General features: G+C 68.2%; 157 protein-coding genes. 87 read left to right on the top strand and 70 right to left on the bottom strand.

What is annotated here, in order from left to right; translation table 11 throughout:
- Positions 1–72: 72 nt before the first annotated feature.
- Together VFV19_09585 and VFV19_09580 are read right to left on the bottom strand one after the other, a co-directional pair.
- Positions 73–1,944 carry a glycosyltransferase family 39 protein gene (locus VFV19_09585; GenBank protein ID HEX4824555.1) on the bottom strand — a complete coding sequence of 624 codons (1,872 nt, stop codon included), beginning with the start codon at positions 1,942–1,944 and terminating at the stop codon, positions 73–75.
- A complete protein-coding gene (locus VFV19_09580; GenBank protein ID HEX4824554.1) occupies positions 1,941–3,785 on the bottom strand; it encodes an APC family permease in 1,845 nt (614 codons plus the stop codon). Before VFV19_09580 ends, VFV19_09585 begins: the two co-directional genes overlap by 4 nt.
- A 128-nt stretch (positions 3,786–3,913) precedes the next feature.
- On the opposite strand from VFV19_09580, the gene VFV19_09575 reads away from it, so the two are divergent.
- Positions 3,914–4,552, top strand: a complete 639-nt coding sequence (locus VFV19_09575) for a DedA family protein (GenBank protein ID HEX4824553.1) — start codon at positions 3,914–3,916, stop codon at positions 4,550–4,552.
- Between the two features lie 46 nt (positions 4,553–4,598).
- Here VFV19_09575 and VFV19_09570 read toward each other — a convergent pair whose 3' ends face one another.
- From VFV19_09570 to VFV19_09535, 8 genes are all read right to left on the bottom strand, one after another.
- Complete coding sequence (locus VFV19_09570; GenBank protein HEX4824552.1) at positions 4,599–5,096, bottom strand: biopolymer transporter ExbD; 498 nt, start codon at positions 5,094–5,096, stop codon at positions 4,599–4,601.
- 24 nt (positions 5,097–5,120) lie between these two features.
- Positions 5,121–5,528 (bottom strand): biopolymer transporter ExbD, encoded by a 408-nt coding sequence (locus tag VFV19_09565; protein HEX4824551.1) that lies wholly within the window; start codon positions 5,526–5,528, stop codon positions 5,121–5,123.
- Entirely contained in the window at positions 5,515–6,192 is a 678-nt protein-coding gene (locus VFV19_09560) for a MotA/TolQ/ExbB proton channel family protein (protein HEX4824550.1), read from the bottom strand. Before VFV19_09560 ends, VFV19_09565 begins: the two co-directional genes overlap by 14 nt.
- A 37-nt stretch (positions 6,193–6,229) precedes the next feature.
- Complete coding sequence (locus VFV19_09555; GenBank protein ID HEX4824549.1) at positions 6,230–6,955, bottom strand: TonB family protein; 726 nt, start codon at positions 6,953–6,955, stop codon at positions 6,230–6,232.
- 26 nt (positions 6,956–6,981) lie between these two features.
- A complete protein-coding gene (locus VFV19_09550; protein HEX4824548.1) occupies positions 6,982–7,827 on the bottom strand; it encodes a hypothetical protein in 846 nt (281 codons plus the stop codon).
- 191 nt (positions 7,828–8,018) lie between these two features.
- Positions 8,019–9,047, bottom strand: a complete 1,029-nt coding sequence (gene arsS, locus VFV19_09545) for an arsenosugar biosynthesis radical SAM (seleno)protein ArsS (GenBank protein ID HEX4824547.1) — start codon at positions 9,045–9,047, stop codon at positions 8,019–8,021.
- Positions 9,048–9,050: 3 nt separating this feature from the next.
- On the bottom strand, positions 9,051–9,383 hold the full coding sequence (locus VFV19_09540; GenBank protein ID HEX4824546.1) for an arsenosugar biosynthesis-associated peroxidase-like protein: 333 nt from the start codon (positions 9,381–9,383) through the stop codon (positions 9,051–9,053).
- On the bottom strand, positions 9,383–11,026 hold the full coding sequence (locus VFV19_09535; protein HEX4824545.1) for a tetratricopeptide repeat protein: 1,644 nt from the start codon (positions 11,024–11,026) through the stop codon (positions 9,383–9,385). Before VFV19_09535 ends, VFV19_09540 begins: the two co-directional genes overlap by 1 nt.
- Before the next feature lie 90 nt (positions 11,027–11,116).
- On the opposite strand from VFV19_09535, the gene VFV19_09530 reads away from it, so the two are divergent.
- Entirely contained in the window at positions 11,117–11,419 is a 303-nt protein-coding gene (locus tag VFV19_09530; protein ID HEX4824544.1) for a VOC family protein, read from the top strand.
- Entirely contained in the window at positions 11,416–12,978 is a 1,563-nt protein-coding gene (locus tag VFV19_09525; GenBank protein HEX4824543.1) for an MFS transporter, read from the top strand. The genes VFV19_09530 and VFV19_09525 overlap by 4 nt, the downstream gene beginning before the upstream one ends.
- A gap of 10 nt (positions 12,979–12,988) precedes the next feature.
- Here the strand turns inward: VFV19_09525 and VFV19_09520 are convergent, their stop codons facing one another.
- Complete coding sequence (locus tag VFV19_09520) at positions 12,989–13,195, bottom strand: hypothetical protein (protein HEX4824542.1); 207 nt, start codon at positions 13,193–13,195, stop codon at positions 12,989–12,991.
- Between the two features lie 116 nt (positions 13,196–13,311).
- Between VFV19_09520 and VFV19_09515 the strand changes: the two genes are divergently transcribed.
- From VFV19_09515 to VFV19_09470, 10 genes are read left to right on the top strand one after another with little or no spacing between them, the layout of a single operon-like run.
- Complete coding sequence (locus VFV19_09515; GenBank protein ID HEX4824541.1) at positions 13,312–14,013, top strand: energy transducer TonB; 702 nt, start codon at positions 13,312–13,314, stop codon at positions 14,011–14,013.
- Positions 14,013–14,774, top strand: coding sequence for an SDR family NAD(P)-dependent oxidoreductase (locus VFV19_09510; GenBank protein HEX4824540.1), 762 nt, complete (start codon positions 14,013–14,015; stop codon positions 14,772–14,774). The genes VFV19_09515 and VFV19_09510 overlap by 1 nt, the downstream gene beginning before the upstream one ends.
- On the top strand, positions 14,762–15,472 hold the full coding sequence (locus VFV19_09505) for an energy transducer TonB (protein HEX4824539.1): 711 nt from the start codon (positions 14,762–14,764) through the stop codon (positions 15,470–15,472). Before VFV19_09510 ends, VFV19_09505 begins: the two co-directional genes overlap by 13 nt.
- Positions 15,469–15,606, top strand: coding sequence for a hypothetical protein (locus VFV19_09500; protein HEX4824538.1), 138 nt, complete (start codon positions 15,469–15,471; stop codon positions 15,604–15,606). Before VFV19_09505 ends, VFV19_09500 begins: the two co-directional genes overlap by 4 nt.
- Entirely contained in the window at positions 15,594–16,298 is a 705-nt protein-coding gene (locus VFV19_09495) for an energy transducer TonB (GenBank protein HEX4824537.1), read from the top strand. Before VFV19_09500 ends, VFV19_09495 begins: the two co-directional genes overlap by 13 nt.
- Before the next feature lie 23 nt (positions 16,299–16,321).
- Positions 16,322–17,041: an energy transducer TonB gene (locus VFV19_09490; protein HEX4824536.1), complete on the top strand. Its 720-nt coding sequence runs from the start codon at positions 16,322–16,324 to the stop codon at positions 17,039–17,041.
- The gene (locus VFV19_09485; protein HEX4824535.1) at positions 17,038–17,607 is read left to right on the top strand and encodes a GNAT family N-acetyltransferase; all 570 of its coding nucleotides are present in this window, start codon (positions 17,038–17,040) and stop codon (positions 17,605–17,607) included. The genes VFV19_09490 and VFV19_09485 overlap by 4 nt, the downstream gene beginning before the upstream one ends.
- Positions 17,604–18,002 carry a RidA family protein gene (locus tag VFV19_09480; protein HEX4824534.1) on the top strand — a complete coding sequence of 133 codons (399 nt, stop codon included), beginning with the start codon at positions 17,604–17,606 and terminating at the stop codon, positions 18,000–18,002. The genes VFV19_09485 and VFV19_09480 overlap by 4 nt, the downstream gene beginning before the upstream one ends.
- Positions 17,999–19,786 carry a PDZ domain-containing protein gene (locus VFV19_09475; GenBank protein HEX4824533.1) on the top strand — a complete coding sequence of 596 codons (1,788 nt, stop codon included), beginning with the start codon at positions 17,999–18,001 and terminating at the stop codon, positions 19,784–19,786. The genes VFV19_09480 and VFV19_09475 overlap by 4 nt, the downstream gene beginning before the upstream one ends.
- Before the next feature lie 12 nt (positions 19,787–19,798).
- Entirely contained in the window at positions 19,799–22,027 is a 2,229-nt protein-coding gene (locus tag VFV19_09470; GenBank protein HEX4824532.1) for a heavy metal translocating P-type ATPase, read from the top strand.
- Positions 22,028–22,082: 55 nt separating this feature from the next.
- On the opposite strand, the gene VFV19_09465 is transcribed toward VFV19_09470, so the two are convergent.
- From VFV19_09465 to VFV19_09445, 5 genes are all read right to left on the bottom strand, one after another.
- Entirely contained in the window at positions 22,083–23,423 is a 1,341-nt protein-coding gene (locus tag VFV19_09465; GenBank protein HEX4824531.1) for an alginate export family protein, read from the bottom strand.
- Between the two features lie 420 nt (positions 23,424–23,843).
- Positions 23,844–25,382 carry an L-aspartate oxidase gene (locus VFV19_09460; protein HEX4824530.1) on the bottom strand — a complete coding sequence of 513 codons (1,539 nt, stop codon included), beginning with the start codon at positions 25,380–25,382 and terminating at the stop codon, positions 23,844–23,846.
- Entirely contained in the window at positions 25,379–26,368 is a 990-nt protein-coding gene (nadA, locus tag VFV19_09455; protein HEX4824529.1) for a quinolinate synthase NadA, read from the bottom strand. Before nadA ends, VFV19_09460 begins: the two co-directional genes overlap by 4 nt.
- Before the next feature lie 43 nt (positions 26,369–26,411).
- Positions 26,412–27,524: a peptide-methionine (S)-S-oxide reductase MsrA gene (gene msrA / locus VFV19_09450; GenBank protein HEX4824528.1), complete on the bottom strand. Its 1,113-nt coding sequence runs from the start codon at positions 27,522–27,524 to the stop codon at positions 26,412–26,414.
- 11 nt (positions 27,525–27,535) lie between these two features.
- Complete coding sequence (locus VFV19_09445) at positions 27,536–28,972, bottom strand: short-chain fatty acyl-CoA regulator family protein (protein HEX4824527.1); 1,437 nt, start codon at positions 28,970–28,972, stop codon at positions 27,536–27,538.
- 158 nt (positions 28,973–29,130) lie between these two features.
- On the opposite strand from VFV19_09445, the gene aceB reads away from it, so the two are divergent.
- From aceB to VFV19_09425, 4 genes are all read left to right on the top strand, one after another.
- Positions 29,131–30,765, top strand: a complete 1,635-nt coding sequence (gene aceB / locus VFV19_09440; GenBank protein ID HEX4824526.1) for a malate synthase A — start codon at positions 29,131–29,133, stop codon at positions 30,763–30,765.
- 14 nt (positions 30,766–30,779) lie between these two features.
- A complete protein-coding gene (gene aceA, locus VFV19_09435; protein HEX4824525.1) occupies positions 30,780–32,027 on the top strand; it encodes an isocitrate lyase in 1,248 nt (415 codons plus the stop codon).
- Positions 32,028–32,117: 90 nt separating this feature from the next.
- Complete coding sequence (locus tag VFV19_09430; GenBank protein HEX4824524.1) at positions 32,118–34,175, top strand: M13 family metallopeptidase; 2,058 nt, start codon at positions 32,118–32,120, stop codon at positions 34,173–34,175.
- 203 nt (positions 34,176–34,378) lie between these two features.
- Entirely contained in the window at positions 34,379–36,445 is a 2,067-nt protein-coding gene (locus tag VFV19_09425; protein ID HEX4824523.1) for an SPFH domain-containing protein, read from the top strand.
- Here VFV19_09425 and VFV19_09420 read toward each other — a convergent pair.
- From VFV19_09420 to VFV19_09410, 3 genes are read right to left on the bottom strand one after another with little or no spacing between them, the layout of a single operon-like run.
- A complete protein-coding gene (locus tag VFV19_09420; protein HEX4824522.1) occupies positions 36,442–38,121 on the bottom strand; it encodes a hypothetical protein in 1,680 nt (559 codons plus the stop codon). The two genes, VFV19_09425 and VFV19_09420, sit on opposite strands and share 4 nt — an antisense overlap.
- 4 nt (positions 38,122–38,125) lie before the next feature.
- Positions 38,126–39,229 (bottom strand): N(4)-(beta-N-acetylglucosaminyl)-L-asparaginase, encoded by a 1,104-nt coding sequence (locus VFV19_09415; protein HEX4824521.1) that lies wholly within the window; start codon positions 39,227–39,229, stop codon positions 38,126–38,128.
- A 28-nt stretch (positions 39,230–39,257) separates the two neighbouring features.
- The gene (locus VFV19_09410) at positions 39,258–39,617 is read right to left on the bottom strand and encodes a hypothetical protein (GenBank protein ID HEX4824520.1); all 360 of its coding nucleotides are present in this window, start codon (positions 39,615–39,617) and stop codon (positions 39,258–39,260) included.
- A gap of 75 nt (positions 39,618–39,692) precedes the next feature.
- Between VFV19_09410 and ftcD the strand changes: the two genes are divergently transcribed.
- A complete protein-coding gene (ftcD, locus tag VFV19_09405; protein HEX4824519.1) occupies positions 39,693–41,414 on the top strand; it encodes a glutamate formimidoyltransferase in 1,722 nt (573 codons plus the stop codon).
- Here the strand turns inward: ftcD and VFV19_09400 are convergent.
- Positions 41,360–42,424, bottom strand: coding sequence for a Fic family protein (locus tag VFV19_09400; GenBank protein ID HEX4824518.1), 1,065 nt, complete (start codon positions 42,422–42,424; stop codon positions 41,360–41,362). The genes ftcD and VFV19_09400 overlap by 55 nt on opposite strands.
- A gap of 124 nt (positions 42,425–42,548) precedes the next feature.
- Here VFV19_09400 and VFV19_09395 point away from each other — a divergent pair, with 124 nt between their 5' ends.
- Positions 42,549–43,331 carry a PilZ domain-containing protein gene (locus VFV19_09395; protein ID HEX4824517.1) on the top strand — a complete coding sequence of 261 codons (783 nt, stop codon included), beginning with the start codon at positions 42,549–42,551 and terminating at the stop codon, positions 43,329–43,331.
- Here VFV19_09395 and VFV19_09390 read toward each other — a convergent pair.
- Complete coding sequence (locus tag VFV19_09390; GenBank protein HEX4824516.1) at positions 43,328–44,539, bottom strand: DUF1015 family protein; 1,212 nt, start codon at positions 44,537–44,539, stop codon at positions 43,328–43,330. The two genes, VFV19_09395 and VFV19_09390, sit on opposite strands and share 4 nt — an antisense overlap.
- Before the next feature lie 29 nt (positions 44,540–44,568).
- Here VFV19_09390 and VFV19_09385 point away from each other — a divergent pair, with 29 nt between their 5' ends.
- Positions 44,569–45,990 (top strand): M20/M25/M40 family metallo-hydrolase, encoded by a 1,422-nt coding sequence (locus VFV19_09385; protein ID HEX4824515.1) that lies wholly within the window; start codon positions 44,569–44,571, stop codon positions 45,988–45,990.
- On the opposite strand, the gene gluQRS is transcribed toward VFV19_09385, so the two are convergent.
- Positions 45,987–46,895: a tRNA glutamyl-Q(34) synthetase GluQRS gene (gene gluQRS / locus VFV19_09380; GenBank protein ID HEX4824514.1), complete on the bottom strand. Its 909-nt coding sequence runs from the start codon at positions 46,893–46,895 to the stop codon at positions 45,987–45,989. The two genes, VFV19_09385 and gluQRS, sit on opposite strands and share 4 nt — an antisense overlap.
- A gap of 74 nt (positions 46,896–46,969) precedes the next feature.
- On the opposite strand from gluQRS, the gene VFV19_09375 reads away from it, so the two are divergent.
- Together VFV19_09375 and pruA are read left to right on the top strand one after the other, a co-directional pair.
- A complete protein-coding gene (locus VFV19_09375; GenBank protein HEX4824513.1) occupies positions 46,970–47,296 on the top strand; it encodes a hypothetical protein in 327 nt (108 codons plus the stop codon).
- A 63-nt stretch (positions 47,297–47,359) separates the two neighbouring features.
- Entirely contained in the window at positions 47,360–48,985 is a 1,626-nt protein-coding gene (pruA, locus tag VFV19_09370; GenBank protein HEX4824512.1) for an L-glutamate gamma-semialdehyde dehydrogenase, read from the top strand.
- A 7-nt stretch (positions 48,986–48,992) separates the two neighbouring features.
- On the opposite strand, the gene VFV19_09365 is transcribed toward pruA, so the two are convergent.
- Positions 48,993–49,418, bottom strand: a complete 426-nt coding sequence (locus VFV19_09365; protein ID HEX4824511.1) for a secondary thiamine-phosphate synthase enzyme YjbQ — start codon at positions 49,416–49,418, stop codon at positions 48,993–48,995.
- A gap of 128 nt (positions 49,419–49,546) precedes the next feature.
- Here VFV19_09365 and shc point away from each other — a divergent pair, with 128 nt between their 5' ends.
- The 10 genes from shc to VFV19_09315 are packed head-to-tail and all read left to right on the top strand — an operon-like array spanning position 49,547 to position 60,383.
- Positions 49,547–51,616, top strand: a complete 2,070-nt coding sequence (gene shc / locus VFV19_09360) for a squalene--hopene cyclase (protein HEX4824510.1) — start codon at positions 49,547–49,549, stop codon at positions 51,614–51,616.
- 8 nt (positions 51,617–51,624) lie between these two features.
- Complete coding sequence (hpnH, locus tag VFV19_09355) at positions 51,625–52,626, top strand: adenosyl-hopene transferase HpnH (protein HEX4824509.1); 1,002 nt, start codon at positions 51,625–51,627, stop codon at positions 52,624–52,626.
- A 9-nt stretch (positions 52,627–52,635) separates the two neighbouring features.
- Positions 52,636–53,625: a hopanoid-associated sugar epimerase gene (gene hpnA, locus VFV19_09350; protein ID HEX4824508.1), complete on the top strand. Its 990-nt coding sequence runs from the start codon at positions 52,636–52,638 to the stop codon at positions 53,623–53,625.
- Complete coding sequence (locus tag VFV19_09345; protein ID HEX4824507.1) at positions 53,622–54,380, top strand: hypothetical protein; 759 nt, start codon at positions 53,622–53,624, stop codon at positions 54,378–54,380. Before hpnA ends, VFV19_09345 begins: the two co-directional genes overlap by 4 nt.
- Positions 54,377–55,411, top strand: a complete 1,035-nt coding sequence (gene fni / locus VFV19_09340; GenBank protein ID HEX4824506.1) for a type 2 isopentenyl-diphosphate Delta-isomerase — start codon at positions 54,377–54,379, stop codon at positions 55,409–55,411. Before VFV19_09345 ends, fni begins: the two co-directional genes overlap by 4 nt.
- Positions 55,408–56,688: a hydroxymethylglutaryl-CoA reductase gene (locus tag VFV19_09335; GenBank protein ID HEX4824505.1), complete on the top strand. Its 1,281-nt coding sequence runs from the start codon at positions 55,408–55,410 to the stop codon at positions 56,686–56,688. Before fni ends, VFV19_09335 begins: the two co-directional genes overlap by 4 nt.
- Complete coding sequence (gene mvk, locus VFV19_09330) at positions 56,685–57,680, top strand: mevalonate kinase (GenBank protein ID HEX4824504.1); 996 nt, start codon at positions 56,685–56,687, stop codon at positions 57,678–57,680. Before VFV19_09335 ends, mvk begins: the two co-directional genes overlap by 4 nt.
- Positions 57,677–58,678, top strand: a complete 1,002-nt coding sequence (mvaD, locus tag VFV19_09325) for a diphosphomevalonate decarboxylase (GenBank protein ID HEX4824503.1) — start codon at positions 57,677–57,679, stop codon at positions 58,676–58,678. The genes mvk and mvaD overlap by 4 nt, the downstream gene beginning before the upstream one ends.
- Positions 58,678–59,487: an isopentenyl phosphate kinase gene (locus tag VFV19_09320; protein HEX4824502.1), complete on the top strand. Its 810-nt coding sequence runs from the start codon at positions 58,678–58,680 to the stop codon at positions 59,485–59,487. Before mvaD ends, VFV19_09320 begins: the two co-directional genes overlap by 1 nt.
- Positions 59,484–60,383 carry a squalene/phytoene synthase family protein gene (locus VFV19_09315; protein ID HEX4824501.1) on the top strand — a complete coding sequence of 300 codons (900 nt, stop codon included), beginning with the start codon at positions 59,484–59,486 and terminating at the stop codon, positions 60,381–60,383. Before VFV19_09320 ends, VFV19_09315 begins: the two co-directional genes overlap by 4 nt.
- Before the next feature lie 77 nt (positions 60,384–60,460).
- Here VFV19_09315 and VFV19_09310 read toward each other — a convergent pair whose 3' ends face one another.
- Entirely contained in the window at positions 60,461–62,140 is a 1,680-nt protein-coding gene (locus VFV19_09310) for a tetratricopeptide repeat protein (protein ID HEX4824500.1), read from the bottom strand.
- Complete coding sequence (locus VFV19_09305; GenBank protein ID HEX4824499.1) at positions 62,137–62,733, bottom strand: GNAT family protein; 597 nt, start codon at positions 62,731–62,733, stop codon at positions 62,137–62,139. Before VFV19_09305 ends, VFV19_09310 begins: the two co-directional genes overlap by 4 nt.
- Positions 62,734–62,770: 37 nt before the next feature.
- Between VFV19_09305 and VFV19_09300 the strand changes: the two genes are divergently transcribed.
- The 7 genes from VFV19_09300 to VFV19_09270 all read left to right on the top strand — a co-directional run bounded on the left by VFV19_09300 (position 62,771) and on the right by VFV19_09270 (position 68,731).
- The gene (locus tag VFV19_09300; protein HEX4824498.1) at positions 62,771–63,208 is read left to right on the top strand and encodes a heme-binding domain-containing protein; all 438 of its coding nucleotides are present in this window, start codon (positions 62,771–62,773) and stop codon (positions 63,206–63,208) included.
- Positions 63,209–63,242: 34 nt separating this feature from the next.
- Entirely contained in the window at positions 63,243–63,578 is a 336-nt protein-coding gene (locus tag VFV19_09295) for a hypothetical protein (GenBank protein ID HEX4824497.1), read from the top strand.
- Between the two features lie 9 nt (positions 63,579–63,587).
- Positions 63,588–64,331, top strand: coding sequence for a type I methionyl aminopeptidase (map, locus tag VFV19_09290; GenBank protein ID HEX4824496.1), 744 nt, complete (start codon positions 63,588–63,590; stop codon positions 64,329–64,331).
- On the top strand, positions 64,328–65,086 hold the full coding sequence (locus VFV19_09285; protein ID HEX4824495.1) for a DUF547 domain-containing protein: 759 nt from the start codon (positions 64,328–64,330) through the stop codon (positions 65,084–65,086). The genes map and VFV19_09285 overlap by 4 nt, the downstream gene beginning before the upstream one ends.
- A 3-nt stretch (positions 65,087–65,089) precedes the next feature.
- Entirely contained in the window at positions 65,090–65,935 is an 846-nt protein-coding gene (gene truA / locus VFV19_09280; GenBank protein ID HEX4824494.1) for a tRNA pseudouridine(38-40) synthase TruA, read from the top strand.
- A 1,058-nt stretch (positions 65,936–66,993) separates the two neighbouring features.
- On the top strand, positions 66,994–68,097 hold the full coding sequence (locus VFV19_09275; protein HEX4824493.1) for a pyridoxal phosphate-dependent aminotransferase: 1,104 nt from the start codon (positions 66,994–66,996) through the stop codon (positions 68,095–68,097).
- 7 nt (positions 68,098–68,104) lie between these two features.
- A complete protein-coding gene (locus VFV19_09270) occupies positions 68,105–68,731 on the top strand; it encodes a glutathione S-transferase family protein (GenBank protein ID HEX4824492.1) in 627 nt (208 codons plus the stop codon).
- A gap of 126 nt (positions 68,732–68,857) precedes the next feature.
- Here the strand turns inward: VFV19_09270 and VFV19_09265 are convergent, their stop codons facing one another.
- From VFV19_09265 to VFV19_09255, 3 genes are read right to left on the bottom strand one after another with little or no spacing between them, the layout of a single operon-like run.
- Positions 68,858–69,679, bottom strand: a complete 822-nt coding sequence (locus tag VFV19_09265; GenBank protein HEX4824491.1) for an alpha/beta hydrolase-fold protein — start codon at positions 69,677–69,679, stop codon at positions 68,858–68,860.
- A gap of 21 nt (positions 69,680–69,700) precedes the next feature.
- A complete protein-coding gene (locus VFV19_09260) occupies positions 69,701–70,399 on the bottom strand; it encodes a CPBP family intramembrane glutamic endopeptidase (protein ID HEX4824490.1) in 699 nt (232 codons plus the stop codon).
- Positions 70,399–71,616 (bottom strand): cation:proton antiporter, encoded by a 1,218-nt coding sequence (locus tag VFV19_09255; GenBank protein HEX4824489.1) that lies wholly within the window; start codon positions 71,614–71,616, stop codon positions 70,399–70,401. The genes VFV19_09260 and VFV19_09255 overlap by 1 nt, the downstream gene beginning before the upstream one ends.
- Before the next feature lie 104 nt (positions 71,617–71,720).
- Between VFV19_09255 and VFV19_09250 the strand changes: the two genes are divergently transcribed.
- Genes VFV19_09250 through VFV19_09225 form a run of 6 tightly spaced genes read left to right on the top strand, consistent with a single transcriptional unit; the run spans position 71,721 to position 78,281 of the window.
- The gene (locus VFV19_09250) at positions 71,721–72,614 is read left to right on the top strand and encodes an MBL fold metallo-hydrolase (GenBank protein HEX4824488.1); all 894 of its coding nucleotides are present in this window, start codon (positions 71,721–71,723) and stop codon (positions 72,612–72,614) included.
- Complete coding sequence (locus VFV19_09245) at positions 72,611–73,174, top strand: flavin reductase family protein (protein HEX4824487.1); 564 nt, start codon at positions 72,611–72,613, stop codon at positions 73,172–73,174. Before VFV19_09250 ends, VFV19_09245 begins: the two co-directional genes overlap by 4 nt.
- Before the next feature lies 1 nt (position 73,175).
- Complete coding sequence (locus VFV19_09240; protein ID HEX4824486.1) at positions 73,176–74,831, top strand: M28 family peptidase; 1,656 nt, start codon at positions 73,176–73,178, stop codon at positions 74,829–74,831.
- 59 nt (positions 74,832–74,890) lie between these two features.
- Entirely contained in the window at positions 74,891–75,583 is a 693-nt protein-coding gene (locus VFV19_09235) for a succinate dehydrogenase cytochrome b subunit (protein ID HEX4824485.1), read from the top strand.
- A 2-nt stretch (positions 75,584–75,585) separates the two neighbouring features.
- Complete coding sequence (locus VFV19_09230; GenBank protein HEX4824484.1) at positions 75,586–77,499, top strand: fumarate reductase/succinate dehydrogenase flavoprotein subunit; 1,914 nt, start codon at positions 75,586–75,588, stop codon at positions 77,497–77,499.
- Positions 77,496–78,281, top strand: a complete 786-nt coding sequence (locus tag VFV19_09225) for a succinate dehydrogenase/fumarate reductase iron-sulfur subunit (protein ID HEX4824483.1) — start codon at positions 77,496–77,498, stop codon at positions 78,279–78,281. The genes VFV19_09230 and VFV19_09225 overlap by 4 nt, the downstream gene beginning before the upstream one ends.
- A gap of 37 nt (positions 78,282–78,318) precedes the next feature.
- On the opposite strand, the gene VFV19_09220 is transcribed toward VFV19_09225, so the two are convergent.
- Both VFV19_09220 and VFV19_09215 read right to left on the bottom strand, forming a co-directional pair.
- The gene (locus VFV19_09220) at positions 78,319–78,597 is read right to left on the bottom strand and encodes a hypothetical protein (protein HEX4824482.1); all 279 of its coding nucleotides are present in this window, start codon (positions 78,595–78,597) and stop codon (positions 78,319–78,321) included.
- Between the two features lie 330 nt (positions 78,598–78,927).
- Positions 78,928–79,878 (bottom strand): SdrD B-like domain-containing protein, encoded by a 951-nt coding sequence (locus tag VFV19_09215; protein ID HEX4824481.1) that lies wholly within the window; start codon positions 79,876–79,878, stop codon positions 78,928–78,930.
- A 511-nt stretch (positions 79,879–80,389) separates the two neighbouring features.
- On the opposite strand from VFV19_09215, the gene VFV19_09210 reads away from it, so the two are divergent.
- The 3 genes from VFV19_09210 (at position 80,390) to VFV19_09200 (ending at position 83,876) form a co-directional block, all read left to right on the top strand.
- Positions 80,390–81,799 (top strand): tetratricopeptide repeat protein, encoded by a 1,410-nt coding sequence (locus VFV19_09210; GenBank protein ID HEX4824480.1) that lies wholly within the window; start codon positions 80,390–80,392, stop codon positions 81,797–81,799.
- A 115-nt stretch (positions 81,800–81,914) separates the two neighbouring features.
- The gene (locus VFV19_09205) at positions 81,915–82,574 is read left to right on the top strand and encodes a hemolysin III family protein (protein ID HEX4824479.1); all 660 of its coding nucleotides are present in this window, start codon (positions 81,915–81,917) and stop codon (positions 82,572–82,574) included.
- Positions 82,575–82,595: 21 nt separating this feature from the next.
- Positions 82,596–83,876, top strand: a complete 1,281-nt coding sequence (locus VFV19_09200) for a GNAT family N-acetyltransferase (GenBank protein ID HEX4824478.1) — start codon at positions 82,596–82,598, stop codon at positions 83,874–83,876.
- Positions 83,877–83,879: 3 nt separating this feature from the next.
- Here VFV19_09200 and VFV19_09195 read toward each other — a convergent pair whose 3' ends face one another.
- The gene (locus VFV19_09195; GenBank protein ID HEX4824477.1) at positions 83,880–91,700 is read right to left on the bottom strand and encodes a hypothetical protein; all 7,821 of its coding nucleotides are present in this window, start codon (positions 91,698–91,700) and stop codon (positions 83,880–83,882) included.
- 89 nt (positions 91,701–91,789) lie between these two features.
- Between VFV19_09195 and VFV19_09190 the strand changes: the two genes are divergently transcribed.
- Both VFV19_09190 and VFV19_09185 read left to right on the top strand, forming a co-directional pair.
- Positions 91,790–92,353, top strand: coding sequence for a sigma-70 family RNA polymerase sigma factor (locus VFV19_09190; protein ID HEX4824476.1), 564 nt, complete (start codon positions 91,790–91,792; stop codon positions 92,351–92,353).
- The gene (locus tag VFV19_09185) at positions 92,346–93,401 is read left to right on the top strand and encodes a serine/threonine-protein kinase (protein HEX4824475.1); all 1,056 of its coding nucleotides are present in this window, start codon (positions 92,346–92,348) and stop codon (positions 93,399–93,401) included. The genes VFV19_09190 and VFV19_09185 overlap by 8 nt, the downstream gene beginning before the upstream one ends.
- On the opposite strand, the gene VFV19_09180 is transcribed toward VFV19_09185, so the two are convergent.
- Complete coding sequence (locus VFV19_09180; GenBank protein ID HEX4824474.1) at positions 93,402–95,210, bottom strand: UbiD family decarboxylase; 1,809 nt, start codon at positions 95,208–95,210, stop codon at positions 93,402–93,404.
- Between the two features lie 22 nt (positions 95,211–95,232).
- On the opposite strand from VFV19_09180, the gene VFV19_09175 reads away from it, so the two are divergent.
- Positions 95,233–96,255 (top strand): hypothetical protein, encoded by a 1,023-nt coding sequence (locus VFV19_09175; GenBank protein HEX4824473.1) that lies wholly within the window; start codon positions 95,233–95,235, stop codon positions 96,253–96,255.
- Here VFV19_09175 and VFV19_09170 read toward each other — a convergent pair.
- The 8 genes from VFV19_09170 to lexA all read right to left on the bottom strand — a co-directional run bounded on the left by VFV19_09170 (position 96,221) and on the right by lexA (position 104,934).
- Complete coding sequence (locus VFV19_09170) at positions 96,221–96,874, bottom strand: 4'-phosphopantetheinyl transferase superfamily protein (protein HEX4824472.1); 654 nt, start codon at positions 96,872–96,874, stop codon at positions 96,221–96,223. The genes VFV19_09175 and VFV19_09170 overlap by 35 nt on opposite strands.
- Positions 96,875–96,906: 32 nt before the next feature.
- Positions 96,907–97,149, bottom strand: a complete 243-nt coding sequence (locus tag VFV19_09165) for a sulfurtransferase TusA family protein (protein HEX4824471.1) — start codon at positions 97,147–97,149, stop codon at positions 96,907–96,909.
- 7 nt (positions 97,150–97,156) lie between these two features.
- Entirely contained in the window at positions 97,157–97,708 is a 552-nt protein-coding gene (locus tag VFV19_09160; protein HEX4824470.1) for a DsrE/DsrF/DrsH-like family protein, read from the bottom strand.
- On the bottom strand, positions 97,708–98,913 hold the full coding sequence (locus VFV19_09155; GenBank protein ID HEX4824469.1) for an NAD-binding protein: 1,206 nt from the start codon (positions 98,911–98,913) through the stop codon (positions 97,708–97,710). The genes VFV19_09160 and VFV19_09155 overlap by 1 nt, the downstream gene beginning before the upstream one ends.
- A gap of 126 nt (positions 98,914–99,039) precedes the next feature.
- Positions 99,040–102,138, bottom strand: coding sequence for an error-prone DNA polymerase (locus tag VFV19_09150; GenBank protein HEX4824468.1), 3,099 nt, complete (start codon positions 102,136–102,138; stop codon positions 99,040–99,042).
- A gap of 9 nt (positions 102,139–102,147) precedes the next feature.
- A complete protein-coding gene (locus VFV19_09145; GenBank protein HEX4824467.1) occupies positions 102,148–103,707 on the bottom strand; it encodes a DNA polymerase Y family protein in 1,560 nt (519 codons plus the stop codon).
- Positions 103,685–104,248 carry a hypothetical protein gene (locus VFV19_09140; protein HEX4824466.1) on the bottom strand — a complete coding sequence of 188 codons (564 nt, stop codon included), beginning with the start codon at positions 104,246–104,248 and terminating at the stop codon, positions 103,685–103,687. The genes VFV19_09145 and VFV19_09140 overlap by 23 nt, the downstream gene beginning before the upstream one ends.
- An 80-nt stretch (positions 104,249–104,328) precedes the next feature.
- Positions 104,329–104,934: a transcriptional repressor LexA gene (gene lexA, locus VFV19_09135; protein ID HEX4824465.1), complete on the bottom strand. Its 606-nt coding sequence runs from the start codon at positions 104,932–104,934 to the stop codon at positions 104,329–104,331.
- A gap of 99 nt (positions 104,935–105,033) precedes the next feature.
- On the opposite strand from lexA, the gene VFV19_09130 reads away from it, so the two are divergent.
- Positions 105,034–106,428, top strand: coding sequence for a PQQ-dependent sugar dehydrogenase (locus VFV19_09130; GenBank protein HEX4824464.1), 1,395 nt, complete (start codon positions 105,034–105,036; stop codon positions 106,426–106,428).
- A 6-nt stretch (positions 106,429–106,434) separates the two neighbouring features.
- Here VFV19_09130 and VFV19_09125 read toward each other — a convergent pair whose 3' ends face one another.
- The 4 genes from VFV19_09125 to VFV19_09110 are packed head-to-tail and all read right to left on the bottom strand — an operon-like array spanning position 106,435 to position 108,000.
- Positions 106,435–106,638 (bottom strand): hypothetical protein, encoded by a 204-nt coding sequence (locus tag VFV19_09125; GenBank protein ID HEX4824463.1) that lies wholly within the window; start codon positions 106,636–106,638, stop codon positions 106,435–106,437.
- Positions 106,635–107,006 (bottom strand): VOC family protein, encoded by a 372-nt coding sequence (locus VFV19_09120; protein ID HEX4824462.1) that lies wholly within the window; start codon positions 107,004–107,006, stop codon positions 106,635–106,637. Before VFV19_09120 ends, VFV19_09125 begins: the two co-directional genes overlap by 4 nt.
- A 55-nt stretch (positions 107,007–107,061) precedes the next feature.
- A complete protein-coding gene (locus VFV19_09115) occupies positions 107,062–107,580 on the bottom strand; it encodes a gluconokinase (protein HEX4824461.1) in 519 nt (172 codons plus the stop codon).
- 3 nt (positions 107,581–107,583) lie between these two features.
- Positions 107,584–108,000 carry a hypothetical protein gene (locus tag VFV19_09110; GenBank protein HEX4824460.1) on the bottom strand — a complete coding sequence of 139 codons (417 nt, stop codon included), beginning with the start codon at positions 107,998–108,000 and terminating at the stop codon, positions 107,584–107,586.
- Between the two features lie 220 nt (positions 108,001–108,220).
- Between VFV19_09110 and VFV19_09105 the strand changes: the two genes are divergently transcribed.
- The gene (locus VFV19_09105; protein ID HEX4824459.1) at positions 108,221–109,273 is read left to right on the top strand and encodes a TRAP transporter TatT component family protein; all 1,053 of its coding nucleotides are present in this window, start codon (positions 108,221–108,223) and stop codon (positions 109,271–109,273) included.
- Here the strand turns inward: VFV19_09105 and VFV19_09100 are convergent.
- Positions 109,267–110,073, bottom strand: a complete 807-nt coding sequence (locus VFV19_09100; protein ID HEX4824458.1) for a penicillin-binding transpeptidase domain-containing protein — start codon at positions 110,071–110,073, stop codon at positions 109,267–109,269. The two genes, VFV19_09105 and VFV19_09100, sit on opposite strands and share 7 nt — an antisense overlap.
- A 21-nt stretch (positions 110,074–110,094) precedes the next feature.
- Here VFV19_09100 and VFV19_09095 point away from each other — a divergent pair, with 21 nt between their 5' ends.
- Positions 110,095–110,919, top strand: a complete 825-nt coding sequence (locus tag VFV19_09095; GenBank protein ID HEX4824457.1) for a YwiC-like family protein — start codon at positions 110,095–110,097, stop codon at positions 110,917–110,919.
- Positions 110,920–111,177: 258 nt separating this feature from the next.
- Positions 111,178–112,599, top strand: coding sequence for a hypothetical protein (locus tag VFV19_09090; protein HEX4824456.1), 1,422 nt, complete (start codon positions 111,178–111,180; stop codon positions 112,597–112,599).
- 83 nt (positions 112,600–112,682) lie between these two features.
- Here the strand turns inward: VFV19_09090 and VFV19_09085 are convergent, their stop codons facing one another.
- The 13 genes from VFV19_09085 to VFV19_09025 all read right to left on the bottom strand — a co-directional run bounded on the left by VFV19_09085 (position 112,683) and on the right by VFV19_09025 (position 135,436).
- On the bottom strand, positions 112,683–113,165 hold the full coding sequence (locus VFV19_09085; protein HEX4824455.1) for a DUF4440 domain-containing protein: 483 nt from the start codon (positions 113,163–113,165) through the stop codon (positions 112,683–112,685).
- 59 nt (positions 113,166–113,224) lie between these two features.
- Complete coding sequence (locus VFV19_09080; protein HEX4824454.1) at positions 113,225–113,536, bottom strand: hypothetical protein; 312 nt, start codon at positions 113,534–113,536, stop codon at positions 113,225–113,227.
- A gap of 86 nt (positions 113,537–113,622) precedes the next feature.
- Positions 113,623–115,515, bottom strand: a complete 1,893-nt coding sequence (gene acs / locus VFV19_09075) for an acetate--CoA ligase (protein HEX4824453.1) — start codon at positions 115,513–115,515, stop codon at positions 113,623–113,625.
- A 26-nt stretch (positions 115,516–115,541) separates the two neighbouring features.
- Positions 115,542–118,178 carry a protein kinase gene (locus VFV19_09070; protein HEX4824452.1) on the bottom strand — a complete coding sequence of 879 codons (2,637 nt, stop codon included), beginning with the start codon at positions 118,176–118,178 and terminating at the stop codon, positions 115,542–115,544.
- Positions 118,175–120,826 (bottom strand): protein kinase, encoded by a 2,652-nt coding sequence (locus VFV19_09065; protein ID HEX4824451.1) that lies wholly within the window; start codon positions 120,824–120,826, stop codon positions 118,175–118,177. Before VFV19_09065 ends, VFV19_09070 begins: the two co-directional genes overlap by 4 nt.
- Positions 120,823–123,474 carry a protein kinase gene (locus VFV19_09060; GenBank protein HEX4824450.1) on the bottom strand — a complete coding sequence of 884 codons (2,652 nt, stop codon included), beginning with the start codon at positions 123,472–123,474 and terminating at the stop codon, positions 120,823–120,825. Before VFV19_09060 ends, VFV19_09065 begins: the two co-directional genes overlap by 4 nt.
- A complete protein-coding gene (locus VFV19_09055; protein HEX4824449.1) occupies positions 123,471–126,152 on the bottom strand; it encodes a protein kinase in 2,682 nt (893 codons plus the stop codon). Before VFV19_09055 ends, VFV19_09060 begins: the two co-directional genes overlap by 4 nt.
- Before the next feature lie 21 nt (positions 126,153–126,173).
- The gene (locus VFV19_09050; GenBank protein HEX4824448.1) at positions 126,174–128,864 is read right to left on the bottom strand and encodes a protein kinase; all 2,691 of its coding nucleotides are present in this window, start codon (positions 128,862–128,864) and stop codon (positions 126,174–126,176) included.
- Positions 128,865–128,905: 41 nt separating this feature from the next.
- Positions 128,906–129,298 carry a ClpX C4-type zinc finger protein gene (locus VFV19_09045; protein HEX4824447.1) on the bottom strand — a complete coding sequence of 131 codons (393 nt, stop codon included), beginning with the start codon at positions 129,296–129,298 and terminating at the stop codon, positions 128,906–128,908.
- A gap of 4 nt (positions 129,299–129,302) precedes the next feature.
- A complete protein-coding gene (locus tag VFV19_09040; GenBank protein ID HEX4824446.1) occupies positions 129,303–129,992 on the bottom strand; it encodes a hypothetical protein in 690 nt (229 codons plus the stop codon).
- A 101-nt stretch (positions 129,993–130,093) separates the two neighbouring features.
- Complete coding sequence (locus tag VFV19_09035) at positions 130,094–133,474, bottom strand: hypothetical protein (GenBank protein HEX4824445.1); 3,381 nt, start codon at positions 133,472–133,474, stop codon at positions 130,094–130,096.
- Between the two features lie 49 nt (positions 133,475–133,523).
- Positions 133,524–134,417 (bottom strand): zf-TFIIB domain-containing protein, encoded by an 894-nt coding sequence (locus tag VFV19_09030; GenBank protein ID HEX4824444.1) that lies wholly within the window; start codon positions 134,415–134,417, stop codon positions 133,524–133,526.
- A 17-nt stretch (positions 134,418–134,434) separates the two neighbouring features.
- Positions 134,435–135,436 (bottom strand): hypothetical protein, encoded by a 1,002-nt coding sequence (locus VFV19_09025; protein HEX4824443.1) that lies wholly within the window; start codon positions 135,434–135,436, stop codon positions 134,435–134,437.
- On the opposite strand from VFV19_09025, the gene VFV19_09020 reads away from it, so the two are divergent.
- Complete coding sequence (locus VFV19_09020) at positions 135,431–136,849, top strand: hypothetical protein (GenBank protein ID HEX4824442.1); 1,419 nt, start codon at positions 135,431–135,433, stop codon at positions 136,847–136,849. The genes VFV19_09025 and VFV19_09020 overlap by 6 nt on opposite strands.
- A 56-nt stretch (positions 136,850–136,905) precedes the next feature.
- Here VFV19_09020 and VFV19_09015 read toward each other — a convergent pair whose 3' ends face one another.
- Positions 136,906–137,925 (bottom strand): trypsin-like peptidase domain-containing protein, encoded by a 1,020-nt coding sequence (locus VFV19_09015; GenBank protein HEX4824441.1) that lies wholly within the window; start codon positions 137,923–137,925, stop codon positions 136,906–136,908.
- A gap of 835 nt (positions 137,926–138,760) precedes the next feature.
- Here VFV19_09015 and VFV19_09010 point away from each other — a divergent pair.
- On the top strand, positions 138,761–139,558 hold the full coding sequence (locus VFV19_09010; protein HEX4824440.1) for a hypothetical protein: 798 nt from the start codon (positions 138,761–138,763) through the stop codon (positions 139,556–139,558).
- A 3-nt stretch (positions 139,559–139,561) separates the two neighbouring features.
- Here VFV19_09010 and msrA (VFV19_09005) read toward each other — a convergent pair whose 3' ends face one another.
- A complete protein-coding gene (gene msrA, locus VFV19_09005; protein HEX4824439.1) occupies positions 139,562–140,218 on the bottom strand; it encodes a peptide-methionine (S)-S-oxide reductase MsrA in 657 nt (218 codons plus the stop codon).
- A gap of 34 nt (positions 140,219–140,252) precedes the next feature.
- Between msrA (VFV19_09005) and VFV19_09000 the strand changes: the two genes are divergently transcribed.
- Complete coding sequence (locus tag VFV19_09000) at positions 140,253–141,626, top strand: IgA Peptidase M64 (protein HEX4824438.1); 1,374 nt, start codon at positions 140,253–140,255, stop codon at positions 141,624–141,626.
- A 10-nt stretch (positions 141,627–141,636) separates the two neighbouring features.
- Here VFV19_09000 and VFV19_08995 read toward each other — a convergent pair whose 3' ends face one another.
- Genes VFV19_08995 through VFV19_08985 form a run of 3 tightly spaced genes read right to left on the bottom strand, consistent with a single transcriptional unit; the run spans position 141,637 to position 145,312 of the window.
- On the bottom strand, positions 141,637–143,028 hold the full coding sequence (locus VFV19_08995) for a M48 family metallopeptidase (GenBank protein ID HEX4824437.1): 1,392 nt from the start codon (positions 143,026–143,028) through the stop codon (positions 141,637–141,639).
- A 32-nt stretch (positions 143,029–143,060) separates the two neighbouring features.
- Positions 143,061–144,578, bottom strand: coding sequence for a hypothetical protein (locus VFV19_08990; protein HEX4824436.1), 1,518 nt, complete (start codon positions 144,576–144,578; stop codon positions 143,061–143,063).
- Positions 144,575–145,312 (bottom strand): ATP-binding cassette domain-containing protein, encoded by a 738-nt coding sequence (locus VFV19_08985; protein HEX4824435.1) that lies wholly within the window; start codon positions 145,310–145,312, stop codon positions 144,575–144,577. The genes VFV19_08990 and VFV19_08985 overlap by 4 nt, the downstream gene beginning before the upstream one ends.
- A 135-nt stretch (positions 145,313–145,447) precedes the next feature.
- Here VFV19_08985 and VFV19_08980 point away from each other — a divergent pair, with 135 nt between their 5' ends.
- Together VFV19_08980 and VFV19_08975 are read left to right on the top strand one after the other, a co-directional pair.
- Positions 145,448–145,657: a DUF433 domain-containing protein gene (locus VFV19_08980; GenBank protein HEX4824434.1), complete on the top strand. Its 210-nt coding sequence runs from the start codon at positions 145,448–145,450 to the stop codon at positions 145,655–145,657.
- Positions 145,654–145,938 carry a DUF5615 family PIN-like protein gene (locus VFV19_08975; GenBank protein ID HEX4824433.1) on the top strand — a complete coding sequence of 95 codons (285 nt, stop codon included), beginning with the start codon at positions 145,654–145,656 and terminating at the stop codon, positions 145,936–145,938. The genes VFV19_08980 and VFV19_08975 overlap by 4 nt, the downstream gene beginning before the upstream one ends.
- Here VFV19_08975 and VFV19_08970 read toward each other — a convergent pair.
- Complete coding sequence (locus VFV19_08970; protein HEX4824432.1) at positions 145,935–146,732, bottom strand: hypothetical protein; 798 nt, start codon at positions 146,730–146,732, stop codon at positions 145,935–145,937. The two genes, VFV19_08975 and VFV19_08970, sit on opposite strands and share 4 nt — an antisense overlap.
- Before the next feature lie 61 nt (positions 146,733–146,793).
- On the opposite strand from VFV19_08970, the gene VFV19_08965 reads away from it, so the two are divergent.
- The 4 genes from VFV19_08965 (at position 146,794) to VFV19_08950 (ending at position 151,125) form a co-directional block, all read left to right on the top strand.
- Positions 146,794–147,213 carry a CoA-binding protein gene (locus VFV19_08965; GenBank protein ID HEX4824431.1) on the top strand — a complete coding sequence of 140 codons (420 nt, stop codon included), beginning with the start codon at positions 146,794–146,796 and terminating at the stop codon, positions 147,211–147,213.
- A 96-nt stretch (positions 147,214–147,309) separates the two neighbouring features.
- On the top strand, positions 147,310–148,803 hold the full coding sequence (locus VFV19_08960) for a hypothetical protein (protein ID HEX4824430.1): 1,494 nt from the start codon (positions 147,310–147,312) through the stop codon (positions 148,801–148,803).
- An 88-nt stretch (positions 148,804–148,891) separates the two neighbouring features.
- The gene (locus VFV19_08955; GenBank protein HEX4824429.1) at positions 148,892–149,281 is read left to right on the top strand and encodes a BlaI/MecI/CopY family transcriptional regulator; all 390 of its coding nucleotides are present in this window, start codon (positions 148,892–148,894) and stop codon (positions 149,279–149,281) included.
- Positions 149,278–151,125, top strand: a complete 1,848-nt coding sequence (locus VFV19_08950; protein ID HEX4824428.1) for a M56 family metallopeptidase — start codon at positions 149,278–149,280, stop codon at positions 151,123–151,125. Before VFV19_08955 ends, VFV19_08950 begins: the two co-directional genes overlap by 4 nt.
- A gap of 78 nt (positions 151,126–151,203) precedes the next feature.
- Here VFV19_08950 and VFV19_08945 read toward each other — a convergent pair whose 3' ends face one another.
- The 4 genes from VFV19_08945 to VFV19_08930 are packed head-to-tail and all read right to left on the bottom strand — an operon-like array spanning position 151,204 to position 155,076.
- Complete coding sequence (locus tag VFV19_08945) at positions 151,204–151,704, bottom strand: hypothetical protein (GenBank protein ID HEX4824427.1); 501 nt, start codon at positions 151,702–151,704, stop codon at positions 151,204–151,206.
- A gap of 11 nt (positions 151,705–151,715) precedes the next feature.
- Positions 151,716–152,459 carry a succinate dehydrogenase/fumarate reductase iron-sulfur subunit gene (locus tag VFV19_08940; GenBank protein HEX4824426.1) on the bottom strand — a complete coding sequence of 248 codons (744 nt, stop codon included), beginning with the start codon at positions 152,457–152,459 and terminating at the stop codon, positions 151,716–151,718.
- Positions 152,456–154,276: a fumarate reductase/succinate dehydrogenase flavoprotein subunit gene (locus tag VFV19_08935; protein ID HEX4824425.1), complete on the bottom strand. Its 1,821-nt coding sequence runs from the start codon at positions 154,274–154,276 to the stop codon at positions 152,456–152,458. Before VFV19_08935 ends, VFV19_08940 begins: the two co-directional genes overlap by 4 nt.
- Entirely contained in the window at positions 154,273–155,076 is an 804-nt protein-coding gene (locus VFV19_08930; protein HEX4824424.1) for a hypothetical protein, read from the bottom strand. Before VFV19_08930 ends, VFV19_08935 begins: the two co-directional genes overlap by 4 nt.
- Before the next feature lie 91 nt (positions 155,077–155,167).
- Between VFV19_08930 and VFV19_08925 the strand changes: the two genes are divergently transcribed.
- The 11 genes from VFV19_08925 (at position 155,168) to VFV19_08875 (ending at position 170,027) form a co-directional block, all read left to right on the top strand.
- A complete protein-coding gene (locus tag VFV19_08925) occupies positions 155,168–157,639 on the top strand; it encodes a DUF4388 domain-containing protein (GenBank protein HEX4824423.1) in 2,472 nt (823 codons plus the stop codon).
- Positions 157,640–157,703: 64 nt separating this feature from the next.
- Positions 157,704–158,318, top strand: coding sequence for a DUF1579 domain-containing protein (locus VFV19_08920; GenBank protein ID HEX4824422.1), 615 nt, complete (start codon positions 157,704–157,706; stop codon positions 158,316–158,318).
- A 24-nt stretch (positions 158,319–158,342) separates the two neighbouring features.
- A complete protein-coding gene (locus VFV19_08915; protein ID HEX4824421.1) occupies positions 158,343–158,900 on the top strand; it encodes a hypothetical protein in 558 nt (185 codons plus the stop codon).
- 34 nt (positions 158,901–158,934) lie between these two features.
- Positions 158,935–160,272, top strand: coding sequence for a pyridoxal phosphate-dependent aminotransferase (locus VFV19_08910; GenBank protein ID HEX4824420.1), 1,338 nt, complete (start codon positions 158,935–158,937; stop codon positions 160,270–160,272).
- Positions 160,273–160,371: 99 nt separating this feature from the next.
- On the top strand, positions 160,372–161,955 hold the full coding sequence (locus VFV19_08905) for a DUF1800 domain-containing protein (protein ID HEX4824419.1): 1,584 nt from the start codon (positions 160,372–160,374) through the stop codon (positions 161,953–161,955).
- A 12-nt stretch (positions 161,956–161,967) separates the two neighbouring features.
- Complete coding sequence (locus tag VFV19_08900; GenBank protein HEX4824418.1) at positions 161,968–163,395, top strand: DUF1501 domain-containing protein; 1,428 nt, start codon at positions 161,968–161,970, stop codon at positions 163,393–163,395.
- A 1-nt stretch (position 163,396) separates the two neighbouring features.
- Complete coding sequence (locus tag VFV19_08895; GenBank protein HEX4824417.1) at positions 163,397–164,836, top strand: hypothetical protein; 1,440 nt, start codon at positions 163,397–163,399, stop codon at positions 164,834–164,836.
- Complete coding sequence (locus tag VFV19_08890) at positions 164,830–165,240, top strand: hypothetical protein (protein ID HEX4824416.1); 411 nt, start codon at positions 164,830–164,832, stop codon at positions 165,238–165,240. The genes VFV19_08895 and VFV19_08890 overlap by 7 nt, the downstream gene beginning before the upstream one ends.
- A gap of 23 nt (positions 165,241–165,263) precedes the next feature.
- The gene (locus VFV19_08885; GenBank protein HEX4824415.1) at positions 165,264–166,301 is read left to right on the top strand and encodes a TonB family protein; all 1,038 of its coding nucleotides are present in this window, start codon (positions 165,264–165,266) and stop codon (positions 166,299–166,301) included.
- A gap of 19 nt (positions 166,302–166,320) precedes the next feature.
- Positions 166,321–167,991, top strand: a complete 1,671-nt coding sequence (locus VFV19_08880) for a M48 family metalloprotease (GenBank protein ID HEX4824414.1) — start codon at positions 166,321–166,323, stop codon at positions 167,989–167,991.
- Between the two features lie 161 nt (positions 167,992–168,152).
- Complete coding sequence (locus tag VFV19_08875) at positions 168,153–170,027, top strand: glycerophosphodiester phosphodiesterase family protein (GenBank protein HEX4824413.1); 1,875 nt, start codon at positions 168,153–168,155, stop codon at positions 170,025–170,027.
- Positions 170,028–170,109: 82 nt separating this feature from the next.
- On the opposite strand, the gene VFV19_08870 is transcribed toward VFV19_08875, so the two are convergent.
- Positions 170,110–173,046 carry a protein kinase gene (locus VFV19_08870; protein ID HEX4824412.1) on the bottom strand — a complete coding sequence of 979 codons (2,937 nt, stop codon included), beginning with the start codon at positions 173,044–173,046 and terminating at the stop codon, positions 170,110–170,112.
- 141 nt (positions 173,047–173,187) lie between these two features.
- On the opposite strand from VFV19_08870, the gene VFV19_08865 reads away from it, so the two are divergent.
- The 8 genes from VFV19_08865 (at position 173,188) to VFV19_08830 (ending at position 180,992) form a co-directional block, all read left to right on the top strand.
- Entirely contained in the window at positions 173,188–174,006 is an 819-nt protein-coding gene (locus VFV19_08865; protein HEX4824411.1) for a hypothetical protein, read from the top strand.
- A gap of 237 nt (positions 174,007–174,243) precedes the next feature.
- Positions 174,244–175,137: a hypothetical protein gene (locus VFV19_08860; GenBank protein ID HEX4824410.1), complete on the top strand. Its 894-nt coding sequence runs from the start codon at positions 174,244–174,246 to the stop codon at positions 175,135–175,137.
- A gap of 31 nt (positions 175,138–175,168) precedes the next feature.
- Entirely contained in the window at positions 175,169–176,887 is a 1,719-nt protein-coding gene (locus tag VFV19_08855; GenBank protein ID HEX4824409.1) for a hypothetical protein, read from the top strand.
- 19 nt (positions 176,888–176,906) lie between these two features.
- Positions 176,907–177,344 (top strand): cupin domain-containing protein, encoded by a 438-nt coding sequence (locus tag VFV19_08850; GenBank protein HEX4824408.1) that lies wholly within the window; start codon positions 176,907–176,909, stop codon positions 177,342–177,344.
- Positions 177,344–178,438, top strand: coding sequence for a DUF5808 domain-containing protein (locus VFV19_08845; protein ID HEX4824407.1), 1,095 nt, complete (start codon positions 177,344–177,346; stop codon positions 178,436–178,438). Before VFV19_08850 ends, VFV19_08845 begins: the two co-directional genes overlap by 1 nt.
- A 35-nt stretch (positions 178,439–178,473) precedes the next feature.
- Positions 178,474–179,733 carry a DUF3300 domain-containing protein gene (locus VFV19_08840; protein ID HEX4824406.1) on the top strand — a complete coding sequence of 420 codons (1,260 nt, stop codon included), beginning with the start codon at positions 178,474–178,476 and terminating at the stop codon, positions 179,731–179,733.
- Positions 179,730–180,680, top strand: a complete 951-nt coding sequence (locus VFV19_08835) for a DUF2950 domain-containing protein (GenBank protein HEX4824405.1) — start codon at positions 179,730–179,732, stop codon at positions 180,678–180,680. The genes VFV19_08840 and VFV19_08835 overlap by 4 nt, the downstream gene beginning before the upstream one ends.
- An 84-nt stretch (positions 180,681–180,764) precedes the next feature.
- Positions 180,765–180,992 (top strand): hypothetical protein, encoded by a 228-nt coding sequence (locus tag VFV19_08830; GenBank protein HEX4824404.1) that lies wholly within the window; start codon positions 180,765–180,767, stop codon positions 180,990–180,992.
- A gap of 79 nt (positions 180,993–181,071) precedes the next feature.
- On the opposite strand, the gene VFV19_08825 is transcribed toward VFV19_08830, so the two are convergent.
- Complete coding sequence (locus VFV19_08825) at positions 181,072–181,485, bottom strand: Spy/CpxP family protein refolding chaperone (protein ID HEX4824403.1); 414 nt, start codon at positions 181,483–181,485, stop codon at positions 181,072–181,074.
- A gap of 286 nt (positions 181,486–181,771) precedes the next feature.
- Between VFV19_08825 and VFV19_08820 the strand changes: the two genes are divergently transcribed.
- From VFV19_08820 to VFV19_08805, 4 genes are all read left to right on the top strand, one after another.
- Complete coding sequence (locus VFV19_08820; GenBank protein ID HEX4824402.1) at positions 181,772–182,590, top strand: TIR domain-containing protein; 819 nt, start codon at positions 181,772–181,774, stop codon at positions 182,588–182,590.
- Positions 182,590–183,150 (top strand): hypothetical protein, encoded by a 561-nt coding sequence (locus VFV19_08815; protein HEX4824401.1) that lies wholly within the window; start codon positions 182,590–182,592, stop codon positions 183,148–183,150. The genes VFV19_08820 and VFV19_08815 overlap by 1 nt, the downstream gene beginning before the upstream one ends.
- Positions 183,151–183,316: 166 nt before the next feature.
- Positions 183,317–185,038 (top strand): mucoidy inhibitor MuiA family protein, encoded by a 1,722-nt coding sequence (locus VFV19_08810; protein ID HEX4824400.1) that lies wholly within the window; start codon positions 183,317–183,319, stop codon positions 185,036–185,038.
- 355 nt (positions 185,039–185,393) lie between these two features.
- On the top strand, positions 185,394–186,534 hold a 1,141-nt coding region (locus tag VFV19_08805; protein HEX4824399.1), incomplete at its 3' end, for a hypothetical protein.

The raw sequence follows: 186,534 nt of genomic DNA, 5'->3' as shown, positions 1-186,534 counted from the left end.
TTCCGAAACTCGAAGTACAGAGTTTCGGAAGCTGTCCCCTCTGTGTAAGAAAAGCAGAATGTCCCTATGTCCTCACGGGACGCGGTAGATGAGGATCGAGTCGCCGGCGCGTCCGATCGGTGTCCAGCGGTCGCGTGCGCGTGACAGCCAGCCTCCCGGTAGACCGTCCTCGATCGTCTGCGCCTGGGTCTGGGTGATCAAGCGCTGCGCGATCATCCACTCGGCGGCGTGCCTCACGGGCTCGCCGCGGCTCGTTCGGGCCTCACGATCGGCCAGGTAATCCTCGGCCCGGGCACGCGTCACCCATCCGCGCCGGACGACGTCGAGCGCGAACGCGCGATCGGTCGGGACGAAGAGCCCTTGGAGGACCGAGACGCTCGCCGCCAGGAGCCGGCCCTTCTCGGGCAGCAACGCGGGCTCGCCGGGCCTGAAATCGAGGAACGCGAAGACCTTGCGCGACCTGATGCCGTAGGCGAGCGGGTCGGCCGTTCCGAAATACGCCAGATCGACCTCGTTCGCGCCGTGCGCATCCATCCAGCGCTTCAGCCGTGAAAGGTCCTGTCCCCAATCGATGTTGGAATCGACGAGGTGTCTCCACCCGCCGCGCGCACCGCCGCCGAGGACGTTGAAATACGAGAGGTAACCGGGCGTCGCGAGGACGAACGAGATCGCGCATCCCGTGAGGAGAACGAGGACCGCCAGTCGGCGTCGATCGCGCGCTTCGATCCACGCCGCGGCGGGGCCGGCAGCCACGCACAGGAACGGATAGACCGGCGCGATGTGGCGGTGCCCGATGTTGAACCGGGCGCCGATCGCGAACGCCGTGAAGAGGAGCGGCACGAGCGCGATCGACCACCCGTCGAAGCTGCGACCGCGGCTTCGCCTCGTCTCTGAAGTCACCACCCAGAACACGAGCGCGATGAACGTGAGCGGCGTCTTGAGGGCGAACGCTTCGGGAAAATAGCGGTACCAGCCGGCGTTCGACTCCTCACCGTCGAGCCACGCAGTGCGCCCCGTCGCTTGCGACTTGGCGTAGGCGAGCCCGAACACGTACGCCTCGGGGAGAAGCTCGTGGTCGCGTGCGAAGGCGAGGACGGGAGACAGGGGCGCTTCCGCCGCGAGCGCCGGCCAGGGCATCGCGTACGAGGGGTCCGGCGAAGCGGCGTACCGAAAGCCATAGGCCGCCCAGACTCCCGCGAAACCGGCGGCTCCCGCGATGACGAGCGCGACGAGCCCCTGGCGAAGCGTGACGCGCTTGACGACGACCGCCGCAGCGACGAGCGGCAGCATCGCGGGCACGAGCAGGACTGTGTTGAACTTGAACAGGAGCGCCGCCGCGAACGCCGCGCCCGTGGCGAGCGCGCGGCCCCACGTCGGCACGCGTGTCCAGCGCCACAGGAGCCACGCGGTCGCGACCATCCCGAGCGCGCCGGGAAGGTCGGTCGTGACGAGGCGCGCGTGCGCGAGGATCGTCGGGCACGTCGCCGCGAGGGCCAGCGCGAGGAGTCCCGCGGGCTTCCCCCACAGCTCGCGCGCCCACGCGTAGACGACGAGGCAGACGAGCACCCCGAGGAGGAGCATGACGGTCCGCGCGGGGACGAGACGGACGGACGGGTCGCGCCGCGCGCTCTCTGCGATGGGCCCGTTAATCAGCTCGAAGCCGAACACCCACTCGTCGCCGGAGCCGGCGGTCCACGCCTGCGAGCGGTAGTCGCCGCCGCCTCGTCCGAGCGCGACGAGCGGGAGCGCGGCCAACATCTTCGCGAGGGGCGGGTGCTCCGGGTTCAGCCGGAAATCGCCCCGCTCGAGGTAGGAGACGCCGCCGCCGAGATGCGCGGTCTCGTCGAACGTCGCCGAATCGCCGCGCAGCGAGAGATAGCCGCAGGCGACGAAGATCGCCACGAGCGCCGCCACCGCGGCCCGGTGAAGCGTCTTGGGACTCACTCGTGCAGGTGGTACGGCACGCTCGTGACGACGATGTTCTCGCGGAAGAGGAGCGCACCCTTGATCAGCAGGGCGCGCTGGTTGTGGAGCAGATGGTGCCACCATCGCGCCGGCACGAATTCCGGGAGGAGGACGGTGACGAAGTCGTTGGGGCGCTCCTCATTGGTGATCTCGATGTACTCGAGGAGCGGCTCCATGACCGACCGGAACGGCGACGCCAGGATCTCGAGGCGGACCCCCTTGCCCCACCGCGTCCATTCCTCGCGGATCTCCTGCGTCGCGCGGGGATCGACATCGACGTAGACCGCGCGCACGTCGTCGGAGAGCGTCCTCGCGTACTCGAGCGCCTGCACGACCGCGCGGTGCACGCCGCCGATCGGCACGATCACCGTATTGTGCTTGCGCTCGGGCACCGACAGGCCCTTGAGCGAGAGCTGCTCGGCGACGCGCTCGTAGTGGCGGTGCGTGGAGAGGAAGTGCACGACGATGACGGGGATCAGAACGATGATGATCCACGCGCCTTCCATGAACTTCGTCGCGGCGACGACGCAGAGCACGATCAACGTGAGCGTCGCCCCGAGGCCGGAGATGAACGCGCCGATGCGCCAGTTCGGCTTCCGCTCCCGCCGCCACTTGAGCACCATCCCCGCCTGCGACAGCGTGAACGAGACGAACACGCCGAGCATGTAGAGCGGGATGAGGGCGTGCGTGTCGCCGCGGAACGCCACGAGAAGGACGCCCGCGAGCACGCTCAGCACGATGATCCCGTTCGAGAACGCGAGCCGGTCGCCCTGGTTCGCGAACTGCCGCGGCAGGAACTTGTCGCGCGCGACGATCGAGGCCAAGCGCGGAAAGTCGGAATACGCGGTGTTCGCCGCCAGCACGAGGATCATCGTGGTCGCGGCCTGCACCATGTAATAGATCGAGCCGCGGCCGCCCAAGATGGCGCGGTTGAGCTGCGAGATCACCGTCTCGTCGTGCTTTGGGACGATCGCGTAGGCATGCGCGAGGAGCGTGACCCCCATGAAGAGCGTGACGGCGCACGCCGCCATGACGAGGAGCGTGGTGGCGGCGTTCTTCGCCTCCGGCGGCTTGAACGCCGGCACGCCGTCGGAGATCGCTTCGATCCCGGTGAGCGCGGTGCATCCGTTCGCGAACGCCCGTAGGACGAGGAAGACGGTCAGCGAGCCGGCCTCCCTGGGCACGATGAGGCCGGAGGTCGCCTCGATCGGCACGATCTGCCCGGTCATCGCCTTGTACGCGCCGACGACGAGGAGCATCCCCATGCTCACGAGGAAGAAGTAGGTGGGGATCGCGAAGATCCGGCCCGATTCGCGTATGCCCCGGAGATTCCCAATGGCGATCCCGACGAGGAAGAGCAGCGACAGCACCACCGTGTGGTCGTGCCATTGGGGGAACGCCGACGTGATCGCGGCGACTCCCGCCGCGATGCTCACGGCGACGGTCAAAACGTAGTCCAGGAGCAGCGCCGCCGCCGCGACGAGTCCGGGGACGACGCCGATGTTCTCCCGCGCCACGCGGTACGCGCCACCGCCTCCGGGATACGAGTGGATCGTCTGGCGGTAGGAGAACGCGATGACGAGCATGAGGCCGGCGATGACGGCGCCGATCGGAGTCACGAACCACAGCGCCGACGTGCCCGCGATCAGCAGCGTGCGGAGGATTTCCTCCGTCGCATAGGCGACCGACGACAGCGCGTCCGAGGACAGGATGGCCAGTCCCGTCGACTTGGTGTAGCGCTCGTGATGGGCGAGATGCGATGGGATCGGCCGGCCCACAAGCACGTGCTTGAGGGCCCCCACCGCGAATCCAGGCGACACGACCGGTCCTCGCTTCCCCCGTCCCGCCGGGGTGGGCGGGTCCGGACCGGGGCAGGTTCTAGCACAAAGGCGACTCTTACAGAAACTTGACTTTGGTTTCCGAGAACCCCCGTAGAATCCCCGCCGCCGTGCTGCACGACCTCGTCGACATCTTCCTTCACCTCGACCGTCACCTCGGCGAATTCGTCACCGCCCACGGATCGTGGACGTACGGCGTGCTCTTCACGATCGTCTTCCTCGAGACCGGGGTCGTCGTCACGCCGATCCTGCCGGGCGACTCGCTCCTCTTCGCGTGCGGGGCCCTCGCCGCCGCAGGCACGCTCCAGCCCGCGCTTCTCTTCCTGGTGCTGTCGTTCGCGGCGATCCTGGGCGACGGCACGAACTACTCGATCGGCAAGCTGATCGGGCCGCGCGCATTCACCGGAAACATCCGGTTCCTGAAACGCGAGTACCTCGAGCGCACGCGCGCCTTCTACGAGCGCCACGGCGGCAAGACGATCTTCCTGGCGCGCTTCGTTCCGATCGTGCGGACGTTCGCGCCGTTCGTCGCCGGCATCGGAACGATGCCGTACCTGCGCTTCGCGGCCTACAACGTCGTCGGCGGATTTGCGTGGGTGGGACTCTGCCTGGGGGCGGGCTATCTCTTCGGGAACATCCCGTTCGTCAAGCAGAACTTCTCGGTCGTGATTCTCGGGATCGTCGTCGTGTCGGTGTTGCCGCTGGTGGTGGAGTGGCTACGGCACCGGAAGTCGACAGTCAACAGTTGACAGTCAACAGTTCAGAACTGTGAAACTGTGAACTGTCGACTGTGAACTACTGCGGCAGCGACATCGGACGCGCGAGGCGCTCGTCGCTCACGATCCCGATCTTGAGATTCTCGTCGCCCTTCTTGGCCATGTCCACGATGCGGATGACGGCCTCGTAGTTCAGCTTCTCCTCGGCGGCGAGGAAGAGGATCTTGTCGATCTGCTTCCGGTTCTTGAACGTCTCGGTGATGCGGGTCGGGAGCTGCGAGACGTCGACTTCTTCCTTGTTGAGGTAAACGCGGCACCCGGGGGGCAAATCCTTGGAGTTCAGGACGGTCGCGATCGAGGGGCAGGCCTCGGCGTTGATGGCGAGGATGACGGGCGGATTGTCGGCGTTCGGAACGACGGGCTCCGTCGATTCCTTCGGGATCTCGATGTCGTAGCCGCGCTGCGAGAGCGGGACGACCGCCATGAAGATGATCAGGAGCACGAGCAGGACGTCGATGAGCGGCGTGACGTTGATGTCGGCGTTGAGTCCGCCCCCGCCGCCGGCTGTCATGGCCATGGAATCTCTCCTCTTCCCGCTCGGCTACTCTTGCTTCAACGTGATGAGACCGACCTGCTCGAATCCGGTCTCCTTCACCTTGAGCATCGCCTTCTTGACCTCGCCGTACTCCAGCCGCGCGTCGCCCTTGATCACGATCGAGGCGTTCTTGTTGCGCTGATACTCCTCGGTGAGGCGGTCGGCGAACGCCTGCGGGCTCGCCAGCGGCTCCTTGTCGACGAAGATCTGCTTGTCCTTCGAGACCGAGATGAGGATCTGGGTCTTCTCCTCGGGCTTCGTCGGAGGATTCGACGCCTTGGGCACCTGCACGGGCGGGCCCTTCGTGAGCATGGGCGTCACGACCATGAAGATGATCAGCATCACCAGCATCACGTCGACGAGCGGCGTGACGTTGATCGCCGAGTTGACGCTTTCGACCTTAACGCTTTGCACTCGCCGCCTCGTGCTTCTTCAGGAAGAAGTCGAGAAGCTCGGCCGAGGAGTTCGACATCTCGATCTGGAACCGCTCGAGGCGCGTCGTGAAGTAGTTGAACGCCATGACCGCGGGGACGGCGACGAAGATGCCGAACGCCGTCGTGATGAGCGCTTCCGAGATACCGGCCGACACCGTCGCGAGACCGCCCGAGCCGGACGCCGCGATGCCGGTGAACGCGTTGATGATGCCGACGACCGTGCCGAAGAGGCCGATGAACGGCGCCGCCGAGCCGATGGTCGCCAGGCCGCCCGTCCCCTTCTTCATCTCGGCGGCGGTCAGCGACACGGCGCGATCGAGCGCACGGCCGACGGCGCCGACGAGATCGTGGCTGTCGTGCAGCTCGGCCTTGTCGTTGTCGTACTCGATGAGTCCCGCCGATACGACCTTCGCGATGTGGGACCTCTTGTACTTCCGCGCGGACTCGAGAGCGCCGGCGAAGTTGTTGTCCTTGAGGTTCCTCACGAAGTGGGGAAGGAACTCGAGCGACTCCTTCCGCGCCGCCTTGTAGCTGCGGAACTTGTCGATCATGACGGCGATCGAGTAGACCGACAGGATGATCAAGATGAAGATGACGGCCTTGCCGACCCAGCTCGCATCGATGAACATCTGAATGGGATTCATCTATTGGCTCCTTGGATCCTTTGTGACGCGCGTGTCGCTAGCGCAACCGGAAATCGACGCGAATGGTGAAGTAAATGGCGACCGGCTTACCGCTCTGGAGGGCCGGCTTGTACTTTCGCTGCTTGACCGCCTCGATGGCGGCATCGTTGAACATCGGGTTCGACGAAGCGAGCACCGTCACCTCGCCGACGTTCCCTTCCTTGTCGATGACCGCCTGGATGGTCACCTTGCCCTCGATGCGCGCGCGGCGCGCGACGTCGGGGTAGGTCGGCTGCACGTCCTTGATGATGACCGGGAGGATGACGTCGCCGGTCGGCAGGATCGGCTCGTCGCCGGTGCCGCCCTCGACGCCGCCCACGACACCGCCGGGCACGCCGCCCACGACACCGCCGGGCACGCCGCCGGGCACGCCGCCCTCGACGCCGCCCTCGACACCCTCATCGGCCGGCGCTTCGGGCGCCTTCGGGACGATCTCCGGCGTGATGGTCGGCTGGACGACCTCTTGCGGCTTGATCTCCACCTTCTCCGTCTTCGGCTTCGACGAGCCGGCGGGCGGAGGAGGCGGAGGCGGCGGTGGAGGCGGAGGCGCGGCCCCGATGAACGAGATCGCGAGATCGGGGTCCTGAACCGCCTGAACGATCCAGTACGAGACGCCGACGATCAAACCGATGACGAGAACGTGGGCGCCGATCGCAATCGGGAGGGACCACTTGTTGTGTCCCGCATCCTTCGCGGTGGTGCTCTCGAGCATCGAGTCGAACATCGCGAGATCCTCAGGGCCTCAGGGAGCTAGCTGGCCTTCGGCTTGGCCGCTTGCTGCTTCCGGATGTCGAGCGCCTTCTTCTGATACTCGTCGGCCTTGGCGTACGCCTGGCCGGCCTCGGCGTTCTTGCCGACGGCGGCCAGGGCCTTGGCTTTCTCACGGTAGATCAGGTTGATGTAGGAGAGCGCGTCGAAATAGTTCGGGTCGATCGCGAGCGCCTTGTCGAGCGCCTGGATGCCCTTGTCGACGACCTGCTCGCGCTCTTCTTGCGAGACGGCGAGGCCGCCGTGGTACGACCGCGCCCAGCAGTTGACGCCGAGCGTGTACCAGGCTTCCTTGTTTGTCGAGTCCATGTTGGCGCGCTTCTCGAAGTACTCGAGCGCCTTCGTGAAGTCGCCGTTCTTCTGATACATCGTCGCGATCTGATTGATGAGCACGAGATCGTTCGGGCGCTTCTCGAGCTGCTTGACGAGATAGGCGATCGCCTTGTCCTTCTCGCCCGCCGAGTCGAGGAAGCTCAGGTAGTACTTCTCGGTCTTCTCGAGGACCTCCGTCGACGGAGGGGTGAGCGTGAGGGTCTTCTCGAACGCGGCGAGCCCCTTCTCGGCGTATTCCTTGTCCTTGGGGTGCTCGGAGCCCGGGTGGTAGAGCGCGAGGTAGGAAATCGCCATGTCGTAGTTGGCGTCCCAGTTCGACGGGTTGATCTTGACGATCTCCTGGTACTTGAGGATTGCCTCGTCGTACTTCTGCGCGGTGAAGAGAGCGTTCGCTTCCTTCTGGAGCTTGTGCTCCGTCATGTTGGAACAGGCCGAGGCGGCCACCAGGACCGTGGCCGCGACCGTGCAGGCCAGCCACCCGCGAGACGTCGTCATGCAAGCTCCCTTTATGGTGTGCATCTTCCGGGCAGCCAGCGCCGCCCGCCAGCGAGCGACCAGGCGTGTGCTGCGTGAACTCCGCATCCCATATTGACCCGTGGCCACCCTTCTCGATAGGACAAGAGAGCGGCGCATGGTAACGCAAGGCCCCCCCGGAGGCCAACACCCGGACTGTGACGGTCCGGTGGCTATTCGAGCGCTCCCCCGCAGCTCGAGCCGGCTCCGGCGGTGCACCCCAGGCAGTGCCGGTCGGTGCGCACGCGACGGCTGAGACCGCCCCTTTCGAGGAGGGCGCGCAGGGTGGCCGGCCCGCCGGGGTCCACCGGCAATTCGAGCATCTGATTGAAATCGCAGTCGTAAAGGGCGCCGTCCCAGCCGACCGACAGGTGCGTCCGGCACATGACCCCGGCGGCGGCCGCGGGGTTGAACGTCCGGAGGAGGAGGTCCATGTAGCGGCCCGTGTTCGCCGTCCGCTCGAGGAACTCCAGGAACCGGCTGATCGGCATGTTGGCGATGGTCAGGAGGCGATCGAACACGACACCGTGACGGTCCCGGAGCTCACGCCGGTAGTCCCGCTCGAGCGACGCCTGGGTCCCCGGCAGGAACGCCCCGACCGGGTTGTGGACGAGGTCCACGACGAGACCGCGCCCTGTGCCGTAGCCGGCGTCGTTCAGCCTGCGGAGCGCGGCGACGCTCTTGGCGAACACCCCTTCGCCGCGCTGCGTGTCGGTGCCGCTCGCGCGGAACGACGGGAGGGACGCGACGATGTCCACACGGTGTTCGGCGAGGAACGGAACGAGGCCGTCCTGGGACGGGAGGAGCAGGACCGTGAGGTTGCAGCGGTCGATGACGCGCCGGCCGAGGCGCCGCCCGGCCTCGACCAGGAACCGGAACTCGGGGCTGAGCTCGGGCGCGCCGCCGGTGATGTCGAGCGTCGGGATCGGATGCCGGGTCAGGAGCTCGACGACCTGCTCCGCGGTCTCGTGCGTCATCGACTCGCGCCGGTCGGGTCCGGCGTCGACATGGCAATGGCCGCAGGTCTGGTTGCAGAGCTTCCCGACGTTGACCTGGAGCACCTCGATCGCCCTCGTCTCGAGCGGCGCGACGCCCCGGCTCTCGAGCACCGCGTCGAACGCGGGCGCTCCGGTCCGCGCGAGCGTTCGAAGCTGCTCGGTAGGGCTCGCGAGCGGATGCCGGACCGACAGGAGCGAGGGCACGCGCTACATCCCGACCTTCTCGGCGATGTTGCGCATCTGCACGCCGTGGACGAGCGACGAGCCGCCGCGGATCGCGTTCGCCACGTGGACCGCCTCGGTCATCTGGTCGAGGTCGGCCCCCTTCTCGAGGCACGCGTTCGTGTAGGCGTCGATGCAGTACGGGCACTGGACGCTGTGGGCGACGCCGAGCGCGATGAGCGCCTTCTCGCGCTCGGTGAGCGCGCCGTCCGCGAAGACGGCGCTGTAGTACTCCATGTACTTGGCCCACAGCTCGGGCCGGTTCTTTCCCATCTCCGCGAATTTCGACAGGTCGTGAGGACAGTAGTAGGTGTCCATCAGAGCTCCGCGACGGTGAGCGTGACGTCGGCGCCGCGCCACGCCTGCTTGAACTGGGTGGCCGCAGCGGCGGCCTCGGCGTCCTTCTTCTGGCGCTTCAGCGACTCGGCGAGCCCGAAGAGCGAGCGTCCGTTGCTCGGGTTCTTCTCGAGGTCTTTCCGGAAGACCGCTTCCGCCTCGGCGTTCTTCCCCGCCCGGAGCAGCTCGCCGCCCAGGGACTCTCGGACCGGGTAGTACCAGATCGGCGGCTCGTCGTAGGCCATCTCGTCCTGGACGTTGACCGCCTTCGTCCAAGCGGCGATCGCGGCATCGGCGTCGCCGCGCAACGAAGCGATGCGCGCGTCGAGCATCGCCGTGGCGACGTCGAGAACGCTCTTGCTGGTGTTGAGGTTCATCATGGCATCGGGCGGCACCGCGGCCCGCGCCGCCTCGAACGCCGTCTTCTCCTTCGCCGCCTCCTCGTTCTTCTTCTGGGAATACAGCGCGTAGGCGCGCGCCCAGTGCCAGAGCGCGGTTGCCGTCGGCAGCTCGGGCAGCGGCGGGCCGACCGCGAGGGCTTCGTCCCACCGGCCGAAACGGAGCGGCATGCAGAACGGAAGGTGGACCACGAACTCGACCATCGGGATGTCCTTCTCGACCGGCGCGACGAGGGCTCCCATCCGGCGGGCCGCGTCGAGCGACACCTTCGCGTTCCCCTCCATGCCTGCGGAGACCGCGAGGAACTGCAAGTTGTGGCCGTAGTACATCAGGGGGTAGATCCCTTCGACTTTGTTGGTCTGGATGTATTTCTCATCGACCTTCGCGCCGATCGCGTTCGCCCGGCTGGCCCCGGCATAGTCACCCGTCCTCATGTAGACGTGCGCGGGCATGTGCACGAGATGGCCCGCGCCCGGGATGAGCGTCTCCAGACGTTTCGCCGAAGCCGTGGCGCGGCCCGGGTTCGGGGAAGCCTCGGTGGCGTGGATGTAATAGTGGTTCGCGCCCGGGTGATCGGGACTTCGTTTGAGCACCTCTTCGAGCGTCGCAACGATCTCGAGCGTCCCCTCCGCCGGCTTCCCGTCGAGGTCCCAGAAGTGCCAGGGCCGGAGATCCATCATCGACTCGGCGAAGAGGACGGCGACGTCGTCGTCCTTCGGGAACTTCGCGTGCACCGCACGCATCGCATCGGCGTACGCCTGGTCGAGCTTGGCCCGGTCGGCGCTCGGATCGGCGGTGTACCGGTTCATGAGGGCGAGGATCAGCTCGCGCTCGACCGGACTCGCCTTCACCGCAAGCCCCTTCGCCTTCACGACCGCCTCGACCGCTTTCGCGTTCCGATCCGGATCGATCGGAAGATTGATGTTCGGCCCGAGGACGATCGCGACTCCCCACCAGCAGATCGCGCACGACGGGTCGAGGCGCGCCGCCTCGCGGAACGCCCGCTCCGCCTCGTCGTGGTTGAACCCGTAGAGCAGGCGCATCCCCTGGTCGAAGTACTTCTGCGCCGCGGCGTTCTTCGACGAGATCGGCCGGTGGAACGTCCCGAGGTCGGTGAAGAGAGGCACCGGTTTGGTCGCATCGGCGGCCGGGGCCGGCATGGCGTGATCGGCGGCCGGAGGTGCATCGGCCGCCAAGACGAAGAGGGCGAGAGCGGTCGCGATCATGCGGGATCCTCCGCGGGGAGGCTACCCGTCCCGCGGTGAGATCGGCAAGTCCGGCTTGAATGCCGCGGGTCGCGAACCTACGATGGGGTCGTGAGCGATCTCGATCGCATCGATCATGTCGCGGTCTCGGTGAAGAACATCGCCGAAGCGGTCGCCTGGTACACGAAGACCTTCCGCTGCACCGTCGCCTATCAAGACGACACCTGGGCCTATCTCGACTTCGCGAACGCGCGTCTCGCGCTCGTCGTTCCCGAGCAGCACCCGCCGCATCTCGGGTTCACGAGCCCCGATGCGGCCTCGTTCGGGCCGCTCAAGACGCATCGCGACGGCACGCGGTCGACGTACATCGAAGACCCTGCCGGGAACGCCGTCGAGATCGTGGCGGCGGATTGACGGGCGCGTCCCCGCCGGCGAAAGGTCTCCGCGCGATCGTCCTGGCGATGCGGTCGTGGCGGACCGCCTCCGTCGCGGTCATGTCCTTCGCCTCGGGTCTCCCCCTGGGGCTCGTCTACGTCGCGATCCCCGACTGGATGCGGTCGATCGGCGTCGACCTCAAGGTCGTCGGACTCATCACGCTCGCGCAGGCGCCGTGGTCGTTCAAGGTGCTGTGGGCGCCTCTCCTCGACCGGTACGTTCCCCCGTTCCTCGGCCGGCGCCGCGGCTGGGCCGCGATCGCGCAGGTCGGGCTCTTCGCGACGACGCTCGCGCTCGCGGGTGTCGCACGCCACCCGGACGCGCCCTTCGTCATCGGCGCCCTCGCGCTCGCCATCGCCTTCGCCGCCGCGACCCAGGACATCGCGGTCGACGCGTACGCCGTCGACGTCCTGCGCCCCGAGGAGCAAGGCGTCGCCGCCGGCTTCCGGACCGCGTCTTACTTCATGGCGATGCGCCTCGCCGGCGCCTTCGCGATCACCTTCGCCGCGTGGACGTCGTGGCCGCTCGTCCTCGTCGTCATCGCGGTCCTGTTCCTCGTCCTCATCGTGGCGACCTCGTTCGCGCCGAAGCCGGAGGAGCCGGCGGCGCCCCCGCGAACGCTGCGGGAGGCGGTGTGGCAGCCGTTCGTCGGCTTCCTCTCGCGCCCACTCGCGCTCCAGATCCTCGGCTTCGTTCTCTGCTACAAGCTCTCCGACGTCATGGCGAACGCGCTCCTCCGGCCGTTCCTCCACGACATGGGCTACAACGAGATCGACCGCGGCGTCGTCCTGGGCCTCGTCACCTGGGCCTCGACGGCGGTCGGCGCCCTCTTCGGGGGCGTGCTGACGACCGCCGTCGGTGTCGGCCGCGCCCTCTGGATCTTCGGCATCATCCAATCGCTCGTCAACATCGGCTACGTCGCGGTCGCGATGAGCGCTCCGAATCGCATCCTCATGCTCTCGGCGACGGGGCTCGAGACCCTCGCTTCGGGGATGGGCACCGGGGCATTCTCGGTTCTGCTGCTGCGCCTCACGTCGAAACGCTTCTCCGCAACCCAGTACTCGCTGATGTCGAGCCTCTTCGCTCTTCCTCGCATCATCTCCGGCCCGATCTGCGGCATCGTCGTCGACGCCGTCGGCTGGGTGGCGTACTTCTGGCTCTCCGTCGCCGCCGGGATCCCCGGTCTGCTGCTCCTGAGACGCTTCGCCCCTCTCGGCGGCGCCGAGCCCGACCTGCAGGCCGAGGCGCGTGGGGGCGCCGAGCCCATCACCACGCGCGCGCTGACGTTCGCGGGCGTCGGCGCAGGGGTCGCCGTCTTTCTCGGCGCGACGCTGATGACGGCCGTGCTCGGCGCGTTGAAGGGAATGCGTGCGACGCCTCCGCTGCCGTTCGATCTCGCGCGGCCGCTCCTGGACCTCGTGAGCCTGGACAGTCCCGGCGACGTCGTGCGCCTCGCCGGGCTCTTCAGCGTGGGAGCGATCGGCGGCCTCTTCACCGCCGCGGTGCTGGCGGCGAAGAGAACCGTTCCGGCATCTTGATCTCGAAGGGTCAGCCCGCGCGCTTCTGATCTAGCCTGATCACGACCTCGCTCGCGGCGAGGTGTTGTCGCTCGCTATCTCCGGCGCGCTTCACTTCGCGGCCGCTGTTCTCCACTCCCCAGATCTCCCTGAGGTAGAAGCGGTCGCCGACCCTGTCGGACACGAGGGACGTCGTCTTGGAGTTGTCCCTGTCCGGGAGCAAGGCTCGGTGTCTCATGGGAGACCTCCAACGAGCCCCCTCGAAACGGATTGTGGGCGCGGCGCTCACGTACCGCCACGTTTCCGCCCACCGGGGTTTCCCTACCGTTAAGATGACTCCACGCTGAGGGTTCCATGCCGCGACCGACCATTCTGCTCCTGGGACTGCTGCTGATCGCCGGCCCGGCCATCGCAGGCGGCGGCCAGCCGAAGCCGGAGAACGAGCCGATCGAGGTCGGGCCGGGAGTCGACCCGCCGAAACCTGCGATGGGTTCCTACCTCCCCGCGAAGCTCTTCGCTGCGACTGCCGGTGCCGCCGTCGTGCGCGCGTTGATCGGAGTCGATGGCGACGTCGAAAAGGTGGAGATCGTCGAAGCCTCGGATCCTCGCCTCGCTGCATTGGCCCAACAGATGATGACCTCTCGCAAGTTCGAGCCCGCGCGTCGTGACGGGCACCCCGTCGCCGTGTGGTGGAAGGAGACGCTGCGATTCAAGTCGGAGTCGGATGAGCTGGAATCGATCGAGGCGTGCCATGAAGCGATTCCGCCGGGTCAGCCGCTGACCGACATGACCGACGTGGAGGTTCCTGTGGCCGTCCGACCTGCAATCGTGGAGACAACGGCCGCGATGCACCGGAAACCCGGATCGGTCACTCTCCAATGTGTCGTCGATACTTGCGGTCACGTGCACGATTGCGACGCTTTGAACAGCTCCGGACCCGAATACGAGGAAGCCGCGCGGTCGGCGGCCGGCCGAGCGCTGTTCAGCCCCGCGCGACGCCATGGCGAGGCGGTCGCCGTGTTCTATACGTTCCGCATCGACATCCGCTTCCGCTAGTGACCTACGCCGTCGCACTCGTCACCGGCGCCTCGAGCGGCATTGGCCGGTCGCTCGCCCGCCAGCTCGCCGACCAAGGCACGAAGGTCGCCTGCGTCGCCCGCCGCGGCGACCTGCTCGATGGGCTCGTGGCGGAGATCCGCGACCACGGCGGGACCGCGCTTCCCCTCGTCGCGGACGTGCGCGACCGTTGCGCCGTGCACGCGGCCGCCGCCCAGGCCGAGCGCGATCTGGGGCCGATCGATCTCCTGATCGCGAACGCCGGCATCGGGCAAGCGATGCCCTTGAAGGAGTTCGACGCGGCGGCATTCGAAGACACGATCAGGACCAACCTCTTGGGTGCGGTCTACGCGGTCGAAGCGGTGCTCCCCGGAATGATCAGTCGCGGCGCCGGGCACATCGTCGGCATCTCGAGCCTGGCCGCCTATCGAGGCCTTCCCGAGACTCAGGCGTACGGCGCCAGCAAGGCCGCGCTGAACTCGTTCCTCGAAGGTGTGCGCGCGGAAGTGCGTCCGCGCGGAGTGTTCGTCACCACGATCTGCCCCGGCTTCATCCGCACGCCGATGACATCGAAGAACACGCACCCGATGCCGTTCCTATTGGAGTCCGACGAGGCCGCGCGCCGCATCCTCCGCGCGATCCGAAACCGACGTCGGGTATACAACTTCCCGCTGCCGATGGCGGCGTTCACGAAGCTCGTCCACTTCCTGCCGGCGGGACTCGTCGATCGCATCGTGGGGAGGGACAGGTGGTTCGATTGAGAGTCGTCTCGTGCGCATTCGCAGCGTTCTTGGTGTTGGCGCCGACGTTCGCCGATCCAGTGGATGTCGAGGCGATCGAGCGTGAGGCAATCGCCGTCGGCCCCGGCATCGACCCCCCGACACTTCGAATGGAGTCGCAACGGCCACAGCCGGAAAAAGTTTCGGGCACGGTCACCGTCAAGGCGCTCGTCGACGCTAGCGGAGAGGTTCGCAGGGTGACGATCGTCGAGGCATCGGACGCGAGCCTCGAAGACCTCGCGCGCGACGTCATGTTCTCGCGTCACTACGATCCGGCGAAGAAGGACGGGAAGCCGGTGGCCGTTTGGTGGACGATCCGGTTGCAATTTCTCCCGGCCGAACCGCAGATCGAGGCCACGCTGAAATGTGATCCGGACAGCATTGATGATGCGGTCCCGTCGGAGCCGAACGGGGCGACGGAGCTCCCGACTCGGGTACGCAGCGTCGCCCCCCTGATGTCGAGCAAGATCCGCCGTCTGGGCAACGGCTACGCCAACCTCCAGTGCATCATCGATCGATGCGGGCGCGTGAAGGACTGCAAGGCCGTCCAGTCATCGGGTCCCGATTACACCGAGGCGGCCGAGCACGCCGTGCTCCAGTGGCTCTATCGTCCCGCCACGCAGGACGGGAAACCGATCGCGGTCTACTTCACCATCCGTGTGGATTTCAAAGTTCGATGACCCCTCACTCGATCCGCGCCAAGCGCCGCGTCTATGACTTCCCGTGGCCGATGGCGGCGTTCACGAAGCTCGTTCACTTCCTACCGGCCGGCGTCGTCGATCGCATCGTGGGGAGGGACAAGTGGTTCGATTGAGAGTCGCGCTCGCCCTGTCGCTTGCTCTCATTCCGGGGGTCGCCGTCGCGTCGCGCGTCGACAAGGAAGCGATCGAGGTGGGGCCGGGAATCGAGCCGCCGAAGCCCGGCCGGACGATGACGATACCGTTCGACGCCGTTCCGTCGGACTTGACCGGCACCGTGACCGCGCGCCTGCTTCTCGACGCCGACGGTGTCGTTCGCAAGGTCAAGATCCTGACGTCGACCGATGCTCGCCTGAAGAGCCGCGCGCGCGAGCTGCTCAGCGGCGCGAAGTTCCAACCGGCGATGCGCGATGCCTCACCCGTCGCCGTCTGGTGGACCGAGACCGTAACCTTCGTTTCGGCGGAGGCGGAGTTCGCGTCGATCCTCGCGTGCGATCCTTCGAAGATCGAGACGAGCGCCCCCGTCGATCCGGCGGGCGATGCATCGATCACGCTGCCGATCCTCATCCGCGACGCCGCCCCGCCGACCACTACGGCGATTCGCAAGCGTGGGGACGGCTTCGCGAAACTCGCCTGTGTCATCGATGCTTGCGGCCAAGTCGATGACTGCAAGGTTCTGGCATCGTCGGGAAACGAGTACGTCGACCCCGCGATCACCGCGGCGCGCGAGCGCCTCTATCGTCCGGCCCATCGCGGAGGCAAGCCGATTCCGGTCTACTTCACGTTGACGATCACCTTTGAATTATGAGTTCCGCCCGTTACTCTCCGGCCATGCGTTCGATCTTCAATACAGCGACTGCGTTGGCATTCGTCGCGGTGACGGCTTCACTCGTCCCCTCGTTCGCCAAGACCGCCGAGCTCAAGGCGCTCGAGCGCGAGGCGGTCACGGTCGGGCCGGGCATCGAACCGCCTACCTTGCGCTCGGAGAGTCACGCGACGCGACCCGACACTCCTTCCGGCACGGTGACTCTGAAGCTTCTCGTCGACACCCAGGGCGAGATCAGGAAGATGATCATCGTCGACAGCTCGAGATCGAGCCTCGAGCGCGTCGCGCGTGAGTTGATGTCATCGCGTCACTACGCCCCCGCAACTCGCAACGGCGTTCCGGTCGCAGTGTGGTGGACGACCGATGTGACTTTCCGATCCACACAGGATCTGATTGACGCCGCCCTGAGGTGCGAGCCTCCGAAAGAGGAGCCATCGCCGTCCGAGGACCGGAACGCCGAGGTTCAGCTTCCGGCGAACGTGCGCAAGGTCGAGCCGGAGTTCTCCGGCGACCTGGTCCGGCGAGGGCCGGGCAGCGCCGTTTTGCAGTGTCACATCAATGTGTGTGGACGAGTCGAATCCTGCGTCCCGCTCTCAGCCACGGCTCCCGCGTTCATCGAGCCGGCGACGAAGGCGGTTCTCCAGTGGATCTACCAGCCCGCGATGCAATACGGCAAACCGGTCGCCGTGTACTTGACCGTCCGCGTGGACTTTCGTAGTCAATGAAGACCCTCGCAATCCATCCCCTCACCCCCGACCGCTGGCGGGACTTCGAGACGCTCTTCGGCGCGAACGGCGCGTGCGCCGGCTGCTGGTGCCTCTGGTGGCACATGGGCCAGTCGGAGTGGCAGGCGAAGAAGGGCGAGACGACGAAGAAGATGATGAAGGCGCGCGTGGCGAAGGGGCCGCCGCCGGGGTTGCTCGCGTACGCGGGCGACGAGGCGATCGGCTGGTGCGCCGTCGAGCCGCGGGAGAATTTTTCCAGGCTCGCGCGGTCGAAGATCCTTGCCCCGGTCGATGAGAAGCCTGTATGGTCGGTGACGTGCTTCTTCGTGAGGCGCGACTGGCGCAAACGTGGGGTGTCGGTCGCGTTGCTGAAAGAAGCCGCGCGGTGGGTGGGCCGGCAAGGAGGTCGCTTGCTCGAGGGCTATCCCACCGACGCGAACAAGCCGCAGCCGGGCGCTTTCGTTCACACCGGGCTGTTCTCCGCGTTCGAGCAAGCCGGGTTCCGCGAGGTCGCGCGGCGATCGAAGTCGCGGCCGATCGTCCGGCGTAAGGCGGCCGCGCGATGAGCCGGCGCAACGTCTCGTCCGGCGTCTCGTGGGAAAAGACGGTCGGCTACTCGCGCGCGGTGCGCGTCGGGAACCTGATCGAGGTCGCGGGGACGGCGGCGGTCGACGAGAAGGGCGACGTCGTCGGCTTGAACGATCCTTACCGGCAGGCCCAGTACGTCCTGGAAAAGATCGGGAAGGCGCTCGCCGAGGCCGGCGCCGGTTTCGGAGACGTCATCCGGACCCGCATGTTCGTTACCGACATCGCGCGCTGGGAAGAGGTCGGAAGGGCGCACGGCGAGGTTTTTCGCGATGTGAGGCCGGCATCGACGCTCGTCCAAGTGGCATCTCTCGTGCGTCCCGAGCTTCTGGTCGAGATCGAGGCGACGGCCGTCGCCCCGGAGGGCGCCCCTTGAACGGTCCCCGCATCGGGTACGTGCTCGCCATGCCGCGCCCGCACAGCCACCTCTTCGAGGTCACGATCACGATCGACGGGTGGAGCGAGCCACGCCTCGATCTCGTCATGCCGTCGTGGACGCCGGGCTCGTACATGATCCGCGAGTACGCACGGCACGTGCAGGAGTTCTCGGCGGAGACCGACGGTCACGCCGCGCGCTGGGAGAAGACGGCGAAGGACGCGTGGCGCGTCGAGACGCTGCTCCACGGGCGCACCAAGATCACCTACAAGGTCTTCGCGCACGATCTCACCGTGCGAACGTGCCATCTCGACGGCACGCACGGGTTCGGGAACGGCGCGGGCCTCTTCATGTTCGTCCCGGGACGCACCGGCGACGCGATCACGCTCGAGATCCAAGCGCCGCCGAAGTGGCAGGTCGCGACGGGGCTCGAGGCCATGGGGGGCGGGAACGGCATCTTCCGTTTCCGCGCGAGGGACTACGACGAGCTGGTCGACTGCCCGGTCGAGTGCGGAACGCACCGGCTGCTCACCTTCGACGTCGACGGCGTCCAGCATCGGATCGCGATCTGGGGACGCGGGAACGAGGACGAAGGGCGCCTCGTCGAGGACACGAAGGCGATCGTCACGGCGCAGAAGAGCTTCTTCGGCGGCCTCCCCTACAAGCACTACACGTTCATCCATCACCTCGCCGCCGGGCGGGGCGGCCTCGAGCACCGCAACAGCGCCGTCTTCCTCGCCGACCGCTTCGGCTTCCGGCCGCGCGCCTCGTACGAGCGGTTCCTCGAGCTCGTGAGCCACGAGCTGTTCCATGTCTGGAACGTCAAGCGCGTGCGCCCGCAGCCGCTCGGGCCGTTCGACTACCGGCGCGAGAACCACACGCGCCAGCTCTGGACGATGGAAGGGATCACGACCTACTACGAGAAGCGATTCCTCCTCGCGGCGAAGATCTACCCGAAGGAGCGATTCCTCGAGCGCGTCGCGGAGGAGATCGCGACGCTTCACGCGCAGCCGGGCCGCGCGCACCAGTCGCTCGAGCAGTCGAGCTTCGACGCCTGGATCAAGCTGTATCGTCCGGACGAGAACAGCACGAACTCGAGCATCTCGTACTACCTCAAGGGCTCGATCGTCGCGATGCTGCTCGATCTCACGATCCGCGCCGCGACCGCGCGCAAGCTCGCGCTCGACGACGTCATCCGCCACCTCGCGAAGCAAGCGACGCTCGACGATGCGGGGTTCGACGAGCCCGAAGGGTTCCAGGCCGCGGTCGAAAAGGTCGCCGGCGAGCGCGACGGCGTCTTCCGCAGGTTCTTCGAGCGCTACGTCGCCGGCACGACGGAGCTCGACTACGACGAGATCCTGGGCGCGGCCGGCCTGAAGCTCGGCTGGAGCCGCCGCGGCGGCACCGAGGCGGAGCGTGGCGCGTGGATCGGGGTGGCGACGCGCGCCGAGGGACATCGTCTCTTCGTCTCCTCGGTGCGGGCGGACGGCCCCGCCGCCGCCGCGGGTCTCTACGCCGGCGACGAGATCGTCGCCATCGACGGCCAACGGGTCGACGAGACGCGCTTCGCGCCCCGGCTCTCCGAGCGATCCGCCGGCGCCGTGGCGAAGCTCGCCGTCTTCCGCCGCGACGAGCTGATCGAGATCCCCATCACGCTCGCGGAGCCCCCCGCGGACGTGGCCACGATCGTCTCGCGCGAAGGTGCTACGGCCGAGCAGATCGCGCTGCGGGACGCGTGGCTCGCCCCGGCTCCCGCCCTCGCCGCCGCGTCATCCCGCCACTGATACAGTGGCCTCGTGGCCACGGCCTCACGGCAACGGCTCGATCTGCCGGTCACGGGGATGACCTGCGCCGGGTGCGTTGCGGCGGTCGAGCGCGCCCTCGCTCATAGCCCCGGTGTCGAGCGGGCGATCGTCAACCTTGCGACGGAGAAGGCGACCGTCATCGTCGACCCGGAGGCGGCGTCGCCTGCCGCGCTCGCGGAAGCGGTCCGCCGCGCCGGCTACGGGCTCATCCTGCCCGAGCCGGGTGTCGCCGATGCCGGCGAGAAGGCGCGTCTGGCCGAGCGGAACGAGGTTCGGCGGTCGCTGATCATCGCCGCTTGCTTCGGCGTTCCCGTCCTCGTGCTGGGCATGAGCCACGGCGCGCTGGCGATCCCTCATGCCGAGACGGTGCAGCTCGTTCTCACCGCGATCGTGCTCGGCGTCGCCGGTGGCGGTTACTACCGCCGCGCCTGGGCGGCGCTGCGCCACGGCACGGCGGACATGAACACGCTCGTCGCGCTCGGAACCGGCGCGGCGTTCGTCTATTCCGCCGTCGCGACCATCGCGCCCGCTTCGGTCGCACCGACCTCGACGCATCACCACGGCCCGCCCGTCTACTTCGAGGCGGCCGCAGGGATCATGGTCCTCGTCCTCCTCGGCAAGTGGCTCGAGACCGGAGCACGTGCACGGACCTCCGCCGCCGTCCGTGCGCTCGGCAAGCTCCAGGTGCGGAGCGTGAGGGTCGTCGAGGACGGGCGCGAGGTCGAGCGCGACGTCGACGACGTCGCGGTGGGGATGCGCCTCGCCGTCCGCGAAGGCGAGACGATTCCGCTCGACGGGACGCTCGTCCACGGCTCGTCGACCGTCGATGAGTCGATGCTGACCGGCGAGAGCCGGCCGGTCCAGAAGAGCGCGGGCTCGGAGGTGTTCGGCGGCACTGTCAACGGAGGCGGCGCCTTCGTCTTCCGGGTCGATCGCGTCGGTGCCGATACCGTGCTCCAGCAGATCGTACGGATGGTCGAGGAGGCGCAGGGATCGAAGGCGCCTGTCCAGCGCCTCGCGGACCGCGTCAGCGCGTTCTTCGTCCCGGTCGTGCTCGGTATCGCCGCGATCACGTTCGTCGCGTGGATGGTCTTCGGACCGGCCGAGACGCGCCTCACGGCCGCGCTCGTGAACGCGGTCGCGGTGCTCATCATCGCCTGTCCTTGTGCCATGGGGCTCGCGACTCCGACCGCGATCCTCGTGGCGACCGGCCGCGGCGCGGAGATTGGAGTCCTCTTCAAGGGGGGCGCGGCGCTCGAGATGGCCGGACGCATCGAAGTGGTCGCCTTCGACAAGACCGGCACCATCACCGTAGGGCGACCGGCGGTGACCGATGCCGTCCCCGCGCCGGGGGTCGACCCGCTCACGCTCCTTTCGCTTGCGGCCGCTGCGGAACGAGGATCGCGACACCCGCTCGGCGAAGCGATCGTCCGAGAGGCCGCCGCGCGAGGGATCGCTCTCCCGGCCGCCGATGGGTTCGAGGCGATCGCCGGCTCCGGCGTCGTCGCCCGTGTCGGTGCCCGCCGCGTCCTCGCCGGCCGCGCCGGCTGGCTCGAGGACGCGGGAGTGCCGGTCGAGAGCTGGCGAGAACGGGCCGACGGACTGGCGCTGCTCGGGCGGACGCCGGTTTTCGTGGCCGTCGACGGAGAGGTCGCGGGCATGGTGGGCATCGCCGATCCGATCCGTGAAGGCACGGCGGACTCGGTTCGGGCGTTGAAGAGCCTCGGGTGCGAGGTGGTGCTCATCACAGGCGATCGCCGCGCGACGGCGGAGTCGGTCGCGCGGCAGGCCGGGATCGATCGCGTGCTCGCCGAGATTCTGCCCGGAGGGAAGGCGGACGAGATCGCGACGCTCCGGAGGAGCGGAAAGAGAGTCGCGATGGTCGGAGACGGGATCAACGACGCCCCGGCGCTGGCGGCCGCCGATCTCGGGATCGCGGTCGGAACCGGAAGCGACGTCGCCATCGCCGCGTCGGACGTGACGCTCGTCGGCTCCGACCCGCGATCGATCGGGGCGGCGCTGGAGCTTGCGCGCCGCGCCCTGCGTACGATCCGGCAGAACCTAGGCTGGGCGTTCGTCTACAACGTTCTCGGCATCCCGCTGGCCGCCGGCGCGCTGTATCCGTGGACCGGCCGGCTCCTCTCGCCGTTGGTGGCGTCCGCCGCGATGGCGCTCTCGAGCGTCTCGGTCGTGCTGAACAGTCTTCGCCTGCGCCGCTAAATGAAGAAGCCCCCGCCGGAGCGGGGGCTTCGTAAGCGACCGATGAAGCGTCAGCCTACCAGTGGAGCATCGCCTGAACCGCGACGCGCTGCACGGAGTCCGTATTGACGAACGCGTTCCCGGGGCTGGCCTGGCCGACCAGCACCTGGATCGAGAGGTTCTTGGAGTACATGTAGTCGTAGGAGACGTCGATCTCGTCGCCGAGATCGTCGGACGGCGCACCGTTCGACTCCGTCTCCTTGAACTTGTGGTAGGCCGCCATCACGTGGTGGGCCGTGCCGAACCAGTGATCGTAGCCGACGTTGTAGTCGGTGATGTTCGCCGAGCCGAACATGTCGATCCAGTCGAGATCGCCGAACCGGTTGTTGGCGTGGAAGTCGCCATAGAGCGGGATGAACGCCTCGTTCTTGGTCGTGCTGACCTTGTCGCCCGAGGTCATGAGGGTGCCGATGTGCACGCGGCCGTGCGAATCGCCGACCTTGTAGTTGAACCCGAACCAGCCTTCACCGATCCAACCGCCGAGCTTGATGCTCGGGTTGGGGGGGGCGGGTGCTCCCTCGTCGCCGCTCTGCATCGCGTACTCGACGTCCCAGTCGAACATGTTGAGCTTGTCGCCGTTCATCATCGGACGGTTCCAGCGGACGCCGTACGTCTCGACGCTGGAGTCCGCAACGAAGACCGGGCCCGCCCCGCCGAGGTCCTGGCCGACGAGGAAGTAGCCGCCGACCGTTCCCCAACCGTTGTTGAAGTTCCAGTCGTAGGTGGCGCCGAAGAGGTCGCTGTCATTCGCGCCGGCACCCGTGCCGGGGATCGGGAGGCCGTTCTCCTCGGCGATCTTGTAATAGAAGACGTTGAGGTCGCTGTGGCCGTGGTTCCACATCACGCGGGCGCCGTCGAACGACAGGCCGGCGTAGTAGTCGTTGTCGCCCATGAGGAGCTCGGTTCCGTAGGTGTGCTCCTGGCGGCCGACGCGGATGCTGACGTCGCTGCCCCAGAGCTTCGAGGCTTCGAACCATCCGGTGTAGAGCTGGACGCCCTGCGTGTTGAATTGGTAGGGCGTGAAGAACTGGCCGACCGGCGGGAAAATGTCCTTCTGCGGGTTGAGCTCATCGCCGAACATGCCGACGTACTGGAGATCGGCATGCGCGGTGATGTTCTTCGCGAAGGTGCCGGTGATGCCCAACATGACGCGATAGGGGCCCATCGAGAACCCGTCGTCGTTCGCGTCACCCGAGCTATGGCTGTCCAGCTGATCGAGATAGTTGTTGAGGTACTCGTACCGCGCGCGCACTTCACCGTTGAAGGTGAAGGTGTTGTCCGCGTCGGCCGCGTACGCCGGCACGAGCATCGCTCCGGCCACGACGGCGACGAAGACCGTCCACAAGACCTTCTTCATTCCCTGCCTCCCGACACGCGAGCTCGACACCGTCGCAAGGGGTCGCCGGCCGTGGTGCACCGTTGCGCCCCCCCGTGGGGGTCCGGGGCTCGGGGACTATCCCCGGCTCCGGCGTCGCTCTCGACTTCTCCCTGATTCCCCCAGGCTGTTGGAACTCCCTGTTCGCGGCAAAGACTCAGCAAGAGGTATGCCCTACGGCAGCAATCTTTATAAGAAATGGCTAAGTCTCACCGCTACAAACAGTTCGCCATAACTCTCGGCGGAGGCCACCCATAACCCTATCAACTCTATGGGGGTATCCATGGAATCCGGCTCCAAGGAACCGGATTCTCCAAGTCAATGGATGGAATCGATCTCTTACAGATAGAAGGCAGGGATCGTGAGGACGCCGAGGATGGAGCGCGGTTTCTCGAGCGAGCGCTAGACGAGGGCGCCTGCGAGCAGCTCCTCGGCCGTTCGCGCCAGGCGCGAGGTGAAGCGCGCGTCGCGGTCCGGCAAGTCGCGGCGCCGATGCGCGCCGCGGCTCTCTGCGCGGACCAGCGCGGCGGCCGCCACGAGACGGCCTACGAGGACCATGTTGCGTGCCTCGCCGTCGCCGGCTTCGGGGGACAGCGCGTCGAAGTCCGCGAGCGCCGCGCGGATCCCGTCGCCGTCCCGCACGATGCCGAGACCGCGGCTCGTGGCGGCACGAAGGCGGCGCTCCCAGCGCGGGGACGGCCGGCCCACCGGCTCGCCGAAGGCGGCGCCGCCGCTCGCTCCGAATGATCTCACCGACGAGCGGCCGAGCCTGCGACGGATGTCCTCCGCCGCTCGAGCGCCGAAGACGAGCGCCTCGAGGAGGGAGTTGCTGGCCAGCCGGTTCGCGCCGTGAGCGCCGGTGCACGCGACCTCGCCGCACGCCCAGACGCCCTCGACCGACGTGCGCCCCCGGAGATCCACGGCGACGCCGCCCACGTGGTAGTGCGCCGCCGGAGCGACGGGAATCGGGTCGCGGCACGGATCGTAGCCTGCGGCGCGGCACGCGCGGAGCACCGCAGGGAACTCACGCCCCAGCCGCTCGGCCCCGAGCGAGCGGGCGTCGAGCGCGATCCGCTCGCCGCGTGCGAGCCGGAGGGAAATCTCCCACGCCAGGACGTCGCGCGGCGCCAGCTCGGCCCGCTGCCAACCGTCGATCGTCATGACCCTGCCGCGCTCGTCGACGAGCACCGCCCCGGCGCCGCGGATCGCTTCGGTCACGAGAGGCATCGGATCGGAAGCGACGGCGAGCGCCGTCGGATGGAACTGGACGAACTCGAGGTCGGCGAGCTTCGCCCCCGCGCGTGCGGCGATCGCCAGGCCGTCTCCGGTCGCCGCGACCGGGTTCGTCGTCTCGGCGAAGATGCGTCCGATGCCTCCCGTCGCGAGCACGATCGCATCCGCCGGGTGCGTCGCCGCGACGCCGCGCGCATCCCTGGTCCGGATCCCGCGCGTCTGTCCCCCTTCGCACACGAGGTCTTCCGTGAACAGCCCGGCACGCACATCGATGCGAGGAGAGCTCAGGACGGCCGCCGCGAGCGCTCGCACCACCTCCGCCCCGGTCCCGTCGCCACCGGCGCGCACGATGCGCGACCGGCTGTGCGCCGCTTCGCGTCCCAGAGCGAGATGTCCGTCCTTCCCCCGGTCGAAGCGCGTCCCCTCGAGGACGAGCCGCGCAATGGCCTTCGGCCCGTCATGGACGAGCGCCTTGACCGCTTCGGGATCGGCGAGACCGGCCGCCGCCGCGATGGTGTCGGCACCGTGGTGGAACGGATCGTCGTCCGGCCCGACCGCGGCGGCGATCCCCCCCATCGCCATTGGGCTCGCGCCGCCGCAGAGGGTGGGGGTCTTCGTGACGAGAGCGACGGTGAGCGGCGCGAGCGCCAGCGCCGCGGTCATGCCCGACGCGCCCGACCCGACGACCACGACGTCGGCCCGGCTCATCCCGTTCGGCCGCGCCCGATCTCGAGCATCCGCTCGATCGAGCGTCGCGCCCGCCGCGCCACCTCGGGGTCGATGACGATCTCGTGGGTCATCGTCTCGAGGGAGCGCCTCACCGACGCGACCGTGGTGCGATGCATGTGCGGACAGATGTTGCAGGGGCGGACGAGCTTGATTCCGGGAAGCTCGGCGGCGACGTTGGCGCTCATCGTGCACTCGGTGATGAGGGCCGCGCAGGCCGGAGGGCGGGCCCGCAGCCTACGGATCATCCCGGAGGTCGATCCGACGTAGTCGGCCTCCGCGAGCACCTCCGTCACGCACTCGGGATGCGCCAGGACGACGACGTCCGGGAAGAACTCACGGAGCTCGCGGATGTCCTCCGCGGTGAAGCGCTCGTGAACCTCGCAGCTCCCGTCGTAGGGAATGACGTCGAGCCCGGTCTCCGCCGCGACGTAGCGGGCGAGATGCCGGTCCGGAAGGAACAGCACGCGTTGCGATCCGAACGACCGCGCGACCTCGACCGCGTTCGCCGAGGTGCAGCACACGTCGCACTCCGCCTTCACGGCGGCCGACGTGTTGACGTAGCAGACCGCGGGGACACCGGGCCATTGCGACCGAAGACGGCGGACGTCCTCGGGAGTGATCGATTCGGCCAGCGAGCAGCCCGCATCGGGTTCGGGGATCAGGATCGTGCGATGCGGGTTCAGGAGCTTGACGGTCTCGGCCATGAACGAGACGCCGCAAACCACGAGGACTTCCGATTCGAGCGCGCGTGCGCGCTCGGCGAACGCGAGGGAGTCGCCGGTCGCGTCGGCAAGGCCGTGGTAGATCACGGGATCCTGGTAGTTGTGCGCGAGGATCTTCGCGGAGCGGCGCCGCTTCAGATCGAGGATCGCACCGACGTCCTCGACGTAGACCGGCCACTCGATCGGGGGAACGGCGTGGCTCACCGTGAGGTAGCGTTCGGCGACCTCCTCGCGCGTCGACATGGGGGCTCCTTCGAGCCCATGGGAGCACGAGTCGGAGCTCTAACTACGGAGCTTTCGGGGTCCTTTGGTCGGGCGCGAACTGGGCCGCAAACTCGCCGTAGCCTTCCGCCTGGAGCTTCGCCGCGGGGATGAAACGCAGCGAGGCGCTGTCGATGCAGTAGCGCAGGCCCGTCGGCTGCGGCCCGTCGTCGAACACGTGGCCGAGATGGCTCCCCGCGTTCTTGCTGTGGACCTCGACGTACCCCGCGGTCTTGAGGCCCGTCGCGTCCTGCTCGAGCACGTTCGCCGGGGCGAGCGGCTTCGTGAAGCTGGGCCAGCCGGTCCCGCTGTCGAACTTGTCCTTCGAGCTGAAGAGCGGCTCGCCGGAGACGACGTCGACGTAGATCCCGGCGTCATGGTTGTTCCAGAACTCGTTGTGGAACGCCATCTCGGTGGCCCCGTGCTGCGTCACCTCGTACTGGAGCGGCGTCAGTCGCTTCTTGATCTCGTCGTCGGACGGCTTCGTGTACGCCTGCGGTTTCGCTTGAGGTGGAGCGATCGCCGGCTTTCCCTTCCAGGTCTTCTCGATGTACGGGCCGCGACCGGACCCCTCTTCATAGGCGTGGAACGACTCGGGGTGCTTCTTGCAGTACTTCTGGTGCGGCTCCTCGGCCGGGTAGAACGGTCCGGCAGGGAGGATCTGGGTCACGATCGGCTTGTCGAACCAGTGCGAATCTTCGACGGCCTTCTTCGACGCTTCCGCGATCGCCCGCTGACCGGCGTCTCCGACAAAGATCGCGGTGCGGTAGTTGGAGCCGCGGTCCGCGAACTGTCCTTCCGGGTCGGTGGGATCGATGTGGCGCCAGAAGATGTCCAGGACCTGCGCGTAGGTGATCTTCCTGGGGTCGAACTTCACCTCGACCGCCTCGTAGTGGCCGGTCTCATGGCTGCTGACCTGCTCGTAGGTGGGGTTCGGCACGTGACCGCCGGTGTAGCCGGACGTCGCCGAGACGACGCCCGGGACGTCGTCGAACGCCGATTCGATGCACCAGAAGCAGCCTCCCGCGACGATCGCGGTCTGCGTTCCGGCCGGCGGTGAGGGCTTCGTCCCGGAATCGGCCGTGCTGCAGGCGCCGAGGACGAGTCCGAGCGTGAGCGCGAGGGTGAGACGCGGCATGTGTGTCTCCGTCAATCGTGCACGGGAGCGTAGAACGAGATCCCGCGAACGTGCTCATCGATGTGCATGGGATTCTGGAGCGACGGGAAGACCCGCTGCTCGCAGTCCATGCGCTCGCAAAGCCGGCAGGTGACCCCGACCGGCACGGCGGCGGCGACGTTATCGAGATCGACCCCGTCCGAGTAAACGAGCTCGCGGGCGTAAGCGACCGGACAGCCCAGCTCGATCGCATGCGCCGCATGCGGGCCGTGGAAGCCCGAACCCTCCTTCTCGATCGTCCGCGCGATCGCGAAGGTGTGCGTGCCGTCGGGCATTCGGGAGACCTGACGCCGGAACATCCCCGGGGTCAGGAAGGCGCTGTGGAGGATCCAGCGGGGGCAGGCCCCCGAGAAGCGCGCGATACGGACGCCGGACGCCGAGAAGCGCTTCGAGATGTTTCCGGCGGCGTCGACACGGACGAGGTGGAACGGCACGCCCTCATGCCCGGGCCGCCGGAGCGTCGTCAGGCGGTGGCACACTTGCTCGAAGCTCGTGCGGAACCTGTGGCCGAGCAGCTCCAAGTCGTAACGCTCCTCACGCGCGGCCCGGAGGAACGGCTCGTACGGCATGAGCACGGCAGCCGCGCAGTAGTTCGCAAGAGTGACGCGGGCCAGCGTGCGGGAGTCGGAGGTCGTGAGGTGCGCGTCGGCGGAGAGACGCTCGATCGCTTGGCGCTGCGTCATGAGGGAAACCTGATAGGCGAGCTGGAAGTTCCGGCTGCCGCGCCGCAGGACCTCGGAGAGGAGCAGTTCGCGGCGCACCGGATCGAACCGGCGGACCGCACGGCGCATCGCGCCGACCTTCTCGATCTTGACCGTCACACCGTGCCGGTCTTGCAGGTAGCGCGCGAGGCCCTGGTAGAGATCCTCCCCTTCGAGGCCGGCATCGCCCCGGATCCGCATCGCCCCTTCTTCGAGATCCTCGAAGTAGTTGGCGTGCCGCTGGACGTAGTCGCTCACCTCTTCGGAAGGCAGCCGGTCGGCATCGATCCCCGGCCGGATCTCCGACCCTTCGGACAGGCGCTCGGCGAGCGATCGCGCGGACTCCTTCGCACTGCGGAACGCGTGGTAGAGACCGATCATCGCCCGTGCGGCGGCGGGTGAATGAGCCGCAAGCGTGCCGACGTCGTCGGGCGTGAGCGCGTAAGGATCGAAGAGCGGATCGCCGCACGCCTCGAGGAGATCCGCGAGCAGTCGCTCGTGGTCGGCGCCGCCCAAGGTCTTGAGGTCGACGGAGAACGTCTGCGCGAGCTTGATGAGCAGCTCGGCCGACATCGCCCTCCGCCCGTGCTCGATGAGATTCAGGTAGCTCGCCGAGATTCCGAGGCGCTCCGCCATCTTCGCTTGCGTCAGGCTGTTCTGACGCCGCACCGCCCTGATTTGAGCGCCGAGTCTCGCGGATTCCTTCATTACTTCCTCGCATTGAATTTACAGTCGTTACATCATTACAGCAATCGCTTTGACGTTGTTAATTACGTTTGCGGCCTCAGGGCAATAAGTCATGGCAATAGGAGACTTTGTCTCGGAATCTAGATGTTGGGCACCGGCTCGACGATTCGAGGAAGACGATGACACCCAATCAAGCGGCGGCGTCGACGGCCAACCGGCAAGGGATCCACGTCGTCGGCCGCACGTGCGATCGCAGCGACGAGGTCCTCTCTCCGCTTTGCCTCGAGTTCGTCGAAGAGCTGGTCAGGCGCTTCCAGCCGGCGGTCGAAGCGCTCCTCTCCCGCCGCCGAATCGCCCAGGCGCGGTACGACACGGGCGAGCGACCGAACTTTCTCCCCGAGACCACTTCCATCCGCGAGAGCGCTTGGACGGTGGCGCCGATCCCGCGCGACCTCTCGGATCGCCGCGTCGAGATCACGGGACCGGTCGACCGCAAGATGATCATCAACGCGCTCAATTCGGGCGCCTCGGTCTTCATGGCCGACTTCGAGGATTCAACGGCGCCGCGCTGGGACAACCTCGTCTCCGGCCAGGCGAACCTGATCGACGCGGTCCGCGGCACGATCGCGCACGACGACGGCGGCAAGAGCTACCGGTTGATCGAGAAGCCGGCGGTGCTCATGGTGCGGCCGCGCGGGTGGCACCTCCCCGAGAAGCACGTCGAGGTCGACGGCCATCCGATCCCCGCCGCGCTCTTCGACTTCGGGGTGTTCTTCTTCCACAACGCACGCGCGCTCGTGGGGAAGGGCACGGGGCCTTACTTCTACCTGCCGAAGCTTCAAGGACACCTCGAGGCGCGGCTCTGGAACGAGGTCTTCGTCCACGCGCAGGGCGCGCTCGGACTTCCGAACGGCACGATCCGCGCGACCGTCCTCATCGAGACGCTTCCCGCGGCCTTCGAGATGGACGAGATCCTCTGGGAGCTGCGCGACCACGCCGCCGGCCTGAACTGCGGGCGTTGGGACTACATCTTCAGCTTCATCAAGGTCCACAAGGCGGACGCCCGGGCGGTTCTCCCCGACCGAGCCGTCGTGACGATGGACCAGGGCTTTCTCCGCGCGTACTCGCAGCTCCTCGTGAAAACGTGCCACCGCCGCCGCATCCACGCGATGGGCGGCATGGCCGCGCAGATCCCGATCAAGAACGACGCGGCGGCCAACGCCGAGGCGATGGCGAAGGTGGTCGCCGACAAGGCCCGTGAGGCGGCGAGCGGCCACGACGGCACGTGGGTCGCCCATCCGGGCCTGGTCCCGGTCGCCCGCGGAGTCTTCGACGCCGCGATGCCGGGGGCGAACCAGATTCACGACCTCCGCGAGGCGGTGGCGATCAAGGCTGCGGAACTTCTCGCGATCCCCGAGGGCCCCAAGACCGCCGCCGGCCTCCGCTGGAACCTCCGCGTCGGCATTCAATATCTGGAGGCCTGGCTTCGCGGCACCGGCTGCGTCCCGCTCTACCACCTCATGGAAGATGCCGCGACGTGCGAGATCTCGCGCACGCAGGTCTGGCAGTGGCTGCGTCACAGGGCGCGCCTGGCCGACGGACGCGAGGTCACCCCGGCGCTCGTGCGCGAGCTCCTCGCTTCCGAGGTGGCCGCCGTGCGTGACGAGTGCGGGCCGTTCGGCTTCGAGGGCCGGCGGTTCGCCGACGCGGTGTCGCTGTTCGAGCGCCTCCTGTTCTCGGATTCCTTCGAAGAGTTCCTGACCCTTCCCGCTTACGACTTCCTCGTCGACGTCGACCGGTCGACGCAGGCCTGATCAAGGAGATCGTCATGGCTCAGCTCACCCCCCGGGCCGAGAGATTCGCCGGCATCGAGCGCCCTTACACACCGTCCGACGTCGACCGCCTCCGCGGCAGCGTCCGGATCGAGCACACACTCGCCCGGCTCGGAGCGAACCGGTTGTGGGAGCTCCTCCATGGGCGCGCCTACGTCAACGCGCTGGGCGCGCTCTCCGGGAACCAGGCGGTCCAGATGGTGCGTGCGGGCCTCGAAGCGATCTACGTCTCGGGGTGGCAGGTCGCGGCGGACGCGAACTCCTCGCCGATGACCTACCCGGACCAGAGCCTCTACCCGGTCGACTCCGTCCCGCGCCTCGTCCGTCGCATCAACCAGGCGCTGCTCCGCGCCGACCAGGTCGAGCACGCGGAGGGCGGGACGAAGCACTGCTGGATGGCGCCGCTCGTCGCGGACGCCGAGGCCGGATTCGGCGGGCCCCTGAACGCCTTCGAGCTGATGAAGGCGATGATCGAGTCGGGAGCGGCCGGCGTGCACTTCGAGGACCAGCTCTCCTCCGAAAAGAAGTGCGGCCACCTCGGCGGCAAGGTCCTCGTCCCCGCGAGCCAGTTCGTCCGCACGCTCGTGGCGGCCCGGCTCGCCGCGGACGTCATGGACGTGCCGACGCTCGTCATCGCCCGCACCGACGCCGACTCCGCGCGCCTTCTGACCTCCGACATCGACGCGCGCGACCGAGCCTTCTGCACCGGCGAGCGCACGCCCGAGGGGTTCTTCCGGATCGAGGGCGGCATCGAGATGGCGATCGAGCGGGGCCGCGCCTACGCGCCCTACGCCGACCTGATCTGGTGCGAGACCTCGACGCCCAACCTCCAGGAGGCCCGGCGTTTCGCGGAGGGGATCCACGCGAAGTTCCCCGGCAAGATGCTCGCGTACAACTGCTCGCCCTCCTTCAACTGGAAGCGCCACCTGGACGAGGCCACGATCGCGACGTTCCAACGCGAGCTGGGATCGATGGGCTACAAGTTCCAGTTCGTCACCCTTGCCGGCTTCCACTCGATCAACCACGGCATGTTCGCGCTCGCACGCGGCTACCGTGAAGAGGGCATGGCGGCCTACTCGCGGCTCCAGCAGGCGGAATTCGCCGCCGAGCACGAGGGCTACACGGCGGCGAAGCACCAGCGCGAGGTCGGCACCGGCTACTTCGACGAGGTTGCCCAGGTGATCTCGGGGGGCACCGCGTCGACGATCGCGCTCAAGGAATCGACCGAGTCCGAGCAATTCTGATCGGGCGGGCTCCCGAACGCGGCGACCGGTAAACTACGCACCCGTCGGGCGCGTATGCTCCCGTGCGCCCGTCGCCCAAGGAGCCTTTCCATGACCCTTCGTGTCGCTGCTTCGCTCGTCCTCGCCGCGCTCGCGGCCGGCTCTCTCGCTCGCGCCGCCGAGGACACGCCGTTCACCGAGCTTCCCTATACGCCCAGCCTCGACGTCAAATCGATGGACAAGACCGCCGACCCGTGCCAGGACCTGTACCAGTACTCCTGCGGTGGGTGGATGAAGAACAACCCGCTGCCGGGCGACCAGGCGAGCTGGAGCGTCTACGGCAAGCTCTACGAGGACAACCAGCGCTACTTGTGGGGCCTCCTCCAGGACGCCGCGAAGCCGAGCCCCGGGCGGACCCCGACGCAGCAGAAGATCGGGGACTATTTCGATTCCTGCATGGACACCGGGACGATCGAGAAGGCGGGAGCCGCGCCCCTCGCCGACGACCTCAAGAAGATCGCAGACATGAAGTCGGTTGCGGACCTCGGCGCCGTGCTCGGCTCGATCCACGCGCGCGTCTACACCGGCGGCATGCTCTTCGGGAGCGGCGTCGAGCAGGACGCGAAGGAATCGAGCGTCCAGATCGTCGCCCTCTACGGGGGCGGCCTCGGGCTCCCCGACCGCGACTACTACTTCAAGGATGACGACAAGTCGAAGGACCTCCGGACGAAGTACGTCGCCCACGTCGCGAACATGCTCAAGCTCTTGGGCGACTCGGCCGACGCCGCGAAGACCGAGGCGGCGACGATCATGCGGATCGAGACGGCGCTCGCGAAGGTCACGTTGACCCGCGTCGAGAAGCGCGACCCTTACAAGATCTATCACCACACGACGATCCCCGAGCTCAAGAAAATGGTCCCCTCGATGAACTGGGACGCGTACTTCCAGGGCTGGGGCACGCACCCCGGCGCATGGATCAACGTGTCCGAGCCGAAGGTGTTCGCCGAGGTCGAGGCGCGCCTCCAGGCGGAGAAGCTCGCCGACCTCAAGACCTACCTCCGCTGGGGGCTCGTGAGCACCAAGGCCGACAGCCTCTCGAAGCCGTTCGTCGACGAGCACTTCGCGTTCTACCGCGCCACGCTTCGAGGCGTGAAGGAGCAGCAGCCGCGGTGGAAGCGGTGCGTGGGGTGGGTCGATCGCGATCTCGGCGAGGCGCTCGGGAAGGAATTCGTCGACCGCGCTTTCCCGCCGGAGAACAAGGCGAAGGCCGTCGCAATGACCGACCAGATCCTCGCCGCGATGAAGACGCGGATCACGAACCTCGATTGGATGAGCGACGCCACGAAGAAGGCCGCGCTCGAGAAGCTCGCGAAGGTTCGCAACAAGGTCGGCTACCCGGGCGTGTGGCGCGACTACAGCACCCTCGCCGTCAAGCGCGGGGACTTCTACGGGAACGTCTCGCGCGCCATCACGTTCGAGACGAACCGCCAGGCCGCGAAGGTCGGCAAGCCGGTCGACAAGAATGAATGGGGCATGACGCCTCCGACGGTCAACGCGTACTACAACCCGTCGATGAACGACATCAACTTCCCGGCGGGCGTGCTCATGCCGCCGCTCTACGACCTCAAGATCGACGACGCTCCGAACTACGGCAACACCGGCAGCACGATCGGCCACGAGCTGACCCACGGGTTCGACGACGAGGGGCGCCAGTACGACGGCGACGGAAACCTGCGCGACTGGTGGACCAAGAAAGACGCCGAGCAGTTCGAGCAGCGCGCGAACTGCGTTCGCGACCAGTACTCGCAGTACACGGTCGTGGACGACATCAAGATCACCGGCAAGCTGACGTCGGGCGAGGACATCGCCGATCTCGGCGGAACGATCCTCGCGTGGATGGCCTGGAAGGACGCCACGAAGGGAATGAAGCTCGAGACCGTCGACGGGCTGACGCCGGAGCAGCGCTTCTTCGTCGGCCTCGCGCAGTGGGCGTGCGAGAACGAGCGGCCTGAGAACCTGCGCCTGAACGCGGCGACGAACCCGCACTCCCCCGGCAAGTACCGGATCAACGGCGTCGTCGTCAACATGCCCGAGTTCGCCGAGGCGTTCCAGTGCAAGAACGGCGCGGCGGAAAAGAAGCCGGCCGACAAGATCTGCAAGGTCTGGTAAGGGTTTTGCGCGCGGCCGCCGGAGCGGGAACCCGGCGGCCGCCGCCTCCGTACTCTCCTCCGTGACCGCCCACCGCTCTCCCGCGCTTCCGTGATACGCGACTGATCGGATCCGCGCCGCCGGGATCTTCCCGAAGCGGCCCGCGTAAGATCCGACCCCAGAGAGCGATTCGAGGTTCGTCACCCAAGAAGGGGGCAAGCTCCATGATCACCTGGCTGATGTCTCATCCGTTCCAACTTCTCCTCGCGGCCGCGGGAACGCTTTTCCTGCTGGCGCTTCTGTTCACCTGGATCCGTTACATCCCCAACACGCGAATCGGCATCGTCGAGAAGCTCGTCTCGGCGAAGGGCTCCGTGAAGGCCGGGCTGATCGCGCTCGACGGTGAGGCCGGCTTCCAGCCGCACATCCTGCGCGGCGGGTGGCATTTCCTCACGCCGTTCCAGTATCGCGTGCATCGAATGCCGCTCGTGACGATCCCACAGGGCAAGATCGGGTACATCTTCGCTCGTGACGGCCAGGACCTTCCGTCGACTCAGGCGCTGGCGTCGAACGTCTCGGCGAAAGGCTTCCAGGACGTCGCCGCCTTCCTCCGATCGGGCGGGACGAAGGGTCCGCAGCGGATGATCCTCCGTGAAGGAACGTACGCGATCAACCTCGCGCAGTTCGTGGTCCTCACCCCCGACCAGATCTTCTACCTGCCGCTCGACCGTACCGAGGCCGAGACGTTCGCGAAGATGGCCGCGGTGATCGCCGAGCGTGACGGGTTCCGGCCGAAAGTCATCAAGGGCACCGACGATGAAGTCGGTATCGTCACGGTCCACGACGGTCCGTCGCTGCAGCCCGGCGAGATCATCGCGCCGATGGTCGGCAACGACGTGCAGAGCAAGGAGACCTACCACAACAACTTCCAGGACGCGGACAAGTTCCTCGCCGCCGGCGGCCTCCGCGGGCGCCAGCTCCAGGTCCTCGTCGAAGGCACGTACTACATCAATCGGCTCTTCGCGACGATCGAGATGATCCCGAAGACGGTCGTCGAGGTCGGCACCGTCGGCGTGGTCGTCTCCTACACCGGCGAGATCGGCAAGGACATCTCCGGCGAGCAGTACCGGCACGGCGAGCTCGTGGAGAACAATCGGCGCGGCGTCTGGCAAGACCCGCTCCTCCCCGGCAAGTACGCGTTCAACACGTACGCGGGCAAGGTCCTTCACGTCCCGACGACGAACTTCATCCTGAAGTGGGTGAGGAACGAAGCCGGCTCGCACGGGTTCGACGAGAACCTCGCCGAGGTCAGCCTGATCACGAAGGACGCGTTCGAGCCGAGCCTTCCGCTCTCGGTCGTCGTTCACATCGACTACCGCAAGGCGCCGCTCGTCATCCAGCGCTTCGGCGACATCAAGCGCCTCGTCGAACAGACCCTCGACCCGATGGTCTCGGCCTATTTCAAGAACATCGGCCAGACGCGCACGCTGATCCAGCTGATTCAGGACCGCAGCGCGATCCAGCAGCAGGCCGGGGAGCAGATGAAGGAGAAGTTCCAACAGTACAACCTCGAATTGCTCGAGGTCCTGATCGGAACACCGGCGGCGGGAGCGAACTCCGGTGCGGCCGGTACGCAGATCGAGCAGATCCTGATTCAGCTCCGAAGCCGCCAGATCGCCGAGGAGCAGGTCGAGACCTACTCGCGCCAGGAGCGCGCCGCCGGCAAGGAGCGCGAGCTGCGCGAGGCCGAGGCGCGCGCGAAGCAACAGACCCTCCTCACCGAGTCGGAGATCTCGATCAACGTCCAGTCGAACCAGGGCAAGGCGGATTACGCCCGCGCGCAGCAACAGGCCGCGCAGATCCAGATCCTCGCGTCCGCGGAGGCCGAAAAGACGCGCCTGATGGGCGAGGGCGAGGCCAAGAAGATCCGGGCCCTCGCGGAATCGGAGGCGATGCGCTCGGCGACGGTCGGTGTCGCGCAGGCGCTCGCCATCGAGGAGCAGGTCCGCGCCTACGGCGGCCCGCAGTTCCAGCTCGTGCAGCAGGTCATGAACCGGTTCGCCGAGGCGGTCGAGCGATCGCAGGTCGACGTGGTCCCCAAGATCACGATGGGAAGCAACGGAGAGAAGTCCGGGCTCATCGAGGGCCTGCTCGGCACCCTCCTGACCGAGAAGCTCGCGCACCTGGCGGGAGCCGTGTCCAGCGCGCCGCGCGACCCGCAGGCCCAGGCGATCCGCGACGACCTCATGAAGGGGATCAAGGACCGGAACCCGAACGGGCCGAAGAGCTAACGCTTGGGCTTCGAGACCGCGGTGGCCCGCTTCTTCTTGGCGGCCGCCGCGGCCTCGACCTTGCCCGAGAGCTCGACCATGCGCGCCCTGAGGGCCTCGTCGGACGTCTTGTCACGGATCGTGTGCACCAGAACGATCGCCCTGTCGTAGTCGCCGGCATCGAGCGCTTCCCGCGCGTCTTCATAGTCGAGCCGCAGGAGCGTCTCCCGTGCCCGCGCGACGATCTCGGGCCTCGCCTTCGGCTCGATGCGGGTCGCGAACAGGGCCTCCGATTTCGCCCGGTCCTTCCGCCGGACGTAGAGCTGGAGGAGGTCGTAGAGCGAGCCGTCGTCGAGCGGATCGATCGCGTCGGCACGCTCGAACGCCGCGATGCCGTGAGCGGGGTCGTCGTCCGCCGCCAGGAACGTCAGGCCGTAGATCTTGAGCGCCGCGTCGTCGAACGGCTCGGCCTTGATCGCGTGCTCGAGCCAGTCGCGCGCCCGCAGGACGTTGGCGGAAGGAAGCTTCCCCTTCTCGATGTGACCGCCCGATTCCTCGTGCTCCATGTCGAGGATCGCCCGGCTGCCGAGGACAAGGAGCGCCGGTTCGTCGGCGCCCCCCTCGATCGCGAGCTCGATGTCGCGCAACCCTTCGCCGTACCGTTTCTGAAGGACGCCCACCGCCCCGAGACCCGCCCGGGCGCGAGCGTCGCCCGGCGCCTCCGCGAGCGCGGCCTCGAAATGCGCCCGGGCCGAGGACGGATCGTGCGGCCGGGCGACGAGCGCCAAGCCGCCGAGCGCGCCGAGCGCTTCCACGCGACCGACCTTGCGGGCCGTCGTGGGTGAGGGCACCCGGAGGTCGGAGAACGAGATGTCGGTGTACGGGAACGAGCCGGTCTTGATGTAGCTCGACAATTCCGCATCGAGGCCGGCCGACCCGCCGGTGAACGCCGTCTCGAGGGCCTCGTCCGCCTTGCGGCCGTCGTGGACGAGCTTCAGGTACGCGGCGAGCTCCGGTCCGCGGCTCGGGTGGCCGAACAAGAGGTCGTGCACGAGCAGCCAGGATTCGAGATAGAACGTCCCCGCGCGGTCGGCCTCGTTGTAGTCGGGGTCGTCCGTGGTGACGACCGCCAGCTTCTTCACGGCGACGAGCGGATGTGCATCGAACCACACGATGCGGCTCCGCGGGACCCAGCCGACCGTGGCGGTCGACGTCCCGCAGCGAAACGTCTCGTAGAGCGTGGCGATCCCCTCGTTGAACCACAGCGGGACGTCGCCGAAGTTCCGCCGCACCACGTGGTGCACGAGCTCGTGGTAGATCGACTCGTCCGCCCCCGGCCTGGTCAGGTCGAGGGCGATCGCGCGATAGCCATAAGCGTTCGCGAAGAACCCGTCGAGCCGCTTGTTCCCCGCCGGCGCGTAAGGCCTGAATTCGTCGCTGTGCCTGAAGGCAAAGACGGGGATCGGACGCTCGCTCCCCGTGTCGAGGCCCGCCGCCGTATGCGCGAGCACCGCTCGGAGGCGAGAGAGATTGCCGGCGACGTCGTACAGCGTGCGCTCGTCGACGTTGCCGTAGACCACGAACCCGGGGACCTCGGTCGCACGCCACTCGCCGGGGACGACGGGAGGAGGGGTCTTGAGCTCATCGGCGCGCGCGGCAGCCGCGACGAGCGCGATCATCGCGAGCGCGCGCTTCATGGCCCTAGTCCGGCTTCCCCGAGAAGAGCGCGTCCATCGCGATGGTCTTGGGGCCGTTCTCGTCGCAGACGGCGTACTTCGGCTCGGCGCCGCCGTACATCGAGATCCCGGCGTGCTCGCCCTTGACGTTCATCGCGTAGAACTTGATGTCGAAGTTGGGATTGCCGTCGGGCTTCTGCAACCGCTTCACGGTGCGCTCCTTGATGCGCTTCAGCGTCTCCACGATCGCGTCCTTCGGTGATTTCCCCTGCCGCATCTGCTCGACCACGAAGAACGACGAGAGGTTGTAGAGATTGGCTTCTCCCCTTCCGGTCGAGCCGCAGGCACCGACGTCGCCGTCGACGTAGTTCCCTGCTCCGAGAATCGGCGAGTCACCGAGCCGGCCGGGGATCTTGAACGCGAGGCCGCTCGTCGTCGTGGCGCCGCACACTTCACCCTTCGCGTTGACAGCGTTCATGTGGATCGTGCCGTACAAGCGGTCGGCGTGGAGCAAGCCCTCGGCGATCATCGCGTCGCGCGCCTCGCGCTGGGAGACCGCGGGGTAGTGCTCCGGATCGGTGCGGCGCTTCCATTCGAGCCAGAGCTTCCGCGAGTGCTCGGTGTTGAGATCGGGCTCGACGGTGAACCCCATCGCGCGCGCGAACCACTGCGCGCCGGCGCCGACGAGGAGATGATGGTCGGTGCTCGCCATGACTGCCCTGGCGACGAGCGAAGGTGTGCGCACGCCCTCCAGGGCGCCGACCCCTCCGGCGCGCCGGCTGGGTCCGTGCATGACGCACGAGTCGAGCTGGACGACCCCTTCCGCGTTCGGAATTCCTCCGTAGCCGACCGAGTCGTCGAGCGGGTCGAGCTCGACGATGTTGACACCGGCGAGGATCGCGTCCAGGACGTCCTCGCCGCGGGCGATGCGTCCGTACGCTTCCTCGACCGCGGTGTGCGGTCCCCCGTTCTTGAACTCGTTCCCGTTCCTGGACGAGATGACGATCGGCCGCGCCCCTCTCGACGCGACCACGGCGGGTCCTTGAGCCAGCGTGCGCCGTGCGGCGGCGGCGATGCCGGCGACGGCACCCGCCTTCACGAACTGGCGGCGAGACAGGCGACGGGACATGGCGGCGACCTCCGGGCCGCCGGGATTATCAGGCGATGCGGCGGAAGCTGGGAGACCAATCTTCGTCGGTTCCCGGCGGCGAAAGCAGGCCCTGAATCGCTTCCAGGGTTTCGCGGTAGCGCTGCTCGCTTCCGCGCCGTCCGGCCACACGCCGATGCCGGAGGACATCGGGGCCGACCGGAGTCGCCTCGTAGAACTCCGTGTGGCCGGCCACCTCCAGCAGCTCGCGGACGGAGACGGCCCTGCGCCGGCGGGCGGCCTCGGTCGGCGCGCGGCGGATCGCGTTCAGGCTGTCGCGCAGCGCGTCGGCCGCCATCGGGAACCCGCTCTCCTCGAGGAGCGCGATCGCGTCGCCGAGGAGTTTTTCCACGTTCGTCGTTTCGCTCATGCCGATAGCTTGGATGCGGCGTTTTACGGCCGCGTTTCAAAAGGGTGAATTCCTCGTATCGGCTAGAATCCGGCCATGAAGCTCATCGAATGCGTCCCGAACTTCAGCGAAGGGCGCGACCGGGCCGTCATCGACGCGATCACGGCCGAGATCTCGGGAACTCCCGGCGCGGTGCTCCTGGACGTCGACCCGGGCGCCGCGACGAACCGTACGGTGGTGACCTTCATCGGGCCGCCCGAGGCGGTCGAGGAGGCCGCGTTCCGGGCGATCCGCAAGGCGGCCGCACTGATCGACATGCAGCGCCACACGGGCGAGCATGCGCGGATCGGCGCCACCGACGTCTGCCCGTTCGTTCCCGTTTCCGGCGCGACCATGGACGATTGCGTCGCGGTCTCGCGTTCTCTCGGAGCGCGCGTCGGATCGCAGCTCGGCATCCCCGTATACCTCTACGAGGCGGCGGCGACGCGCGACGACCGGCGCTCGCTCGCCGACATCCGGAAGGGCGAATACGAAGGCCTCGAGGCGCGACTCGAGGACCCGTCCTTCGCCCCGGACTTCGGCCCCCGGGCGTTCAACGCCGGCGCAGGCGCGACCGTCATCGGCGCGCGGCCGTTCCTCATCGCATACAACGTCAACCTCAACACCCGCGACAAGAAGCTCGCCAACACCGTGGCGCAAGAGATCCGCGAGGCCGGCAAGCCGAAGCGGGGTACCGACGGCAAGATCCTGAAGGACGCCGCCGGCAAGTCGATCATGGCGCCCGGCCGGTTCAAGCACTGCCGTGCCGTCGGCTGGTACATCGAGGAGTTCGGCCGCGCGCAGGTGTCGATCAACCTGACCGACTACCGGGTGACGCCGCTTCACGAGGTTTTCGAGGCTTGCCGGGAAGAGGCCGCCCGCCTCGGCCTCCGCGTCACCGGCAGCGAGCTGGTCGGCCTCATCCCGCGCGAGGCGCTCCTCGCGGCCGGCGACCACTTCCTCACGAAGCAGGGAAAGACGACCGGGGTGCCGGAGGCCGAGCGCGTCCACGCCGCGGTGCTCTCTCTGGGGTTGGCGGAGCTGGGCCCGTTCGACGCGCGCCAGAAGGTCATCGAGTACCGCTATGCCGGTCCACCGAAGGGGCTCGTCGCGCGCACAGTGCGCGCCTTCACCGACGAGCTGTCGAGCGATTCACCGGCGCCCGGCGGCGGTAGCGTCGCCGCGCTCTGCGGCGCGCTCTCCGCCGCGCTGTCGGCGATGGTCGCGGCGCTGACCTGGTCGAAGGCGGGGATGGAAGGCGCGCGGCCGGCGATGAAGGACGCCGGCGACCGCGCGCAAGCGCTCAAGGACTGGTTCCTCGATGCCGTCGACCGCGACACCGACGCCTTCAATGCGGTGCTCGCGGCGATACGTTTGCCGAAGAAGACGCCGCAAGAGATCGCCCGGCGCGCGGAGGCGGTCGAGCGCGCCAACCAGGAGGCGATGAAGGTGCCGCTCGACGTGCTCGAGGCGTGCGCGCGCGCGCTCGAGCTGGCGCTCGTCGTGGCGCGCGACGGCAATCCCAGCTCGGTCTCCGACGCCGGCGTGGGGGCTGCGTGCGCGCTCGCGGCGGCGGAAGGCGCGTCGCTCAACGTGAGGATCAACGCGCCGTCGGTGAGCGACGCGGCCGTACGCGATGGGTTCCTCGATCGTCAGACGACGGCGCTCGATCGTGCCCGTGCCCTCGCCGTGACGGTGCGCGACGCGGTCGAGTCGGTCCTCGATCAGTCCTCGGCGGGGACGCGACCGGCGACCGCTTCCAAGGCGGGGAGCCGGTAGAAGGTTCCCCGCTTCGTCCCGATCCGCTCGAGCAACCCCCGGTCGACGAGCCGCCGAAGGTTGTCCTTCAGCGTGTTGCGGTTCGCCCCGGTCGACGCGATGAGAAGCGAGGCGGCGCCCGTGCCGTGCTCGCGGATCGTCGCGAGAATGGCACGCTGGAGCGGCGGCAGCTCACGCGACCGGACTTCGATGTCGAGCTTGGCTTGAAGCCTCGACGTCAGCGTGTTCAGCGCTCCGATGAAGAACCCGAGCCACGGGGCGAGATCGGCCTCTTCGGTCCAGATCTTCGTCTCCGCCTGATCGATGGCGTCGTAGTAGTCGAAGCGCATCTCCTCGAAGAGCCCTTCGAGGCTCGCATAGTCGATGAACCCGAACCCGGCGCGTCGTAGGAGGTGCGGCACCATGACCCGCGCGGCGCGTCCGTTGCCGCGATCGAACGGGCTGATCGCCGTGAAGTAGACGAAGAACGCGCCGATCACGAGGAGAGGGTGCTGCTCGCCGGAGCGGAGCTCGATCTCGAGCCATGAGACGGCGCCGTCGAGCTTCTCCTGCAGGAGGCGCGGCGGCAGGGTCTGCAGCACGCGGCCCATCGCGCGGCCTTCGGCGTCGAAGACCTCCTGGTGGAGCGGCTTCTCCCGGAGCGGGCTCGGGGAGGGCGGATCACCCGGCTTCCCGAGGAGGACGGCATTCAAAGCCGCGACCTCTTCGACCGTCACGATCGGCCCGTCCGCCGGGAACGGGCGGTCGATCGCCAGCCCATAACCGGTCAGCTCGGCTGCCTCCAGGGAGGCCAGCGGGGCAGCGTTCACGATCGCGACGATCTCGTCGTCACCGGCCCTGACGCCGGCGATCCGGCAAGAGGAGACGATCGATTGGGCTCGGGCAGATCGCCTCAGCTGCTCGAGCCGCTCCGCTGGAACCAGCGTTCCGCCCGCCCATAGGCCGCGGAAATGATCGACTTGGGAGATTCCTTTGAGGATTTCGGGGTTGACCGGAAGCTTGACGTCCATCACACCCAATTCTCCACCCAATCATGGCCATGGGGGCGGACTAGCTGGCCGCAACATCATAGTCCATCCCGCCGGACGTGCCCTCGGACGATCCAGGCATTAGGTTTCAGTCCGGAAACGAGCGATGAGCGGCCATCTCGAAGACGCGGTACGGAGAGGATGCCGGTTCCCGGCCGGGGTCGTGGCTTCGTTCCCGGACGCGGGCCAAATCATTCACTGCACGGCAGTTAACGTCAGCCGGTCGGGTGCGTTGATCGTCGGCGCGTTCACGACGCCGTCGGCGGAGCCGCTGGAGCTGACGCTCAAGACCCCGAACGGTCTGCTCTCTCTCACCCTCCCGGCGCGGATCATCCGGGTGACCCCAGATCCCGACGGCAACCAGCTCGCGGTCGAATTCGTCGACGTCGACGACGTGCGCCGAGACCGGATCGAGGTCTTCCTCGCACGCTTGCTCGAAGCGCCCCAGCCGGGACCGCTTGAATCGCTTCGCCCGAACGCCCCGCCGCCCGAGGTCAAGAAAGCGCTCGACGCGATCCCCCTGCCCCAACGGATCGCGCTGGCCCAGCGGGCCGAGCTCAAGCAGCGCGAGTACCTCCGGCAGGACCAGCACCCCGCGGTCCTGGAAGCGGTCGTCCGCAACCCGAACCTCACGCTTCCGGAGGCACGTGCGATCGCCGGCCTGCTCGGCTTGCCGGGAACCGCGATCGACCTCCTCGCCGCAGATCCGCGGTTCAAGAACGACGAGGAGCTCAGGATGGCGCTCGCGACGCAAGCGAAGGTGCTGCTGCCGATCGCCGAGAAGCTCACCGCCGATCTCAAGCCGCCGCAGATCCGCAAGCTGCTCGCGCGCCCGGGCATCCACCCGACGCTGCGCGAGAAGCTGTTCAAGAAGATGACGCGAGGCTAGAGGAGCCGCACCACCATCCCGGAGCGGAGCTTCGGCTCGAACCAGGTGCTCTTCGGCGGCATGACGGCGCCGGCATCCGCGACGCGCATGACGTCGTCGAGCCGGGTCGGGTAGAGCGCGAACGCGACCGCAGCCTCTCCCGACGCCACGCGGCGCTCGAGATCGTCCACTCCGCGGATCCCGCCGACGAACGCGATCCGCGTGTCCTTGCGGGGATTGCCGATTCCCAGGAGAGGCGCGAGGATGAGGTCCTGTAAGACCGACACGTCGAGAGCGGCCACCGGATCACGGACGTCCGACCTCCGTTTCGTGACGAGAAGACGCCACCGGCCGTCGACGAAGATCCCGATCGACCCAGGCTCCGGCGGGCGCTTTGCCGGCCACGGGTCGGTGATCTCGAACCCCGCCGCCGCGATCTTCTCGAAAAGCGTCCGAGGCGTAAGACCGTGGAGGTCGGCGACCGTCCGGTTGTAATCGAGGATCCGGAGCTCGCTCGCGGGAAAGTGCACCGCCAGGAATCGCTCGCCCGGTCCGTCGCCGCGACGCAGCGCGACCTCGGCGTACGCCGCGGCGCGGTGATGCCCGTCGGCGATGTAGCTCGCGGGAACGTCGCGAAACGCCTCCTCGATGCGCCGCACGTCGCCGGGCTCGTCAATCTTCCACAGCGCGTGACCGATCCCGTCCTTCGCGACGAAGTCGACGTCGGCGCGCCGCTTCGTCGCTTCGCCTGTGAACGCGCGGAGATCGGCGCGATCGCGGTACGCGAGGAAGACCGGGCCGGCGTGCGCACCGATCGCCACGGCGTGGCGTGTCCGGTCCTCGACCTTGTCGGGACGCGTGTGCTCGTGACGCTTGATCCGGCCGGCGCGATAGTCCTCGACCGCCGCCGATCCGACGATTCCGGTTTGAACGTGGCCCCCCATCCGCTGGCGGTAGAGATAGAACGCCGGCTCGGGATCGGGAACGAGCCACCCGGACGCGATCATGGCGCGGAAATTCGTCCGGGCACGCTCGTAGACCCGTGGGTCGTGGACGTCGATCGCGGGGTCCAGGTCGATCTCGGCTTTGACCACGTGAAGGAAGGTGTACGGGTCGCCTTCCGCGAGCACGCGCGCCTCCGCCGAGTCGAGGACGTCGTAGGGAAGACTGGGGATCGACGCGGCGAGATCGGCCCGAGGCCGCAGGCCGCGGAACGGCTGCACGATCATCGCGGGGATTCTCCGCGGCGGAGGTTAACATGCGCTCCATGCGCGGGTTCGCGATCGCCGGAGCGATGTTCTTGTGCCTGGCGGCGTCGCCCGGCGCGGAGGGCGACGCCGTCGATCGCATCGTCGCCGAAGGTCTCAGGAGCGACGGCGCGTACCGCAAGCTCGCATGGCTCACCGATCGCATCGGGCCGCGACTCTCGGGCTCGGAGAACCTCGAGAAGGCGATCGCCTGGGGCGCCGAGGAGATGAAGCGCGACAAGCTCGACCGCGTGTGGACCGAGAAGGTCATGGTGCCGCACTGGGTACGCGGTGAGGCGTCGGGCAAGATCCTGGCGCCGACGGAGCACCCGCTCGTCCTCCTGGCACTCGGGATGAGCGACGGGACCCCGGCCGACGGGATCACCGCCGAGGTCGTGGAGGTCACGAACCTCGACGAGGTCAAGGCGCTCGGCGACAAGGCGAAGGGGAAGATCGTCCTCTTCAACCATCGCATCTACCCGAACGGCACCGACGAGCGCGGCTACGGCTTCGCGTCGGGCCTCCGCTACAGCGGTGCCTCGGCGGCGGCGAAGGCGGGCGCGGTCGGGATGTTCATCCGCTCCCTCGCGACCGCCGACCTGAGGCTTCCGCATACCGGTGCGATGGCCTACGAAGAAGGCGTGCCGCACGTCCCCGCGGCGGCGATCTCCCCGGAAGACGCCGAGCTCATCCATCGGCTCCTCGAGTCCGGCGAGACGGTCAAGGTGAGCTTCCGGCAGACGTGCAAGACGCTGCCCGACGCGGAGTCGGCGAACACGCTCGGCGAGATCCGCGGCTCCGAGAAGCCGGACGACGTCGTCATCGTCAGCGGCCACCTCGACTCGTGGGACGTCGGCACCGGCGCGCAGGACGACGGCGCCGGGGTCGCGATCGCGATGGAGGCGATCCGGCTGATCCGCGCGCTCGATCTCAAGCCGAAGCGGACGATCCGCGCGGTCCTGTGGACCAACGAGGAGAACGGCCTCCGCGGCGGGAAGGCGTACGCGGAGGCGCACGGCGCGGAGCTCGCCCAGCACGTCGCGGCGATCGAATCGGATTCCGGCGGCGCACGCCCGCTCGGCTTCGGCATCAACGCGGGTCCCGGCGGCGCCGATACCTTGCGGAAGCTCGCCGCCCCTCTCGCGTCGTTCGCCGCCGACGACGTCCGCGACGGCGGCGGCGGCGCGGACATTTCCCCGATGGGCGACGCCGGGGTGCCGACCGTCGGCCTCCGGCAGGACGGCACGCACTACTTCGACATCCACCACACGATGGCCGACACCCTCGACAAGGTCGACTCGCACGATCTCGCGATGAACGCCACGGCGATGGCGGTCATGGCCTGGCAGCTCGCGAACCTCGATCCGCCGCTCCCGCGTTACGTGCCGACGAAGAAAGAAGACACGAGCCGCCCGCCCGGCATCCGCCGCTAGACGATCCGGTCGGTCACACCACCGAGCGCGTCGAGGTCGAACCCGTCGGCGAGCGCACGCGCCTCGACCGGTGCCTCGGTCTTCCTTAGCCCGAGGAGATGCGCGAGCCGTCCGACGATCGCCTCGGCCGACACCCCCGCCTCTCGAAGCTCCGCCAGCGTCACCCCGTGGTGCCGCTTCGACAGCCGCACACCGTCGGGGCCGAGCAGCAGCGGCACGTGCGCGAAGCTCGGCGGCACGCGGCCGAGCGCGTCGTAGATCAGGAGCTGCCGCGAGGTGGAGGCGAGGAGGTCGCGCGCGCGGACGACCTCGTCGATCTCCATCGCCGCGTCGTCGGCGACGACCGCGAGCTGGTACGCGGGAACGCCGTCGGCGCGGCGGACGACGAAATCGCCGATCGAGCCAGGCGGGGGGTCGAACCGACCCGCGACGCGATCGTCGAAGCCCGGAGGATCGCCGTCGACGCGGAACCGAAACGCATGCGCGTCGCCGCGCGCGATCCGCGCCGCCGCGACCGCGGGATCGACCGCGCGGCAGGTCTCCGGATAGACGACCTCGTCGCCCGGGACCTGCGGGGCGCTCGCCGCCGCCTGGATGTCCCGCCGGCTGCAAAAGCACGGATAGACATGCCCCTCGCGGCGAAGGGTCTCGAACGCCGCGTCGTACACCGGCCGGCGGTCGCTCTGCACGTAGGGGCCCTCGTCCCAGTCGAGGCCCAGCCACGCGAGGTCGCCGAGAAGCGCGTCGAGGGCGCCGGGAACGACCCGGGGTGAGTCGAGGTCCTCGATGCGCATGACGTACGTGCCCCCCCGAGCCCTCACGGAGAGCCAGGAGACCAGCGCCGTCGAGGCGTTCCCGAGATGGATCCGCCCCGTCGGGCTGGGTGCGTAACGGCCGCGCGCCATGACGGAAAGATGCCACACGGCGCGGCTTTTCCCGAAGGCTTGCCGAAGCTGGGCCGCGCGCCGACATTCCCTGCATGCGAAGAAGCGGCGGCGGATTCGGCTTCATCATCCTGCTCCTGGTGCTCGCCGTGGTGTTCTACGCGGCGATGCGGAACTTCCAGGCGGTCGCTCCGGCGGCGATGGAAGTCCAGAAGCACAACGCGAAGCGCCGCGTCGACGCCCAGCTCGGCGACGCGACCGACGATCCCAACCAGACCCAGGGAGCGGCGTCGCGCTCGTCCTCCGACGACTCGTGGACACCTTCGGCACCGTCGAAGCCGACCGGCAACCTCGAGAAGATGGACCAGGCGACGACGCAGCACACCGAAGCGGTCAAGGACTCGCTCTCGCAGTCGAACTGACCCGCCCGCTAGAATGCCGCTCCCCGCCCGCGCTCTCGCGGTCGCGGTCTTCTCGAGGCGGTCATGCCCAACGGCATCGTCGACGTTCCCGTCCCGCGGAACGAGCCGGTCCTCGGCTACCTCCCTGGCAGCCCCGAGCGCGCCCAGCTGGTCGCCGCGCTCGACGCCATGGGCCGGAAGCGGATCGAGATCGCACCGGTCATCGGCGGCCGCCGCGTCAAGACCGGCACCCTCGGCCGCGCGGTCAAGCCTCACGACCACGCGCACGTCCTCGCGACCTGGCACAAGGCCGGCGCCCGCGAGGTCGAGCGCGCGATCGCCGCGGCTCGCGATGCGCATCAAGCCTGGTCGCGGACGCCCTGGGAAGCCCGCGCCGCGATCTTCCTCAAGGCCGCCGACCTTCTCGCCGGGCCGTGGCGCATGCGCTTGAACGCCGCGACGATGCTCGGCCAGAGCAAGACGAGCCACCAGGCCGAGATCGACGCCGCGTGCGAGCTGATCGACTTCTTCCGCTTCAACGTCCACTACATGCGCGAGATCTATGCGGGCCAGCCGCAGTCGTCGCCGGGCATGTGGAACCAGCTCGAGTACCGCGCGCTCGAGGGGTTCGTCTTCGCGGTGACGCCGTTCAATTTCACTTCGATCGGCGGCAACCTCCCGACGGCGCCCGCGCTCATGGGTAACACGGTCGTCTGGAAGCCGGCGTCGTCCTCGATCTACTCGTCGTGGGCGATCATGGAGCTCCTCGAGGAGGCCGGCCTCCCCGACGGCGTGATCAACTTCGTCCCCGGCTCGGCGGGCGAGGTCGGCGACCCCGCGCTTGCGAGCGACGAGCTGGCCGGCATCCACTTCACCGGCTCGACCGCGGTCTTCCAGGGGATGTGGCGCACCGTCGGCGAGAACATCGCCAGGTATCACGGTTACCCGCGGATCGTCGGCGAGACCGGCGGCAAGGACTTCGTCTTCGCCCACCCTTCGGCCGACGTCGACGCGCTCGTCACCGCGCTCGTGCGAGGCGCGTTCGAGTTCCAGGGGCAGAAATGCTCCGCCGCGTCACGGGCCTACATTCCCGCGTCGCTCTGGCCCCAGGTCGAGAAGGGCTTGAAGAAGCAGATCGCCGAGATCCGCATGGGCGATCCCGCCGACTTCCGGAAGTTCATGGGCGCGGTCATCGACGCCGGCGCGTTCAAGACGATCAAGGGGTACATCGACTACGCCAAGCGCTCGAAGGACGCGGAGGTCGTGGCCGGTGGCGGCACCGACGCGCGCAAGGGCTACTTCGTCGAGCCCACGGTCATCCGGACTCGGAAGCCCGACTTCAAGCTCATGCGTGAGGAGATCTTCGGCCCCGTCCTCACCCTCTACGTCTACCCCGACGCTAGGCTCGAGGAGACGCTCGCCGCGTGCGATCGCGGCTCAGCGTACGCGCTGACCGGCGCGATCTTCTCGCAAGACCGGTACGCGATCGTGCGCATGGCCGAGGCGCTGACCCACGCCGCGGGCAACTTCTACATCAACGACAAGCCGACCGGCGCCGTCGTCGGCCAGCAGCCGTTCGGCGGAGGCCGCGCCTCCGGCACGAACGACAAGGCCGGGAGCTACTTGAACCTCATACGCTGGACCAACGCGCGGGCGATCAAGGAAACGTTCGTGCCGCCGCGCCACTTCGCGTATCCGTTCTTGAAGTAGAAGCGGTTCAGGGTTCTCCGATGACATGCACCGCAATCTCCCTCGTGTGTCCGCGCCGGCGGTGCTCCCAGAGATAGATCCCCTGCCAGGTTCCGAGCGCGGGCGCACCTTCCATCACCGGTAACGACAACGTCGTGGCGGTGAGCGCCGCCCGGATGTGCGCGGGCATGTCGTCGGGGCCCTCGGCGGTGTGGCGGAAGATCGGGTCGCCCTCGGGAACCAGGCGGCGGAAAAATCTCTCGAAGTCGTCGCGCACCTCGGGATCGGCGTTTTCCTGGATCACGAGCGAGGCCGAGGTGTGGCGGATCTGAAGGGTGAGGAGGCCGGTCGCGATGCCGCTCTCCCGGACCCACGACCGCACCGCCTCTGTGATTTCGACGAAACCAGGACCGTCCGTCCGGAATCTCAAGATCTGGGTCCGCTGCTGAAACATCGTTGTGGCCCCGCCATTTCTATAACTCTTAACGGTGCAATTTTCGTCGAGTTGCGGGTTGAGCCGCTTCCGAAAACAATATAAAAATTCGAGCGACGCCCTCGGGTGCCGCACGAGGAGAAAAATCAGTGGGACGAGAAGAGCTCAGCGAGCTGGCTCGAAGGGTCGAGCGCCTCCTTCCGGGGCGCCTGGGCTCCCTCGCCCGCGAGCTATGGGAAGGCCGCGGTGATGCCGCCACCGCGGTGTTGGAAGAGCCCCGCGAAGCGCCCCCGCGCGTGCGGCCGGAGCCCCTCGTCTCGCCGGTCGATGCCGCGATCGCCGCCGCTCAGCGCCGTCTTCTCTCGCTGCAGCAGCCGGACGGCCACTGGTGCGGCGAGCTCGAGGGGGACACGATCCTGGAATCCGAGTACGTGCTCCTCATGCATGCGATCGGCCGCGGAAACGCGCCGCGCGTCGCGAAGGCGGTCGAGTACCTCCGGCGCAAGCAGCTCCCCGAAGGAGGCTGGACCCACTATCACGGCGGTCCGATCGAGGTCGGCGGCTCGGTCAAGGCCTACTTCGCCCTGAAGCTCGCCGGCGACAACCCCGACAGCGAGCCGATGACGCGGGCCCGCCGCGCGATCCTCGAGCACGGCGGCGTCGAGGCCTGCAACTCGTTCACGAAGATCCTCCTCGCGATGTTCGGCCAGTTCCCCTGGGAGGAATGCCCGGCGGTCGTGCCGGAGATGGTGCTGCTCCCGCGGTGGTTCCCGTTCAACATCGGCGACATGTCGGCGTGGTCGCGCACGATCGTGATCCCGCTGTCGATCGTCTGGGCCTCGAAGCCGTCCGTCCCGTTGCCTGCGGGCCGGGGCATCGAGGAGCTGCATACGCGCGGGGTCTCGTCGCGCTGGTCGCTCGAAGCGGTGAACCCGAAGGCGAAGACCCTCAAGGCATGGCTGTGGGCGCTTCTCTTCACGGTGGTTTCAGGGTTTTTCAACGTCGTCGAGAAGATCGGCATCCACCCGCTGAGGCGGCGCGCGCTCGCGCAGGCGGAGGCCTGGGTGCGCGAGCGCCTCGTCGACTCGGACGGGCTCGGCGCGATTTTCCCGCCGATCGTCAACACGATCCTGGCGCTGCGCTGTCTCGGCCATCCGGACGACGATCCCGCGGTGAGCTCGCAGATCGTGGAGCTCGAGCGGCTCGTCATCGAGGAGAACGACACCGTCCGCCTCCAGCCCTGCCTCTCTCCCGTGTGGGACACGGCGATCGCCCTCCACTGCCTCGTGGCCTCGGGGCTCGATCGCGACGACGAGCGCGTGCTCGCGGCGGCCCGCTGGCTCATGGAGCGCGAGTGCCGCACCGTCGGCGACTGGGCCGTGAAGGCGCGCGCGGAACGGCCGGGCGGCTGGTCGTTCGAGTACCGGAACGCGTTCTATCCCGACACCGACGACACGGCGCAGGTCGTCACCGCGCTCTCCGCCGTTCGGTTCCCGGATGCCGACGAGGATCTCAGGAGACGCGAGGCGATCCGCCGCGGGATCGACTGGCTCCTCGCCATGCAGAACAAGGACGGCGGGTTCGGCGCGTTCGACAAGGGGTGCCTCAAGGAATTCCTGACCTACGTGCCGTTCGCCGATCACAACGCGATGATCGATCCGAGCTGCGAGGACATCACGGGCCGCGCCTTGGAGACGTTCGCGGTCGCCGGCCTTCCCGCCAGCCATCCCGCGATGCGCGCCGCGGCGGCGTTCCTCGACGCGAAGCGCGAGCCCGATGCCTCCTGGTACGGGCGCTGGGGAACGAACTACCTCTACGGAACCTGGCTCGCCGTCTGGGGGCTCACCCGGGCGGTGGCACGACCCGGCGATGCGTCGATCGCGCGCTCGGCGGCGTGGGTCCGTTCGGTGCAGAACGCGAACGGCGGATGGGGCGAGTCCCAGCGCTCGTACGACGAGCCGTCGACGAAGGGCCAGGGTGAGACGACCGCGTCGCAGACGGCGTGGGCGCTCATGACGCTCTTCGGCGCCGGCGACTACGATTCCGACTCGGTGAGGCGCGGCGTCGAGCATCTCCTTCAGACGCAGCGCGCCGACGGTTCCTGGCACGACGAGGCCTGGACCGGCACCGGCTTCCCGCGCGTCTTCTATCTCCGGTACCACCTCTACGCGACCTACTTCCCGCTGCTCGCGCTCAGTACGTACGCGGGCCGCGCCTAGGAATACCGATGCGTTTTCCGCTGCACGTCACGACCGACATGATCCAGCACCAGGTGAAGCAAGGCTTGAAGGGCCGCCGCCGCTACCCGTTCGTGCTCATGCTCGAGCCGCTCTACACCTGCAACCTCGCCTGCATCGGCTGCGCGCTCGAGCGCCACACCGGGAAGCTCAAGGACAGGCTGCCGCTCGAGAAGTGCATCCAGGCGGTCGAGGAGAGCGAGGCCCCCGTCGTCTCCCTGTGCGGCGGCGAGCCGACGCTCTATCCCGAGCTTCCGGAGCTGATCGCCGGGATCATCGAGCGGCGCCGCCACATCTATCTGTGCACGAACGCGCTCGAGCTCGAGCGGAAGTTCTTCGGGAAGGTGCAGCCCCACCGCCGCCTCTCGATCAACGTCCACCTCGACGGCATGCGCGCGACGCACGATTTCGTCGTCGACCGGATCGGCGTCTTCGACAAGGCGATCGAGATGATCAAGGAGGCCAAGAAGCTCGGCTTCCGCGTCGTGACGAACACGACCATCTTTCGCGAGACCGACGTCGACGAGGTCGAGCGCCTCTGCGAGTACCTCACCGAGCTCGGGATCGACGGGATGCTCATCTCGCCGGGCTACCAGTACGCGACCGTCGAGCGGGACATCTTCCTCACGCGCAAGGACACCGAGGAGAAGTTCCGCAAGATCCTCGAGATGTCGAAGCGGTTCCGGCTCCAGTCGTCGCCGATGTTCCTGGAGTTCGCGGCGGGCATGCGCGACTACCGCTGCTCGCCGTGGAGCACGGTGACCTACACACCGAAAGGCTGGAAGGGACCCTGTTACCTGATCGGCGCGCGCTACTACGAGACGTTCGCCGAGTTCTGGAACCGTGAGGATTGGGACTACTGGGAGTCGCGCAAGGACGAGAAGTGCAAGAACTGCTCGATGCACTCGGGGTTCGAGGCGTCGGTCGTCACCGAGCTCAGGAAGAGCCCGAAGGACATGGTCCGCATGGCGGCGTGGAACCTTCTGGGATGAGGAGCTGAGTTGCCGAGTCTGGTCACGGGGGGAACGGGGTTCATCGGGGCGCACGTCGTGCGGGCGCTCCTGGCGCGCGGGGGCGAGGTGCGCTGCCTCGTGCGGCCGGGCAGCGCGCGAGAGAACCTCGATGGCCTTCCCGTCGAGATCGTCCCCGGCGATCTCGGGGACGCCGCGTCGTTGAAGAGGGCGTGCGCCGGCGCCGACGTCGTCTACCACGTCGCCGCCGATTACCGGCTGTGGCTCAGGGACCCGCGCGAGATCTATCGCACGAACGTCGACGGCACCCGGGCGCTCCTCCGGGCTGCGGGCGACGCCGGCGTGCGGCGCTTCGTCCACACGAGCTCCGTCGGCGCCCTCGGCCTCACCAAAGACGGAACGCCGGCGGACGAGCGGACGCCGGTCACCCTCGAGCAGGTCGTCGGCCACTACAAGCGCAGCAAGTTCCTCGCCGAGCGCGAAGCGGAATCGTTCGCCGCGCAGGGCCTTCCTGTCGTGATCGTCAACCCCTCGACGCCGATCGGCGAGTACGACGTCAAGCCGACGCCGACCGGCGCTCTCGTCGCCGATTTCCTCGCGCGGAAGATGCCGGCGTACGTCGATACCGGCCTGAACGTCGTCGACGTGAAGGACGTCGCCGAAGGTCACCTCCTCGCCGCGGAGCGCGGGAGGATCGGCGAGAAGTACGTGCTGGGCCACCGCGACATGACGCTCAAGGAGATTCTCGACGCGCTCGCGACGATCACGTCGCTCCCCGCGCCGCGCCTCCGGCTCCCGCACGCCATCCCGCTCGTCGTGGGTGCGCTCGACACCGGCTTCTCGCGTCTCACCGGCCGGCCGCCGCGCGTCCCGCTCGAGGCGGTCAGGATGTCGATGAAGAAGATGTACTTCGATTCCGGCAAGGCGGTGCGCGAGCTGGGCCTGCCGCAGACCGATCCGATCATCGCGCTCGGGCGCGCCGTCACGTGGTTCCGCGGTCGCCGGAAGGAGGCCGCATGATCGCCGTCGTCGGCGGCGTGCGCGAGGAGCTCCACGCCTTGAGGGCGGCGCTCGAGTCGCCGCGCGAGGTCGCGCGGGGAGGTCTGCGTGCCGTCACCGGGCGTCTTTCGGGACAGGACGTCGTGCTCGCCGTCGCGGGCGACGGCGCCCCGCAGGCGCGCGCGGTCCTGGGCGCGCTCCTGACCGACTTCCCGTGCGACGCGGTGATCGGCGTCGGCGTCGCCGGCGGGCTGACCGACGACCTCCCGGCGGGAGCCCTCGTCGTCGGGGCCGAGTTGCGCGAGCCGGGCGGCGGCGTTCTCGTTCCCGATTCCCTCTGGCGAGCGAAAGCCGAGGCGGCCGGGGCGGCGCCGGCCAGCCTCGTGAGCACGCGCGCGATTGCCGGCACCCCACAGACGAAGCGCGCGCTCGCCCGGGCGCTGGGCGTGGGCACCGCCGCGGTCGACCTCGAGTCGTACGCGTGGGCCGAGACGGCTTCTTCCAAGAGCATCCCGTGGGTCGTCCTCCGGGTCATCAGCGACGCCGCCTCGGAGCCGATCCCCGCGTTTCTCCTGGCCTGTCAGCGCGACGACGGCAGCATCGACCGGGGCCTCGTCGCCGCGAAAGGGCTCGCCGTTCCGACGAGATTGGCGGCACTCCTGCGCCTCAGGCGCCGGGTCCGGGAGGCCTCGGCGAACCTCCGCCACACCGTGTCCGCTATCATGGGCGACGCACCGCGCACACTCTCCCGGAATGCGTCGCGGGAGGCGATGTGAAGACACCCGCGGACGACGACCTCCTCATGCGCGATCGCAAAGCCGAGCACATCCGCTTGGCGCTCGAAGAGCGCAACCAATTCGACGCGCGGGCGTTCTCGGCGTGGACGTTCGACCACGAAGCGCTTCCCGATTGCGACTTCGACGACATCGACGTCACGACGACGTTCCTCGGGAAGCCGCTGCGGGCGCCCCTCTTGATCTCGTGCATGACCGGAGGCACCGAGGTCGCGACCCGTATCAACCGTCACCTCGCCGAGGCCGCCCAGGCGCGCGGCGTCGCTCTCGGCGTCGGATCGCAGCGCAAGGCGATCGAGGACCCGTCGCTCGCCGCGACGTTCCAGGTCCGTGACGTCGCGCCGGACGTGCCGGTGCTCGCCAACCTCGGCGCGATCCAGCTCAACTACGGCTACGGCGTCGCCGAGTGCCGCCGGGCGGTCGACATGATCCGCGCCGACGCGCTCGCCCTCCATTTGAACCCGCTGCAGGAGGCGATCCAGCCCGAGGGGCAGTGCCGCTTCGCCGGCCTCCTCCCGAAGATGCGAGAGGTCGCGGCAGCGCTCCCGGTGCCGGTCATCGCGAAGGAAGTCGGGAGCGGCCTCTCGGAGGCGACGGGCCGCCGCCTCGTGGACGCCGGCATCCGCATCCTCGACACCGCCGGCGTCGGCGGCACGAGCTGGGCGCGCATCGAGGCCCAGCGGTCGGGCGACGTCGCGGTCGGCGAGCTGTTCGCCGGGTGGGGAATCCCCACGCCGGATTCGATCCGGCAGCTTCGCCGGATCGACGGCGTCACGATCGTCGGAAGCGGCGGCCTCCGGAGCGGTCTCGACCTCGCGAAGACGATCGCGCTCGGCGCCGATCTCGGCGGCATGGCGCAGCCGTTCCTCGAGGGCGCGCTCGAGTCCGCCGAGCGCGTCGTGGCCCGCATCGACGCGGTCGTCCACGCGCTCAAGATCACGATGTTCTGCCTCGGAGCCAAGAGCCTCCCCCAGCTTCGTTCGGTTCCGATCCGCAAGGAGTCCATGCGATGAGCAAGGTCAAGGTCGCTTCCCCCGACGCCGCGACGAGCCGAGACGAGACGATTGCCGCCCTCGTGGACGGCAGCATGCGGTTCCACGAGCTGCCCGCCGAGATCCCCCCCGGCGAGGCGACGGCGATCCGTCGCGAGGCGGTCGGGAAGATCACGGGCACCACGCTGGACGCGATCGCGCACTTCTCATTCGATGCCGGGACCGCGGCGACGCGTCACTGCGAGAACCTGATCGGCGTCGCGCAGATCCCGATGGGGATCGTCGGTCCGATCACGGTCCACGGCGATACGATCGACGGGGACGTGCTGATCCCGATGGCGACGACCGAAGGGGCACTCCTCGCGTCGATCAACCGCGGGTGCGCCGCGATCCGTCTCGCAGGCGGCGCGACGGTGTACGTCGAGGACGTCGGGATGACGAGGGCTCCGGTCTTCCGCGCTCGCGGCCAGCGCGAGGCCCGCGCGTTCCTCTCGTGGATCGCCGAGCACGAGACCGAAATCCGCGAGGTCGCCGAGGGGACGAGCCGCTTCCTCAAGATGACCGGCCTCCGCCCGTACGTCTTCGGGACGACGATCTTCCTCCGTTTCCGCTTCACGACCGGCGACGCGATGGGCATGAACATGGCGACGATCGCGTGCGACCGCGTCGTCCGCGATCTCATCGAGCCGAAGACCGGAATCCCGTGCGTCGCCCTCTCGGGAAACTACTGCGTGGACAAGAAGGCCGCCTCGGTCAACTTCTCCGAAGGACGCGGCAAGCGGGTCCACGCGGAGGTCGTGCTCGACGCGGCGATCCTCAGGGACGTGCTCAAGACCGACTCGCGCTCGCTCGTCGAGGTCCAGTACCGGAAGAACCTCCTGGGTTCGATCGCGGCCGGTGCCATGGGCTACAACGCGCACTACGCGAACGTGCTCTCGGCGTTCTTCATCGCCACGGGCCAGGACCCGGCGCACGTCGTCGGCGGCTCGACCGGCGTCACCTGCATCGAGCCCAGGGAGAACGGCGCCGTGTACGCGTCGATCTTCATTCCCGATCTCCCGCTGGGCGCGACCGGCGGCGGCACCGGCCTCGCCACGCAATCCGAAGCCCTGCGTGTCCTCGGCGTCGTGCCGGACGTCGATCGTCCGGGCCAGGCGGCGCTGCGCCTCGCCGAGATCCTCGGAGGCGCGGTCCTGGCCGGCGAGCTGTCGCTCATGGCGGCGTTCACCTCGAGCGACCTCGCGCGCGCGCACCAGCGGCTCGGCCGCGGCGGAGCGGAAGGCGACAAGGGCGCATGAGCTCCTCGGCCGCGGCCTCCGTACCGGGTAAGACGATCCTGTTCGGGGAGCACGCGGCCGTCTACGGCCGTCCCGCGCTCGTCGCTGCGCTCGACCGGCGGATGAGCGTCGTCTGCCGCGCCGAGCCCAAGGGCCGCGGCGCGATCCGCCTCGAGGCCGCGGCGTACGGGCTCGCACGCATCTACGAAGCCGACGAAGTCGCGTCGATCGTCACGCGGGAGAGGGCCCTCGATCCCGGTGACCTCGCCGTCGCCGCCGCCGCGCTCGCCACGTCGGGCTTCACCGGCGATCTCGACCTCCAGGTCGAGTCGGCGATCCCGCCGGGCGCCGGGTTCGGAAGCTCCGCCTCGCTCGCCGTCGGCGTCGTCTCCGCGTGCCTGCGCGCGCTCGAGCGGCCGGCCGGCCACGACGGGATCGCGGCATTCGCCCACCGCGTCGAGCGCCTCCAGCACGGAAACCCCTCGGGAATCGACGTACGCGCGGTGCTCGAGGGCGGCGCCCTCTGGTGCCGCCGTACCGCGGACGGCCTCGTCCACGAGGCCGCGCCGCTCAGCTCCACGGCGCTCGCCGCGATCCGCCTCTACGACACCGGGACGCCGGTCGAATCGACGGGCGAGATGGTCGCGGCCGTCGCGAGCCTGCGCAAGCGCGATCCCGGAACGGTCGACCGCGCGATCGCCGAGCTCGAACGGGCGGCCGAAGAGGGTCGCGAGGCGCTCGGCACCGGTGACGTGCCCGCGCTCGTCGCCGCGGTGCGCCGGGCTCACGCCGGGCTCGTCGCACTCGACGTCGTGCACCCCGAGGTCCGAAGCGCCGTCGCGGCGATCGAGGCCGCCGGCGGCGCCGCGAAGATCTCGGGCGCGGGAGGACGGCGCGGCGCCGGGTCGGGTCTTCTCCTGGTCGTCGATTCCCAACTCGCGACCCCGCCCTCGTGGGTCGCGCACGACGTCGCGCTGGGCGCCCCGGGCCTCCGCGAGGAGGTCGCCGCATGACCGGCAAAGCGACTCACACCGCTCCCGCCAACATCGCCTTCGTCAAGTACTGGGGCGCACGCGATCTCGCGCAAGCGATCCCGATGAACGCCTCGATCTCGATGACGCTCTCCGAGTGCGTCAGCCTGTCGACGGTCGCGTTCGAAGATGGCTCGTACGAGCCCGACCGGATCGAGCTCGTCGCCGAGGATGGGTCGCTCTCGATCCCACCGGTCGCGTTCCGCGCTCGCGCGCTCGCCCATCTCGATCGCGTCCGCCGCTGGGCCAAGCGCGGCGGCTCGTTCCGCGTCGCCACGCGGAACTCGTTCCCGACCGGCTCGGGGATCGCGTCGTCCGCCTCTGGATTCGCCGCGCTCACCCTCGCCGCGACGCGGGCGCTCGGCCTCTCCCTCTCGACCTCCGAGCTCTCGACGCTGGCGCGCATGAGCGGCTCCGGATCGGCGGCGCGCTCGGTCATGGGCGGCTACGTCGCGTGGTCGGCCGAGGGCGACGCCGGGCATGCGACGCCGATCGCGCCGGCTTCGCACTGGGACCTCCGCGACGTCATCGCGCTCGTCGATCCGGGCGAGAAGGCCGTTTCTTCGCTCGAAGGCCATCGGCTGGCGCCGACGAGCCCGCACTTCGAGGCGCGCCAGCGGCTCCTCTCCGGGCGGCTCGCCGAGGTCCGTCGAGCGATCGACCGCCGCGACCTCGACCTGCTCGGTCCGATCCTCGAGGAGGAAGCGGTCGAGCTGCACCTGATCGCGATGTCCTCGAAGCCTCCGATCTTCTACTGGAGGCCGGGGACGCTCGCGGTCCTCGAAGCGCTGCGCGCCGCACGTACGCAAGGCCTCTCGGCGTGGGCGACGATGGACGCCGGCGCCAACGTCCACGTGATCTGCCAGCCTTCCTGCGAGCGCGATGTCACCTCGATGCTCCAGTCGCTCCCAGGGGTGACCGGCGTGCTCTTGGACGGCGTGGGCGAAGGGCCCCGGGTCCAGCAGGAGCACCTGTTCTGATGCCGCCCTCGATCGTCCTCGTGAAGCTCGGCGGGAGCCTGATCACCGACAAGGCGCGCCCGGGGATCGCGCGCCTCGCGACGATCCGCCGGCTCGCGCGCGAGATCGCGTCGCTCCCGCGGGGGAACGGAGCGCCGCGCCTCGTGCTCGGCCACGGGAGCGGCTCGTTCGGCCACGTCGCGGCGTCTCAGGGCGGCGTCGGCGGCTCGCGGGCCAAGAAGCCCGCGCGGGCGGACGGGATCGCGCGGACCCAGCACCGCGCCGCGGAGCTGCACGCGATCGTGATCGACGCGCTCGACGCCGCCGGCGCCAAGCCGTTCTCGCTCGCACCTTCGAGCTTCATGACCTGCTCGAACGGACGCGTCGCGAAGGTTTTTTCCGATCCGCTCTTCCACGCGCTCGACGCGGGGCTCGTCCCCGTCGTCTACGGCGACGTCGTGCTCGACCGTGAGTGCTCCGCCGTCGTCGTCTCGACCGAAGAGGTGTTCGTCGCGCTCGCGCGCGCGGCTTTGCTTCGCGGCGTCCCGGTCGCGCGCGCGGTGTGGCTCGGCGAGACCGACGGCCTCGTCGCGAAGGGCGGAGACACGGTGAACCGGCTCACCGCCGCCGGCGCCCGGAGCAGGTCGCTCCGCGTCTCCGGCGCGTCCGGCGTCGACGTCACGGGCGGCATGGCGCTCCGCCTTCGCTCGACGGCCGCGCTGGCCCGCCGCTCCGTGCCCTCGCTGATCCTGGACGGCAGGCGCGCCGGATCGCTCGCCCTGGCCGTCGCCGGACGGATGAACGGCGGCACGCGCGTGGTCGCCCGATGAGCGCCATGGTCAAGCTCGACGACCTCCTCGAGAAGACGAGCCGCACGTTCGCGCTCTCGATCCCGATGCTCCCCGAGCCGACGCGGCGGCACGTCGAGATCGCCTACCTGCTCTTCCGCGTCGCCGACACTTTCGAGGACGCCGTCCTGTGGCCGCGCGCCTCGCGCATCGCAGCCCTCGACGATCTCGCCGTCCTGCTCGAGACGCGCGGCGGCGAGGAGGAAGCGTCGCGCCGCTGGCTCGACGAAGTCCCCTTGAAGCACGCGGGCTACCTCGAGCTCCTCCACGAGACGCCCGCGGTGCTCGAGGCCTACTGGGAGATGCCGGCGGCGGCACGCCGTGCGCTGGCCCGCGACCTCCTGCGCACGGTACGCGGCATGGCCGACGTCGTGCGGCGCGGCGACGAGCGCGGCAACCTCCGCCTCGGCAGCGTGCGCGAGCTGCGCGACTATTGCTACGTCGTCGCAGGGATCGTCGGTGAGATGCTGACCGAGCTGTTCCTCGTCGATCACGCGGCACTGGCGCCGGTGGCCGAGAGGCTGAGGCGCCGCTCGCGGTTCTTCGGCGAGGGGCTCCAGCTCGTGAACATCCTGAAGGACGCGGCGTCCGATGCGACCGAAGGACGCGTCTACCTTCCCGCCACCGTGACGCGCGACGCCGTCTTCGCGATCGCGCGGCGAGATCTCTCGCTCGCGGCGGGCTACGTGCGGACGCTCAAGCGTGCCGGCGCCGCGGATGGACTCATCGCGTTCACCGGAAGCCCGGCGATCCTCGCGCGCGCCAGCCTCGACCGCATCGAATCCGCCGGCCCCGGCGCGAAGCTCACCCGCCCCGAAGTGGCATCGCTCATGGAGCGGATGTTCGACGATCTCGCCGCGGGCCGCGACGTCATCTGAGGGGACATTAAGTACACAGAGGGGACAGCTTCCGAAACTCGAAGTACAGAGTTTCGGAAGCTGTCCCCTCTGCGTATTTAGTGTCCCCTCACCCGTTCGAGATTGCGGCGGAAACCTTCGTTCGACGGGTCGAGGCGCAGCGCTTCCTGGAACTCGTGCGCGGCCTCGCCGGCGCGGCCACTCCGCGCGAGGAGGACGCCGAGCGTTCCGTGCGAGGTCGCGTCGCCGGGCGCGCGCTCGACCGCTTCGCGCGCGAGCCGCTCGGCGCCGGCGAGATCGCCGCCGTCTCGCATCAGCCGGATCGCTTCGGAGTTCAGGAGTGCGACGAGCTTCTTCTGGACGACGTCGTTCGCGGGGTCGAGCGTGCGGGCCTTGCGGAAGATGTCGAGCGCCTCGGCGCCGCGCTTCTCGGCGACGAGACCCTCGGCGAGCGCGACCCAGGCCTCGGTGATCCGATCGGAGATCGCGAGCGCCTTGTGGAGCTCGTCGATCGCCTCGGGATAGCGGTCGTGGCGGAGCAGGGTGAGGCCGAGGCTGAGGTGCGCGGCGGCATTCGGAGGCGTCACGGCAAGCGTGTGACGTACGAGCGTCTCCGTGTCGCGCCAGAGCCCGACCTGCCTCGTCCCGGCGACGGCCTCCGGGACCAGGACGATGCCGAGAAGCGCCCACGCCGCGGTACGCGACGAGAGCCGGTCTCCGACCTCCCAGACGAGCGCGACGACGGGGCCGACGAGAGGGAGGTACGTGTAGCGATCGGCCATCGCCTGCGCGCCGACCTGGATGATCCCCACCACGGGGAGAAGCGTGACGAGATACCAGAGCCAGCCGACGGCGAGGTGAGGTCGGCTCCGCCAGCAGAATACGGCGGCCGCGGTGAGCGCGGCGAGGACGAGCGTGCAGCCCACGACCCGCCCCGGCGTCAGCGCCGCGTAGTCGAACGGGTACGGATTGCCGAGCCCTACCGGCCAGACGGTCGCAACCAGGTAGTGGACCGCGCTCACCGCGGCGTTCGCGAGGCGCGTGCCGAGCGGAAGCGCCGTGAGCCCGACGACCGCGCCCTCGCGCGCCTGTGCGACGACGGTGAGCACCGCGGAGATCGCCGAGAGAGCGAAGAACGGCGCCTTCTCCTTGAGCCTCGGAACGAGCGCGAACCGGTCGAGCGGCCAGCGGTCGAGGAGAAGGAGGACCACCGGGAGGGTGATCATCATCGGCTTCGCGAGGAGCGCCAGGGCAAAGAGCGCGAGCGCCCACGCGTAACGGGAGCGCTTCCCGCTACGCACCCACGACGCATACGCGAGGATCGCCGCGAAGCCGAGCGCCTGCGAGAGCACGTCCTTCCGCTCCGAGATCCAGACGACCGATTCGGCGCGCAGCGGATGGAGCGCGAAGAGGAGAGCGGCGGCGGCGCTGCGCCCCGCGCAGCCGGTCATCGCGCGGAAGGCGAGGAAGAGCAGGATCGCGGCCAGGGCGTGGAGCGCGATGCTCGTCGCATGGAACATCGCCGGCGACGGCCCGCCGATCGCCGCGTCGAGCTGGAGCGAAAGCCAGGTCAGCGGGTGCCAGTTCGCCTGACGGAACGTCGTGAACGCCCAGGCGACGTTCGCCGGCGTCGGGCCGGAGAGCACCTGCGGGTTCTCGACGACGTACGAGCGGTCGTCGAGCTCGACGAAGTCGTAGCGCACGGCACGCCCGAAGACGAGCGCGACCGCGAGCGCGAGGCCGCACGCGATGAGCGCGACCCGCCGGCCGGCCGTCACGGCGCGCCCAGCCTGGCGACGAGGCCCTCGCGGACGCGGGGCCAGTCGAGATCGGTGACACCGAAGTACACGGTGTCGCGCACGTATCCGTCCCAGCACACGCGGTGGCGGCGCAGAACCCCTTCCCGGGTCGCGCCGATCCGCTCGATGGCGCGCTGCGACCGCTCGTTCCGGCCGTCGGTCTTCAACGTCACCCGGTGCGCGCCGAGATCGTCGAAGGCGTGGGCGAGGAGGAGCAGCTTGCACTCGGTGTTGACCGCGGTGCGCTGCCAAGCCGGTCCGATCCACGTCCATCCGATCTCGAGCGTGCGGTGGGAGCGGTCGATGTCGAGGTACCGCGTCGAGCCGGCCGCCGCTCCCGTCGCGACGGGCACGATCGCGAAAGCGATCGAGCCGTCTTCGCGCGCCGCCTCGCGGATCATCGCGCGGACCTCCTCGAGCGATCGCGGGCGGGGCCGAGGGAGAAACGCCCAGACCGCGTCGTCGCCGGCCGCGGCGAAGAGAGCCTCGGCGTGATGCGCGGCGAGCGGCTCGAGCGTGACGTGGCGTCCGCGAAGAACGATCGGTCGCGGATCGAACGGAGGGACCGGCATTCGCCGGATTCTAAGGTATAAGAATTCTGGAGGGTCCGTGAAGCCGCCCGTCAAGCGCAGCCTGATCGCGATCGCCGCGGTCGCCGCCCTGATCCAGCTCGTGCCGGTCCATCGCACGAATCCGCCGGTGACCTCCGACATCGCGACTTCGGGCGAGGTGCACGCGATCCTCAGGCGCGCGTGCTACGACTGCCATTCGAACGAGACGCGCTGGCCGTGGTACAGCCACGTCGCCCCGGTCTCGTGGCTCCTCGCGCGCGACGTCTCGATGGGCCGCCGCCACATGAACTTCTCCGAGTGGGGCCAGTACACCTCCGACAAGCAGGACGCGAAGATCCAGTCGATCTGGGAGCAGGTGTCGCACGACCAGATGCCGCTCTGGTTCTACCGGCCGCTCCACCCGGCCGCGAAGCTCACCGACGCCGATCGCGCCGTACTCCAGGCGTGGGCGACGCCGGCCCCCGACCTGCATTGACGCCGTTTCCCCGTTTTCGGGTTAAGGTCGGAGTGTGAAGCCGCTGGCACCGGTCTCCGTGTTCTACCGACGCCTCGTCGAAGGCGCGGCCCTGGGCACGCTCGTCATCAGCGGCTCCCTCGCCGTCGGCATGATCGGCTACCACCGGCTCGAAGGGCTCGGCTGGCTCGACTCGTTCCTGAACGCGTCGATGATTCTCTCGGGGATGGGGCCGCTGCACAACCCGGCATCGTCCGGCGGCAAGCTCTTCGCGGGCATCTACGCCCTCTACTCCGGCCTTGCCGTGATCCTGATCGCCGGTATCATCTTCGGTCCGGTCTTCCATCGGTTCCTCCATCGGTTTCATCTCGAGACCGACGCCGAGGAGTAGGAGCCCGCCATGTGCGTCGAAGCCCAAGCCGATCTCGACGGCCTCCTCGCGAGCGGCCGCGTCGTGCGCGCGGCGCTCGACGCGATGGCGGCGGCGGTACGTGCGGGTGTCTCGACCGCCGAGTTGGATGCGATCGGCGCGGCCGTGCTCGCGGCGGCGGGCGCCCGCTCGGCTCCGAAGCTCGTCTACGGCTTCCCCGGCGCGACCTGCATCAGCGTCAACGACGAGATCGTGCACGGCATCCCCGGAACGCGCGTCCTCGAAGACGGCGACCTGCTGAAGCTCGACGTCACCGCCGAGAAGGACGGCTACATGACCGATGCCGCCGTGACCGTCGTCGTGGGCGTCGCGTCCGAGACGTCGCGCGCGCTCGTCGCCGCCGCGCGGCGGGCGTTCGATCGCGCGATGGAAGCCGCGCGGGCCGGCGGCCGCGTGAGCGACATCGGACGCGCGGTCTCGCGCTCGATCAGGCACGACGGGTTCTCGGTCATCAAGGATCTCTCGGGCCACGGGATCGGCCGGACGATCCACGAGGCCCCGAGCGTGCCGAACGTCTACGACCCGCGCGCCCGGCAGCGGCTGAAGCGCGGCCTCGTGATCGCCGTCGAGCCGATGCTCACGAGCGGCTCGGGCGCGATCGTCGAGGACCGGGACGGCTGGACGGTGCGGACCGCCGATGCCGCCCCCGCCGCCCACTACGAGCAGACGATCGTCGTCATGGACGGCGCGCCGATCCTGCTGACCGCCGCGTGATCCGCAAGATCGCGATTCTCGGCATGCTCGTCGCGGCGGTCCCCGCGCACGCCGATCTCAAGGCGGCGCAGGCGGGGCACGCGAAGCTGCTGACGACCTACGTGACCGGCCACGGCGTCCGTTACGCGACGTGGCGGACGAACGGCGACGACCTCAAGCGCATCTCGGAAGTCGTCATGATCTACCGCAGCGCCGACCTCAAGACGCTCGAGCCGCACGAGCGCGAGGCGGTGCTCATCAACCTCTACAACACGAAGATCCTCGAGACCATCCTCCTCCTGAACCCGTCGGGATCGATCCGCGCGCTCTCGAAGGCCCTGCGGCCGAACGAGATCTTCCACCGCAACGCGCTCTTGGTCGACGGGAAGCCGGTGAGCCTCGACGAGCTGGAGAGGCGCCTCGTCAAGGAGTACAAGGACCCGCGCATCCATTTCGCGCTCAACAGCTCCGCGCGCTCGTGCGCGCCTCTCCGGGCCGAGCCCTATTACGGCAACAAGATCGACGACCAGCTCGACGACGCGACGCGCGCGTTCCTCGCGACACCCGGCGTCGTCACGATCGATACGTCCCATCACACCACGGTCATCAAGACGAGCACGCTCTTCGACTGGTACAAGGACGACTTCAAGCCGCTCGGCGGGACGCTCGGCGTCCTCAAGAAGTTCGGCTCCGAGGCGGTCGCCGAGGCGGCGTCGGCCAAGGACGTGAAGGTCGAGTACCAGCCGTGGGACTGGTCGCTCAACGTCGCCCCCTGACCGATGCCGACCTACCGCCTCGACCTCGAATACGAGGGAACGCGCTACCGCGGATGGCAGGAGCAGCAGAACGCGCGCTCCGTCGCCGGCGAGCTACGAAGCGCGATCGGTGAGGCCGGCGGCGCCGTCGTCGAGCTCGGCGGTGCGGGCCGCACCGACGCGGGCGTGCATGCGGCGCATCAGGTGGCGCATTTGCGCCTGCGAGAGCGGATCGATCCGAAGAAGTTCCGCCTGGCGGTCAACGACGCGCTGCCGCACGACATCCACGTGCTGGCGCTCTCGTCGGCCTCCGACCGCTTCCACGCCCGCCACGACGCGGTCCTGCGATCGTACGTCTACCAGATCTCGCGGCGGCGCACGGCGCTCGCCAAGCGCAGCGTCTGGTGGATCAAGCGCTCGATCGATCCGGCGCTCATGGCCGAAGCGGTGGCGGCCGTCCCCGGCATGCACGACTTCGCGGCTTTCTGCGAGCGGCCGCAGGACCAGACGTCGACGCGCGTACTCGTCGACGGTGCCGAGGTCGTGGAGGACGGCGCCTTGATCCTCGTCCGCCTCGTCGCGTCGCACTTCCTGTGGAAGATGGTCAGGCGCGTCGTCGGCGCGCTCGTCAAGGTCGGTGCCGAGGATCTCCCCGTTCCTGAGTTCAAGGCTCTGCTGAAGAATCCTTCACGGACCGGCACCGCCGAGTGGACGGCGCCGCCGTCCGGCCTCTTCCTCGAGCGCGTGCTCTACGCGGGCGACCCACCGCTTCCGGCGCTGCGCGCGCTCGTGCCGGTCTCCGGCGAAGCTTCGTCGTCGAAGGGGAGCGGCGCCTCGCGTCCCGCTTCGGGAGCCCACCGGACCCGGTAGACCGGAGCGGTGCGGAGCTGATCCTCGATCGCCGCGCGGATCTCGTCGGCGCTCGGCTTTCCGGCGCGGCGCCGCGCCGCGGCCAGCGCGTCAACGTCGATCGCGGCGTCCTTCCCGCCGACGTCCTGGCGCCACATCAGGACCGCGAGGTCCGGAGAGGCGAATCGTCCCTGCAGGCGCGTGAACGCCGACCACAGGGAGGCCTCGGGGATCTCGAGCGGCGCGTCGCCCGCGCCGGCGAACCCTTCGCGCTCGACGACCGCGCCGGGAACTGCGATCCGGATCGCAGCGGGGAACGGATCGTAGACACGCCGTGACAGCTCGTCGAGCGTGTAGGCGTCGTCCTTGGCCGCCGTGAGGATGGCGCCGCACGCGCCCATCGCGTCCTCGACCGCATCGGTCAGACGCGACTCCTCACCGGTCAGCGACTCGCCCTCCGGAACCTTGGAGACGATCGACGCGAGGCAGACGCGGGCGCGCTCGGGACGCCGGTCGAGGTAGTCGTAGAGGCGCTCGAGGGACGCGAAGTACGCGGAGAGCTTCGTGCTCCAGGACGCCAGCTCCGTCTTCACCCGCTCGCGCTCGGCGCTCGTGACGCGCAGCGGATGGCCGGGAAGGAGGGTCAGCTCCTCCCAGCCCTCGCCGTGGTCGTAAGAGACGCCGACGCCCGCGTCGCGCAGGAAGGCGCGGAGGTCGTCGGGAGTCGCGAGACGTCCGTGCCGCGTCAGGCGGATCAACTTGCCGTCGGCGGTGTCGCGGACGTCCCGCTCCCGCGCCGGCGACGCCGCGGCGAACCGCGCCGACCACGGGTCGGTGCCCTCCTCGAGCGCCCGGGTCTCGCTCTCCAGGCGCTCGCGCAGCTTCGGGCTCTCGGCGAAATCGGAAGGGTCGCGAAGGCTCACCCGCAGGGAGACGACGGAAGCCCCGCCCGCGAGCATACGGATATCCAGGCGCTCGGTGAGCGGCGCCTCGAGACAACCGCACAGCGGGACGGCGAGCAGGATCGCCGTCGCCTTACGCATGCGCCTCATGGACGCTCCTCCGTGGATAATCGGGCCGTGTTCTCCCGCCGCATTCCCCACGACCTCTCCCCGAACACCTACGCCGCCGCGAAGGCGAAGGCGGCGATCGCGCACGATCTCACGATCAGCAACCCGACCGCCGCGGAGATCGAGTATCCGCGGGATCTCCTCGCCGCGCTCGCCTCCCCGGCCGGACTCGCCTACCGCCCCGATCCGAAGGGACTCCGCAAGGCGCGCGAGGCGGTCGGGGCGCTCTACGGCGCCGATCCGGACCGGATCGTGCTCACCGCGTCGTCGAGCGAGGCGTACGGCTTCCTCTTCAAGCTGCTCTGCGATCCCGGCGATGCCGTCTACGTTCCGTCGCCTTCGTACCCGCTCTTCGAGCACCTCGCCGCGCTCGACGGTGTCGCGGCGTTGCCGTATCCGCTCGACGGCTCGCACCGCTGGCAGCCGGTGCCGCAGGATCCTTCGCGGGCCAAGGCGGCGATCGTCGTGCACCCGAACAATCCGACCGGCTCGTTCGTCGATCGCGAGACCGCCGACACGCTGGCGCCCGGCCTCCCGCTCATCGTCGACGAGGTCTTCCTCGACTACGCGTGGGGATCGAGCCCGACGAGCTTCGCGACGCGGGACCAAGGGCTCACGTTCACGCTCGGCGGGCTCTCGAAGAGCTGCGGCCTCCCCCAGCTCAAGCTCTCGTGGATCGTCGCGTCGGGGCCGGAGCAGAGGCGCGAGGCCGCGCTCGAGAAGCTCGAGTTCGTCGGCGACAACTATCTCTCGGTCGCGACACCGGTTCAGGAAGCGCTTCCGGAGATCCTGCGCCGTGCGGCGCCGGTGCGGGAGGCCATCCGCGCCCGGTGCCTGGCCAATCTCGCCGCCGCGCGCGCGCTCCTCCCTCCGGGCGGCGCCGTCGAGCTGCTCCCGCCCGAGGGCGGCTGGACCGCCGTCGTGCGCTTCCCCCGTGTCGTCGCCGAGGAGGCGCTCGTCCTCGAGCTCCTCTCCCAGGGGGTCGCCGTCCATCCCGGCTACTTCTTCGATTTCCCGGCCGACGGCTACCTCGTCGTCAGCCTGCTGCCACCGCCCTCGTCGTTCGCCGCGGGCTTGCGGACGGTGATCGGCACGATCGAAGCCGCGGTATAGTGCGCGCGTGATCCAGCTCTACCGGTTCAAGTACTCCACGAACGTCGAGCGCGTCGCGCTCGCCCTCGCGCACAAAAAGATTCCGACCGAATCGGTCTGGGTCGATCCCGACGACCGCGCGACGGTCCGCGCCGTAAGCGGGCAAGACCTCGTCCCGACGATCGTCGACGTCGATCGCGGGCGGAAGGTCGTGTACGACTCGATGGTCATCGTCAAGTACCTCGAGGAGAGTTATCCGGAGCGTGCGCTCTGGCCGGCCGATCCGGCGCGCCGGGCCGAGACGGACATCTTCATCGAGTGGTTCAACCGCGTGTGGAAGCGTCCGCCGAACCTCATCTACGACGAGCTACAGAAGCCCGATCCCGATCGCGCGAAGATCGAAGCGTGGGGCGCCGAGATGGCCGGGTGGCTGCCGTGGTTCGAGGGCTTGCTCTCCGGCCGCGACTACCTCATGGGCGCCGAGCTCTCCGCCTCCGACGTCTGCGCCTTTCCGTTCCTGCGCTACGCCCTGACGTGCGAGGACGACGACACGCACCTCTTCCACGACATCCTCGTCGAGCACATGCCGCTCAAGGGCGGCTACCCCAAGCTCTCGGCATGGATCCGGCGCATGGACACACGCCCACGCGTCTGAAATAAGGGGACAGCTACCGAATTCTCACCCAAAGTTGGAGGGTGGCTTCCTCACACACAATAAGCACCGAGTTGTGTGTGAGGAAACCACCCCCCAACTTTGGGTGAGAATTCGGTAGCTGTCCCCTTATTTCAAGAGGAAGCGCAGCGCCTCGGGCAAGCGTGCCGCCCACGCGGCCTCGTTGTGCCGGCCGCCCTCATCCTCGCGATAGAGGATGTCGCGATCGGGCGCGTATCCCTTGGAAACGAGCGCGTCGTAGGCACGACGCACGAGACGCACGTAGGGGCTCGGCTCGTCTCCGGCCCGCGGCGGCCCCTCGAGCGTGCCGACGTCCATGTAGATCCGTCCGCCGACGAACGGCGCGCTCTCGAGCCAGGCGAGCGGCGCCTGCCGCGCGAAGCCGAGCGACGGCGACACGGCGCCGACGAGCCCGAAGACGTCCGGGCGTTCGAAGAAGGCGTAGAGGCTGACGAGCCCGCCCATCGACGATCCGATCGTCGCCGTCGCTTCGGGGAGACCGGTCGTCCTGAACGCGTCGTCGACGAGCGGCTTCACCGTCTCGACGACGAAACGGACGTAGTCCCTCGCGCGCCCCGCGCCCGAGAGCTTGTCCTCGAACGGGCTGTACTCGGCGAGACGCGCGGTCCCCGAGTTGGGGATCCCGACGACGATGGCCTCGATGCCCTCCCCCGCGAGCGCTTCGAGCGTCTCGTCGGCGCGCCACTCCCCGGCGTAGCTCGTCGCGGCGTCGAACAGGTTCTGACCGTCATGCATGTAGAGGGTCGGGTAGGTGCGATTCGCGGTGCCGTGCGACGGCGGGAGGTAGACGAGGAGATCGCGCGTGTTCCCGAGCTCGCGGCTCTCGACACCCTTCAGGACCTTGACCGTCCCGGCGACGCGCGTGGCGCCGCCTTCGTAGACCTCGTCGTAGTCGAGCCAGCGCGTCATCGCGCGGCGCACTCTAGCAGTTCAGGAGGCAGGCGCCGGGGGCGGCAGAGGCTCCAGCGGGTAGCCCAGCTCGTCGCCGTACTTGGCGTAGAAGAGACCGGCGGCGACATCGTAGAGCGCATGGACGGCGATCGCGACGTAGAGCGAGCCGGAGATCCAAACGAGCCCGTGCATCGCGAGCGCGATCGACGTGATGATCGACATCCCCTTCCATCCCTGGAGCCAGTGCGAGACGCCGAACACGATCGACGCGATGAGGACCGCAGGCAACGGATGGCCGGTGAGGCGCCAGAGGAGCACGTACATGACACCGCGGTAGGTCACCTCTTCCGCGAGCCCCGCCGCGAGCGAGCACGCGACCCAGAGCGCCCGTTCGCGCGGCGTCCGCGGCATGAAGAGCCAGATTTTCCGAGCCCGCGCGGCCACACGGCTCTTCCAGATGGGGCGCATGAGCCCGACGAGCGCCACGAGCACCGCACCGCCGGCGGTGATCGTCCAGAGCGGCGGGGCCGCTCGAGGGAAGAGGACGATCCGCTCCCTGACCGACACGAGGAGCGAGAGGCCGAAGAAGACGAGGAGCGTGACGACCGTGGAGATGAAGTGGGCAGCCTTCGGTGGGAGCCGCCGGGAGTCGATGCGGCGCGCCGAACGCACCGCCGCGAACGGGATCAACAGCCCGAAGAGCGCCAAGTGGTAGATCCCGGCGAAGCCGATCGGCATCAGGCCCTCGTGCGTCCGAGGCTCCACTTCAGGAGCGGCGGCGTGATCAAGGTGGTCACGACAACCATGACGACGATCGCGGAGAACACCGCGTCGTCGACGATCCGCTCGCCCCGGACCGTCAGGGAGACGCCGATGCTCGCGAAGATCAGGCCGACCTCACCTCGGGGGATCATGCCGATGCCGACCGTGAGGCGATCGACACCGCGCTGGAGCACGCCGAGCGAGCAGAGCTGCTTTCCGACGATCGCCGCCGCCGTCAGGCCCGCCGCCAGGCCCAGGACGCCAGGCTGAACGAAGGCGCGAACGTCGGTGCGCATCCCCATGAGGACGAAGAAGACCGGCACGAGGAACGACCCGATCGGATGGACCTGCTTTTCGAGCCCGTCTTCCCCGCGCTGCTCGAAGGCCCGGTACTGCCCCGGCTCGAGGATGAGACCGGCGGCGAAGGCGCCCACGATCGGCGCGAGACCGATCCGGCTCGCGACCCAAGCCAGGACGAAACACAACACGAGCCCGGTAGCGAGGAGCGTCCCACGGGTCTTGAGGCGCGACGCGAGATCGAGCAACCGGGGTGTGACGACGGAGCCGATCGTGAGCGCCGCCGCGAGAAACACGCTCGCCTTCAGGAACGGCCAGCCGACGGCCCCGATCGAGAAGGCGCGCCCCGCATCGGCCGCGACGATCATCCCGGTCACCGCGGAGAGGATGACGAGCCCCATCACGTCGTCGATCACCGCCGCGCCGAGGATGATACGGGCCTCGTCGCTCTTGCCGCGCCCGAGATCCTGGAAGACGCGCGCGGTGATGCCGACGCTCGTCGCGCAGAGCGTGGCGCCGTGAAAAGCGTGAAGGTAGAGCGAGCCGTGAGGCTCGAGCCAGACCGAGACCGCCCAGCCGAGCGCGAAAGGTGCCACGACGCCGAGCGTCGCGACGAGCAGCGCCGAAGCGCCGACCTTCATCATCTGCCCGACGGTCGACTCGAGGCCGACCTCGAAGAGCAGGATGAGCACACCGAGATCGGAGAGCAGCTCGATCGCCGCGCTGTCCTTGATCGGCTCGAGGAGCGTCACGCCGGCGAGCCCGAGATTGCCGAGCACCACGCCGGCCAGAAGCTCACCGAGGACGGAAGGCTGTCCCAACCGTGTCGCGGCCTCGCCTCCGATCTTCGCGGCGACGAGAATGACCGCGAGCATCGCGACGACGGGTGCGATCATCGGCGCATCATAGAGGAAGAGGGGACAGCTTCCGAAACTCGATGTGCGGAGTTTCGGAAGCTGTCCCCTCTGGAGGGTATGATCGCCGGATCAGGAGAACAGCGATGCGGATGAGACTCGGAATCGTGCTCGGGTTGGCCGCGCTGGCGGCGCTCCCGGCGGCGGCGCAGGGCAACGACTTCTCGAAGGTCGAGGTCAAGGCGGCGAAGGTCGCGGGCAACGTGTGGATGCTCACCGGCGCCGGCGGGAACATCGGCGTGCTTGCCGGGCCCGACGGCGTGCTCGTCGTCGACGACGAGTTCGCGCCGCTCGCCGACAAGATCCGCGCGGCGATCAAGGGGTTCGCGCCGGAGGGGAAGCTCGCGTTCCTCCTCAATACGCACTGGCACGGCGATCACACCGGCGGCAACGCGATCTTCGGCAAGGAGGCGACGATCATCGCGCAGGAGAACGTGCGCAAGCGCCTCGGGGCGAAGCAGGAGCTGCCAGGGCGGACGACGGAGGCCTCGCCCAAGGAGGCGTTGCCGGTCGTCACCTACGAAGACGGCGTGACCGTCTGGTTCGACAACGAGGAGATCCAGGTCGTCCACGTGCCGCACGGCCACACCGACGGCGACTCGATCATCTTCTTCAAGGGATCGAACGTCGTGCACATGGGCGATCAGTTCTTCAACGGGATGTTCCCGTTCATCGACGTCGACTCGGGAGGCGACGTCAACGGCTACATCAAAAACGTCGCCGACATGATCGCGAGGATCCCGCCGGGCGCTTCCATCATCCCCGGGCACGGCGCCCTGGCGACGCTCGACGATCTCAAGAAGTTCCACGCGACGCTCGTGAAGTCGGTGGACATCGTGAAGGCCGAGATCGCGAAGGGGATGTCGCTCGAGGACGCGAAGAAGGCCGGGCTTCCCGACGAGTTCAAGAGCTACGCGTCGAGTTTCATCCCGATCGAGAAGTGGGTCGAGACCGTCTACGAGGGCCAGAAGAAGCGATGAGCCGGCGCGTCTCCGTTCCCTTGCGCCGGGCGTACAAGCTCATCAACCACGGGCCGACCACGCTCATCACCTCGGCGGCCGACGGGAAACAGAACGTCATGGCGGCCGCCTGGGTCATGGGCCTCGACTACGACCCGGCGAAGGTCGCCGCGGTCATCGCGGCGGACACCTTCACGCGCCCGCTCATCGAGAAGTCCGGCGAGTTCGTCGTCAACGTCCCGACCGCCGCGATGGCGGAAGCGGTCTACGCCGCCGGCACCGCGTCCGGTGAGGACGAGAACAAGTTCGAGAAGTACGCGCTCGAGACGTCGCCCGCGTCGATCGTGCAGGCGCCGTTCATCGAAGGATGCGCAGCGTGGCTCGAGTGCAAGGTCGTGCCCGAGCCGTACATGCAGGAGAAGTACGACCTCTTCGTCGGCGACGTCGTCGCGGCGTGGGCCGATCCCGACTCGTTCGTCGACGGGGTCTGGCAGTTCGTGAGCGACGACAAGCGGACGATCCACCACCTGTCGGGCGGCGTCTTCCTCGCGAGCGGCGACAGGGTCAAGAAGGAGCGCTGACATGCGTCGCACGATCGCCTTCGCCGCCCTCGCCTCGACCGTTCTCCTCGCCCAGGCGACGGCCGATCCCGCGCAGCGGATCACTTCGGCCGGGATCCTCCGCGACGTCAAGGCGCTCTCCGACGACGCGATGGCGGGGCGTGGCCCCGGTACCGACGGCGATCGGAAGGCGCGGGCGTACCTCGCAGAGCGGCTGAAGGCGATCGGATTCGCGCCTGGCGGCGCGAACGGAAGCTGGGAACAGCCGTTCCCGATCGTCGGTCTCACGATGCAGCATCCGAAGACCTGGAGCTTCAAGACCGCGAAGGGCGCCGCGGAATTCAAGTGGTGGGACGACTTCATCGGCGCCTCCGGCGTGCAACAGCCGCACGTCGCGATCGAGAACGCCGAGGTCGTCTTCGTCGGCTACGCGATCCAGGCGCCCGAGTTCAAGTGGGACGACTACAAGGGCGCCGACCTCAAGGGCAAGATCCTCCTCATCATGAACAACGATCCCGACTGGGATCCCGCGCTCTTCGCCGGCGTGAAGCGGCTCTACTACGGCCGCTGGGACTACAAGTACGAGAGCGCCGCGCGCGCCGGTGCCGCCGGGGCGATCATCATCCACACCGAGCCGTCGGCGGGCTACCGGTGGAACGTCGTTCAATCCTCGTGGTCGGGGACGGGGTTCGAATTGCCCGACGCCGGCGAGCCGTGCGTGCGCCTCAAGAGCTGGATGACGGAGGACGCCGCACGCCGCCTCGTCAAGCTCGCGGGGAAGGATCTCGACGCGCTCGTCAAATCCGCGAAGAGCGCCGCGTTCGCACCGGTGCCCCTCGGCATCACGACGTCGATCGCTTTCGACGTCGCCATCAAGAAGACCGAGACCGCGAACGTCGTCGGCGTGCTCAGGGGGTCGGAGCCGTCCGTCGCCGACGAGACGATGATCTACTCCGCCCACCACGACCACCTCGGCATCGGCGAGCCGGACGCGAAAGGCGACAAGATCTACAACGGCGCCCTCGACAACGCGTCGGGATGCGCGCAGGTCCTCGCGATCGCCGAGGCGTTCGCCGGGACGTCGCCCAAGCCCAAGCGGAGCGTGATGGCGCTCTTCGTCGGCGGCGAGGAGCAGGGCCTCCTCGGCTCGGAGTGGTACGCGGCGCACCCGACGATCCCGGTCGCAAAGATCGCCGCGAACCTCAACATCGACGGCGGCAACATCTTCGGCCGCACGTCGGACGTGGCGATCGTCGGCCGCGGCAAATCGGACATGGAGCTCCGCCTCGCCGCCGCGGCATCCGCTCAGAAGCGCACGGTGGTCGACGAGCCGGAGCCCGACAAGGGTTACTACTACCGCTCCGACCAGCTCAACTTCGCGCGGATCGGCGTGCCGGCCCTCTACTTCAAGTCAGGCCAGACCTACGTTGGACGGCCCGAAGGCTGGGGCAAGGCGAAGGAAGCCGACTACCGGACGCACCGCTACCACCAGCCGAGCGATGAGGTGACGCCCGACTGGAACCTCGACGGCATGGTCGACGACGACGTCCTCGCCTACCGCGTCGGCCTCGACGTCGCGACCGGCGCGGGACTGCCCGCCTGGTTCCCCGGCGACGAGTTCGAGGCCGCGCGAAAGAAGGCGCTCGCGGCGGCTACCGGGGCAACGTCCGGACGATAGGCGTTCGCGACGGCGGCGCGACGACGAGGAGGAGCCCGAAGTGCTATCCTCCGCCCCCAATGCGCGCCGGCTCCCCGAGTGTTGCGCTCGAACATCCGGTCCCCTTCGTCGCATCGACGATCGGCCGCAAGGTCGTCATGGCGGTCACGGGCGTCATCCTTTTCGGATTCGTCCTCGTCCACATGATCGGCAACTTGCAGGTCTTCTTGCCCGATCACGAGGCGATTAACCATTACGGGCGGTTCCTCCGGGAAATCCTCCACGGCACCGGGATCTGGATCGCACGCGGAACGCTCCTGGCCGCGGTCGTCCTCCACATCTGGTCGGCGACGTCGCTCACGATCACGAACCAGAAGGCGCGCCCGATCGGTTACCGGAAGACGGCGCCCGACGCCTCGACCTACGCCTCGCGCACGATGCGTTGGGGCGGCGTCATCATCCTTCTCTTCGTCGTCTACCACATCCTCCACATGACGCTCGGCACGGTGCACCCTGCGTTCGCCCCCGGCGACGTCTACCGGAACGTCGTCACCGGGTTCCAGGTGTGGCCCGTCACGCTCTTCTACGTCATCGCGATGATCGCGCTCGGCTTCCACCTCCGGCACGGCGTGTGGAGCATGCTGCAGACCCTCGGCATCTCGCACCCGAAGTGGGACCGTGCGCGGCAGACCGCTGCGATCGTCTTCGCCGTCGTCGTCACGATCGGCTTCGTCGCGGTGCCGCTCTCCGTCCTCGCCGGTGTGGTGAAATAGCCATGGACCTGCGCGCGAACGTCCCCGACGGCCCGATCGAGAAGAAGTGGACGAAGCACCGCGCCGACATGAAGCTCGTCAACCCGGCGAACAAGCGGAAATACACCGTGCTCGTCGTCGGCACCGGGCTCGCCGGCGGCGCGGGCGCCGCGTCGCTTGCGGAGTTGGGCTACGACGTCAAGGCGTTCTGCTACCAGGACTCGGCACGGCGCGCGCACTCGATCGCGGCGCAGGGCGGCATCAACGCCGCGAAGAACTACCAGAACGACGGCGACTCGATCTGGCGCCTCTTCTACGACACGGTGAAGGGCGGCGACTTCCGTGCGCGCGAGGCGAACGTCTACCGTCTCGCCGAGCTGTCGGTCAACATCATCGACCAGTGCGTCGCGCAGGGCGTGCCGTTCGCAAGGGAGTACGGCGGCCTCCTCGCGAACCGCTCGTTCGGCGGCGCCCAGGTCTCGCGCACCTTCTACGCGCGCGGGCAGACGGGCCAGCAGCTCCTCCTCGGCGCGTATCAGGCGCTCGAGCGCCAGGTCGGCCTCGGCAAGATCGCGATGTACCCGCGTCACGAGATGCAGGACGTCATCGTGGTCGACGGCCGCGCGCGCGGCATCGTCGTGCGCGACATGGTCACGGGTGAGATCGAATCGCACCTCGGCGACGCCGTCGTCCTCGCGACCGGCGGCTACGGCAACGTCTACTTCCTCTCGACGAACGCGAAGGGCTGCAACACGACCGCGATCTGGCGCGCCTACAAGAAGGGCGCCGCCTTCGCGAACCCCTGCTACACGCAGATCCACCCGACCTGCATCCCGGTGAGCGGCGAGTATCAGTCGAAGCTCACGCTGATGTCCGAGTCGCTCCGAAACGATGGGCGGATCTGGGTCCCCAAGAAAGAGAACGACGCCCGCAAGGCGAACGAGATACCGCAAGACGAGCGCGACTACTACCTCGAGCGCAAGTACCCGAGCTTCGGCAACCTCTGCCCGCGCGACATCGCATCGCGCGCCGCCAAGCAGGTGTGCGACGAAGGCCGCGGCGTCGGCCCGACGAAGCTCGGCGTCTACCTCGACTTCGCCGACGCGATCCGCCGCCTCGGCGAAGACGCGATCCGCGAGAAGTACGGCAACCTCTTCGAGATGTACGAGCGGATCACCGACGACAACCCCTACAAGGTCCCGATGCGGATCTTCCCGGCGGTCCACTACACGATGGGCGGCCTCTGGGTCGACTACGACCTCATGTCGACTCTGCCGGGCCTCCACGTCGCCGGCGAAGCGAACTTCTCCGACCACGGCGCGAACCGCCTCGGCGCCTCGGCGCTCATGCAAGGCCTCGCCGACGGCTACTTCATCCTTCCCGCGACGATCGGCAACTACCTCGGCGGCACGAAGCTCGACAAGGTCGCGGCCGACCATCCCGACGTCAAGAAAGCAGAATCCGACGTCATGGCGCGCAACGCCTCCCTCCTCAACATCAAAGGCAAGCGCACGCCGACGTCGTTCCACCGCGAGCTGGGCAAAATCATGTGGGACGACTGCGGCATGGCGCGGAACGACAAAGGCCTCCGCGCCGCGCTCGAGAAGATCCCCACGCTGAGGGAAGAGTTCTGGCAGAACGTCAACGTCCTCGGCGACGGCCAGGAATTGAACCAATCGCTCGAGCAGGCCGGCCGCGTCGCCGACTTCCTCGAGCTGGCCGAGCTGATGTGCGAGGACGCCCTCGAGCGCCGCGAGAGCTGCGGCGGCCACTTCCGGGAAGAATTCCAGACCGAAGACGGCGAAGCGGTCAGGGACGACCGCCAGTTCTGCCACGTCGCCGCGTGGGAGTACACCGGCCCCGACCGCCCCCCCAAGCGCAACGTCGAGCCGCTCCACTTCGAGAACGTCCACCTCGCGACGCGAAGCTACAAATGAGCACGATGAACCTCACCCTCCACGTCTGGCGCCAGAAGAACGCCGCCGACCCCGGCCGCTTCGTGACCTATCGAGCCGAGGGCATCAGCGAGCACATGTCGTTCCTCGAGATGCTCGATGTCGTCAACGAAGGGCTCATCGACAAGGGCGAAGAGCCGATTGCCTTCGACCACGACTGCCGCGAAGGGATCTGCGGCACGTGCGGCATGGTCATCAACGGCACGCCTCACGGCCCGCGAAAAGCCACGACGACCTGCCAGCTCCACATGCGCACGTTCAAGGATGGCGACGAGATCACGATCGAGCCGTGGCGCGCCGCCGCCTTCCCCGTCGTCCGCGATCTCGTCGTCGATCGCAGCGCCTTCGATCGCATCATCGCCGCCGGCGGCTTCGTCGGCGTGAGCACCGGCAGCGCTCCCGACGGGAACACGATCCCCATCGCCAAGGACGCAGCCGAACGCGCGATGGACGCGGCCGCGTGCATCGGCTGCGGCGCCTGCGTCGCCGCCTGCCCCAACGCGTCCGCAATGCTCTTCACCGCCGCGAAGGTGAGCCACCTCGGCCTTCTGCCCCAGGGCCAGGCCGAGCGCGACCGCCGCGCCCTCGCCATGGTCGCCCAGATGGACGCCGAGCAATTCGGCTCCTGCACCAACCACGCAGAGTGCGAGGCAGCCTGCCCCAAGTCGATCTCGATCGAGACCATCGCGCGCATGAACCGCGACTACATCGCGGCGTCGATGGTGAAGCGGCCGAAGACGGCGGGAAGCGGCGGGGCCGGCTAGCGAAGATTGACGGGGCGAAGCGCCCCGTCCGCTCCGCTCAATTGCCTTCGGCGCCCGTCTCGTGCTTGAGCGCGCTGCCCACCGACCCCAAGAGCTCGTGGAACCAGCTGATCCCTAGCACGAACCGGTGTTTGTTCCCTTTGCCCTGGCCGGGGTTCTTGCCGTTGTTCTGACCCTGGCCCTGGCCCTGGCCTTGGCCTTGGCCTTGACCATGGCCTGCGGCGGACACCGGGGCGGCGCTGAGCGCCATCGACAGGGCCCCCGCCGCGATCGCGATCATGATCGAGCTGCGCTTGCCGTTCGTCTTGCTTCTCATCGCCGTCTCCCGCGCCGCGCATCTTGTCGCTGAATCCCGCGCGGCTCGATGTTCAAGATGAGATTCCCAGAACGGAACGCCATAGTCGTAAGCGTATGACTACGGATGTCACTCGAACGTTCGCCGACAGCCCCGGATGGCGGCAATCCGGGCAATTACGGCACCGTGTTTTCGGGCCTTGGAGCTAGAAGTATTCGCGCGTCTCGGGCGGCCGAGAATTACGGTCCCGGCGCGGCCCTAGGGTCCCCGTGCCACGAATTTTTTTTGGAAATGATGGTGAAGACCCGCCCGCGCCCGGCGGTGGACGCCGGACGCGAGCGGGTTAGATCGTCACTGAAGAGGCGGGTTGTCGCAGCTGCTGATGTGGATTTGAAGATTGCCGGTGGTGATCGGTGTCGGGTCCACGGTGGACGGGTCCCCATCCGTATCCAAGAGGAGGACCGTCGAGCCGATCGGGTTGTTCGGATCGAGGAACACGCGGAGGAACAACCGGTCGATCAGCGCGCCATCGTTGGCCCCGCGACTGCCGGGCTCGTTTCGATCCTCAGCACGCGCGAAGAAGTAAACGAGATCGTAGCTCGTCTTGTTCCCCTGGATGCCGTGGAGCCAGCCCGTTCCCTGGAACTCGATGTAATTGAACGGGGTCTTCGGTGAGTTGGAGCCCGGCGGAATTCCCGGCACGTTACCGCAGCTGACCGTCGGGATATCGGTGCCGTGGAAGTGCAGCCTCCTTCCTCGATCGACGACGTTCCAGTCGCCGCCGGCGCCCGAGGTGGGCGAGCAGCCGGGGTGCACGTTGCCGCCGAAGCTCAGCTTCGGATCCTTGGTGGCCACGAACTGGTTGAGGAGCTTGTCCCACACCGTGCCGCCGCCGGTGAGCCAGCAGTTGCCGGCTTGGCACGTGGCCGAGCTGACGAGCCAGTCCTCTCGCGTTTCTGAGGTCGAGAACGAGTCGAACGAGAAGATTCCGCCCGACGGGATCACGACGGTCGCGTCCGCGGGCAGGCTGGCCGGATCCAAAGTCGCCACGTAGTAGTCCGCGGCGTCCGAACGGAGGGCGATGTCGTAAAAGCCGTTCGAGTCCGTGGTGCCCGAAGCGGTAAACGTGCCGGCGGTATTCGTCACGTTCACGATCGCGCCGACGATCGGAAGATCGTCGCCGTCGAGCGACCCGTTACCGTTGGAGTCGCAGCGTACGTATCCGTTGAGGTGGTGAGCCAGCGCCGGGGACGCTGCGAGCAACCCGGCAAGCATGATCCAGACTCCTGCGAACCGTTTCATGAATTGCCTCCCTGTTCTGGCGCCCGTGCGCGCCACGCCTATTGCTTCCCAAGGGTACACACTTGGAGGCGGGTCAGAGAGGGTTTCTGGTGACAGTTCGTGATCACGCGCACCTACGCGCAGCGAATTTAGAACCTCGAGTCGGTGCCCGCAGATCAAAGTCGTCCGCACGATCCGGCGACAAAAAGACTGGGTAGTTATCCGGCTTGTCACGCTGCACCATGTCCGTCGCGGGTCGCTGCTAACCGCTGCGCCGCGTTATGATTTCGAGGGGGTGGGCGCGCGTTCTTGCTAGAAATGGTGGCCTACCTTCATCCACTGCTCGACGTCCTCGGAGTGCATGCCGCCGAAGCCGCGGATGTTGGCAGCGGATCGCAATCTCCTAAGAAGGGCTGTTAACCACTGCGCCACGTTTTGATTTCGAGAGAGCTGGCTCCGGAGGAGGGATTTGAACCCCGACCCGGCGGTTAACAGCGCGGCCTCACTGGCGCCTCGACCTCGAGCGCGCGGCGTGAAGCGAACCGCATTGTGGGTGCTGGGCCTTGCGGTCCTCGCCGTTCTCCCTTACGTGGCCTCGCTCCACGACCCGTTGATCTATGACGATCGTACGATACTCGACAACCGATGGCTCGTGCGGGAGGCCGGGCCGGTCTCGGTGTTCCAGCACGACTACTGGTACGGCACGAAGCACGAGAGCTCGGACCTCTATCGGCCGCTGACGGTGCTCTCGCTCGCGGCGAATGGCCGCATCGCGACGTCGCGCGAAGGATTTCGCGTCGTCAACATCGCCCTGCACGCGCTGGCGACCTTGGCCGTGGCGTGGATGCTCGTATCGCTGGTCTCGCGTCGCGCCGCATGGATCGGCGCCGCGATCTTCGCGGTGCATCCCCTCGCGAGCGAGTCGGTGCTCTGGGTCGTCGGGCGCGCCGAGATCGCGGCCGCGATCCTCGGGATGATCGCGTTCACGCTCTTCGTGAAGCTCGACGGGGAGCGCGGCCCGGGCGGTCTTCGCCTCACGGGCTCCGTCGCGGCGTTCTTCGCGGCGCTGTGCTTCAAGGAGAGCGCCGCGGCGTGGATCGCCATCGGAGCCGCATGGCTCGTCGTGCGGCCGCGGGCCGGTGCTGTGTCGATGCGCGTCGTCGCCGTGCGGGGTGCGTGCTACGCCGGCACGCTCGTCGCTTTTCTCCTGCTCCGCGCGTCGGTGGTCGGATGGGCGCGCCACGACGTTCCGTTCGTCGACAACCCGCTCGTCGCCGCGGACGCAATCACCCGCGCGGCGAACGCGGTGCTGCTCTTCGGGCGCTATCTCTTGAAGATGGTCTGGCCGGGCACGCTGACGGTCGACTACGGCTTCGACCAGATCCGGGTCGAGCCGATCCTTCCTTGGGCCGGGGCGGTCGCGGTCGTTCTCGTCGCGGCAGCGATCGCGACGGTGGCGGCGCTCTTCCGCCGAGGCCGAACGTCTGCAGCGTTCATGGTCGCGTTCCTGCCGTGCGCGTTCGCGGTGACGGGCAATCTGGCGTTCCCGATTGGGACGATCTTCGGAGAGCGCCTGGCGTACACGCCGCTCATCGGGGCGTGCGGGCTCCTCGGCTTGGCACTCGCAGCGGTGCCGGCGGCGCTGTTGCGCGCCGTCACGCTCGCAGCGTTGCTCGTCGCAGGCGGCTTTCGGACCGCGGTGCGCTGCGGCGACTTCAAGGGCGCCGCGGCGCTCTCGGAGGCGACCGTCGCCGCGTCTCCGCGATCGGTCAAGGCGCTCTACAACGCCGCAAGAACGCGGCTGCGGCAGGGACGAGCTCAGGAGGCGATCCCGCTTCTCGAGCAGGCCGTGGCGATCTGGCCCGACTATGCGAAGGCCCGGCAGCTCCTGGATGAGGCGCGCACGGGCGCCTCTTCCGGGGCGGATGACGAGGGTCGCTGAGGGTGTCGCGGCGCACCGCCGGGAGCGTCCTAGGTAACCGCCCGACGCAATCTCCTATCACTCCTCGCGGGTTTGACCTCACGGCGCGAAAAGAAGCCTCGGGGTAACATTCCTCATGAACGCCGTGAAGCCCAACGACGTCAGAGTGCGGTTGCAGTCGCTCGGCGAGGAGATCGCCAACAGCATCAGCCACGGAATCGGGCTCATCGCGGCGGTCGGCGCGGCCCCGGTTCTCATCGCGACGGGCGGGCGGCACGGCGGCCTCGCCCTCCTCGTCGGCTCGACGATCTTCGCGGCGACGATCCTGGTCATGTACTTCTCGTCGACGCTCTATCACGCCCTGCCGCACGGGCGCTGGAAGAAGGTGTTCGAAGTTCTCGACCACGTCGGCATCTTCTTGTTGATCGCCGGGACCTACACCGCGTTCTCGCTGGGGCCGCTCAACGGGGCGTGGGGGTGGACCCTGTTCGGAGTCATCTGGGGGCTCGCGGTCATCGGCATCGTCCTGAAGTCCGTCGGGCGGCTGTGGCGGCCGGGGCTTTCCACGCCGCTCTACGTCGTCATGGGGTGGACCGTTCTCATCGCGATCAAGCCGCTCTGCCGCAGCCTCCCGCACGCGAGCCTCGTGTGGCTCTTCGCGGGCGGGATCGCGTACACCGCCGGCGTCGCCTTCTACGCGTCACGCAACTTGAAATACGCGCACTTCGTCTGGCATCTTTTCGTCGTCGCGGGGACGACGTGCCACGTCCTGGCCCTTCTCGCCTGCGCTGAGTGACGCTTCGACGGGAGATCCTCGATGATCCGGCTGGTCACCGCCGATCCGGCGACGGTGCGGGAGCATGCCCTCGGCCTGAGGTCGCTGCTTCAAGCGACGGTGGGACAAGGCGCCCCGCTCGGCTTCCTTCATCCGCTTTCTGACGGCGACGCGACCGAGTACTGGGAGCAGATCCAGGCCTCGCTCGGCCGCGGCGAGCGGATCGTCCTCGTCGCGCTCGACGACCGGCGCGTCGTCGGCAGCGCACAGCTCGAGCTGGCGACGAAGCAGAACGGCCGGCATCGCGCTGAGGTGCAGAAGGTGTCGGTCCTCCCCGACTACCGGAACCGCGGCGTCGGCAAGATGCTCATGGACGGCGTCGAGGCGGAAGCGCGCCGCGCCGGACGATCGATGTTGATCCTCGACACGCGCGAGGGCGGTTACGCGGAACGTTTCTACGAGAAGCTCGGCTGGACCCGCGTCGGCCGGATTCCCGGATACTTCTACGATGAGAACCGCACGATGCAGACGACGGTCATCTTCTACAAGGCGATCGAGGACCACATGATCACGACTGCGAACCGCTTCACGAACCGCGTCGACGATTACGTCAAGGGGCGGCCCGGCTACCCGCCGGGTGTCATCGAGAGCCTGCGATCGCGCTTCGGGCTCGTGCCGTCATGGACGGTCGCCGACATCGGCGCCGGCACAGGCATCTCGACGGCGATGTTCCTCGACGCCGGCTGCACCGTGATCGCCGTCGAGCCGAACAAGGTGATGCGCGAGGCCGCGGCCTCGAGGCTGGGATCGAATCTTCGCTTCCGCATCGTCGATGCACCCGCCGAGGCAACGACGCTGCCCGACCGCGGTGTCGACCTCGTCTTCGCCGCCCAGGCGTTTCACTGGTTCGACAAGCCGCGCTTCCGCACGGAGTGCCTTCGCATCCTGAAGGCCGGCGGCGCTGCCGGCTTGATCTGGAACATCCGCCAGCCCGATGTGACGCCGTTCGCAGCAGCGTACGAAGCGCTCATCCGCGAGTTCGCGACCGACTACCTCAAGGTGCGGCACGAGAACGTATCGGATCAGGAGATCGGCGCGTTCTTCGGTGCGCCGTACGAGAAGCACGACTTCGACAATGTGCAAGTGCTCGACCGCGCCGGCCTGCGCGCGCGCCTCGTGTCGTCGTCGTACGTTCCCGGCGCCGGCCAGCCGCGGCACGACGAGATGGTCGCGGCGCTCGATCGTCTGTTCGACGCGCACGAGCACGAGGGCAAAGTCGAGCTGCCCTACGTTGCGAGCTTGTTCGCCGGGCGGCCGGCGTAAAGGTCAGCGCCGCGCCTTCCCGGCCCCTCCGGTGGCCTGCTGCCGCAGCGCATCGGCGCACGTGACGAGCGAGTCCGCGGTCTCCGCATCGACGGCGCCGGTGGCCTGAGCGGCGCGGACCTGCTTCGTGAAGAGCGAGAGGCGCTGAGCGACGACGGTGTGCTGGCCGAGATTCGACGCCCCGAGCGTCGTCGTGAGGAACTTGTCCCACACCGCCTTTCGGCCGGCGGGGATGCCGCTGTCGTCGACCTGCTCGATCAGGTCTTGCACGCTATTGCACGTCCCTGCGGGGACGGCGTTGATGCAGACCTGGTCGGTGTTGTCGGTCGTCACCGGATCCGCGGCGTCGCTCGCCACGTCTGCGCTGTTGCAGACCGTGCCACCCTTCCCACCCGTCGAGACGGTGACGACGATCGTGATCGGGGGTGCCGTGGTCACCCCGAGCGTGGCGCGCGTACACACGACGTCGAAACCGCCGCGGCGCGAAGGCGTGCAGCTCCACCCGCTGCCGCTCGCCGAGACGAAGGTCGCCTCGAACGGGAGAAGGTCGGTGACGACGACGTTCGTCGCGGTCGATGGACCGAGGTTGCGGACGCTCAGGAGGTACGTCACCGTCGATCCATCGGTGATCGTGGCGGCGCTCGCGGTCTTCGTGATGCGGAGGTCGGCCGAGGTGGTGACGTCGACACTCGCCGACGAGCTGTTGTTCGCGGCGTTGGGATCGGCGGCGGCCGCAACCGTCGCGGTGTTCACGATCGTACCGGGGCTGGCCGGGGCCTTCACCGTGATCGCGATCGCGGGGGCGGCCCCGACCGCAAGGCTCGATCGCGTGCACGTCACCGTCCCTGCCGCTTGCGAGCAGCTCCAGCCGGTGCCGTTGGCGCTGACGAACGTCAGGCCCGCGGGGAGCGGGTCCGTGACGGTGACGGACGATGCGGCCGACGGTCCGGCGTTCGACACCGCGAGGGTGTACGTGAAGTTGGTTCCGGAAGCGACCGAGGATGCGGAGGCGGTCTTGACGATCGAGAGATCGTCAACCATCGCGACCGCCGTGTCGGCGGTCGCGGCGTTGTTGCTCAGATTCGCGTCGGCGGTGCTCGAGCCGACCTCGATACGGAATTGCATCGCTGACCCGCTCGCCGGCGCGGTGACCACGACGGTGATCGCGGGGGCGGATGCGACGGCGAGCGTCGGCATCGTGCAGGTCACGGTTCCCGCATTGAATCCGCAAGTCCAGCCCGTGCCCGAGGCGGACTGGAACGTCGAGCCGGTCGGGATGTCACCGTCGACGATGAGACTCGTCGCGGCGCTCGGCCCCGCATTCGACACCGTGATCGTGTACGTCACGTTCGATCCGGCATTCACCGGGTCGGGGCTGTCGACGTTCGTGATCGAGAGATCCGCGGAGGCGGTGACGTTCGTGCCGGCGGTGGCGCTGTTGTTCGCCGGCACCGGATCGGTCTCCCCCGCGCTGACGGACGCGGTGTCCGAGATCGCGCCGCCGCTCGACGGAGCGGTGACGGTGAGCGTGATCGCAGGCGCCGCTGCGACGGCGAGCGTCGGACGTGTGCAGGTCACGGTCGGCGCCGCGAAGGCGCAGGTCCAGCCGCTTCCCGCGGCCGACTGGAACGTCGTGCCCGCGGGGATGGCGTCGGTCACCGCGACGGCGGTCGCGTTGCTCGGCCCATGGTTCGTGACGGTGATCGTGTAGGTGAGCGCAGCACCAACGCCGACCGGATCGGGAGCGTCGGTGTTCGTGATCGAGAGATCGGCGACCGGCGTGACCGCGGTCGTGGCGGTCGCGGTATTGGGAAGTGTGGGATCGGCTTCCGCCGCGCTGACCGCGGCGCCGCCCGCGAGCGGGCCCGAGGCGGGCGCGGTGACGACGACCGCGATCGCAGGTGCGGCGCCCACGGCGAGCGTCGCGCGCGTGCAGGTCACCGTGGGCAATGCGAAGTTGCAAGCCCACCCGGTTCCCGTCGCCGAGACGAACGCAGCGCCGGCCGGGACCGCAACGGTCGCGACGACGGTCGTCGCCGGATCGGGTCCGGCGTTGGTCACGCTCGCGGTGTAGGTCACGTTCGAGCCAGCGTTCACCGGGTCGGGGCTGTCGGCGAGCGCGATCGAGAGGTCGGCGGTCGGCGGCGGGACGACGTTCGTCGTCGCGGTTGCCGCGTCGTTTGCCGGCACCGGATCGGTCGCGGTCGTCGCGGCGGTCGCCGTGTTGTCGATCGACGGCTCGGCCGCCGCGCTCGGCGTGACGACGACCGTCACCGTCGCCGAGGCGCCGACCGCCATGTCGCCGAAGTTGCAAGCGACGGTGCCGGCCGACTGGTTGCACGCCCCGAGGGTCGTCTGGACCGACTGGAAGGCGACGCTCGCCGGCAGCGGATCGCTCAGCGTCGCCGACGTCGCGACCGCCGTGCCGCTGTTCGTGACCGTGATCGTGTAGGTCAGGTCCTGGCCGACGACGACGGGATCCGGACTGTCGCCGATCGTCACCGCGAGATCCGGGTTCGCGACCGGGACGACGGACAAGATCACGGCGGTCGGGTTGTACGCAACGCTCCAGGTGAGCGTCGGGCCGAGGTTGGGCGCATTGATCGCCGAAAAGGTGCCGTTGTGCGACTTGTACGTCATGACCGTGAACGCGTCGCCGAGCGACGGCGTGAAACCGCCGATTGCGGTGACGTCGAGGGTTCCCCCGAGAGAGGCATCGCCCGTGAACGACGTGACGTCGAGACGGTCGTACTGTGTGCCGGCGGTCAGACCGCCGAGCTCGACCGCGTAGGAGCCGCTCGTTTGCACGAGGGATCCGGCGATCGTGATCGTCCCCGGCGAGAAGCCGGGTGCGATCGCACCGCCGGCGTTCGTGAGCGTGCCGTTGAAAGTTCCCGTGCCGGCGATCGTTCCGCCCTGGAGCGTGTAGCTCGACGACGACCCGATCGTTCCGCCGTTGAGGCGCGTCGTGCCCGCCGTCTGCGTCACGTCGCGACCGAATTGGAGCGTCCCGTTGACCGCGTCGATCGTTCCCAGGTTGTGGACGTCGACGGCGAGCGCGCTCGTTCCCCCTCCCAGCGACTTCGTCAGGAGGCCGTGGTTCTCGATCAAGCCGACGGCGCCTGCACCGCTCCACTGCAGCGAGTTGTCGGCCTGAGAGTCGAGTGTGCCGTCATTTTCGAGCACGGCACCGTTCGAGAGCGTGAAGCCGCTGTTGGTCCCGGCGAGGATCATCGATTGCCCCGCGGGGTTGACGAGGCGCCGCCCGTCGAGCTGCGGCGTATTCGAGAGCGCGATCCCCGAGAGTCCCGTCGCCTTGGTGCCGGGCACCGTTTGGCTGAGCACGCCGCTCGACCAGCCCCACGCGCCGCTGACGGTGAAGTCCGCCGAGCCCGTGAGCGTGCCGCCGGTCTGGGAGAAGCTCGCGAGCACGTTCGGCGAGCCGTTGAGGACGAGCTGGCTCGTGACGAGCGAGGTCACACCGAGGGGGTTGTAGGCACCGTTGAAAGTGACGCTCCCTCCGTCGAGGAGCACGGTCGCGCCGGCGGGCACCGTCGGCGCGGGGTCGCAGATGTGCGTCCCCTGGAGGAACTCGAGCGTGGCGCCCGCCGAGGCGGTCAGCGTTCCGGTCGAGCTCAGGTTCTGCTGGAAGCGGATCGTGCCGGTCTGGGGCTGGATCGTGCCCGAGTTGTTCGTCGTCAGCGCGAGGGTCGTGACACCGCTGCCGGCCGACTTCAGGAACGTTCCGTTGTTCTCGAGGACGGCCATCGCGCCGGCGCCGCTCCACTGCAGGTAGTTGTCGGCCTGACAGTCGAAGGTGCCGTCGTTCTGGAGGACGGCGCCGTCCCCGAGGCTGAGGGCGGTGCTGGGCGTCGGGTACGTGATCGTCTGTCCGGCGGCGTTGATGAGGCGGCGCCCGTCGAGCGTCATGCCGCCGGAGAGCGCGATGCCGCCGAGCGCCGTGGACTTGGCCGCGGAGGCGCCCTGGCCGAGCGCGCCGCCCGACCAGGTCCACGAGCCGGTCACGGAGAAGTCGGCCGATCCCGTGAGCGTGCCGCCACTCTGGGCGAGGCTCGCGAGCACGTTCGGCGAGCCGTTCATCGTGAGGAGATTCGAGCTGAGCACCGTCGCGCCGAGCGGGTTGTACGCGCCGCCGAACGTGACCGCCCCGCCGTCGGCGATGAGCGTCGCACCCGCGGGCACCGTGGGCGCCGGATTCAGCGTTTGCGTTCCGTTGACGAACTCGAGCTTGGCCCCCGATGATGCGGTCACCGTTCCGGTCGAGCCGAGATCCTGTTGGAAACGGACCGTTCCGGTCTGGGCCTGGATGGTCCCGGGATTGGTGACGGCGACCGAGAGCGTCGAGGTGCCGGTGCCGGCGGACTTCTTGTAGGTGCCGTTGTTCTGGAGGGTGCCGATGGTGCCGGCGCCGGTCCACTGGATCAGGTTGTCGGACTGCGAGTCGAACGTGCCGTCGTTCTGGAGGACGGCGCCGTTCGAGAGGTTGAAGGCGGCGTTCTGCGACGGGAAGGTGATCGTCTGGCCGGCCGGGTTGACGACCCGCCGGCCGTCGAGGGTCATGCCGCTGGAGAGCGCGATGCCGCTCTGCGCCGTCGCCTTGGTCCCCGCGGCGGTCTGGCTGAGCGTGCCGCCGGACCATGTCCACGCCCCGGCCACCGAGAAGTCGGCCGGCCCGGTCAGCGTGCCGCCGCTCTGGGAGAGGCTCGCGAGTACGTTGGTCGCGCCGTTGAGCGTCAGGAGGTTGGAGCTGAGGATCGTCGCGCCGAGTGGATCGTAATTTCCGCCGAAGGTCACCGCGCCGCCGTCGGCGAGGAGCGTCGCGCCCGCCGTTACCGTCGGCGCCGGATTGAGCGTGTGCGTGCCTTGCGTGAACTCGAGCGTCGCCCCCGAAGATGCGGTCACCGTTCCGGTCGAGCCGAGATCCTGCTGGAAGCGGACCGTCCCGGTCTGCGCTTGAATCGTCCCCGGGTTCGTGACGGCGACCGAGAGCGTCGAGGTGCCGGTGCCGGCGGACTTCTTGTAGGTGCCGTTGTTCTGGAGGGCGCCGATGGTGCCGGCGCCGGTCCACTGCATCGCGTTGTCCGACTGCGAGTCGAACGTCCCGTCGTTCTGGAAGACGGCTCCGTTCGAGAGGTTGAAGGCGGCGCTGGTCGACGGGAAGGTGATCGACTGTCCGGCAGGATTGACGAGACGGCGTCCGTCGAGCGATGGGCCGCCGGAGAGCGCGATGCCGCTCTGCGCCGTCGCCTTGGTGCCCGGAGCGGTTTGCGACAGTGAGCCCCCCGACCATGCCCATGAGCCGGTCACCGAAAGGTCGGTCGCACCGGTCAGCGTCCCACCGCTGTGAGAGAGACTCGCCAGCACGTTCGGAGAGCCGTTCAACGTAAGAGTGGACGCGCTGATCGAGGTCGCGCCGAGCGGGTTGTAGCCGCCGCCGAAGGTGACGAGGCCGCCGTCGATGAGCACCGTCGCGCCGGCCGCCACCGTCGGCGCCGGAGTGCACGTGTGTGTACCGGTGATGAATTCGAGAGTGGCACCGGAGGAAGCCGAGACGGCGCCGGTCGAAGCGAAGTCGCGCTGAAATCGCACCGTCCCGGTCTGGGCCTGGATCGCTCCCGGGCTCGTCACCGTGACGGCGAGCTGGGACGTTCCGGTTCCACCCGACTTCTTGTAGGTGCCGTTGTTCTGAAGCGTGCCGACCGTTCCGACGCCGGTCCACTGGATGGTGTTGTCCGACTGCGAGTCGAACGTGCCGTCGTTCTGGAGGACGGCACCGTTCGAGAGGCTCAAGGCGGAATTGAGAGTCGGGTAGGCGATCGTCTGCCCGGCCGGATTGACGAGGCGGCGTCCATCGAGCGATTGGCTGCCGGAGAGCGCGATCCCGCCGAGGGCCGTGGCCTTCGTACCGGTGGCCGTTTGGCTGAGCGCGCCTCCCGACCACGTCCACGACCCGCTCACGGAGAGATCGGTCGGCCCGGTCAGCGTTCCGCCGCTCTGGGAAAGGCTGGCGAGCACGTTGGGCGAGCCGTTCAGCGTGAGGCTGTTCGAGCTGACCGTCGTCGTGCCGAGCGGGTTGTAGGCGCCGCCGAACGTGACGGTTCCGCCGTCGGCGACGAGCGTCGCGCCGGCCGGTACCGCCGGCGCCGGATTGAGCGTGTGCGTCCCCGTGAGGAACTCGAGCGTCGCGCCCGACGATGCCGAGACCGTTCCCGTGGAGGCGAGGTCGCGCGAGAACCGCACCGTCCCGCTCTGCGCCTGGATCGCCCCGGCGTTCGTCACGTCGACCGAGAAGATCGAGCTGCCGCCGCCGCCCGACTTCTTGTACGTGCCGTTGTTCTGGAGCGCGCCGATGGTGCCGGCGCCCGTCCACTGGAGAAGGTTGTCCGCCTGCGAATCGAAGGTTCCGTCGTTCTGGAGGACCGCCCCGTTGGCGAAGTTGAAGCCGGTGTTGGCCGACGCGTACGTCATCGTCTGCCCACTCGGGTTGATGAGGCGCCGCCCGTCGAGCATGGGGCTGTTGGTGATGGCAGTGCCACCGGCGGCGGTGACCGTTCCGGTTCCGCTGAGCTGGCCGTTCGACCACGTGAAGAGGCCGTTGATCACGATCGTCCCCGCGCCGGTCACCGCTCCGCCGCCGAGATTGAACGCGCGGAGCGAAGCGTCCTGCGCGATGTCGAGCGAGCCCGCCCCGACGTTGAGCACGCCGGTCGTTCCGGCGGAGAGCGTGCGCACCGACTGCGCACCGACCGCCATCGTCACCGTGAATCCGTCGATGCACACGTCGTCGGTGGGGCCCGGCACGGTGTTCGTGTCCCAGTTCGCCGGCGTCTCCCAGACTCCGGTGCCGGCCGAGTTGTCGAAGTTGACCGTGCCGGGGCAGACCGCCGTCGGCGCCACGGGATCGCGCGTGAGGAACGCTTGCGTCCCGGGGATGGCGAGGGATTTCTCGGGAAGCGTGCCCGCGCTCTCGCCGACGATCCATGAGGCGCCGTCCCCGGTCGCCGAGGCATCGTCGATCGGAACGCCTCGGAGGCGCGCAACGCTCGACCGGCCGGAGAGGAGGCGGAGCACCGGCGCGATGTCCGAGTCGGCCACCGGCGACACGAGCCCCGTCAGTGGATCGACGCGCGTCACGCGCTGGAAGGCGTCGAGGCTCTGAACGCCGCCGTCCGGCGCGCGCTCGAGCCGGCGAGACGGCGACGTCGCGACACGCCACGGGCTGCCGGAGCTTTCGACGAACCCACCGTTCGTCGACGAGCCTCCCACGATGACCGATCCGTCGATCGCGATCGCGACCGAGGTCGCGAAGTCTCCCGCCTGAAGCGGCAGCGCGCGCACCAACGCCGCGTCGCGATCGAGGAAGTTGAGGGACGACCCGGCCGCGACGACGCCGCCGTCCGCCGTGACCGCGAGGGCATCGACCTCCGCACCCTTCGGCGCCGCCCATGTCGCCAGCACGTCGCCCCGCGGCGAAACTTTGAGGACGTCGTCGTGGGGCGAGGGCGTGTCGTTCGTGATCGCGATCCACACCTGGCCCGAGCCGTCGACCGCGAGCGCCCGCACGTCGTCACGCCCGGGCCCACCGATCCAGAAGAGATCGCCGAGCGTGTGCCCGCCGGGATCCGACGTCGCGATCACCACGTCGCCGGGGTCGTCGCCGCGCGGGACGCCGCCCGCGACCCAGGGCACCCCGCCGGGCCCGGTCGCCACGTGAAAGCGCGACGCGTCACGTCCGGCCGGTCGGGCCGCGAGCGCGGAAAGGAGAACGATCGCTACCGTGACGACAACACGTCCCTGATGCATGGCGGCCCCCACACCCGAGAGGAACGTGCGCGCGCGCGAAAGTCCTCACCTCGGGATACGATGAAACTAACACGGGAGTTTGGGGGGAAATGGACACTTCGCACGACCTCTTGGTGCTGGCGCGCGACGGGGACGACCGCGCGCGCAACGGATTCTGCGAGCGCTACCGCGTGCCCCTCGCGCGCTGGGCGCGCGGGCGCCTCCCCAGGTGGGCTCGCGAGCGCATCGACACCGAGGACATCGTTCAGGATGTGCTGATCGGGACGATCCGGAACCTCGAACGGTTCCGCGAGCGGAGGCCGGGCGCGATCGAGTCGTACCTGCGGCAGGCGGTGGACAACCGCGTGCGGGACGAGGTCCGGCGGACGCGCTTGAACCTGGGCGGACACGTGGAGAGCGGTGTGGATGAGCCGGTGGACGACGGCCCCTCCCCGCTCCTCGAGGCGATCGACCGGCAGAGGTTCGAGAGTTTCGAGCGCGCGCTCTCGCTCCTGACCGACGAGGTCCGCGGCCTCGTCTTCGCCCGCTTCGATCTGAGGAAGAGCTACGCGGAGATTGCCGCGGAGTTCGGCAAGCCGTCGGCGGACGCCGCGCGGATGGCGGTGGGACGGGCGCTCGTCGCGCTCGCCGGCGCGATGGTGAACGGTGCCTGAACGCGACCGGCTCTCCGAGCTGGCCGTTCGGGTCGCCGACCGCGAGGCGATCGACTGGGCCCTCGAGCGTGCGAGGCCTTCGAGCGGCGACGAGCTGCGCCTCGTGGAGGAGCTCGCCTCGATCGACCGTCTCGTCGCCGCCATTCGCGCCGCGGAGGCGGCGCCTGACGATGCGCTGACGGGTCTCACGCTCGGTCCGTACCGGCTGGAGGCCGCGGTCGATCGCGGCGGGATGGGCGACGTCTACCGTGCGTTCGACGAGAGCCGGGACATCGCCGTCGCGGTCAAGGTGCTCCATCCGGCGATCGCGGCCCGGCCCGACGAGAGGAGGCGATTCCTCCGCGAAGCCCGGATCGCGCGGCGCGTCGACCACCCGTCCGTCGCGGTGGCGCTCGAGGTCCTCGAGCACGACGGGCAGATCCTCATCGTGATGGAATGGATCGACGGCGAGCCGCTGTCCGCCCTCCTCGCGCGCGGCCCCGTCCCTCCGGATCGCGCGGCCGCGCTCGTGCGGTCAATCGCCGAGGCGTTGGCCGCGGTCCATCGGGCTCGCATCATCCATCGCGACGTCAAGCCGGGGAACGTCATGCTCACCCCCGGCGGAGCGATCAAGCTCATGGATTTCGGCGTGGCGCTCCAGACGATGACGTCCGAGAAGATGGAGGAGAGCCTGGATCGCCTGACCCGGGAGGGGCGCAGCGTCGGAACGATTCGCTACATGGCGCCCGAGCAGCTTCGCGGGGAAGCGGTCGACGAGCGGGCCGACCTCTTCGCCCTCGGCATCGTGGCGTGGGAGATGTTCACGGGCGTGCACCCGTTCCTGCGCGCGACGAGCTATGCGATCGCCGCAGCCACGCTCGACGATCCGCCGGGCTCGGCGTCGCGTTGGCCGCGGGAGGCCGGCGCCCTGAAGCCGGTCGTTCTCCGATTGCTCGAGAAGGATCCGGCGCGGCGCACGCCGAGCGCCGACGCTCTCATCGTCGATCTCGACCGAGCGGGGTCGCGCCGGCGGACCCTGCTCGACCGGCTTCTCCGGAGACGGCCTTAATCAGCTCAGATGGCCCTTTCCCGAGTCGCCCATCGCGACACCCTTTGGGAAGTATTCCTTCCAGCGACGGTCCACGAGGCGCGCGGTCGCCTCGTCGGCGGCCAGCTCGTCCGGAAAGCCGGGGTGGCGGCGCGCGTCGATCGCGATCGGCGGCGTGAACGTGACGTGGTTGCGCACGATCCGGGTCGCGGCGGCGTGAACGTCCGCGCCGGGCTCGAATCGCGTGAAGGTCGTCCAGAGGAAGTTCATCGTCGAGGCGACGGCGCGCGCCGGCTCGTCGGTCACGACGAGGAGCGGCCACCCGGCAAATGAAGGGTGCGCGGCGAATCTCGCGGCCGCGCCGGGATCGTCGGCGGAAGAAGGGGCGCCGACGACGAGGCATCCGGGACAGAAGACGCGCGGATCGCGCGCGTCGGCGGGAGGCGATACCTGCGGCTTGTACTCGCGGGGAAGCTCGCGCACCGGATCGCCGAGACCGAGCCAGACGCCCTTCGAGCCTTCGTTCACGACGGGGCCGGTGTAATCGAGCGTGTCCATCGAGACGTTCGAGAAGACGAAGAGATCGGTCTCCGGCCGCGTGCGCGCGAGCAGATGCATGAGGACCGTCTTGAAATCCTTGAGATCGACCTCGCGATCGACGACGAGGAGGAACTTGGTCAGCGAGAGCTGCCCCTCGCCGAGGATGCGGAACGCCGACGCCATCGCCTCGCGCTTGTAGCGCTCGCGGACGACGGCGGCGGCGAGCGAGTGGTACCCGGTCTCGCCGTACGACCAGAGCGCGCGCACCCCCGGCATGACGAGGGGGAACAGCGGAGAGAGAAGGTCCTGGAGGAGATCGCCGATGAAGAAGTCCTCCTGCCGCGGCTTGCCGACCACGGTCGCGGGGTAGATCGCGTCCTTGCGCCGCGCGACGTGGGAGACCTCGAAGACGGGGTAGTCGTGCCGCAGCGAGTAATAGCCGTAGTGGTCGCCGAACGGTCCCTCGGGACGGCGAACCTTCGGGGGCACCGAGCCGACGAGCGCGATCTCGGCCTCCGCGATCAGGGGATGAGGTCCGGGGCCGGCGCAGGTCGCGAGCTTCTCGCCGGCGATGAGCGACGCCAGCATCAGCTCGGGAACGTTCTCGGGGAGCGGCGCGATCGCAGCGAGAATCAGCGCCGGCGGCCCGCCCAGAAAGACGGTGACGGGCAACGCTTCGCCGCGCGTCTCGGCGACGGCGTAGTGGAAGCCTCCTCCCTTCCCGATCTGCCAGTGCATCCCGAGCGTCCGCGGATCGTGGACCTGAAGGCGATACATGCCGAGGTTCGTCGATCCGGTGTCGGGGTGCCGCGTGAGCACGAGCGGAAGCGTGACGAACGGCCCGCCGTCCTCCGGCCACGTCGTGAGCACGGGGAGGCGGTCGAGCCGGACATCGGAGGTGACGATCTCCGCCACGGGTCCTCTCGTGCGCTGCTTCAAGCCGATGCGTCGCGCCTCGAAGAGGAGATCGCGAGCGCCCCAGAGCTTCGCGGGCGTCGGCGGCAGGATCGTCTCGACGAGGCCGGCGAGGCGGCGGACGAGCTTGGGAGCTCTCTCTCCGAAGGCGAGGCGCGCGCGCCTCTCCGTGCCGAAGAGATTCGTCGCGACCGGGACGTCGGATCCGTCGACGGTCGTGAAGAGGAGCGCCGGCCCTCCCGCCGCGATGACCCGCCGGTGAATCTCCGCGATCTCGAGCTTCGGCGACACCCGGGCGGTCACGACCGCGAGGTCGCGGTCCATCTTCAAACGGTCGATGAACGGACGCAGGCTCGGAAAGGTCGGCTCGGACATGGAGCGGCATTATGATCGATCCATGCGTGTCGTCCTCGCGATCCTCCTCGTCACCTCTTTGTATGCCTGCGGCGGCGCCCGAGAAGCGGCACCGCCGCCTCCGGCTCCGCAAGCGGCCGAGGACGAAGGCCCGCCCCTGAGGGGTACCCTCGTCCGTTCGGGAGGGAGCGTCGAGCTTCAGGTGTGTGGCTCTCCCGCCGGGCGGACCGTCCGGCTCGCCGACCCTCACGGTCAGCTCGCCGGCGATCTTCCGGCCTACGTCGAGCTTCGCGGAACCGCCTCGGTCGACGGCAGCACGTTCACGGTGTCGAGCGTCGGGCGTGCACGGAGCGCGCACGAGGGAAGCGGCTGCGAGACTCCCGTGTTCGACGGCGACTTCGAGGTGCGCGGGCAAGAGCCGTCCTTCACGATCGACATCCGCGACACCGGCATCGTCTACCGCTCGCCCGACGAGCCGAAGGGCGTGACCTACCCGTACGGCGTCACCCCGAACGCGACCGGACGGCGCGAGTACGCGTCGAAAATCGAGGGCGCTCACGGGTCCACGCTCGACGTCGTGCTCGAGCCGGGGCGCTGCCTCGATGCGAAGTCGGGCGAGATCTTCGCCTACAAAGCGCTCGTCACGCGGAACGGCGCGAAGCTCGAGGCTTGCGCGGCCGCGGGAGTTCCAACGGGTGGCTTCGGCGATGCCCCGCTCGACGAGCTGGCGCGCTGGCTCGGAACCTACCCCGCCCCGTCCACGTGGACGACCCCTCCGATCGGCGCCCGCCTCGACGTGCTCCTGGGCCCGAAGGCCGCGGCGTTCCGGCAGCACGTCGCGGTGCGCTCGCCGCTCATGAAGGACGGTGGAATTTACTACGTCGTCGGCAACAGGGCGCACGAGGGCGGCCTCGACAACGCGATCTTCATGGCCGACCCTGCGACCGACACGATCAACGTCGTCCTCTTCCGCAACGGCGAGCGCGAGGAGTTCAAGGAAGGCGACCGCGCGATCGAGCCGCCCGAAGAGGTCAGGAAGATCCTCGGGAGCCTTCCCGCTCGGTGACGATCGCGGCGACGAACCCCGGACCCGCGTCGATCGAGTCGAGACGCCACCGGCGTGCGCCGTCGGCTCTTATGGAACCGTCGGCAACGCGGACTCCCATCGGGACGTCGAACGAGCGCAGCGGATAGGACAGACCGTCGCCGATCGCCTTGATGAAGGCTTCCTTGCGAGTCCAGCAGCGGAAGAAGGTCTCGTTCCAACGCGCGTCCGAGATGCCGCCGAAGGCGCGCCGCTCGTCGTCCGAGAAGTAACGGCGGGCGATCTTCTCGCCGAAGCGGACCGGGCGCACGTTCTCGATGTCGACGCCGATCTCGCCGCCGTCGGTCCACGCGATGAGCGCGCGCCCGCCCGCGTGCGACAAGTTGAAACGAAGCTCGTTTCCCTCGAGCGACGGCTTCCCGTTGGGGCCGTACCGGAAGGCGATCGCTCGAGGGTCGGCGCCCATCTCGCGCGCGAGCGTGCGCCGGAGCGCCGACCGCGCCATCGCGAAGCGGCGACGATCCTCCTCACGCAAGAATCGAGCTGCGCGAGCGAGCTCGTCGGGCGCCAGGACCGTCCGCGCAGCCGCGACATCCTCGGCGCCTGCGTCGAGATCGACGATCTCCCAGCGCGGCATCATCCGGCGCTCCCAGAGTTTCGGAAGCTGTCCCCCTAATCCGCGCCTTTGCGGACGAAGAAGACGAACGCCGCACCTTCGGTGGCCGACGAGAGCAGCTCGTTGCCGGTGTCGTCGGCCCACGCCGGGATGTCGGCGAGGGACCCACGATCGGTCGCGATGATCTTGAGCACCTGCCCCGCGGCGAGCGCCTTCATCTCCTTTGCGGCCCGCACGACCGGCATCGGGCACGAGAGGCCGGAGGCGTCGAGCAAGCGGTCTTCCTTCACGTCGCTCACGATTCCCTCAGACGAACAGGGTGAGATGGCAGCGCCGCGCGTGCGAGAGGAACGCTGCGGCGCCGCCGAACGTGACGCCGGGGACGAAGTCGTCCGCGGTGAAGCCGAAGACGTCCATCGTCATCTGGCAGGCGATCAGCTTCACGCCGGACTCGCGCGCGACGTCGAGCAGCTCGCGGATCGGCGCGACGTTCTTCTTCTTGAACATCGACTTCATCATCATCGTCGCGAACCCCTGCATGCCGGGAAGCGCGTTCACGAGGTCGGGCATCGGCACCGGCATCGGCATCCCCGGGTTTGCGACCGGTGACACCTTGAGACGCGATTCGAACTCCTTGTGCACGACATTCAGGCCGTAGAAGGTGAAGAAGATCGAGGTGTCCATCCCGGCGGCCGCCGCGGCGGTGCCGAGGATCAGCGGCGGATACGCCCAGTCGAGCGTCCCCTTCGAGGCGATGATCGCGGCCTTGCGCGACGCCGTGTCTTTCTTGAACGCGGCTTCGATTTCTTCGCGAACGATCCGGCGGATCGCTTCTTCGCCGAGCGTGGCCTCGATCATCATCGCAGTATAGCTTCGACCGCTGCGTCCGCGATCCGCTCGCTGGCGACGGCGATCGGCGAGACGATCGTCATCCCACGGCGCCCGTGGAGGTGCTCGGACAGCTCGGGCGAGATCAGACGCAGGACGATCGGGACCTCCTCGTGCCGCCGCCGCACGGCGAGGGCCATGCGCAGGTTGACGGCGTCGGAGTCGGTGAGCGCCATGACGACGGACGCGCGGCCGACCGCCGCCAGCTCGAGCGATTCGTCGAGCCCTGCGTCGCCGACGATGACGTGACGGCCCTCCGCGCGGAGCTGGGCGGCGTTGACGCTGCTGCCTTCCCGCTCGATGACGACGACGCTGCGGCCCTTCTCCGCCAGGAGCTGTGCGACGCGAAATCCGACGTTGCCGGCGCCCGCGATCACGACGTGATCGCTCCCGCGCTCCGGCACCCGACCTTGCAGGACGTCGAAGCGCCGCGCGACGAACCACCCGGTGATGAGCGCGTAGACGAGCGCGAGCAGTCCGGCGCCGCCGATCATGAGCGCGATCGTGAGCAGCCGGGAAGGGATTCCGGCGGCGCCCATCGGAACGTCGCCGAACCCCGTGTTCGTGATCGACTCGACGACGAAGTAGAACGCGTCGAACGGCGAGAGGCCGAGCGCCCGTGCGAAGAACCAGACCGAGAAGACGACGACGAGGGTCGTGACGATCGTGAGACGCACGAGGATGGGATCGACGCGGAGAGAGGAGCGCGCGTGCGACCGGCCCTCGGCGGACGGGCGCGCTGTCCCCGCGGGCAACGCAACCTTCTCCGCCAGCTCCGCATATCGAGGGGAAGCGAGACCGGACACGCTCAGGATCGTCAGGCCGGCGCCCGACTCCTCGAGATACGCGCCGAGCGACGGATCGAAGATGCGCGCGACGATCGGAACTTCGGGGCTCAAGCGTCGCGCGGTGAGGGCCGCGTCGACGTTCTCCGCATCGTCGTCCGCGGTCAGGACCAACGCCGCCGCATCCTGAAGCCCGGCGGCCTGAAGCGCCCCCGCGGATCTCGCGACGCCGACGCACACCGGGACGCCGAGACGCTCGAGCTCGTGCGCGTAGCTCGCGGCCTCCGTTGGTGCCGCGAGCGCGCGCGCGGCGATTCCTCGTGCGATGAGCCGGCGAATGACCGCGACGCCGAGCGCATCGAGCCCGCAGACGAGGATGGGACGCTCCAAGATGGGCGGAGTATAAGTGGGGACATTCTGCTTTTTCTTCTACAGAGGGGACAGCTTCCGAAACTCGAAGTGCTTGAGTTTCGGAAGCTGTCCCCTCTGTAGAAGAAAAAGCAGAATGTCCCCATTTCAGTGGAAGTCGCGGCTCGCGATCTCGGCGGGACTCGTCTCGATCCGAGGCCGCCAGAACGAGTCGGCGATGAGATGCGTCACGCCGTCCTGGACCTGGAGCTTGCCGCTCACCCCGAGAAACGACGCGGTCTTCACGAGCACGCGGAATTTCTCGTAGACCTTCGACCACACGACGACGTTCACGAACCCCGTCTCGTCTTCCATCGTCATAAACACGACCCCCGACGCCGTCCCCGGCCGCTGCCGGCAGATGACGAGCCCCGCATAGCGCACCCGCCGCCCGTCCGGCATGGATCGCAGCTCCCCTGCTTCGGGCAAGCGCTGCGCGCGTAGTCCTTCGCGCAGCGGTTCGAGCGGATGCCCCTGCGCCGACAGGTTCATCGTGTCGTAGTCCCACCCGATCGACTCGAAGAGATCGAGATCCTTGAAGGCAGCGGGAGACTCGTCGCTGGGAAGGGAGTGAACCCTGCTCATCCGCACACTCCCCTTCGCGGCCCACAGCGCTCCACGCCGGTTCTTCTCGAACGCCGCGAACGCGCCCGACTCGGCGAGGCGCGCCGTCGCGCCTTCGTCGAGCTTCGCCCGCTTGACGACGTCGTCGATGGAGACGAACGGCCTCTCCGCTCGCGCTTCGAGAAGGCGCGCAGCGACCGCCTCGTGAAAACCTTTGACGTAGCGAAGGCCAAGACGGCAGGAGTCGTTACTGTCGACTGTCGACTGTGAACTGTTGCCTTTCTCCAGCGTGCACTCCCACTGGCTCACGGTGACGTCGACCGGCAGTACCCGCAGTCCATGCCGCTTCGCGTCCTCGATGATCGTCGCGGGCATGTAGAAGCCCATCGGCTGCGCGTTGAGGAGCGAGCACGTGAACACATCGAGGTGATGCTTCCTCATCCACGCCGTGGCGTAAGCGATGAGCGCGAAGCTGGCGGCGTGGCTCTCGGGGAAGCCGTACTCGCCGAAGCCGCGGATCTGCTCGAAGACGCGCAGCGCGAACTCCTCCTCGATCCCCTTCGCCGTCATGCGTGAGACGAGGCGGTCGCGGTGGCGCTCGATGCGCCCCGATTTACGCCAGGCGGCCATGTCGCGGCGGAGCTGGTCGGCTTCGCCGGGCGTGTAGTCGGCGGCGACCATGGCGAGGCGGATGACCTGCTCCTGGAACAACGGAACGCCGAGGGTCTTCGCGAGGACCGGCTCGAGGCACGCGTGCGGGTAGATGACTTTCTCTTCTCCCGATCTCCTCTTCAGGTAGGGATGGACCATGCCGCCGGTGATGGGGCCGGGGCGCACGATCGACACCTCGATGACGAGGTCGTAGTAGTGGCGAGGCTTCAGGCGCGGAAGCATCGCCATCTGCGCGCGGCTCTCGATCTGGAAGACTCCGACGGTGTCCGCCGCGCAGACCATGTCGTACGTCGCGGGGTCTTCCTTGGGGAGCGTCGCGAGCGAGAGGTCGAGCCCCTTGTGCGCGCGCAGGAGGTCGAACCCCTTGTGGAGCTGGTTCAGCGCGCCGAGGCCGAGGAGATCGACCTTGAAGAGCCCGAGCTCCTCGATCATGTCCTTGTCCCACTGGATCACGGTGCGACCTTCCATCGTGCCGTTCTCGACCGGGACGATCGTGCCGACCGGCTCGTGCCCGAGAAGAAAACCGCCGGGGTGGATCGAGAGGTGCCGAGGGAAGTCGAGCACCTCGGAGGCGATCTGGATCAGATGCTGATGCGTCGGGTGCTCGGGGTCGAGCCCCGCCGCCGCGAACGCCGACGGGTCGACGTCGCCGTATGCCGGAAGGATCTTCGACACGCGGTCGAGCGAGGTCTCGGGGACACCGAGGACCTTCCCGACTTCGCGCACCGCCGAGCGCACGCGGTAGCGGATGACGTTCGCCACCATCGCGGCGTGCGTGCGGCCGTACTTGGCGTAGACGTGCTGGATGACCTCCTCGCGCCGGTCGTGCTCGATGTCGAGGTCGATGTCGGGCGGCTCGGCGCGCTCGCGTGAAAGAAACCGCTCGAAGAGGAGGCCGAGCGCGACCGGATCGACGGCAGTGATCCCGAGCACGTAGCAGACCGCCGAGTTCGCCGCCGAGCCGCGCCCCTGGCAGAGGATCCCAGCCTCGCGGCAGAAGCGGACGATCTCCCACATCGTCAGGAAGTAGCCGCCGTAGTCGAGCTCCTCGATGAGCGCCAGCTCCTTGTTGACCTGCTCGGCGACGGCGAGCGGAATCCCTCCTCCGTAGCGCTCGGCCGCGCCGCGGAAGGCGAGCGTGCGCAGCCACTCGGACGACGTCTTGCCGTCGGGGAGCTTCTCGGCCGGGTAGCGGTAGCGGAGCTGATCGAGCGAGAACGTGCAGCGCGCCGTGATCTCTTTCGTGCGCGCGACCCCCGCGGCATCGTCTTCGAAGAGGGTCTTGAACGCGACCTGCGTCTTGAGCGCGTGCTCGTCGTTGGGCTTGAGCAGGCTTCCCGCCTCCGAAAGCTTGACCTTGTACCGGAGCGCGGTGAAGACGTCTTGCAAAGGGCGTCGCGCCTTCGTGTGGTAGAGCACCTCATGCGCCGCGGCGACCGGGATCGCGAGCTTTCCCGCGCGTTGCCGCAACCTCGCTTCTTGTCTCGGCTCTTCCGCACGGCGGTGGCGCGCCGCCACCGCGTAGAGACGGTCGCCGAACGCTTCTTTCAATCCATGGCCGACGAAGAACGGATCGGGCTCCTTCGTCATGAGCGAGCGCTCGCCGCCCCACAACGCGATCACGTCACTTGCGTGCTCGTAGACCTCGCGCCACCCGACGACGCTCGTCCCCTTCTCGGAGCGCCGTCTTCCGATCGTCAGAAGTTGGCAGAGGTTCCCGTACCCCGCGCGATTCGTCGCGAGGAGCACAACTGTCGAGCCGTCCTCGATCGACACCTCGGACCCGACGATCAGCTTGACGCCGGTCTCCTTCGCCTTGACGTGCGCCTCGACGATGCCGTAGACGCCGTCGCGATCGGTGAGAGCCAGTGACGAGAGGCCGAGCGACGATGCGGCCTCGATCAGCTCTTCAGGCTGCGAGGCGCCTTCGAGGAACGAGAACGAGGATTTGCAGAACAGGGGGACGTACATGAGCGCGCACTACTCCACTTCCCCCTGGAGAAACCATCTGTTCTTCCCCCGGTCGTAGAAGACCCACAAGTTCTCTCCCGACTTCGTCTCCGCGAAGTGGTACTCGCGGAACGCCGGCTGCTTCCACCAGAAGCCGCTCAGCGCGTAAGGCCCGTTCACCTTCACGACGGGCCCCTGCTCGAGGCCGCGCAGCAGCCAGCCGTCGGGCTCGTGCCGCTCGCTCGGCGGCAAGGGAACCGGCGTGGCGTAGAGGCGGCGAATGAGACGAGGCTCGTCGACGGGACGCGGCTTCGCTTCGGTGAGCGACGTCAGCGGAACCCAGGCGAAGCGCGCCTCGGGAAGATGCGCGTCGCGCGGCTCGGCGCGCACGACGGCATCGTCGCCGAGCGCCGCCTTCACGCGGGCGAGGGCGCGCGATCCGGCTTCGAGATCGCGGTGTTTCTTGACGCCGAACAGCTCGCGCTGTTTCTCGACCGCGACGACCTCGCGGGCGACGAGGCGGATCTCCATGACGCCGTCGGGAAGATGCCGCACCGCCCGGAGGCGCAAGCGGATCAGCTCCATGAGCGTCTTCGCGACGAGCGTGGGGGCGGCGGGCTGGATCGATTCGAGGTGGTCGCCCAGGCGCTCGAAGAGGAAGCCAAGCTGAAGCTCGGCGAGCGCGCGGCCCTTCGCGGCGATCTCGTCGAGGAACGGCGGGATGACCTCGCCCAAGCGCGCGATGATCCGCTCGGCGTCGCTCTCGGGATCGTCGAGGATGAGGCGGCGCATCGCGGGCACGTCGGGGTGCTCGGGGGTGAGCGGCTGCGTCAACGCCCCCGAGGCGAGGCGATGAAGGCGGCGCACCTCGGGGCCGAAGCGCACGCCGACGCCGTCGAGCGGGAGGTCAACGAACTGACCGACGGTTGTGACGCCCAGCTTGACGAGTGTGTCTCGTGCTGCAGTGGGGAGTGAGAGCCTGTCGAGTCTCACTTCCCGGGCAACTTCGCGTTCTTCGACGGGTGTGTTGAAGACGATCGGGAAGGAAACGTTCCCCTTTTTCGCAGCAAGGCGGTATCCGGGGAGCCTTGCAAGAAAAAGGGGAACGTTTCCACTGCGCCTGTCTTTGGAAACAGCGTACGTGGCGAAACGATCGAAACCCACCGTGAGCGAAGCGACGAACCCGGAACGCACGATCTCAGCGTGCAACCCCGACGCCCACTCCACGACTGAGCCGAAAAGTCTTTCCAGCCCTTTCGCGTCGAGCCAGAAGACGCCGGGCTCCCCCTCCGCGGGCTCGACCCGAGGCGTGAAGCGACGGAGCAGCTCGGCGATGCGAGCGACCTCGTCTTCGATCTCGCGCTTCGAGACGACGGCGGCGCGCAGTCCCGCCGCGAGCGAGAGGCCCGCGGCGTAGCGCATGCCGGTCGTGATCGAGGCGGCGCGGGCTTTCTCGTTGATCCACAGGATCGGCGCCTGAGGCGTGTCGGCCTCGACGACCGCGGCCGGGTGCTCGCGCCACTCCGGATGCTTGCGCAGCAGGAGCTGGAGCGGGAAAGCGGGAAGATCAATGCAAGCCGTCCGGTCCACGACACACCTCCGCGATGTTCCAGGTCGTCCCCTTCCGCTTGTCTTTCAATGCCACGGCCTCGCACCGGAAGCGGCCGCCCTCGCCGCGCCGGCGCGCGGCGGCGTGCGCGCGCAGCGACACGAGCGGGCCCAGAGACGCCCGCGTCGCCTCCTTCCCCGTGAGGCACACGACGGCGGCGCGGTGCTGCTTCGCCAGCATCGCGAGGCGCGAGGAGGCGTGCATCGGCAAGCGCGCCTCGCGGCCGAGATCGAGCACGACGAGGCCGAACGCCCCCGACCGCACGAGGAGATCGGCCGCCTTCGCCGCCGCGAGCGCATGGCCGGCCCACACGACCGCGAACGCGGCGAGATCGACCCCGGCATCGGCCGCATCGGGCGGATAGAACGGCGCATCCTTCCGGCCGATCCATGCCGCCGGCTCACCCTGCCGCTGCGCGTCGAGCACGAGACGGAACGCGAGCGTGAGCGGCGCCCCCGCGGGGGTCGCGGACAGCTCGGTGAGGCGCGAGGCGAAGGTGGAGAAGCGCCAAGAAGGGTTCACAGTCGACAGTTCACAGTTGACAGTCTCCGGACTCTGAGCTGCCGCCTGTGAACTGTTAACTGTGAACTGTGAACTTCTGCTCACTCCAAGATTCTCCGCACTTCCACCACCTTGCCGAGGACCTTCACTTCGCCCGGCTCCGGCACGATCGGCGCGTAGGCGTCGTTCTCGGGATGAAGCTCGATGCGGCCGCGCTTGATGCGGAGGCGCTTGACCGTGGCTTCGTCGCCGACGAGGGCGACGACGATCTCGCCGGAGTCGGCGCGCGGCTGACGGCGCACGACGACGACGTCGCCGTCGAAGATGCCGGCGTCTTTCATGCTGTCCCCGCGCACGCGCAGGCTGAAGAGATCGCCCGGGGCCCGGCGCGTCTGCACGGGGAGATGCCCTTCGAGATCTTCCACGGCGGTGTCGAGGGGACCGGCGGGCACGCGCCCCAGGAGGGGGACCATGACCGTCGGCGGCTCACCCCGCCCGGGAAGGCGGAAGCCGCGCGCGACCCCCGGCTCTTTTCCGAGCCTTCCTTCTTCGACGAGGGCGTCCAGGTGCTCGCGCGCGGTCTGAGGCGACCGGAAGTCGAAGGCCTCCATGACCTCACGCACCGTCGGCGGCTGCCCCGCCGCCAACCGGTCGCGAACGAACCGGAAGACCTTCTCGCGTGTCTGGCCGGCCGGCGTGCGTCCCATGCCCTGCCACTCCTTCTTCGATTCCGTGCGTTGCCTGAATATACCGTACATTTGTATGGTACGCAAAGGAAACAAGACGAAATGCGTTAAGCTCGACTCATGTCGCGTTCCTGGCTGGGGCTCGGGATCGCAGCCGTCATGACGGTGGCATCGTCCGGTCGCGCCGCCACTCCGCCGGCCGGCTTCCAGGACACCCAGATCGTCGATGGGACTTCCGCGACCGGCGCGAACACGCCCACCGCCGTGGCCTACGAGCCGGGTACGGGAGCGCTGTTCGTCACCGAGCAAGGTGACGGTACGTCCAGCGGCACCGCGCGCGTGCGCCGTCGCGACGTCAACGGCAACGTCACGACCGCCGTCACGATCTCGTGCGTCGACAGCGTCAACGAGCGGGGCCTCCTCGGCATCGCCGTCGATCCTGACTACACGACGGCGGGGCACCGGTACGTCTACCTCTACTTCACGCGCCACGTCGACGATCCCGGAGGGGCGTGCGCCTTCCAGGGCCTGCCGGCGGGCGGCTACAACAACGTCGTGCGTTACACGGAGAGCGGCGGAGCCCTGACCGGCCAGCAGGTGCTCCTCGTCGGCCCTCACCTCGGCGCGAACAACCACGACGGCGGGGCGCTGCGCTTCGCCGCGGACAAGACGCTGTTCATCTCGATGGGCGACAACGCGACCGCGTCGCAGCCGCTGCCGGCGGCGCGCGACCTGAACGATCTTCGCGGCAAGATCCTGAGGATCAACCGCGACGGCTCGATCCCGGCCTCGAACCCGTACTACGGTCAGTCCGGCAAGCGCGGCGAGATCTGGGCGTGGGGCCTCCGCAACCCGTTCCGGATGTCGTTCGATTCGCAGTCGGGACGGCTGTACATCGCGGACGTCGGCGAGGACACGTACGAAGAGGTCGACATCGGCGTTTCGGGCGGCGATTTCGGATGGCCGTGCTTCGAAGCGAACGCGGCGTACCTACCGTGCACGCCGCCGCCCACCGCCGACATCAAGCCGATCTACTACTACGGTCACGGCTCACAGACGCCGCCGGTGTCGGGCGACACGATCATCGGCGGCCCGGTCTATCGCGCGGCCGCGTTCCCCGCGGCGTATCGCAACCGGTACTTCTTCGGTGATTGGGCTGCCGGTTGGATCCGTAGCGCCGCGGTAGGGCCGAACGGAGGCCTGTCCGACGTCCAGATGTTCATGCCGGACGCGAGCAGCGTCGTCGACATCGTCGTGTCGCCGGCGGGATGCCTGACCTGGGTCAACAACTCCGGCCAGGGCGTGCACAACGCTTGCTCCGGCGCGATCGTCGCGGACTGGGACGGGTCGGGGCGCGTCGACGGCATCGACCTCGCCGCCCTCGGACGCGCTTTCGGCGCGGCGATCGGAGATCCGAGATACGACGCGACCCTCGATTTCACGCAGGACGGAGTGATCGACGGTGACGACCTCGCCGTCCTCGCGTCCGAGTTCGGACTCTCGGTCGGCGGCTAGACGGGATCAGCTTCGCCCGGCGTTGCGGGCGTGCCGGAACCCCTGCGAGGCGAGCCATCCCGGGAGGATGAAGCCGAACCACGACATCCAGACCGGGGGCGCCCATCCGGCGACCGAGATCGGCCAGTGAAACACGAGGCGGAGAAGATGGAACAACGAGACGATCGAAAAGATGCAGGCCGACATCATCAGGTACGTGCGCATTCTCATGTGTGCGTCACCATGAGCGTGTAGCCGTCGGGATCGACGACCGGGAATTCGCCCTGCGGCGAGTAAAACGGAGAACGGATCTCTCCGGTCCTGATCCCCGCCTCCTCGAGGGCCGCCTTCGCCCCCGACACGTCGTCGCAGTAGAGGTAAAGGAGGACCGCCTGCGAATCGCGGACGAGGGGCCCCGACGCCTTCGCGAGCATGAGCTGCGCTGCGTCGCTCTCGATCCACGCCCATGTCACCGGCCCCTCACCCGGCCCCGGGTGGAGGTTCATGACGCGGAAGCCGAACTCCTCATAGAACGTGATCGAGCGCCCGACATCCTCGACGTGGATGAGCGGAATGCTGTGTCGAACCTGGAAGGGCATGGAATCCTCGCGCGCGGATTGTCCCACAGTGGCGAGGCAGCATCCCACCGCGAGCTCAGGACGGTCCACGGAGCGACGCAACAACCTCGGTGACCACCTCGTCGATCGTGAGCCCATCGGTGTTGACGGTCGTCACGCCTTCATCTTGGGACGGCTCCTCGAGCGTCGCGAACTGGCTCGGCAGGAGCGCCGCCGGCATGAAGTGCCCGACCCGATGCGAGAGGCGCGCCGCGATCGTCGCCTCGCTCGCCCGCAGGTAGACGAAGCGAATCGCGCTCCCACCCGCCGCAGCGAGCCGCTCACGGTAGACGCGCCGGAGCGCCGAGCATGACACCACCCCTCCCGTTCCGTCGGCGACCCGGGCCGCGACCCACGCGCCGATCGCGTCCAGCCACGGCCATCGGTCGTCATCGTCGAGCGGGCGCCCCGCCGCCATCTTCGCGACGTTCGCCGCCGGATGGAGCGCGTCCCCTTCCTCGAACGGCACGCCGAGCCGCTCCGCGAGCAACGCGCCGACGGACGACTTCCCACTTCCGGAGACGCCCATGACGACGATGACGGGACGAGAGGTCACGCTCTACAGTTTAGACACCACGAGCGTCGCGACATAGTCCGACGGTAACCGTTGCTGTCCTACCGTAGGAGACGGCGCCAGCTTCACGAGCGTGACCGTGTACTGCTCGTAACTGACGACGTTCGTCCCCGCCGCGCCGCCGAACGTCAGCGCACGCGGCGCGACCGGCGCATCGGGCTTGGACAGAGCGATGCTGATCGTCGCCTGGCCGGAGGACATGCAGGTTGCCGGTGCGGGGCATCGCGAATCTTCGTCCAGCGCCGTGAAGAAGATCGTGAGCTCTTCGTGGGGAAGTGTGACCTGGTCCTGATACGGAACCTGAACCGGACGACCGAGCGCCCCGAGATTCGTGCCGCCGTCCGAGCACGAGGAGAGCGCAAGAACGACAACGGGGATCACGGACAGCGCCAGCCGCTTCATGGCTCCCTCCCGCTTACCCGATTGATACGTTGGCAAACGGGATTTCGCTTGGTGGTGACGTCAACTTTGCTGCAAGAAAGCAGCCGTCAGGCCCGTGCCCCTTTCTTGTCGCCCAGGACGAACCCGGCGGCCGCTGCAACCGGCAGGGCGATCAAGCCGTAATCATGGGCAGAGCTGGAATTTCTTGAACTTCATCGGAGTATGCTCGTAGTCTCTGACGATGCTCAGAACATCCACCGCGATCGTCTTCTGTGCCTTGCTGGCGCCCTCGGTCGGGCTTGCCGCCGATCTTACGCCCGACGCGGCGTACGACCTGGCGGCGCGGCCTCTCTTCACGAAGGGCCCGCCTCCCGAAGCGGACCAGCTCGCGGCCGCGCGCAAGGTCATCGAGGCGCAGGCGAAAGCGGAGCCGAAGGAAGCGAAGTGGGTGTATGCGCTGGGTCGCATCGCGGACGTGGAAGGCGGCCGGGCGCAAGGCGACGAACGCAAGGCCAAGCGCAAGGAAGCGCTCGAGCAGTTCGAGAAGGCGGCCGAGCTGAAGCCGGGCGACGCGGACTATCAATATTGGATCGGCTCGGCGTCGTTCGATCACATCGACGACGTCAACTTGCTCTCGCAGATGTCTCTGGCATCGAAGGGGCGGAAGGCGTTCGAGAAGGCGATCGAGCTCGATCCGAGCCATGTGGCCGCGCGCGTCGGCTTGGCGACGTTCTACATCGAAGCGCCGTCGATCGCGGGAGGGAGTCCGGAAAAGGCGAAAGTGCAGGCCGAGGGGCTCTTGACCCTTCCCGGCAAGCGCGGCGAATTCCAGGGCCGGATGGTGTTGGCGCGTCTCGCGGGGGACGCGAAGAAGTGGGATGAGATGCTGACGCAGCTCAGGGCCGCCGAGACGGCGGGCGGCGACGGCGCCGACCCGATGGTCGCGCTCCGGAGTGAGGCGAGCCTCCTCTTGACTGAGAAGAAAGACGCGGAGGCAGCGGCACCGATCGTCGAGCGCTACAGGCAGGCCGCGCCGACGGACGACATCAGCTCCTTATTTCTCACCGCGGAGCTCGCGCGCCTGCAGGGTCGGTGCGCGGACGCGGTGCCGAAGTACGACCAGGTCTTGGCGAAGGTCGAAGGCGCCAAGGGCTCGCGCTGGGGCGCCGCCGTCTGCAAGGACCAGCTCGGCCAGAAGGAGGCCGCGCGGCTGGACTACGCCGAGTTCTTGAATCGGTTCCCGAACGACGATCGCGTCAAGGATGCTAAGGCCGCTTTGAAGCGCCTTCAGTAGAGTCCGAGCTGCGCGAGGATCGTCTTCGACATCTCGCGCGCAATGAAGCCGGACGGGCGCTCGTCGGGCGATGGCCGCACGTCGACGTAGCGCGTGACGAACACGTACTGCTTGCCCTCGCGCTCCACGTGGCCGACGTACCAGCCGATCCAGAGCGTCGGCTTACCCGTGACGTCACCCGAGCCGGTCTTCCCGTTCAACACCCAGCCAGCGGGCGACGTGTCGACGAAGGTGATCTTCTTCGTCATGGCGAAGGCGTGCTTCGAGACCGGTAGCTCCTCGCGCCAGAACTTCACCCAGAACCGAACCTGCTCGTCGGGCGAGATCTGGAGCGACGAGCTGAGCCAGGCGCGCGTCAGTCCTCCCGACATGTCGCGGTTCCCGTAGTCGAAGCGGGCGAGGTAGTCCTTGACCTTGGCCATCCCGAGCTTCGGCGTGAGGCGCTGTGAGTACCAGACCACGGAGTTCTGCATCCAGGTCGTCGCCGTCTGGTCTTGATTCCAGGGGTCGCGGGGATAGTGCGTCCCGTCCCACTTCATGAACGAATTTTCGTCCTGGAGAATGCCTGCATCGAATGCCATGAGCGCCAACGGCACCTTGAAGGTCGAGGCCGGCGTCGTCCGCCGCGCGCACTGCGCCGCGTCGGAGCGCACGATGACTTTGTTCGCGGCGAGGTCGTACAACTCGAAGCATCCGTCGCGGCCCGCGAAGATCGCCTTGAACTCCGGCTCCGCGGCGGCCGCTCGAGACCCCGCCGTCACCGCCAAGACAACGACAACGGTCCAGATCACCTTCGACATGACCGCTAGACTAACCGACCAATGCCGATTCCAGCGCCGCCTCCCCTACCGAACGAGCACGGCGCCTGGACGATGGTGTCGATTCCGATCGTGCTCGGCCTGTGCGCCACCCACGCGGCGTCCCTTCCCGCATGGTCGACGGGGGCGGCGACGTTCCTCGCCTTCCTTGCGCACTACGCGATCGTGCCGTGGGCCGCGCGTACGCGCGTGGGGAAGCCCTCGCCTCCCGGCTACGCGGTGCGACGAATCGCGTGGGGCGTCGTCTACCTGGCCGGGTCGGTCGCGTGCTTCGCGCCGGCTCTGCTCGTCTCGCAAGCGCAGTCCGCGGTTCTGCCGATCGCCGCGACCTCCGCCGGCCTCGCCGCCGTCTACGCCGCCGCCTCGATCGTGGGCGCCGGCAGGATGCTCTTCTTCGAGATTCTGGGGATGGGCGGCATGGCGCTGGTCGCGCCGATGATGGCGGCGGCCGCCGGTCATCCCGTCTCCGACGCGATCTTCGCGCCGGCCTACCTGGCGCTCTCCTACTTCCTCTCGTCGGTGGCGTTCGTTCGCACTTACGACGGCGTGAAGCGGCACGAGCGGCCGGCGATCGCGCGGTGCCTCGCAGCGCAAGCGGCGATCGTCCTCGGCCTCATCGTCGTCGCCCGGCTCGGCGGCCTCGTTCCGCTCTGGTGGCTCTCGTGGCTGCCGATCGTGGGACGGTCCGCTCTCGGTGTTGCGCGACCCCCAGCGAATCTCCGCGCGCTCGGTGTGCGCGAGGCCTGGGTTGCGGTCGCCTTCACGCTCATCGCAGCCTCTGTCGTCGTCTGGTCGGACTGCACTCTCCCTCGACCGCCGGCAGGCTAGCGAAGCCCAACGGCAGCAAAACGAGCGGATCTAGGCTGAGTATTCCGCATTGCCGCAGGTCCGATCCGTCCGTATCGTCAACCGGTTGGGGGTGGGGCCATGCAAATAGGAAGAAGGCCGCTCCAAGGAGCGCGATCGACCGTTCTGCGTGCCGCGTCGTGTTTTGTCCTCGGCGTCCTGGCGCTCGGGTTGCCGGATGTCGCGGTGTGGGCCGGTCCCGCTTCGGTCCCGCGGCGTGCCGACGGTCTGATGCCTGGGATGGTTCCGTGGCGTGGCGAGGGAGTCGCGGCCCCATTGACGCTCCCGGCCTGCACCAATCCCCAACTCTCGTACTTCGGCGGGCCTCTCGTTCAGAGCCCGACGATCATCCCGGTGTTTTGGTCGACGGATGTCAATGCCACGCTCGTGGCCAACATCCCGCAGTTCTACGCCGACGTCACGAACAGCAGCTATTGGCAGTGGCTCTCCGAGTACGATTCCGTCGGCCTCTCGCCCGGCACGAGCCAGGCGATCTTGCCCGGTAACGGCCACGCCGGCGTCGTGATCACACCGCTGAAGTGCGCGCCGGGTGGGAACCCATGCAATCTCACCGATGTCGACGTGCAAAACGAGCTGGTCCGGCAAATCGGCTTGGGCGCGCTGCCCGCGCCGACGCTCGACTGCACGGGCAACGCAACCACGATCTACATGGTCCACTTCGCTCCCAACGTCCACCTGAGCCTCTTCCCCGGCTTCAACTCGTGCGTCGATTTCTGCGCGTACCACAACACCGGGGTTTACGGCCCGACCAACGTCCCTGTCGTCTATGCCGCGATCATGGACTACTTCACGGGAGCGTGCGCCATGGGGTGCGGGTCCGAGCCCACCCCTTTGGGGATATCGACCGACGTTGCCTCGCATGAGCTCGTCGAATCCGTGACCGACCCGGACATCGGTCTCGACACCGACGCCAACTACGCGTACCCGGCCGGCTGGGGCGACAATTTCAACAACTGTGGGGAGATCGCCGACATCTGCGACAGTGGCGCCGTCGGCGACACGATCACCGTCTCCGGCCGGACTTGGTATGTGCAGCAAGTGTGGAGTAACCAACAGGCCAAGTGCACCAGCACCGGCCCGGCGCCGGCTATTTGCTCCGGCACCACGGTCACCAGTTGCCGGAAGTGCTCGTGCGGTGACAACGGCCTCTCTTGCTCGGGCGCTGCCGCGGTCTGCGAGAACAATTCCGGCAACGTGCTGTACGGCGCCTGCGAACAATGCACGTCGGCCAATAACGCCTGCCCGAACGGAGCGTCGTGCTTGCAGTCGACGACACCGGCTCAGGACGACGTGTGCGCGTGTACCCTCGCCGCCCCGACCGGCGTGACGTCGTTGACGGAGAGCCAGCCCGTTCCAGGGACCGCGCGGTTGGGCTGGACGTATGGCGGCACCGATGCGACGGCGTTCGACGCCGTGCGCGGCGATCTTTCGTCGTTGAGGTCGTCGAACGGAAACTTCTCCGCCGCCACCACGACCTGCCTCGGGTCGGGCACCGTTGGGCCGATCGACGACGCGAGCGTGCCAGCGCCTGGGAGTGGATTCTGGTATCTCGTGCGCGCGGTCAACTGCGGCGGGAAGGGAACCTACGACTCGAGCGCGCGTGACACAGGAATCGCGGCCTCAGGCCACGACTGCAACTGACGCCGGCGTTCGCCCGCTTTGTTCTCGATCCGGCGCGATGCCGAGTGGCCTCGCGTGCGAGCGCATCCCCCGCACTGTCGCTCTCAGTGGGAAGCAGCCGGTGGAGCTACAGCCGCGTTCCACATTTCCTCTTTGATTCGCCACCGGACGCCTGCGCTGCGATGGAGGACGAACAGCATCTTTCCCCAACCTTCGAACGGTGGTTTGCCGCCGGGGAACAGCACCCGCTGATGCTCGGTGCACCACTCCGACGCCCAGTCGCCGGAGACTACGATGTCGTGGCACTCCATCTCGAATTTCTCCATGCGACCGCCCGGGTATTGCGCGGTGACGTCGTTCAGGAACTTGCCGATGGCCGTCTTGCCGACGATTGGTGGGGTCGAGGGAAGAAGGCTGACCCCGTCGTCTTCCCAAAGCGCCAAGACGGCGGCGTTGTCCATGTGTCTGGTCGCCGAGTCGAGTGACTTGTTGAAGGATTCGATCGCCGACTGCGCAGCGGTCGGGTTCGCCGAAGCGTCGTGCTCGCTCCAGGGGATGAAGCAGAGAATCAGGAGTGCCTTACACAACGATCGCATTGGCCGGCTCCAAGGTTTGTGTCGAGGGTGCGTCTTGTGGCGCTGCCGAATTATTCCTTCTTCCCCATCGCGACGACGTGACCGGCCGTGATCCGAGGAGGATTCGGAAGCAGCGCCGTCATACGCTGCTTCACGAAATCTGCGGCGACGCGATTGGACTCTTCCTCGGCTTCCTTGTTCGTGTAGACGCTCACCGAAATCATCACGTTGTTTCCGGCATCGGTCCAGTAGTAGGAGATGAATCCGGGGAGCTTGCTGATCAGGGGCACGAAGCCATCCCTCACCACGCGCTCGGCTTCCTTCGGGTCTGTGACGCCCTCGTATCGGCGAACGGTCAACCACGGAAGGGCAGATGTGTTCATGATGATCTCCTCGAGTTGGTTCGATACGGCCAGTGCGACGTCTCGAGGCTACCATCAACGGGCTGACCTGACGCGGGCTACGGAGTCTACTCCTCGAGCGTGGACAGATCGCCTTCCGGCAGTCCCTGCGCCCGTGCCTTGAGCACGCGTCGCATGATCTTGCCGGAGCGCGTCTTCGGGAGCGCGGCGACGAACTCGACCTTCTCGGGGCGCGCGATCGGGCCGACCTCGTGGCCGACGTGCTCGACGAGCGCTTGCGCGAGCTCGGGCGACGGCTGCTGGCCGGCCTTGAGCATGACGTAGCTGTAGATGACGTTGCCTTTCACGTCGTGCGGGATGCCGATGGCGGCGGCCTCCGAGACGGCGCTGTGGCTGACGAGGGCCGACTCGATCTCGGCGGTGCCGAGGCGGTAGCCGGAGACCTTGATGACGTCGTCGACGCGGCCGATGATCCAGAAGTAGCCGTCGGCGTCGATGCGCGCCGAGTCGCCGGTGAAGTACTTGCCGGGAAACGTCGACCAGTACTGCTTCACGTAGCGTTCGGGGTCCTTGTAGATCGTGCGCATCATGGCCGGCCACGGCGTCGTGATGACGAGCTTGCCTTCCTCGCCGGCCTTCACCGGCTCGCCGTCTTCGTCGAGGACTTCGGCCTTGATCCCGGGGAACGGCTTGGTTCCGGATCCCGGCTTCAAGGGGAACGACGGGACCGGCGCGATCATGAACATGCCGGTTTCCGTCTGCCACCACGTGTCGATGATGGGACACCGATCCTTTCCGACGACGCGGTGATACCAGCGCCACGCTTCGGGGTTGATCGGCTCGCCCACCGAGCCCAGGAGGCGAAGCGACGAGAGATCGCGCCGGTTGGGCCACGAGTCGCCGAAGCGCATGAGGCCGCGGATCGCCGTCGGCGCGGTGTAGAGGATGTTGACGCCGTACGTCTCGACGATCTTCCACCACCGGTCGGGGTACGGGTGCGTCGGCGCGCCTTCGTAGATGATCGACGTGGCACCGAGCATGAGCGGCCCGTAGACGATGTAGCTGTGCCCCGTGATCCAACCGGGATCGGCGGCGCACCAGTAACGGTCGTCCGGCTTGATGTCGAGGCAGTACTCGAGCGTCGTCGAGACGCCGACCTGGTAGCCGCCATGCGTGTGGAGGATCGCCTTCGGCTTTCCCGTCGTGCCCGAGGTGTAGAGCATGAAGAGCGGATCTTCCGCGTCCATGACCTCGGTCGGCTCGTTCCCGGACCGGCGCGCTCCGGGGAGCGCGGCCAGCTCGTGGTAGTAGTAATCGCGCTCGGGCTCCATCGGGACGTTCTCGCCGGTGCGCTTGACCACGATCATGTGCTCGACGACGCCGGTCCGCTTCGCCGCCTCGTCGGCGATCTGCTTCAGCGGCACGATCTTGCCGCGCATGTAGCCGCCGTCCGCCGTGACGACGACCTTCGACTCCGAGTCCTCGATGCGGCCGTGGAGCGCCTCGACCGAGAACCCGCCGTAGACGACCGAGTGCACCGCGCCGATCTTCGCGCAGGCGAGCATCGCGATCGGAAGCTCGGGGATACGGGGCAGGTAGATCGTGACCCGGTCGCCCTTCTTGACGCCCATGCTCCGCAGCACGGCAGCGAACTGGCAGACTTCGCGGTTCAGCCGGTGGTACGAGTACGTCTTGACCGTCCCGTCCTCACCCTCCCAGATGAAGGCGAGCTTGTTCCTCGTGGCGGTCTTGAGGTGACGGTCGATCGCGTTGTGGACGATGTTCGTCTTCCCGCCGACGAACCACTGATAGAAGGGAGCCTTGGACGCGTCGAGCACCTTCTTCCAGGGAGCGAACCACTCGAGCGTCTTCGCACGCTGCTCCCAGAATTTTTCGAGATCGCGACCGGCCTCGTCGCGGAGCTTGTCGTAGTCCTTGACGTGGGCCTGATCGACGACCGATCGAGGCGGGGTCCAGATTCCGTCTTGCTGTCTGTCCATCGAGCGCTCCCCAAAGAGGTCCGATTCTACTTCGCCGCCACCGGGGGCTCCCAGTTGAGGGCCACGTCGAACCCCGGTTTCCCCTGGTCGCCGACGAGCGTGTTGACCACGAAGCGATCGGCGGATCGCGTGACCGCGAAGAAGGTGCGCGGGCCGGTGAGCGAGACCGTGGGCACCACGAGGCGAAAGAGCGGATGCTGCGCGCCGAGCGTGAGAGGCGAGGTGCTCTTGATCTCGACCTCGGTCAGCATGCGATTGATGTTCATGTAGTAGAGCGCCTTGCCGTCGGCGCGCCACGCCGGCTGGTCGCCGCCGCCGGTGGACACTTGCCAGCGGCTACCGGACGCGGGCACCGTCTCGACGAAGATGTCGGCGATCCCCTGTTCATCGGACACGTAGGCGACGTAGCGGCCGTCGGGCGAGAACGTCGCATGGGTCTCGTTGTTGGCCGTCTTCCTGTAAGGGACCATCTCGTGCGAGCCGTCGAGACGCAGCAGGTAGAGGTCGCTTCCCGTCTCGGGCTCGTATTGCTCGCAGATGACGAACTTGCCGTCGGGCGACACGCCGTCCGCCCAGATCGGATGCTGCGCGACGACGAGCGTTTCCTCCTCGCCGGTGCCGTCCGTGGACTTGCGCGCGAGCGAGAATCCTTTCTCGGTCGGTTCCGAGAAGACGACGGAGCGGCCATCGGGAGCGAAGTTCGCCGTTTCGGCCTCCCGCTTGCCGAACGTCAGGCGGGAGATCTGTCCGCCGGGGCGGAGGTCGACGATCCAGACGGCTCCTTCGGTGGCGCCCGCGAGCGTGCCGCCGGCCGCGAGGTGAGTCTCATCGGGCGAGAACGCCGGCTCGAAGAGGGAGTGTTCCGGAGCAACCATGCCGAGCGCTTTCCCCGTGCGATCCATCCACGTCAGCCGCATCTGCTCGCTCGCGCCCTTCCTGAGCGCGAGCGTGCCGTCGCGGGAGATCGAGAACCGGTCGGCGGCGGTGATCTGCGGATCCGTACCCACGTCCGCTGCGATGACCGCGGCGTCGCCGCGAAGCTCGCCGCGGTCCGGATCGAACCCCTGGGCCATGAGCGCGCCGCCGCGACGGAAGACGAGGTAGCCGCGCTCGTCGTACTTCGCCCCCGTGATGTCGGGGAGGAGGCGCTTTCGTTTGTCGTCGCCGAGAGTCGCCCAGTAGACGCCGCCGCGGTCGCTCGATCCGCTCGCGGTGTAAAGGTAGTGCTTGCCGTCCGGCAGGAAGGTCGGCATGCGGTGGCTCTGCTCTCCCGCCGACGCGTCGTTCCTGGTGAGAACGGCTGGGGTACCGCCTGCCGCGCTCACGCGAAAGAGACCCGAGGCGGCGGTCGGCGAGAAGAGGATGTCGCCCCCGGATCCCCAGGTCCCCCCGCGCGCGTCGGCGGCGTCGCAGATCTTGACCGGCGGCTCGCCGGTGAGCGCCACCTTCTTGAGCCGGCCCTGAGCGAAGAAGGCGATCCACTTGCCGTCCGGCGACCAGAACGGCTGGCGTGCGCCTTCCGTTCCGTTGAGCGGCTTGGCGTCGCCCGTCTCGAGGGAATGTAGCCAGAGCCCTGGGTTGCCGGCCTCTGGATTGAGCACGTAGGCGATGAAGCGCCCGTCCGGCGACACGACCGGCGGCCCTTCGAGCGTCCCCTGCGACGGGACGACCGAGAAGCGCGTCGTCGGGATCGCCTTCTCGGCGCGTGTCGGCGAACGGAACGCGAGAACGACGGCCGCGAGAAGAAAGGCCATCGCGGCCGACCATGCGACCTTCTCGCGACTGCTTCCGCGCTTCGCCTTCGCGACGGGATCGGGCTTTCCTTCGGCGATCCACTTCAGCTCGCGCGCGAGATCGCCGGCGCCGTGCCAGCGCTCTTCCGGGTCTTTCGCGAGGCAAGTCTTGATGACGCGGTCGAGCGCGGCGGGGGACGTCGGGATGACCTCCGACACGGGTCGCGGCTCGGTCGTGAGGATCGACGCGATGACGCTCGCCTGGCTCTGGCCAGGGAAGGCGCGCTGGCCGGTGACCATCTCGTAGAGGAGCGCGCCGAAGGCGAAGAGATCGGCACGCTGATCGACCGGCTTCCCCTCGAGCTGCTCCGGCGCCATGTATTGCACGGTGCCGACCATCGCGCCCATCGACGTGAGCGGCGTGGTGCGGGTCGCCATGTCGACGACCTGCTCTTCCTTGAGCTTCGCGACGCCGAAGTCAAGGATCTTGGCTCCGGCCTTCGTGAGCACGATGTTCCCGGGCTTGAGGTCGCGGTGGACGATCCCCTGCCGGTGCGCGGCGGCGAGGCCGTCGGCGATCTGCCCCGCGATCTTCAGTGCTTCGTCGAGCTTGACCGGCCCTCGCTCGAGACGCGTCGCGAGCGACTCGCCGTCGAGCAGCTCCATGACGAAGTAATCGGCATCGCCTTCCCGGCCGATGTCGTAGAGCGTGCAGATGTGCGGATGGTTCAGGGACGAGATCGCGCGCGCCTCGCGCTCGAAGCGCTCGCGCACCTCGGGGTTCTGCGACAGGTGCGCGGGGAGGATCTTCACCGCGACGTCGCGCCCGAGGCGCGTGTCCTTCGCCCGGTAGACCTCGCCCATCCCGCCCGCGCCGAGCGGCGACTCGATCACGTAGGGCCCGAGCTTCGTTCCGGGGGAGAGGCTCATCGCGTGAGGTCCGCCGACCAGTGATTCACGAGGGTCATCATGGGGCCGGTGGAGGTCACAGGCGAGACGGCGGCGACGAAGTGCTTGCCGTCGTGTGTGAACTGGCCGAACTCGAACCGGAGCGGCTGCCCTCCGAAGAGCGGGCGGCGCGTTCCGAACTCGACGCCGGCCCCTTGAACGGTCACGGGAACGGCGAAGAACTTGCCGTCGGCGTTCGCGTACCAGAGCTCGCGGCCGGCGCCGAGCCATCCTCCGACGGCGGCACCACCCGTCGAGATCTGCGACTTGCCGCCGGGTCCGGGATAGGGCGCGAGGTACATCTCGGTCTTCCCGGACTCGTCCGAGAGATAAGCGATCCAGCGGCCGTCGCGAGAGAACGCCGCGAACGTCTCGTTCGCCGGCGAGGCCGCGAAGGGGACGAGCTTGCCGTCCCCGTGAAGCGAGAGCGTGCAGACGTCGAACCCCGTCTTGGGGACGAGGCTCGAGACGAGCAGCGTCGAGCCGTCGGGCGACCAGTCGACGACGATCCCCACGGCCTCTGCTTGGGCGCTCACCTTGCGGGGAGGCGTCGCGCCGTCCACCGAACGCACCCAGAAGTATCCCGGCGTGTCGCGATAGACGACCAGCCGTCCGTCGGGTGAGAAGACGGGCGCCATGTTGTCGCGCTGGTCCGAATTCAGCTTGCTGCTCGTGCCGCGAGAGAGATCGTAGACGAGCAGGTCGCTTCCGGTCTCCGGCTTCCGGATGGCGAGGGCGGCCGTCTTGTCGTCGGGGGAGACGGCGAGCTGCATCCAGAACATCGCCGGCTCGCCGAGGGTCGCCGTGACCTTGCCGTCGAGGTCGTATACGGTGAGCTGCCTGGGGCTCAGGATCGTCCCGTTGTAATAGAGGAGCAGCCCCGTCTCCGAGAACGCGTACGTTCCCGTTCGCCGGTTCGAGTTGAACTGGACCTTCTCGGCGACCGGCACCGCCTCGCCCGACAATTTGAGCGAGGACGGATCGAACGGCTGCGCCATCAGGTTGCCGTCCCGTACGAAGGCGAGATAGCCGGGAGCGACGTAGACGCCCTCGCTGTCGACCGTCATGATCTTCGTGGACTTCTTCGTCGCGAGGTCGAGCGCGTAGATACCGTTCGTCTCGTCTGCCGACGGCTTCCCCGAGAAGTAGAGGAGCTTCTTGCCGCCGGGCAGGAAGTGCGGGTTGCGGTGGGTGACCTGCTCCTTCGCGACATCGCCGATGTCGGTGAGCGCGACCGGCTGACCGCCCGCGGCCGGGACTTGGTAGAGGGCCGCGAAGACGTTCGGCGAGAAAACGATGACGTCCCCTTCGCCCCAGGAGGCCCCGCGCCCTTCCTCGGCGGGACAGAGCGTCACGACGGCGCCGCCGGACGCCGGCACCTTCTTGAGCTTGCGGTCGGCGAAGAAGCCGATCGACTTCCCGTCCGGCGACCAGAACGGATACGTCGCTCCCTCGGTCCCGGCGAGCGGCTGCGCGACGAGGCTCGACAGCGATCGGACCCAGAGCTGGAGCGGCTTCCCCTCTTCGGCCGCGGCGTAGACGAACGCGGACCCGTCGGGCGCAAGCTTCAGCGAGGCGTTGTCACTATCGAGCTGGGCGCTTGCGGGGAGGACGATGCTCGATCGAATCAGCGGCTGGGCCGGCGGCCGGTGCAGCGTCCATCCCGTCGCAGCCGCGATCGCAGCTCCCGCGACGACGAGCGCCGAGGCCAGCCACACCGGTATACGCGGCTTGCGCGTCACGACGACCGCCGGCGCGCTTCCGCTCGTCGTCGTGGACGTGCTGCGCCCGTCGGCGATGAAGCGCAGCTCGCGCGCCAGGTCACCTGCGCTCTGCCATCGCTCCTCCGGATCCTTCGCGAGGCAGAGCTTGACGATGCGATCGACGGCGGGCGGCGACGCGGGGATCAGCTCGGAGACCGCACGCGGCTCGGTCGTGAGGATCGCGACGATCATGCTCGCCTGGCTACCGCCGTCGAACGCGCGCCTTCCCGTCAGCATCTCGTAGAGCAGCGCCCCGAACGCGAAGAGGTCCGAGCGGTGGTCGACCGGCTTCCCCTCGAGCTGCTCCGGCGCCATGTACTGGATCGTCCCGACCATCGTCCCCGCCGTGGTCAGCGGCGTCGTGCGCGTCGCCATGTCGACGACCTGCTCCTCGCGCAGCTTCGCGATGCCGAAGTCGAGGACCTTGGCACCGGTCTTCGTCAGGGCGACGTTGGCCGGCTTGAGGTCGCGGTGGACGATCCCCTGCTTGTGCGCCGCCGCGAGCGCATCGGCGATCTGCGACGCGTACTTCAGCGCCTCCTCCGGCCGCATCGCGCCGCGCTCGAGACGCGTCGCGAGCGACTCGCCCTCGAGCAGCTCCATGACGAAGTACTCGGCGTCGCCGTCGCGACCGACGTCGAACAGCGTGCAGATGTTCGGGTGATTGAGCGACGAGACGACGCGCGCCTCGCGCTCGAACCGCTCGCGCACCTCGGGGTTTTGCGAGAGGTGCGCGGGGATCAGCTTTACCGCGACGTCGCGGCCGAGGCGCGTGTCCTTCGCGCGGTAGACCTCGCCCATCCCGCCCGCGCCGAGCGGCGAGCCGATCTCGTACGGGCCGAGCTTCGTTCCGGGGGAGAGGCTCATCGTTCCAGCTCCGCGCTCCAGTTCAGGTCGATCGCGATTGCCGGTGCTTGGGGCGGGCCGGCGGGCGCCACGACGAGCACGCGCTCGCCGTCGGGGGTGAAGTCCCAGCCGGTCCAATCGGGTCGTAGCTTGAACAGCTCGTGCGGTGCCCCGGCGTGGAACGTGGCTCCGATGCTCACGTCGGCAGCCATGACGGTGCGGCCGTCGATTCCGAGGAACATCAGCTCCTTGCCCCCCTTGGTCCAGCGTTTCATCGACCCGAATTCTCCCGCGCTCGTGACCTGGGCCTTTGATCCCGCTGTGGGAAACGATTGGACGTAGAGCTCCAGGCGCCCCGACTCGTCCGAGCTGTACGCGATCCACCGTCCATCGGGGGAAACCACTCCGACCCGCTCGGCACTCTTCGATTGGAGAATCGGTGTGGGCGTGCCCTTGCCGTCGGAGGGGACCATGAGAATGTCCCAACCCGTCGTCGCGTCGGGCTGCTCGTAGACGATCGAGCGTCCGTCCGCCGTCCAGCTCGTCGGCGACTTGAAGAGCGCCCCGCCGGTGAGGATCGGGACTTCGTCGGAGCTGCCGTCGACCGGCTTGACGTAGGCGTCGACCGGTCCGTTGCGATCCGTCCCGAACGCGACGTGCCGGCCGTCGGGTGACCAGGCGACGTAGTTGGTGGTATCGACCGATCCGAAGGTCAGCCGCGAGGGCACCGGGTGGTCGACGTCCATCAGCCAGAGGTCGCTCTTCGACGTCGCGGTCCGGCGTGTGATCACGATGCGCTTCCCGTCGGGTGAAATCGCGGCGATCCCGTATCGGCCGGACGGCAACGGAACCTCGCTCACGAGGTGGCCCGCTCGGTCGTACCAGGAGAGCTGGGTGTCCTTGAAGACCCAGGCCGATCGCGCGAGGACACCGTCGCGCGAAGCGGAGAGCACTGCGGCACCGGTCCAGTCGGATGGCGCGGGGGCCGCGCCGAGGCTCTTCGGCTCGCCGACGAGCGTGCGCTTGGCCGCATCGAAGCGCTGGGCCATGAGCGTGTTTTCCCGAGGGTAGATGAGCCAGCCGGGCGATGCATAGACCGGCGCCCCCGAGGCCTTGACGAGAAACGTGCGCTCCGGACCGCTCGTCGAGCCGATGAACACGTCGAAGGTGCCCTGATCGGCAGGCATGGTCACGAAGAGGAAGTGCTTTCCGTCCGGCAAGAAGTACGGCCAGCGGTGCCCGGTCTCCTTGCGCGACGCATCGAGCGCCGTCACAGGACGCACGTCACCGCCCCCCTGCGGAACCTGGTAAATCGCGCCGGCCGACTCCGGAGCGAACACGATCGTGCCGTTCTCGCTCCACGTCGCGCCGCGCCCGTCCCCTACGTTGCAGATCGACTCCGGCGTCCCGCCGTCGATCGCGACCTTCTTGAGCTTCCCGCTCCCGAAGTAGCCGACGTAGCGCCCGTCGGGAGACCAGAACGGGAGCGAGCCGTCCTGCGTGCCCGGCAAGGCATGCGCCTCGAGGGAGTCGAGCGGGCGCAGCCACAGGGACGAGACTCCCTTCGCATCCGAGGCGAAGAACGCGAGCGTGCGCCCGTCCGGCGAGATGCGGGAGAAGACGGCATCCGGCGCCATCATCGCGGATTCCGGCGAGTCCACGACGAACCGCCGCAGCATCGTCGGGGCCACCGCGGGGGCGGGCCGCAGGAGAAGGATGATAGTCGCGGCGAGAAGAATCCCGACGACGCCCCACGCGATCAGCTCGCGGCCCTTCATCCCCTTCGCGACGATCGTGGGAGCGGGACTGGACGTGGACGGCGTTTTCCCGTCGGCGATCCAGCGCAGCTCGCGCGCGAGATCGCCGGCGCTCTGCCATCTCTGATCCGGATCCTTCGCAAGGCAGAGCGTGACGATACGGTCGAGGGCTTCGGGAGCCGTCGGGATCATCTGGGAAACCGGCCGCGGCTCGCGGTCGAGAATCGCGGCGATCACGCTTGCCTGGCTCTGTCCCTCGAACGCGCGCTTGCCGGTGACCATCTCGTAGAGGAGCGCACCGAACGCGAAGAGGTCCGAGCGGTGATCGACCGGCTTCCCCTCGAGCTGCTCGGGCGACATGTACTGAACCGTCCCGACCATCGAGCCCGCGGTCGTGAGCGGCGTCGTCCGTGTCGCCATCTCGACGACCTGTTCCTCGCGCAGCTTCGCGACGCCGAAGTCGAGGATCTTCGCCCCCGATCTCGTGAGCACGATGTTCCCCGGCTTGAGGTCGCGATGGACGATCCCCTGCTTGTGGGCCGCGGCGAGACCGTCGGCGATCTGCGCCGCGATCTTGAGCGCTTCGTCGAGCTTCAGCGGCCCACGCTCGAGTCTCGTCGCGAGCGACTCCCCCTCGAGCAGCTCCATGACGAAGTAGTCGGCGTCACCGTCGCGGCCGATGTCGTAGAGCGTGCAGATGTGCGGGTGATTGAGCGACGAGATCGCGCGCGCCTCGCGCTCGAACCGCTCGCGCACCTCGGGGTTCTGAGAGAGATGCGTGGGGACGATCTTGAGCGCGACGTCGCGGCCGAGGCGCGTGTCCTTCGCCCGGTAGACCTCTCCCATGCCGCCGGCCCCGAGAGGGCCGGCGACCTCGTACGGGCCGAGACGTGTGCCGGGGGAAAGGCTCACCGCTTGGCCTTGGCGGGATCGAGGCTCTGCCAGCCGTCGAGAACGACGAGCTGCCGCGGAACCCCCGGGAGGAACTTCCGCTTGATCATGAGGAAGCGGCCGTCGGCCGTGATGTCATAGTTCCGAACGGGGGGCGTGCGAAGGTCGTATTGACCGCCGAACAGCTTCTTCGGAGCCTCGGCGCGGAAAGTCGCTTTCGTGTCGACCGCGGCCGCCATCACGTCGACGCCGGAGAGGAAGAAGATCTCTCGGCCGTCGTGGGACCACACCGGGTCCAGTCCCCCGCCGGTCGAGACCTGCCATCGACCGCCGCCGGTGGGGATCGTCTCGACGTACACCTCGTCGGACCCGCTCTCGGTCGAGGTGTAGGCGACGAAGCGCCCGTCGGGCGACATCGCGGGAGCGTACTCGGAGGCCGTAGGCGTCGCAAAGAGCGGCGTGATCGTCTTCAGATCGGGCTCGAGGATCTTCACGTCGATGCTCTCGGACGCGTCGGTCAAGAGCATCCGCTGGCCGCCGGCGAGCCATGCGTCCGCGAAGCCGAGCGTCGACGACGCCTTGAGCAGGATCTCGGCGCCGGTGCCGTCGGCGGCCTTCTTCGCGAACCCGACGCTGCCGCTGCGCCCCCGCGTGTAGATGATCCACTTGCCGTCTGGTGTCCAGAGCGGGTGGCCGTGCCCCTGATTGAACGTGAGACGCTGCATGTGCTGCGTGGCGAAGTCCATGAGGTAGATGTCGTCGTCCGCCGAGGCTCCGCTCCCGATGTCGACGGCGAGGGTCTTGCCGTCAGGAGAGACGCGTGGAAGGTTGTATTCGGCCAGGGGCGCGGCCAGCTCGGTTTCGTGCCCCTGCCGATCGACGAGGACGAGGGCGCGCTCGCTCGGGATCGCGTCCTTCGGGGCGAGCGCGACGACGCCGGCCTCGCTCACGGCAAAGAAGCCGGCGCCGCTACTCGTCTCGCCGCCGACGTGCTCCTGGATCGCGAACGCCGAGCCGGTCGCCTTCAGCGCATCGGCATCGAAGCGTACGGCCATGAGCGTGTCCTGGTGCTGGTACACCAGGTACCCCGCGGCGGTGTAGCGGGCCATGCGCGCGCCTTCGAGGATCGTCGTCCGCTTGCCGCTCGCGAGGTCGACCGCGTCGATCTTCGAGCCGTCGTAGTCGCCGGGACTCGACATGTCGCCGACGGTGAAGATCACCGTCTTCCCGCCGGGGAGCACCTGCGGCCAGCGATGGCTCCGCTCGGCACGCGCCGGATCGAGCTTGGTGACGTCGACCGGTGATCCGCCGGTCGCCGGGACCCGCTTCAACGCTCCGTTGTACAGCGGGGAATAGATGAGGGAGCCGTCCGGCGTCCACGAGAGCCCCCGCGGAGCGCGTGCCTCGGCAAGGATCACCGCCGTGCCGCCGTCCACGGGAACCTTCCTGAGAGAGCCGTCGGCGAAGAAGGCGATCCAGCGTCCGTCGGGAGAGAGACGCGGCTCGTCGGCGCCGGTGGTTCCGGGAACCTCGGTGGCCTCGAGCCGATCGAGCGGGCGCTTCATGATCGCGACGGGTCCGTTTCCCTCGGCCAAGAAGAGGAGCATGCGCCCGTCCGCCGAGAGGTCGATGATCGGCCGATCGGTGCGTCGTATGTAGTGATCGGGCGGCACGACGATGCCGAGCGCGGTGGGGGCGCGCGGTGCGGGAGGCGGTGCGGCCGCGTGACGAGACGTGCCGAGCACGATCGCGGCAGCGATCGCGACGAGCGCGATCGCCCAGGGAATCCAGTTCGCCCGAGACGGGACGGCGACCACCTCGTCGGTGGAGGTCGTCTCTTGCAGGATGATCCGCGCGTCGCCGATGTCGCGGAGGCGATTCTTCGGATTGCGCTCGAGACAGCGCCGCAGGAGATGGCGCACCGCGGCCGGCGTCGACGCAGGGACCTTCGAGAAGTCGATCTCGCTCTTGAGCACTCCCGCGAGCGTGTCGCTCACCGTGTCCGCCTCGAACGGCGAGACGCCGGTGAGCATCTCGTAGAGCACGACGCCAAACGCCCAGATGTCCGCGCGCCGGTCGATGGCGCCGCCGCGCGCCTGCTCGGGCGCCATGTACGCCGCGGTGCCGAGGATCATCCCGAGCTGCGTCCCCTGCACCGAGGTCATCGTGGGCGAGTTCATGAGCGTCGGCGAAGATCCGGACGCGATCGCCGGCGACCCATCCATCGCCTTCGCGAGGCCGAAGTCGAGAACCTTGACCTTGCCGTCGACCGGCGCCTTCACGTTCTGCGGCTTGAGATCGCGGTGGACGATCCCCTTCTCGTGCGCCTCCTCGAGTGCCTCGGCGATCTGCCGCCCGATCGCGATGCATTCGGGGACAGGCAACGGCCCGCTCGCGAGACGCTCCGCGAGCGTCGGCCCGGGCACCAGCTCCATGACGAGCGCGCGCACGCCGCTCGATTCTTCGAGCCCGAAGATCGACGCGATGTGGGGATGGTGAAGCTGCGCCAGCGTCACCGCCTCGCGCTCGAACCGGGCGAGGCGCTCGGCGTCCTGCGTGAACGCCTCCGGCAGGACCTTGATGGCGACCTCGCGCCGGAGCTTCGTGTCGGTCGCGCGATAGACGGCGCCCATCCCCCCTTCGCCGAGGGGGCCGGTGATCTCGTAAGGGCCGAGTTTCGAGCCGGGGATCAGAGACACGGGGCGAATTCTGTCAGAAATTCAATTTTTCGCGACCGTCTTCTGGAGGCGCTCGGCGAATCCCGTGTCGATGTCGACGGTGCGCATCTCCGTGACCCCCGCCGCGCCTCGGAAGGTGAAGAAGCGCTTGCCGTCGGGAGAGATGCCGAAGGTCGAGATCGTGTTCTGTATCGCGACCCGGTCGAAGAGCCGCTCCGGCCGGCCCGCGCTGAAACCCTGCGTGCTGTCGATCTTGACGACGTAGAGCACGCCTCCCCACCGGTAGAACAGCTCTTTCCCGTCCGCGCTCCAGCGCGGCTCGGTCCCCTGCGGCGTCGAGATCTGCCACCGCGCATCCCCGGTCGGATACGGGCGGACGAAGATCGAGGGCATCCCGCTCTCGCTCGAGTTGTACGCGAGGAACCGGCCGTCGGGCGACAGGACGGCATTTCCCTTGGATCCGGGCCCACCGACGAGCAGCCTCGGCGTCCGCTCGCCTTCGAGCGGCAGGAGCGAGATCTCCCCTTTCGTTCCCGTCGCGTCGAGTCCGTTGAACAAGAGACCCTTTCCGTCGTGGGAGAAGCCGCTGGGGAGGAGGGTTCGCTGCTTCTCGAGCAAGACCTCCTGGTCGGCGCTGCCGTCACTGGCCTTCCACGCGATCTGCCACAGGTTCTGCTGCGATTTCGGGCCCTGCAGGCGCGTGCCGAAGACGATGCGCTTGCCGTCGGGAGACCAGATCGCCCGCGAGATGTACTGCCCCGTCGTGAGACGCGTCATCGAGTCGCGCTCGAGGTCGTACACCCAGAGATCGGACACGCCACCTTCGCCGCCGGTCAGCGCGACGCGCTTGCCATCCGGCGAGAGCGCCAGCTCGTTGTAGGGCGCCTCGGGAATCGGCACCGAGCTCTCGGTACCGTCGCGGCCGACCCACAGCTCCTTCCAATGCTGGCCGACCTCGCCGGGGACCCAGACCGCCCGGCCGTCGCCGGAAAGCGCGAAGGCGACGGCGCCGGTGCTGACGTCGGTCGAGACACCTTCGATGACGGGAAACGGCGTCCCCTTCGTCGTGAGCGAGTGGAGATCGAACTTGACCGCGTAGAGCACGCCGCCGCGCGCGAAGACGAGGTAGCCGCCCGGCGCGTAGCGCGCCATGCTCGCCCCTTCGAGAACGACCTTGCGCTCGCCGGTCGCCGGTCGCACCGCCTCGATGCGAGCATCGTCGTAGTACTCGGTCGAGCTCTGATCGTCGCAGGTGAAGAGCACCGCCTTTCCGCCGGGGAGCGCGTCCGGCCAGCGGTGCGTGCGCTCGCCGCGCGAGTCGTCGAGCGTCGTCACCTGCTCGAGCGCGCCGCCGGTCTCCTTGACGCGGGCGAGCGGATTCGTAGCGTTGGGGACGATGTACAGATACCCATCCTCGCTCCAGGTCGCGCCGCGCGGTGTGGGTGTCGCTTCGGCGAGGCGCGCCGGCGGCCCTCCCGCCACCGGCATCTTGAACAGCTTGCCGTCGCGGAAGAACGCGAGCCATGCTCCGTCCGGCGAGAAGAACGGTGACGTCGCGCGCTCGGTGTCGGGAAGGATGCGGGGCGCGACCTCGTCCTCGGTCCGGAGGAGGAGGTGCGGGACGGCGCCGGCGTCGAGCACCACGAGGGCCTGGACCTTGCCGTCGCGCGAGACGGCGACGTTGACCTGGTCGTTCGTCGTGATCGAGAGCCCCTGCGGGATGGCAAGCGCCCAGCGCGTACCCGTAGCGCGAGCGGCCGGCGGTCGATGCATCCACCACCCGGCCCCCCCTGCGAGCAGCAGGAGGAGCGGGACGGCGGCGATGACGCGGCGCGTGGTTCCGGGTGCCGCCGATGGAGCCGCGGCGACTTCGGCGCGCGGCGGAGCGCCGAGCGCGATCCTGGCCTCTCCGATGTCGCGAAGGCGCAGCTTCGGATCGCGCTCGAGGCAGCGCGCAAGGAGGTCGCGGAGGCTGCGATCGCTCACCTTCGAGAGATCGATCGTCTTCGTGAGCACGGCGGCGATCGTGTCCGAGATCGTCTCGCCTTCGAACGGACGCTGCCCGGTGATCATCTCGTACACGACACATCCGAACGCCCAGATGTCGGATCGCTTGTCGACCGGCCGACCGCGCGCCTGCTCCGGGCTCATGTACGCCGCGGTGCCGAGGATGAGACCGATCGCCGTCCCCGCGCTCGTCATCGTGGGGACGATCGTCGGCGTCGACGTGGGCCCGCCGCTCATGGCATCGCCCGTGACCGCCTTCGCGAGGCCGAAGTCGAGGATCTTCACGTCGCCGCCCTGCGTAAGCTTCACGTTCGCGGGCTTGAGGTCGCGGTGCACGATCCCGCGCTCGTGCGCGTACTCGAGGCCGTCGGCGATCTTCTTCGCGATCGCGACGACCTCGTCGTGCGGGATCGGCCCCTTCTTGATCCGCTCCTCGAGCGTGTCGCCCGGCACCAGCTCGAGCGCCAAGAAACGGATGCCGTCGACCTCGTGGAAGCCGAAGATCGATGCGATGTTCGGGTGATGGAGCTGCGCCAGCACCTGCGCCTCACGCTCGAACCGGGCGAGGCGTTCGGAGTCCGACGCGAAAGCGGCCGGCAGCACCTTGATGGCGACGTCACGCTTGAGCGAGGTGTCGGTCGCCAGGTAGACCTCGCCCATCCCGCCTTCGCCGATCTTCGAGGCGATCTCGTAGGTGCCGAGGCGTTGGCCGGGGGTGAGGAGCATGAAGGCGGGATTCTAAGCGACCTTTGTCGAGTTCGTCTGACTCAACGCTTGGCGCGCAGCCGCAGCACGATCGGTTCGACCTTGCCCGCGCTGTGCTCTTCCGCGACGGCGACGAGGATCCCTGCGAGACACTGCTCGCAGATGACGACGTGATCGGTTCCCACCAGGATGCTGCGAGAGAGGCTCGCCGCGTGGCAGAAGCCGCACATCGCCGACCCGGCGTCGAGTCGTTCGGAGGATCGGGCGGAGTCGGTCGCATGGTCGAGCACGACGGTGACGGCTTCCTTCACGCACCGGTCACAGATCTGCGCCCGGTCGCCGGCGATCATCTTGTGGACCTCGGCCTCGGCGGCGCCGCAGAAGCTGCACCAAAGGGTATCGGCGACCGGCTCCGCTTCCCTCGGCGAAGGTTGTGACGAACGACGTTGACTCATCGTTCTACCGCGTCACCGTCACGTTCGCCGTCGTCGAGCGGCTCGGGTCCGAGATCGACGTCGCGCGCACTCGGACCGTCGCCGAGAACGGGAGATCGGATGCGCACGGGCCCGCGTAGGTCGCGGGCGCGCCGCTCCCGGTCGTGGCGGGAAAGATCGTGCCGCAGTTGCCGGCATCGCAGAGGCTGCCTTCGAGCGACCACGCCACCCCGGCGTTCGCCGAATCGTTCGAGACCGTCGCTGTGAGCGTGACGCGGTCGCAGTTCGCGATCGTCGCCGATGCCGGGTCGATCGTCACCGCGATCGGCGTGATTCCGACCGTCACGAAGGAGACGCCGATGCTCTCGGGATCCGAATCCGAGACGGCGGTCACCGCGACGGTGGCGGGAACCGGCGCCACTTGCGGCGCCGTGTAGCGCGCCGTTTGGGGGCTGAGCGAGGTGACGGTACCGCACGCAGCGCCGTTGCAGCCGGTACCCGCGACCCGCCAATGCACGCTGTCGCCGATGCCGATCGACTCGGTCGTCACGGTGGCGGAGAAGTCGGCGGCGGTCGATGGAGGCACGACGGCGTCGGCAGGAGCCACCGTGACGGTGGCCGCGCCACCGCTCGCGACGGGCGTCGTCCCCACGCCGTTGCAACCGACGCCCGACGCCAGGGCGATCGCTCCGATGAGCCGGACGCTCGCTCGCATGTGAGGCACTCCCGTGCCTTTCATGTACCACGAGAGCGCGCCATCGAGTAGGGGACGGCTTGCCCGCCGTCCCCCTCTAGGAGAGAAATGCGGCGCTTTTTCTACCGCTCCGGCTTCCAGTCGGGAACTCGTCCCGGAGTCCACGGCGCACCGGCGGCCTCGGCGGCGGCCTCGATCTTCGTGAGATCCGTGAGGATCAGCGTCCGCAGTTTGTCGAGGACCGGCTTGAACTCGGTCGCGGCGATCTCGTAGTTGCGCTTCTGCGTTGCCGTGGGAGCGGAGGTCGCATCCCAGCCGCCGGTGACGATCGCCTGGACGCGATCGGCCAGCGACGGCGGCGTCGATTCGTTGCGGGACGCGCGCGTCGCATCGCCGTTCAGCTCGAGATCGATGTCCTTCAACCGAAGCGCGACCGCGCGAAGATCCGCGAGGAGCTTCGGATCGGCCCCCGGCGTGTCCATGAGTGCCTTCTCGAGGGTGTCGATGCGCGTCTGGGCCTCGCCCTGCGAGCGCTGCGCGCCGAGGACCGCGCGCTGCAAGCGCCCGGACTTCTCCTCGAAATCGAGGAGCGCCTTGCGATCGGCGGCGGGGAGAGAGGCCGTGCCGACGGGAACGGCCTCGAACTCCTGTTGCGCGCCGAGCGGCGTGACGACGTCGCCGACGCGCTTCGCCATCGAGACGCTGTAGCGCCCGGGCGCTGCGAGCGGGCCCACCGGCAGACGGTCCCACGGGTCGGGCTCGCCCGCGCTGAGGTTCGTCGGATCGAAGGCGGGATAGCGGAGATCCCATGCGACGCGTGAGAAGCCGGCGGTCACGGGTCCGGTGAGCCGCCGCACGACGTTCCCCTCGTGGTCCTTGATCGTGAGGATGATCGCCGGCGCCTGCTCCCGGTCTTCCTTCCTCAATGCGTCCCAGCCCGGGTAGGGCGTGTCCTCGCCCTTCTTCGCCTTGGCCTTCTCGTCGTCGAGGCGGGTCTTCCGGAGGGTTTTCAGCTCGTCCTTCAAGTAATAGGTGACGACCGCTCCGAACGGTGGGTTCGGCGCGGTGAAGAACCGGTCGCCGTTGAACCCCTTGTCACGGCCCCCGCCCGGGCTCTTGGGGATGTACATCCACGCGTTGCGGACCGGGTAGAGCTTGGCCTCTTCGCCCAGCGACGCCTCGGTGACGCCTCGCAGCATCCGGTAATCGTCGAGGATGTAGAAGCCCCGGCCGAACGTGGCGAGGACGAGATCGTTCGCCTGGGCCTGGATCGCGAGGTCCCGCACCTGGATCGTCGGAAGCCCGCCCTTGAGCTGGATCCAGTGCGCGCCGCGATCGACGGTGAAGAAGACGCCGAACTCGGTTCCGGCGAAGAGCAGGTCGGGCGTCGTCGGATCCTCGGCGAGCGCATAGACGGTGCCGCGCTCCGGCAAGTTGCCGGAGATCGCCTTCCACGAGCGGCCGGTGTCGGAGCTGGCGACGACGTACGGCTTGAAGTCGCCCTTCTTGTGGTTGTCGAAGCTCGCGTACATCGTCGACGCGTCGTGCTGCGAGAAGATGACGCGCGACACGTAGCTCTCGTCGGGGACGCCGGGAAACTTGTCGGTCTTGCGCCAGGCGTTGCCGCCGTCGTCCGAGATCTGGATGAGACCGTCGTCGGTGCCGACGGCGAGCACCCCTTCCTTCTTGAAGCTCTCGGAGAGCGCGACGATGTTGCCGTAGAACGACGTCGAGGCGTTCTTCGCCACTGCGTCGACGCTCTGGACGCGGCCCATCACCTTGAGCTGGTTGCGATCGGTCTGGCGTGTGAGATCCGGGCTGACCGGCCGCCATGTGTCGCCGCGATCGTCGCTGCGGAAGACGCGCTGCGCGGCGAAGTAGAGGCGCGCGTGATCGTGGGGGCTGATGATCAGCGGCGAATCCCAGTTCCACCGTAGGCCCGGCTCACCGGCCGCGGGGAACGGCTGCACGTCGATCTGCTCCCCCGTTCGCTTGTCGTAGCGGACGAGCGCGCCGTGCTGCGCCTCGGAGTAGACGATGTTCGGATCGGTCGGGTCGACGACGGTCTGGAAGCCGTCGCCGCCGGTCGTGATGTACCAGTCGGAGTTGACGATGCCGTGGACGGTCATCGTGCGCGACGGCCCGCCGAGGCTGTTGTTGTCCTGCGTGCCGCCGTAGACGTTGTAGAACGGCGCCTGGGTGTCGAGCGCCACCTTGTAGAACTGCGCGAGCGGAAGGTTCTCCGACCAGGTCCACGTCGCGGCGCGGTCCCACGTCTCATAGAGGCCGCCGTCGCAGCCGTCGATGAGGTGGTCGGTGTTCTCCGGGTCGATCCAAAGCACATGGTTATCGACGTGCTTGTACTTCTCGCCGACCTTGTGGAACGACTTCCCGGCGTCCTCGGTGACTTGCATCCAGGTATCCATCGCGTAGACGCGGCTCTCGTTCTTGGGGTCGACGAAGATCTCGTTGTAGTACTGCGGGCTCGACGGGCTGTAGCCGCCCTGCTTCGTCCAGTTGCCGCCCTGATCGGTCGAGCGGAAAAATCCGCCTTCTTTGTTGGCCGCCTCGACGACCGCGTACACGGTGTCGGGCTTCGATGGGGCGATGGCGAGGCCGATCCGCCCCATGTCGCTCTTGGGGAGGCCGTTCTCGAGCTTCTTCCAGATCGTGCCGCCGTCGACCGATTTCCAGATGCCCGAACCCGGCCCGCCGTCGATGAGCGTCCAGACGTGCCGGCGCCTCTGATAGGCCGCGGCGTAGAGCACGTCGGGATTGCGCGGATCCTGCGCCACGTCGGTGATCCCGGTGTTCTCGTCGACGGTGAGGATCGCCTTCCAGGTCTTGCCGCCGTTGTCGGTTCGATAGAGGCCGCGGTCGCCTCCGGAATTCCAGAGCGGCCCCTGGGCCGCGACGAGCACGATGTTCGAGTCACGCGGATCGACGAGGATCTTCGAGATGTGCTGCGAGTCCTTGAGACCCATGTTCTCCCACGAGGCCCCGCCGTCGGTCGACTTGTAGATGCCGTCGCCGTACGACACGCTGCGCTGCGAATCGTTCTCGCCGGTCCCGAGCCACACGACGAGCGGATTCTTTGGATCGAGCGTGATGCAGCCGATCGAATACGACCCTTGGTCGTCGAAGATCGGTGTCCAGGTCGTTCCCGCGTTCGTCGTCTTCCAGACGTTGCCCGACGCGGCGGTGATGTAACGGACGGCGTTGTTGCGCGGATCGACCGCGACGTCGGTGATCCGTCCCGAGATCATCGCCGGCCCGATGCCGCGGAACGCGAGGCCACCGAAGGTCGACGACTTCATCTTGGTCTTGTCGTCCTTCTCCTTCTCTTTGTCCTTGTCCTTCTCTTTATCCTTGGCCTTGTCCTTCGCCTTCGCGTCGTCCTTCGCCTTCTTGTCGACCGGCTTCTGCGGCGTGTCGGCGGCGGGAACGAGCGTGGAGAGAACGAGACAGACCACGGCGAGCGAGGCGAATCGTCTGGTGATCACGGCGGAATCTCCCCAACAGGCAAAGGTGCCTAGAGCGCGGATTCTATGCCTATTTGAAGATCGTACTGATGAGCCAGGGGAGGAGCTCGAAACCGGGGCCGTGCTCGACGTCGCTGATCGTCATCGTGCGGGGATCGTCGGGAATCTTGGGCACCACCCGGAAACGATCCTGAGACGCCTTCGCCTTCGCCTCGTCGGCGTCACGCCGCTCGGCCGCGCGCTCGCCCCCGATCTTGATCCAGTGAAGGGCCGCTTCGAGCTCGGTCGCGTCGAACCAGATGCCGTGGTGCCGGCAAGAGTCGAGGAGAATGCCGCTGATCTTCGAGAAGTTGATCCGCGTCATCGCGGTCTTGCACACGGGGCACGGGCGGTAGAACGGTCCGCCGGTCTGCGGCACCACCTTCGGCCGTGCCGCGATCTCGTCCCGTATCGTCTTCGCGTCGGCCTCGGGGGCAGCACTCGCGCGCTCGCGCGTCTCGAGCGCCTCGAACGCGTCCTCGCCGAGCCAGAGTCCTCCGCAGCGCGTGCACTCGAGGGCCGAGAAGCCGCTCTCGCCGAGCGAGCGGCTCCGAAGAAGGTGACCCGAGCCGCAGGCCGGGCAGACGCGGTCGGTGGGATCGGCGGCGATCTCTTCCGGAGCGATGGGCGTGCCGCAATGGTGGCAGAACTTCGCGTGGTCGCTGATCCGTGCGAGGCACGACGGGCAGACGGTCTCGAGATCCTGGTCGTGGATCGTGAAGTCGGAGCCGCAATAGCGGCACGAGAGCGCTCCGCCTTCGCGCGCGGCGCCGCACGAGGCGCAGCGCACGACCGCCGCGTCGACCGCGTGGACCTCGGGGACGGTCACTTGCTGCCCGCAGCGGCAGCGGAACTTCGCGCCGACCGCGAGGGCCGCGGCGTCGTACTGGCGGTGGCAGTTCGGGCAGGCGACGAGGCGGTGCACGGGGGAATGCTATCGGATCACGGGGCGCGGTAATAGCTCTTGATCACCGCGAGCGCCGGCTTCCCTTGCGGCGTGAAGTCTCTCTCGGCGCGTGGCCCTTCCGGCCCGGACGGATGCCACTTCCAAACGAAAGTCCCGCCGAACCACGGCTTCCCCCAGAACGTGCCGAACATCGCGGCGAACGCGTCGTGTTGGAGACCGAGATCGACGTCACCGTCGGTAACCCACACCCACGGTTGCTTCAACGCGCCGGCGTGCGACTTGAAGCCGATCTCGGTGAAGACCACCGGCTTCCCGGTGCGCCGGCCGAGCGCCTCGAGCCTCGCGGCGATCGGCTTCCATGCGGCCTCGATCGCCTTCTCGTCGGGACGGTCGACGGTCGCCAGCGGGTAGTAGGCCTGCACGCCGATGAAGTCGAGGTCGTTCCAGAACGCGATGCGCTCCGCTTCTTCGTTCCAGTTCGCCGCGTAGGTGAGCTTGCCGTGGTAAACGGCGCGAACGTGGGCGATGACCCGCTTCCAGTCGTCGGTACGGCCGCTCGCCTTGGCCAGCTCGGTGCCGACGGCGAGCGCCTCGAAGCCGTTCGCCTCGGCGAGACGCGCGTAATGGAGGATGAACGCCTCGTAGGACGCGAACCACTTCGCCCACTCGTCGTCGGTGGCCATCGCGATGTCGCCCTGCCACGCGCCGTGACGGACCCAGAGGTGCGGCTTGAGGAGCGTCTTGATGCCGAGGGCGCGCGCCGCCGTCGCCGTCGCGACGAGCCCGGAGTCGGTCTCGCCCCAGAGTCCCCTTTCCCCCGAGAAACGGACCTCCGGAACGTCCAGCCCCACCGCCCAGCCGAACGGAGTCTGCGAGATCCAGCCGGCGCCGAGGTCGTGAAGCGGCGCGAGCGCGGTTCCGTCGATCGGCCCTGCCGCCTCCCAGCAGACGCCCTTCATCTTCTCCGCCGCCTCCGCATGCGGAAGCGCGGCGATCCCGACAATCAAGAGAGCCCAAGGGAGAAACCTGCGATGCATCTCGGGATTATGCGCCTTGCCGCGATGGCGGCGGCGGCGCACACTATCCGCTTCAGGGAGATCACGATGCGTCTGCGATGGGTCCTCGGCGCCGCGTTCGTTCTCGCGTCGTCTCTCGTCTTCGCCGACTCGTCGCTGCTCCTCAACGACGGGCAGGTCATCAAGGGAACGGACATCCGCCGCGACGGCGAGTCGTATCTCATCACGATGGCCGGCGGCAACGTCGTCGCGTTTCCGGCGGCGCTCGTCAAGCAGGTCAACCTCGTCGACGACGGTCCTCCGAAGGCGCCCCCGACGTGGGACTACTCGGGACCGAAACAGCTCGCCGGCCCCGGCGCGCCTGTGAACCAGGATCCCAACGATCAGCTGAAGGTCCTCGGGCCGCCGACGCGGTGGTCGAAAGACGCGGTCGACACGACGTGGGTCCCGACGAATGCGTACGACCCCAGCGTCGACGTGTTGGCGAACAGCCGGTCGAAGTGGTCGAAGGACGCCGTCGATACGAGCTGGGTTCCGACCAACGCCTACGACATGAACAAGGACGTCATGGCGAACAGCAAGTCGAGCTGGTCGAGCAACGCCGTCGACACGACGTGGAAGCCCCAGGACGGATTCGGATTCAAGCCGCTCGCCTACAAGGGCAGCGGCCCGCCGCCGACGCCGGAACAAGAAGTCGCCGCGCTCACCGCGCCGGCCCCCTACACCCGTCCAACGGGTCCGAGCCCGTGGGGATGCGCCGAAGCGATCTTCGCGAAGGATGCGGACAAGCCCGCCGATCCCCAGAGCCGTGCTCCGTCGCTCGACGTCAAGCCGGTCAAGACGCCGCTCTATGCGTCGCTGGGGTTACCGCTCTACGAAGCGAATTCTCAAATCGAGGGCAAGCCGCGCAGGGCGGTCTTCACGATCACCGGCGGGCAGTGCCGCCTGGTCGGCGGCGACTCCGATGCGATCCTCGGCTTGAACCTCGCACCCGACCACGCGATGGCCCAGAGCAACGCCTCGTTCAACGCGGCGCTCGCGGCGCGTGGCGGCGGCCCGGTCGTGCCGGGCGGTGTCGACAAGCTCGACTACGCCTACGCGCTCGTCTCTCTCACCGATCCGCAGGTGAGCGGCGCCGGCGGCGGCACGTTGAAGCTCGTCACGAAGCCGGACGAGATCAAGAAGCTGGCCGCCGGGACCCCCGCTTCGTGCACGCTCCCCAAGAGCAAGCGTCGCCGGCAAGAGCAGAATGCGACGTCCGCGTTCGTCACACCGAAGATCTCGGCGGGGAAAGAAGGCGACGTCGTCACCTTCCTCACCTGGTCGGGCGCGACCGGCACCCTCTACAGCAACACGGTCGTCCTGGCGCGCGGCGGCGTCGTCTCCGCGAGCCGTGGTGTTGTCGCCTCGCATTTCGGGCCGCACAAAGATTAATGGGGACATTCTGCTTTTTGTTTCAGAACCTTTAGGCCCTGACGGTGAGAGCTCAGTCAGCGAGACGCACGAAGCTCGAGCTCGATGCGTCTTCCACCACGCAGCACGACGACCGACAGCGACGCACTCGGATCGTGTTTCGAGAGCGCCTCACGGATCTTCTGTCCGGCATCGTCATCCGAGACGTCGATGCCTTGCACGGCGAGGATCACGTCGCCGCCGACGAGGAACGTCGCGTCGCCGATCATCGCCTTCTTGTTGCCAGGCAGGAGCCCAAGCCTCGCCGCAGGAGAGCCCTCGGCGATGCGCTGCACGAGAATGCCTCGGGGCTGCGGAAGCTGGAAGATCCTCGCCATGTCCCCTTCGAGGGTGACCCCCTCCATCCCGGACCAGAATGTCTGGCCGGATAGCACCAGCTCCTTCGCAAGATTCGAGGTGACGACGAAGCCGAGCCCGCCGGCACCTGCTTCCTGAAAGATGATGTGGCTGACGACGCCAATGACGTTGCCGTTCATGTCGAACATCGGGCCGCCGGAGTTTCCTGGATTGATCGAAGCGTCTGTCTGGAATAGCTCCGCGCCGAGCATGCCGCCAAGCAAACCCTTCGCGGCGCGTCGGCCGCTGATATGGCCAACCGAGAGGGTCTTGCTCATCCCGAGCGGCGCGCCGACGATGAACACTTCGTCGCCGACTTGAACGGCGCTCGAGTCTCCGAGCTTCGCGACCGACGCCTTCATCGGCGCGCGCTCAAGCTTCAACACGGCGAGATCGGGGCCTGTCTCCGACGCGACCACCTGCGCGCGCAACGATTCGCCCGCGACGTCGACGACAATGCGCGTCGCGACCTGAACGACGTGGGCCGCCGTCAAGACGCGGTCCGGCTCGATGAGCACTCCGGAACCGATCTCCTCGTCGTCGGTGCCCACAAGCCCGGCTCCGCTCGCCGTTCGCTCGGTGGCGTGAATCTCGACGACGCTGTTGGAGACTCTCTTGAAGACCTCGGAGAGTGAGTCGGCGCGCGCCGAACGTGATAGCAGGACAAGAGCCAAGACCATTCCTTTTGCCCACGATTTCATCGACGCCCCCTGCCTCATTCTGCCTCACATTCTACGCGGCGGACGCCCGCGACCGCGCAGCGAGGACTGCAATCCCAACCGTTCTGCGGTCCCCAAGATCCAAGCGTGAGTGCCGTAAGGCCGGTCGCGCGCGGCGCATTCGCGGATGCGGGACAGCTCTGAATCATGCAGCGGTGAGTCCACCCATCGCGTCCAAGGCGTTGGCAGCTCGACCGGCGAAGTCGACAGGACTCGACCGCTGATTTCCGGTGTCCCGGCCGCGGCGTCTCGATGTCCGGCACTCGACCATTTCCATTGCATGGATGATGCAGCGAGCGATGCACGCACGGGGTTACGCTCGACGTAGCGCAAGACGGCGAGCAAGTGATCGTCCTTTTGAATCGGAAATGCCTTATAGCGTCCTTGCCAAACCCGCCCGGTCGAAGAGTATCGCCGCTGGTAGCGCCGAACATGGGATGTAAGCAGCCACTGCATCCACCGACTGAGCGCGTCATCCATTCGCGGTCTGAGGACGAAGTGGAAGTGGTTTGGCATGAGACACCATGCGAGCGTATCGACCGGATGACGAGCGCTCGCTTGAGCGATGAGGGTCGTGAACTCATCGAAGTCTCGAGCGTCATGAAAGACGGTTTGCCGAGCGTTGCCGCGAGAGAGTACGTGGTAGCAGACATCGGCAACGGAAGCGCGAGCTGTGCGGGGCATGCTCAAACCTGACGAGAAGGCGGGACCTTCGCCAACTCTACTATGATCGGCGACCATGCGGCGAGTCGGAGGAGTTGTAGGAAAAAGCAGAATGTCCCCATTTCTGCTCGCGTTGGCAATCATCGGAATGTCCATGTCGACCTGGGCTGCCGAGGACACCGGCGTTTCGTTCGCGTTCGCGACGCAGGCGGGATCCGGGATCTACAACATCGAGGGACGCGTCGTCCAGATCTACCGGATTCCGATCGACTTCAACATCCGTGAGCTGACTGAGGATCGCGTGTGGGGCGCGACGTTCGGCGTGCCGCTCACGTTCGGCTTCTACGACTACGAGACACAGGATGTGTTGGAAGGCGAGTTCCCGTCGCAGGTCGGCACGGCGAGCCTCCTTCCGGGCGTCGAGTTCCCGGTGCGGGTGCAGGATCCATGGATCCTCTACCCGCACGCGGATGTGGGCGCGGCGAAAGATTTCTCCGGTGACCAGCTCGTGTGGGTCTACGACACGGGATTGCGCAGCATCCAGTCGTTTCCGGTGGGCGGTTGGAACGCGCGCGCCGATCAGGAGATTCTCTGGGCGGGAGCGGCGGGGTCCGGCAATGCACTCAGCGATTGGTACGGCGAGGGGAAGGTCGGCCTCGAGTTCCGCCACGATTTGCCTTGGTCATCCGGTCGCTCGCGCTGGGATTTCGGAATGTTCATCACGTACTCGCGCTTCATCCAGAAGAAGCAACCCGAGGGCGGAGGTGTCGCCGTCACCTACGGAGCACCCGCAGCGACACCCGGCGTCGACGAGCAGACCGAGATCGGTTTCTCGTTCGGGAACAACCCGAAGCTCGCGTGGTGGAAGCTGACGATGCCGAAGCTTGGCCTCAGCTATCGCTTCGGCGACGGCATCCGCGGCGCCCGGTTCGTGATCGGAGAGATCTTCTAGCGGCTAGCGAGCGGGGAGACCGATCGGGCAGCTCACACCGGTGCCGCCCAGGCCACAGTATCCGTTCGGGTTCTTGTGCAGGTACTGCTGGTGATAGTCCTCGCCGTACCAGAACTCCGGCGCCTCGCGGATCTCGGTCGTGATGTCGCCGTAGCCCTGCGCGGCCAAGCTCTTCTGATACGCGTCGCGTGATGCCCCGGCGGCTTGCGCCTGTGCGCCTCCGTACGTGTAGATCGCCGACCTGTACTGCGTCCCGACGTCGTTCCCCTGGCGCATCCCCTGCGTCGGGTCGTGGCTCTCCCAGAAGAGCTTGAGGAGCGCGTCATAGGACGTCTTCGCCGGGTCGAAGACGACGCGGACGACTTCCGCGTGCCCTGTCTTTCCGGTGCAGACTTCTTCGTAGTAAGGGTTCGGCGTGAATCCACCGGCGTAGCCGACCTGCGTCGAGATCACGCCGGGCGCCTGCCAGAACTTCCGCTCGGCGCCCCAGAAGCAGCCGAGGGCGAACTGGGCCGTCTCGGCGCCGGCGGGAAACGGCGGCTCCATCGGCGAGCCGAGAACTGCGTGCTGCGCGGCGACCGGGAACAGGCGTCGCGTACGGCCGGGAAGCGCTTCCGTGGCGTCGATCGTGCGGGTCTTGTCGGACTTCGAGAAGATCATGTCTCTACGATAACGCACGCGATAAACTCCGCCCATGCTCATCCTCGCGCTCGCGTTTTCACTCGTGTTCACGCCGAAAACCATGCGGCTCGACTACTTCCACACCGGCGATCACGGCCATGAGATCGTCGCGCTCGACCGCGTCGTCTCGGACGGCCCGTGGGCCGGAAGCACGACGCACCTCCTGGACGACTTGAACCTGGGCACGTACTACTTCGAGGTCGTCGATCCGCAAACGAACCAGACGATCTACTCGCGCGGCTTCGCGTCGCTTTACGGCGAGTGGGAAGATACGGCGGAGGCGAAGATCGGGACGCGCACCTTCCACGAATCGCTGCGCTTCCCGTGGCCGAAGGCGCCGGTGCAGGTCGTCCTCAAGAAGCGGGGCAAGGACAACTTGTTCCGCGAGATCTGGACGACGCGCGTCGATCCGTCGTCTCCCGCCGTGAACGCGGCCGATGTCGCGCCGGCGGGCAAGGTATGGACCGTCTTCGAGAACGGGCCGCCGACGGAAAAGGTCGATCTCCTCATCCTCGGCGAGGGGTACACGGCGGCCGAGATGCCGAAGTTCCACGCGGACGTGAAGCGCCTCACCGACAAGCTGTTCGCGACCGAGCCGTTCAAGTCGCGGAGGAGCGACTTCAACGTGCGCGCAATCGATCTTCCCGCCGCGACGAGCGGAGTGAACCGTCCGCACGTCGGCAAGTTCCGGCGCACCGCGGTGTCGGCCGAGTACTACATCTTCGAGTCCGAGCGATATATGTTGACCTATGACAACCGTACGCTGCGCGACGTGCTCTCCGAGGCGCCGTACGAGTTCATCGAGATCCTCGCGAACGAAAAGCAGTACGGCGGCGGCGGCATCTACAACTTCGAGGCGACCGCGAGCGTCGACACGGCGTTCGCCGAGTACGTGTTCGTCCACGAGTTCGGCCATCACTTCGCGGGCCTGGCCGACGAGTACTACATGTCGCCCGGCGTGTTCACCGCGTTTCCCGCCGACGCGCCCGAGCCGTGGGAGCCGAACATCACGGCGCTTCGCGACCCGGCGCACCTCAAGTGGGGCGATCTCGCCCTGACCTCGACCCCGCTCCCGACGCCTTGGGACAAGGACGCGTGGGAGAAGGTTGCGAAGGAGTTCCTCGACCGCCGGCTCGCGCTGATCAAGCGCGCCGCCCCCGAGTCCGAATTCGACGCGCTCTTCCGCGAGCAGCAGAAGTCGGATACGCCGATGCTCGGCGGAATGAAGTACTCGGGGAAGGTCGGCGCCTTCGAAGGCGCCTCGTATCAGGCGAAGGGCCTGTACCGGCCGCAGACCGACTGCATCATGTACACGCGCGACGAGGTCGGCTTCTGCAAGGTGTGTCGCAAGGCGATCGAGCGCGTCATCGACATGTATTCGAAGTAAGTGGGAACATTTACGACGTCGGCTTCGGCGGCTTCGGAAGCTTCTGCACCTTCGCCTTGCACGCCTGGAACTCCGCGGTGTCGACGAGGTACTTCTCCTTCGCCGGCAGGAAGGCTCGCGCCCAGGTGATGCCGTTCTGCACGCGCTTCGCATCGGTCGGGTGGGTCGAGAGGAACTCCGGCGTCGACGACCCCTTCGACATCTTCGCGAACATCTCGAAGAAGTGCGCGATCGCCTCCGGGTCCCAGCCGCCCTTCCAGAGGTACTGCGAGCCCAGGAGATCGGCCTCGGTCTCGGAGGCGCGGTCGAAATGGAGGGTGACCAGCCCCGCCGATTGCGTCGCCCCTTCGTTGAGGAGTCCCTGGGTCGTGTTGCCCAGCTTGAGGAGACCGCCCAACACCGCCGAGCCGACCTGCGCGCCGGTCTGCGCGAACTGGTTGCGCGTCGCACCCTCGGTGACATGGCGCGCGATCGCGTGCGACGTTTCGTGCGCGATCACCCCCGCGAGCTGCGATTCGTTCTGCGCGACCGCGATCAAGCCGCTGAAGACGAAGATGTGACCGCCCGCGGTCACGAACGCGTTGACGTCCTGCGTGTTCACCACGCGCACGGTCGGTTTCAAGTTCGGCTGGTCGGAGGAGGCGACGATCTTCAGCGCGAGCTGCGTGACGTAGCCGACGATGTCGGGGTCGGTGATCGCGGGAAGCTTCTGGTCGAACTGGTTCGACGCCTCGAGGCCCATCTTCGCCTCGTCGTCGGCGTTGTACATGTTCTTGTCGCCCTTGTTGACGTCGCGCTTGCCGATCTCGTTGATGTGCGAGAGGACCTGCTCGTGCTTCTTCGAGCCATAGACGATGTCTTCGCACCATGCGATCGACGGCGGACGTTTGAACGTGAGCTGGAAGCTGCCTCCGCCCTCGGGCTTGATCGAGAAGAGGTTCATGCACGAGCCTTCGTCCTTGCCGTCTTCGACGCGCTTGTAAGGTGCGGCGACGACGGCCCAGCCTTTCTTCGACGGCTCGACGCGCACGCGGATCGTCTTCACGCCCGCTTCCCAGATGAACGCGAGACGGACCGCGTCCAGCCCCTTCATGTCGATCCCACGCACGACGATGCCGCCCGAGGCGTCGGTGGCCGTGGCCACGTGCTTCGGCTCGTTCTTGCCGAGGTAGGGGAAGACGTTGATCGCCATGCCGGCGACCGGCTGACCCTTGTCGTCCTTGACGACGACGTCGAGACGTGGCGCCTTGTCGCGGCCGGGCTGGCCGATTTCGACGAGGGCGGGCCCCGTCGCGGGGACCTCCTTCTCGGGATAGCGCCAGACTTCGCCGCTCGACCTTGCGGAAACGAACGCGAACAGGGACACGAAGACCACGATGGAGACGCGCGCGACGTTTTTCATGACTCGACTCCCGTGGAAGACCCGCAGCGATTCTACCTCGACAAACGCCACCTGCGGCCGGCCACGGCGGCGGCCAGCAGGATCGCCGTCGCCGCGGCGAAGCGTGCGGGAATCCCCGCGGAAACCGTCAAATCCGACACTCCCATGAAATCGAGCGCCGGGACGGGCTGCAGCGGGCCGACGTACCAGAAGACGACGTAGAGCGCCTCGAAGAGCTTCGATCCGCCGCTCCAGGTTCCGCAGGCCAGAGCGAGGGCGGGAATGAACAGCGCGCCCACGAGCCACGCGCCGAACGCCGCCAGGTTCCCGCTCGCGAGGATGCGCACGGCGAGCCCCCCCGACGCGACGATCGCGACCGTCACGCCGGCGGCGTAGACCGAGGGGAGCTGACGCAGGAGAGGCCGTGGCGCGACGAACACGAGCTCCTCGGTTGCGTCTTTCGCCTCGCGCGCCCCCATCGACGACCAGACGAGAACCGGCCACAGCCAGGCGAACGGCAACAGCTTGCCGCGGGCGAAGGCGGACGGAGCGAACGTGCACGCCGCCGCCAGACCGACGAAGACGGCCCACCACCAGATCCTGCGGCCGCTCAACATGAGCTTCAGCTCGCCGGCGTAGACCGGAGGCAGGAAGGCAGGAAGCCGGAGGGCGATGCCGCGCGTTCCTTCTGCGCTCCGCGGTTTCGCCTGGAGGAGCCTCGTGCCGTCGCCGCCGAAGCGATCGAAAGGCACGGCGGCCGCGAGCGCGAGGAGTGCGGCGATGCCGAACCACGCGAGGCGTGACACGACGAGCGACGGCGACCACGCGAGGCCGTTCCAGACGAAGGTGCCTCGCGCGGGGTCCTCGAGCGAGGGGCCGATCGAGAAGGTGAACCCTTCGCGATAGTCGGGATGCGCGGCGCGCGCAGCCTCGCCCATGCTCTCCTGGATCGTTACGAGACCGCTCATGTCGGCCTGGCGCGAGTGCGTCACCATCGGGACGGTGAACAATGCGGACCACGCGAAGAACCAGAGCACGTTTCCCAGCCCGCCGGAGAGCGGGCCGATCGTCTCGAACAGAACGGCAAGCGCGGCGATGACCGCCATCGCAGGCAGCGCGATGAGAACGAACGGGCCGACCATGGGGAGCAGCTCGACCTTCCCTCCGTGCATCCACACGAGGACCGGCGCCGCCGCGGCGAGCACGACGACGATCGTCGCGAGGACGGCGAAGTTCGAGAGGCACTTGCCCAGCGTGTAGGCGCTCTTCGTGAGCGGCGTTGCGGCGAGGATCTCGCCCACGCGGGTGTCGCGGTCGCGCTGGACCGCGTTCTTCACGATCCAGAACCCAACGAGCGAGACGATCACCGAGACGGTCGCCGCGACGAGCGCCGCCGCCCACGCGCCGTTGACCTCGCCGGCGTAGTCGCCCACGCGCATCGTCACCTGACCTTCGACGACGAGCCAGCCGATCCAGGCGCTCGCGGCGAGAGTGACGAGGAAGGAGTAGCGCCGGATGCGCTCGAGCGCGTCGGCGCGCGCGATCGCGAGCAGGGCGCGCGGCGCGATCACGCCGGCGTTTCCCGCGCCGCCTTGACGAATCGGAGGTAGGCCTCCTCGACCGACGGTGCTCCCGCGCGGGCGGCCAGCTCCGCGGGTGACCCGCGCGCGAGCAGGCGGCCGGCGCCGACGATCGCGATGTCGGACGCGATCGCCTCGACATCCGACACGATGTGCGTCGAGAGGATGACGATCCGCTCGCCGGCCATCTCGCCGAGAAGATCGCGGAACCGGACGCGCTCTTCGGGATCGAGGCCGACCGTCGGCTCATCGACGATGAGCAGCTTGGGATCTGTGAGGAGCGCCTGCGCGATGCCGACGCGCTGGCGCATCCCTCCGGAATAGCCGCCGAGGGGCCGCTTCCCGGCCTCGACGAGGTTGACGAGCACGAGAAGCTCGTCGATCCGCTTGCGCGCGCGCTTTGCGTCGAGGCCGCGGACCGCCGCCAGGTACTCGAGGAACTCGACCGCGTTCAGGTTCGGGTAGACGCCGAAGTCCTGTGGGAGGTAGCCGAGCACCTCGCGCACGGCGTTCGGCGTCGCGACCACGTCGATCCCGTTCCAGGTCACGCGCCCGGCGGTCGGCTTGGCAACGGTCGCGACAATCCTCATGAGCGTGGACTTGCCGGCTCCGTTCGGGCCGAGCAGGCCGAGGATCCCCGGGCCGAGCTCGAGCGAGAGCCCGTCGAGCGCCCTGGGCCTTCGCGGGTAGTCCTTTCGTAGGTCCTGGACGGAAAGCGACAGCATGGCGGCGGGAGCATACGCGACTCTCGAAACCTGGAGTGCCGCTCTCCGCACGCGGAGATCCTCGTGACGCGTCTTGCGCGGCTTGCCACTTTTTCAGGCCGGCGCTCTGGCACGTCCCTTGAGTTCGGGGTCTGCATGGAGGACGAGCGCATCGAGATCGACGATCGAGTCGGATTCGGCCGCCCGCGGATCCGCGGCACACGGGTCCCGCTGGACGTGCTCTTCGCGCGCCTGGCCGCCGGGATGGCCGAGGCGGACGTCGCGAAGGAGTACGGCATCGACATCGGGGACGTTCGCGCCGCTCTCCTCTGGGTCGCTCGCCGCATCGCGTCGGAGCGCGCATGAGCCCGCGCCTGCTCGTCGACGAGGACGTGCCCCGGTCCTGCGTCGAGCGGCTGCGCGACCGCGGCGCGTTCGTGGTCGATCTCCGCGACGAGCGCCCGCGCGGATTGTCGGATGACGAGGTCTGCGCCTTCGCGCAGCGGCTGGGACTGACGCTCCTCACCGGCCACGCCGGCTTTGGCGACATCGCCCGGTTCCCGCTCGATCGCCGGCCCGACATCCTCGTCGTCGCCACCGACGATCCCGAGATCTGGGCGCCGGCGCTCGGCGACGTCCTGCTCTAGGGCGACGCGAGCTTGATGACGGCGTCCGGGATGCCGGCGTTCTTCCACGCCAGGATCTCGTCGACGCTGAGCGGGCGCGAGAGACGGCGCTGCTTCGCGTAGGCGGCGAGCACGTCCTCGCCGACGCCGCCGTTCTTCAAGCGGACGAGCTCGTCGAACATCGCTTGCGGCTCCATCGGCTTCGGTACAGCCGCGGCCGCGGCCGCGGCGGGCTCGTCGGTCGTGCCGAGCGCTTCGGTCATCGCCTGGTAAAGCGCCGTGCCCAGAAGCTCGTTGCACGTGCTCTCGCGGCCGTCCACGGCCGTGTAGCCGGCCTTCCCCGCACCAGGGTGTGTCCACGACGTCTCGCCCGAGGGTCCGACGAGCGAGAGGCTCAGGCGCACGTCGGCCTGGTATTTCGAACCGAACGTCGCCGACGTCTCCTCGACCCAGTAGCGCTCGAGCTTGATCGCGACCGTGACCCCGCCTTCTCCGGCGGCGACGCCCCACGCCTTGAGGATCGTCGTCACGAATCCGCCGACTGCGGCGGGCACGGCGTTCTTCGCGCGCCAGACGTAGACGACGTCCTCCTTCTCCCTCTGCTCGCCGACGGCCGCCGGATCGTCGCCGCCGCGGGCATCGACCACCTCGACGTGCACGGGCCCCGCGAGGAGCGACGGCGGGACCGCGGGTCGCACGAGCGACCCCTTCTTCGGGAGCTTGTAGGCGAGCGTGATCGGCCGCGACGCCGCAGCAAGAACGGCGCCGGCGGCGAGCAGCGCGGGGATCACCAGGACGGTACGCATGGGCTTCATGCCGCCAGTGTAGGGGAAAGACCCGGATTTGTGACCCGGGCGGAGGCGCTACCATGGAGACATGACGAGAACCGCGAACGCACTCGAGGACGCTCGCGCGCTTCTCCGCGACAAGAAGACGCGCATCGCGGTCGTCGGCGCGAGCAACGACCCGCGGAAGTACGGGAACATCATCCTCAACGATCTCGCCGCGCGCGGGTACGACGTCCTCCCCGTCAACCTCCACGAGACGGCGATCGCCGGCAGGCGCGTGTACCGGACCCTCGCCGACGTGCCCGCGCCCGTGGATCTCGTCGACGTCGTGACGCCCCCCGACGTGACGCTGACGATCCTCCGGGACGCGGAGGCGGCGGGGATCGGCCTCGTCTGGCTGCAGCCCGGGAGCTTCGACGCCGAGGTGCTCGCCGCGGCGGCGGCCGCCCCGTTCCGGACCGTGCACGACGCCTGCGTCATGGTCGAGGCCCGGCGGGTCGCGACCTGAACCGGGCCTGAATTTCGCCGATTCGCACGATCATGCGATGGCGGCATCCCCCGATTCGCCGGATACTCGTGGCACGCGTTTCGGGGAGGGACATCCATGAGACACCGGGGAATCGCTCGCGTCGCGCTCGCCGTCTCGTTCGCTTCGGCAGTTTCCGCCCGCGCACTCGCGCAGTGCGACACCACGCCGCCGGCGCTCACCGCGTTCACGTTCTCGCCGGCGTCGATCGACACGACGCTCGCGTCGCAATCGGTGATGTGCAGCATGACGCTCACCGACTCGCCCGCGGGAACGGCGAGCGCGACCTGCGCGTTCACCGCCCCCGACTTCGTCCATCGCGCGAGCTGCACCGCGACCACTCCGTCGTCGGGGACGGTGACGAGCGGGACCTGGTCGTGCACGGTGATCGTGCCGCGCTACTCGCCCTCCGGGGTCTGGACCGCGTCGGTCACGCCGATCGATGCGGTCGGCAACTCGGCGAGCATCAACCCCGCGATGTCCGGCTTCTCCTCGATGCTGACCGTGACCTCCGACCCCGACACGGTGGCCCCGGCGCTCTCGACGTTCACCCTCATGCCGGCGACCGTCACCGTCTCCGGCTCGTCGCAGACGACGACGTGCAACATGGGACTGACCGACGCGAAGTCGGGCGTCAACATCGCCCAATGCCAGCTCGCCGCACCCAACAGTAGCCAGACGGTCTCTTGCGTCTCCGTCGCCCCGTCGTCGGGATCGCGGAACAGCGGAACCTTCTCCTGCACGCTCACGATCCCGCGCTACGCCGATGCGGGGTCGTGGACGCCCTCGGTCCTCGCGATCGACATGGCGGGGAACGTCCCGACGTCGGCCTACATGCCGGCGGCGAGTCTGACCGTGAACTCGTCTCCCGAAGACATCACCGCGCCTTCGCTCACGAATTTCGGCTTTGCGCCGACCGCGATCAGCACCGGCTCCGGCCCGAACACGGTGACCTGCACGATCGCCGTCGCGGACTCCCTCGCCGGCGTCGATACCGCGAGCTGCACGCTCAGCATCTCGGCGTTCGTCCCGCCGGCGAGCTTCGTCACGCAGTCTCAAACGTGCACCGCGACGGCTCCCGTCTCGGGGACGCGCAACAGCGGCACGTTCCAGTGCGGCGTCGTCATCCCGCGCTATTCCACGAGCGGGTCGTGGACCTCGTCGACCACCCTGACCGATCTGGCCGGCAACTCCGCCAGCTATCCGCAGAGCAACCTCCTCAACGTCGATTGCAACGCCAACGCCGCTGCCGAGACGACGGACCGTTTCGCCGCCGACAAGCAGACGCTGACCTGGGACACCGTCGCCGGGGCGACCCAGTACGACGTCTACCGCGGCCCGCTCACGAACCTGGTCGACGCGAATGCCGACCATCTCCCCGACGGCGGCTACGGCACCTGCCAGAACTCCCGTGACCCGGTCATCACCGACACGAGCTTCCTCGACACCGACGTTCCGGCGGCAGCGCAGGGATTCTTCTATCTCGTCGCCTACAAGACGGGCGGGGTGGAAAAAGGCCTCGGCGCGAACAGCTTCGGTACCCCGCGGACGGTCGCCGCGACCTGCCCCTGACCCGAAATTTTTTCGCGGGCCGCTTGACGACAATTGTCGTCAGGCGTACGATCACATTGACTACACTTGTAGTCGAACGGGATCACGCATGACGAAGCTGCCGGTCGGCGAGCAAGAGCTCAGGATCCTCAAGGACCTGCTCGAGCGGGGCCCCGGCTCCGTCGGCGAGCTTCACGGCCGCTACGGCGAGCCGCGCGGCCTCGCGCGATCGACGGTCCTCACGATGATGGAACGCCTGCGGCGGAAGGGTTATCTGACGCGCCGCCGGGAGGACGGCGTCTATCGCTACCACCCGCGGGGCGGCGAAGACGTGCTGAGCGGTCTCGTCGGGCGTTTCGTCGAGCGCGCGCTCGGCGGCTCCCTCTCCCCGTTCGTCGCTTATCTCGCCGAGCGCGAGGCCGTCTCGGATCACGAGCTCAGAGAGCTCGAGCAGCTCGTCGGCCGCCTGCGATCGAAGCGCAAGGAGCGGAAGCCGTGAGCGCCGTCGTCGTCGACCGCCTGCTGCGGGCATCGATCGAGGGGACCTTCGTCGTTCTCTTCGTCGCGCTGATCTGCAGGCTCGTGCCCTCGCTCCCCGCACGGCATCGTGCTGCGCTCTGGTGGCTCGCCGCGGCGAAGCTCCTGTTCGCGTTGGCGCCCGTGCAGCCGCTCGAGCTGCCGCTGCTCCCGCCGCCGGTCCGGCTCGAGCACGCGACCGAGAGCGCGGCACGGCTGACGACCGTCGCTCCCGCCTCGCCCGCGGCTCGGCCCAAACCGTCACCCGAGCGTTGGCTCCTGGGCCTCTGGGCCGCGGGGCTCCTCCTGTTCGCCGCAGGATCGTCGGCCGGGGCGATCCGCGCGCGCCGCCTCAGGCGATCGGGCCGTCCGCTCCGCGATCCGGCTCTCCTCGCTCAGAGCGAGCGCGCGGCCCGCAAGCTGGGGCTGGCGCGCACGCCCGAGGTCCTTCTCGTGCCCGGACTACCGGGCCCTCTCGTGACGGGGCTCGTCGCACCCTCGATCCTCCTCCCCGAGACGGCGGTCGCGCGCCTCGACGCGGCGGAGCTCGAGATGGTCCTCGAGCACGAGCTGGCCCACGTGGCCCGGCGGGATCTCTGGCTCGGCATCGTGCCCGCGGCGGCGCGGCGGGTCTTCTTCTTCCACCCGCTCGCATGGTGGATCGAGCGCGAGTACGCCGTCGCCCGGGAAGCGGCGTGCGACGACGCCGTTGTGACGCACGGCGGTGCCGACGCCTTCACGTACGGAACGCTCCTCTTGCGTCTCGCCACCGGCCGGCACGCGTCGACCGCGGCTCTCTCCCCCCGCTCCATGCTCCGAAGGAGGCTCGAGATGATCGAACGCACGGCGAACCGGAAGCCGCTCCACGCACGCGTCGTCTGGATCTTGATCGCTCTCGCGGCCGCCGGGTTCGTGCCGGTGCGGCTCGTCGCGCGCGACACCCCGGCGCCCGAAGCGCCAGCCGCGCCTGCGACCGCCGCGACGGAGCCCACCCCGGCTGCCCTGCCCGCGCCCGCTGCGGCTCCTGCGATGCGGGCTCCCCTCGCGCGGGCCGCGGCGCCGCCCCCGGCTTCCGGCACGCCATCACCCACGCCGGTGGCGGCTCCCCTTCCGGCCCCACGTGCGACGACGGTCTACAAGCGATCGGCAACGTCTCCGCCTCCGCCGCCGCCGCCCCCCGCTTCCGGGTCGATCGAGGTGCCGGACGCGCCCGAGGCACCGGCGCCGCCTCCCGCTCCCGCTCCTGCGGCTTTCGAACGCTGTCTCGATCTCGGCAAGTCACGGGACAGCGCCTTCGTCATCACGGACGGCGATTCGCACACGATGTGCGGCGACATTCGCGACATCCAAGAGGCTGAGCATGCGCGCGGCAAGGGCGACGACATCATCTGGTTCCGTGTCGACGGGCAGAGCTATGTCGTGCGCGATCGCGGCACCGTCGTCGAAGCCCGCGAGACGTTCCGCGCACAGAACCTGGTGGGAACCGAGCAGTCCAGTGTCGGCGACGTCCAGTCCGCGATCGGCGACAAGCAGGCGGCAATCGGCGAAAAGCAAGCGCAGCTCGCGCAGATTCAGGCGAAGCTCGCCGACGAGATGGCGGCGTCGGGCCGCGATGCGGAGGTTCAAGCCAAGATGAATGCGCTCTCGGCACGCATGAACGAGCTGAACGCTCAGATGCGGGCCCTCAGCGAGCAACAGGCCGAGCTCGGCGCGCGGCAAGGCGCGCTCGGCGAGAAGATGAGGCTGGAGGGCTCCGACGCGCAGCGCCGCCTCACCGAGATCCTCGAACGCGCATTGGAGAGCGGACGCGCCGCCAAGATCCAGTAGGGGACAACAAACAAAGAGGGGACAGCTTCCGAAACTCGGAGAACAGAGTTTCGGAAGCTGTCCCCTCTTTGTTCGTGCCTACTCGAGCATCGAAGGAACGCCGCTCTCCGTGTCGGGCTTGATCTCGGGGCTCGCGTTCAGGATGCGCGCGCAGGTGTTCCAGCGCAGGAGCGCGCTGTCGTCACCGGCCGGAGCCGTCGCCGCGGCCTCCTCGAAGCGCGCCATCGCGTAACGGAAATCGGCGTAGGCGCCTTGCCGCGCGCCGGCGCGGCCGCTCTTGAGCAGCGCCTTGGCGCGGCGCTCGTGACAGATGCCGTCGTAGTACGCGTGCGTGTGCGGGTCCTGGAGCGTTCCCACGAGTGCCGTCGCCTCAGCCCACGTTTCGGCGAGCCGGTGGATGAACTGGTCGGTGAGGGCGAGGATGAGCAGGATCGTCGCCGCCGCGTTGCCGGGCTCGGCCGCGAGCACGTCGCGGCAGATGCTCTCCGCCTCGCGGGCCTCGTTCAGGAGGCGATAGCGTTCGGCCTTGGCGAGAGCGGCCGGAACGGCGTCCTTGTGCAGGCGTTTCAGCTCGAACATGGCCACCTCGCTCAATCGATACCGACGATGCGCATGAACGTCCGGAGCGGATCGTAGTAACGATCGACGATCCGCTCCTTGAGCGGGATGATCGCGTTGTCCGTGATCGTGATCCCCTCGGGGCAGACCTTCGTGCAGCACTTCGTGATGTTGCAGTAGCCGGCGCCGTGCTCGTCGCGCAGCTTCGGCAGCCGGTCGGCGACGTCGAGCGGGTGCATCTCGAGCGCGGCCACGTGGACGAGGTTGCGCGGGCCGATGAACTTGTCGTGGAGCGCGTGCTCGCGCAGGACGTGGCAGACGTCCTGGCAGAGGAAGCACTCGATGCACTTCCGGAACTCCTGGACCCGGTCGACGTCGGATTGCGCCATGCGCCACGTGCCGTCGGGGGCGTCGGCGGGCCGCGGCTTGAACGGCTCGATCTTCTTCTTCGCCTCGTAGTTCGACGACACGTCGGTGACGAGGTCGCGGATCAGCGGGAACGCCTTCATCGGCTCGATCCGCACCGGATCGTCGGGAAGATCGGAGAGGCGCGTCATGCACATGAGCCGCGGCTTGCCGTTGATCTCGGCCGAGCACGACCCGCACTTCCCCGCCTTGCAGTTCCACCGCACGGCGAGATCGTTCGCGGACTCGGCTTGCACGGCATGCACCGCGTCGAGCACCACCATTCCGGGCGCGACCTCGGTGCGGTAGGTCTGGAACGCCCCGCCCTGCCGGTCGCCGCGCCAGATCTCGAACGTCCGCTCTGGGTTCACTTCATCTCCTCGATGATGGCGCGCTGCTCCGGCGTCGGCTCGGGAAGGGACTCGCGCGCCACGGTCATCTCGCCGCCGCCCTGCTTCCGCACGACCATTGTGACCTTGCCGAGCTCGGGGCTCTTCTCCGGGTAGTCGTCACGAAACTGCGCGCCGCGGCTCTCCTTGCGCTCGATCGCCGCGCGCGCGATCGCTTCCGAGACGGTCAGGAGGTGGCGGAGGTCGAGCGCCGTATGCCAGCCCGGGTTGTACTCGCGGTTGCCGGTGACCCGCACCGCCGCGGCACGCGCCTTCAGGCGCGCGATCGCCTCGAGGGCGCGGCGCATCTCGTCCTCGCGCCTCATGATGCCGACGAGATCCTGCATCGTCTCTTGCAGCTCGCGCTGGATCGCGTACGGCCCTTCGCCGGCGTCCGGAGCGCCCGCGAACGGCGCGAGCGCCTCACGCTCCGCGGCGGCGACCTGAGCCGCGTCGAGCTTCGGCGCACCGCTGTCGTGCGCGAATCTCGCGGCGGCGGCGCCGGCGCGCTGCCCGAAGACGAGCAGATCGGAGAGGGAGTTTCCGCCGAGCCGGTTCGCTCCGTGCAGACCCGCGGCCGACTCGCCGGCCGCGAAGAGTCCCGGCACGCTCGACATCTGCGAGTCGGGATCGACCCGGACGCCGCCCATGATGTAGTGCGTCGTCGGCCCGACCTCCATCGGCTCCTTCGTGATGTCGATCCCGGCCAGCTCCTTGAACTGGTGGTACATGCTCGGGAGCTTCCTCTTGATGTGGGCCTCGCCGTCCTTCACACGTTCCTTGATCCATGCGATGTCGAGGAACACGCCGCCGTGCGGGCTCCCCCGGCCTTCGCGGATCTCGCGCATGATGCAGCGCGACACGTGGTCGCGCGTCAGGAGCTCCGGCGGGCGCCGCGCGGACTTGTCCCCCTGGCAGTAACGCCAGCCCTCTTCTTCGGTGGTCGCCGTCTGCGCGGCGTACAACTCGGGGATCTGGTCGAACATGAACCGCTTGCCCTCGCGATTGCGGAGCACGCCCCCTTCGCCGCGGACGCCCTCGGTGACGAGGATGCCGCGCACCGAGAGCGGCCAGACCATGCCCGTGGGGTGGAACTGCACGAACTCGATGTCCGCGAGATCGGCCCCCGCCTCGTAGGCGAGGCTGTGCCCGTCCCCGGTGTACTCCCAGCTGTTGCTCGTGATCGAGTAGGCGCGCCCGATGCCGCCGGTCGCGAGGATGACGGCCTTGGCGTGGAAGACGGCGAACCGTCCACGCTCGCGCTCGTAGGTGAACGCGCCCGCGATCCGAGGGCCGTCCTTCAAGAGCGCGGTCACGGTGCGCTCCATGTAGAAGTCGATCCCGGCGTGGATGCCGTGATCCTGGAGCGTGCGAATCATCTCGAGTCCCGTGCGGTCGCCGACGTGAGCGAGGCGCGGGTACCTATGGCCGCCGAAGTTGCGCTGGAGGATCCGGCCGTCGGCGGTGCGGTCGAAGAGGGCGCCCCACGCCTCGAGCTCGCGCACGCGCGCCGGCGCTTCCTTGGCGTGCAGCTCGGCCATGCGCGGCTGGTTGACGTAGCCGCCGCCCCGCATCGTGTCGGCGAAGTGGACGCGCCACGAATCGCGGTCGTCGACGTTGGCCAGCGCCGCGGCGATCCCGCCTTCGGCCATGACGGTGTGCGCCTTGCCGAGGAGCGACTTCGAGACGACCGCGACCTTCGCCCCCGCAGCCGACGCTTCGATCGCGGCCCGGAGACCGGCGCCGCCGGCGCCGACGACCAGGACGTCGCACCCGATCGTCCGGATCTCGGCGCTCACAGGATCCTCCAGTCGCTCCAAACGCCCATCGAGCAGAGGCGCACGTAGAGGTCGGAGAATCCGACGGAGACGAGGCTGCACCACGCGTAGAGCATGTGCCGGCTGTTCAGGCAGCCGACGCAGCGGTAGGCGGTGCCCCGCAGCGCCGCCGACTTCGAGAGCTCGTCCTTACGCCCGCCGATGAGATGCCGGAGCGAATGGCAGCCGAGCGTGTACATCCCGAGGAGGGTCACGTTCGTGGCGAGGATGAGGGTGCCGAGCCCGATCCCGAAATGCGTGCCGCCGGTCGCGGGATCGGGGAACCAGAGCGCCTTCCAGACGTCCCACGCGAGGATGAGGAGGATCGGCTCGGCGAGGCGCAGGAAGAAGCGGTGGATGTTCATCATGATGAGCGGGAACGAGGCCTCGCCGCGGTAGCTCTTCCGCGGCTCGGAGACTGCGCACGACGGCGGGTCGGCCCAGAACGCCTTGTAGTAAGCGCCGCGGTAGTAGTAACAGGTCAGCCGGAACCCCGCGGGCGCCCACAGGATGAGGAACGCCGGCGAGAACGGGAGCCACGCCGGCCAGATGGCCGGCTTCGGTCCGAACCACGCGTGCGGCGAGTCGCCGAAGATCTCCGGCGAGTAGAACGGCGAGAGGTAGGGGCCGAAAGTGTAGTGCTTCCCCTGGAACGCCGCCCAGGTCGAGTAGACCACGAACGTCGAGAGGCCGAGGAAGACCACGAGGGGCTGGATCCACCAGCGGTCGCGGCGCGAAGTGGCGCCGAATCCACGTTGGACGAGGGGTGTCGTTTGCGCCATGACGCGGAGGATACCCCGGAGAAAGGCTGGCCGGGACGCCCCGCCTTGCCCCGAGGCGTTGGGGAACCAACATTTCTACCGGAGTAAAACCATGTCCGGGGCGAACCAAGACACCGGTGTCCGACAGGCGGCCGACGAGCTGCAGCGCTACCTCTCCGACGAGATCGCCCCGATGATGGCGGTCGAGTACTTCGAGCAGCTCATGCCGCACCCGCCGGAGATCACGGCGAAGATCATCGCCCACTGGGTCCAGGCGCAGCACCACAAGCCCGGCGAGCGGGTCACGAGCGCCGATCTCATCTACCACGCCCTCAAGAAGCTGTCGCTCCTCTCCGAGCTCGAGCTGGTCCGCCGCGCCACGATGATGCGCTCCATCCACGAGGTGAGCCGTCTCCTCGTGCAGGTGTGCCCTGCCGGGCAGCGCGACGAGCTGCGGCTGCGCCTGAGCCACCTTGGCGAGACGACGACCGTGCTCTCCTCCCGCGCGGAGTTCCTCCACCGGGAGGCCGGCCTGGGCGGCGGTCCCGCTCCCGAGGGCGGTGCCGCAGCACCGGCGGCGCAGCAGCAAAGCCCGAAGGAAGTGGCGCAAGCGAAACCCGACGCCGACTCGATCGACCGCGGCGCGCGCGCTCTGGGGATGCTCCTCGACGGGTTGGCGAAGCTTCACGACCCGAAGGCGAAGGAGGCTCCGAAGGAAGGCCCCGAGGCCGCGCTCCTCGCGCAGATCCTCTCGACGGCCGCGCTCGAGTCGAAGACCAACGAAGATCTCGCCCAGCATCTCGAGCGCATCAAGAAGGAAGGGGTCGCGACCCCGATGGGTCAGGTCTTCCGCGCCCTCGGCTGGAGCCTTCCGGGCTGGGGCACGATCGGCGAGGAAGGGAAGGGCGACGTCGATCCGCGTGCCGGCCGGCAGCTGAAGGCGATGGACCGGATCGTCGCGCTCGCCCCCGACGCTCAGGAGCGAGCGAAGCGGTGGGGCGAGATGATCTACGCCGCCATCGAGCAGCTCAACGAGGGGCGCCTCGCGCAGGCGGTCTCGATTCTCGAGGTCGCGAAGCGCCTCATCACCGAGCGCCGTCCCGATCCCGAGATCGTTGCGCAGGTGTTTCAACAGGCGGAGACGGCGATCTCGGAAGATCTGCTGCGCCGGCTCGCGGACGTGCCCACGAAGCACGGGCTGCTGCGCAAGGTGCTCGAGTTCTTCCCGTCGCTCCGCCCGGACATGCTTCTGTCGCACCTGGACGGCGAGATCCGGCGCGAGAAGCGGAAGCTGATCCTGACGCTCCTCGAAGTCCACGGTCCGATCTGCCGCGACGCGATCCTCTCTCGCCTCGCGTCGGTCATGCGCCACGAGATGCCTGATCCCGACGGCTTCTACCGTCGCAACCTGGCCTTCCTCCTGCGGCGTATTCCGCGGACCGCCCACGAGCGCCTCGAAGAGGAGCTGGCCCTCCTGACGGCGATGGTCGACCCGCTCGAGCCTCCGATCTCCGCGAAGGAGGCGGTGATGGCGCTCGGCCAGGTCCGCCACAGCGATGCCGAGATGGCCCTCATCGACCGCCTGCGCTCGCTCGAGGCGGAGATGATCTCCCGAGGCGGATCGAGGGACAGCTGGGAGCTGGCGGACCGCATCTGCGCGGCGCTGGCGCGGCACGGCTCGCCGCGCGCGATCCGCGCGATCGCGTCCCACGCGTGCAACCGGGCGCCGGCCTTGGGCGACGCGCTCACCCGCTTCGAGCACCTCTCGCGCCTCGACCTCACGGTCGATCCCGAGCAGCTCGCCGTGCTCCTGAAAGCGATCCGCGACCTGGCGCCGGCCAAGGTCCTCGGGTTCGTGCCGAAGAAGGGGCACCACGATCTGGCGTGCATGATGAACGCGATCGCCGGAACGCCGGCGCAAGAAGTCCGCGCCGTGCTCCAGGGGATCGCGGAGAAGTTCAAGAACCACGCGCTCGGCGAACAGGCCCGAAGTGTCCTGGCCAAGCTCGAGCCGAAGGCGCGCGTCACGCCCGACGCTCTGACCGGCGACCTCGAGCTGTTCGGCCTGCCGAACCTCATGCAGACGCTCGCCGGCTCGGGCTCGTCCGGCGAGCTGGTCCTCTTCGACACGCAGCAGGCGCGCCAGGGAGCGATCGTGCTCACGAAGGGGAAGATCACCCGCGCGGACCACGGCACGCTGGCCGGCGCCGAGGCGATCTACACCTTCATGGAGAAGCCGTTCCCGGGGAGCTTCGCGTTTCGCGCGGTCGCGGACGATCGCGAAGTCTCGTCCGATACTGCGCTCGACGCCATGTCGGTCCTCCTCGAAGGGGCGCGGCGTCACGACGAGTACCAGCAGGCGCGCGCCTTTGCCGCCGACGGGGTGCGCTACGAGCCCGCGGGAATCCCGGCCATCCGCCACCCCGACGAGAACGACGGCGAGCTGGCGACCGCCGTGTGGGACCGCGCGGCCGCGGGCACCCCCGCCGACCTCTGCGAGAAGGAGGTCAAGGCCGATCCGTACCGCGTGCGCCGCCTCTATGCGTACTGGGTCGAGTCCCGCGCTCTCCGTCCCCGCGCCTGAGACCCCTTCCCAACTCCTCGCGTCGCCCTCATACTCCCGCCGTCATTCCACGGGAGATCGAGCCATGGCCAAGAAAAAGCACGCGAAGAAGGCGATCAAGAAGTCCCTGAAAGCCGCGAAGAAGTCCGCCCCCAGGAGGCCCGCCGCCAAGAAGCGCGCGGCGAAGAAGCCGATGAGCGAAGCCGAGATGATGGCGCAGTGGCAGGCCGCGTCCACACCCGCCGAAGGCCATCAGCGCCTGGCGCCGATGGTCGGCAAGTGGAGCGCCGTGACCGAGTTCGTCATGGCACCGGGAGCGCCGGCGCAGAAGCACGGCGGCACCTCCGAGAACGAGCTCGTCCTCGGCGGGCGCTACCTCCGCCAGGTTTATCGCGGGCTGGCGATGGGCATGCCGTTCGAGGGAATCGGGTACACCGGGTACGACAACCCGAGCAAGCGCTACGTCGGCACGTGGATGGACACCTTCGGCACCGGCCTCATGAACAGCGTCGGCACCGGCAAGCCCAGCGACCAGAAGCTGACGTTCGCCGCCGAGGCGATCGAGCCGTCGGGCAAGACGGTCCTCTTCGACTGCATCATCACGATCCAGGATCGCGATCATCACGCCTACGAGATGTGGACCAAGGCCCCCAACGGAAAGCGCTACCGCACGATGCGGGTGGACTACGTCAGGGCGTGATCCCTTTCGGGAGGAGGAGCGACGATGCCGTTCGGGACGCTTTGGTTGCCGGTGGTGGTGTCGACAGTGGCCGTGTTCTTCGCGAGCTTCCTCGTCCACATGGTGCTCAAGTACCACAAGGCCGACGTGAAGCAGCTCCCCAACGAAGAGGCGGTCCGTGACGCGCTGGGAAAGGGGTCGCTCGCACCGGGTCAGTACATGACCCCCTACTGCGTCGACAACAAGCAGATGAAAGAGCCCGCGATGCAGGAGAAGTTCAAGAAGGGCCCCGTGGCGATCGTGACCGTCTTCCCGAACGGCAGCGACATGGCCAAGCACATGGCGCTCTGGGTCGGCTTCTGCCTGCTCGCCAGCTTCACCGCAGCCTACATCGCGCGGCACACGCTGAGCGTCGCAGCGGCGCCGCGGCAGATCCTGCAGATCACCGGCGCCGTCGCGTTCGTCGCCTACGGCTACGGCAATTTCGTCGATACGATCTGGAGGGGCCAGCCCTGGGGCACCACGATCCGCGCGCTCATCGACAGCCTCATCTACGCGATCGTCACCGCGATGATCTTCTGCTGGCTCTGGCCGAAGGGTTAATGGGGACAGTCCCCTTTTTCTTCTGACAGATCCCGTGAGCACACGCACGACCGTGCCACTCCACCGCGAGTCTGTCGCCCGTCTCGTCGCGGCGCAGCCGTTCGACGTGCGAAACGCCTCGATCCGCGAGATGAACCGGCTCGTGAACGCCATCGAGGCCGACTCCGGGCTCACGTTCATCCGGATGGAGTTCGGCATCCCGGGCCTCCCGGTGAGCGAGATCGCCATCCGCGCCGAGATCGATGCGCTCCAGAACCGCCGCGTCGGGAACGTCTACGCGCCGTTCGACGGCATCCCGGAGCTCAAGCAGGAGGCCTCGCGCTTCGCGAAGCTCTTCATGGATGTCGACGTCCCGCCGACGTGCTGCGTTCCGGCCGTCGGCGCGATGCTGGGCACCTTCGCGGCTCTCGCGCTCGCGAACCGCATGCACAAAGGCCGCCGCACGCTGATCCTGTTGCAGCCGGGCTTCCCGGTGAACCGTCAGCAGGCGCGCTTCCTCGGTCTGAAGACGCACTCGATCGATTTCTACGATCATCGCGGAGAGAAGCTCTTCGCGGCGGTCGAGGAGCGAATGCGCGAGGGGGACGTCTGCGGCGTTCTGTGGTCGAGCCCGAACAATCCGAGCTGGGTCGTTCTCGACGACGACGAGCTCCGCGGACTCGGCGCCCTCTGCGACCGCTACGACGTGCTCGCGATCGAGGACCTGGCCTACTTCGGCATGGACCTGCGCCGCGACGTCCTCACGCCCGGCGAGCCGCCGTATCAGGCGACCGTGCTGAAGCACACGAGGAACGGGATCTCGGTCGTCAGCAGCTCGAAGATGTTCAGCTACGCCGGGCAGCGGATCGCGATCGCGTTCCTCCACCCGGCCCTCGCCGAGCGGCGGCTTCCCGATCTTCCGGAGCGCCTCGGCAGCTCGCTCGTGCGCCACGCCTTCATGCACGGGATCCTCTACCCGTTGATCGCGTCGGTGCCCGAGACGCCGCAGTACGGTCTCGCGGCGCTCCTCGCCGCCGCGAACGGCGGCCACCGCGAGCTGTTCGAGCCGGGCCGGGAGTACGCGCGGCGCGCGAAGGCGATGAAGGCGATCTTCCTCCGGAACGGGTTCCGTCTCGTCTACGACAACGACCGCGGCGAGCCGCTCGGGGACGGCTTCTATTTCACGATCTCCTATCCTGGGTTCGACGACGGCGTCGATCTCATCCTCGAGCTGCTCCACTACGGCGTCAGCGCGATCTCGCTCGACGCGACCGGGAGCTGCCGCCGTGAGGGCCTCCGGGCCTGCGTGTCGTTGACCGGGCCCGAGCTGTTCGGCACGCTGGAAGAGCGCGTCCGCGCCTTCCACGAGGATCATCCCGTCTCACGAAACTGATCTTGCACTTACGATTCGGTAGTCGACGGGTTGGCGTTTGCTGAATCCGGACTGAACGCGCCGGGAAAGTCCGGTACATCCCTTGCAGAAATGCCGCGCATGCGGCGTCCCATCGTTGTCCTCATGGCGCTCGTTCTCATGGGATCCGCCCATGCCGCGATGACGCCTGCCCAAGCCTCCCGCTTCCTCGCGCAGGCGACGCTCGGCGCCGACTACGCCGAGATCCAGCGAACCGCGCGCACGACGCCGACGCTGTGGCTCCAGGACCAGTTCGCGCGACCGATCGGCTACCACGAGCCGTTCCTGGACGACCGCCTCCGCCAAGGGCTCTCCGTCGGCTCCGACGAGCGCCGCTACGCGTGGTGGCAGCAGGTCATGGAGGGGCCCGATCCGCTCCGGCAGCGCGTCGCGCTCGCGCTCTCCGAGATCTTCGTGATCTCCGACGTCCAGGGCGACGTTGGGGCTCAGCCGATCGGCGCGGCGAATTACTACGACATGCTGCTCCGGAACGCGTTCGGGAACTACAGGACGCTCCTCCACGACATCTCGCTCCATCCGATGATGGGCGCCTACCTGAGCCACCTGCGGAACGACAAGTCCGATCCGGCGAGCGGGCGGTACCCCGACGAGAACTACGCGCGCGAGGTCATGCAGCTCTTCTCGATCGGCCTCTTCCAGCTGCGGTCGAACGGCACGCTCCTGCGCGACGGCAAGGGGCGGCCGATCCCGACCTACACCAACGACCAGATCACCGAGATGGCGAAGATCTTCACCGGCCTCTCGTTCGACGGCGCCGACCGCGACTTCTACCGCGGCCAGGAGAACTGGACCGCGCCGATGCGGATGTACGAGGAGCACCACGAGCCGGGCCCGAAGTATCTCCTCCGCGGAAAATACGTGCCGGCCGGGCAGACCGGCATGCAGGACGTCGACGCCGCGATCGACAACCTCTTCCGGCACCCGAACGTCGGCCCGTTCCTCTCGCGCCGGCTCATCCAGCGCCTCGTGACGTCGAATCCGAGCCCGGCGTACGTCGCCCGGGTCGCGGCCGCGTTCGCCAACAACGGCCGCGGCGTGCGAGGCGACATGAAGGCGGTCATCACGGCGATCCTGCTCGACCCGGAAGCGCGCGCGTGGCCGACCGCCGGCGGCATCACGAAGGGGATGCTGCGCGAGTCGTTCCTCAGGCGCGTCCACTTCGCGCGCGCGTTCGACGCGAAGAACCTCGCCGGGACCTGGCCCATCTCGGATGGCGGCGCCCCGGACGACTTCGGCCAGCGGCCGCTCTCGTCCCCGACCGTCTTCAACTTCTTCCTCCCGGACTACCAGCCGACCGGGATCATCGCGGACGCCGGCCTCGTGGCACCGGAGTTCCAGATCGTGACCGCGGTGACCGCGATCACGAGCGCGAACGCGCTGAACTCCGAGATTCGCGGCGCCCTGAACTCGGACCCGAACGACGCGCTCGAGGTGCGGCTCGACCTCACCGACGAGATGGGGCTGGCCTCGGATCCGCTCGCGCTCGTCAACCGCCTCGACCTGCTCCTCATGTACGGGACGATGTCGAACCCGATGCGCGGCGTCCTCGTCCACGCGCTCGAGCAGCTCCCCGATCCGCAGGAGCGGGTCATGACCGCGCTCCAGCTCATCTCGATCGCGCCCGAGTACGCGGTCCTCAACTAAGGGGATGATGCGATGACGACACGACGCCGACAGGGCGACGTCCCCCGCCGAGACCGCCGCCGGTTCTTGGGCCAGGCGAGCTGCGCCGCGGTGGGGACGACGGCGCTCTTCAACACGATCCTCAACCTGCGGATGTTCAACGCCCTCGCGGCGCCCACCGACGATTACCGTGCGCTCGTCTGCCTGTTCCTCTCGGGCGGGATCGACTCGTACAACGTGCTCGTCCCCCTGGGCGACGCCGAGCACCAGGAGTACGCCGCGGTCCGCGGCGACCTCGCGCTCCCGCAGAACGTCCTGCTCCCGATCACGCCGGCCACTCCCGACGGCAAGACGTACGGGCTCCACCCCGGGCTCCCCGAGCTGCAGGCGCTCTTCGCGGCCGGCCAGCTCGGCCTGGTCGCCAACCTCGGCACCCTCGCCGAGCCGACGACCTTGGACGCCTACCGGCGCGGGACCGCCAATCTTCCGGTCGGCCTCTTCTCGCACTCCGACCAGCAGATGGCGTGGCAGTCGGGGATCCCCGATCAGCGCTCGCCGATCGGCTGGGCGGGCCGGATGGCCGACGTCATGGACAGCGGGAACTGCGACCCGAACATCGGGATGAACATCTCGCTCTCGGGGAACAACATCTGGCAGTCGGGCCGGATGACGAGCCACTACACGATCAGCGAGAACGGCGCGGTGCCGCTCTGGGATTATCGCGGCACGTCGCCTTCGGCGATGGTGCGCACCGACGCGGTCGACAGCCTGCTCGCGCTCCAGTACCGGCACCTCTTCGAGAAGGTGTTCGCGGCGAAGATGCGCGGCGCGATCGACGCCCAGGTCGACTTCTCGAACGCGCTCGCGTCGATCCCGCCCCTCCAGACGCAGTTCTCGAACACGTCGCTCTCGCGCAAGTTCCGGATGATCGCGATGACGATCGCCGCGCGCGAGGCGCTCTGCATGAAGCGCCAGACGTTCTTCATCGACTGGGGCGGCTGGGACATGCACGACGAGGTCATCCTCAACCAATCGACGATGCTCCCGATCGTCAGCCACGCGCTTTCCGAGTTCCACGCGGCGCTCGTCGAGCTGGGCGTCTCGGACGCGGTGACGACGTTCACCGCCTCGGACTTCGGCCGCACGCTCACTTCGAACGGCCGGGGCTCCGACCACGCGTGGGGCGGGAACCACATCGTCATGGGCCCCGCGATCCCGGGCGGCGATCTCTACGGCTCGTATCCGAGCCTCTACGCCGGGAACGATCTCGACACGGGGCGCGGGCGTCTCATCCCGACGACGTCGGTCGATGAGTACTTCGCCCAGCTCGCCGTCTGGTTCGGCGTGTCGACCGCCGACCTCGACGTCATCTTGCCGAACATCGGGCGGTTCTGGACGCCGGGCTCGTCCACGCCGCCTCTTCTCGCGGGAACCGCCCTCACGGCGGGAAGGAGCGCATGAGATGCGTCTGTCACGAGGGGGAGCCTTACTCGTCCTTCTGGTCGGGGGGCCGGCGGCCACGAGCGCGCACGCGGTCACGCGCGAGCTCGCCGACACGCCGACGTTCGTTCTCACGTTCGGCCGCTCGGTTCTGAACGAGCTGACGTTCGACACCTACCGGACGCCGTTCGACGAGCTGCAGACGCGGCCGTACAACCTGCTCTTCGCCAACATCGCGCGGATGTCGAACTTCGGCGCGTGGCCCGGTCAGCAGGGAAGCTACGCGCGCTACGTCGACGGGGTCATCGGGAACAACGGAGCGACCGGCGTCGAGAACCAGGCCGACGCGATCAACGGCACGATGATCCGGCGCGAGACCGGGACGTTCGCGTGGGGCCTCTCGGCGGCGGTCCTCGCCGGCACGATCAAGAGCGACGCCACGTCCGGTGGGCAGACGTTCGACGACAACAACGATCTCAAGTCCGCCGACGTCCGCGGCGGTGCCGCGTTCCAGCTCAATAACAGCACCGTGCTGGGCGTGGGGCTGCGCACGGTCTGGGCGAGGCACGACGCGACCAGCTCGAACTTCGCGCCCGGGGTCGGGGGCTTCAACGGCGTCGACAACTTCGATCAGCTCGACATCTCCGCCGACGCGGGCGTGCGCCGTTTCCTCACGCCGACGAGCAGCTGGGAGATCGACGGCGTCCTCGGCTACGGCAGCTCCACGAAGGACGTCTACAGCGAGGACATCGACGACACGGGCGCCGTCACCGATCGCTTCACCAGCACGAACTACGACATCAACGATCTGAGCTTCGGCGTGACCGGCGGCTACAACCGCCTCCGCAAGGAAGGGCTCGGCGAGACCGAGTACCGCGGCGGCCTCTCGTGGTCGCAGCGCAAGCTCGGCAACTCCGACCTCGCCTCGTCCGAGACCGGCGGCGTCGTCACGCCGGACACGACCCTCCTCGGCCAGAACCCGATCACGACCCTCTCGGGCTTCGGCTCGGCGCGGATGATTTTCCAGGCGGGAGAGACCGAGATGTTCGTCGGCGCGCGCCTCGGCTACGACAAGGCGAGCGGAAGCTCGGACGTCGACGCCGCCGGCACGCCCGTCCGCGAGGAGATCGACGACTCGCAGATCGCGCTCGGCCTGACCCTGGGCGTCCGCCAGCCGCTCTTCAAGGACAAGCTGCGGATCATCGTGAGCGGCCACGCCGATCTCCTGGACTCGCAGACGAAGACGACGTTCGACACCGGCTCCCAGAACGACAAGGCGACGCTCACCGCGGCGCAGTTCGCGATCGGCCTCGAGACGGTGCTCGCGAACGTCACGCTCGACCTCGCGTGGCTCACCGGCGAGGCCGCGCCGTCGAACCCGATCCCGATCGGCATCCCGGAAGGCTCGCGCCGCACGATCCAGCTCGACAAGCTCGTGCTCTCGGCGGCCGTGTCGTGGTGAAGGTCCGAGCGAGCGTCCTCGCCGTGGCGGCGCTCGCATCGGCGTGCGGCGGTCCCTCGAACCCGGTCACCGGGAACGGCGGCCGCACGACGCTCCTCGAAGTCCAGACGCAGGTTCTGACGCCGCGATGCGCGCTCTCCGGCTGTCACGTCGGCACCGGTGCGCCCTTCGGCCTCGACATGAGCAGCGTCTCCGCGTCGGCGGCGCACCTCGTCAACGTCGACAGCGGCGAGAACGCGTCGATGAAGCGCGTCCTGCCGGGCGACTCCGCCAACTCGTACATGTACTGGAAGATCACCGGAAACCCGGCGATCGGCGGCCAGCAGATGCCGCTCTCGGGCGGCCCGCTCTCGCAGGCTCAGATCGATCTCGTCGCCTCCTGGATCGACGAGGGCGCGAAGTGAAACCTGATCTAACCTCGAAAGAGGTGTTGAGGTTCCGGCGTCCCTCGTCGATTCCCCTCGCAGAATCGGCTCCGCTCGCCGACCTCGAGCGCGCGATCGACCAGCGCCTCCGCGTCGTGAAGCGAGCGCCGCGCGTCCAGTTCTCGCCCCTGTTCGCGGAGACGCCGCCGGCCGCGAAGCGGAAACGGAAGATCGTCGTCGCGGTGAGCATCGCGGCGCACGTGCTCCTCGTCGTCGTGGTCGTCCTCATGCCGAAGCACGTGCAGTCGATCGACGACCCTCGGCTCCCGATCGAGATCGTGCTCGCCATGGAGCCGCCGAAGGTTCCCGAGGTGAAGCTCGCGCCGGCGGCACCGAAGCCGTTGCCGAAGCCGGCGCCCAAGGCAAGGCTCGAGCAGCCCCGCGAGGAACCGCCGCCCCCGCCGGTCGCCGAGGCGCCGAAGCCGGTCGCGAAGCCGGAGCCGGTTCCCGAGATCGTGAAAGCGGAGCCGCCGAAGCCCAAGCCCGAGGTGAAGGTCGGCCTCCTCGACGAGTCTCCCGCGGCTCCGAACGTTGTCGCATCGCGCACGTCCCGCTCCCCGGTCGTCGTCGGCGCGGGGTTCGACGGCGGCACGGCCGGCGGCACAGGGACCGCGGCGCGCTCAGGCCGCGTCGTGCAGGCCGCGTTCGAAGAGGCATCGACGAAGACGAAGGGACGCTCGGCGCCGGCCACCTCGGTCAAGGCGGCGGCGTTCGACGCCGAGGCGGCGCCCAAGAAGCGCGACGCCGAGGCCACGCGGCCGCCGTCGGTCGACGACACCGACGTCGAGATCCTTACGAAGCCGAAGCCGGTCTACACCGAGGAAGCGCGCGCGCTCCACCTCGAGGGCGACGTCGTCCTGGACGTCGTCTTCGAAGCGTTGGGGACGGTGCGCGTGATCGGCGTGGCGTCCGGTCTCGGCCACGGGCTCGACGAAGCCGCCGCGGCGGCCGCGAAGAAGATCCAGTTCGTTCCGGCGAAACGGGATGGCACGCCGGTCGACCATGCCGCGAGGCTGCGCGTGGTCTTCCGGCTGGCATGACCTCGAGGGAGGAGACGCAGTGCGAACCGCAATCGTGATGTGGGGCTTTCTCGCCGTTCTGCCCGCCGCCGCGGCGGCGCCTCCGGCCGCCGACGCGCCTTCGGCGCGCATGGATCAGGTCCTCGACGCCGCGATCGCAGGGGAGCAGGCGCTCGCCGTCCTCCTCGAGTCGCACCGGCCGGTCGTCGAGACGTACGTCCAGACGGTCAAGCCGGATGCGGCGCTGGGCTTCGTCCCCGTGAGGGACAACTACTTCTTCGGACGGCTCGAGCTCGCGTCCACGGGCGAGCCCGCGAAGCAGAAGAAGTCCGACAAGAAGAACAAGCAGACGCTCTCGCTCCTCCAGGACTTCCACTCGGCGGTCTTCAAGCCGGAGGACTTCTCCCGCATGCTCCTCCTCGATCGCGGGTCGTTCGACCGCAACACGTACGAGTTCCATTTCCTGCGCTCGGAGTTCCTCGGCGACGTTCGCACGCTCGTCTTCGACGTGACGCCCAAGGAAGGAAAGCCGCTCGACCGCTACCGCCCCGGGCGCTTCACCGGCCGGATCTGGGTCGAGGACCAGGCTTATCGCATCGTGCGCTACAACGGGATCTACGCCTCGAGCCTCGCCGCCAACTTCCACTTCGACAGCTGGCGGACGAACGTCGGCCAGGGCCAGTGGCTCCCGTCGTACGTGTACACCGAGGAGGCCGACAAGACGTCGCGGCAGCTCAACCTCTCGTACCGCGGGCAGATCCGCGTCTGGGGGTACCAGCTCGAAAAGCCCGACGCGGACGACGAGTTCACGAAGGTCATGCTCGAGACCCCCGTCGCGCACGACGCGAGCGACGGTTCCGGGCAGACGTCACCGGTCGAGGCGGCGAGGCAGTGGCAGCTCGAGGCGGAGGAGAACGTCGTGCGCCGCCTGACGGACGCCGGCCTCCTGGCACCGAAGGGGAAGCTCGACGCCATCCTCGAGACCGTCGTCAACAATCTCGAAGTCACGAACAACCTCGAGATGGATCCGCCGGTGCACTGCCGCGTCCTGCTGACGACGCCTCTCGAGTCGTTCACGATCGGACGCACGATCGTCCTCTCCCGCGGCCTCATCGACGTGCTGCCTGACGAAGCGAGTCTCGCGGCGATCGTCGCCCACGAGCTGGGCCACGTCATGGCCGGCCACGAGCTGGACACGCGCTACGCCTTCACCGACCGCGTGCTCGTCGGCGATCGCGAGGCGGTCGCGCGCTTCCAGTTCGAGCGGACGCCGCAGGAGGAGATGGAAGCCGACGCGAAAGCCGTGGCGCTCCTCAAGAACTCGCCTTACAAGGACAAGCTCGCCGCGGCGGGCCTCTTCTTCAAGGCGCTGCAAGCGCAGGCGAGCGCGCTCCCGTACCTGATCCAGCCCCACTTCGGGAACGGCCAGGTCTACCGCATGGCGCCGATCGTCGACGCCGCGCCGGCGCTCGACCCCGGCTCGATCACGCAGATCGCGGCGCTTCCGCTCGGCGGCCGCGTCCGCGTCGACCCGTGGACGGCGGCTGCTTCGTTGATGCCGGGAGCCAAGATCGCCCTGGTCTCGGCGCGGGAGAAGATGCCGTTCCAGGTGACCCCGCTCATGCCCTATCTGTCGCGGATCGACGGCAAGAGCGAGCCCGAGAAGACCACGGCGACGCTGGCGGAGAAAGCTGCCAGCGCGCCGCGGTGAGGGTCCGTCTCGAGGGCAGGCACCGATCGAGGTCGCGTTCGCGGGAACATTCGCACTGACGGAGCCGTCTGCCTCGCAACGGCTGTGGCGCCGCGCTTTCGGCTGCGATTCTCTCCCACGGAATGGACGCGTGAGGCGACAATGCGCGTTGGGAGGACGCCATGGACGCGTTACGTCGAGCGGGGAGCGTGATCGGCGGCGCCGCGCGCCGGTTCGGCCATGGTTGGGTCGCGTTCGTCGAGATCGATCTCCTCTACAAGGCGATCGGCTTCGCGATCCTCACGCCGCTCATCGGGCTCCTCTTCAAGCTCTTGATCGCCCGGAGCGGCCGTACCGCTCTCGCCGACGTCGACATCGCGCTCTTCTTCTTCACGACGAGGCCGGGCGTCGTCGCTCTCCTGCTCGTCTCGGGACTCGTCGTCGCCGTCTCCGCGCTCGAGCAGGCCTGTCTGATGGCGACCGCGCTCTCACGCGAGAGGGGCAACGCGCCGCGCGTACGCGATGCCTTCGCCTTCGTCGCCGCGCGATCGTTCGCCGTGCTGCGCCTCACCGTCCAGCTCGTCGCGCGCGTCCTCTCGATCGTGGCGCCGTTCGCCGCCGCCATCGGCGGCGTCTACTGGATCTTTCTGCGCCGGCACGACATCAACTATTTCCTCGCGGCGAAGCCGCCGGAGTTCCTGGCCGCCGTCGCGGTCGCGGGTGTCGTCGCGGCCGTGATGGCGTTCGTGCTCGCGCGCAAGATCGCCGCCTGGCTCCTCGTCCTGCCGATCGTCGTCTTCGAGGGCACGCTCCCCATCCGCGCGTTCGGCGAGAGCGCGCGGCGGATGTCCGGGCGGCGCGTGCCCGCGGCCCTCGCCCTCGCCGCGTGGGCGGCTTTCGCGGTCGTGGCCCCTCTCGCCGCGAACGCCGGCCTTCGCGCTTCGGGGCGGGGCCTGGCACCGCTCTTCGGCGCGACGCTCGCGGGGATGCTGGCGTTCATCGGGTTCGCGCTCGTCGTGGCGCTCGTCGTCACGCTCGCCGTCGCCGTCGTCGTGTCGGCGATGTTCGCGCTGGTCGTGATCGCCTTCTACGTCGAGACCGCCCCCGCGACGATCGCGCTGCCGAAGCCTTACGCCGGTGCCATCGAGATCGAGGGCAAGCGCTTCCCCATCTCGTGGAAGGCGCTCACCGCGATCGTCGTCGTCGCCGTCCCCGCAACCGCGCTCCTCGCCAACTTCCTGATGAAGGCGACGTGGACCGATCACCCCGTGCTCGTCTTCGCGCACCGGGGCGCCTCGATCGATGCGCCGGAAAATACCCTCGCCGCGCTCAAGCTCGCGGGGCAGGAAGGCACCGACTTCGTGGAGCTCGACGTGCAGGAGTCGAGGGACGGCATCGTCCTCGTCGCCCACGACGCCGATCTCATGAAGATCGGCCGCTCGCCCTTGAAGATCTGGGAGAGCGATGCGGCGGCGCTGCGGGCGGTCGACATCGGCAGCTATCGCGGCCCGCAATTCGCCTCCGAGCGCGTGCCGACGCTCGCCGAGGCGCTCGACGCCTGCAAAGGCGTCTGCAAGGTCGACATCGAGCTGAAGGACTACGGCCACGACGAGCGGCTCGAGGAGCGCGTCGCCGAGATCGTCGAGGCCGCCGGCATGCAAGATCACATCGTGACGATGTCGCTGTCGGCGCCGATGACCGCAAAGATGAAGCAGCTACGGCCGCAGTGGACCTCGGGGCTCCTCGTCGCGAAGGCGATGGGCGACGCGAGCCGCCTTCCGGGCGACTTCCTCGCCGTTCAGGCGTCCATGGCGACGCGCGCGTTCATCCGCCACGCGCATGCCGCCGGCAAGTCCGTCTACGTCTGGACGATCGACGATCCCGCGAAGATGCTCCGGTACATCGGGCTCGGCGTCGACGGCCTGATCACGAACCGTCCCGCCCTCGCGAAGCGAGTCGTCGCGGACTACGCCGCGATGCCGCCGGCGCAGCGCCTCCTCGTCTTCGTCATGACGCGCCTCGGTGCGACGGGCGACGCCGCCGACCTCGAGCAGTAGGGGGACAGTAACCAGGAGTGATGGGGGACAGCTTCCGAAACTCGAACTGCGAGTTTCGGAAGCTGTCCCCCATCACTCCTGGTTACTGTCCCCTTACTGCTCCGAGGTACTTGTCGAGCCAGGCGAGCGACTCCTTGATCATCTCGGTGCGCGGGACCGAGTGGCCGCCGGGGAAGACGAGGCGCTTCTTGTCGGCGGACGGCGCGCCCAGCAGATCGAACATCGGCTTCTGCGACGTCTCGGCGGGGAAGAAGAAGTCGAGCTCGCCGTTCAGGATCAGCGTCGGCTGCTTGACGCGGCCGACGTAGTTGACGACGTCGACCTCGGGAAGCGCGCGCTGGAATCCCAGGCCCGCGACGTAGAGGACGTTGCACTTGATCCGGTGCTCGACGGCGGGGAGGATCGCGCCGAGCGCGCCGCCCCAGCTCAGCCCGTAGTAGGCGATCTTGCCGGCGTCGAGATCCTTCCGCGACTCGACGTAGTCGATCGAGCGCGCGAGGTCCTTCGACCACATCGTCACGTAGTCGCGATACTGCGCCGTCGGCGACGCATAGTCGGTGTGCAGGTCGCCGCCCCGCTCGTAGGTCCCCTTGTAGATCGGGAAGAGCATCGCGCGGCCGGTCGTGACGAGGAAGTCGACGCGGCCCGCATCGAGCGTCTCCGACGATCGCGTGTCGATCGAGCCGGAGCCGGGAAACTGGATGACGACCTGGTACGGCGGCTTCGCATTGTCCTTCGGCGGCAGGAAGAGGTACGCCATCATCCGCTCGCCGCCGTACGCCGCATTGAACGTGATCTTCTGGCGGACGCCGGTCGGGAACTCCTTCTCCTCCTCGATCTTCGCGTCGAGCGGCGTCTTGTCGTAATCGAACTGACGGAGGTACTGCGCGAAGACGGCGTCCGGGACCGGCTTCTCGCTCTTGAAGTCGCGGAACTGCCGCTCGATCGCGCGATCGAGCTTGGCGAGGTTCGGCTCGGGCTCGATGAGCTTGATGCAGCGGAAGCCGTCGGTCGGCGCGCGGTCCCACGCCGGCTGCGCGAACGCGTCGGCGAACGCGTAGTCGGGATCGTTCCACCCTCCGCCGAGGATGAAGCGATCGTTCCCGGTGCCCGATGGGTTCGAGACCCACTCGCGCACGTTGCCGGCGAGATCGGAGACGCCCCACCGGTTGGCGCTCTTCGTCGTTCCCACCGCGACGAGATCTTTCCCCGCGAGATTGGCCATCGGGATAATGCGCGAGCTGGCCTCGGTGAAGGCGACGCGGTTCCAGTGGAAGATCGTCGGCAGGCGCTCACCCGCCCACTCGGCATACGCCGCGGCTTCGTACCAGCTCACGCCCGCGACCGGGAACTCGTCGTGGCCCGCGGGGAAACCGCCGATCTCCCACGTCGCGGGGCCGGGCCGCCCGGTCCTGTCGACGCAGCGCGCCATCGCCTCGGCGAACGTGAGCGTGCGCGCGCCGTCCTGGAACGGCTCCTTCCAGTACTTCGCGTCGGTGTAGCCTCCCGCGTCGACGAACTTCTTGTACTCGCGATTCGTGACCTCGTGCCGGTCCATGAGGAACGCCACCGTCGGCTCGGGCGCAAGGTCGTCGAGCCCCGGGATGAAGAGCGGACCCGACTGCGGCGGGATCCACGCCTTGTCGCCTTGGATCTCGCCGGGCGCATGGAACGTGTAGCTCCACGCATCGCCGACGAGGCTGAGGTTCCAGACGACGTCGTCGACCGGCGCCTTCCCCGGCAAGGCGAGATGGAGGCGCGTGAAGCCCAGGGGGTAAGCGAACTTCGTGAGCGGCGTCTTCCCGAGCGGCACCGGCGGCGCATCCGGCTCGTCGTAGTAACGCGCGACGACCTCGGCCCCGGGCGGATCCGACGTGATGTCGATCTCGCGCGAGAACTTCTTCCGGAGGCTCTCGACGAGCGGCTCGCCCGGCGCGACCTCCTCGATCTTGCGCGCGAGCACCCACGCGTCCCAGGCCTCCCTTCCTTCTTGAAGGCCTTGGATGTGGTCGATGATCGACTGGAGCTGCGGGAGCGCTTCGTTTCTGACCCACGCCTCGCGGTTGTGCTTGCGTACGAAGCACGCGCCCATGACGGCGACCTCGATCGCAGCGAGGATGCCGATCGTCGTGAAGAGCAGCCTCTTCGTGCGCGTCGGGATCCGCGCGCCGAGCGGCGCCGAGATGAGCTGCGTCTGGAGCGCGCGCAGATCGTCGCGCACACCCGAAGCGTCGGCGTAGCGCCGCGCCGGGTCCTTCTCGAGGCAACGGGCGACGATCTTGTCGAGCGGCTCGGGCGCCGACGGCGCCACGCTCGTGACGCGCGCGGGCGTATCGCGAAGGATCGCGGTCAGCGTCGAGACGGTGTTGTCGCCGGCGAACGGCCGGCGCCCCGTCGCCATCTCGTAGAGCACGATACCGAACGAGAAGACGTCCGAGCGCGGATCGACCGGCTTGCCCTGCGCCTGCTCCGGCGACATGTAGGCGACCGTCCCCATGAGCGTGCCCTGCTGCGTCGTCGTCTGCTCGCGAAGCTGCGTCGGCGCATCGGGCGCGGGTCCGGCCACGCCGGTCTTCGCCAGGCCGAAGTCGAGGATCTTCGGCCGGCCCTCGGCGTCGATCATCACGTTGTCCGGCTTGAGATCGCGGTGCACGATCCCGTTCCGGTGCGCCGCCGCGAGCCCGTCCGCGATCGCGAGCGCCAGCTCGACCGTGCGCCCCGGCACGAGCCCGCGATGGATCTCCTCCGCGAGCGACCGTCCGCGCACCAGCTCCATGGCGAGGAAGCGAATCCCGTCCGCCTGATGGAGCCCGTAGACCGCCGCGACGTTCGGATGGTTGAGCGACGCCAGCACCTTCGCCTCGCGCTCGAACCGGTGCAGCCGCTCCGGGTCGGCCGCGAACGCCGCCGGCAGGATCTTGATCGCCACCTCGCGGTCGAGGGTCGTATCGACCGCTTTCCAGACGACGCCCATCCCGCCTTCGCCGAGGCGCTCGATGAGACGGTAATGAAGAAGCATCCGGCCGGGTTCGAGGTTCAGAGCGCCACCCCCGTGAGGCGGCGATTGTAGACGCGCGGGCGATTTGCAGCGCTGCCTCTCTCGGGGTTCCCCTAACCGCGGGCTGCGGCGTATCGTCATGGCAACCGTAGGGGGCCGTCGATGCGACGCAACCTCATCGTCTGGGGAGCCGGTGCTTCGATCGCTGCTTGGGCAGCGCTCGCCGCCGAGCCGGCGCCGGAGCCGAAGCCGCTCCGCAAGGGGCTCGTGGAGTCGGTCAAGACCGAGCTCGTGCTCTTCGACGTCGTCGTTCTCGACCGCGCCGGAAAGGTGGTCTCGGGCCTCACGAAGGACGATTTCGATCTGACGATCGCCGGCCGCTCCGTGCCGCTCGTCGCCGTCGATACGCCCGACGCCGGAAGCGAGAAGCCGAGCCTCACGCTCCTCTTCGATTACCAGCACCTCGCCCCGGTCGATCGCACGCGCGCCGTCGAGATGGCGCGGAAGACGATCGCGGAAGGAGGCGCCGCGGGCTCGCCGGTGTCGGTCGGCGTCTTGACCGGATCGCTCCGGGTCGAGCAGGCGTTCACCGGCGACACCGGCCGGACCGACTCCGCGTTGACCGCGATGGAACGAGACTCGAGCTTGTTCCCGAGGATTTTCGAGCACTACGACGAGGACGGCTTCGTCGCGGGCATGACCGCTCTCCTCGATCTTCTGGGAACGTACTCGGGACCGAAGGCAGTCGTCCTCTACTCCGACATGAAGGACCTTCCGCTCGAGGATCAGTTCCGAGAGATCGCCGCGCAGGCCGCCGCGTCGCGGTGCACGATCTACCCGGTCAACGTCCGCGGGTTGCAAGTCGATGCGCTCCCGCCATCCGCTGCACCGCCTCCACCGTGGGCCGAGCCCTCCGATTGGGGGAGACAGCAGGCCGACAAGGTGCTGGCCTCGCAGGCGACGGCAGGCGGTTGTGGTTGAGGCCCGAGACCAGAGCCGGGAAGTTCTCCCCGCAACGCCGCCACGTACGCCAGGCCCACCCCTTCGAAGTTCTCCGTCGGCCTTCCCTACACCGTCAAGGTCAACAAGTACGCCGAGCCGCACATCGTTCCGCTGGCACGCCTCGGCGTCGAATCGGGCGGCGCGCTGACGGAGCGCACCAACGCTTCCGACCTGGCGCTCGACCTGGCGCTCCGGCGCGCGGCGGGGAATTACACCTTGTCGTTCAAGGACGATGGGCCGCGCGACGGCCGTCCGCGGTCGGTCGAGGTCTGGCTTCGTCCCACCGGCTTGCACGCGGTGCATGCCGCCGTGTTCGCTTCTCGAACCGACGCCATGAAGCGCGCGTCCTTGCTGCAGGCCGCGTACGTCTCACCCGCCCTTTTCGACACGGGCGTCGTTCACGCGTCCCTGATCCCGGTTTCGCTCCGCTCGCGCTCGACGTGGCGCGCCCAGCTCGTCGTCTCGTTTCCGGTCCAGCCGCGCGCTGCCGGCGAGACGGGGCCCTCCGCGAAGCTCGAGGCGGCGGTGAGCCGCGGACCGGACGTCATCCAAGAGGTGGCGCGCGACGTCACGCCGGCGGCCGGCGAGCCGGTCGTCTCGACGGTGATCGAGACCGTCGATCTCAAGCCGGGTAAGTACACGGTCGCCGCGGTGTTGTCCGATCCGGGCTCCACGTTGCCCCGCGCGACGTCGATCGAGGTCGAGGTCCCGGACACGCCGGCCGGGAGCGCTGCGTTTCTCATCGGTCCGGTACTTGGGAAGACGCTCTCCGATTCGCCGGTCGGGTTCGCTCCGTTGCTCGACGCCGGTGTCGATCCCCACTCCGAGCTCGCGATCCTGACCTCCGTCTGCGCTCCCGCCGGCAAGCGCGCGACCGCGCTGCCGAGCGCCCGGCGCGTCCTTCGCGCCGCGTCGGGCGCTGTCGTTCTGGATTTCGAAGACGACGTCACGGCGGGCGACGACCGCTGCGCGCGCCATCTCGACCTCGTGCCCCCCGGCACGCTCGTCTCGGGAGTCGAGTACGTCTTCGAAGCGGGGCTCGGCACCGGTGGCACGAAGGCGATTCGATTCACGGCCGGAACAGCGGAGAGCGTCGCCGCGTCGCGCTAGGCCGCTCGATCCGTGCTCTACTCATGGCCCGATGCGTTCGATCCTGCTCGCCGCGATCGCCGTGACCATCGTCTCTGCCGCGCAGCAGCCCGTGACCATGTCCGCGCTCGAGCCGCTGGACGCGAAGATCAAGGAAGAGCTCATGGGTCCGGCGCTCGCGCGCATCGTCCTGAGCGAGGACGGCAGCCACATCGCGATCGTCGCGCAGAAGCAAAGCGGTCAAACGATGATCGTCGACGGCGTCCCGGGCCCGGCGTTCGACGAGATCCCGCAGATGGCGGCCAACAGCCGCGGCTCGATGACGTTCAGCCGGACGGGCGGTCGCAACGCCTACATCGGGCGGCGCGGCGGCGACTACTTCGCGGTCGTCGACGGGAAGGAAACGATGCCGATCGCGACCGGCGTGTCGGCGCACGCCAACTACTTCGTCATCTCGCAGCTGTGGGGCTTCAGGTTCAGCTCCGACGGATCGCACCTCGCCTACCCTGCGAGCGAAGGCGCCAAGTGGGTGATGGTCGTCGACGGCGTGAAAGGCCCGGCGTACAAGCAGCTCGACCTGGCCCAGTTCACGTTCGCGGGCAAGCGCTTGATCTACGTCGCGATGACCGACGACGAGAAGTGGCACGCCGTCGTAGACGGAAGGCCCGGCCCACCCTACGACGGGATCAACACGCTGACGACGACCGCCGACGGCGACCACTACGTCTATTTCGCGAGCTCGAAACAGGGAAACGTCGCGGTCCGCGACGGCGTGGAAGGCAAGCGCTACCAGGCGCGCCTCGGCGATCTGGAGATGGCTCCCGACGGCCGCATCGCCTACACGGCGACTCACGGAAGCGTGTCGCTCATCGTCGAGGGAAAGATTATCGACCGGGTGACCACGTTCAACGTCGCCGACAACCGCGGTCCCGGACCGCTCCGACGCGTCGCGTGGAGCAACGACCACAAGCGATTCGCCACCATCGAGGCCAACGCACCCGGTCCCGGCGTCACGGTCAAGGTGAATGGGAATCCGGTGGGGACGACGTACGACGGCGCGGGGCAGCTCCTCTTCAGCCCCGACGGCAGCCGACTCCACTTCACGGCGACGTCGAGCAAGGGCACGATCCCCGTCGTCGACGGGAAGGAGCTCGATGCCTGCCGCTCGTACAGTGACTTCACGTTCAGCAACGACGGGCAGCATTACGCGTACTTCGCGCGCACCCAGAACGGCGGCAAGATCTACCTCGACGGCAAGGAATACTGGAAGACGAACGACCTGTCCCCGCACTCGCTGGCGTTCTCGCCCGACGGCAAGCGCCTCGTCGCAGGAACGCTCGCGAGCGCCGCGGGGTTCGAGGCGTTGATCGACGGCAAGGCCGTGCCGGGTTACCTCGGCACGTTCAGCACCCATCTCCACGCCACACCACCGGTCCTCTTTCCGCCGATCGTCTTCAGCCCCGACGGCAGCCGGGTCGCCTTCGTCGCGACGAAGCCGGACGCCGAGACTTCGGTCGTCGTCGACGGCACGTGGTATCCGGGCGCGACCGGGCAGTTTTCCTTTCCGTCGTTCAGCCCCGACAGCAAACGCTTCGCCGTCATGAACTGGAGCGGGAACGGGTGGGCGGTCATGGTCGACGGCATGGCGAGCTTCCCGTACGACGACATGCTCGAGCTGTCGGTCGGCGGCTGCCGCTTCGTCGACGACCACACCTTCCGCTTCTACGGAATCAAGGACAAGCAGGTCTACCGGGTGACGGTGGTACTGTGAGCTGCGGAGGAGATCTTCGATGAACTCAGGCGTTTCCACGGCCCGCCTCGACCTCGCGTCCGGCACCGAGCGCTTTCAGCGGCTCGCGCAGGAGCTGGGGATCACGAGCTTCGGCATCAACCTCATCCGCCTTCAACCGGGCAATCGCGGCCGCATTCACAAGCACGCGACCCAAGAAGAGGTGTACCTCGTGCTCGAAGGGACGCTGTCGCTCGTCGTCGATGGCGCCGAGCGCGACATGACGAAGGGCGAGATCGCGCGCGTCGCGCCCGACGTGAAGCGTCAGCTCGTCAACCGCGGACCGGGGCGCTGCGTCGTCCTCGCAATGGGCGGACAGAACGAGCACGTCGGGAAGGACGGCACCGCGTTCGTGTCGTGGGATGCGAAGGAAGGGAAGCCGCCGCTCGAGACGCCGCTCCCTGAAGACCTGCCGGCGAGCGAGCTGCGCAAGGGCTAGTGGCCGCACCTCCGCTTGCGTGGATCTTCGTCGCCGAGACCGCGCTGCTCGGCGTCGTCGCGATCCTCGTCCCGCGGATCACGCGCCGCGGCTTGCTCTTCGGCGTCTACGTCGGTGAGGCCGCACACGACGGCGAAGCGGCTCACGCGATCCGGCGCGAGTGGTCGCTGGGGATGACGGCCGCCACGATCGCGTGCGTTGCAGCCGCCGCCGTCCTCGCGATGAAGTCCGTGCACCCCGTCGCCGCGATCGCTCCGGAGCTGGCGCTCCTCGCGATCGGCGCCTTCCTTTATGTGAGGGCGTACCGGGCCGCCCGTGCGCTCGCGCAGGCCGCCGCTCCTCCGCCTCCGCCCGAGATCGCGATCGCGCACGCCGGCACCGTTCTCCCGTGGGTCGCCGTCGCCGCGTCGATCGCGGTGAGCGTGTGGCTCGTCGCCGACGCGGCGTCGCGATACGACGCGCTCCCCGACCGGATCCCGATCCACTTCAACGCGGCGGGCACACCCGACGGCTTCGCGCCGAAGTCTTTCGGCTCGGTTTACGCGGTGCCGCTGCTGACGGGACTGCTCGGACTCTTCGTCGGCGGTATCGCGGTCCTGATCGCGCGCACGCGCCCCGCCGTTCGCGCCGGCGATGCGGGCGTGTCGATCGTCGCGCAAGCGCGTTTCCGTAGGGCGCTCGCGCGGTTCCTCGCGGGGCTGACGTTCATCCTCGTCGCGATGCTGGGGTCGATCTCGGCGCTCGCGCTGCGCGTCGCGCAGGGTCAAGCGCCGGGCCTCCCGTCCTCGTTCATCCTCTGGGTATTCGCGATCCTCGCGTGGACGTTCGGCGGCGTCATCTATCTGTTTGCGCGTTACGGCCAGGGCGGCTCACGCCTCGAAGGGGCGACCGCGGCGCCGCTGGCCGACGGCCTCGCCGACAATCGCCGCTGGTGGGGCGGTGTGATCTACGTCAACCGCGAAGACCCGGCGTGGCTCGTCGAGAAGCGCTTCGGCCTCGGTTACACGATCAATTTCGGGAATCCGAAGGCGCTCATCGCGCTCTTCCTCTTCATGGCAGCGATCGTCGCCGTCGCGATCCTCGCTGCCCGCTAGACCCTGGTGTAAGCTCCGTGCGCGAGGCGCGACGAATGAGCTTCCCGGTGATTCGCAAGTCGACTGCTTATCTCTGCGCGTCGTTGCTCGTCCTCGAGCCTTTCGCCGTCTTTGCGCAGCAGCCGCCTCCGGCGGACGCAGCTCCCCCCGCTGCCGTGAAGCTTCCGGCCGACCAGCTCGACTCGCTCGTCGCGCCGATCGCGCTTTACCCCGATGCGCTCCTCGCGCAGACACTGGCGGCGTCGACCTATCCGCTCGAGATGGTCCAGCTCCAGCAGTGGCTCGCGAAGAACAAGGGCCTCAAGGACAAGGCGCTCGTCGATGCGGTCGCGCAGCAGCCGTGGGACGCGTCGGTGCAATCGATGGCCGCGTTCCCCGAGGCGGTCAAGCGTCTGTCCGACGACATCCAGTGGACGCTTCAGCTCGGCAACGCGGTGCTCGCGCAGGAATCGGACGTCATGGACGCGGTCCAGCGCATGCGGAAGAAGGCGGTCGACAAGGGCACGCTGAAGTCCGGCGAGCAGCAGAAGGTCGAGACCCAGACCGTCGAGAGCCAGCAGGTCATCGTCATCCAGCCCGCGAATCCGCAGATCGTCTACGTCCCTGCGTACGACCCGGTCGTCATCTGGGGCCCGCCCGTCTACCCGTACCCGCCGATCTACTATCCCTATTACTACCCGGGCGCCGCATTCGTCTCGTTCGGCGTCGGCTTCATGTGGGGCGCGTTCTGGGGCGGGATGTGGGGCGGCTGCCACTGGGGCGGAAGCAGCAACATCAACATCAACGTGAACAACAATTTCAATCGGGTGAACCACCACAACGGCAACGCCGGCAACCGCGGGAACGGCAACCTCGGCGGCCGAGGGAACGGTAACGTCGGCAACGGCGGCAAGTGGAATCACAACCCCTCGCACCGCGGGGGAACGCCGTACGGCGATCGCGGGACCGCCAACAAGTTCGGCGGCCAGGCGCGCGGCCAGGGGCCTTCGTCGTCGAATCGCATGGCGAGCGCGCAGCAGCAGCTCGGCCGATCGGGCGGCGCGGGCGCCGGCGCGGGAAACCGCTCGCCGGGGGCCGGCGCCGGAGGCGGCGGCAATCGATCGTTCAACCGGCCGAGCGGCGCGAACAGCGTCGGCAGCCGCGACATCGGCGGCGGCGCCTCGCGCGGTGCGGGCGGCCTGGGCGGCGGCTACTCCGGCGGCTTCAACGGAAGCGGCAGCCGCGCCAGCAGCGCGCGCGGCTCGTCGAGCTTCGGCGGCTCCCGCGGCGGTGGCGGCGGAGGGCGACGCCGATGAGAACGTTGACCGTGGTCGCGCTCGCCTTCCTCGTCGCTGCGGCGGCTCTCGCCGCGCCGGGCGCGACCACCGCTCCGGCTCCGGTCAAGCAGCGCTCGTTCCCGACCGCGCAGGCCGCGGCCGATGCTCTCGTCACCGCAGCCGAGAAGGACGACGTTCCCGCGCTGATGGAGATCCTCGGGCCGGAAGGGAAGGATCTCGTCGGCAGCGGCGACGCCGTCATGGACAAGAACCAGGCGGCGGAGTTCGCCAAGCAGGCCAGAGTGAAGCTCGGCATCACTCCCGACCCGAAGAACGCGAGCCGCGCCACCATCGTCATCGGCGAGCAGGATTGGCCGATGCCGATTCCCGTCGTCAAACAGGCGAGCGGTTGGCGGTTCGACACGGTCGCCGGAAAGAAGGAGATCCTCTACCGCCGCGTCGGCCGCAACGAGCTCGACGCGATCGAGGTCTGCCGCGGCTACGTCGAGGCGCAGGAAGAGTACGCGTCCGAGCCTCGCGGCGGATCGAAGGTCGTGCAATACGCGCAGCGCGTCGTCGGCACCGCGGACAAGGAAGACGGTCTCGCGTGGCGCGACCCCGACGGCACGTGGCGTGGGCCGATCGGCGAGAAGATCGCGCAAGCGATCGAAGAGGGTTACTCGAGCAAGACCGAGCCGTACCACGGGTACTTCTTCAAGATTCTCAAGGGGCAGGGCAAGCACGCGCCGCTCGGCACGTTGGACTACGTCGTGAAGGGCATCATGATCGGCGGCTTCGCGCTCGTCGCCGCGCCGGCCGAGCACGCCGTCACCGGCGTGAAGAGCTTCATCGTGAGCCAGGACGGTGTCGTGTACGAGAAGGACCTCGGGCCGAAAACGCTCGACGCGTTCAAGGCGATGGACCGCTTCGACCCCGACCCCTCGTGGAAGGTCGTTCCCGACGACGCGGACACGAAGGCGCCTTAGCTCTCAGTGCACTCGTTCCGTGGCGGGGCTTCCGCCCAATGGGAGTAAGCTCCGCCGGAACGTTCTCACCCAGGAGGAATCACCATGAAGAGATTCGTTCGTGCAGGAATCGGAACGGCCATCGGCATCGCCGCGCTCGCCGGCGTCCTCGCGCTCGCGACACCGCCGTCCCACGCGCGCCTCATCTGCGAGTGTGCGCCGCTCGACGCGCCCGTCATCTGCAAGGGCGGGAAGATCTACGCGAACATGTGCGTCGCGAGCTGCTTCGGCGCCACCGGCTGCGTTCCCTACGGCGGCGGCGGGGTGAACTGACTTTTCTCGATGAAGCCGAGAGTGCCGCGTACCACCGATGGTACGAAACGTACCGCGGGTGGTACGCGGCACCTCACCATCAAAGCTGCAGCGCGCCCGTCCGGATCATGTAAGCGAACCGCGCCCGCTGCTCCGGCCGCAGCATCGCGTGGATCTGGCCGAGCGCCGTCACCACGCTCTTCGCCAACGCCTCCGCGCTCTTGACACGAACCGCGGCGCCGTCACGCGCCTTCGCCTCGTCGAACCCCTCTTGCTCGGCGGCCTCGGCAAACGCGCTCAGCGTCCGCCGGTCGTCGACCGCCGCCTGCGCACGATCGGTCTTGAGCTGATCGAGCACCTGCGCGAGGCGCGTCATCTGCGCTTCGTCGAGCTCCAGCTTGTACGCGAGGAACCGGAGGGGCCGCCGCACGCCGAAGCCGGCCTCGAAGCCGGCGTCGTGGCGCCACGAGTCCTGATACCAACGTTGATAGGGGGAGTGACACTGGTGGTGCATGGCTCGCTCCTCTCGCCGAGGCGTTACGCTCCCGGCGGTGAATCGGCGCCGGCCCGTCGCCAGGCGCCGTGCGGACGCGACTGTTGTAGGACCCGCGCGCGAGGGTGTCAACCGCCGGGCTGCTCCCGAACGGCCAGTATTTGAACTTTTCCGGGCTCGGCCTCGCGGAGCGGCGAGCATTTCATGAGAGGCCGGCGCGCCTGATGGTCGAGGACCATTGCCTCCCCCTCCCTCGGAACTTAGCTTGAGACAACGAATTTCGTTTCCGTCGTCGGGGGGACTTGCGATGAAGAATCTTGGCGTCACGACCGGCCTGCCGCGACTTTTCATCGGATCGTCGACCGAGAGCGTGCCTCTCGCCGAAGCGATCCAGGCGAACCTCGCCGGCTCGATCGTCTCGACGGTCTGGAATCAAGGGGCCTTCCGGCCCGGCGGCACGCTGATCGACGTCCTCGAGCGCAAGCTCAAGGAGTTCGACTACGCCGTGCTCCTCCTGACCCCCGAAGCGCCCGCGGGTCAGGCCGGCCAGCAGCGCAACGTCCCCGCCGGCAACCTCCTCGTCGAAGCCGGCCTCTTCTTGGCGCACCTCGGCCACGACCGGACGTTCCTCATCTGCCCCGACTCCGGCATCGAGCTGCCCTCCGATCTCGCCGGCCTGATCTTCGCGACGTTCCCGCAACACACGAACGGCAACGCGCGCGCGGTGCTCGCGCCGGCGTGCGCGGAGATCGGCAACGCCATCCTGCGCACGGGCTCGAAGCGCCCGGAAGTGCTCCTGCCCGGCCAGGCCGCGCGCCGCCGGCACTTCGACTGGATCGGCACCGCGATGTCGCAGGGCCCCGACAACGCGATGCGCATCGTCAACCTCAGCACCAGCGGCGCATTCCTCGAAACCGCCGGCCCCGCGCCCGACCCGGGCGAGCGCCTCGAGCTGCACCTGCGCCTCCGCGGCGATCTCCTCGTCTTCCTCGAAGCCGAGGTCGTGCGCGTCCAGGAGCCTTCGTGGAAGAAGATCGGCGGCGTGGGCGTGAAGTTCACCGGCGTCAACGATGCGGTGCGCCGCACGCTTCAAGCGTTCGTCGAGGCCGGCGAGAGGGCGGCCTGATGCGCGCGACCCGCCGCGTCGCCGGAATCGCTCTCGCCATCCTCGCGTGCTGCGCCGTCGCCGGTCTCGCCTTAGCCGAGGACGCGCCGTACCTCGAGTACCGCTACATGAAGAGCGCCGGCCAGATCCAGATCACGACCGGCTTCATGGAGCGGAACTCAGAGCTTCCCGCGCGCGCCGCGACGCTCGAGAAACAGGGCCTCTACGTTCTCGAGGCGAACACGCTGCGCACGATCACGAAGATCGAGCACGCGGGCACGCACGAGATCACGACCACGATCGTCGTCTACCCGCCCGCCGGGCACGGCGAGGGCGGCGCCTCGTCGTTCGTCGACCTCAAGGTCGTCATGGACGGCGCCATCCTCGTCGACGCCCCGCTCTGCCGCGCCTCCGAGGGGATCGACCGCATCGCCATCGACCCCGCCCGCCGTTTCGTCACGCTCGACGCGCACGACGGCCTCCTCCGCTTCGACGGCTTCGAGTCGAAGAACACCGTCGACGAGGACTGGCTCACGGCGCGCGCGAAGGAGATGCGCGTGCTGGTGGCGAGAGGGCTCTAAGCCAAGAGGGGACAGCTTCCGAAACTCAAGACTTCGAGTTTCGGAAGCTGTCCCCTCTTACTGCGGTTTCCACCCCGCATCCTCCGATGCAGCACGGAACTCGTCCCGAGTTCCCCGGTCTCATCGATCGGGTGCAGCGTCTTACTCATCATCGGAGGATCCCGCCATGACCACGAGACAAACCCGTCGAACCGTCGTCGCCCTGCTCGCTGCCCTCGTCCTCCCGCTCGCCGCATCCGCCGCGACGCTGTCCGCGAAGAACGCCCGCATCGTCGAGGTGACCGTCTATCCCGACCGCGCCGAGGTCGTCCGCGAGGCGACGCTCGAGCTGCCGTCGGGCGCCTCCACCGTCGAATTCAACGACATTCCGCTCAACGCCGAGAATGACTCGCTCCGCGTCAACGCCAAAGGTGTGCCGGCGCTCCTTGGCGCCGTGACGATCCGGCGACACGCGGAAACTCCGACGGACACCCCCGAGCTTCAGGCGCTCCGCGACGAGGTGAAGCGCCTCGAGGGTGAGCTGGCGAAGCTCGCGTCACAGGAGCGGGTCGCGAACGATCTCCGCGAGTTCCTGAAGTCGCTCCGCGCGACCGCCGCCGAGCGCGAGTCGGGGAACATCGGCGCCGGCAAGAGCGACCCCGCGTCGATCGGCGCCACTTACGATCTGCTCGCCAAGAAGCTCGCCGACCTCGCCGATCAGGACCTCGCGCGCGAGCAGGCGAAGGACAAGCTGAATCGCGAGCTCGAAGTCGCGCGCGCGAAGGCGGCCGCGGGGCCCGGAAGCCGCTCGATCGAATCGCGCGTCGCCGCCGCGGAGCTCGAGACGAAGCAGGCGGGCTCGATCACCCTGCGCCTCGCCTACCTCGTCACCGGAGCGTCGTGGTCGCCCGCATACCGTGCGACGCTCGATCCGGCGACCGGCGAGGTCGGACTCGTCTCCGAAGCGGTCGTGCGCCAGGGCACCGGCGAGAGCTGGCCCGGCGTCGCGCTGCGCCTCTCGACCGCGGCGCCGGCACGCGGTGTCGCGCCGCCGGAGATGATGTCGCGACTGCTCAGGCCTTACGAGCCGAAGGTCGTTGCCGGCACCTTGGACAATGCGACGAAGGCGAAGTTCAACTCCGACTTCGTAGCGGGCCTTCCCGTCGCCGGCCGGTACTATCAGAACGTGATCGGCTTGGCACCCGGCGTCCAGGACCCGGACGGGCCTGGAGTCCCGCCGCCACCGATGCCGACCACGATCGCAGAAGCCGGGCTCGTCCGCTCCGCCTACAACGTCGCTTTCGAAGTCCCCGGCCGCTCCGACGTCCCCGCGGACAACGCCGATCATCGCGTCGTGCTGCGGCAGGAGGAGCTGGCCGGCGCCGTCTCGTATCGCATCGCGCCTGCGATCGAGCCCGCGGCGTTCTTGACCTCGGTCGTGCGCGCGCCGCAGCAGTACCCGCTCCTCTCGGGAGCGATGCGCGTGTTGGCCGGCGGCGCTTATCTCGGCGTGTACGCGCTCCCCGAGACCGCGCCCGGCGCCGAGCTGACCGTGCCGTTCGGCCGCGACAACCGCATCAAGGTCGACCGCGTGAAGCAGCCGCAAGACCACACCACCGAAGGGCTCACCGGCAAGACGCACCAGATCGCCTACGCCTACAAGACGAGCGTCGAGAATCTCCGCGACCGCGACGTCACCGTGATCGTCGAAGACCGCGTACCGGTCTCCGAGGACGAGCGCGTCGTCGTCGACATCGCGAAGACGACGACGCCTGATCACAAGCCGAGCGCGTCGCGGCCCGGCGTGCTCCTGTGGAAGCTGAATCTGGCACCGCACGAGAAGAAGGACGTGGTGCTCGCGTACACGGTGCGCTATCCAAAGGAGATGCTGGTGGCGGGGCTGGAGTAGAAGAAGCGCACTAGTGCCTGTCGCCGAGGCCGGCTTGCCGTTCGAGCGGGCAACCGCGAAAAACGTCATGCGACGACAGCCGTAGGGGCAATCGACCACCCGCTCGAGCTGGCGTTTGAGGAGAGCCTTTGGCTCGACGAGGCGTCTGCGATGCCTCCGTCCGGGCGCGCGGGTTCGCGGAGCCCCGTTCTTGGAGACAGCCCTCACCTGCTTCGAAGCGCCAGGTCAATTCGTCTCCACCGCTTGACCCCGATTCAGTGGCAAGTTTTTTCGCAGCGTTCGCTGGGACGTCGCGACTCCCCCCTGAGCTCAGCCGGATGGCCCGGTCAGAGCCAATGAAAAGGGAGCGAACGTCATGAAAGCGAAAATGTTGCGAATTGGATGGGTTGTCCTGACTGCGAGCTTGCTGGCATACGCCGGATCGAGCGACCAGAGCTCGACGGGCAATGCCCAGAGCACCCCGTCGGCGGACGCCACGGAGTCGTCGGACGTCAGCCCGAGCTTTGTCGAGGAATTCATCGACTCGGCGGGTCGGAGGATCGGCGACTTCATCGACGGTGCAATCGCGGGCGCGATGGGGTCGACTGCGAAGGCAGCGACAGAGAGGGCCGGAGACGCGGTCGCGGGCGCGGTCGGCGGGGTCGTCGGCGGCGCCGCGAAAGAGATCGTCGATGGCGATCATGCCACTACCGACGCCGCCAAGAATCCGGACTCCAGCCCGAGTCTCATGGGCGAGCTGGCGGATTCCGCCGCGCGACGCGCGGGGGACCTCGTCGGAGGCGCGGTGTCAGGGGCGATCGGTGGCGCCCCCGCGGGCCCGGAGGGTGCGGGCTTGGGTGCGCTCGGCGGGGCCGCGGGCGGGACCATCGAAGGTGCGATCAACGAGGTTGTTGGAGATGGATCCTCCACCGGTCCGCGCGACGAGGCCGGCGAGCCCAGCATCACGAACGAGCTCGTTGAATCGGCGGAACGACGTGCCGGCGCCCTGGTGGCTGGAGCAGTCTCCGGCGGGGTCGCCGGTGCTGCCACTGGTCCAGGCGCAGCCCTTGGCGCTCTCGGCGGCGCGACCGCCGGGGCAATCGGGAGCGCAGTTGACGAGATCTTCGGTTCGCAGTCGACCGACACTAACTCGAATTCGGCGAACTCGCGGCCCGAAGTGAACAACGCGGCTCAGCCCCCGAGCGCGGATACATACTCGGCCACGACGGACACTAGCCCGAGCCTGGAAACCGGGAACGGGGTTGACGAGTCGGGGATCGAGGATCCGTCGTTCGGGCCTGGCACTGACGACACCTACACCCAGGATCCGTCGTTCGATCCCAGCACCGACGACACCTACATCCAGGATCCGTCGTTCGATCCCAGCACCGACGACACCTACATCCAGGATCCGTCGTTCGAGCCCGGCACCGACGACACCTACATCCAAGACCCGTCGTTCGAGCCCGGCACCGACGACACCTACATCCAAGACCCGTCGTTCGAGCCCGGCACCG

Source organism: Candidatus Polarisedimenticolaceae bacterium, assembly GCA_036275915.1.
Classification (GTDB): Bacteria; Acidobacteriota; Polarisedimenticolia; order Polarisedimenticolales; family DASRJG01; genus DASRJG01.
Note: the sequence above shows the minus strand (reverse complement) of the source record. Positions and strands in the feature narration are given on the sequence as shown.

Excerpts from the sequence above, each read along its gene's own strand:
- VFV19_09520 (HEX4824542.1), bottom strand. The coding sequence starts at position 13,195 with ATGAGACACCGAGCCTTGCTCCCGGACAGGGACAACTCCAAGACGACG.
- VFV19_09535 (HEX4824545.1), bottom strand. The coding sequence starts at position 11,026 with ATGATCGCGACCGCTCTCGCCCTCTTCGTCTTGGCGGCCGATGCACCT.
- VFV19_09065 (HEX4824451.1), bottom strand. The coding sequence starts at position 120,826 with ATGAGCCTCTCCCCCGGAACGAAGCTCGGCCCGTACGAGATCGGCTCG.
- VFV19_09570 (HEX4824552.1), bottom strand. The coding sequence starts at position 5,096 with ATGGCCATGACAGCCGGCGGCGGGGGCGGACTCAACGCCGACATCAAC.
- VFV19_08930 (HEX4824424.1), bottom strand. The coding sequence starts at position 155,076 with ATGGCGCAAACGACACCCCTCGTCCAACGTGGATTCGGCGCCACTTCG.
- VFV19_09180 (HEX4824474.1), bottom strand. The coding sequence starts at position 95,210 with ATGTCCGAGCCGACCTTTCCGAGCCTGCGTCCGTTCATCGACCGTTTG.
- map (HEX4824496.1), top strand. The coding sequence starts at position 63,588 with ATGTGCGTCGAAGCCCAAGCCGATCTCGACGGCCTCCTCGCGAGCGGC.
- VFV19_08870 (HEX4824412.1), bottom strand. The coding sequence starts at position 173,046 with ATGCTTCTTCATTACCGTCTCATCGAGCGCCTCGGCGAAGGCGGGATG.
- VFV19_09190 (HEX4824476.1), top strand. The coding sequence starts at position 91,790 with ATGGACACTTCGCACGACCTCTTGGTGCTGGCGCGCGACGGGGACGAC.
- VFV19_09365 (HEX4824511.1), bottom strand. The coding sequence starts at position 49,418 with ATGTTTCAGCAGCGGACCCAGATCTTGAGATTCCGGACGGACGGTCCT.
- ftcD (HEX4824519.1), top strand. The coding sequence starts at position 39,693 with ATGAAGCTCATCGAATGCGTCCCGAACTTCAGCGAAGGGCGCGACCGG.
- VFV19_08995 (HEX4824437.1), bottom strand. The coding sequence starts at position 143,028 with ATGAAAAACGTCGCGCGCGTCTCCATCGTGGTCTTCGTGTCCCTGTTC.
- VFV19_08905 (HEX4824419.1), top strand. The coding sequence starts at position 160,372 with ATGCGGCGTCCCATCGTTGTCCTCATGGCGCTCGTTCTCATGGGATCC.
- VFV19_09235 (HEX4824485.1), top strand. The coding sequence starts at position 74,891 with ATGCGCGCCGGCTCCCCGAGTGTTGCGCTCGAACATCCGGTCCCCTTC.
- VFV19_08815 (HEX4824401.1), top strand. The coding sequence starts at position 182,590 with ATGCGCGCGACCCGCCGCGTCGCCGGAATCGCTCTCGCCATCCTCGCG.
- VFV19_09335 (HEX4824505.1), top strand. The coding sequence starts at position 55,408 with ATGAGCAAGGTCAAGGTCGCTTCCCCCGACGCCGCGACGAGCCGAGAC.
- VFV19_09500 (HEX4824538.1), top strand. The coding sequence starts at position 15,469 with ATGACCCCTCACTCGATCCGCGCCAAGCGCCGCGTCTATGACTTCCCG.
- VFV19_08850 (HEX4824408.1), top strand. The coding sequence starts at position 176,907 with ATGAACTCAGGCGTTTCCACGGCCCGCCTCGACCTCGCGTCCGGCACC.
- VFV19_09265 (HEX4824491.1), bottom strand. The coding sequence starts at position 69,679 with ATGACGCGCTGGCTCGACTACGACGAGGTCTACGAAGGCGGCGCCACG.
- VFV19_08825 (HEX4824403.1), bottom strand. The coding sequence starts at position 181,485 with ATGCACCACCAGTGTCACTCCCCCTATCAACGTTGGTATCAGGACTCG.
- VFV19_09170 (HEX4824472.1), bottom strand. The coding sequence starts at position 96,874 with ATGATGCCGCGCTGGGAGATCGTCGATCTCGACGCAGGCGCCGAGGAT.
- aceB (HEX4824526.1), top strand. The coding sequence starts at position 29,131 with ATGACACCCAATCAAGCGGCGGCGTCGACGGCCAACCGGCAAGGGATC.
- VFV19_09000 (HEX4824438.1), top strand. The coding sequence starts at position 140,253 with ATGCTCATCCTCGCGCTCGCGTTTTCACTCGTGTTCACGCCGAAAACC.
- VFV19_08915 (HEX4824421.1), top strand. The coding sequence starts at position 158,343 with ATGCCGTTCGGGACGCTTTGGTTGCCGGTGGTGGTGTCGACAGTGGCC.
- VFV19_09540 (HEX4824546.1), bottom strand. The coding sequence starts at position 9,383 with ATGGACACCTACTACTGTCCTCACGACCTGTCGAAATTCGCGGAGATG.
- VFV19_09125 (HEX4824463.1), bottom strand. The coding sequence starts at position 106,638 with ATGAGAATGCGCACGTACCTGATGATGTCGGCCTGCATCTTTTCGATC.
- VFV19_09420 (HEX4824522.1), bottom strand. The coding sequence starts at position 38,121 with ATGAAGCGCGCGCTCGCGATGATCGCGCTCGTCGCGGCTGCCGCGCGC.
- VFV19_09160 (HEX4824470.1), bottom strand. The coding sequence starts at position 97,708 with ATGATCGAGGCCACGCTCGGCGAAGAAGCGATCCGCCGGATCGTTCGC.
- pruA (HEX4824512.1), top strand. The coding sequence starts at position 47,360 with ATGCCCAACGGCATCGTCGACGTTCCCGTCCCGCGGAACGAGCCGGTC.
- VFV19_09430 (HEX4824524.1), top strand. The coding sequence starts at position 32,118 with ATGACCCTTCGTGTCGCTGCTTCGCTCGTCCTCGCCGCGCTCGCGGCC.
- VFV19_09150 (HEX4824468.1), bottom strand. The coding sequence starts at position 102,138 with ATGTACGTCCCCCTGTTCTGCAAATCCTCGTTCTCGTTCCTCGAAGGC.
- VFV19_09215 (HEX4824481.1), bottom strand. The coding sequence starts at position 79,878 with ATGAAACGGTTCGCAGGAGTCTGGATCATGCTTGCCGGGTTGCTCGCA.
- VFV19_08925 (HEX4824423.1), top strand. The coding sequence starts at position 155,168 with ATGTCCGGGGCGAACCAAGACACCGGTGTCCGACAGGCGGCCGACGAG.
- VFV19_08960 (HEX4824430.1), top strand. The coding sequence starts at position 147,310 with ATGAGACACCGGGGAATCGCTCGCGTCGCGCTCGCCGTCTCGTTCGCT.
- VFV19_09480 (HEX4824534.1), top strand. The coding sequence starts at position 17,604 with ATGAGCCGGCGCAACGTCTCGTCCGGCGTCTCGTGGGAAAAGACGGTC.
- VFV19_09095 (HEX4824457.1), top strand. The coding sequence starts at position 110,095 with ATGCCGATTCCAGCGCCGCCTCCCCTACCGAACGAGCACGGCGCCTGG.
- VFV19_08820 (HEX4824402.1), top strand. The coding sequence starts at position 181,772 with ATGAAGAATCTTGGCGTCACGACCGGCCTGCCGCGACTTTTCATCGGA.
- VFV19_09050 (HEX4824448.1), bottom strand. The coding sequence starts at position 128,864 with ATGCTCCTCACCCCCGGCCAACGCCTCGGCACCTACGAGATCGCCTCG.
- VFV19_09375 (HEX4824513.1), top strand. The coding sequence starts at position 46,970 with ATGCGAAGAAGCGGCGGCGGATTCGGCTTCATCATCCTGCTCCTGGTG.
- VFV19_09225 (HEX4824483.1), top strand. The coding sequence starts at position 77,496 with ATGAGCACGATGAACCTCACCCTCCACGTCTGGCGCCAGAAGAACGCC.
- VFV19_09205 (HEX4824479.1), top strand. The coding sequence starts at position 81,915 with ATGAACGCCGTGAAGCCCAACGACGTCAGAGTGCGGTTGCAGTCGCTC.
- VFV19_09490 (HEX4824536.1), top strand. The coding sequence starts at position 16,322 with ATGCGTTCGATCTTCAATACAGCGACTGCGTTGGCATTCGTCGCGGTG.
- VFV19_09345 (HEX4824507.1), top strand. The coding sequence starts at position 53,622 with ATGATCGCCGTCGTCGGCGGCGTGCGCGAGGAGCTCCACGCCTTGAGG.
- VFV19_09245 (HEX4824487.1), top strand. The coding sequence starts at position 72,611 with ATGAGCCGGCGCGTCTCCGTTCCCTTGCGCCGGGCGTACAAGCTCATC.
- VFV19_09460 (HEX4824530.1), bottom strand. The coding sequence starts at position 25,382 with ATGAGCCGGGCCGACGTCGTGGTCGTCGGGTCGGGCGCGTCGGGCATG.
- VFV19_09410 (HEX4824520.1), bottom strand. The coding sequence starts at position 39,617 with ATGAGCGAAACGACGAACGTGGAAAAACTCCTCGGCGACGCGATCGCG.
- VFV19_08975 (HEX4824433.1), top strand. The coding sequence starts at position 145,654 with ATGAGCCCGCGCCTGCTCGTCGACGAGGACGTGCCCCGGTCCTGCGTC.
- VFV19_09555 (HEX4824549.1), bottom strand. The coding sequence starts at position 6,955 with ATGTTCGACTCGATGCTCGAGAGCACCACCGCGAAGGATGCGGGACAC.
- VFV19_09260 (HEX4824490.1), bottom strand. The coding sequence starts at position 70,399 with ATGCCGATCGGCTTCGCCGGGATCTACCACTTGGCGCTCTTCGGGCTG.
- VFV19_09080 (HEX4824454.1), bottom strand. The coding sequence starts at position 113,536 with ATGAACACATCTGCCCTTCCGTGGTTGACCGTTCGCCGATACGAGGGC.
- VFV19_09120 (HEX4824462.1), bottom strand. The coding sequence starts at position 107,006 with ATGCCCTTCCAGGTTCGACACAGCATTCCGCTCATCCACGTCGAGGAT.
- VFV19_09230 (HEX4824484.1), top strand. The coding sequence starts at position 75,586 with ATGGACCTGCGCGCGAACGTCCCCGACGGCCCGATCGAGAAGAAGTGG.
- VFV19_09425 (HEX4824523.1), top strand. The coding sequence starts at position 34,379 with ATGATCACCTGGCTGATGTCTCATCCGTTCCAACTTCTCCTCGCGGCC.
- VFV19_09200 (HEX4824478.1), top strand. The coding sequence starts at position 82,596 with ATGATCCGGCTGGTCACCGCCGATCCGGCGACGGTGCGGGAGCATGCC.
- VFV19_08855 (HEX4824409.1), top strand. The coding sequence starts at position 175,169 with ATGCGTTCGATCCTGCTCGCCGCGATCGCCGTGACCATCGTCTCTGCC.
- VFV19_09070 (HEX4824452.1), bottom strand. The coding sequence starts at position 118,178 with ATGAGCCTCTCCCCCGGAACGAAGCTCGGGCCCTACGTGATCGAGTCG.
- VFV19_09105 (HEX4824459.1), top strand. The coding sequence starts at position 108,221 with ATGCTCAGAACATCCACCGCGATCGTCTTCTGTGCCTTGCTGGCGCCC.
- VFV19_08920 (HEX4824422.1), top strand. The coding sequence starts at position 157,704 with ATGGCCAAGAAAAAGCACGCGAAGAAGGCGATCAAGAAGTCCCTGAAA.
- VFV19_08955 (HEX4824429.1), top strand. The coding sequence starts at position 148,892 with ATGACGAAGCTGCCGGTCGGCGAGCAAGAGCTCAGGATCCTCAAGGAC.
- VFV19_08875 (HEX4824413.1), top strand. The coding sequence starts at position 168,153 with ATGGACGCGTTACGTCGAGCGGGGAGCGTGATCGGCGGCGCCGCGCGC.
- aceA (HEX4824525.1), top strand. The coding sequence starts at position 30,780 with ATGGCTCAGCTCACCCCCCGGGCCGAGAGATTCGCCGGCATCGAGCGC.
- VFV19_09015 (HEX4824441.1), bottom strand. The coding sequence starts at position 137,925 with ATGAAATCGTGGGCAAAAGGAATGGTCTTGGCTCTTGTCCTGCTATCA.
- VFV19_08810 (HEX4824400.1), top strand. The coding sequence starts at position 183,317 with ATGACCACGAGACAAACCCGTCGAACCGTCGTCGCCCTGCTCGCTGCC.
- VFV19_08965 (HEX4824431.1), top strand. The coding sequence starts at position 146,794 with ATGACGAGAACCGCGAACGCACTCGAGGACGCTCGCGCGCTTCTCCGC.
- VFV19_09320 (HEX4824502.1), top strand. The coding sequence starts at position 58,678 with ATGCCGCCCTCGATCGTCCTCGTGAAGCTCGGCGGGAGCCTGATCACC.
- VFV19_08865 (HEX4824411.1), top strand. The coding sequence starts at position 173,188 with ATGCGACGCAACCTCATCGTCTGGGGAGCCGGTGCTTCGATCGCTGCT.
- VFV19_08835 (HEX4824405.1), top strand. The coding sequence starts at position 179,730 with ATGAGAACGTTGACCGTGGTCGCGCTCGCCTTCCTCGTCGCTGCGGCG.
- mvaD (HEX4824503.1), top strand. The coding sequence starts at position 57,677 with ATGACCGGCAAAGCGACTCACACCGCTCCCGCCAACATCGCCTTCGTC.
- VFV19_09445 (HEX4824527.1), bottom strand. The coding sequence starts at position 28,972 with ATGAAGGAATCCGCGAGACTCGGCGCTCAAATCAGGGCGGTGCGGCGT.
- VFV19_09395 (HEX4824517.1), top strand. The coding sequence starts at position 42,549 with ATGAGCGGCCATCTCGAAGACGCGGTACGGAGAGGATGCCGGTTCCCG.
- mvk (HEX4824504.1), top strand. The coding sequence starts at position 56,685 with ATGAGCTCCTCGGCCGCGGCCTCCGTACCGGGTAAGACGATCCTGTTC.
- VFV19_09130 (HEX4824464.1), top strand. The coding sequence starts at position 105,034 with ATGTCGCGTTCCTGGCTGGGGCTCGGGATCGCAGCCGTCATGACGGTG.
- VFV19_09110 (HEX4824460.1), bottom strand. The coding sequence starts at position 108,000 with ATGAAGCGGCTGGCGCTGTCCGTGATCCCCGTTGTCGTTCTTGCGCTC.
- VFV19_09175 (HEX4824473.1), top strand. The coding sequence starts at position 95,233 with ATGCGTGTCGTCCTCGCGATCCTCCTCGTCACCTCTTTGTATGCCTGC.
- VFV19_08900 (HEX4824418.1), top strand. The coding sequence starts at position 161,968 with ATGACGACACGACGCCGACAGGGCGACGTCCCCCGCCGAGACCGCCGC.
- VFV19_08985 (HEX4824435.1), bottom strand. The coding sequence starts at position 145,312 with ATGCTGTCGCTTTCCGTCCAGGACCTACGAAAGGACTACCCGCGAAGG.
- VFV19_08830 (HEX4824404.1), top strand. The coding sequence starts at position 180,765 with ATGAAGAGATTCGTTCGTGCAGGAATCGGAACGGCCATCGGCATCGCC.
- VFV19_09040 (HEX4824446.1), bottom strand. The coding sequence starts at position 129,992 with ATGCGAGCGAGCGTCCGGCTCATCGGAGCGATCGCCCTGGCGTCGGGC.
- truA (HEX4824494.1), top strand. The coding sequence starts at position 65,090 with ATGCCGACCTACCGCCTCGACCTCGAATACGAGGGAACGCGCTACCGC.
- VFV19_09415 (HEX4824521.1), bottom strand. The coding sequence starts at position 39,229 with ATGTCCCGTCGCCTGTCTCGCCGCCAGTTCGTGAAGGCGGGTGCCGTC.
- VFV19_09400 (HEX4824518.1), bottom strand. The coding sequence starts at position 42,424 with ATGGACGTCAAGCTTCCGGTCAACCCCGAAATCCTCAAAGGAATCTCC.
- VFV19_08980 (HEX4824434.1), top strand. The coding sequence starts at position 145,448 with ATGGAGGACGAGCGCATCGAGATCGACGATCGAGTCGGATTCGGCCGC.
- VFV19_09045 (HEX4824447.1), bottom strand. The coding sequence starts at position 129,298 with ATGAGTCAACGTCGTTCGTCACAACCTTCGCCGAGGGAAGCGGAGCCG.
- VFV19_09240 (HEX4824486.1), top strand. The coding sequence starts at position 73,176 with ATGCGTCGCACGATCGCCTTCGCCGCCCTCGCCTCGACCGTTCTCCTC.
- gluQRS (HEX4824514.1), bottom strand. The coding sequence starts at position 46,895 with ATGGCGCGCGGCCGTTACGCACCCAGCCCGACGGGGCGGATCCATCTC.
- VFV19_09220 (HEX4824482.1), bottom strand. The coding sequence starts at position 78,597 with ATGAGAAGCAAGACGAACGGCAAGCGCAGCTCGATCATGATCGCGATC.
- VFV19_09010 (HEX4824440.1), top strand. The coding sequence starts at position 138,761 with ATGTCGACCTGGGCTGCCGAGGACACCGGCGTTTCGTTCGCGTTCGCG.
- VFV19_08945 (HEX4824427.1), bottom strand. The coding sequence starts at position 151,704 with ATGTTCGAGCTGAAACGCCTGCACAAGGACGCCGTTCCGGCCGCTCTC.
- VFV19_09465 (HEX4824531.1), bottom strand. The coding sequence starts at position 23,423 with ATGAAGAAGGTCTTGTGGACGGTCTTCGTCGCCGTCGTGGCCGGAGCG.
- VFV19_09315 (HEX4824501.1), top strand. The coding sequence starts at position 59,484 with ATGAGCGCCATGGTCAAGCTCGACGACCTCCTCGAGAAGACGAGCCGC.
- VFV19_09090 (HEX4824456.1), top strand. The coding sequence starts at position 111,178 with ATGGTTCCGTGGCGTGGCGAGGGAGTCGCGGCCCCATTGACGCTCCCG.
- VFV19_09255 (HEX4824489.1), bottom strand. The coding sequence starts at position 71,616 with ATGATCGCACCCGTCGTCGCGATGCTCGCGGTCATTCTCGTCGCCGCG.
- VFV19_09195 (HEX4824477.1), bottom strand. The coding sequence starts at position 91,700 with ATGCATCAGGGACGTGTTGTCGTCACGGTAGCGATCGTTCTCCTTTCC.
- VFV19_08840 (HEX4824406.1), top strand. The coding sequence starts at position 178,474 with ATGAGCTTCCCGGTGATTCGCAAGTCGACTGCTTATCTCTGCGCGTCG.
- VFV19_09250 (HEX4824488.1), top strand. The coding sequence starts at position 71,721 with ATGCGGATGAGACTCGGAATCGTGCTCGGGTTGGCCGCGCTGGCGGCG.
- VFV19_09485 (HEX4824535.1), top strand. The coding sequence starts at position 17,038 with ATGAAGACCCTCGCAATCCATCCCCTCACCCCCGACCGCTGGCGGGAC.
- VFV19_08970 (HEX4824432.1), bottom strand. The coding sequence starts at position 146,732 with ATGAAGCCCATGCGTACCGTCCTGGTGATCCCCGCGCTGCTCGCCGCC.
- lexA (HEX4824465.1), bottom strand. The coding sequence starts at position 104,934 with ATGGGACGCACGCCGGCCGGCCAGACACGCGAGAAGGTCTTCCGGTTC.
- VFV19_09385 (HEX4824515.1), top strand. The coding sequence starts at position 44,569 with ATGCGCTCCATGCGCGGGTTCGCGATCGCCGGAGCGATGTTCTTGTGC.
- VFV19_08895 (HEX4824417.1), top strand. The coding sequence starts at position 163,397 with ATGCGTCTGTCACGAGGGGGAGCCTTACTCGTCCTTCTGGTCGGGGGG.
- VFV19_09020 (HEX4824442.1), top strand. The coding sequence starts at position 135,431 with ATGCATCTCGGGATTATGCGCCTTGCCGCGATGGCGGCGGCGGCGCAC.
- acs (HEX4824453.1), bottom strand. The coding sequence starts at position 115,515 with ATGGACAGACAGCAAGACGGAATCTGGACCCCGCCTCGATCGGTCGTC.
- VFV19_09100 (HEX4824458.1), bottom strand. The coding sequence starts at position 110,073 with ATGTCGAAGGTGATCTGGACCGTTGTCGTTGTCTTGGCGGTGACGGCG.
- VFV19_09305 (HEX4824499.1), bottom strand. The coding sequence starts at position 62,733 with ATGCCGGTCCCTCCGTTCGATCCGCGACCGATCGTTCTTCGCGGACGC.
- VFV19_09560 (HEX4824550.1), bottom strand. The coding sequence starts at position 6,192 with ATGAATCCCATTCAGATGTTCATCGATGCGAGCTGGGTCGGCAAGGCC.
- msrA (HEX4824528.1), bottom strand. The coding sequence starts at position 27,524 with ATGCCGCGTCTCACCCTCGCGCTCACGCTCGGACTCGTCCTCGGCGCC.
- msrA (HEX4824439.1), bottom strand. The coding sequence starts at position 140,218 with ATGATCTTCTCGAAGTCCGACAAGACCCGCACGATCGACGCCACGGAA.
- VFV19_09515 (HEX4824541.1), top strand. The coding sequence starts at position 13,312 with ATGCCGCGACCGACCATTCTGCTCCTGGGACTGCTGCTGATCGCCGGC.
- VFV19_09550 (HEX4824548.1), bottom strand. The coding sequence starts at position 7,827 with ATGACGACGTCTCGCGGGTGGCTGGCCTGCACGGTCGCGGCCACGGTC.
- VFV19_09390 (HEX4824516.1), bottom strand. The coding sequence starts at position 44,539 with ATGATCGTGCAGCCGTTCCGCGGCCTGCGGCCTCGGGCCGATCTCGCC.
- nadA (HEX4824529.1), bottom strand. The coding sequence starts at position 26,368 with ATGTCGACGCGCGAGGAGGTCGCCGAACGCTACCTCACGGTGAGCCAC.
- hpnH (HEX4824509.1), top strand. The coding sequence starts at position 51,625 with ATGCGTTTTCCGCTGCACGTCACGACCGACATGATCCAGCACCAGGTG.
- VFV19_09025 (HEX4824443.1), bottom strand. The coding sequence starts at position 135,436 with ATGCATCGCAGGTTTCTCCCTTGGGCTCTCTTGATTGTCGGGATCGCC.